We start from the raw sequence: 223,203 nt of genomic DNA on the forward strand, positions 1-223,203 counted from the left end.
GGGCAGCGTCCCGAGGTCGTCCGCACCGCCGCGCAGCTCGCCTCCGGGCTCGGCGCCCCGCTGCTGCTGCTCACCGTCGTCGCCGATCCGTACCTCGTCGGCGAGTACGTCGACCCGATGACGGGCGGCATCCCCGTCGGCCTCGTGCCCCGCTCCGGAGCCGCCGACGCCGGTCCGACCGAGCCGCCCGGACTCCGCGCGTCACTCGCCGAGCTCCTCGACGGCACGGGAGTCGCTTGGACGCTGCGCACCGCCCAGGGCGAGCCGGCCCTGGCCCTCACCGACGTGGCCGAGGAGGTCGACGCCCGGATGATCGTGGTCGGCACCCGCGACCCCGGGGTGCTCGCGGGCATCGCCGAGTTCCTCAGCGGCAGCGTCGCGGTGCACCTCGCGCACCGGCAGCAGCGCCCCGTGCTCGTCGTGCCCCGCGCGGGCGCGGACGCCCGGCGCCGCGTCCCCTGGGACACGGGGGAGTGACGCCGCTGCACCTGCGGCCGAGCGCGATCCTCCTGGTCGCGGTCGGCGGCGCCGTCGGCACGGCCGCCCGCTACGGGACGGTGCTCGTCCTGCCCCCGATCGGCGCGGTCCCCGTGGCGACGATCGCGGTCAACCTCGTCGGCGCGTTCCTGCTCGGCCTCCTGCTGGCCGGCCTCGCCCGCCGCGGGCCGGACAGCGGCGGGCGGCGCACCCTCCGCCTGCTGCTCGGCACCGGGGTGCTCGGCGGCTTCACGACCTACAGCACCTTCTCCCTCGACACGGTCGCCCTCCTCGAGGACGGGCGCTGGGCCGAGGTCCTCCTCTACACCGGCGTCACGCTCGTGCTCGGCACCCTCGCGGCGGTGCTCGGCGTCGTGCTCGCGAGCCGGCGGAGCGCGGTGACGGAGTGACGCACGTGCTCCTCTTCCTCGGCGTCGCCCTCGCGGGCGGTGCCGGCGCCGCGGCCCGCCTCGTCCTCGACGGCGTGGCGCGCTCGCTCGTCCCGGTGCGCTGGCCGGTGGGGACGCTCCTGATCAACGTCTCCGGCTCGCTGCTGCTCGGAGTCGTCACCGGCCTGGCGCTCGGCGGCGCTCTGGACGAGTCGTGGCGCCTCGTGCTCGGCACCGGGGTCCTCGGCGGCTTCACCACGTTCAGCACGGCGAGCGTCGAGGCGGCGCGGATGCTGCTGGAGCGCCGCTGGCGCGCGGGACTCGGCTACGGGCTCGGGATGTGGGCGGCGGCGCTCGCCGCGGCGGTCGCCGGGCGGGCGCTCACCGGGGCGCTGCTGCCGCCGGGATGAGACGGGATGTCTCCACGACCGCCCCGCACCTCTCTCCGGGCTCGGAGCGATGCCCCCCTTTGACGGGGTCTGGGCCTCCTGGGCACTCGTGGCGCCGGTCGCGTGCCCGGCGCCGCGTCAAGATATGCGGTGTGACATCGGTGAGCGGTCTGCGGGAGCTGAGGCTCGCCGTCGTCGAGGATCAGCCGCTCTACCGGCAGATGCTCGGCTCGCTGCTGCGCTCCGTCCCCGGCGTCCGGAGCGTCGTCGAGGCCTCGTCCGCCGCGGAGGCGCGCGAGCGGCTGCGTCCCGCCGAGCTCGACGTCGCGATCGTCGACATCGAGCTGGGCGACGGCGACGGCATCGAGCTCGGTCGCGAGCTGCGCTCCCGGGACCCCGACCTCGCGATCGTGCTGCTCTCGGCCGTCGACTCGATGCACCGCTTCCTCCGGCTCGGCCGCGCCGAGGTGCGCGGCTGGAGCTACCTCTCGAAGAGCTCGTCCCTCTCGTCCCCCGCGCTGATGACCGCGATCCGGGCGACCCTCGACGGCCGGACCGTGCTCGACCCCGCGCTGGTCGCCGCGCGCACCGCCCGCCGGAGCTCGCCCGTCGACGCCCTCAGCCGCCGCCAGTACGAGGTGCTCACCGCGCTCGCCTCCGGACTCACCAACGCGGCGATCGCGGGGCGGCTGGGCATCGCGGTCCGCTCGGTCGACAACCACGTGAACGCCCTCTACGCGGCGCTCGGTCTGCGCTCCGACGGGTCGCGGAACCCGCGCGTGGAGGCGACGCTGCTGTTCCTGGAGCACACCCGGTGACGCTCCCCGACCACTCCCGCCCGCGACGCGCGGACGACGCGGAGGACAACCGGATCCTGCGCGGGACCGTCGCGATCCTCGGCGGGGTGCTGGCCGTCCTCGCGGCGCTGCAGGCGGTCTTCGCGCTGGGCATGCTGTCGCAGACCGTCCGAGGGGTCGAGGGCGGCCCGGTCGTGGACGTCGTCGTGCGCGTGGTCGTGAACGTCGCGACGATCGGGCTCGCGGTCGCGCTCGTCACCCTGCTCCGCCCCGAGCGCCACCCCCGCGCCCGTCGGCTGCTGGTCACGGTCGGGATCGCGGTCGCCGTCGCGCTCACGCGGGTCGGGCTGCAGCTGATCGTCGGGGTCTACCTGCCGACCGCGCTCGACGCCCTCGTGGTCGAGCTGGTGGTGGGTGCGGTGGTTGTCGGCCTGATCGTCTCGTTCGGCTTCCTGCTCGTCGAGGCCACCCGCGGTGTGCGCGAGAAGGAGCGGGAGCGCGCCCGGGTGCTGCTGCAGGCCGTCGACGCCGTGCAGGCGCTCCAGCAGGAGGAGCTGCGGGTGCGCCGCGAGGTCGCACAGGGCCTGCACGGGCGGCTGCAGAACACGCTGGTGGTGCTGGCGGCTGAGCTGCGCGGGCTGGCCGAGGCGTCGTCCTCCGATGCCGCCGACGAGCGCCTGATCGGCATCGCGGCGCGGCTCGACGAGCTGCGCGAGCAGGAGGTCCGCGCGGTCAGCGGGGCGCTCTACCCGGTCGACATCGAGCACGGGCTGGTCGCCGCCGCCCGCGACCTGATCTCGCGACTGCCGCCGGAGATCGCGGTCGACCTCGCCGTCGACGACGACTACCCGGGGATCGAGGAGCACGGGGTCCCGCTCGAGCAGCGCGTGCTGCTGGTGCGCCTGATCGAGGAGGCGCTGACCAATGCGCTCAAGCACGGCGGGGCCCGCGCCGTGCGGCTGCACCTGGACGTCGCCCGCGGCGGGACGGAGCACGCGGTGGTCGTCGGTCTCGACGACGACGGCGGCGGCCTCGCTGCGGCGCCGGTGCTCTCGGGGCTGGAGCGGCTCTCGCGGCAGTTCGCGGTCTACGGCGGATCGATCGAGCTGGCCCCGTCGGCCGCGCTGGGCGGCGCGCGCCTGGCCGGTCGCCTGCCGCTGCGCCCGCCCGCGTGACACGGAGGAGGGGAGGCGGGACCTGCCCGTCTCCCCTCCGCCGTCACGCGCTCGCCGTCAGCTCTGCGGCGGTGTGTAGTACTGGAGGTCGTTGCCCTCGGAGTCCTTGAAGGGCAGGATGCGACCCCACTCGTGATCGCTGATCTCGCCCTCGATCGACGCGCCGCGGGCCTTCAGCCGCTCCAGCTCGTCCTCGATGCTGCCGTCGGGCTGGAACGAGACGACCGCTCCGCCGCTCTCGGAGACGGAGGCCGATTCGCGGGCGTTCAGCCCGATCATCAGTCCGCCCGCGTCGAGCTCCGACCAGTCGCTCGAGGTGCTCTTCACGTCGAGGCCGAGGGTGTCGCGGTAGAACGCGACCGCCCGCTCCATGTCCTCGACGGGCACCCATACCGTCGCCACTCCTGCTGCTGCCATGATCCGGTCTCCTTCGATCGTCGTTGCCGTCCTCCGACGCTAGGGCGGCGGCCGTGACGAGCGCGGGCGTCCTCACCGTTCGTCCAGCCGGCGACGCGGGAACCGACAGCGGACGACGCGGACATCCACAGCAACGGGGGCGGGGAAGGGGTTGCTTCCCAGGGGTCCTCGACCGCTCACTACGCTGGCGGGAGACCCCGGCGACGCCCGAGGGCCCGCCGCCCGCCGCTCGAAGGGAACCCTGTGACGACGCCCGCACCGACTCCGACCGATCGCCTCCGCGTCGTGGCCGCCACGCCGATCAGCGAGGAGCTGATCGCACGGGTGGTCGAGCTCGAGCCGCGGATCCACTTCGTGGCCGATCAGAGCCTGCTGCCGCCGATGCGGCACCCGGGCGATCACGGCGGCGACCCGGCCTTCGAGCGCACGGCGGAGCAGCAGGCCGCGTTCGAGGAGCTGGTCGACTCCGCCGAGGTGCTCTACGGGATCCCGGGCGAGGACCCGGCGGCGCTCGCGCGGACCGTCGCCGCGAACCCGGCGCTGCGCTGGGTGCAGACGATGCCCGCGGGCGGCGGCGCGCAGGTCAAGAAGGCGGGTCTCGACGAGGAGGCGCTCGCGCGGGTCGCGTTCTCCACCTCCGCGGGCGTGCACTCCGATCCGCTGGCCGAGTTCTCCCTCTTCGGGCTGCTCGCCGGCGCGAAGACGCTGCCGAAGCTGCAGGCACTGCAGGGCGCGCGCGAGTGGGGCTCGCGCTGGACGATGGGGCTGCTGTCGGAGCAGACCGTCCTGATCGTCGGGCTCGGCACCATCGGCCGCGCGACCGCGCAGAAGCTCGCAACGCTCGGTGCCCGGGTGATCGGCACCAGCCGGCACGCCGACGCCGTGGAGCACGTGGACGAGATCGTGCAGCCCTCCGCGATCGCCGAGGTGGCCGGGCGGATCGACGGGGTGGTCGTCACGCTGCCCGGCACGGAGCAGACCGAGAAGCTGGTCGGCGCGGACTTCTTCGCCGCGCTGCGCCCGGGAGCGACGCTGGTCAGCGTCGGCCGCGGCACCGTGATCGACGAGGACGCGCTGCTCGCGGCGCTCGAGGACGGCCGGGTCGGCTTCGCGGCCCTCGACGTGGTCGCGGAGGAGCCGCTCGCGCAGGACAGCCCGCTCTGGAGCCACCCGAGCGTGCTGCTCAGCCCGCACACCGCCGCGCTGAACGCGGCCGAGGACCGCCTCATCGCCGAGCTCTTCGCCCGCAACGCCACCCGCTTCCTCGACGGCGAGGAGCTGATCAACCGGGTCGACACGGTCGAGTTCTACTGAGGCCGGCTCCCGCGAAGCCCCGCGGGAGCCCTCCGAGCCCCCTCCACAGCCGCCGATCCGGGGCGAATGCCCGCTCAGACACCGGTTCTGCGCTCGCGCGTGCCTCCGACGGCCTACCGTTGCACTATGGCGTCCACCGATACACCCGAACCCGCCCCCCAGGCCGACGGCGCGACCGCGCCCGCCGCCGACAGCACCGCCCCGGCCGCGCCGGCAGACGAGACCGCCCCCTCGCTGGTCTTCTCGGACCTGGGTCTCAGCGACCCCGTCCTCAAGGCCCTCAAGGAGGTCGGCTACGAGACGCCCTCCGCGATCCAGGCGGCGACGATCCCCTCCCTCCTGTCCGGCCGCGACGTCCTCGGCGTCGCGCAGACCGGCACCGGCAAGACCGCGGCGTTCGCGCTGCCGATCCTCTCCCGCCTCGACGTCTCGCAGAAGACCCCTCAGGCGCTCGTCCTCGCGCCCACGCGCGAGCTCGCGCTGCAGGTCTGCGAGGCGTTCGAGCGCTACGCGTCCGGCCTGCGCGGCGTGCACGTCCTCCCCGTCTACGGCGGTCAGGGCTACGGCACCCAGCTGTCCGCGCTGCGTCGCGGCGTCCACGTCGTCGTCGGCACCCCCGGCCGCATCATGGACCACCTCGAGAAGGGCACGCTCGACCTCACGCACCTGAAGTACCTGGTGCTCGACGAGGCCGACGAGATGCTCAAGATGGGCTTCGCCGAGGACGTCGAGACGATCCTCGCCGACACTCCGGTCGAGAAGCAGATCGCCCTGTTCTCGGCGACCATGCCGTCGCAGATCCGCCGCATCTCGCAGAAGTACCTGAAGGACCCGGAGGAGATCACGGTCAAGGCCAAGACCACGACCTCCGCGAACACCACCCAGCGCTACCTGATGGTGTCGTACCCGCAGAAGGTCGATGCGCTGACCCGCATCCTCGAGGTCGAGAACTTCGAGGGCATGATCGTCTTCGTCCGCACCAAGAGCGAGACGGAGACCCTCGCCGAGAAGCTGCGCGCCCGCGGCTACACGGCCGCCGCGATCAGCGGCGACGTCGCCCAGGCCCAGCGCGAGCGCACCGTCGAGCAGCTGAAGTCGGGCAAGCTCGACATCCTCGTCGCGACCGACGTCGCGGCCCGCGGTCTCGACGTCGACCGGATCAGCCACGTCGTCAACTACGACATCCCGATCGACACCGAGTCGTACGTGCACCGCATCGGCCGCACAGGCCGGGCCGGTCGCAGCGGTGCTGCGATCAGCTTCGTGACCCCGCGCGAGCGCCGCCTGCTCTCCGCCATCGAGAAGGCGACCCGTCAGCCGCTGACCGAGATGCGCCTCCCGAGCGTCGAGGACGTCAACGTCACGCGCCTCTCCCGCTTCGACGACGCCATCACCACGGCGCTGGCCGACCGCGAGCGGCTCGACCGGTTCCGCGACATCATCGGCCACTACGTCGAGCACCACGACGTGGTCGAGTCGGACGTGGCCGCCGCGCTGGCGATCGTCGCCCAGGGCGACGAGCCGCTGCTGCTCTCGCCCGACGACCCCCGCTTCCGCCGCGAGGACAGCCGGGGCGACCGCCCCGAGCGCTCCGACCGGTCCTCGTACGACAACGACCGCGAGCGTCCCGAGCGCCGCCAGCGCTCGTCGAACAGCAACCTCGCGTCGTACCGGATCGAGGTGGGCCGCCGTCAGCGCGTCGAGCCCCGCCAGATCGTCGGCGCGCTCGCGAACGAGGGCGGCCTCAACCGCGGCGACTTCGGGCACATCGACATCCGCCCGGACTTCTCGATCGTGGAGCTGCCGGCCGACCTGCCCCAGGACGTGCTCGACCGCCTCGCCGGCACCCGCATCAGCGGCCAGCTGATCGAGCTCAAGCCCGACCGCCGCCCCAGCCGCGCCGGCGCCGACCGCGGCGGCCGTCCCTCGGGCCCGTCCCGCTCCACCGACCGCCCGGAGCGCAAGCCCCGCTACTGAGCCGTCCTCTCCCCTCCTCCGCGAGATGCCACTTGTGCACGCGACACGCCGTGAAAGGCGTGTACAAGTGGCATCTCGCGGAGGTGGTTAACCGGGGCGCAGAGCGCAGGCGTCAGAGGATGTCGGCGTCGGCCAGGGCCTCGGGGCGCAGCAGCTTCCGCGCACCGAGGATCTCAACGCCGATGAGGTGACCGGCGGCGTCGAAGTCGAGGATGATCTCGCCGAACCCGTGCGGGTCGGCGATGTCGCACACCTGCTCGACGGACTCGCCGGGTTCGGGCTCACGCCCGACGGGCAGGTAGGCGGCGTTCGCACTCGGGTCGTATCGGATCCTCATGACGCACCACCGTGCCCGCTCTTCCCGCGAGATGCCACTTGTGCACGCGTTCTGTGGCGTGTCGTGTACGCAAGTGGCATCTCGCGGAGAGGGAGGGGACGCGCGGGTCAGCGGCGGAGGACGCGGCGGGCCAGGACGTTGCCGAGCAGCTGGACCAGCTGGACGATGACGATGATGACGAGGACGGCCGCCCAGGTGACGACCGGCTCGAACTGGCGGTAGCCGTACTGGATCGCGAAGGTGCCGAGGCCGCCGGCGCCGATGTAGCCGGCGACCGCCGACATGTCGATGATCGCGACGAAGACGAAGGTGTAGCCGAGGATCAGCGGTCCGAGCGCCTCGGGCAGCAGGACCGTGCGCACGATCCGGAAGCGGCTCGCTCCGACCGAGCGCGCGGCCTCGATCACGCCGGGCTGCACGGTCAGCAGGTTCTGCTCGACGATGCGGCCGATGCCGAAGGCGGCGGCGAGCGAGAGCGAGAAGATGATCGCGTCGGTGCCGATGCCGGAGCCGACCACGAGGCGGGCCAGCGGCTGGGCGGCGGCGATGAAGATGATGAACGGGATCGGCCGGAAGATGTTGACGATCACGTTCAGCAGACCGAAGACGACCCGGTTGGCGTAGAGCGCCCCCGCGCGGGTGACGGCCAGGCCGAGCCCGATCAGCAGGCCGCCGAGACCGCCGAAGAGCAGGCTGAACGCCACGATGTAGAGGGTCTGCCCGGTCGCCTCGGCGAGCTTGGGCAGCAGCGGGACGAGCTCGTTCATCGGGGCACCTCCGTGAGGGCGACGCGGGCGCCGAGGCGGGCCAGCAGGGGGTCGATCACGTCGTCGGAGGAGTCGAGCGCGACGGTCAGGTGGCCGAAGGCGCGGCCGCGGACATCGGTGATGCCGCCGTAGACGAGCTCGAGCGGGACGCCGGCCTGCGCGATCTCGGCGAAGACCTCGCCCTGCGAGGCGGAGCCGTCGGAGAAGGACAGCGTGACGAGGCGGCCTGCGTGGCGCGCGCGCAGCACCGCCGCCTCCTCCCGCGAGGGCACCGTGCGCACGACCGTGGAGACGAAGCGGCGGGTGACCGGCTCCCGCGGGGCCGAGAACACGTCGAAGACGGGGCCGCGCTCGACGATGCGGCCCGCCTCCATCACGGCGACCTTCGTCGCGAGCTGCTGCACCACGTCCATCTCGTGCGTGATGACGACGATGGTGACGCCGAGCTCCTCGTTGATCCGGCGCAGGAGGGCGAGCACCTCGCCGGTGGTGTCCGGGTCGAGGGCGCTGGTGGCCTCGTCGGCGAGGAGGATGCGCGGCGAGGCGGCGAGGGCGCGGGCGATGCCGACGCGCTGCTTCTGGCCGCCGGAGAGCTGCTCCGGGTGGCTGCGGGCCTTGTCCGAGAGTCCGACGAAGCGGAGCATCTCGTCGACGCGGGCGCGCAGCTCGGTCCGCGGCGTGCCGGCGACCTGCAGCGGATAGGCGACGTTCTGCTCGACCGTCTTCGAGCCGAAGAGGTTGAACTGCTGGAAGATCATGCCGATTCTGAGCCGCAGCCGGCGGAGCTCGCGCTCGGGCAGCCCGACGATCTCGCGGCCGTCGATCTCGATGCTGCCGCCGGTGGCGGGCTCGAGCGCGTTGATCAGGCGCGCGAGCGTGCTCTTGCCGGCTCCGGAGTAGCCGATCACGCCGTAGACGTCGCCGGCCTCGATGTCGAGGCTGACGCCGTCCACGGCGGTCAGGGCGGTCGCGCCGCGCGCGAGCGGCGGGTAGACCTTGCTCACGTCGGCGAGGCGGATGAGCGGCACGGCGCTTCCTTCACTGCTGGGATCGGGCACTGCTGGGCCGCGGGATCGCGGCGGGGGCGGGGCGGGTCAGCCCTGGGCGGCGGTGTCGGCCTCGACGGTGGCGAGGGTCGACTGCAGCTCGGCGGCGGGGGTCGTCGCGAAGACGGCCGTGCCGCCCGACTGCTCGGACACTCCGTCGAGCACGTCCTGCGAGGTCTGGTAGACCTCGACGAGCTTCAGGTACGTCTCGTTCTCGGCGTCGTCGGCCCGGGCGGCGAACACGTTGACGTAGGGCACCGCGCTCGGGTCGCTCGGGTCGTCCTGGGCGATCGCGTCGGAGGCCTCGAGGCCCGCGCCCTCGATGTAGTCGTTGTTGATGATCGCCGCGGCGACGTCGGGGAGCGAGGTCGGGACGAGCGCCGCGTCGAGCGCGGTGACGGTCACCTTCGAGGCGCCGGTGTCGATGTCGTCGAGGTCGGAGAAGGCGCTGCCGCCGTCCTTCAGCTCGATCAGGCCGGCCGACTGGAGCACGAGGAGGGCGCGGGCCTGGTTGCTCGTGTCGTTCGGGACGGCGACGCTGTCGCCCTCGGGGATGTCCTCGACGCTGTCGTACTGCGTCGAGTAGAGGCCGAGCGGGTAGATCGCGGTCGCGCCGATCGGCACGAGGTCCGCGTCGGCGGAGGTGTTGTACTGCGCCAGGTAGACCAGGTGCTGGAACTGGTTGAGGTCGATCTCGCCCTCGGTCAGCGCGGGGTTGAGCTGGTTGTAGTCGGTGAAGTCGACGATCTCGACGTCGATGCCGGCGTCCTCCGCGGCCTGCTCGTAGGTCGCCCAGTAGGGGTCGCTCGCGCCGACCACGCCGATGCGGACGGTGTCGTCGCCCTCACCGCCGGCGGCCGAGCAGCCGGCGAGGAAGAGGGCGGAGGCGGTGATCGCGGTGGTCGCGAGGAGCGTGCGGCGCAGGGACATGCGGTGGATCCTTCCGTGGAGAGGATCCGGGCGGCGTCCACGCCGGGCGGTGCTGGTCACCGCCGGCGCTGCGACCGGCCTCCGGTCGCTCGACGCCGCGACTGCGCGGATCCCGGGGACCACCGTACGCAGGGCGACGCCGGGCGCGCGAAACGTGCCCGTAACACGGCGACTTCCGCGCGGGAGGGTGAGCTGGGGAGGAGGGTCAGCCCGCGAGGGCCTGGTCGCCCGACTCCGCCGCGAGGGCCTCGTGCTTGGCCAGGCGCGCGGCGATCGCGTCGCGCTCGGCCCGGAGCGAGGCGATGGTCGGCTGGTCCAGACGCGGGTCGGCCAGATCGGCGAACGGGCTCGAGGTGCCGGTGCGGGCCGAGACGAGCGCCGAGTAGGCCTTCGTCGCGGAGCGGAGCTCGGACGCGGCGCGCGCGACCTTGCTCGGCTTCGCCGACTTGTCGCCGACGAGGGCGGCGTGCTTGTCGAGGGCGGCTACCAGCGCGCGGTGGGCCGCGTCAATCTTCTTGCTCATCCCCGAAGTATGGCGCAGGATCGCCTCACGAGGCGAAACCCCCGGGGCGCCCGGCTGACCCCTCCCGCGAGATGCCTCTTGTGCACGGATCCCGCGGCGTGTCGTGCTCATGAGTGGCATCTCGCGGAGCGGGACGGGGCGCGCGGGCGTCAGAGGACCGGGGTGAGGGTCCAGCTGCCGTCGGTGCGGATCGCGACCACGCCGGGCAGGGTGGCGTCGACGACGCGGGCGAAGGCGGTGGTGTCGCCGAAGGTCTGCCGGGTGCCGGCGGTGCCGAGGACGCGGCCGGAGAGCGAGTCCTCGCTGCTCGCCGGGCCGTAGGCGACGTCGAGGCTGTCGACCTCGTCCGAGAAGGCGAGCACCGCGGATCCGCTGCCCGACTGCTCACCGGAGACCTCGGGCAGGTCGTTCCAGCTCCGCAGGGTGAGCGTCCAGTGGCCGGCGGCCTGCACGAGCAGTGACTGGTCGACGGCGTCGGTCGCGACGGTCTCGAGGAGCCACGCCGACTCGGTCCCCGCCGCGGCCTCGCCCACCGGGGTGCTGCGCCCGGGCGCCGACACGGTGACGCTCCCGGAGCAGGCCGAGCAGTCGAGCGCGACGACGACCGCGAAGTCGCCCTGCCGCTGGTAGGAGACGTCGACGGTCCCCGCGGCCGAGACGCTCGCCGAGGTGCCGTCCGCCACACCACCGGCACCGACCGCCGCCGGCCCGGACTCCGCCTCGACGCAGCCGCCCAGCAGCAGCGCGACGACCGCGACGGCCGCCGCAGAACTCCCTCGCCGGCGCATCGCCCCAGCCTGGCACTCCGTGCCCTGTCGAGGCCCTGCACTCTTCCGGAACCGTCGACACTCTGCTCGCACATCGTGCGAGAGAAGGAAGAGCGCGGAGTATCACTCGATTTCCCAGCAGCCTGCTGGGAAATCTCCTCCGCGGTGGCGGGCGCGGTGCCGCGCGGCGTCAGACCGGGCCGGTGCCGCGCTGGACGGGGGTGGACTCCGAGCGGTTCGCGGCGCTCGTCGAGACGGCGGCGAGGACGCGCTGGACCTCGAGGGCGTCGGCGAAGGTGGGGGTGGCGGGGGTGCCGGCCGCGATCGCCTCGACGAGGTCGACGACCTGGTGGGTGAAGAGGTGCTCGTAGCCGATGCCGTGGCCGGTGGGCCACCAGGCCGACATGTAGGGGTGCGCGGGCTCGGTGACCTGGATGGTGCGGAAGCCCTGGGCGTCCTCGGGGTCGCGGCCGTCGTAGTACTCGAGCTCGTTCATCCGCTCGAAGTCGAAGGCGATGCTGCCGGTCTCGCCGTTGATCTCGATCCGGTTGGCGTTCTTGCGGCCGGTGGCGACGCGGGTCGCCTCGAAGACGCCGAGGGCGCCGCCCGCGAAGGAGGCGGTGAAGGCGGCGGCGTCGTCGACGGTGACCGGTCCGCGCTCGGCGCCCTCCTCCGCGCGACCGCCGAGGCCCGACTGCGAGGAGAGCACGGGGCGCTCGGTGGTGAAGGTGCGCAGGACGGCCGAGACGGAGGTGATCGGCGTGCCGGTCAGCCACTGCGCGCTGTCGATGATGTGCGCGCCGATGTCGCCGAGCGCACCCGAGCCGGCCTTCGCGGCGTCCAGGCGCCAGGTCAGCGGGGCCTCGGAGTCGCTGAGCCAGTCCTGCAGGTACTGGGCCCGGACGTGGCGGATCGCGCCGAGCCGGCCCTCGTCGAGGAAGCGCTTGGCCAGCGCCAGTGCGGGGGTGCGGCGGTAGCTGAAGCCGCACATCGCGACGCGGCCCGACGCGGCGGCCGCGGCGACCATCCGCTCGGCCTCCTCGACGGAGTTGGCGAGCGGCTTCTCGCAGAGCACGTGCTTGCCGGCCTCGAGGGCGGCGATCGCGATCTCGGCGTGGGTGTCGCCGGGGGTGCAGACGTCGACGAGGTCGATGTCGTCGCGGGCGATCACCGCGCGCCAGTCCGTCGACGACTCGCCCCAGCCCAGGGTCTCGGCGCGCTCGGCGGTCCGCTGCGGGTCGGTGCCCACCAGCACGGCCAACTCGGGCCGCAGCGGCAGCGGGAAGAAGCGGGGGGCGGTGCGCCAGGCGTGCGAGTGGGTGCGGCCCATGAAGGCGGTCCCCACCATCGCGACGCGCAGGGCTCGGTCGTTCGACATCGTCGTCCTTTCGTCGGCGGGTCGACCCTCCCACGCCCGCGCTCGACTTGGCCAGCTCTTTCTGCTGGGCGGGAAGCCGGCCCGAGCGGGTGCGCCGGCCCGGAGGTCACGATCGGGTCGCGGCCCGACGGCGATTCATAGGCTCGGAGAGCGCTCCATCACGAGACGTCGTGTCCCGAAACCGCCGGAGAAACGCCGCCAGATGTCGCGTAAACCCGCGGATCCCCGGGCTGGCGCGGATGACGGAAGCGTTTCGACGCGCTGGACGAGTGCCCGGATCTCCTTCGAAACGACTCAGAACTTTTGGTTGACCCGCGACTTAAGTCGCTGTAGCTTCGTCCGCATGGTCACCGCAGACCCCGGCAGCATCGCCGCTCAGCCTCTTTCCCGCACTCAGGACACCGCGACAGAACTGCTTCTGCAGATGCGCGGCATCGTCAAGATCTTCCCCGGAGCACGAGCCCTCGACGGCGTCGACCTCGACGTCCGCCCGGGCGAGGTGCACTGCCTCCTCGGCCAGAACGGGGCCGGCAAGTCGACGCTCATCAAGACGCTCGCCGGCGCCCACCAGCCCACCGAGGGCGAGATCCTCGTGGACGGGAAGGTCGTCACGATCCCGTCGCCGACGGCCGCCCTCGCGCTCGGGATCGCCACGATGTACCAGGAGCTGGACGTCGTCGACGGCCTCTCGGTCGCCGAGAACATCTACCTCGGCCACGAGCTCTCCCGCGGCGGCTTCACCGCCCGCTCCAAGGCCGCGAAGATCACCCGCGAGCTGATGCAGCGCCTCGGCCACCCCGAGATCGCCCCGCACCGCGAGGTCGGCAGCCTCTCCGCCGCCGGCAAGCAGATCGTGCAGATGGCGCGGGCCCTCTCGCACGACGCGCGGGTCATCATCATGGACGAGCCGTCCGCGGTGCTCGACTCGGAGGAGGTGGAGAACCTCTTCCACGTGATCCGCCAGCTCACCGCCGACGGCGTCGCCATCGTCTACATCTCGCACCGGCTGGAGGAGATCCGCGCCATCGGCGATCGGATCACCGTCATCAAGGACGGCGCGACGGTCGCGAAGAACCTCGCCGTCGCCGACACCCCGACCGCGAAGCTGATCACGCTGATGACCGGCCGCGCCGTGGAGTACGTCTTCCCGGACCGTCCCGAGGTGGCGACCGAGGCCGAGACGCTGCTGAAGGTCGAGAACCTGGGGCTGCGCGGCTCGTTCGCCGACGTCTCCCTCGAGATCCGCGCCGGCGAGGTCGTCGGCCTCGCGGGGCTGGTCGGCTCCGGCCGCTCGGAGATCCTGGAGACCATCTACGGGGCGCGCCGCGCCAGCACCGGCACCGTCAGCGTGGCGGGCACGCGCCTGCGGGCCGGCTCGGTCACCGCGGCGGTCGACGCCGGCATCGGCCTCTGCCCGGAGGAGCGCAAGAGCCAGGGCCTGCTCCTGGACGAGCCGGTCTACCGCAACATCACCCTCTCGACCTTCGACCGCTTCGCCAAGCGCGGCTTCCTCGACGAGCGCTCCGAGCGCGCGGCGGCGGCCGAGCAGGCGGTCGCGCTCGACCTCCGCCCGCACGGCGTCGACCGCGACGCCCGCACCCTCTCCGGCGGCAACCAGCAGAAGGCGCTCCTCGCCCGCTGGCTGGTGCGCGGCTGCCGGGTGCTGCTGCTCGACGAGCCGACCCGCGGGGTCGACGTCGGAGCGCGCGCCGAGATCTACACCCTGATCCGGGACCTCGCGACCAACGGCGCCGCCGTCCTCGTGGTCTCCAGCGAGATCGGCGAGGTCCTCGGGCTCTCGGACCGAGTGCTCGTGATCTCCGACGGCGCCGTGGTCCACGAGGGCCCCGCCGATTCGATCGACGAGCACCGCGTGCTCGATCTCGTCATGGAAGGAAGTGCAGCGTGAGCGGACAGCTCGACACCGCGTCACCGTCGATCGGCGGTCCGCAGGAGGACGCCGGCCGTCACGCCTCGGCCGCGACGGGAGGGCCGAGCGGCGGGACGCCGAAGGACGCCCGCTCCGGGCTCCGCGGGATCATGGGCGGCTCGCTCGGCCGGAACGTCGGTCTGGTGCTCGCGCTGGTCATCCTCTGCATCGTCGGGTTCGCCACCGCGGGGGAGCGCTTCGCCAGCGTCGACAACGTGCTGACGATCCTCCGCCTGGCCGCCGTGATCGGCGTGCTGAGCATCGGCATGACCTTCGTCATCACCTCGGGCGGCATCGACCTCTCGGTCGGCTCGGTGATGGGGCTCGCGACGGTCTGGGCGAGCACCGTGTCGACGCAGTACTACGCGGCGAACACCTCCTGGCTGGTGATCGTGCTCACCGCGGTGCTCGTGGGCCTCGTCTGCGGTCTGATCAACGGGGCGCTGATCGCCTACGGCCGGGTCGTCGCGTTCATGGCGACGCTCGCGATGCTCGTCGCGGCCCGCGGCTTCGCCGAGCTGATCTCGAACCGGCAGACGCAGATCGTCACGGTCACCCCGTTCCTCGACTTCTTCCGCGCCGACGTGCTCGGCATCCCCGTCCTCGTGCTGATCTTCGTGGTCGTCGCGGTGGCCGGCTGGATCCTGCTCAACCGCACCACCTTCGGCCGCCGCACCATCGCGGTCGGCGGCAACCCGGAGGCGGCCCGCCTCGCCGGCATCAAGGTCCGCCGGCACACCATGTACGTCTACGGCCTCGCCGGGCTCACCGCCGGCATCGCCGCGGTGATGATGCTCGCCCGCACCACGGCCGGTACCTCGACCCACGGCCAGCTGTACGAGCTCGACGCCATCGCGGCGGTCGTGGTCGGCGGCACGCTGCTCGCCGGAGGCCGCGGCACCATCGTCGGCACCGTGTTCGGCGTCCTGATCTTCACGACCCTCACCAACGTCTTCACGCAGAACAACATGTCGACCTCGGCCCAGGCCGTCGCGAAGGGCGCGATCATCGTCGCCGCCGTCCTGCTGCAGCAGCGCTTCGCCGCCCGCGGCAAGTCCTGACCCGAGGGGCCGAGAGGCCCCGACCTCTTCCCGGGGCACGCGCCCCCTTTCCCAGCACCGACAGCATCCACCTCGACCACCTCGGTCACCCTCCGCAGGCACCGCTGTGCCCTGCGGCCCCTCATGGATCCATCGAAGGAGATCACTTCCATGTCCGTTCGCCACCCCTCCGGCTCCCGCCTGGACCGCACGACCCGACTGGGCCGCACCGCTCGCCTGGGCACCGCCGGCTTCGCCTTCGGCGCCGTCGCGCTGATGCTCACCGGCTGCATCTCCAACGCCCCCGTCGAGACCGGGAACGCCGGCGGCGGCGGCAGCGCCGCCGCGGTCGCCGCCTCGGACAACGACGCCTCGGGCGACAACGTGGTGATCGGCTTCACCGCCCCCGCCGCCGACCACGGCTGGATGGGCGCGGTCAGCCGTGCCGCGCTCGCCGAGGCGGAGAAGTACGACGACGTCGAGCTCCGCACCGCGGAGGGCACCAACGACGTCAACCTGCAGATCAGCCAGGTCGAGACCTTCATCAACGACGGCGTCGACGCGATCGTGCTGCTGCCGATCGACGGCGCCGCGCTGACCGAGGTCGCGACCCAGGCGATGGAGGCGGGCATCACCGTCATCAACGTCGACCGCGAGTTCTCCAGCCCCTTCGCCGCCCGCTCCACGGTGCTCGGCGACAACTACGGCATGGGCGTCAGCGCCGGCACCTACCTCTGCGAGCAGCTCGGCGACAACCCGGACGCGGTCGTGGCGGAGATCGCCGGCATCGACTCCCTCCCGCTGACGCAGGACCGCAGCCAGGGCTTCGCCGACGCGCTCGAGGGCTGCGGACTCGACGTGGACAACCGCGTCGCCGCCGACTTCACCGTGCAGGGCGGCGAGCAGGCCGCGGCCAACCTCCTCCAGGCCGCGCCCCGGATCGACGCGATCTGGAACCACGACGACGACCAGGGCGTCGGCGTCCTCGCGGCGATCGACAGCGCCGGTCGCGACGAGTTCATCCTCGTCGGCGGCGCCGGCTCGGCGAACATGATGCGCGCGATCGAGGCCGACGACTCCGTCGTCAAGGCCACGGTCGTCTACCCCTCGACCCAGGCCGCGGACGGCATCAAGCTCGCCCGCCTCGTCGAGCAGAACAAGTCGATGAGCGACACCACCTCGCTCGGCGTCCCGCGCCAGATCCAGCTCTTCGCGCCGGTCGTCACCAAGGACAACGTCGCCGAGTACCTGCCCTCGGCCTTCGAGTCCTGAGCCACTGATCTGCCGGCGCGGGGGAGACCCTGCGCCGGCCCGGACCAGCCGGAACCGCTCCCGTATCAAAGGAGCGACCGGCGCCACGACAGCATCCCGCGAGAGGAGGCGACGACGAAGACATCGGCCCACGGGCCGACCAGAGGAGACCGGGTCCGCACGTCGTGCGGACAGAGACGGACCCGGCCTCTGCGATGAACACCTCGTTGAAGGAATCACATCACGCATGAATGGTAAGCGATCCACGAAGAGAAGCATCAGGTCTCTCTTCGCCCTCGGCATCGCCGGGATGGTGACGGTCTCCGGACTCACCGCCCTCGGCCTGCCCGCCTCGGCCCACGACGGAGTGGACCACGGCTCGGAGCCGGGTGCGGAGTCCGCGCTCGACTGGAGCAACTACGAGAAGGTGCTGCTGACGAAGAACGTCGGCGAACCGATCGACCTCGCCGTCCTCCCGGACAAGTCGGTCCTGCACACGGCACGGAACGGCGAGATCCGCCACACCGATCCGCAGACCGGCACCACGCGCGTCGTGGCCACGATCCCCGTCTACCAGAACTCGGAGGACGGACTCCAGGGTGTCGGCGTCGACCCCGACTTCGCCGAGAACCAGTGGGTCTACCTGGTCTACGCGCCCCAGAGCGGCACGCCGACCGGCGCGGCTCCGAACATGCTCCCCGCGGGCGAGGACGAGAGCTACTGGGACCAGTGGAAGGGCGTCAACCGCCTCTCCCGGTTCAAGTGGACCGGCTCCGGACTCGACCTGGCGAGCGAGCAGAAGATCATCGAGGTCGAGGCGCAGCGCGGGCAGTGCTGCCACGTGGGCGCCGACTTCGACTGGGACGCCGACGGCAACCTGTACCTCTCGACCGGCGACAACACGCCGGCGAGCGCTCCGGGGGCCGCGGGCTTCGCGCCGAACAACGACGCACCCGGCATGAACCCCGGCTTCGACTCGCGTCGCGGCGCCGGCAACACGAACGACCTCCGCGGCAAGATCCTCCGGATCACGGTCCAGGAGGACGGCTCGTACACGATCCCCGAGGGCAACCTCTTCCCGGTGGGCACCGAGAAGACCCGTCCCGAGATCTTCGTGATGGGCGTGCGCAACCCGTTCAAGATCGACGTCGACGCCGAGACGAACACCCTCTCCTGGGGCGACTACGGTCCCGACGCGACGAAGGCCGCTGCGGCCGACGGCGTGCGCGGCCCGATGGGTCTCGTGGAGTGGAACGCGACCGGTCTCGACCAGCCGCAGAACTCCGGCTGGCCCTACGTCCACGGCCCGAACCTGCCGTACAACGAGTGGAACTTCGAGACGGCGACGCCCCGCGGCTTCTTCGACCCACAGAACCTCAAGAACAACTCGCGGTGGAACACCGGCCTCGTCGACATCCCGGCGGCCACGCCGGCGACCGTCTACTACGGCGACAACCCCGGCGACCAGCCGTACGACGAGCTCGTGAACTTCGGGACGAGCTCCGGCCAGGGCCCGATGGGCGGACCGGTCTACCACTTCGACGAGGAGAACCCCTCGACGTCGAAGTTCCCGGCGTACTGGAACGAGAAGACCTTCTTCGGCGAGTTCTCGCAGGACTACATCGCGGCGTTCACGCTCGATGAGGACCGCGCGGTCACGCACATCGAGGACTTCCTGCCCAACACGGCGCTGAGCTCGCGCAACCAGCCGATCCACGACAACCCCATGGACATGGAGTTCGGCCCCGACGGGTCGATGTACGTGCTCGAGTACGGCGACGGCTTCTTCCGCGCCAACCCCGACGCCGGCCTGTACCGGATCGACTACGCCGAGGGCAACAAGGCCCCGCAGGCGCGCTTCACCGCGACGCCGCTGTCCGCCTCCGAGACGCCGCTCGAGGTGACGTTCGACGCCAAGGGATCCTCCGACCCCGAGGGCGACGCGCTCACCTACGACTGGGACTTCGACGGCAACGGGACCTTCGACGCCTCGGGCGTCACCGTGAAGAACACCTACACCGAGCTCGGCCAGTTCACGGCCCGCCTGCGCGTCACCGACGCCAAGGGCAAGTTCAGCCTCACCTCCCGGGTGATCTCGGTGGGCAACCAGGCGCCGCAGATCGAGATCACGACGCCCGGCAACGGCTCGTTCTTCGAGTGGGGCGACGCGATCCCCTACCGGGTGACCGGTCGTGACGCGGAGGACGGCGACCAGATCGTCGGCAGCCGCGTGGGCTGGACCTACGGTCTCGGCCACGACGAGCACGCCCACCCCGAGGTCACCGGCACCGGTGCCACGGGAGCGTTCCCGACGTCGAAGGACTCGCCCGAGCACGGCCCCGGCGCGCTGCTCTACGGCACCGTCGTCGTGACCTACACGGACGCCGGCTACAACGGACTGCCGCCGGCCGCGGCCGAGGCGACGCTGCGGCTGAACCCGAAGACGCAGGAGGCGGAGCACGCCGCCCGCGAGGGCGTCCTGCCCTACGCGGACACCGCGGCGAGCGGCGGCAACGCGGTCAGCGGACTCGGTGCGGGATCCTTCCTGCGCTGGGACCCGGTGAACCTCGCGAACCTGACCGGCGTCGTGGTCCGCGCCACCGGTGAGGGCACCGTCGACCTCCGCTGGAACGCCGCCGACGCGGCGCCCTTCGGAACGGCGATCATCCCCGCCGGCGCCGGCTGGCAGGACGTCCTCGTGCCGTTCTCCGGTCAGCCCACCGGTACCGGCTCGCTCTACGTGACCTCGCCCTCCGGTCTGTCGCTCGACTCCCTCACCTTCCAGGGTGCGGGTGCCGGTGACACGACGGCGCCGACCGTCAGCGCGACCCTCGACCCCGCAGCGCCCACCGGCGTCGGCGGCGTCTACAACCGCGCGGTGAACCTCAACCTGGCGGCGACCGACAACGGCGCGCTCGCCAGCGTGCAGTACTCGGTCGACAACGGGGCGACGTGGACCACGGTCCGCGCCGCGAACGGCGCCTACTCGGTGCCCTTCACCACGAACGGCGCCCGCACGGTGCAGTACCGCGCCACCGACACCGGCGGCAACGTCTCGGCGGTCGGCTCGGTCTCGTTCACCATCGACCTCGCCGCGGGGAACGCGCCGACCGTCGACTCGACCACGACCGTGGCGCTCACCGCGCCCCGCGTGACCTTCGGCGCTCCCGGATCGGCGACGGTCACCGTCTCCGGTCAGGGCGGCACCCCCGGCGGCGAGGTCGTCCTCTACGAGGGCGACACCGAGATCGGCCGCAGCGCCCTCGAGGGCGGGAAGGCGACCATCGCCCTGCCGCAGACCCTCGGGGCCGGGACGCACACCTTCCGCGCGGCGTACGGAGCGGACGGGACTTATCTGGCCTCGGCCGGCACCGCCCGCCTGATCGTGTCGAAGGCCGACTCCGTGCTCACCGCGACCGTCTCGCCGAACCCGGTCAAGCCGGGCGCCAGCGCGCAGGTCTCGGTCGACGCGACGACGTCGACCGGAGTCGCCGGGACCGGCCAGGTCACCGTGATGGTGAAGAGGAACCTCTCCACCGTCGCGATGCTCACCGGCACCCTCGACGAGAACGGGAAGGTCGTCGTGACCCTGCCGAAGCTCGCGGCGGGCAGCTACAAGCTGACCGTCACCCACACCGCCACGGCGAACACCAACGCCGCGTCGACGCTGCTGAACCTCACCGTCCAGCAGTAGCCGCGGCAGGACCGGCCGGCTCGCGCCGAGAGCACGGGCCGGCCGGTCCTCCCCCCTGATCCATCTGCATGTTCCGTTTCGAAGGAGAGACAATGCACCACCACCACGGATCCATCTCGGCCAAGCCGATGAGCCGACGCGCGCTGATGACGGCGCTCGCCGCCTCGACGGTCGCCGTCGGAGTCGGGGCCGGGGCCCTCGCGTCCCCCGCCCTCGCGGCTCCCGCGCCCTCGTCCGGCGCCAACCGCCTCGTCCCGATCAACCGGATCGGGATCCAGCTCTACAGCGTCCGCGACAAGGTCTCGTCGATCGGCTTCCGCGCCGTCTTCGAGGAGCTGGGCCGCATCGGCTACAGCGAGATCGAGTTCGCCGGCTACACCCAGGGCAACGTCGGCGCGATCACCCCCCAGGAGATCCGCCAGCTGCTCGACGACAACGGCCTGCGGGCCGTCGGCTCGCACGTCGGCACCAACCTGCTCCGCTCGGAGCTGGGGAAGCAGATCGAGATCGCGCAGATCCTCGGCACCCCGCACCTCGGCACCGGCAACGCGCCGACCAACGTCAACACCGTCGCGGGCTACCGCGCGGCCGCCGACGAGTGGAACGCCTGGGGCCAGCAGGTCTCGGCCGCCGGCATGAAGCTCTACCAGCACAACCACGCGGGCGAGTTCGCCTTCGGCTCGGACGACCCGACGACGCGCCTGTACGACGTGTTCTACGACAACACGGACCCGAAGCACGTCTACCTCGAGATGGACGTCTACTGGGCCTACGTGGGCAAGAAGCTCTACCCGGGCTTCGAGCCGCTCGACTACATCAAGCGCAACCCGCGCCGCTACCCGATCCTGCACCTCAAGGACGGCAAGACGAACAACGCCAACACCAACGGCTACGACATCATCGAGTTCGGCGCGGGCAACCTGCCGTACCAGGCGTTCCTGTCGGAGCTGCGCGACCGCGGCCAGCGCTACGGAGTCTGGGAGCAGGACACCGCGCCCACCCAGGCCGTCGCGCCCAACCCGGTGAACTCGCTCGGCAACGCCGCGCGCAGCTACGACGCCATCGAGGCGCTCCGTGGCTGAGTCCTCGCGCCGCGTCGGCGCCTTCCTTCCCCGCACCACCACGCGCACCGGCGCACCGAGGAGAACCCCCATGAAGTGGAAGACGCCCACGGCGGTCCTCGCGGCCGCCTCCCTCGCGATGGTCGCCGCACCGTCCGCCTTCGCGGCGACGACGGACTGCACGACCGAGCTCGGCAACACGACGATCGCGGGCGACCTGAACGTCGCCGCCGGCGAGACCTGCGTGCTGGGCAACGTCGTCGTGCAGGGCTCGATCACCGTCGGCGACGACGCCTGGCTCGACGCCACCTCGGCGACGATCGAGGGCGACGTCATCGGCACGGACGCCTACGGCATCTCGATCGACGGCACCAGCGTCGGCGGCGACGTCGTGTCGTTCTCCGAGGGCTCGCGCGCCGGCTTCCTCTACCTCCGCGACCTCACCGTCGCGGGCATGGTCGAGGCGGGCGGGATCGACGTCGAGCTCAGCGACGTCTCGGTCGACGGCTCGGTCAGCACCGACGCGGCGAACTACGTCGACGTGGCGCGAACCAGCGTCGGCGGCGACGCGACCTTCGCCGGGAGCGACTTCGGCGTGAGCGTCGGCGGCGCGATCGTCGGCGGCTCGCTCACGGTCAGCGGATCCTCGCGCGGCGTGCTCCTCGGCGCGAACGAGGACGGCTCCGCGGCTGCGCTCGGCAACACCGTCGGCGGGAACCTCGTGCTCTCGGGCAACTCCGGCAACGTCCAGCTCGCGGGCTCGACGGTCGGCGGGCGCATCTCCCTGGCCGAGAACGCTCCGGCGGTGAACTTCGGCGCGGGCAACACCGCGGCCGGGGTCGACGGGGACTTCACCGGGACGGCCGCGGGCGCCGCGGCGGAGGGCGACCAGGCGGTCGCCGTCATCGTGCCGGACGCGCGCGAGGGCGAGCTGACCTGGAGCCTCGAGGGCACCAGCAACCTGGTGAACCTCGGTGTCGCCGAGGAGCAGGGCGACCACTTCGCCGCCTCGGGCGAGCTCGTGCCGGTCCGCGTGACCGACTCGCGCCTGTCCGGACCGGAATGGTCGGTGACCGCTCAGATCAGCGACTTCCGTGCCGGCGACCAGACGGTCTCGGGCAAGTACCTCGGCTGGACCCCGAAGGTCCTGGAGAACGAGGGCGGTGCCGTCGCCGGTGCCCCCGTCGTCTCCGGGTTCGTCTCGGGCGAGGGCCTGTCCACCGCTCGCGTCCTCGGCTCCGCCGCGGCCGGGCACCCGACCGGATCCTCGGTCCTCGGCGCCGACCTCGACCTGCAGCTCCCGCTGTCGGTCGGAACCGGCACCTACACGGCCACGCTGACGCTCACGGCGCTCGGCTAGCCACCCCCGGGCGACCGGCCTCCTCGCGGGGGCCGGTCGCCCCCTCCCTCTCTCCTCCTCCGCGAGATGCCACTTGTGCACGCTCTCCACGGCGTGTCGCGTGCACAACTGGCATCTCGCGGAGGCCACCCCCCTCGAAAGGCTGGACGATGATGTTCCGCTCCACACTCCGCTCGCTCGGTGTCCTGCTCGTCGTCGGGATCGGGGCCGCTGTTCTGCCGGCGCAGGCCCTCGCGGAGACGGCGAGCTCGCCGGTGACCTGGGGGGTGCGGCCCGCCGACACCGAGCAGGGCAGCGACCGGCCGAACTACGCCTACGCGCTCGAGCCGGGCGGGCAGCTGAGCGACGCGCTGATCGTCTCCAACTACGACGACGAGGACCAGACCTTCCGCGTCTACGGCTCCGACGGCTTCCTCACCGAGGCGGGGCAGCTCGACCTGCTGCCGGCCGCCGAGCCGTCCACCCAGCTGGGCAGCTGGATCTCGTTCGAGGCCCCGGACGTCGTCGTCCCCGCGGGTGAGAGCGTGCAGATCCCGTTCCAGCTCGAGGTGCCGGCCGACGCCGTGCCGGGCGACTACGCCGCCGGCGTCGTCTCCTCGATCCTCGTCCAGGGCGAGACCGGGGTCTCGGTCGACCGCCGCCTCGGCTCGCGGATGTACCTCCGCGTCGGCGGCGACCTCGCCCCGCGTCTCTCGGTCGACGGCCTCGCCGTCTCGTACCAGGGCGAGTGGAACCCCTTCGCTCCCGGCACGACCACCATCGACTACACGGTCACCAACGCGGGCAACACGCGCCTCGCCCCGGGCGCCGAGCTGGCGGTCTCCGGCCTCTTCGGTCTCGGCAGCGTCGCCGCGACCGATCCGGAGCCGCTGCCCGAGCTGCTCCCGGGCAGCTCGACCAGCCGGAGCGTCACCGTCGCCGGGGTCTGGCCGCTGTTCGTCGCGACCGCCCGGATCGCCCTGACCGGCTCCGTCGTCACCGCCGACGTCGCGGGCCAGGCCGCCGACCCGGCCGCCGTGCCCGAGGTCGCCGCCGTCTCGTCCGAGGCCTCGACCGCGGCCGTGCCGTGGAGCGCGCTGGTGCTGCTGGCGCTGCTGATCGGGCTGATCGTGCTGGCGGTCGTGCGCCGCCGCCGCCGCGCCGCGGGCGAGCAGCGGCGTATCGACGCCGCGGTCGCCGCCGCAGTGGCGGGCGCCTCGACGACCGGCGCCTCCGAGACTCGGCGAGATGCCACTTCTGGCGAGGATGCGCGGCGTGTCGAGCTCACAAGTGGCATCTCGCGGGAAGCGACGGACCCGTCCGCGACGGACCCGTCCGCGACCGACCCGTCCGCGACCGACCGTGCGGGGGTGCGCTCCTGACCTCCGTCGTCGCCGGGGCGTCAGTGCTCGGCGGGGCGTCAGTCGCCGGCGAGGCTCTGCTCGCGGAGCTGCTCGAGGAACGCGTCGACGTTGCTCGGGCCGAGGAGGTGCTGCCGCAGCATCAGCGCCGCGCCGCGGACGCCGCCGCTGCCGCCGAGCTCCGCGGTCACGACGTGCAGGCGCTGTGTCGCCAGCGGGAGGGAGCGCCGGTCGACGACCTCGCGCACCCCGGCCAGGATCTCCGGAGCGGCGAGCGCGACGCTGCCGCCGAGCACGATGACCGACGGGTTCAGCAGGCTCACGCAGGTGGCCAGGACCTCGCCGATCTGGAGGCCCGCGATGCGCGCCGCCTCGATCGCCTCGGGGTCGCGGTCGCGCAGGAGCGCCAGCAGATCGCGGACCGAGTGCACGTCGCGCCCCGCCTCGGCCAGCGCGCGCACCAGGGCGCCGCCGCTCGCCAGTGCTTCGAGGTCGCCGTCGCGGCCGTCCGCCGCCTCCGGAGCGGTGCGCGGCATCTGCACGTGACCGAGATCGCCGGCCGCGCCGAGCGCGCCGCGCTGCAGGACGCCGCCCGAGACGATGCCCGAGCCGATGCCGGTGCTGATCTTCACGAAGATCAGGTCCTGCGCGTGCGGGAAGCGCGAGGCGCGCTCGCCCAGGGCCAGCAGGTTCACGTCGTTGTCGACGAGCACCGTGGTGTCGACGCGGCGGCGGATGTAGCCGGGGATGTCGAAGCCGTCCCAGCCGGGCATGATCGGCGGGCGCACCGGGCGGCCGCTCGCGTGCTCGACGGGTCCGGGGACGCCGAGGCCGAAGCCGGCCAGCGCCTCGGGCGCCAGGTGCGCGTCGGCGAGGATCTCGTCGCAGACGTCGAGCGCGTGGTCGAGCACCCGGATCGGGCCCTGCGCGATGTCGAGCTCCTCGCGCCGCTCGACGACGATGCGGCCGTCGAAGTCGGTCAGCGCGATCGTCGAGTGCGTCGCGCCGAGGTCGATGGTCAGGAACGCGCGGACCGACGGGTCGAAGACCAGGCGTGCCGACGGGCGGCCGCCGGTCGACGGCGCCCGGTCGAGGTGCGTGATCAGCCCGAGCTCGAAGAACAGGTCGAGCCGCGTCATCACGGCCGTGCGGGCGAGGCCCGTCTCCTCGACCAGCTCCGCCCGGGTGCGCGGACGGCCGTCGGCGAAGAGCCGCAGCAGGTCGCCGGTCTGCGAGCCGGCCCGCACGCCCACGCTCAGCGCCCGCCGTCGGTGCACGCGCCGTCCGGGCGACGGCGCGCGGCGGCTCGGGGGGACGGGTCGCGGCTCGGCACACCTGAGGAAAGCAGTCGCCGCGAGGTGACGCAATCTCGACGCGCGAGGAGACCCCGAATGACACACCCACGAACGACCTCCCCACGAACGACACCCACCGACAGGAGAGAACGATGACCTCGTCCGACAGCACCACCGGCACCACCCGCACCACCACCGCCGACCGCGCCCCGCAGCAGGAGCGCATCGGCCTCTGGCTGATCGGAGCCCGCGGCAGCGTCGCCACCACGGCCGCCGTCGGCCTGCACGCGATCGCCTCGGGCGCCGCGCCCAGCAACGGCTGCGCCACCGCGACCCCCGCCTTCGAGGACGTCCCGCTCGCCGGCTTCGACGCGATCGTGATCGGCGGGCACGACGTCTCGTCGACCCCGCTGCTCGAGAAGGCGATGGGCCTGGCGGCCGGCGGGATGTTCCCGACCTCCGTCGTCGCCGAGGTCGCCGACCGGCTCGACGCGACCGACAGCGAGATCCGCCGCTCCTTCGGCGTCGAGGGCGGCTCGCAGCAGGACGAGATCGACCGCCAGGCGGCCGACATCGTCGAGTTCCGCGAGCGGCACGCGCTGGCCCGGGTCGTCGTGATCGACGTCGCCTCGACCGAGGTGCTGCCGAAGGACCGCCCCGAGTTCCACGACCTCGCCGCCCTGCGCGCGGCCCTCGCCCGCCCCGGCGAGACGGTGCTGCCGCCGAGCTCGATCAGCGCGCTCGCCGCGGTGACCGCCGGCTCGCCCTACGTCTGCTTCACCCCCTCCACGGCGCTGGCGCTGCCCGCGCTCGAGGAGTGGGCCGCGGAGGCGGGGATCCCGATCGCGGGTCAGGACGGCAAGACCGGGGAGACCCTGCTCCGCAGCGTGCTCGCGCCGATGTTCACGGCGCGCGGGATGCGCGTGCTGTCCTGGGCGGGCGCGAACCTGCTCGGCGGCGGCGACGGCCAGACCCTCGCCGACCCGGAGGCGGTGCGCTCGAAGCTGGTCTCGAAGAACCGGGGCCTCCGGAGCCTGCTCGGCGACGAGGTCGTCACTCCGCTGCACATCGACAACGTGCCGGACCTCGGCGACGTGAAGACGGCGTGGGACCACGTGCACGCCGAGGGCTTCCTCGGCTCGCGGATCACGGTGCAGACCATCTGGTCGGCCTACGACTCGGCGCTCGCCGCGCCGCTGATCCTGGACCTGGCGCGGCTGATGTCGCTCGCCGACGCGGCCGGGATCTCGGGCCCCGTCGCCGAGCTGGGCTTCTTCTTCAAGGACCCGTGGGGGAGCGACGTGCACGGCTTCGCGGAGCAGACCGCCGAGCTGGTCGCCTGGTCGGCGCGCACCGGGGCGGCCGTCGCCCAGCGCTCGCTCGTGGCGGTCGGACCGATCCGCCATGGCTGAGCTGCGCGACTGGCTCGAGCTCGTGCGCGCCAAGGCGGCGCTCTCGGTGCTCGGCGACACGGTGGCCGGAGCGGCGTGGGCGGGCCGGGAGACCGGCGCGCGCACGGTCGCGCTGCCGCTCGCGTCCGCGCTCCTCTACTCCGCGGGCATGGCGCTCAACGACTACGCCGACGCGGAGCTCGACGCGGAGGAGCGGCCGGAGCGGCCGATCCCGTCGGGGCGGATCCGGCGCGGCGCCGCGCTCGGGCTGGCCGCCGGGCTGACCGGGGCGGGGATCGCGGTCGCGGCGCTGGTGGACGGGCGCCGCTCGCTCCTGCTGAGCGTGCCGCTCGCGGCGAGCATCTGGTCGTACGACCTGCTGGCCAAGCCGACTCCGCTCGGGCCCGTCGTGATGGCGGCCTGCCGCGGGCTCGACGTGCTGCTCGGCGCGGGAGCGTCCGGCGTGCGCGCGGCGGCGCCGGCCTCGGCAGCGGTCGCGGCGCACACCCTCGGCGTCACCGTGCTCTCGCGCGGCGAGGTGCACGGCACCCGGCCGGCGATCGCGGGAGCGGCGGCCACCGGCACGGCCGCGCTCGCGCTCGCGCTGGGGTCGGGGCGGTCCGGGCGAAGGGCGGCCCGGCGATCGGGGCGGTGGTCGGAGTCGCGATCGCCCGCTGGCTCGCGCTCGTGCTGGTGCCGCAGCTGCGGGCCGTGCGGACGCCCGACGCGGCCTCGGCCCGGACGGCCACCCGCTCGGGCATCGCGGGGATGGTCCCGCTGCAGGCGGTGCTCGCCGGGCTGCGGCGGCCGGAGCTCGGCGCGGTCCTGCTCGGTCTGGACGTGCTCGGCGCGGTCGCGCTGCGGCGCCCGAGGGTCTCGGCGGACATCACATGAGCGACCTGCACACGACTGACAGCCCCGTCCTGGGCTACGGCACCAACGGCTTCGCCGACCACACCCTCGACGACGCCCTGACGGTGCTGCACGCCGCCGGCTACCGGGCGGTGGCGCTGACCCTCGGGACCCCGCACCTCGATCCGTTCGCCGACGACGTCCGCGAGCGCACCCTCGCCCTGCGCGCACGGCTCGACGAGCTGGGCTTCCGCGTGGTGATCGAGACCGGGGCGCGCTACCTCCTCGACCCGTTCGCGAAGCACCGGCCGACGCTGGTCGACGAGGAGGCCGGGCCGCGCCTGGCGTTCCTGCACCGCGCGATCGAGATCGCCGCGCTGCTCGGCGCCGACGCCGTCTCGCTCTGGTCGGGGGTGCTGCCCGACGGCGTCGACCGCGCCCGCGGCTGGCGGCTCCTGGTCGAGCGGATGCGCGGCGTCGTCGCCGAGGCCGAGCGCTACGGCGTGCGGCTCGGCTTCGAGCCGGAGCCCGGCATGCTCGTCGAGACCGTCGCCGACGCGCTGCTGCTGCGGCGGGAGCTCGGCGACCCCGAGGCGTTCGGACTCACCGTCGACCTCGGCCACTGCGTGGTGGTCGAGCCGGACGGCGTCGTCGGTGCCCTCCGCAGCGCCGCCGGCCTGCTGGTGAACGTGCAGGTCGACGACATGCTGCCCGAGCGGCACGAGCACCTCGAGCTCGGCACCGGCGTGCTCGATCTCGCGACCGCCTTCGCGACGCTCGAGGAGATCGGCTACCGCGGGATCGCCGCGGTGGAGCTGCCGCGGCACTCGCACGACGCGCCGCGCCTCGCGGTCGCGAGTCTCGCGGCGATGCGGGCGGCGATGCGGGCGGCGATCCGGACCCGGGGGACAGGGGCGGAGTCGCCGCAGCACCCGTGGACCGCCGACGCCTGCGCCGTCCTGCGCGAGCAGCCGCGGCGCATCGAGCGCTGCTTCCCGGCCGCGGGTCGGGAGGCGGGACGCGCGCCGCTGCGCCCGGACGCGGATCCGCAGGGCCTCGTGCACGGCACCCAGGACGACGCGGCGCGCTCGGCGCTGCTCGCGGCCGCCGCCTCCGCGCTCGACGACGAGGACCTGGCCGCCCTGCTGCTCCGCCTCTACCGGGGTGGCGACGACGCCGAGCGCCGCGGCGTGCTGGTCGGGGCACGCGCTGACCGCCGCCGGCCGTGCGGGGGAGCCGGTCGCCGCGGCAGGGCGCGAGCTGGTCGCGGACGCCCTGCGCGCCAACGACACCCGCCTGGTCGCCGCGGCGATGGGCCGCTTCACCGAGGAGCATCTCGACGCCCACGCCTGGCGGCACGGCGTGCTCAAGCTCGTCTTCTGCGGCATCCCGCTCGCGGCCGTCTCCGGTCTCGAGCGGCGGAGCGACCCCGAGCTCGCCGCGATGGCCGGCCGCTTCGCCGACGAGCGCCGCGCCGCCGGCCGCGCCGTCCCGGACGATCTGGCGGTGCTCCTGCCGAGCTGAGACTCCGCCGCCCCGACGACACGACGCCGGTTCTGCACAGAACACCAGACCCCTCACGAGAAAGGCGCGACGATGCGCATCTTCGACCCGCACATCCACATGACCTCCCGCACCACCGACGACTACCAGGCGATGCACGACGCCGGGGTCCGCGCCGTGGTCGAGCCGTCGTTCTGGCTCGGCCAGCCGCGCACTAGCGTCGGCTCCTTCACCGACTACTTCGACGCCCTGATCGGCTGGGAGCGCTTCCGCGCCGCGCAGTACGGGATCCGGCACCACTGCACGATCGGGCTGAACCCCAAGGAGGCGAACGACCCGCGCTGCCGCGAGGTGCTGCCCGAGCTCGACCGCTACCTCGCCAAGGACGGCGTCGTCGCGGTCGGCGAGACCGGCTACGACTCGCTCACGGCGGAGGAGGACGCGGTGTTCCGCCACCAGCTGGAGCTCGCGAAGGATCACGGCCTGCCCGTGCTCGTGCACACCCCGCACCGCGACAAGGCGGCGGGCACGCAGCAGACGCTCGACGTCGTCGCCGAGTCCGGGATCGACGCCGGCCTCGTCGTCGTCGACCATCTCAACGAGACCACCGTCGACCTCGTCCTCGGCTCCGGCTGCTGGCTGGGCTTCTCCATCTACCCGGACACCAAGATGGACGAGACCCGCCTGGTGACGCTCGTCGAGCGGATCGGCCTGGACCGCGTGCTGGTCAACTCCGCCGCCGACTGGGGCCGCTCGGATCCGCTGACCACCGCGAAGACCGGGCACCTGCTGCTCGTCGCCGGCTTCAGCGCCGACGAGGTCGACCGGCTGCTCTGGCAGAACCCGATCGACTTCTACGGGCAGAGCGGACGGCTGAACCTCGACCCCATCCCGGGCTTCGACGCGGTCGACGCGATGGGCCGCAGCTTCGAGGGCAACTCGATCCTCCGGGGCGCGCCGCGCGTGGCGGAGGTCGTCTGATGCACCTCTCCTACTGCACCAACGTCCACCCGGCCGAGGACCTCGAGGGCGTCGTCCGCCAGCTCGACGTCTACGCCGGGCCGGCCCGCGCCGCCGCGGGGCTCGAGACCGTGGGAGTGGGGCTGTGGATCCCGCGCGATCTCGCCGCCCGGCTCGTCGCCAGCCGCGAGGACCGCGCCGTGCTGCGTGCCGCGCTCGAGCGCAACGGCCTCGAGGTGCGGACGCTGAACGCGTTCCCCTACGCCGCGTTCCACGCCGAGGTGGTCAAGCTCGACGTCTACCGGCCCGACTGGACGACGCCCGAGCGCCTCGCCTACACGATCGACTGCGCGCGGATCCTCGCCGATCTGCTGCCCCCGGGCGCCGACGGCAGCATCTCCACGCTGCCGCTGGGCTGGCGCGAGGGCTGGGGCGCGGAGCAGGACGCGGCCGCGGTCCGGCAGCTCGCGCTGCTGGTCGCCGAGCTGCGCGAGCTGCGCCGCTCGACCGGCCACGCGATCCGCCTGGCGATCGAGCCCGAGCCCGGCTGCATCCTCGACACGGTCGACGACGTCGTGGACTGGCTGCACCCGCGCATCGGTCTCGTCGATCCGGCCTACGTCGGCGTCTGCCTCGACACCTGCCACCTCGCGGTGTCGTTCGCCGACCCCGCCGCGGCGGTCCGGCGGATCCGCGACGCGGGACTGCGCGTGGTCAAGGTCCAGGCCTCGGCCGCGCTGCACGTCGCGGACCCGGCGGACCCGGCCGCCCGCGCCGCCGTCGGGGCCTTCGTGGAGAAGCGCTACCTGCACCAGACCCGCGAGAACGGCGCGGGCGGGGTGCTCCGCGTCGACGACCTGCCCGAGGCGCTCGACACGCTGCCCGGCGCGGGGCCCTGGCGCGTGCACTTCCACGTGCCGCTGCACCACCGGCCGGCCGCGCCGCTGTCGGCGACCACCGCGGTGCTGGCCGAGGCGGTCTCCGCGGTCGACGCCGCCTGGCCGTACGACGAGATCCACCTCGACGTCGAGACCTACACCTGGGCGGTGCTCGCGGACGCACCGAGCGACCTGTCGGTCGGCATCGGCGCGGAGCTGGCCTGGGCGGCGGAGCACCTGCTGACGCCCGTCGCGCGCGCCGCGGTGCTGGAGGCGGGCGCCGCTCCTGTCGCGGTCGCCGCTGTCCCGGTCGCTGCCCTCCTCGCCGAGGAGGTCGCGCTGTGACGCCGGTGCTGCTGCTCGACGTGGTCGGCCTGACCGCGACGGCGCTCGCCGACATGCCGCGACTGTCCCGGCTCGCCCGGGCCGGCGGGCAGCTGCCGCTCGACACGATCCTCCCGGCCGTCACCTGCAGCGTGCAGTCCTCGATGCTCACCGGCACGCTGCCGGCGCAGCACGGGATCGTCGGCAACGGCTGGTACTTCCGCGACCTCGGCGAGGTGCACCTCTGGCGCCAGCACAACCGCCTGGTGACGGGGGAGAAGGTCTGGGAGACGGCCCGCCGGCTGTCCGACGGCGACCCGTACCGCGCCGCCAACATCGGCTGGTGGTACGCGATGGGGGCGACGACCGACGTCACCGTGACGCCGCGGCCGATCTACCACGCCGACGGCCGCAAGTCGCCGGACGCCTACGTCCGCCCGCCGGCGCTGCACGACGAGCTGGTCGGGAAGCTGGGCGCCTTCCCGCTGTTCCAGTACTGGGGGCCGACCGCGTCGCTGCGCTCCACGCAGTGGATGGTGGACGCGACCCGGCACGTGCTCGCCGGCGACGGCTCCGGCCCGCCGCAGCTCACCACGGCCTACCTGCCGCACCTCGACTACGACCTGCAGCGCTTCGGGCCGGACTCGCCCGAGGCGCGGCGGGCGGCGTCCGAGCTCGACGTGGTGCTCGCGCCGCTGCTCGACGACGCGGAGGCGCTCGGCGCGTCGGTCGTGGTCGTGGCGGAGTACGGGATCGCGGCGGCGGACACCCCCGTCGACGTCAACCGGGCGCTGCGGCGCGCGGGCCTGCTCGAGGTGTACGTGCAGGACGGCCGCGAGCAGCTGGACCCGTGGACCTCGCGCGCCTTCGCGGTCGCGGACCACCAGATCGCGCACGTCTACGTGCCGGACGCCGCGGACCTGCCGCGGGTGCGCGCGCTGCTCGAGGCGCTGGCCGGGGTGGACGAGGTGCTGGACCGGGAGGCGCAGGCCCGGTACGGCCTCGACCACGAGCGCTCGGGCGAGCTGGTGCTGGTGGCGCGGCCAGGGGCGTGGTTCACCTACTACTACTGGCTCGACGACGATCGCGCGCCGGACTTCGCGCGCGGCGTCGACATCCACCGCAAGCCCGGCTACGACCCGGCGGAGCTGTTCTTCGACCCCGCCGACAGGCTGGTGAAGGCGAAGGCAGCCGGCAATCTCGCGAAGAAGGCCCTGGGCCTGCGCTACGCGATGAACCTCGTGCCGCTGGACGCGTCGCTGGTGCGCGGCACGCACGGGCGGTTGCCGGTGTCGGCGGCGGACACGCCGCTCGTGCTGACCTCGGACGCCGACCTGCTGCCGTCCGGCGCCGCGTCGCTGCCGGTGACGGCGGTGCGCGACCTGGTGCTGGCGGCGCACGGCCCGGCGCTGGCGCGCGCGGCAGCGACGGCCCGGGCCTGAGCGGGGCCGAGCTCGGGGCGGCTCCGAGTGGACGCGAAACGGGCTCAGCCGCGCCGGCAGCACCCGTCCCGCGTCCACTCGCGCGGCTCGCGCGACGCGAGTGGACGCGCGGTGGGATCTGCGGAAGCGACAGGCCCGCGCCGACGCGGGCCCCGTGCTCGGCGATCGCGGCCGTGGCCTCCTCGACGCTCAGCCGCACCGCCGCCGACGGCTCGAGGCCGACGGTGCGCACGAGCTGCGTCATCAGCGAGAGCGGGAGGCCGCCGGACGGGTGAGCCGCGGGGCCACCCCGATCCGGCAGGACGCCGTGCTGCACGCAGGCCCAGAAGACGGGCGACTCGACCCAGAGCTGACTGCGCAGGATCTCGGCCCAGATGCTACGCGCCGTAGGTGGTGCGGTTCACCGGCTTCGAGATCCGGGTCCGGAGGATGCGCCCGTCGTGCAACGGCAGCTCGAAGGTCTTGTGGTGGCGGACGGGCTTTCCGGGCGCGCCGCGCACGAGCGTCCACTCCTCGGTGAGGCAGAAGTCGTCGTGATGCTCGCGCGTCGGCGCGGGATGCCTGCTCACGGTGCCTACTCGTCCGTGCCGAGGAGCCACGCGGTCAGCTGCGCGTCGTCCGACAGCTCCACGAGCTGGACGAGCCCCAGTTCTCCGCGTGGTTCGGCGCGGTCAGCAGGTGATCCTGCCAGTCCTCCGCGTACTCGCGGAGCGCGAGCACCATGTCGGCGACGAGTGCCTCGTAGTCCTCGTCCTCCACGGCGATCGCCGGGTCGGCCATGATCATCGCGAAGACGCCGTCCTCCTCGAGCACGCGGACCTCGGCGGCGACCGTCCGGGCGAGCAACCTGCGGTAGCGCGTCGCGTCGACGACGGCCACCGAGTCGCCGTCGCGGCGCACGGTGACGCTGCTGCCGCGGACCGCCCCGTCGATGACGCGCTTGAAGCTGGTACGCGCGCTGCTGGTGGTGTCGTAGTGCTGAGCGCCGAGGGGAGTCATCGTCCGATCATCGACCGGGCCATCGAGTACGTCGAGTACGCGAGGTACTCGGCGCGGTGTGTCGCGGAGAAGACGCGCGCTGCGCGGTGGGGTGCTCGAGGACATCCGTCGATCTCCGCGGGCCGGGTCTCCCGCCTCAAGAAGACGGCGCTCCGAGGCGGCTTCGGCGTACCGCGGTCAGTCTGCTGGGCCGGGATCGGCGCCGTCGAGGTCCGCGAGGTCGAGGACGAAGCGGTAGCGGACGTCGTTCGCGGCGAGGCGGTCGAGCGCCGTCTGCACCTGCGCGGAGGGCAGCACCTCGACGTCCGCGGTGATGCCGTGCTCGCCGCAGAAGGCGAGGAGCTCGCGGGTGCTGCGGGTGCCGCCGCTGCCGCCGGAGGTCAGGCTCTTGCGGCCGATCAGCAGGTCGGTCACGTCGACGGTGACCGGCGCGAGCATCCCGAGGACGCTCAGCGCGCCGTCGAGGGCGAGGACGTCCAGGTACGGCGCGAGGTCGTGCGGGGCCGAGACCGTGTCGAGGACGAGGTCGAGGAGCCCGCGCTGCGCGGCCATCGCCTCCTCGTCGCGGGAGACGACGACCCGGGTGGCACCGAGTGCGAGGGCGTCGGCGGTCTTCGACGCGGAGGTCGTGAAGACCGTCACCTCGGCGCCGAGCGCCCGGGCGAGCTTCACCGCGAGGTGACCGAGTCCGCCCAGTCCGACGACGCCGACCCGCGAGCCGGGGCCGACGGAGTGCGCGCGCAGTGGCTCCCAGACGGTGACGCCCGCGCAGAGCAGGGGAGCGACGGCCGCCGGGTCGAGGCCGGCCGGCAGCGGGTGGGCGAAGCGGTCGCGGACGACGTACTCGCGCGAGAACGCGCCGTGCGTGGTGCTGCCGTCCTGCCGGTCCGTGCCGCCGTAGCTCAGGGTCGGGAACTCGCGGCAGAAGTTCTCCTGCTCGGCCGCGCACATGTCGCAGGTGCCGCAGGAGTCGACGATGTTCCCGACCGCGACGGGGTCGCCGACCGAGAAGGCCGTGACGGTGGAGCCGACGGCGAGCACCGTGCCGACGAACTCGTGACCCGGGACGAGCGGTCCGGCGGAGTCGGCGGAGTGGGCCCTGAGGGCGTGCAGATCGCTGTGGCAGACGCCGCAGTAGTCGACGCGGACCGAGACGTCGTCGGGGCGGAGGGCGCGTCGCTCGATGACGGCCGGGGCGAGGCCGCCCTCGGCGGTGGCCGCGTAGGCGGGGGTGCTGGTCATCGACTGCTCTTCTCTACTAACCGGTTTGTTTATTCGACGCTAGCATTCGCCGGCGGCGGAGAACAGACCGGTCGGTAGTCTCGAGGCATGGGAGCGACACCGGCCACCGGCAAGGGCGAGGCGACGCGCGCGCGGATCATGACGGCGGCGACCGCCGAGTTCGCCCGCTACGGCATCGCCGGTGCGCGGGTGGACCGCATCGCGGCCGAGGCCCGCAGCAACAAGGCGCAGCTGTACTCCTACTTCACCAGCAAGGAGCTGCTCTTCGACGCGGTCTTCGAGGCGTCGCTCGACCGGATCGTCGACGTCGTGCCGATCGACCCGACCGATCTCGGCGACTGGGCCGTCCGCCTCTACGACGAGTACCTGCGCCGCCCCGACCTCATCCGGCTCGCCACCTGGGCGCGCCTCGAGCGCCGCCCGGCCGGCCACCTCGTCGCCGACGACGAGGCGCGCGTGCGCGAGGAGGGCAAGCTCGAGGCGATCCGGGCCGCTCAGGCCGACGGCACGGTGGGCGTCGCGGCCGACCCGTTCGATGTGATGGCGCTGGTCATCGCGATGTCGATGGCCTGGTCGCCGGTGAGCAACGTCTACGCCGCCTCGGCGGAGGAGGCCGCGTCGGAGCACGAGCGCCGGCGCGCGCTGCTCCGTGAGGCGGTCGGGCGCGCGTTCCCGCCCGCCTGAGCGGCGCGGGCGGCGTCAGACGGTGGCGACGCGCGCGGTGCCGGTGCGACGGGCGGCGGTGAGGCGGAGCAGGAGCGTCGCCACGAGAACGACGGCCGCGGCGATCAGCGCGGCGGTCCCGGCGGGGACGGAGACGAGCTCGCCCGAGAAGCGCCCGACCGCGACCCAGACGAGCCCCCAGCAGAGCGACAGCATCGGAGCGATCCGGCCGCGGCCGGTGACGGCGATCAGCACGCCGATCAGTGCGGCGACGAGCAGGACGACGACCGCCCAGGGTGCGGCGCCGGGTCCGTCGGCGCTGCCGATGCCGGCACCGACGAGGCCGGCCGTGACGTTGGCGACGGTCGCGACGCAGACCCAGCCGAGGTAGAGGCCGAAGGTGCCGTCGGTGAGGACCGCGTCGACGCCGCCGCCGGTGCGGGTGCTGCGCAGGAGCACGAAGATCCGCGCGAGCACGGCGAGGAGCAGCGCGATCACCACGACGCTGAGCGCGAGCAGTCCGGCCTGCACGACCAGGATCCACGCCGCGTTCAGCAGCAGGCTCGCGGCGGCCCAGTAGCCGAGCCGGCGGTGGCGGGTGCGGGTGGTCTGCGACGGCAGGAACTGCCAGATCGCGTAGCCGAGGAGGCCGGCGTAGATGACGCTCCAGATCGCGAAGGCGGGACCGTCGGGGGCGACCGGCGTCGAGGAGGCGGACAGCGCACCGCCGGCGGCGTCCTGGATCTGCGTGCCGCCCGCGGCTCCCGAGCCGAGGAAGGAGCCGACGATCGCGAGCACGGCGCTGACGGCGACGGTCGACTGCCGGATCCGGTCCGCGCGGGTGGGGGATGTCGTGGCGGTCATGTCGCTCCTCGATTAGTCAGCTGGCTGAGTAATGAGCGTAGCGTGCCGGGCGGTACCGGCGTACGCGGCTTCCGGGCGCCGACCGGGCCGCTCGAGCAGCGCGCGCAGCGACTCCATCGAGCGGAGGGGGCGCCTTCAGCGCCGGCGCAGGGCGGGGAAGAGGCAGACGTCTTCGGGTGGGCGGGTCTCGACACGCCCCGTCGGGGCTGTTCGACCAGCAGGGTCTGCGGGTGTCCCTTCGAAGAGGATCCAGGTTCTGCCGGGGCAGGGTCTCGATACGCGCTGCGCGCTACTCGACCAGCATGGAGGGGCGCACGCCGAGAAGCGCTGCGTGCGCTGCGTGCGCTGCGTGCGCTGCGTGCGCTGCTGGCGCTGCATGCTGATCGAGTAGCCCGCGGAGCGGGCGTATCGAGATCCACCGGTCAGAACGGTGCCGGCGCGTCGACGAAGTGCGGCCGCGGCGGCGGCTCGGGGGGCCGCCCGGGCAGTGGGGGCGGCCGGTTGCTGATCCGCCGGCCGGTGGGGCTCGTCCACACGATCGTCCCGTCGTCGACCTGGTCGTAGGTCCACTGGTCGCCGTGCCGCAGATGGTGGTGCGAGGTGCAGAGCGAGACGAGGTTCTCGAGGGAGGTTTCGCCGCCGTTGCGCCACTCGAGGGTGTGGTCGGCCTCGCTGGTGCTGGCGGGCCGGGTGCAGCCGGCGAAGCGGCAGGTCTGATCCCGAAGCTGCAGGTGCAGGCGCATCTGCGGCGGCGGGACCCGGTGGGTGCGGCCCACGGAGACGACCGCGCCGGTCTCCGGATCGGTGAGGACGCGGGTGAAGGAGGCGGCGGTGCGGATCAGCTCGCGAGCGATCTCGGCGGACACGGGTCCGTAGCCGTCGAGGTCCGCGGGCGCGTCGTCGAGACCGACCGCGGTGGAGGCGGCGAGGGTCAATCGGACCTCGGCGCGGATACCGGGGACGAACGTCGGGTCGGGCCGGTGCTCTTCGTTCGGCGTGGTTCCGGCGATGTCGCCGTCGCAGAGCAGGTCGACGGCGGCGTCGGCGCTGAGCTGCTGGAGGGTGCGGGGGTCGCCGTCGTCGCGGAGCGTGCGCGCGATGCGGCGGAGGCGGTCGTAAGCGCCCGTCACCGCCGGCGCGGGAGCGTGGACGCAGAGGGTCGCCATCCCGTCGACGTCCGCGGTGACCCAGACGGCGCGGTCCAGCGCGGCGCGGGCGTGGCGCTCGGCGAGGGGCTGCTCGTGCAGCTCCTCGCGCCAGCGGCTGAGGGCGCGGCGCAGCTGCGTGGTCGTCATCGTGAGCGCGGCGTCGGCAGCGCACTCGTCGAGTGCCGCGCGGGAGGCTTCCGGGAGGCTGCTCGCGGTTCTGCAGATCGCCTCGCCGACCTCCCAGAGGATTCGTGCGTCCCTCAGCAGGGCGCGGGTGAGGGGAAGGTGCTCCATCAGCATCTGCGCGGTCTCGAGGCGGCGCGAGACTTCCCACTCGGAGACGCCGAGCGTGACCGCGAGCTCGGCGCGGATGGAGCGCTGGACGAGGTCACGGGTCTCGCTCCGGGTCGCACCGCGGGCGAATGATTCCGGAACGGTGAGCGCGACGCGGTAGCCGCGGTGGATGCGTTCCGCGGCTCTCAGGCGCGTCGGGGATGCGGCGCGCTCGTCGGCCGCGGCGTCTGTGAAGCAGTCGCGCACCTCCGCGAGTGCTGCCGCATTCTCATCTTCTGACATACGCGTATTGAAGCAGGGACCACCGACAGCCGGGTCGGAACCATGGGCTGATCGGGGACAACGCCGTCAGATCGCGAGTGTGGAGGAGGCTTGTTCCCGAACCTGTCAGTGATGGTGGGTCTCTATACGCCGCCGGAGGCGGCTACTCGACCAGCATGCATGGGCCGCCGCAGGCGGCTGCTCGACCCGCACGAAGCTCACGACACGCATCGCGGCTGCGGACGGCGACCCCCTGCTGATCGAGTAGCCCGCGCAGCGGGCGTATCGAGATCCACCCTGTCAGAACGGGAGTCTGCAGACGCGACCCGCTGACGACAGCGGGTCTCGATACGCCGCCGGAGGCGGCTACTCGGCCGGCATGGAGGGGCCGCTGCTCGACCGGCGTGAACGCGGCGTGTCGAGCACTCGAGCAGCACCACGCGCCGAGCCTCTAGCGTTGCCGTGTGCCCCTCCGTCCGCTGCCGCGCCCCCGCCCGTGAGCGCGCTCGTCGCGCGGCTCGAGCGGCGGCAGATCGGCGTCTACCTCGGCGCGATCGCCGCCGGCGCGGCGCTCGGGCTGCTGCTGCCCGCCGCGCGGCACCTGGAGGGCGCGATCGAGCCGATGCTCGGGCTGCTGCTGTTCGCGACGTTCCTCGGCGTGCCCTTCGCGGCGCTCGGCCGCTCGCTGCGGGACGTCCGCTTCCTCGCCGCAGTCGGGGTCCTGAACTTCGTCGTCGTCCCGGTCGTCGCGTACGGCCTGTCGCGCGTCGTCGCCGAGAGCCCGGCGCTGCTCTTCGGCGTGCTGCTGGTGCTGCTGACGCCCTGCATCGACTACGTGATCGTCTTCGCCGGTCTCGCGGGCGGCGCCGCCGACCGGCTGCTCGCCGCGGCGCCGCTGCTGATGCTCGCGCAGCTCCTGCTCCTTCCCCTCTCCTTGCTGCTCTTCCTCGGTCCGGAGGGCGTCGCCGTCGTCGAGATCGCCCCGTTCGCGCGCGCGTTCCTGCTGCTGATCGTCCTGCCGCTCGCCGCCGCCGCGCTCGTGCAGGCGCTCGGCCGCCGGCACCGCGCGGGGCGGGTCGTCGAGTCGACGATGCTCGGACTGATGGTCCCGCTGATGGCGGCGACCCTGCTCGTCGTCGTCGCCTCGCAGATCGGGGCGGTCGGGGCCGCCGCCGGGAGGCTGCTCGTCCTCGTCCCCCTCTACACGGCGTTCCTCGCGCTGATGGTCGCGGCCGGTCTCGGCGTCGCCCGGCTCTTCCGGCTGGACGTCCCCGTGACCCGGGCGCTCGTGTTCAGCGGGGCGACGCGCAACTCCCTCGTGGTGCTGCCGCTCGCGCTCGCGCTCCCCGCGCCGCTCGCGCTCGCGCCCGTCGTCGTCGTGACGCAGACCCTGGTCGAGCTGATCGGCATGGTCGTGCTTGTGCGGCTGCTCCCGCGCCTCGTCCCACCCGCGCCCGCCCCGTGCGCGCCCACGCCTCCCGCGCCCGCGCCGCGCGCGCCCACCCCCGAGTAGGGCCCGGCGCCCGGATCCGCTTCCCCGGGCGCACGGCGCCGAACTACGCTCGGCGGCGCCCCCCCTCGAGAGGATCCCGTCGTGCCCGGCTCCGCCCCGCCCTGCTCCGCCGCGCCCCTCGCGCGCCGCACCCTCGTCGGAGCGGCGTGGGCCGCTCCGGTCGTCGCGCTCGCCGTCTCCGCACCGACCGCCGCGGCCAGCGGGATGCTGCCGCCGCTCGGCGCCCGCGCCGACGGCCCCGTGGAGTACGCGCCGTCGTCCTCGACCGAGTACCGCGTCTTCGTGACCAACACCGGCTCCACCCCGCTCCCGGGCGGGTCCGTGATCGCCGTCCTCCAGGATCCGGGCGACGGCTACGCGTTCGACGGCTACAACGGTCAGCAGTGGAGCTACGCGTACGGGTTCCCCGAGGGGCGGGTCGCCCTCCGCTACGATCCGGCGCTCGCGCCCGGCGAGGAGTCCGTCGTCCTCTTCCTGCTCATCGCCAACGCCGATCGCACGCAGAGCCCGGTCCCCGTGGCGGACCTGGTCATCACCGCGCCGGGCTTCGACGCCACGGTGCTGCCGCTGACGGTCCCGTACTGATCGGCCGCCGCGCGTCCGCCGGACGGGCGGCGCCCCGCCGCGGCGAGTGCCGTCGATCGCACAAGATCAGGATTCTCCAGTCGGGCCGCTCCGATCAGCAAGGGTCTGGTCTCCTCGTCCGAGCACGGTCAGATCGCGTTCACCGTCCCCGGCATGGCGGGCTGCGTCGAAGGGAACCGCGAGGAGCTCGACGACGCCCGCAGGCCCGGCGTCCGACGCGTCAGCCGGCCGAGCAGATGCTCACGCTCTGCTCGACCGACGCCGAGTTCTTGGATCCGGTGCCGACGGTGCCGTCGATGAGCTCGACCATCGCGGCCAGCCCGTACCGGACGGTGGAGGAGAGCGTGGTGATCAGCGACACGGTCGCGCCCGCGGTCAGCGGGCTGGTGAGAACCGCCACCCGCGCGGTGCCGCTGAGGACCTCGATCGAGGCGATCTCGGGGGTCGCGCGGAAGGTGCCGATGTTCGCGACCCCTCTGCCGGTGATGATGATCCTCGTGCCGGCGGGCAGATCGCCGCTGCCTGCGGTGAGAGTGAAGCCGGGGCCGCGGATGCCGGGGACGGCGCAGCGGCCGGCCAGCACGAAGGCTCCGACATCCCCGGCGGAGGCGGCGGCGGCCGGGGTGCCGACTGCGACTGCGACGACGGGAACGGTCCAGGCCGCGGCGGTGACGGAGCGGCGCGAGAGGCCGCGCGAAGCGGTGACGGGTGCGGAATCGGTGTCGGTCAAGGCGGCCCTCTCGGTCGGTGGCGGGACGGGAGGCGCCGCGTCGATCATCGCAGCGTCCGCGGGCGGAGCGCGGCTCGCCGCTGGCCCCCGAGTAGGGCGAGTGTGCGAGGCTGCCCGGATGGCATCGGAGCAGGACGGCCCCCCGCGGTTCGCCGACCCGCGCCGGCTGGGCGCGGTCGTCGGCCTGGCCGGCGCGGTCGTCTTCGCCTTCTCCTCCTCGCCCGCGGAGCCGGTCGCGCTCATCGCCCGTGTCCTCGTCGCCGCGACCGTCGCTGCCGCGCTCTGGTTCCTCTTCGTCCGGCCGCGCCCGCTCGGGCCCTTCGTGCCGCCGAAGCCCTCGCGGCTCGCCGTCTACGGCGCCTGCGTCGTCGCCGAGTTCGCGCTCATCGCCGTCGGCAGCCGCGCTCTCGAGGCGGCGGGTCGCGGCGAGCTGAGGTCCGCGCTCATCGCGCTCGTCGTCGGGCTCCACTTCCTGCCGTTCGCGTGGGCGTTCTCCGAGCGGATGTTCGCGCTGCTCGGCGGTGCGCTGGTCGTGCTCGGCGGCCTCGGCCTGCTCGTCGGCGGCAACGACGCGGCTGTGCTGGCCGCGGTCGCGTCGGGAGTCGCGATGGCGCTGATCCTGCTCGCGTACGCCCTCGGCGCCTTCGCCCCGAGGCACTGACCGCCGCTCGTCTCCTCACCGTCTGAGATCTCTCTCATAGACTCGAGCGCAGTGCCCGGATGAACGTCTCGCTCCTCCGGTTCGTACCCCCTGCGACGGGCCGCTTTGCCGGTCGGGACAGGAGGCGCCGATGGCACTCGCGGCGCTGACGATGCCGGCGGCCACCAGGCCGGCGGCCACCAGGCGACGAGGGGACCGCACCGCGATGACGCAGCCCGACCCGCGGCCGACGCCCCGGCCCGCCGCCCCGCTCGACCTGGTCGCGGCGTTCGACGAGCACGGGTCCGCCCTGCTCGGCTTCGCCGTCAACGCGCTGCGCGACCGCGGTCTCGCGGAGGACTGCGTGCAGGAGACGTTCCTGCGCGCCTGGCGCTCGCGCGAGCGCTACGCCGCGGAGCGCGCGAGCCCGCGCACCTGGCTGTTCGCGATCGCCCGCAACGTGATCGTCGACGCGCACCGCTCCGTCCAGCGGCTGCCGCGGATCGTGCCGGCCGAGGTGCTCGAGGACGTCGCCGGCGAGGACGTCGATCCGCTCGAGCCGCTGATGATGGTCGAGGCGCTCGCCCGCCTCTCGCCCGAGCACCGCCAGGTGGTCGTCGCGATCCACCTCCGCGGCGAGAGCTACGCCGAGGTGTCCGCGGCGACCGGAGTCGCGGTCGCGACGCTCCGGACCCGCACGTTCTACGCTCTCAAGGCGCTCCGCACGCATCTCGCGGGGCCCGATTCGACCCCGGAGGACCGATCGTGACTGGTGCTGACGGACGCGGTGCTGACGGACGCGGTGCCGACGGTCGCGGTGCCGACGGACGCGGTGCCGACGGCGAGGGCGGGCGCCGCGAGGAGCTGATCGCCGCGGCCCTCGCCGGCGAGCTGTCGGACGGGGAGGCCGCCGAGCTCGACCGGCTGCGGGCGGCGGACCCGAGCGTGGACGAGGAGCTGGCCTCCTTCGGCGCCGTGCTCTCCGGGCTGGGCGGGGTCGGCCGTTGGGAGGAGCCCGAGCCCTCGGCGGACCTGCGCGCGCGGGTGGCGGCGCTCGCCGGACCGGCGCTGGTGGCGGTCCCGAGGGCCCGGGGCGAGGAGCCGCGGAGTGCGCCGGCCCGGCCCGCGCGCGGTCGCCGGATCGCGCTCGGGGTGACGGCGGCCGCCGCCTGCGTCGCGATCGGGGCGTTCGGCGGTCTCGCCCTGCAGTCGCTCGGCGACCGTCCCCCCGAGGGCGGGCCGGGCACGCTCGGCGCCGTCGAGCCGATCGCCTTCGCCGAGGACTCGGCCCTCGAGATCGACGCCGAGCTCGTCGCGCACACCTGGGGCACCGAGACGATCCTGCGCGGCAGCGGCTTCGCCGTCGGCGAGAGCTACGAGGTCGTCCTCGTCACCGAGACCGGCGTGCGGCTGCCCTCCGGCTCGTTCCTCGGGAGCGAGGCCTCCCTCGACTGCGCGATGAACGCGGCCGTGCTGCGCGCCTCCGTCGCCTCGATCGAGATCACCGACGAGAGCGGCGGCGCCGTCGCGGTCGCCGAGCTGCCGGTCGTCGAGAGCTGACGGGCCAGGCGGCGATCGGTCCGCCGGCTCAGCGCCGCGGCGCCGGCACCAGCCGGGTCAGCCGGCCGATCAGCCACTCCACGGGGCCGCGGCCGACGAAGCGCCACCACAGCACCGCGACCGCCCAGACCCCCAGCACCAGGAGGAGGGCGGCGCCGGGGGTGTCGACGACGTAGCCGAGGCCCCGGGCCGCGAAGGCGGCCACGACCGCGACCTGCAGCAGGTACACCGAGAGCGCGAGCGAGCCGACGGCGCGGAACGGCGTGAGCACCGCCGCGATCACCGCGCTCGCCGGCCGCCGCCGGACGGTCGCGAGCAGCACGACGGCGACGTCCGCGGCGAGCACCAGGCCGAGGTCGTGCAGCGTGTCCGGGTAGCTGCCGGACACGGAGTCGAGGCCGACCAGCCGCTCGAGCACCGGCCGCACCGGGTACGCGAGCACGGCGACGACGGCGAGCACTGCGAGCAGGCGGTCGCGCCGGAAGCCGTGCCGCAGCAGCAGCGCGCCGAGCAGGAAGAAGGGGAGCAGATTCGTCAGCCGGTAGTGCGGATCGACGAAGCTCCACTGCAGCACGAGGCCCACCGGCGTCCGCGCGTAGAGGACCGTCGGATCCGCGCCCGCCGCGACCGCCGCGTTCAGCGGGGCGCCCGCCACCAGCACGACGGCCGCGGCGAGCGCGACGAGGCGGCTGCGCAGGAGCAGGATCGGCGTCCCGAGCGCGAGGGTGAGCCCGAGGTGCGGCAGCACGATCGCGATCCAGCTGCCCCAGCCGCCCAGCCAGACGCCGAGCGCGACGAGCACCGCCCCGCGGATCAGGTTCTGCACGACCACGCGCCCACCGGACGCGCCGGGCCGCGCGAGCACCAGCGCGGCGGACATCCCCATCACCAGCGCGAACAGGGGCGACGCGAGGTCGTTGACGTTCGCCGCCGCGAAGCCGATCGCCCCGCCGCGCAGGCTCGGCACGAGCGGCAGCGCGTGCGCGATCAGCATCGCCACGATCGCGATCCCGCGCAGGACGTCGGGCACGAGGACCCGGTCCGGCTGCAGCCGCGGGGCGGTCGGGGCGGCGCGCGAGACGGTCGTGGTCGCATCCATGGGGGAGAGGCTACGGCGTGGCCGCCCGCGCCCGCGCGCCGTCGCGCGCCGGGTCGCCCCCCACCGCCGCGCGACGCTCGCGGCGCGTCCGTGCCCGCGTCCGTCGCCTCTCCGGCTCGTGGAACGCGGCCGGGCTCGCGGGATCCTGCGGCTTCCGCGTGCCGGGGCGGTTCCTGCGAGCCCGGACCGATCGCGCGCGACGAGCGGGTGCGGGCGGCATGCTGGAGGGATGACCGACGCCATCACGCCCGCCGCGCCGTCCGAGCGCCGCGCCCGCCCGCCCCGCCCGCAGCTCGTCCTGACCGTCCTGCGCACCGAGCGGCTCACCGAGCACTTCGTGCGCGTGCACCTCGGCGGCGAGGGCTTCGACGCCTTCGTCGCGGCGGCGGATCCCGACCGGCTCGCCGCGACCGACCGCTACGTCAAGCTGCTGCTCGCCCCGCCCGGCGTCGCCCTCGAGCCGCCGCACGACCTCGACGCCCTGCGCGCCCGCCTCGCCCCCGAGGAGCTCCCGGTGCGCCGGACCTACACGATCCGCTCCGTCGACCTCGAGGCGCGCAGCCTCGCCATCGACTTCGTCCTGCACGGCGACGAGGGAGTGGCCGGACCGTGGGCCGCTTCCGCGCGCCCCGGCGATCGGCTCGAGATGTCGGCGCCCGGCGGCGCCTGGGCGCCCCGCGCCGACGCCGCGAACCTGCTGCTCGGCGACGAGTCGGCGCTGCCGGCGATCGCCGCGGCGCTGGAGTCCATGCCCGCCGGCGCCCGCGGCACCGCCCTGATCGAGGTGCACGGCGCCGAGGACGAGCTGCCGCTGACCGTCCCCGCGGGCGTCGAGGTGCGCTGGCTGCACCGCGGTGACGAGGAGGCGGGGCAGGCCCTGACCGCCGCCGTCGCGGAGCTGACCCGCCCGGACGGCGCCGTCGAGGTCTTCGCCCACGGCGAGCGGACGGCGATGAAGCGGCTCCGCGCGATCCTCCAGGACGACTGGGGCGTCGAGCGCGCGGCGCTCTCGCTCTCGGCCTACTGGGCGCTCGGCCGTGCCGAGGACCGCTTCCAGGCCGAGAAGCGCGAGCCGGTCGGCGCGATCTTCGCCGACTGACGGCGGTCGGGAGAACGACGGAGGGCCCCTGCACTGCGCAGGGGCCCTCCGTCGTTCAGGCGGTGATCACTCCGGGCGTCAGACCCGCTTCAGGACGATCGCGGCGCTCGTCGTGGCGTTGCCCGCCGCGTCGACGGCCTTCGCCGTCACCGAGTAGCTGCCCTTCGGGAACACCGCGGTGTTCACCGTGAGGTACCAGTTGCCGTCCGACGCCTGCACGGCGTCGCCCAGCTTCGTGGTGCCGACCCAGTAGGTGACTCCGGTCACGGCGGTGTCGTCGGAGGCGGTCGCCATCAGGCTGACGACTCCGGTGACCGACGAGCCGGAGCCCGGCGAGACGATCGCGACGGTCGGCGCCGTGCGGTCGACCGGCGCCGGCACGGCCGTCGGGGTCGGAGTCGCGGTGGGCGTCGGCGTGGCGGTGGGCGTCGCGGTCGGGATGGCGGTCGGGGTGGCGGTCGGCGTGGGCGTGGCCGTCGGCGTCGCGGTGGCCGTCGGCGTGGCGGTGGGGGTCGCCGTCGGGGTGGCGGTCGGCGTCGGAGTCGCGGTGGGCGTCGCGGTCGGCGTCGCGGTCGGCGACGGAGCGGTCACCGCGCCGAACTGGTCGGCGCCGGCGGTGCGGGAGCCCATCGTCTGGCCGTCGATGTCGGTGCGGGCCGACGTGGTCGACCCCCAGCCGGCGATCTGGGTCCCGGTCGCGGACAGCACGTGCAGGTCGCCGGTGGCCACCGAGGCGAGCGCCGGAGCGCCCTGGACGTTGCCCTGCTGGTTGAGCAGCGACGGCGTCCTGCAGAGCTTGGTGTTCCAGTTCTCGACGATGGTGTTCGTCATCGGGCTGGTGCAGGAGGAGAGGTAGCTGACGATGTTGCGGTCGAAGACCGTGTTCTTCGCGCCGCCGACCCGCAGCGCGCCCGACTCGAAGGTGTTGTTGCGGATGTAGATGCCGTCGGCCGAGGCCTCGCGGAAGTCCGCCGCCGAGCCGCCGCGGCAGTCGGCCGTGATGACGATGCAGCCGGAGACGAAGTTCGACTCCACGGTGATGTCGGTCATGCCGTCGCCCGCACCGGGGGAGAAGATGATGCCCGCGTTGTAGCAGTTCATCAGCGTGTTCGCGCGGAGGGTGACGTGGTTGCTCTCGAACACCTGGATGCAGTCGGCGTGCAGGCCGTTGTCGATGTTCTGGTCGAAGTTCCGGACCAGGTTGTTCTCGATCAGCCCGTTGTCGGTGCCGCCGACCTGGATGCCGTCCATCGACGAGCCGTTCTCGAAGAGCGAGTCGCGGACGACGACGTTCGCGCTGCGCACGAAGATGCCGGCGCCGTCGATGTGCATCCGGTTGACCGTGATGCCCGACCCGTAGGTGTAGAAGGTGCTCTTCGAGAAGATGTCGTTCCACACCGTGTTGGGCGTGTAGACCTTCGTCGAGCCGAGGACCGGCGAGGCGCCGGGGGCCGGCTGGACGACGACGGGAGCGGCGACGGTCGCCTTCCCGCCCTTGAGGGTCGTCGTCGGGTACGTGCCGGAGGTGAGCAGCACGGTGTCGCCGGCGGCGGCGCTCTGGACGGCGGTGGTCAGGGCGCAGGGAGCGGCTGCGGAGCAGACCGTTCCCGTGCCGGCGGGCGAGGCGTAGCGGTTCGCCGCCGCGAAGCTGGGCGCGGCCGCGAAGAACGCGGCGATCACGACCAGCAGGGCGGCGAGAGTCGCGCTGAGCGTTCGAGTCATGGGCGTGGTGTCCAATCGGGGAAGGTGTGAGCGGGGACTCGGGGCTGGGAAAGGGGAGGAGTGAAGTCGAGGGGAGGCCGCACCGGGCCTCGGCGGTGCGCGCCGGGCGAACGGGGGACGACTCCGTACACTGGGCGCGGCGGGAGCGTCCCCGGCGGCCGGGCAGCACCGCTGCCTCTGCCGCCGAGATCCCGCCCGGACGGACGGACGCGGCGACGGGCCGCCTCCGCCATCGATGAGCACGGCTCCGCGACGGGGCCGGGAACGGGATCGCTGTGAGCGGAGCAAGTTCGCGAGTCCGGACGGTGCTGGGCGGTCTGCGCAAGCGCACCGCCCCGCTGCTGAAGAGCCCGGCGGTGCTCTCCCTCGGAGCGCGCGGCGTCTTCCTCGACGCGCCGCGCCTGCGCAGCGCCCGCCGCGGCGGCGGTGCTCAGGGTCGCGCGATCCTCATCGCGCCCCCCGGCGCCGGCAACATCGGCGACGCCGCGCTGGTCGGCGCGTTCCTGGAGAACGTGGCCGGGCCGATCACCGTGATCACCCGCTACAAGGGCGACTTCCGCATCCCGGCCGAGCAGGCCGACCGCGTCGAGATCGTCTCGCTGGGCACCCTGCTCTACGGCGGACTGCCGAGCTTCGTGCGCGACCTGCGCCGCTTCCGGGCCATGCTGCCCGGCGCCGCGTCCGTCTCGATCGTCGGCGCCGACATCATGGACGGCGCCTACAACTTCCGCGCCTCGACCAGCCGCGCGCTCGTCGCCCGCAGCGCCGCGTCGGCGGGCGTGGACACCCGCGTCCTCGGCTTCAGCTGGAACGGCAAGGCGCACCCCGGTGCCCTCTCGCAGCTCCGCGACGCCGACCGCGCCGGCACGACCCTCTTCCTCCGCGACCCGCTCTCGGTCGAGCGCGCCCGCCGCGACGGCCTCGACGCGAAGGCCTCGGCGGACATCGTCTTCTCGGCGCGCTCCGTGGACCAGGGCCGCGCGAGCACCGAGCTCGCCGCGCTGGACACGACCGGCGGGATCGCGATCGTCAACGTCTCGGGTCTGATCGACACCGACCAGACCGGTGCCTACGTGGAGATCATCGGCGGCCTGCGCGCCCGCGGCCTCGCCGTCGTGCTGCTCCCGCACGTGATCAAGCACGGACCGGACGACCTCGCGGCCTGCCGCAAGGTCTTCGCGGCCCTGCCGGACACCGCGGGCGTCGCCTTCGTGGAGGACGTCCTCACTCCGGCGGAGGTGCGCGGCTTCACCGAGCGCGCGACCGTCACCGTCACCGGCCGGATGCACCTGGCGATCATGTCCCTGATGAAGGGCGTCCCCGCCATCACGCTCGCCACCCAGGGCAAGGTCGAGGGCCTGATGGCGATGTTCGAGCTGCCCTACCTCTGCGTCGAGCCGGGCGCCGGTCTCGCCGGCCGCGTGGGCGACGCCCTCGAGCGCGTCCTCTCGGACCGCGAGAGCGTCTCGGCCGCCATCCTCGCGAAGCTGCCCGCCGTCCAGGAGCTCAGCGCCGCGAACTTCGCCGGCCTGCCCCGCGCCTGAGCGGCGGGCAGCGGCGGTCGCGGGGGTCGTCGGCACGGGCGTCCTTCCGGGCGTCGAGGTCGGAGGAGCGGCTCCCTCCAGGACCGCGGCACTGCGGGGAGGGGAGTCGCTCAGAGGTCGGCCGGGAGACTCCGGCGCTTCTGCTGCGACCCTAGGCGGGGCGTTCGAACGCCCGTTCGCAATGAACCTTCCTCCGGTGGGGGGTTCCCGTTCAGGGGGCGCCCTCCGGCTCGACGCGCCGCAGGTCCGCCCGATCCCGCCCCGAATGGGTGCCGCGGGCCTCCCGCGCCGTCGGACCCCCGCCCTCAGACCAGGCGCCGGCCGCTGAAGCGGTCGATCGGGGCGTCGCGGCGCATCGCCCTCTCGTACATCCGGCGGAACGGCTCGGTCAGCACGCCGTTGGAGCGGTCGAGCGCGTCCTGCCACGCGACGATCTCGCCGAGCTGCGCCGCCAGGTCGGCCCGCAGCGCCGACTCGTCCACCGTCGTCGATTCGCCGCCGGCGACGACGATCCGGCCGGCCACGATCACGGTGTCGATCGACGAGCCGTTCTCGGAGTAGACCAGCTGGTTCTCCAGGCGCTGGCGCGGTGTGAAGGCGAGCGTCTCCAGGTCGAAGAGCACGAGGTCGGCCTGCTTGCCCACCTCGATGCTCCCGGTGACGTCGCCGAGCACGGCGCTGCGGGCGCCGCCGATCGTGCCCGCCGTGAGCACCTCCGCCACCGTCGGCCAGGTCGCGAGGTCCGGATCGGTCACCTTGTGCAGCAGCGCCGCCGCCTTGACCACGTCCAGCATCCGCGGGGAGTCGCTGCTCGAGCAGCCGTCGGTGCCGAGGCCGAGGTTCACGCCCGCGTCGTGCAGGGCCCGCCACGGGGCGATGCCCGAGCCGAGCTTGAGGTTCGAGATCGGGTTGTGCGAGACGGAGGTGCCGGCCGCGGCGATCGCCGCCATGTCGGAGTCGGTCAGCCAGATCCCGTGCGCGAAGGTGGTGTTCGCCGAGAGGGCGCCGATCCCGGCCATGTACTCGACCAGGGTCGAGCCGTGGAACTCCTCGCCGGTGACCAGCTGCGTCTTGGTCTCGAGGACGTGGATGTGGCACTCCGCGTCGTGCTCGAGCGCCAGCTCCGTCGCCCCGACCAGCAGATCGGCGCCCACCCGCTGCGGGGCCGACGGCGCGACCATGTAGCGCAGCCGTCCGCCGCCGCGCCCGTGCTGGGTGGCGAAGGCCGTGCGGCTGAAGTCGAGGTAGCCCCCGGTGGTCGGCCGCGCCGCCCCGCGGACCGAGTCGAGCAGCTCGGCCGGCAGGTACTCCTCGAGGAAGGGCATCGTCTCGAAGAACGGCTTGCTGATCACGTGCCCGGAGATGTTCGCGCGGATCCCGATCTCGTCGTAGGCGTCGAACACCGCCGCCAGCTGCGCCGCGTCCTGGTCCGGGTTCTCGAGCACGTCGTCGACGAGCGTCGTGACGCCCGCCTTCAGCGACTCGAGCGCGAACAGCGACGAGCGCAGCCGGATCAGGTCCGGAGCGACGCGGCTGTCGCCGAGGATCGGGTACGACAGCAGCATCCACAGCTCGAGCGGCAGGTTGTCGTAGCGCCCCTTGTAGAGGTACTCCCACGAGTGGGTGTGCGCGTTGACGAAGCCCGGTGTGACGAGGCGGTCGCGGCCGTCGATCACCTCGTCACCCGGCTCGGGAACCAGTCCCGGGCCGATCGCCGTGATCACGTCGTCGACGATCCGGATGCTCGCCGTGATCGGGACGGCGCCCGAGACGGGGTCCATGGTGATGACGGCGGCGTCGGTGATGAGGAGGGGCATGGCGGTTCCGTTCGTGGTGCGGTGGTGCAGGAGCAGAGGAGCGAGGAGCGCAGCGGAGTGACGGGGGCGGCTACCCGAGGACGGGCTCGGCGGCACGCGCCGCCGGCTGCAGGGGCTCGCGCTTCCGCACCCACGCCGCGGCGTCGCCCCGGCCGAGCAGCAGGTAGGCGAGCCCCGCCGAGACGCCGCCGGCGAGCCAGGACACGTCGACCCCGCCGAGCGCGGTCGCAGCCGGGCCCTGCAGCGCGGGCACGGAGCCGTTCATGAACAGCCAGGTCAGGGTCGCGCCGATCGCGAAGGAGAGCAGCGCGCGCCAGCGCACGTCCGGCAGCAGCGGCGAGCCGACCGGCGCGAAGAGGTGCCCGAACGAGCGCACGCGCGGCTCGAACACCGTGTAGTGCACCAGCACGATCGCGCCCCACGGAGCGACCCAGCCGACCAGGCCGACGAGCCAGGCGTCGAGGGTGGTCGCCAGGTCGTCCTGGAAGACGAAGAAGACGGACGCGGCGAAGGCGAGCACGCCGACGATCAGGCTGAGCGCGCGGCGGCCGAGGCGGATGTCCAGGGCCTGGGTCGCCATCCCGAACGAGTAGATGTTGAGCACGTTGGTCGCGATCGGCCCGTGCACCACGAGCAGCAGCACCGGGATCGCGAGGGCACCGAAGTTCTCCACGATCAGCTGGCCGGGGTCGACCGAGCCGTTCTTGGTGGCGAGCGTCGCGCCGAGCACGCCCAGCCAGACGACGGGGACGAACTGGCCGAGCACGCTGGCGAAGTAGAGCTTCTTGCGGGAGGCGCGGGGGCTGACGAAGCGGGAGTAGTCGCCCGCGTAGGCGAGCCAGGTGAGGCCCCAGCCGATGCCGATCGCGGTCATCACGATCGACATGGCCGCGATCCGGTCGCCACCGGTGAGGGCGCCCTCGGCCGGGCCGGCGTAGGACCAGTCGATGTCGAGGAAGAACCAGGCGACGATCGACATCACGGCGAGCACCAGCAGGGTCGGCGGCACGGTCCAGCGCTCGAAGGCGGCGATGGCCTTGTAGCCGAGGAACGAGATCGCGACCTGGATCGCCATGATCACCGCGGCGACCGCGACCTTCCAGCCGATGTTGGCCGCCTCCGGATCGACGAGGCCGACGGAGCCGAGCAGCGCGATCACCAGGTCGAGCACGATCCAGGTGTTGATCGCGCACCAGCCGATCACGACGACGGCCTGGATCACGGCGGGCGCGTAGTTGCCGCGCCGCCCGAAGACGGCCCGGCCGACGAGCATGCCGGTCGCGCCGGTGCGCTGGCCGAGCAGCACGAAGAAGCCGAAGACGGCCATGCCGACGACGTTGCCGAGCACGAGGACGGTGATCGTGTCCCAGAGGCCGAGGCCCATGTTCACGCCCAGCGCGCCGAGGACCCAGTTGATCGGGGCGATGTTCGCGCCCGCCCAGATCCAGAACTGGCCGTCGAGGCGCGCGTTGCGGCGGCTCTCGGGGAGCGGGGTCAGCGCGTCCTCGGTGTCGGTCGTGCCGTGCAGGGTGTCGGAGCTCATGGGTGGATCCTCTCGAAGCGTGAGGTGGAGCGGGGGGTCGGAGCGGGGAACGGTGGACGGCGCCGCAGCCGAGCGGGGTGTGGAGGAGCGGGGAGACTGGGCTCCACCCTCCCGGCGGACGGTTTCGGCGGCCGCGTCGCCGTGTAAATTCGCCGTGACGCGAGAGGACGTTCTGCATGGTGATCCCGCTGTCCGAGGCGCTCCTCGACCCGCTGCTCGCGGCCGCCGGACCCGTCGTGGTCGCGGGCGGGCCGGCCGCGGGGCGGGTGGCGATCCGCTGGGCCCACGCGAGCGAGCAGCTCGATGTCGCGCCCCTGCTCCTGGGCGGCGAGCTGCTGCTGATGGAGGGGGTGAACCTCTCCTCGGACCAGGACGCGGAGGAGTGCCGCCGCTACGTGGAATCCCTGGTCGCGGCGGGAGTCGGTGCCCTGGCCGTCGAGCTCTCGGAGCGCCTGCCGAGCGTGCCGGCCGCGCTCGTCGCCGCGGCCGACGAGCGCGGCCTCGCGGTGCTCGCGCTGCCGGTCCGCGTCCCGTTCGTCCAGGTCTGCGAGAGCATCAACACCCGGCTCACCGAGCAGAAGTTCCGGAGTCTGCGGGTGGCGGACAGATTGTCCGGACTTCTCGGCGAGGCGGCGGCCGCGGACGCCGGGATCGACGAGCTGCTGCGGGTCGTCGCGAGCGCGACCGGCGCCTCGGCCGCGCTCGTCTCGCCGGCGGGCGAGGAGATCGTGCGCGCCCACCCCGGCCGCGGCGTCGACACGTCGCGCACCGCCGGTGCCTCCTCCGGCGTGCTGCGCGCCGGTGACTCCCTGCTGGGCACGCTCTACCTCCGCGCCCACGACGAGGCCGACCTGCACGCCGTCGCCGTCGCGCTCGACCGCGCCCCGGACGTGCTCGCGATCGCCCTGCTCCGGCGGCGGCCGCCGACCGCGCGCGAGCGGCTCGCCGCGCAGCTCTTCGCGGTCGCGACGGCGCAGACGTCGCGCTCCGACCCGAGCGCCGAGCTGCAGATCGACGCGCTCCTCGGGCGGCTCGGGATCGGCGGGAGCGAGTCCTTCCTCGGCGTCTGGGCGGACGTCGGCGAGGACGAGCGCACCCTCCGCGCGGTCCGCGCCGCGCTCGACGGCTCGGTGCGAGGCTCAGCGAGCGCGGCGAGCGTGGTCTGCGTCGCGGGCGGCGAGCTGCTCGCACTGCTGGCCTTCCCGGACATCGCCGCGCGGGAGCGGGCGAGGGCGCTGCTGCTCGGCGAGTGGCCGCCGGCTGCCGGAGCGGCAGCGCTGCTCTGCGTGGGCAGCGGCGCCGACGCGGTGGCGCGGGTGCCGCGCGAGCTCGCGGAGGTGCGCGGGGTGCGGGAGTGGACCCGCGCCGAGAGCGGCGTCGTCGATGCGCGGCTGCACCGGCTCGAGCGCTTCGCCAGCACGCTCCGCGACGACGCCGAGGCGGATGCTCTGGTGGAGGAGGTGCTCGGCCCGCTGCGCCGCGGCCGGCCGGAGCTGCTCGCGACCCTCGAGTCGTTCGCGTCGCACTGGGGGAGCAAGACCGCCACCGCGGCCGCTCTCGGCATCGGCCGGCAGACCCTCTACGACCGCCTCGCCCGCATCGAGTCCCTGATCGGCCCGCTCGACGCCTCCCCGGCCCGCACCCGCGTGCTGCTCACGGCCGTCTCCCTGCACCGCGCCCGCACGGCCCTGCCCCCGGCCGCCCCGCGCTCGACCCGCCCGTTCCCGCCGCCCTCGGACCGCTGACGAAGCGCCCGGTCGAGCCGCTCGCAGAGCCCCAAAGTCGCAGGATCTGGTGATCGAGTAGACCGCCGCATCGGAGTATCGAGAACCGCGGACTCCGTGGGGACATCTCGATGTGCGAACGAGTGCGAGGCCGACGGTGGGGAATAATGACCGCAGCGGAGAAAGGAAAGAGAGACAATGAAGACTCACCTAGTAGATCCTCGCAACGTCGACGGCGAAGTGGATGACCCGGTCTATCGCGTCTACTTCACAGAGGCCGAGACGATCGAGGAGGAGATCCGTATCATCGAAGCGCGAGATGTCCTGGAGGTGATTGAATGGGCGGAGCGAGATGCTCGTGGTCTTCCGTTCCGACTGTACCTCGAGCACCCGAGCGCCTTCAATTCCGGAAAAGCAACACTCGAGCTTCTCTTCTCGCGGTAAGGGTCGCTTCTACTTACTTCTGACGTAGAGAAAAGTCGACTGGCCCGATCCTGAGATCTCTGTACTCAATGGTGGCGCTCCTGCGACCGAATGGCTGGCACGAAAGTAGGCGTCTCCGCTTATCCTTGGTGCTCCTTCGGCGGGGACATACCATGTCCGTGGCTGGCCGAGTGCACCCACCGGGATGTTCTGGACGTAGTTCGACTCGGCGACGATCCGCAGGCTTGCCACGCTGTTCTGGCTGGTCTTGCCGAGAAGCGAGAGGACCCTGACAGGGATGTTGCCGTTGGGTCCGGAGCAGGTGACAACAGTTTTAGCGATAACACCCGCCCGTGCCGCGAGACCAGTGTGGATTGTTCGTCTTCCCGACACAGCTGTATTTCGCTTCATCGGCGATCATGGCGCTCGACAATGCGACGATCGCAGCCATTTTCCTTGCGCTGTAGTACCACATTTCTTACCTCCGTAGGTTTGCTTGTTGCGGATTGTTCTTGACGGAGATTTCTGTAGCCACGTACGTGCTGGCGCAATGCTGACGGCAATCAATATGTGGATCACTGTGTACTGCGAATCGGGAGAGCGCTCCCATTGCTGTAGATCTGCGGAGTGGAGGGGTGCCGAACTCGTGGGCTGTCGTTTGGTGAACGGACGTTGCGCGTTTCAGCCGAACGTCGCGCGCCATCGTTCTACCTTCGGTGGTCACCTCTTCGTGGAGCGCGGCAATCACGTAACGTGTGCCCCGACGCCGCGCTCGACTCGTCGTTCCCGACCATACGGCCCGTTTACGGGGCGTCCCGACCAGTAGGCGAGGTCTCAGCGCGGCGGCAGCGCGGCGCCCGCGACGGCAGAGCTGCCGAGGTCGCTCTGAGGGAGGGGCTCGCCGGAGGCGAGGGCGTCGGTCCAGGCGGCGGTGTCGGCGACGGCCGCGAAGTTCGAGTTCAGCAGGGCGAGCAGGGTGGTGTGCACCGTCTCGGCGTCGACGGAGCCCGCCGCGTTCGAGATCGCGATGGCACCGGTCGCGTCCGAGAGCACCTCCGCCGTCAGCCCGTGCGTCTCGGCCTCGGCCGCCGAGGCGAGGATGCAGTTGTTGATCATGTAGCCGACGAGGGTGATCGTGTCGACGTCGCGCTCGCGCAGCCAGGCGAGCAGGTCGGTGCCGGCGAAGACGGTGCCGAACTGCTTGGTGATCGACGTCCACTCATCACTGCGGCGGCCTTCGATCTCGGGGTGCAGCTCGAAGCCGGGGGTGCCCGGTGCGAAGACGGGTGCTCCCTCGCCGCTGCTGTGCTGGACGGCGGCGATCGGCAGACCGGCGGCCGTGGCGGCGTCGAGCGCGGCGGTGATGGCGGGCAGCGAGGTCGCGTGCGGCGGGTAGCGGATCTCGAGCGGCCCGGCGAAGTACTCCTGCTGGACGTCGACGAGGATCAGGGCGCGGCGGGGTGCGGTCATGGTGTCTCTCCTGGATCGGGGTGGTGCTGACCAGACTGCCGTCTTCCGGGAGTCGAGGGACTCGCGGATCGACGGCGCGGTCGTCGGTCCGGCCCAGGCCCGGCATCACCGCGCAGGCGAAGGCGTAGAAGAAGCCCGCCGCCAGGCCGCTGGTGACGAGCGCGGCGAGCAGGAGCGGCACGAGGAGAGCGTCGGGCACGGCTGCCTTTCCGAAGGGTGGCTCAGGCGGACGGGAGATCGGTCCATGCGAGCGCATGCTCACGAGAGGGAGACACCGCGGGCATCCGCTGCCCGGTCGGCGCGCACTGCGTCCATGCTCGCCGAGCAGCCCGCAGCGGGGAATCAATGCTGATCGAGTAGCCCGCGGAGCGGGCGTATCGAGCGGAGGGGGCGCCTCCGGCGCCAGCGCAGGGCGGGGAGGAGACCGACGTCCTTGGGGTGGGCGGGTCTGGATGCGCCCCTGCAGGGCTACTCGACCAGCATGTGTGCGGGCATCTCTTCCAAGTAGATCCCCCACCGTCAGAACGGTGCGGGAGCATCGTCGAAGCGGGGCCCCGGGGGCGGGTCGGGTGGCCGCCCGGGCAGGGGTGGCGGGCGGTTGCTGATCCGTCGGCCGGTCGGGCGCGTCCACTCGATCGTCCCGTGGTCGTCGACCCGGTCGTAGCTCCACTGCTCTCCGTGCCGCACGTGGTGGTGGGACGTGCAGAGCATGACGAGGTTCTCGAGCGAGGTCTCGCCGCCGTTGCGCCACTCGATCGTGTGGTCGGCCTCGCTGGTGGCGGCGGTCCGGGTGCAGCCGGGGAAGCGGCAGGTCCGGTCCCGCAGCTGCAGGTGCAGGCGCATCTGGGGCGGTGGAGTGCGCCAGGTCCGGCCGGCGGAGACGACGGCTCCGGTGTCCGGATCGGTGAGGACGCGGGTGAAGGACGCAGCGGTGCGAATGAGCTCACGGGCGATCGGGGCGGGGACGGGGCCGTAGCCGTCGAGCTCCGCGGGCGCATCGTCGAGACCCACGGCGGTGGACGCCGCGAGCGTGAGCCGCACTTCGGCGCGCACGCCGGGGACGAAGGTCGGGTCGGACCGATGCTCGGCGTTGGGCGTGGTTCCGATGATGTCGCCGTCGCAGAGCAGATCGACCGCCGCATCGGCGCTGAGCTGCTGCAGGCTGCGCGGGTCGCCCTCGTCGCGGAGGGTGCGGGAGATGCGGCGCAGCCGGTCGTACGCGCCCGTCACTGCCGGTGCGGGAGCGTGGACGCAGAGCGTCGCCATCCCGTCGACGTCCGGCGTGACCCAGACCGCGCGGTCCTCCTTCGCGCGCGCGTGGCGCTCGGCGAGTGGCTGCTCGTGCAGCTCCTCCCGCCAGCGTCCGAGGGCGCGGCGCAGCTGCGTGGTGGTCATCCTGACGGCGGCGTCGGCGGCGCGCTCGTCGAGTGCGGAGCGGGAGGTCTCGGGAAGGCTGCTCGCGGTCCTGCAGATCGCCTCGCCCAGCTCCCAGAGGATCAGGCCGCCGCGCAGCAGCGCGCGGGTGAGCGGCAGGTGCTCCATCAGAAGCTGCGCGGTCTCGAGGCGGCGGGAGACCTCCCGCTCGGACACCCCGAACGCCACCGCCAGTTCGGCACGGACGGAGCGCTCGACGAGGTCGCGTGTCTCGCTGCGAGTCGCGCCGCGGGCGAAGGCCTCCGGGACGGTGAGCGCGATCCGGTAGCCGCGGTGCATCCGCTCCGCCGCTCTGAGGCGCGTCGGGGACGCAGCGCGCTCGGCGGCGGCGGAGTCGTCGAAGCAGTCGCGCACCTCCGCGAGTGCTGCCGCATTCTCGTCTTCTGACATACGGGTATTGAATCAGGCACCACCGACACCGGAGTGGGGTGGCGGGCCGATCGGGGACAGTGCTGTCAGATCGGGGGTTGGGGAGGAGGCTCGCTCCCGGATGTCTCGGCGGTGGTGGGTCTCGATGCGCCCTTCGGGCTGCTCGACCAGCATGCAAGGGCCGCCGGACGCTGCTGCTCGACCAGCGTGCAGGGGCCGCCTGCGGCGGCTGCTCGAGGGGCGGGCGGCATCATGCTGATCGAGTAGCCCGCGGAGCGGGCGTATCGAGATCCACCAGCGTCAGAACAGGAGTCTGCAGACCCGCCGAGCTGGTGACGGCGGGTCTCAATACGCCGCCTGCGGGGCTGCTCGACCAGCATGCGCGGGCTGCTCGACCGGCGGCGCTACTCCGTCTCGGTGCGGGTCTCCGTCTCGTCGGAGGAGGTGATCTCGGTGTCGGTCTCGTCGGCGCGGTCGCGCAGCGCATCGGCCATGGCGCCCGCGCCCTCGTCGCCGTGGTCGTGGTCGACCTGCTCGATCAGACCGCTCAGCTTGTCGTCGTTGCTCGCGTCCTCGGCGCCGTCCATGACGGGGCCGTTCTGGGTGTCGCTCATGGCTGCCTCTCCGCGCGGGCGGAGGTCGACCGCGCGCCTCCGACGCTACGGACCGCGCCACTGCAGCGCCCGCCCTTGACGCCGCGACCGCCCCGTGGGAGACGCGAACGGCCCGGCCCCTCCGAGGAGGGAGCCGGGCCGTTCAGGCGGAGCGGGTCAGTTCTTGATCACCAGCGTGATCGACGTGCTGGTACCCACGTTGCCGGCGGCGTCGGTGGCCTTGGCGACCACGACGTAGGTCGCGTTCGGCCAGTTCCTGCTGTTCGCGGTGAGCGCCCAGGTGCCGTCGGTCTGCTTGACGCCGTCGCCGAGCTTGGTCGATCCCGACCAGAAGGCGACGCCCGTCACGGCGACGTTGTCGCTCGCGTTGGCGACGAGGGTCACGGTGCCGGTCACGGTCGTCTGGCTGGCGGGCGAGACGATCTTGGCCTGCGGCTTCGTGATGTCGGCACCGGAGGTCGGGGTCGGGGTGGCGGTCGCGGTCGGCGTGGCCGTCGGCGTCGCGGTCGCGGTGGGCGTCGGGGTCGGGGTCGGCGTCGCGGTCGGAGTGGCCGTCGGCTTCGGCGTGGCGGTCGCCGTGGGCGTCGCGGTCGGCGTCGGCGTGGCGGTGGGCGTCGCGGTCGCGGTCGGCGTCGCGGTCGGCGTCGGCGTCGGCGTCGGCGTGACGACCGTGCCCACCGGGATCGTGCTCACGCCGTAGCCGTAGTAGCGGCCGGAGACGGGGCGGGTCGGGTCGCCGGCGAAGGTGCGGCCGCGGTCGACGGTGGCCGACTTGGCCTGGGCGATCACCTGGGCGATGACCTGCGCGGGGGTCTTGCCCACGCAGGATCCGCCTGCCGCGAGGCAGTCGAGGACGACACCGGAGGCGGCGGCCGTCGACATGCTGGTGCCGGTCTGGATGTACGCGTAGGTGTTGCCCTTCTTCGTCGTGTAGGGGCAGGTGCCGGGCGCGGCGATGGTGTGACCGGCGTCGGCGGTGCTCGCGAAGTTGCTGTTCAGCGTGTAGTTGTCGTCCTTGGTGGTCACGTTCGAGCACGGGACGGCCGCGAGCGAGCCCGGCTTGCCGTCGTAGTTCGCGAAGTTCGTGACGGCGAGGACCTCGTCGTACGCGGCCGGGATGTACTTCGACAGATCGGCGGAGGAGTTGCCGGCGGCCGAGACCACGGTCACGCCCTTCGCGACGAGGTCGCAGACCGCCTGGTGGATCGTGTCGCCGTCGGTGCGCCCGCAATTGCGGTCGTCCGCACCATTGGTCGCGAGCGACATGTTGACGACCTTGATGTTGTAGGTCGCGGCGTTCTGCGACACCCAGTCGAGCGCGCACATCAGGGTCGAGATGGTGCCCTTGTTGTTCGCGTCGAGTGCGCGGACCGAGTAGACCGGTGCACCGGGGGCGACGCCGACGGTGCCGGAGCCGTTGTCGAGCGCGGTCATGTAGCCGGAGACGCCGGTGCCGTGGCCGTTGGCGTCGTCGGCGGTGCCGGAGCCGAAGCAGTTGACCTGCTTGGCCAGGTTGTAGTCGGGGTGCGCGCTGACGCCGGAGTCGATGACCGCGACGGCGGGGCCGTTCCAGTTGGTGACGCCGTCGCCGGCGCTGACCGGGGCCTTGTCGGCCTCCGCGGTCAGGACGTGGGAGGGCATCGTCTGCGCCTGGCCCTCGACCACCTGGTCGGCGGGCGAGAGGCCGACGACGCGGCTGTCGGCGGCGAGGATCGCGTGCTGACGGGCGGTCAGGGTCGCGGTGAAGCCGGAGACGCCTCCGCCGTAGGTCGCATCGAGCGAGAGGCCGAGGGCGCTCGCGAGCGTCGTCGAGACGGCCTTCGAGTCGACGGTGACGACGTAGCGGCCGGCACCCGTCTGGGCGGAGTCGGCGGCCTGCGCGGGGAGCGCGGCGGCGCCGACGAGACCGGCGGTGACGACGGCCGCGGCGGCGGTCGCGGCCAGGAAGCGGCGGAGACGACCGGCGGGGCGGCGCGACGAGGTGGAGCGAGGGATCACGAAGGTCCTGTGTTTCTGTGCGGCGGGCGGGGCGGGGTGACCGTGCGGGCTCGGCGGGCAGGGGTGACCGACGACCGTCGGACGCGGGGGAGCATCCGGCGGAGGAGTGCAAAGGGGATCAGGAGCCAAAGCTAGCCGCCCCGGGTTTCCGGCGCACTACTCTTCGAGATTTTTCAGCAGGCGGGTTCTGCGGGTGGGGTGCCGACCACGGTGGATCTCGATGCGCCCGCTGCGCGGGCTACTCGATCGAGACCCGCCCCCCACAGCAGGGAGTGGGCGCGGCTCAGCTGGGGCGCGGGGCCCGCAGCACGCGGCGGTAGACGTCGATGGTCGCGCGGGCGATCGCGTCCCACTCCAGCGCCGAGAGGTCGGCCGAGGCGTCGTCCGCCACCGTCCGCTCGTCGAGCCAGGCGAGGGCGCCGTCGAGCGCCGCGGTGTCGAACGCGCCGTCGTAGAGCCGCACCCAGTCCGGGCCGACCAGCGCCGCCAGCTCGTGCATCGCGCCGAGATCGGGCACCAGCACCGGTCGGTCGGCCGAGACCGCGAGGATCGCGGATCCGGAGTTCTGGATCGCCGAGTACGGCAGCACGACCAGGTCGCTCGCGCGCAGCCAGAGCGCCATCCGCTCGTCGCTGAGGAAGGACAGCTCGAGCCGGATGCGCGCATCGCCCGCCGCCGCCTCCTCGATCACGCCGCGCAGCGGACCGCGCGCCGGGTTGCCGGCGACCGCGAGCAGCGTGCCGTCGTCCTCGCGGTCGCGGAAGCGCTCGATCAGGGTCGGCACGTTCTTGTACGGCCGGATCTGGCCGACCGACACGACGAGCCGCGCGTCCGGGTCCAGACCGAGCTCCGCGCGCGCCTCGGCGCGACTCGCGGAGAAGTCGTAGTCGTAGCGGTAGTGCCCGTGCGGGGTGACGAACGCGGGCACCGCGGCCAGCTCCGGGTAGGAGCGCCGCATCGCGGTCACGCCCTCCTCCGAGAGGCAGACGATCGCGTCGAGGTTCTCGGTCAGCAGCCGCCGGTACCAGTTGCGCAGGAACGGGGTGCCGCGCTCCTCGTGCGAGGTGACGTTGTGCGCGGTCCAGATCAGCCGGGTGCCGCGCAGGCGCGCGACGCGCAGGAAGGCGAAGAAGAAGACCAGCCGCGCGACGATCCGGTAGCGGCGGACGCCGCTGAGGAAGGTCAGGTCCGGCCAGTGCAGGTGCACGACGTCGACCTTCGCGAGCAGCAGGCGCACCCAGGACAGGTCGCGCACGAGCACGCCCTCGGCGGTCATCGCCGTGTAGAGCCGCGCGTTGTAGGGGTTGGCGTAGCGGGTGCGGAAGGCCGGCTCGGCCTCGACCCGCAGCCGGCGGCTCCTGGCGTCCTCGCCCGAGAGCAGTCCGCGCAGGCGCGTGCGCAGGCGACCGCGCAGCGTGCGGCTGCCGCCGGCGATCATCGGGCGACCTCCGCCGCGCCGGTGCCGGGCACCCGGCCGAACAGGGTGCGCTCGGCCTCCGGGTAGCCCACCCGCCAGTCCGCCCGGCGCTGCCAGACCTCGGTCCAGGCGCGGCGCTTGCGCCGGGTCGCGGTCTCGAGCACGGTGCGCACGAGCGCGCCCGCCTGGAGCAGCGCGATGCCGATCCGCGCGGGCAGCGGCTTCCAGGAGAGGCGGATCATCGTGGCCTTGCCGGCCATCACCATGCACATCTTGCGGCCGGAGTTGCCCGCGGTCGCGGCGTCGCGGGTGGAGGCGCCGACGTCGTGCACGATCACGGCGGTCGGCACGATCACCGGGCGCAGGCCCGCGCGGCGGGCGCGGATCGAGAACTCGGCGTCCTCGCCGTAGAGGAAGAAGCGCTCGTCGAGCCGGCCGACCCGCTCGTACTCCTCGCGCGGCATCAGCAGCAGGCAGCCGGTGATGATGGGCACCTCGCGCACGCTGTCGCGCTGCCAGCCGCCGAGCGACTCCGGGTCGAGCAGCGGGTTGCCGCGGAACGCGGTGGAGAGCATCGTCGCGTAGGTCAGCAGCGACCACAGGCTGGGCGCGCCCCAGCAGGACGAGGGGTCGACCGAGCCGTCGGGGCGGAGGGTGCGCCCGCCGTACACGCCGTAGCGCGGGTTCGCGACGGCGAACTCGAGCAGCGCGCGGAACGAGCCCTCGAGCACGAGCGTGTCCGGGTTGAGCAGCAGCACGAAGCGCTCGGTCGCCGCTGCGACGCCGCGGTTGACGCCGCGGGCGAAGCCGAGGTTGTCGCCCGCCTCGATCACGGTCGCCTCGGGGTGCGCGGCGCGGATCGCCTCCGCGCTGCCGTCCTCGGAGCCGTTGTCGACCACGATGACGTGCGGGGGAGTCGGCGCGTCGCCGAGCGGGATCGACGCGAGGCAGGCCAGCGTCTTCTCACGGGTGTTGTAGCTGACGACGACGATCGCCAGGCTGGTGTCCACGGCGTCAGGCACGATCGGCCTCCGGTCGCTGGCCGATGACCTTGGCGGGCACGCCGCCGGCGATGCAGTTCGCCGGCAGGTCCTTGGTGACCACGGCCCCCGCGCCGACGATCGCGCCGTCGCCGATGGTGACGCCCGCGACGACGACCACGTTCGCGCCGAGCCAGACGTCCCGGCCGATCACGATGTCCTTCTCGATCTTCGGCTGGTCCATCACGGGCGTGCCCTGGACGATGCCGTAGTTCGACGCGGTGATCGTGACGTTCGGCGCCAGCAGGCACTTCGCGCCGAGGGTGATCCGGCCGCTGCTGTTGCCGGCCCAGAGGAGCGAGTTCTCGCCGATGTGGGTGCCGGCGCCGAGCGTGATCCGCTCGGCGTTCCGGAACGACACGTTCGGCGCGAACGAGACGTCGGCCCCGCGGCTGAGGCGCGGCACCTGGTCCGCGTGGCTGTACGCGTGGAAGTGAAGCAGGCGCACGGCCTGCAGGTACGTGCGCACCTTCGTGAGGGTGCGCAGCGGTCCGCCGCCCTGGCTCATCGGCCGGCTCCGTTCGGTTCGTGGTCGTCCGGCGATCCGGCGGGGGTCTGCTCGGCGAGCGGATCGATCACCGGCGCGCCGATCTCGGTCAGCGAGGCGGCGATCGAGTCGATGAAGAGGTCGGCGTCGAGGTCCGAGCGCACCGAGATCGCGATGTCGAGCCGCTTGGTGAAGGAGCTCGCGAAGACCGCGGCCTCGTCGTCCGGCTCGGTCACGGGCCAGAGGGTCATCGAGGCCAGCTCGGCCTTCCCGAACCAGCGCGGGCGCAGGAAGACGGGGAGATAGGACGCGTAGCCCTGCCAGTCCTTCCGGCCCCGGGTGATCCCGCTCTCGCCGGTCTCGACGGCGAGCTGCACCTGCTCGCGCACGCTCGCCACCGTCTCCGCGAGACCGAGCGACACCGGCACGGCGACCCGCACCATCGACACGTGGTTGCGCTTGACCTCGTTCCTGTCGCGGCGCGGCGACACGGGCACGAGGGTCGCGATCTCCTCGCGCTCGGGGTGCAGCGCGGCGAAGGCGTGCAGGGCGAGCGCGACGGTCAGGTCGGCGACCGAGCCGCCGGCCGCGCGGGCCGCCGCCTTCGCGGTCTTGAGGTCGGCGGTGAGGATCGCCGCGTCGCGCGGCTTGATGCTGCGCTCGAGCAGTCCCGAGCGGCGGATCCACCAGTCGCGGGCGGCGCGGATGTTGCGGCCGCCGACGCGGGTGATCCGCTTCTTCAGCGGCTTGCGCTTCCACTCCGTCCACTCGTCCGACAGCGACGCGTGCGTCGACGCGATCTGCCGGCGCGCGGCGAGGGTGAGCGCGATCGGGCCGCGCGGCGGCCGCGGGTCCTCCGGGAAGTGCATCGGCGCGCGGCTGTAGGGCGCGAACTCGATCGGCTCGCCCGAGGAGAAGGCCTGGATCAGCACGAGGCCGAACATGCCGTCGCCGAGCGCGTGGTGGATCCGCACGGCGAAGCCCAGCTGCCCGGTCGAGAGCTCGACCACGAGGATGTCCCAGAGCGGGCCCTTCGGGTCCATCGGCCCGTTGAAGGCGCCGGTGAGCAGCTCGACGTGGCGCGGGTCCCACTCGACCACGCCCGGGTGGAAGCGCACGTGGTCGCGGACGTCGATCTCGTCGACCGACACCCAGGAGGGCGTGAACAGCCCGAGCGGCGCGCGGGCGAGCCGCTGCCGCACCGAGGGGGAGGTGCGGATGAACGCCTCCCAGGCGGAGTAGACGAGGTCGCGGTCGAGCGAGCCGTCCGCGCGGCGGAACGGGGCGCCGTCGACGATCATCGAGCCGGTCGGCCGGGCGACTTCGTAGACGACGGCGTTCGAGACGAACTTCTCGTCGAGGGTGCGCAGCGGCTCGGCGTGCGGTCGCCCGGTGCGGCGAGGGGGTCGGGTCATGGCGGTGCTCCCTGGTCGGAGGCGGCGGAGGGGAGCGGTCAGCTCGGGGTGCCGGCGGGGGCCGGGTCGGCCTGCGCCGGGGCGGCGGGCAGCCGGATCGGCGTCGGCGGGTACTCGTCGACGAAGGTCGAGCCGGAGAGGCGGAGGTGGCGCGAGCGCAGGTAGCCGCGGAGGATCCCCTCGACCATCGCGAGCTCGTCCTTCGCGCCGCGGCCGCGCCGCTTCGCCGAGCGCACCAGGCGCCGGCCGCTGCGGACGGCGAGGGTCGCGGTGAGCCGCGCGCCGACCTTGGGCGACAGGCGCCACCACTTGCCGACGAGCGCGCCGAGCCCGAGCCCGTAGCCGCGCATCAGGCGGCGGTAGGCGACGGGGTTGCGCGTGTTGACGTGCAGCACGACGCTGTCCGGCACGAAGACGGCGGTGCCGCCCGCGGCGATGGCGCGGCAGAAGATGTCGAGGTCCTCGGCGCCGGCGAGGTAGCGGCCGGCCCCGAGGGTGTCGTCGAAGCCGCCGAGGGTCTGCAGGACGTCGCGGCGGAACGCCATCACGGCGCCGTGGCCCGCGTCGAGCCCGCGGACGGCCGAGCGGTAGACGATGCGGTCGGTCGGCGGCACGTCGGTGTCGACGAGGGTGTGGTCGAGCATCCGCCCGGTCGCCACCGTGACGCGCTCCTCCTCGAAGGCGCGCAGCAGCGCCTCGATCCAGCCGGGCGTCGGCGAGCAGTCGTCGTCGGTGTAGACCACGATCGGCCGGTCGCTCGAGTCGAGCCCGAGGTTCCGCGCGATGGAGAGGCCCTTGGTGTCGGTGCGCACGTAGCGCACGCCCGCGGCGAGGGCGACCTCGCGGGTGCGGGAGTCGGTCGACGCGGAGTCGACGACGATCACCTCGACGTCGGGGTCGGTGCCGGCTGCGATCGCCGCGAGCGCCTCCCGCAGCATGTCGGGACGCTCGCGGGTGCAGAGGATGATCGAGACGTCGCGGGGGTGGAGCGCTGGGGGGTTCACGGCTGGTCGTTCCTCGGCTGGTCTGCTCGGTCGTCGGGATCGGAGTCGGGAGCAGCGGTGCCCGCCAGGTCCTCGCGCACGAGTGCCATCGCGGCACGGTAGGCGGCGACCAGGTCGACGCTCGCGCGCTCCCAGGTCAGGTTGCCGCGGTTGTCGAGCGCGGCCCGGCGCATCCGTGTGAGCAGGGCACGGTCCGAGGACACCACGTCGATCTGCGCGGTCAGCGTCTCGACGTCGCGCGGCTCGTGCACGAGCCCCTGCACGCCGTCCTCGAGGTTGGCCCCGGCGGCGGAGGAGACCAGCGGCACGCAGCCGGCGGCCTGCGCCTCCGAGGTGACCAGGGCGCTGCCCTCCTCGATGGTCGGCAGGATCAGCACGTCGGCGTTCGCGAAGACCTCGGCGACGTCGGCCGTGAAGCCGCGCAGCTCGACGCTCGGCTGCTCCAGGAGCCCGGCGAGGCGCTCCTGGTAGCCCGGGGTGAAGTCGCCGTAGACCAGGAAGCGGCCGGTGCTGCTCGCCTTCGACTGCTGCCAGGCCTGCAGCGCGTAGAGCAGGCCCTTGCGCGGCTCGATCCGGCCGACGAAGACCGCGGTGAAGACGTGGTCGGGAGCGTCGCGCGGGTCCGGATCGAAGCTGCGGGTCGTGTCGACCAGGGCGCCGTAGCGGTGGCGGAGGAGCTTGCGCGGGGAGAAGCCCTTCTCGAGGAAGGTCTGCTCGACGGACGCGGACGGCACCAGGATCGCGGTCGCCGACGCCCACTCGCGCTCCTCGCGGCGCAGCCGCACCGCGTTGTAGGTGTGCGGCGAGCCGACCGGCGGCGTGATGCCCAGGCGCTCGTACTCCTCCGCGACGACCTCGAAGGCGTGCGCGGTGTGGGTGTTCGGGGCCTCGCGCACCGAGGGCACGCCCTGGCGGGCGGCCTCGTCGAAGGTGCGGGCCGAGCCCCACGGCCAGCCGTGCACGACGTCGTAGTCGCCCTCGGCGAGGATCCGCGCGGTGACGCGGTCGTGGTGGGCGATCGAGCGGCTGCGGCCGAAGAGGCGGTGCGGGAGGCGGACGCCGCCGACCGTGAGGGTCGTCACGGCGCGGGCGACCGGTCCGAGCGGCTCGGTGATCGAGGCGGCGACGACGGTCACGCGGTGGCCGGCGGCCACGAGCGAGCGGACCTGGTGCAGGGCGGTCCAGCCGATCCCCGGCGAGCCGATGCCGTGCGGGAAGGAGTACAGGATCGACAGTGGAGCGCCGGCGGGCACGGCGGACGGGACGGTCGTCAGAGGACGGGCGTCGAGGTCGCGGTCAGTGCTGTCGGTGCGGTCGGGTGGGTCTGCGGCAGTGGTGGAGCACTGGTGCTCATCATCCATGCGTCTCCTGTCGTGAGGGCGGCGCGCTCAGGAATGAACAATAGCCACCATCCTCGACCACCTGAGAGGAACGCAAGTCCACTCCCGGCTCGGCGAGTCGTCGCTCCCGCAGACTTAACACAGCCGCAATACTTCCGGCATCCGCATGCCGTGGGTTATGGTCACAATGAGTGTGTCGGGGCACCGCACTCCTGGGGTCCCGGTTCTGTGCTCGTTCCGGCCCCTTCGAGGCATGCCCGAAGACCGGTGCGAACGCAGCACCGCACCGCTCCGAAACCGCCCTTCGCACCAGGCTCCGTCGACACCTCGACAGCCGCAAACCCCGTTCCGCCATCACCGCCGTGATGGACGGAGGCGTTGCTCCAACGATTGCAGCAGCAGTGCAACCTCCGAGCACGCGGCGCGTCGCCCCGAGGTCCTACACCTCGCCGTCTGGAAGTCGAGACCGAGATGTCCGTCCCCCTTTACCTTCGAGTGCTCTGGAGCTACAAATGGCTCCTCGCGGTCGGCCTCGTGGTCGCCGTGCTGGCCGCCATGGTCGCCGGCTACACCGTCAAGGACGGTGAGATCGTCTCGCGCGCCGAGTCGGCCTACCGCTCCGACACGACCATCCTGCTCGGCGGCGGCTCGCGCAACCCGCTCCAGGCCGTCGAGCCCGGTCAGGCGCTGCAGGAGGGCACCTCCGAGGCCCAGCAGAACGACCTCACCAACACCGCGGTCATCTACGCGTACCTCGTCAGCGGCTCCGAGATCCGCACCCAGGTCGAGGCCGCCATCGGCGGGTTCTCGCCCACCGAGGCCCTCAGCGCCGTGCGCCGCACGACCCAGCCGGCCGGATCCGAGCAGAACCCGGGCCGCTTCAGCCTCCCGATCCTCTCGATCGTCGGCGAGTCGACCGACCCGGCCCGCGCCGTCCTGATCTCGCAGACCGCGACCCAGATCTTCCAGGGCTACATCACCGCTCAGCAGGAGGCCCAGGGCGTCGCCCCCGAGCTCCGCGTCACCCTCCAGGTCACCGACCAGGGTGCGGCTGTCGAGCAGGAGGGGTCGAACCCGATCATCCCGATCGCGATCACCGGTCTCGGCGTCTTCCTCGCCTTCATCGCCCTCGCGTTCATCCTCTACAACATCCGCATCTCGCGGGAGCGCGTCACCGCGAACCGCGGCAACCAGCGCCGCGGCGAGTCCTTCCGCCGCGGCCCGGCCCTGACCGGCTCCGCCTCGGAGAACGGCCAGCGCCCCGCCGCGATCGGCACCGCCCCCGAGAACACCGCCGGGTCGGGTGAGCTGGCCTCCTCCGGGAAGCGCAGCGCCACCTGAGGCGGTCGCAGCAGATGAGCACGCAGACGCTGAAGGGGACCCCGCTCGGGGTCCCCGGGAACGACGACCCGTACGCGGGTGAGATCCTCGTCCGCCGGACCTTCACGGTCCGCGCGGTCCTGTCGACCGTCCTGCTGGCGGCCGTGGCCGTGGCAGCGGTCTACTACCTCAACCCGCTGTACGCGGGGGCGATCCTCTTCGGGATCTCGTTCCTGTACCTGACGCGCAAGCTCGTCTTCAACTGGACCGGGGCGTTCATCGTCCTGCTCGGCGTGATCATGTTCATCCCGGTGCGCTACTACGCGCTGCCGATCCCGCTGGGCTTCGCGCTGGAGCCGTACCGGCTCGTCATCGTGATGATGGTCGTCGCGGCGATCGTCGCGCTGATGATCGATCCGACCTTCGTCTGGCGTCCGGCCGCGTTCGGCTGGCCGCTGGGCATCTGGGTCGCCTCGAGCCTGCTCTCGATCGCCGCGAACGTGCAGTTCATCTCCGAGGGCGGCCTCGGCAGCGGCGTCGTCGGCGCGATCGTCAACGACCTGCTGATGCTCTCGGTCTACTTCGTCGCCCGGCTCGTGATGCGCAACGAGAAGCTCGTCGAGGCCTTCCTGACCTTCCTGGTCTGGTCGGCCGTCGTCGTCGCCTTCTTCGCGGTCATCGAGCGCGCGACGCAGCAGAACGTCTTCACCATGCTCGACAAGTTCCTGCCGCTCGAGCGCCTCGGCGCCGAGCAGGAGGCCTACCGCGCCGGCGGCTACCGCTCGTTCGGCTCGTCGCAGCACCCGATCGCGCTGGCCGTCATGTTCACCATGATGATCCCGATCGCCGTCTACCTCTCGAAGTACGCCCGCTGGCCCTTCAACGAGATCAACCGCCGGATCATCTACTACGGCACGATCCTCGCCCTGCTCCTCGGCGTCGTCACCGCGGTCTCGCGCACGGCGATCGTGACCCTCGGCGTGATGTTCCTGCTCACGGTCATCCTGCGCCCGAAGGTCGGCGGCTACCTGCTCCTGGGCATGGTGCCGGTGCTCGGCCTCGGCTTCGTCTTCATCCCGAAGATCCTCACGGACATGATCGGGTCCTTCCTCGACCCGGACGCGCTCATCGCCTCGCAGTACACCTCCGCGGGCATGGCGGGCGCCGGGCGCCTGGCCGACCTCGAGCCGGCCATGGCGATCGTGCGCGAGCACCCCTTCTTCGGAACGGGAGTCGGCAGCCGCATCGTGGTGGGCGAGGACAAGAACGCGTTCATCCTCGACAACCAGTGGCTGGGCACGCTGCTCGACGGCGGCGCCGTGGGCGTCATCGGCCTGGCCGTGCTGTTCCTCGTCCCGATCGTGATGCTGCTGCGCTACTCGTTCAAGAGCACCACCACGCCGCAGTACGCGAGCCTCGCGTTCGCCGTCGCGGTCCTGCTGCTCGGCTACACGATCGCCGCGTACTTCTACGACGCCTTCGGTTTCTTCCAGTCCTTCATGCTCTTCTGGATCCTCCTGGCCGTCGGGGCCTGGGTGATCACGGAGGCACCGCGGAAGTCGACCCGCCGGCGCCTGTCGCCGGAGGAGGCGGGGCACGTCTCCGCCTTCACCCGCGGGGGCCCCCACATCCCGGTGGGTCAGCCCGCCCTCGGCTCGCACGTCGGCGCTCACGTCGTCCGCAAGCCGGCCCCGATCGAGTCGTGAGCGCACGCGTCAGCGTCGTCATCCCCGCGCACGACGAGGGGGCGGTGATCGCCCGGCTCCTCCGTGCCCTCGTGGACGGGGACCCGGAGGGCCGGCTCGAGATCGTGGTCGGCGCGAACGGCTGCACCGACGACACCGCGGCTGTCGCCCGGGCCGTCGATCCCCGGATCCTGGTGGCGGAGACGCCCCGGGCCTCGAAGATCGCCGGCCTCAACGCGGCGGACGAGCTCGCCACGGTCCTCCCCAGGATCTACGTGGACGCCGACGTGTCGGTCTCGGCCGAGACGCTCCTGGCGCTCGGCGACGAGCTGGCCCGCCCCGGCGGCCCGCTCGCGGCCGCGCCGGAGTTCCGCGTCGACACCGGCGGGGCGTCCTGGCCCGTCCGGGCGCACTACTCGATCTGGGAGCTGTCCGACTACAGGGCCCCCGGGCTGGTCGGCTCCGGGATCTACGGCCTCTCGGCCGAGGGGCGCAGCCGCTTCGGCGCGTTCCCCGAGATCATCGCGGACGACCGCTTCGTCCAGCAGCTCTTCACCCCCGAGGAGCGGCTGACGCTCCCCGGCCGGTCCTTCTCCGTGAAGGCTCCGCGCCGGATGCGCAACCAGATCAAGCGCACCGTCCGCATCGCGATCGGCAACGCCCAGCTGGCGGCCTCCGGGCTCGTGCCCGAGCAGGCCGGTTCCGGCGGCGGCGGCCCGGTCGCGCTGCTGAAGCGCGTCCTGCGCCGGCCCGCCCTGTGGCCGGCCTTCCCGATCTACTGCTACGGCTATCTGCGACCCCGCCTCGAGGCGCGGTCGATCATCGCTCGAGGAGGCGTACCCGAATGGAACCGCGACGAGACGACGCGCGCGTGACGGGGTCGACCCCCGCGGGCGGCTCCTCCGCCCGCCACGGCACCACGGCGAGCGACGCCCAGATCGAGGCGGCGATCGACGACACCGCGCACACCACCGAGACGCTGGCGACCGACGCGATCGCGCAGTCGCCGACCGTGGGCGACGGACCGAACCTGCCGCCCGCCTCGCCCAAGTCCGACCTCGGGCACAAGGCGAGCCGCGGAGTCATCCAGACCCTGGGCGGCCTGTGGGGCAAGACCGCGATCCAGCTGATCTCGACGATCGTGCTGGCCCGCCTGCTCTCGCCGAGCGACTTCGGTCTGCTCGCGGCCGTCACGGCCATCGTCGGTGTCGCGGACCTGGTCCGCGACTTCGGTCTGACCGGCGCGATCATCCAGGCCAAGAAGATGAGCGAGACCGTGTGGCGGTCCGTGCTCTGGCTGTCGGTCGCGCTGGGTGTGGTCGGCACGATCGTGATCGGCGCCTCCGCCTGGCTCATCGCCGGCATCTACAACGAGCAGGCGCTGGTCGTCCTGACGCTCGCCGTCGCGCCGACCCTCTTCATCAACAGCCTCTGCATGCCGCTCCAGGCGCGCGTGCAGAAGGAGATGAAGTTCGGCCTGATGGCGCAGATCGACGTCGTCTCGATGCTCGTCGGCGTGATCGGCTCGATCGTCGCCGCGTTCCTCGGCTGGGGCGTCTGGTCGCTCGTCGTGCTGCAGGGCGGCGCGCTGATCTACCGGTTCATCGCGCTCTGGGTCGCGGCCCGGCCCACCTTCGGCCGGCCGCAGATCTCGCGCGAGGTCATCCCGCTGGTCACCACCGGCGGCAGCATCTTCGGCGTCCAGCTGCTCAACTACTTCGCCCGCAACGTCGACAACGTGCTGATCGGCGCGCAGCTCGGCACAGGCGTGCTGGGTCAGTACACCCGCGCCTACTCGCTCTTCCTCCTGCCGCTGCAGCAGCTCAACGGCCCGCTCGGCCGCGTCGCGCTGCCGGTGCTGTCCTCGCTCCAGGACGACGGCGAGCGCTACCGCCGCTACGTCCGCGGCGCGCTGCTCGTCATCGGGTACCTCACGCTGCCCACCTTCGGCGTCCTCGCGGCACTCGCCGGGCCGCTGGTCGAGCTCCTCCTGGGATCGCAGTGGTCGTCGTCGGCCACGATCCTGTCGCTGCTGTCCATCGCGGGCATCGCGCAGGGCATCGGCAACGTGCAGGGCTGGATCTACATCTCGCTCGGCCGCGTGCACCGCCAACTGGTGTACTACGTGGTCACCCGCCCGCTCGTCATCGGCTCGTTCTTCGTGGGCCTGTGGTGGAACGGCGTCGAGGGCCTCGCGCTGCTCTACGGCCTCACCACCCTGGCGCTGCTCGTCCCCGGATTCTGGCTGGCGATCCGCGGCACCTTCGTGCGCGGCTCCGACGTGATCGTGCCCGTCCTGCGTCCGGCGCTCGTCGTGCCGTTCATGTTCGGCGCGGCCTGGGCCGTCGGCGCGTACACCGACCTGCCCGCGATCCTCCACCTGCTCGTCGGCGGACTCGCCTCGCTGGTGCCGCTGGCGCTCGCGATGGCGATCCCGGCCTACCGCCGCGACATGAACCAGATCCTCGCGTTCGTGAAGCAGGTCCGGAAGCCCAAGCCCAAGGGCCCGGCGACTCCTGCCTCTCCTGCTCCGCAGACCACCCCGGCCGCCGAGGGAGGCGCCGCATGACCCGCTCCACCCGCTCCCGTCGCGCCGGCGTCCTGGCCGTCGTGGCCGTCGCCGCCGCGCTGCTGGCCGGGTGCACCTCCGCCCCGGCTCCCGCCGAGACGACCGAGCCCGCCGCCTCGGGCGAGCTGCCGTTCGCGGCCGGCTCGATCGCCGCGATGGGCGACTCGATCTCGGTCGGCGTCGCCGCCTGCGGGCAGAACAAGCCCTGCCCCAGCGCGTCCTGGACGACGGGCGAGGACGAGACGGTCGACTCGGTCGCCCGCCGCGCCGGCGAGTCGGTCGGCGCCGTGCCCGAGATCGAGAACGTCGCCTCCAAGGGCGCGACCTCGGCCGAGCTGCCGCGCCAGGCCGAGAAGGCCGTCGCCGCCGCGCCCGACCTGGTCACGATCCTGATCGGCGCGAACGACGTCTGCCGCAAGAACAGCGCCGACATCACCACGCCGGACGCCTTCCGCGCCAACGTCACGACCGCGCTGACGACGCTCTCCACCGGCGCTCCGGAGGCGACGGTCTTCGTCTCCTCCGTGCCGAACCTGCTCGACTTCTTCGAGACCGAGCGCGGCGACGCCGAGGCGGTCTCGCGCTGGGCCGGCAGCTCCAACTGCAACTCGCTGCTCTACGAGCCCACCTCGGACGACGCGGAGGCGCAGGCCCGCCGCGACAACGTCTCGACGACGATCGACGCCTACAACGACGTCCTCGCCGACGTCTGCGGTGCGACCGCGAACTGCGTCTACGACCAGGGCGCCCTGCACGACTTCGACGTGACCTCCGACGACATCTCCGACGTCGACCACTTCCACCCGTCGCTGGCGGGCCAGGCGAGGCTCGCGGACATCGCCTGGACGGCGCTGCTCGCCAACGCCTCCTGAGGCGCTGAGCGGGCCGCCTGAGGGCGCCTGCGGGACGACCGCGAGGGCGGGGGAGCTGCGGCTCCTCCGCCCTTCTGCGTGCGCGGAGGGCGCTGCGCGCCGCCCGCGGCTCGCTCCGGCCCGGTTCGGCACGTGGAAGCAGCTCCGGCTCGCGGAATCCCAGGGATTCGGCGAGCCGGAGGTGGTTCGGCGTGCCGGAGGTGATCCGGCGCGCGGAGGGCGCAGCGGCCCCCGCGTCAGACGGCCTCGAAGCGGGTGTCGCCGCGCTCGGGGCGCCAGGACGGCACCGTGGCGGACGCGCGGCGCCGCGAGCGCGCACGGGACGGGCTGAAGCGGAACGGCGGCACGGTCGGGGCCAGCGCGGCGGTGCGGCTCGCGGCGCGCAGCAGCAGCTCCTCGGTCAGCTCCTCCGGAGCGGCGGCGATCGCGAGGCCGCGCTGGTCGAGCTCGCGGGCGATCTGGATCTGGTGGTCGTCGATGTGCTCGCCGCGCGCGACGAGGCGCGGGACCAGGATCGGGACCTTGCCGTTCTCGATGGCCGTGATGGCGGCGCCGGTGCCCGCGTGGGCGATGACGACGTCCGCCTCCTTCACGGCCTCCTGGAGCTCGTGGTGCGGCACGCTCGCGCGGCCCTCGATGCCGTAGGGCGAGACGTCGGCGAGACCGGTCTGCCAGAGCACCTCGGCGTCCTTCAGCAGCGGCACCGACGCGGCGATCAGCCGGTCGAAGGGGTAGAGGTCCTGGGTGCCGACGGAGATCACCGCGCGACGGATCGCGGAGACGGGCTCATCGGGGCCGGTCGTGTAGGCGTCGAAGATCGAGCCGCCGAAGAGCCAGCGCTCGTCGGCCCAGACCGGGTACTGCGTGTAGGTGTTGACGCCGGGCAGGCGCGACATGATCTTGCCGGTGATCGAGGGGCCGTCGGCGCGCGCGGCGCTCTCGACGTAGTGGCACTCGATGCCGCGCAGCGACGCCTCGGGCATGAACGACACGGCCGGGCTCGAGCCGGTGCTGAAGACGGCGGAGTAGTCGCCCTTGGCCAGGATGCGGTGCGCGATCAGCGCGTTCTCGGCGATCGGCCGGGCGTCGCGCGGGGCGGCGAAGCGGCTGTAGGTGACCTTCCGGCCCTCGAGGAGGGAGCGGCTGAGGCCGTTGTCGAAGGTGACCCAGTGCTGGTCGGCGGGATCGATCCCGAAGCGGGAGGACAGCGTGAACAGCTGCTTCAGATGCCCTCCACCGGAGCAGACGAACAGGAACTGTGACATGGCGACCCTTCTTGCGTCCGGGGGAGCTTTCGGGCTCGTCCTCCGGCGGAAGCTGACTGAGGCGGTAGTGCAGGGCTGGGTGTGGTGGGGGTGGGTGGTGCGGGGGCGGCGTGGAGCCGGGCGCGAGCCCCGCTCTCTGCAGGAGCGGCCCCGTGGGGGGGAGATCGGGCGGCGTCGTGACCGCGCTCTCCCCGGAGTGCGTCAGGACGTGGGGGCGTCCCGGGCATCGGCGGGTCGACGCTCAGGGGGACGCGCGCGGGGTGGGGCGGGGAGCCTGCGCTGCATCGTCGTCCTGGTCGGTCGGGTGGTTCTCGGGCGGGTGAGGATCGTGACGTCGGGTGCGACGCGGGGCCGGCACGGCGGGATCCGCTCCTGCGCCTGGGCGTGTGCTCGCCGTCCGAGGACGAGGGCACAGCGGAACGGGCCGCGGTGCCACCCCCACGATAGTGAGGCACCCGTTCCCTGGCTACTTCGGAGTCGGACCCCTGGGTGGATTGACCTAGCCCGCGTGGAGCGCCGACGGGGCGGAGCCGCCCGAGCGGGCGCGGCCGCCGTTGCGGTCGAGCAGGATGTCGAGGACCGTCTCGTGCCGGGCGGCCCAGGAGTTCGCGTGGATCCAGCCGAGGCGCTCGTCCTCGGTGGCCGGGCCGTCGGCGAGCGCGTCGTCGACGACCGCGGCGAACTCCGCCATGGTCGGCACGATGCGGATCCGGTCGCTGATGCCGTGGATCGGCGGCAGATCGACGGAGATCACCGGGCAGCCGCTCGCCACGTACTCGTAGAGCTTCAGCGGGCTCATCGCCTCGGTCAGCGGGGTGCGGCGGTGCGCGAGGAGGCAGAGCTCGACGTTGCGCATCGTCGCCACCAGCTCGCGGCGGCCGACGGAGTGGTGCAGGTGCACGTTCGCGAACGGGGCGAGCGGAGCCAGGTAGCCGGGGTCGGGCTGCGGGCCCATCAGCACGATCTGCAGCTCGGGGTGCGCTGTCGCGACCGCGACGATCCCCTCGACGTCCAGCCGGTCGTCGAGGGTGCCGACGTGCAGGGCGCGCGGGCCGGGGATGCGGCTGAGCCACTCGGGGGCGTCGGGCACGGGGCCGGTCCACTCCTCCGGGCTGACGCCGTTCGGGACGACGGCGTGCGGACCGGTCGGCGCGATGCGGTCGATGATCTCCTGCGAGACGGCGGTGACGGAGCGGCCGCTGGTCGCGACGCGGCGGTAGGCCTCCTGGAACGCGGGCCAGTGGCCCTTCCAGCGGGTCGACGTCGTCCAGTCGTCGCGGGCGAAGAACATCACGTGCTCGGCCCACTCGAACGGCGAGAAGCCGGCGACCACGGGGCTGGTCGTGACGACGACGGGGCGCACGAGCTCCATCTCGTCGGCCAGCTTCGCGATCCCGCGGTCGTAGGCGCGGTACTCCTTCTCCAGGCCGGCGATGTCGGTCGGGTCGGAGCGGCGCAGGCGCAGCGGGGTGTGCAGGACGCGCTGCGGCGTCGACGGGAACTCGACCTCGCGGCCCAGGGCCCCGCGCACGAGCGTGGTCGGCAGGAAGCGGTACGGGTTCGCCACGATGAGGCGCCCGACCTGCGGGCTCTCCATCAGCGAGTGCAGGATGCGGTCCGGCGGGCGCATCATGCCGCGGCGGGCCGCGTCGGTGTACGTCTCGTAGGAGAAGGTGAAGACGACGTCGCGGACGAGGCCGTCCGCGGTCGGCTCGGGCGCGGCGGATCCGGGCGCTGTCGGTTCGGGCACGGCGTTCCTCACGCGAAGGTCCGGATGACGCGCGCGGGCACGCCGACGGCGACGGAGTAGTCGGGGACGTCCTCGCGGACGACGGCGTTCGCGCCGATCACGGCGCCGCGGCCCACCGTCACGCCGGGCATGATCACGGCGTTCTCGCCGAGCCAGGCGCCGCGGCCGATGCGGACCGGGGCGATCCGGTCGACGCCCTGATCGCGGATGAACCGCGTCGGGTCCTTGAAGCCGTGCGAGTGGTCCGAGATGTAGACGCCGCGGGCGATGCCGACGCCCTCCTCGATGACCACGCTCTGCACGGCGCTGATCGCGGTCATGTTCATCCGCACGCGGTCGCCGATGATCAGGGCAGGCGTGGGCGCGTCGTCGGTCGGGACCATCAGCATGCAGTTCGCGCTGATCAGCACGTTCTCGCCGATCGAGATCCGCTTGCCCTGGCCGGGTCCGATCCGGAAGGGCAGGCAGATCCGGGAACCCTTGCCGAAGCGGTGGAAACCGCCGGCGACCAGCTTGCTGAAGGCCAGATCGCGTGCTCGCTGCGCGAGGATCGCGAGATCCAGTCCGTTCAAGGCATCAACTCCAGGGATGTGCGGCGGGTGGGACGCCGGGGGTGGACGTCCTGAGCCTGGGGGGGTGTGGTGATCGCGCCCGGGGGTGAGGCGCGCGGGTGTGACCCACGATAGCGAGCGCCCCCTGTGCGCCACGAGTCCGTGCGGCTCGGATCCGCGGTGTTTACCCCGCGGAAACACGCTGTGGTCCGGAGCGGCGTGCTCGGAACGGGGGTGCTCACCTGCACGGTGGCCGAGCATCCCGGTGCCGGGAGGGCCCTCCGGCGCCGGGAGCGCCCGGGGGAGCGTAAAATCGCAGGGTCCGCGGAGGCGGCCGCCCGTCACCGGGCCGGCGCGTCCTCCGGATCGTGCGGGACACCGCACCGACGGACCCGGCGACGCCGCTCGGTCCCCGCCCTCGCGCGACCCCGACCCGCCCGCACCACCAGAGAGGCTCGACCGTGGCCGAAGCCGACACCGCCAGCCGGCTGTGGACCCTGCACCTCGCCCGCGCCGCCGTCGCGGCCGTCGCCGGGGTGGTGATCACCTTCTCGCCCGACCACGGACCGGCCTTCGGCTTCGCCGTCTTCGCCGGATTCGCGATCCTGAGCGGAGCCGTCGCGCTCGCGATCGGCCTGCGCACCCTCGCCGGACGCGGCCGCACCCTCGCCCTCGCCTCCGCCGGGGTCACCCTCGCCGCCGGGGTGCTCGCGCTCGTCGCGCTGCCGGTCGCCGCGCTGCTGCCGTTCATCGCGCTGGTCGCCGGCTGGGCGCTCGTCTCCGGCTCGCTCGAGTTCTCCAGCGGCCGGCGCGGCACCGGCCTCGCCGCCCGCGACGCCGTGATCGTCGGCCTCGGCACGGCCCTCCTCGGAGCGGTCTTCGCCCTGCTGCCGCCGCACCCCGTCGTCTCGGTCGGGCTCCTCGGCGCCTACGCCGTGATGCTCGCCGTGTTCCTCGCGATCGCCGCGTTCTCGCTCAAGTGGGCCGCCGGCGCCGATGCCGCCGCACCCTCCACCCCCACCACCGGAGGAGACCGATGACCGCCCCCGACCCCGCCTCCTCCGAGCCGTCGCCCTCCGACGACGACTTCGCGCCGCGCACCTTCCGCCCCACCCGCAAGGACCGCCTGCGCCCGCTCGAGCTGATCGGCCTCTCCGCCGTGATGGCCGCCTTCGTCGGCCTCGTCGTCCTGATGTCGACCCGCGAGTTCGTCGTCGCCCTCATCGGCTTCGGCGTCGCGTTCATCGTCGTGCTCGTCGCCATCGCGATGTTCTCGCTGACCTTCAAGCCCGACGAGGCCGAGATCGCCGACCTCGACGAGCAGGACGGTGCTCATTAGGTCGGAGCGACTGCGTCGCTCCTCCCCGCGGTCGGCTTCCTGAGGGGGCCGGGTTCGGCGGAGCGTCCCGAGCCCGCTGGCGGAATCGCTCGGGCTGTGCTTCTGGGGTCGGTGCGACTGCGTCGCTCCTCCCCGCGGTCGGCTTCCTGAGCGGGTCGGGTTTCGCAGAGCGTCCTGGGTTCGCTGCGCGGAATCGCTCGGCACGCGATTCCGCGGTGCGCTCGCACCTGCGGTGGAGCACTGCTGCCGCGATCCGGCTTCGCCGTCCGCTCCCTCCAGGAGTGCCACCGGCTCAGGAGATCCGTGCTGGTCGAGCAGCCCCGCAGGGGCGTATCGAGACCCGCCGTCGTCAGCGGTGCGGCAGCACGCTCGCCTCGTCACCAGGCCGATCTACCGGGTAGCGTCGTCGCCGTCGGTCTCGCCGAGTGCGTACGCCAGGCTGCGGGCGTAGATCTCCTCGAGGCGGGACGCCACGATGCGGTACTGGACCGAGCGGCCGCGGCGCTGCTCCCGCGGGAGGTTGCCGAGGACCACTCCGGCGTCCTCCAGCTCGATGAGGTGCCGGTAGAGGCTGGTCGTCGTGGCGCGGCCCGTCGGCAGCTCCGGACCGATGGCCTCCACGAGCTCGCCGAAGAGCAGGCCCTGCTCGGGACGCGCCGCCCGGGAGAGCGATCGCAGGATCCCCCTGTTGATCTCGCTGCCGACCACCCGGACGGCGATGTCGGCCTCCTCCGGGGTCGCTCGGCTCCTCGTGGACGGCGCAGACGCTGGCATGCCCTCATCCTCCCGCACGGGTCCGCGGCAGGAGGCCGCAGGCGCGTATTGCCATACCGCCCTGGGTGGCGATGATTCGCGCCACCGGTGTCATGATCCCATCGGATGGTTACCTTGGTGTCCGTCGGCAGGCCTCCCGCAGGTCGGCACGCGACCGCATCCGGCGGACGCGTGAGGCGTGGGCCTCGACGGACGCAGAGGAGAGAACGGCATGAATCGAGTGCGACGGGCTGGGGAGCCCTCCCGAGGCGGCGAGGGTGCGCCCGGTGCCCGGACGCGGCCGGTGGTGGCACCTGGTGCGGCCCACCGGGGCCGGATGACGCTCGGGCGACGGCTGGCCGCCGGCCTGCTGGCGGCGGGGCTGGTCGGGGGAGCGGGAACGTCGCTGGCGCTGACCTCGTCGTTCCTCGCACCCCTGTCGGCGTCCGCGGCCACGCACGGCGCGGGATTCGACGTGGGGAAGGGCTTCCTCGGCGCCTATCGGCACCCGGACGGGACCCTGGCCTACTGCCTGCAGATCAGGGCGTCGATCCCGTACAGCCCGACGTCGGGGCCGTCGTTGAACGGCGACTGGAACTCCCTGTCGCCGGATCAGCTCGCGCGCCTGAGCTACGTCATGGACGTCCACGGGAACACGGAGGACGCGAACACCGCGGCGGCGGTCGCCCTGTACGTGTGGGACGTGGCCGACAACGCGGCCTACAACGGCAACGGGATGCCCGGTGACGTCTACTACAGCGCTCGCGCCGGCGGGAATCGGGACGCCGTGCTCGGGCTGCTGCAGCAGTACCGGGCGGAGGCCGCCGGCGTGACGGCCGTGAAGCCGGGGCGGACGGCCGGGTCGGCGTCGCTGAGCCTCGACATGGACTCGAGCGCCGCTACCGGCAGGGTCACGGCCCTGACCGACCCGCCGGGCCAGGCGGGGACGGTGCATCTGACGAACGCGGTGTTCGAGGACACCGGGGCGGGCGAGTCGACGATGACGGGCGGGGAGTCGCGGACGTTCCGCGTCGTCCCGAGCGCCGGTTCGACCTTCGCCGTCGAGGCGCGCTCGGACGAGATCCGGGTTCCGGGCGCCTCCGGCTACGTCGGGAACATCACGACCTGGGCGCCGGGCGCGACGGCGGAGCAGTGGACGGCGTCGAAGGGGCAGAGGATCGACGGCTCGTTCACGATCGCCGCCGCGACGGCGGCGTCCGCGCCGATCCCGACCGCGTTCTCGCCGATCGGGTCGACGCAGGTCTCGACGCGGCGCGTGGAGGCCGGGACGCAGGCGACCGACACGGTGACGGCGGGAGTCGCGCCGGGGTCGGGGGAGTGGCGCACGCTCGACGGCGCGCCGGTCCCGGTGGTCTACCGGGGCACGCTCCACGGCCCGTACGACGAGCAGCCCGCGCCGTCCGGAACCGCGCCGGCGGGTGCGCCCGTCGCCGGGAGCGTCGAGCTGACCGCGACCGGTCCGGGGACGTACACGTCGCCGGGCGTCACCGTCCCCTCGGCCGGGTTCTACACGTGGGTCTGGCGGGTCGAGGAGGCGTCTCAGCCGGACCGAGTGAAGCCGTTCCTGCCCGACGGCTACGCCTGGTCGGACGGGTTCGGCCTGGTCGCGGAGACGCACCTCTCGCCGACGATCGTCTCCGCCGCGACACAGGTCGCGGACGAGGAGATCCCGGTCACCGCGACCTCCACGGACACCCTCACGGTGCAGGACACCGGGGCGTGGCTGAAGAAGGACGGCAGGAGCGTCCCCGTCACCTTCACCGGCACCGCCTACTGGGTGCCCGGCACGGGGGAGGTCCCGGCGACCAGACCGGAGGACGCGACGGTGCTGACGACCACGAGCATCGTCGCGACCGGACCCGGAACCTACACCGCCGACGCGGCGACCGCGCCGGCGGGCTCCGCCGGTCACATCGTCTGGGTGTGGTCCGCAGCCGAGACGCTCTTCACCAGGGGCTGGGCGGACGGATGGAACACGAGGGGCGAGGTGGTGCGGGTGACGACGCCGGAGGTCCGCACGAGGGCGACGCCCTCCGTGCCGCTGTCGGACACCGCGAGGGACGAGGCGGTCGTCGACGGCGAGGTGCCGGAGGGCGCCGTGATCACCTTCGAGGCGTACCGGCAGACGGGGGACAGGGCCTCGTGCACCGTCGAGTCCCGCGTGCACGACGGCTCGGCGACCCCCGTCCCGGTCGCCGCGGGCAGCAACCGGAAGACGTCCTACTGGTCGAGCGAGGTCCGCTTCACCGAGCCCGGCGTCTACCACTGGGTCGAGACGCTGCGCGCGAAGGACGGGAAGGTCCTGCACCGCGGGGAGTGCGGAGTGCCGGGGGAGACCACGACGGTGACCGTGCCCGACGTGTCGTCGAGAGCGCAGACCGACAGCGCGGTCCACGAGGGTGCGACCGACGACGCGATCGTCACCGGAGTCACTCCGAAGGGCGCCTTCCTCACGTGGAAGGCCCACCGTGCCGCTCCCGGCACCGGCTCCTCCACCGCTGTCGAGCAGCCGGTCTGCGATGCGTCGACCCTGGTGGCCGACACCGCCGACCGTCCGGTCCTCGTCGAGAAGGCCGGCACGTACACCTCGCCCGCGATCGTCTTCACCGCCCCCGGCGCCGTCCACTGGGTGGAGGAGCTGCACTCCTACGACGGCAGGATGCTCGCCCAGGGCGAGTGCGGAGCGCCCGGCGAGACGACGACGGTGCACAGGCCGGACGTGCACACGAAGGCCACCGCGGCAGTGCTGGTGGGCGACCCGGTGAGGGACGAGGCGGTCGTGGACGGCCACGTCCCGGCCGGCGCGGTGATCACGTTCGAGGCGTTCAGGAAGAGCGGCGACCAGGCCGTGTGCACGGTGGCGAACCGTGCCTACGACGGCTCGGCCGGTCCGGTCGCCACGACCGCCGGTCTGAACGAGAACGTCTCGTACTGGTCCGCGGAGACCCGCTTCACCGAGCCCGGCAGCTACTACTGGGTCGAGACGCTCGCCGCGGCGGACGGGACGGTCCTGCACCGGGGGGAGTGCGGCGCGCCGGGGGAGACGACAGTGGTCTCGCCGAAGCCGGTCGTCCCGACGGTGAGCACGAGCCTGGCCGACACCGGCGGCGATCCCGGCCCGTGGCTCGGCGGCGGCCTCGCCGCCCTCGTCCTCGGTCTCGGCGCCGCCCTGCTCGCCCGGCGGCGACGCGCCTCGCCGGTCGACTAGCCCCGCAGAGGCGTCCGGCGGCCACGCCGGTCGAGGAGCCCCGCAGGGGCATATCGAGACCCTCGGCCCTCAGGAGGGCGAGTCCTCAGACTCGCCCTCCGACACCGGCGGACCTCGATGCGCCCGCTCCGCGTGCTCCTCGATCGGCATGACTGCGCGAGCGGGCGAATAACGGGCCTCGTGTCCGAAGCAGAGCCCGGCCCGCGTCCACTCGTCCGCCCCTGCCCGCTGGTCGAGCACGGTCGTCTCTCCTCCTCGCTGGTCGAGTAGCCCCGCAGGGGCGTATCTGCTGGTCGAGTAGCCCCGCAGGGGCGTATCGAGACCCGCCGTCGTCAGGAGGGTGGGCGTGCAGACGCTTCTTCTCGCCGGCGGATCTCGATCCGCCTGATCCGCGGGCTCCTCGATCGGCGGACAGGCCGGCGACGTCGGTGGTCCGGGTTAGCGTGCGGGGGTGGCGGAGGCGATCGGGCGGTGGTGGGAGCGGCGGCGGTTCTCGCGAGGGGTCGACGTCCCGTATCCGGTGGGGACGTACCGGGAGGCGTGGGCGTCGTTCCCGGTGCTCGTGCTGCAGTACCGGCCCGAGTACAACGGGGGGATTGTCCTCAGCCAGATCCCGCCGGCGGCCGACGTGTACCTGTGCTGGCTGTGCGATGCCGGGCACGTCTTCGTCGCGACGCCCGAGGAGCAACGGCACCGGCCGGGGCGGGAGCGGCGGCGCTCGTCCTGGTGCCCGGACTGCGCGGCGCTCGCGAAGCCCCGGACACCGAGGCCCGCGATCGAGACGGTGGTCGACCGCGCGTCGGCCCCGCTGCCCGCGCCCGCTCCTGAGCGCCCGCCCCGTCCCGCCCGCACCCCGTCGAAGGCGCGCACGCCTCGGATCTGCGCGAAGACCCCGCCGCTGCCGCCGGGAGAGCCCTTCGTCAGCGCCTGCGCGCCGCCGCCCGCGTCGGCGGTCGAGGCGCGCCTCCGGGCTCTGCTCGCCGAGCGGCTCGAGTTCGAGCCGGGCTTCACCGCCGTGCGGCTCAGCAGGCCGTTCTTCGAGCACCTGGAGGCGTGGCCGGACATCCTGCTGAGCGAGCTGCGGGTGGCGATCGAGTACGACTCCACCGGGCGGCACGGGCTCGAGCACGTGGGACACCGCGAGGAGGCGGACCGGCGGAAGGACCGCGCCCTCCGGGCGGTCGGCTGGGAGGTGGTGCGCGTGCGGACCGGTCGTCTTCCTCCGCTCGGCCCGTACGACGTCAGCGCGTCGGGCGTCTCGGCGGGACTCGTCGACCGGCTGCTCGATCAGCTGCGCGAGATCCGCGGGCCGCTGCTCGTCGACGCCTGGGCGCGCTGAGTCCGCTCTCCCGCGATCACCGCGTCACGACGTCCGCAGGGCGAGTGCCTCACTGCACCAGCGCCGGTGCAGGGCCCACGGGTCGGGCTCGCCCGCGCGCACCGTCTCGATGTGCCGATCGAGGGCGGGACTGCGGGCGAACCACTCCGTCCGCTCCAGCCGCTCGGCGGCGAACTGCGCGTGGCGGTGCTGCTCGAGCGGCCGCCCCCCGCGCTCGAAGGCCAGCAGCTCCTCGTGCCGCAGCCGGTGCAGGCGCTGCCGGGGGTTGCCGCTGGTGCCGATCTTGATCCGCCCGGCGAAGCGGATGTAGTAGACGACGTCGACCCGCGGGGGCGGCAGCTCGCCGTCGGGCGCGTCGCCGACCCGCCACTCGCACGCGGCGCAGAGCCGACCCGACGGGTACCGGACGCCCAGCCGCGAGCCGCAGACGAGGCACGGCGAGGCGAGGGCGTCGACGACGCCGTCCTCGCGCGCCACCCAGTCGTGCGCGAGCCCGAGGTGCGCGCTGCAGAGCGCGACGGGTGCGCCCGGCTCGGCGGCCGAGCGGCAGCCGTCGAGAGCGCAGACCGGGGCGGGGGCCGGGGCGCGGCCCGGGGCGGAGGACATCCTCCGACCGTAGGCACGACCCCCGACATCCGCGGTCGGTCCCCCTGCGGCTCAGCTCAGCCGGTCGACCAGCTCCGAGGCCAGCCCGGTGTAGCCGGCGGGGGTCAGCGCGAGCAGTCGTGCCTTCGCCGCGTCGCCGATGTCGAGGCCGTCGACGAACCCAGCGAGGTCCTCGGCGCCGAGGCGCTTGCCGCGGGTCAGGTCCTTCAGCATCGCGTAGGGGTCGGTGATCGAGGAGCGGCCGGCGACCACCTCCGCGCGGATGACGGTCTGGATCGCCTCGGCGAGCACCTCCCAGTTGGTGTCGAGGTCGGCGGCGAGGGCGCGCGGGTCGAGGTCGATCTCGAGCAGGCCGCGCGCGATGTTGTCGAGCGCGAGCAGGGAGTGGCCGAAGGCGACGCCGATGTTGCGCTGGGTCGTGGAGTCGGTGAGGTCCCGCTGCAGCCGCGAGGTGACCAGGGTCTGCGCGAGCGAGTCGAGCAGCGCGCTCGAGAGCTCGAGGTTGGCCTCCGCGTTCTCGAACCGGATCGGGTTGATCTTGTGCGGCATGGTCGACGAGCCGGTCGCGCCGGCCTGCGGGATCTGGCGGAAGTAGCCGAGCGAGATGTAGGTCCAGACATCGGTGCAGATGTTGTGCAGGATGCGGTTCGCGTGCGCGGCCTTCCCGTACAGCTCGGCCTGCCAGTCGTGCGACTCGATCTGGGTGGTCAGCGGGTTGAAGACGAGACCGAGGGAGCCGACGAACTCCGCCGCGAGGGCGGCCCAGTCGGTGTCGGGGTCGGCGGCGAGGTGCGCGGCGAAGGTGCCGGTCGCACCGCTGAACTTGCCGAGGTACTCGGTCGCCTCGAGCTGCACGACGACCCGCTCGAGGCGGAAGGCGTAGACGGCGAACTCCTTGCCCATGGTGGTCGGCGTCGCGGGCTGGCCGTGGGTGCGGCTGAGCATCGACTCGTCGCGGTAGCGGACGGCGAGCTCGCGCAGGGAGGCGACGACGGAGCGCAGCTTCGGCAGCCAGACGTCCTCGACCGCGCGGCGGACGACGAGCGCGTAGGAGAGGTTGTTGATGTCCTCGCTGGTCGCCGCGAAGTGGGTGAGCTCGGCGATGCGGTCCAGGCCCAGCTCGGCCAGCCACTGGCGGACGAGGTACTCCACGGCCTTCACGTCGTGGCGGGTGACGGCCTCGAGCTCGGCCAGCCGGTCGATCTCGGGCTGCCCGAAGTCGCGGGCGCGGCGGCGCAGCTCCTCGGCGGCCGCGGCCTCGACCGGCTCGGAGCCGAAGAGGCGGCGATCGGTGAGGGCGAGCAGCCACTCCACCTCCACGTGCACGCGGGCGCGGTTCAGCCCGGCCTCCGACAGGTGCTCGCCGAGGGCGGAGACGGCGGCGCTGTAGCGGCCGTCGAGCGGGCTGAGCGGCTGGGGAGGGAGCGAGGTCATGCGGTGGTGCCTTCCGGTTCTCGGGGGTCCCGCGCACTCTGGAGGCTCGAGCGCGGGTCGGTGCGGACCGTGCGGTTGCCGCGCAGTCCCGGTTCGATCTGGGCGAAGAGCGCCCGGCACGCGCGCTCGATGAGCGCGAGCACCGAGTCGAACGCCGCCGCATCGGAATAGTAGGGGTCGGGGACGTCGCCCTGCGGGGAGAGGCCCGGCTCGAAGGCGAGCAGGCGCCGGATCTTCTGCCGGTCCACCTCGGTGCGGGCCCAGGAGCGCAGCGCCCGCTCGTGGCCGTGGTCGAGGGCGACGACGAGGTCGAACTCCTCGAAGAGCGCCGGGTCGAAGAGCCGGGCGCGGTGCGGAGCGCCGTCGAGTCCGCGGCGCTCGAGGGCGTCGAGGGCGCGGTGATCGGCGTGCTCGCCGAGGTGCCACTCGCCGGTGCCCGCCGACGTGATCTCGATGACCGAGCCGAGGCCGGCTTGCTCGGCGAGGGAGCGCAGCACCACCTCCGCCATCGGCGATCGGCAGATGTTGCCGGTGCAGACGAAGCACACGGCGAACGCCGACGGCGCGGGGGAGCGGGGGGTCACCCGCCCATCATGGCGCACCGGGGGTCCTCCACAGAGGGTCGATTCCCGGCCTCTCCACCGATCGGGCGGCGGCCGGACCGGCGGCGTCCGCGGTGCCCGAGGCTGGCCGCGGGCGACGAGAGGAAGGAGGTGGCGGATGGGCGTCGAGGTGGGTGCGGCGGGCGTGGCGGGTGCTTCCGCGCCGTGGCCGGGTGCGGAGGCGGTGGCGCTCGCCGAGCGCATCGGGGTGCTGCGCGGGGAGGCGGCCGGCCTCCTCCCCGACGCCGGCTGGGAGGGGCCGGCGGCGCGGCGCTACGCCGACCACGCGGCCGCGCTGCTCGCCGGGCTCGCAACGGCGGAGGGAGCCGCGCAGGGACTCGCGGCGGGGGTGGGCGGATGAGGGCGTCCACGCCGGTGCGGGTCGAGACGGAGGAGCTCGACGAGCGGCGCCGGGTGCTCGAGCGGCTCGCGGCGGAGCTGGGGGAGTGCGCGGCGCTCGGAGACGGGCTCGTCCCGGCGGTGCTGGTCGCGGCGCCGGGACGGGCGGGCGAGCCGACGGTGCTGGCCGACCGGCTCCGCGCCCTCGAGGCCGACGCGGTGGCGCTCCGCGACGCGCTCGAGGAGGCGGCGGCGGGATACGAGCGGGCGGAGGAGGCCGCGGCGCCGGAGGCCTCCGCGGTTCTCGGCCCGGACGGGGCCGTCGACGTCCTCACCCGCAGGGCGGGCGAGTCTCTCGCGCGGCGGCTCCCCGGCGCGGTCGAGGACGCGGCGGTGCTGGTCCGGGCGGTCGCGGACGCCGCGTTCGGATCGGTCCCGGCGGCGGTGCGGGCCCTCGCGGGGGACGAGGGCGCCGGGGCGGACCTGGCGGAGGAGGGGGAGGACCTGGTCCGCGCGCTGCTGGGCGACCCGCTGGTGATCGAGGGGCTGCGCGGGCTGATCTCCTGGATCGGCCTCGGCACCGAGATCGGGGTGCTGCTGCTCCCGCCGCCGCTCGCCGAGGCGGTGGGGCGGCCGACGTCCGAGCAGGTGATCGGCAGCGGGGTGCAGTCGGCGGCGGGGGCGCTCGTCGTGCTCGGGACGCTGTTCGGTGTGCTGCCGGCGCCGAGGGAGCGGGAGCTCCGGCTGGAGAGGGTGGCGCCGCCGGCCGGCCCGGTCGCTGCGCCGACGGGCTGGGGCGAGCTCGCGGCGCGGATCCCGCCGAGCGATCCCGACGGCCCGCAGGTGGTGGTCGAGCGCTACGGCGAGGAGTGGCTGGTCACCGTCACCGGCACCACCGACTGGAGCACCGACCCGGAGCAGGCGTTCGGGGCCGTCTCCAACCTGCAGGTGATGGGCGGGCGGCGGGCGGCCTCGGTCGACGGCGTGCTCGCGGCGATGGCGGCGGCGGGGGTGCCGCCCGGCGCGCCCGTGACGATGGCGGCTCACTCGCAGGGCGGCATGGTCGCGCTCCGGGTGGCGCAGACCGGGCGCTACGACGTGCACGACGTGGTCACCTTCGGCAGTCCGGTGCGCGGGCTCGACCTGCCGGACGGGACCCGTTCGCTCTCGATCGAGCACTCCGACGACCTGGTGCCGGCGCTCGGCGGATTCGGCAGGACGGCGGCGGAGGAGCCGGGGGTCGTCGTGGTCCAGCGCGACTCCCCGGCGGGCACACCGCGGGACAGCCCCGTCCCCGCGCACGCCCTCGACGCCTACGTCGCCACCGGGCGCGCCCTCGATGCGGCGGCCGATCCCCGGCTCGCGGCGGCGGGGGCAGCGCTCTTCCCGCTCTGGCGAGGAGCGCCGGACGCGCGCGTCGCCGCCTGGCTGACGACCGTGCCGGTCAGTCCCGGCGGCGATCGCGAGCGAAGGGCCGCAGCAGCAGCCCGATGAACCAGTTGACGATCGCGAGCACCAGGGCGCCGAGGACGCCCCACCAGAAGCCGTCCACGACCAGGCCGAAGCCGAAGAGGCCGCTGATCCAGGCCGTCAGCAGCAGGAGCAGGCCGTTCACCAGGAAGGAGACGAGACCGAGCGTGAGCACGTACAGCGGGAAGGCCACCACGCGGACGACCCCGCCGACGACGGCGTTCACGACGCCGAAGATCACGGCGACGAGGAGGTACGTGAGCACCGCCGCGGTCGGCCCCTCCTCGTACGGATCGACGCGGACGCCCGCGACGACGAGCGTCGTCAGCCAGAGGGCGACGGCGTTGGTGACGAGGCCGAGCAGGAGTCTGCGCATGCCTCCACTCTGGCGCACCGGTGGCCGCACCGGGTGCGGTCGCGGGTGCCTGCCGCGGCGGGTCCGGCCGCCGCCGGAATACCATGGGCCGGGTGACCGACCAGCAGGAGCCACCCGTCCGCCTCCGCCCCGAGATCCTCGCTCTGCCGGCCTACCGCCAGGGCCGCGCGGCCTCCGCCGATGCGTTCAAGCTCTCCTCCAACGAGAACCCGTTCGATCCGCTGCCCTCGGTGCTCGAGCGGGTGCAGGCGATCACCGACTTCAACCGCTACCCGGACGCCGCGGCCACGGCGCTGCGGACGGCGCTCGCCGAGAGCTACGGCGTCGGGATCGACGAGGTGATCGTCGGAGCGGGGTCCGTCGCCGTCATCGCCCAGCTGATCTCGGCCGCCGCGGGGCCTTGTGACGAGGTCGTGCACGCCTGGCGCTCCTTCGAGGCGTACCCCTCCCTCATCACCACCGCCGGCGCCACCGGCGTGCGCATTCCCCTGCGCGCGGACGACACGCACGACCTCGACGCGATGGCGCAGGCGATCACGGAGCGCACCCGCCTGGTGATCGTCTGCAGCCCGAACAACCCCACCGGGACCGTCGCCACCGCGGACGACGTCGCCGCCTTCCTCGAGCAGGTGCCGGCCGACGTGCTCGTCCTGCTCGACGAGGCCTACGCCGAGTTCGTCGGCGACGAGCGCGCGGTCGACGGCGCGACCCTCCTCGGCCGCCACCCCAACCTCGTCGTCGCCCGCACCTTCTCGAAGGCCTACGGGCTCGCGGGCCTGCGCGTCGGCTACGCGATCGGACACCCGCGGATCCTCGACGCCGCCCGCTCGACCGCCATCCCCCTCTCGGTCACCCGCTTCGCGGAGACCGCGGCGGTCGCCTCGCTCGAGCACCGCGAGGAGCTGCTCGAGCGCGTGGGCCGCATCGCCCAGCTGCGCGACCACCTCTGGCAGGCGCTGCTCGACCAGGGCTGGACCATCCCGAAGTCCGAGGCGAACTTCCTCTGGTTCGACACCCGCGAGGAGACGGAGGCGGCCGCGGCCGTCTTCGAGCGGGCCGGCGTGGTCGTCCGGGCCTTCCCGCCCGAGGGCATCCGGGTGTCCGTCGGCGAGGCGAGTTCTGTCGACAAGCTCCTCACTGCGGCGGCGGAGATTGTGGGGACCCTCCCGAAGGGGCATCCCGCGAGGCGGATAGGTTAGTCGGGTGGCAGCCACCAGCGAGACGCCGACGGTCCAGTTCCTCACCGCGGACGGCCGGTTCGCGCCGACCCCCGCGGCCGAGCAGTACGCCCCCCTCCTCGACGGGATCGACGAGGCGCAGCACCGCTCCTTCTACCGCGAGATGGCGGTCGTCCGCCGGTTCGACATCGAGGCGGCGAACCTGCAGCGCCAGGGCCAGCTCGGTCTGTGGGTGCCCAGCCACGGGCAGGAGGCGGCGCAGGTCGGCTCCGCGTTCGCACTGCGCCCGCAGGACCACGTCTTCCCCTCCTACCGCGAGCACGTCGTCGCCAAGGTCCGCGGCGTCGACCTGCTCCGCGTCCTCGCGCTCCTGCGCGGTGTGACGCACGGCGGCTGGGACCCGGCCGACCCCGCCCACGGCAACTTCCACCTCTACACGCTGGTCCTCGGCTCGCAGGCGCTGCACGCGACCGGCTACGCCATGGGCCTCACCTTCGACGGCGCGACCGGCACGGGCGACCCCGAGAAGGACGCGGCGGTCATCGTCTACTTCGGCGACGGCGCCTCCAGCCAGGGTGACGTCAGCGAGGCGATGGTGTTCGCCGCGAGCTACCAGACACCCGAGGTCTTCTTCCTGCAGAACAACCACTACGCGATCTCGGTGCCCGTCGCCACGCAGTCGCGCAGCCCGCTCTACCTCCGCTCCTCCGGCTTCGGCATCCCGGGCGTGCAGATCGACGGCAACGACGTGCTCGCGAGCTACGCCGTCACCGCGAAGCACCTCGCCGACGCCCGCTCCGGCGGCGGACCCCAGTTCATCGAGGCGCTCACCTACCGCATCGGCGCGCACACCTCGAGCGACGACCCGACGAAGTACCGGACCGACGACGAGCTCGCCTCGTGGGTCGCGAAGGACCCGATCACCCGCTTCGCCGCGTACCTGCGCGGCCTCGGCGCCCCGCAGTCGTTCTTCGACGAGGTCGACGAGGAGGCGAAGGACTTCGCGACCGACATCCGCCGCCGCCTGCTCGAGCTCGAGGCGCCGCCCGTCGACGTGATGTTCGACCACGTGTACTCGGAGCCGCACCAGCCGGTGGCGGAGCAGAAGGCGTGGCTCCAGGGCTACGAGGAATCGCTGGGAGGCGACCCGCGATGACGATCGACACGAGCACCACCACCGTCCAGCCGCCGCTGAGCGCGACGCAGCTGGAGTCCATGTCGATGGCGAAGGCGCTCAACGCCGGGCTCCGCCGCGCGATGACCGAGAACGACCGCGTCCTGCTGATGGGCGAGGACATCGGCCCGCTCGGCGGCGTCTTCCGCATCACCGAGGGCCTGCACGCGGAGTTCGGGCCGAAGCGCGTCCTGGACACCCCGCTCGCCGAGTCCGGCATCGTCGGCACCGCGATCGGCCTCGCGATGCGCGGCTTCCGGCCCGTCTGCGAGATCCAGTTCGACGGCTTCATCTACCCGGCCTTCGACCAGATCACCTCGCAGCTCGCCAAGATGACCAACCGGCACGAGGGCTCGCTCACGATGCCCGTCGTCATCCGGGTGCCCTACGGCGGGCACATCGGCGCGGTCGAGCACCACCAGGAGAGCAACGAGGCCTACTTCGCGCACACCCCGGGCCTCCGCGCGGTCAGCCCGTCGACCCCGAACGACGCCTACTGGATGATCCAGGAGGCCATCGCCTCCGACGACCCGGTGATGTTCTTCGAGCCCAAGAGCCGCTACTGGCCCAAGGGCGACGTCGACCTCCGCGCCTCCGCCGCCCCCCTGCACGCGACCCGCGTCGTGCGGCAGGGCGACGAGGTCACCGTCGTGGGCTGGGGGCCGATGGTCTCCGTGCTGCTCCAGGCCGCCGAGCTCGCCGGCGAGGAGGGCACCAGCGTCGAGGTCGTCGACCTGCGCTCGATCTCGCCGATCGACTGGGAGCCGCTGCTCGCCTCGGTCCGGAAGACCGGCCGGCTCGTGGTGGCCCAGGAGGCCTCCGCGAACGTCAGCCTCGGCTCCGAGATCGCCGCGACCGTCACCGAGAAGGCGTTCTACTCGCTCGAGGCGCCGGTGCTCCGGGTCGCGGGCTTCGACACGCCCTTCCCGCCCGCCAAGGTCGAGAAGCTCTTCCTCCCCGACGTCGACCGCGTGCTCGAGGCCGTCGACCGCTCGCTCGCGTACTGACGCACCGGGGCGACCCCCCTCCGCGTTCCGACGCGCCCCCCTTCCTCACGAACGACCGGCACAGCCAGGAGTCCCGACGATGACAGAGCACTTCCTCCTCCCCGACGTCGGCGAGGGCCTCACCGAGGCCGAGATCGTCGCCTGGCGGGTCAAGGTCGGCGACGAGGTGACCGTCAACCAGGTCCTCGTCGAGATCGAGACCGCCAAGTCGCTCGTCGAGCTGCCCTCGCCGTTCAGCGGCACCGTCGTCGACGTCCTCGTCGACGAGGGCCAGACCGTCGACGTCGGCACGCCGATCATCACCGTGCAGGGCGCCGGCTCGGCCGGATCCGAGATCCCGGCGATGCCCGCGCAGCCGGCGACCACCGCGCCGCCCGCCCCCTCCACCACCGAGCCCGGCGAGGGCTCCGGCGCCGCGCTCGTCGGCTACGGCACCGCGGGCGGCCACGTCGCCACCCGCCGCCGCCGCCCGAGTGCGGGCGCCGCTCCGGAGAAGCCGGCCCGCCCGGCCGCGCCGCCGCGCCCGACCTCCGTCCCCGCCTCCTCGGCGCTGCCCGTCATCGCGAAGCCGCCGATCCGCAAGCTCGCGAAGGACCTCGACGTCGACCTCCTCGAGGTGCAGGCCACCGGCCTCGCCGGCGAGGTCACCCGCGACGACGTGATCCGCCACGCCTCGCAGGCCAGCGTCTTCCGCAACATCCAGACCCCCGCCTGGGGCGACTCCCGCGAGGACCGCATCCCCGTCCGCGGCGTCCGCAAGGCCATCGCCTCGGCGATGTCGCGCAGCGCCTTCACCGCGCCGCACGTCAGCGTCTTCGTCGACGTCGACGCGACCCGCACGATGGAGTTCGTCAAGCGCCTCAAGAACTCGCCCGACTTCGCCGGCGTGAAGGTCTCGCCGCTGCTGATCATGGCCAAGGCCATCATCTGGGCGGTGCGGAGGAACCCCACCGTCAACTCCGCCTGGACCGACACCGACATCCTGGTCCGCCACTACGTGAACCTCGGCATCGCCGCGGCCACCCCGCGCGGCCTGCTCGTCCCGAACGTCAAGGACGCCCAGTCGATGAGCCTCCTCGAGCTCGCCCAGGCCCTCGAGAAGCTCACCCTCGACGCCCGCGACGGCAAGACCTCCGCCGCCGACATGCAGAACGGCACCATCACCATCACCAACATCGGCGTGTTCGGCATGGACACCGGCACCCCGATCCTCAACCCCGGCGAGGTCGCGATCATCGCCCTCGGCACGATCAAGCAGAAGCCGTGGGTCGTCGACGGCGAGGTCCGCCCCCGCTTCGTCACCACCGTCGGCGGCTCCTTCGACCACCGCGTCGTCGACGGCGACGTCGTCAGCCGCTTCGTCGCCGACGTCGCGAGCGTGCTGGAGGAGCCTGCGCTGTTGCTCGATTAGAGCGGATTCCTCCTTCGTCGTCATCCGCTCCGCGGTCGGCTGGGGAGGGCGGTCGCGTTCCATGGAGCGTCCTGCGTACCGGTACGACGAATCGCTCGCACGCGATTCGCCGGTTACCTCGGCCTTGCGCGGGGAGTGGCGGGCTCGGACTTGTGGGCTCCGCTTCGCGGTCGCGGGCCTCGCGGGGAGGACCACCCCGTCGGTCGTGTCCCAGCGGAGCGGCATCCCTGCATGCTGGTCGAGTAGCCGCGCAGCGGCGTATCGAGACCCACGTGCTCCGTGCGGGCGGATCTCGATACGCGCCCTGCGGGCGCTACTCGATCAGCATGTCGGGGGCGTGCTCGCGACAGCAGGCTCCGCTGCGCGGTCGTGCTCCTCTCCGGCGCCACCGCAGGGCGGGGAAGAGGCCGACGTCCTTGGGGTGGCGGGTCTCGATACGCCCCTGCGGGGCTACTTGACCAGCATGCAGGCGGGCGTCTCTTCCCAGTAGATCCGCGTGGGCAGGGGACGGCGGTCGCATGCCGACGTCGTGCGGGCGCCGGTCAGCGCGGGGTCGGGTCGAAGGAGTGCAGGGCGAGGGCGGCGGACAGGAGGGTGCTCGCGGCGGCGCCGCGGACGCTGGTGCCCTGGGAGTCGAGGGGCGGGCTGATGACGGCGGCGCCGAGGCGGCCGGGGGCGGAGAGGACGAGGGCGCCGGAGACGCTCGACTTGGCGGGGACGCCGACGGCGCGCATCCAGCGGCCGGAGCCGTCGTAGACGCCGCAGGTCGCCATCACGGAGACGACGTCGCGGGCGACGCGGGCGGGCACGACGCGCTCGCCGGTCATGGGGTTCACCCCGCCGAGGGCGAGGGTCGCGCCCATCACCGCGAGGGCCTCCGCGTCGACGAGGACGGCGCAGGCGCGGGCGTAGGCGGCGACCGCGTCGTCGGCACCGAGCTTCAGCGTCCCCTCCGCGCGCATCAGGTGCGCGAGGGCGTGGTTGCGGTCGCCGAGCAGGTGCTCGTTCGAGGCGACGCTCTCGTCGACGTCGAGCGGGCGGCCGGCGAAGGCCGAGAGGCCGCGGAGGATGCGGGCGCTCCGTCCGCTCGCGTCGCCGCCGTCGACGAGAGCGGCGGTCAGCAGGGCGCCGGCGTTGACCATCGGGTTCGGCGGGCGTCCGGTGCCGCTCTCGAGCTTCAGTGCGTCGAAGGCCTCGCCGGTCGGCTCGATGCCGACGCGGTCGAGCGCGTCGCCGTCGGTGTCGAGGAGCGCGAGCGCGAAGAGGAACGGCTTCACCGCCGACTGGATGCTGAACGGCACGTCGGCCTGCGCGCTGGAGCGCACGGTGCCGTCCGGCAGCGCGAGCGCGATCCCGCACAGCTCCGGATCGGCCGCCGCGAGCTCCGGGATGCTGTCGTCCACCTCCCCGCCGCGTTCCTCCAGAACGCGCCCCCGCAGCTCGTCGAGGTCGTAGTCCTGAGGAGAAGCCATCCCTCCACCCTGCCACCCCCGCCTGACCCCTCCGCGAGATGCCACTTGTGAGCGCGACACGCCGAGGGAAGCGTGCACAAGTGGCATCTCGCAGAAGGGGGAGGGGCGCGCGGGTCAGCCGAGGATGCGGCGGACGGCCTCGCGGACGACGGCGTCGTCGGCGGGCTCCTCGTCGAGGGCGCGGTGGATGGTGAGGCCCTCCATCAGCGCGTCGAGCATGCGGGCGGTCGTCGGGTCGACGTGGCGCTCGAGGGCGGCGCGGGAGCGGGCCATCCAGCTGTGCGTGATGCTGCGGTACTCGGGGCGCCGGGCGGCGAGCGTGTAGAGCTCGTGGGTGATCACGAGCTCGCGGCGGCTGCCGAAGATGTCGTGCAGGACCACGTCGACGACGGCCTCGCGCGCCTCGTCGGGGGTGCGCGCCTCGGTCATCCGCCGCAGGGTCTGCTCGGCGACGGAGTCGGCGAAGCGGGTGAAGGCCTCGTGCAGCAGCTCGTCCATCCCGGCGAAGTGGTAGCTCATCGAGCCCAGCGGCACGTCGGCGGCGGCGGCCACCCGGCGGTGGGAGGTGCCGGCGACGCCCTCCTCCGCGATCACGTCGAGGCAGGCGTCGATGATGCGGTCGCGGCGGTGCGGGTCGGTGCGGCGCGCGGCTCGCGCGGCGGGAGCGCTCACTCCACGCTCCGGATCACGCGGGCCGGGTTGCCCACCGCGACGACGCCGGCCGGGATGTCGCGGGTGACCACGGCGCCCGCGCCGATCACGCTGTCGTCGCCGATGCTCACGCCGGGGCAGACGATCACGCCGCCGCCGAGCCAGACGTTGTCGCCGATGGTGATCGGCCGTGCGGCCTCGAGCTTGTCGCGGCGCGGACCGGGCTCGACCGGGTGGGTCGGCGTCAGCAGCTGCACGTTCGGGCCGATCTGGCAGTCGGCGCCGATCGTGATCGCCGCGACGTCGAGCGCGGTGAGGTGGTAGTTGACGAAGGTGCGCGGGCCGATCGTGATGTTCTCGCCGTAGTCGACGAACAGCGGCGGCTTCACGAACGCGTCCTCGCCGAGTGAGCCGAGCAGCTCCTCGAGCAGCGGGCGCGCAGCCGTCTCGTCGGCGATCGCGGCGCGGTGGTAGGCGTCGGCGAGCCGCACCGCGCGCTGGGCGAGCCGGATGCTCTCGGGGTCGTCGGCGATGTAGAGGTCTCCGGCGAGCATCCGCTCGCGGTTGCTGCGGTCGTCGCCGGCGACGTGGTCGACGGCGAGGCGGTCCTCGGCGACGTGGTCCTCGGCGACGTGATCGGTGCTCTCCATGCGGACGATCGTACACACCGCGTGTACGGTCGTACGCATGTCCACCGCACTCGCGCCGCCGTCCTCCGAGTCGCGCCGCGCCCGCACCGCCGTCGCCGCGCTCTTCCTCACCAACGGCGCGCTCTTCGCCAACCTCGTGCCGCGCTTCCCCGAGATCAAGGCCGACCTGGCCCTCGACAACGCGGCGTACGGAGTCTCGATCGCCGCGTTCCCCGCCGGCGCGATCGCCGCCGGGCTCGCCGCCGCCGTCGTGATCCGCCGCCTCGGCAGCGGCCGGGCCGCCGTGCTGGGCACGATCCTCACGGCGATCGGGACGGTGCTCGCCGGATTCTCGCCGTCGCTGCTGGTGTTCGCCGGTGCGCTCGCCTTCGCGGGCGCGACCGACGCGATCACCGACGTGGCGCAGAACACCCACGGCCTGCGGGTGCAGCGCCGCTACGGCCGCTCGATCATCAACTCCTTCCACGCGATCTGGTCGATCGGCGCGGTCCTGGGCGGCTCGATGGCGGCCGGGGCGATCGCGCTCGGCCTGCCCCGCGCGGTGCACCTGAGCATCTCGGGGGTGCTCTTCGCGGCCGTCGCGCTGACCGCGCTGCGCTTCCTCCTGCCCGGGCGCGACGACGAGACGGCCGTGGAGCCGGGAGCCGCTCCGACGGCGGTGCGGCCGCGGGTCCGACCGCGGGTGGTGCTGCTGCTCGCAGCCCTGGTCGCGGTGGCGATCGCGGGCACCCTCGTCGAGGACGCGGCGTCGACCTGGGCCGCCGTCTACCTGGGCGGCTCGCTCGGGGCGACCGCTGCGGTGGCGGCCTACGGGTTCGTCGCACTGGTCGGCGCGCAGTTCGTCGGGCGGATCCTCGGCGACCGGCTGGTCGACCGCTTCGGCCAGCGCGCGGTGGTGCGGGTCGGCGGACTGATCGCGGCGCTCGGGATGGGCGCGGCGCTGGCGTTCCCGTCCGTTCCCGGCACGATCGCCGGCTTCGCGGCCGCCGGCCTCGGGCTCGCGACCACGGTCCCCGCGGCGATGCACGAGGCCGACGAGATCCGGGGGCTGCGCGCGGGCACCGGAGTGACGATCGTCTCCTGGCTGATGCGGCTCGGCTTCCTGCTCTCGCCGCCGATCGTCGGGCTCGTGGCCGACGGCGCGGGGCTGCGCGTCGGGCTGCTCGTGGTGCCGATCGCCGGAGTCGTGGCGGTGCTGCTCGCGGGGGTCCTCGGTCGCCGGCGCACGGCGGGAGCCGCGTCGTGACCGGGCTCGAGGGAGTGCGCGGGCTCGAGGCGGTGCTCTGGGACATGGACGGCACGATCGTCGACTCGGAGCCCGCGTGGGTGCGAGCGCAGGAGGTGCTCGCCGCGCGCTGCGGTCGCGCGTGGACGCACGCCGATGCGCTGGCGCTGATCGGGAGCACGATGGAGCAGACGGTGCGGGCGCTGCAGGCCGCCGGGGTCGAGCTCCCGGCCGCCGAGGTGGAGGCGGCGCTCGAGCGCGACGTCCTCGCGGAGATGCGGCGCGGACTGGTCTGGCGGCCGGGCGCGCGGGAGCTGCTGCGCGACGTGCACCGGGCGGGCGTGCGGCAGGCGATCGTGACCACGTCGTCGCGCGTGATGGCGCAGGTGGTGGTCGACGCGCTCGCGGCGGAGGTGCCGCTCGCGGTGCTCGTCACCGGCGACGACGTGAGGCGGGGCAAGCCGGATCCGGAGCCGTACCTGCTGGCCGCCGCGACGCTCGGCGTCGACATCGCGCGGTGCGTCGCGATCGAGGACTCGCCGACGGGGCTCGCGGCGGCGGTCGCCTCTGGGGCGTGCGCGGTGGGAGTGCCGCACGACGCGGAGTTCGCGCCCGGCGCGGACCGCACGCTGTGGCCGACGCTCGCCGGGCGCGGCGTCGCGGACCTCGAGGCGCTGCTGCGCTGAGGTGCTCGCGGTGGGGGGATCTCGATACGCCCGCTGCGCGGGCTGCTCGATCAGCAGGAGAGGCAGTGCCTCCTCCATGCTGGTCGAGTAGCGGGCCGCAGGTCCGCGTATCGAGACCCGCGCGGGCCGCAGGGACCCGCGCGGGCCGCAGGGACGCGCGCTACGCCGTCATGGCGACCGCCGTCCAGGAGACGGGGGGCAGGGTCAGCGTCAGCACGTCGTCGGCCAGCACGGCGTCGACGGGCGTGAGGCCGACGCGGTTCTGGTCGTCCTTGGTGTTCTTGGCGTAGACGTCCTCGTCGAAGATCCCGAGCGCTTCGGCGACGGTCGAGACGCCGAGCCCGCTCACGTCGACGGTCACCTCGAGGGCGTCGGTCGTCGAGCGGTTCACGAGGAAGACCGCCGCGCGGCCGTCGTCGAGCGTCGCCACGGCGTCGACCAGCGGCGCGTCGCCGTGCCGCGCGGTCGAGTACGTGCCGACCTCGATGCGCGGCTTCAGCACCGAGCCCGAGGCGAGGCGCGCGGTCGTCGAGAACGGGAAGAACGTGGTCTGCCGCCACGCCGCTCCGCCCGGCTCGGTCATGATCGGCGCGATCACGTTGACCAGCTGCGCGAGCGAGGCCGAGGTGACCCGGTCGGAGTTCTTCAGCAGCGTGATCATCAGGTTGCCGAGCACGACCGCGTCGGCCACCGAGTAGACGTCCTCGAGCAGGCGGGGGGCGTAGGCCCACTCGCGGGTGCTCTGGTCGCCCTCGGCGTCGGCCTTCTCCTTCTCGGTCCACTCCTGGAGGTACCAGACGTTCCACTCGTCGAAGGAGAGCTTGATGTCCTTGGTCTTGCGCAGCTTGTGCTTGACGTGGTCGACGGTCGCCGAGACGGTCGCGATGAAGAACTCCATCTCGACGGAGGAGGCGAGGAACGAGCCGAGGTCGCCGTCGTACTCCTGGTAGTAGGCGTGGCAGGAGACGTACTCGACGTCGTCGTAGGCGTGCTCGAGGACGACGCGCTCCCACTCGCCGAAGGTCGGCATCGACGAGCCGGAGGAGCCGCAGACCACGAGCTCGAGCGACGGGTCGGCGATCTTGAGCGCCTTGGCGGTGCGCGAGGCGAGCTTGCCGTAGTCGTCCGCGTTCATGTGGCCGACCTGCCAGGGGCCGTCCATCTCGTTGCCGAGGCACCACATGCGGATGTCGTGCGGCTCGGGCGAGCCGTTGGCGATCCGCTGGTCGGCGAGGAAGGTGCCCGCCTTGCCGTTCGCGTACTCGAGCACGTCGAGCGCCTCGAGGACCCCGCGGGTGCCGAGGTTGACGGCGTACATGATCTCGCTGCCGGTGAGCTTCGCCCACTTCGCGAAGTCGTCGAGGCCGACCTCGTTGGTCTCCAGCGAGTGCCAGGCCAGGTCGCGGCGGCGCGGGCGGTCCTCTCGCGGGCCGACGCCGTCCTCCCAGCGGTAGCCCGAGACGAAGTTGCCGCCGGGGTAGCGGACGGTGGTCGAGCCGAGCTCCTTGACCAGCTCGACGACGTCCAGGCGGAAGCCGTCCTCGTTCGCGGTGGGGTGGCCGGGCTCGTAGATCCCGTCGTAGACGCAGCGGCCGAGGTGCTCGACGAACGAGCCGAAGAGCCGGGGGTTCACGGGAGCGACGACCGCGGCCGGGTCGAGGGAGATGCGCGCGGTCGCGGCGGCGGAGGTGGTCGTGGCGGCGGAGGTGGCGGAGGCGTCGGTCATGCGGGGCCCTTCCCAGGCGTCGGCGGGCTCCGGGCCGGGCCGGAGAGGGCGATCGTCGGCGATCGCCGCCCGTTGTTTCTAACGTTGTAGAAACGATGGTGCGGGCCCGCGCGGCCGGTGTCAAGACCGCCCCTCCCCGCCCTCGCTCAGTCGTGCTGTGCTCGACTGGGCGGGTGAACGCCACCGACGCCTGCTCCGCGCTCGCCGACCGCGTCGACGCCCTCGCCGCCGCCTCGCCGCGGCCACGCGCCCTCCTCGCCGCCGTCGCGCGCGAGGTCGCCGGGATCCGCCCGTGGCCGCTGGGGCTCCTCGATCTCGCCTCGGGCGGCAGCAATCGGATCCGCGGCCGCGGCTTCGCGCAGCCCTACGACGACGGCACCCGCGGCCAGGCGCGGCACTTCGCGGGCGTGGCCGGCGCGACCCTGCACCTCGGCGGCCCGCTCGCGCACCTGCTGATGCGGACGGCCGGTGGCGACCACCGCGGCACCGCGGACGACCGCCTCACTGCTCGCGCGGTCGAGTGGAGCCGGCTGCTGCGCCGCGGCGAGCTGCCGGTGGCGGAGGCCGGCGACTGGATCCGCCGCGAGGTCTGCGCCTGCTGACGCGGCGCCTGCCGACACGCGGCCTGCTGACACGCGGCCTGCTGGCACGCGGCCTGCTGGCACACGGCCTGCTGGCACACCGCCTCAGCCCCCGGTCGACTCCCGGGCGATCAGCGCGAACGCCGCCTCGCGCAGCTCCGGCGGCTCCGTCCGCGTGCCATCGATCCTGGCCTGCAGCAGCTCCACCGCCGTCCGGGCGATCTCGTCGCGGCCCGAGTCGATGCTGCTGAGGCTCGGCGACGCGTAGCGCGCCTCGTCGATGTCGTCGAAGCCGATCACCGCGACGTCCTCCGGCACCCGGACGCCGGCGTCCTGCAGCGCCCGCAGCGCGCCGAGGGCGAGGGTGTCGTTCAGCGCGAAGACCGCGTCGAAGGCGAGGCCGGAGTCGAGCAGGCGCCGCATCGCCTCCGCGCCGCCCGAGCGCCGCCAGGGTCCGGCGCCCCCGGTCAAGCGAGGGTCGAAGGGGATCCCCGCGTCCGCGAGCGCCGCCCGGTAGCCCTCGAGGCGCAGCGACGCCGAGCTGACCCCGCCGCCGTCGTGGGCGCCGAGCGCGAGGATGCGCCGCCGGCCGGCCGCGATCAGGTGCGCGGTCGCGGCGCGGGCGGCGGCGACGTTCTGCATCGTGACGTGGTCGACCCGGCCGGTGAAGATCCGCTCGCCGAGCAGGACGAGGGGGAAGTCGACGGCGAGCGCGTCCTCGTCGCCCTCGCCGAGCCCGAGCGGGCTGAAGAGCAGGCCGTCGGTGAGCCGGCGCCGCGCCCCGGTCAGCACGCTGCGCTCGCGCTCGGCGTCGCCGCCCGTCTGCTCGATCAGGACGGTCAGCCCGAGCGGATCGGCGGCGCGCATCACGCTGTCGGCGAGCTCGGCGAAGTAGGGGAGGCTCAGCTCGGGCAGCGCGAGGCCGATCACGCCGGTGCGGCCGCGGCGCAGGCTCCGCGCGGCGAGATTCGGGCGGTAGCCGAGGGCGGTGATCGCCGCCTGCACGCGCTCCCGGGTCGCGGGCCGCACGTGCGGGTAGTCGTTGATGACGTTGGAGACCGTCTTGATCGAGACGTCGGCGGCGCGGGCGACGTCGTGCAGCGTGACCGCCATGTCCCCTCCTCCGCTCGGCTGCCTCACCGTACAACGGGCCCGGGAGTCGCGACCCGCGCCCCGTGCCAGGCTGATCCGGACGAGAGGGGACGCGATGGACGCGCGCGAGCACGAGGTCCGCCGGCGGATGGACGCCCACGAGCTGTACGTCGACGCCGGCGACGGCCTGGCGGCGCTCGAGGAGGAGCGGATCCGCGGCAAGGAGCTCGCGCACGCCTACAACGCGACCGGCCCCCGCGAGGTCGACGAGCGCCGGCGCCTGCTGCACGAGCTGTTCGAGGCGGTCGGCGAGGGCGCCTGGGTCGAGCCGCCGCTGCACGTCGCCTACGGCAGCCGGGTCCGCCTGGGCGCGGACGTCTACGTGAACTTCGGGCTGACGCTGGTCGACGACGTCGAGGTGGTCATCGGCGACCGGGTGATGATCGCGCCGAACGTCACGATCAGCACGACCGGGCACCCCGTGCATCCGGAGCTGCGCCGCGACGGCACGCAGTTCTCGGCGCCGGTCGTGATCGAGGACGACGTCTGGATCGGTGCGGGCGCGATCCTGCTGCCGGGCGTGGTGATCGGTGCGGGCTCCGTGGTGGCCGCCGGCGCGGTCGTCACCGCGAGCGTGCCGCCGCTGGTCGTCGCGGGCGGCGTGCCGGCGCGGGTGCTGCGGCCGATCGGCGAGGAGGACCGCTCCTGGGAGTGGCGCTCGCCGCGCACGCTCGGCCGAGCCCGGGACGCCGCGGTGGGCGGCGAGGGCGTCGGACCCGGCCGGTAGGCTCCGCGGGTGACACGCACCCGACTGGTCCTGCTCGACGTCGACGGCACGCTCCTGGACGAGGGCGTGATCGCCCCGTCGGTGCGCGAGGCCGTCTCCGGCGCCCGGAGCAACGGCCACCTCGTCCTCGTCGCGACCGGCCGGTCGCGTCCCGAGATCCCGCAGCAGGTCCTCGACCTCGGCTTCGACGGAGTCGTCTCCGCAGCCGGCGGCTTCGTCGAGCTCGACGGCGTCCTGCTCGAGTCGCGCACGATGGCGCCCGAGGACGTCGAGGCGATCGCCGGCTTCTTCGAGGCGCACCGCATCGCCTACTCGCTGCAGTCGTACGACGACGTCTACACGAGCGGCGGGGTGGGTGGCGGCTACGGCACCGTCCCGACCGAGGGCATCGCCAAGGCGACGTTCTTCGGCGAGGACGGCACCGCCTTCGCCCTCGTGCGCGACGGCCTCGGCGAGCGCTTCCACGTGATCACCGGGACGATCCCGTCCCTGGGCGACGCGGGCGGCGAGGTCAGCGTCCGCGGCGTGGACAAGGGCAGCGCGCTCGTGCGTCTGGCCGAGCGGCTCGGCCACCCGCTGGCCGACACGATCGCGATCGGCGACAGCTCGAACGACGTCGAGATGCTGGCCGCGGCGGGACTGGGCATCGCGATGGGCAACGCCTCCGCCGCTGCCCTCGCCGCCGCCGACGAGGTCACGACCTCCGTCCGCGAGGAAGGCGTCCGGGCGGCGTTCCGGCGGCACGGCCTGATCTGACCCCAGCCGGGTGCGCCAGTGACTTTGACAATCGTTATCAATAGTCGCTACCGTGTGTGCATCCCGACCACCCGGCTCCAGACCCAGATCGGCTCACCCGTGAAGACCCGCTCCCTCGCCCTCGTCGCGCTGCTCGGCAGCACCGCGCTCGCCCTCTCGGCCTGCTCCGGCACCGCCTCCTCGACCGGCGCCTCCGCCGACAGCGGGACGGTCGCCGTCGTCGCGTCGACCGACGTCTACGGCGACCTGGTCCGGAGCATCGGCGGCGACCTGGTCGACGTCACGAGCATCATCGACAGCCCGGACAAGGACCCGCACGAGTATGAGGCGACCGCCCGCGACCAGCTCGCTCTCTCGAACGCCGCGCTCGTGATCGAGAACGGCGGCGGCTACGACGCCTTCGTCGACACCATGATCGACGCCTCCGGCTCGACCGCCCCCGTGATCACCGCCACCGTCGTCGCCGGGCTCGAAGAGGAGCATGACCACGAGGACGAGGCCGCCGAGTCCGAGGACGCCGGCCACGACGAGGCGGGTCACGAGCACGCCGAGTACAACGAGCACGTCTGGTACGACCTGTCCGCGGTCCGCCAGATGGTCACGTCGATCGCCGACGAGCTGTCCGCGATCGACGCCGGCAACGCGTCCACCTACGCGGCGAACGCCGAGACCCTCGGCGGCTCCCTCGACGCCCTGATCGACCGCGAGGCCGAGTTGAAGGGCACGCTCGGCGGCCGCTCGATCGCGATCACCGAGCCCGTCCCGCTCTACCTGACCGATGCACTCGGACTGGTGAACGCGACTCCGGAGGCGTTCAGCGAGGCCGTTGAGGAGGGCACCGACGTCCCCGCGACCACGCTGCAGGAGACGCTCGCCCTCTTCTCCGACGGCACCGTCGACGCGCTCGTCTTCAACGAGCAGACCGAGAGCTCGCAGACCCAGGCCGTGCTCGACGCGGCGGAGTCGGCCGGCGTCGCGACCGTCGGCGTCACCGAGACGCTGCCCGAGGGCGACGATTACGTCACCTGGATGACCGCCAACCTCGACGCCCTCGAGGGAGCTCTCGCGTCGTGACGCCACCCTCCTCGACCGCGCCCGGTCCGTCGTCAGCGCCCGCCTCCTCGGAGGCGGGCCTTTCGGCGTCCGTGCTGCAGCTGCGCGGCGCCGGTCTGCGCTTCGGCGACCGCGAGCTCTGGGGCGGCGTCGACCTCGACGTCCAGGCCGGCGAGTTCGTCGCGGTGCTCGGCGCCAACGGCTCCGGCAAGACCAGCCTGCTCCGCGCCGTCCTCGGCCAGCAGCCGCTCAGCAGCGGCGAGCTGCGCGTCCTCGGCGAGCCCGTGCACCGCGGCAACCGGAGGATCGGCTACATCCCGCAGCAGAAGCTCGCCGACGAGGGCACTCCGCTGCGCGCCCGCGACCTGATCGGCCTCGGCATCGACGGCCACCGCTTCGGCCTGCCGCTGCCCTCGCGCTCCCGCCGCGCCCAGGTCGACGCCCTGCTCGCCTCCGTCGGCGCCACCGACTACGCGGACGCGCCGATCGGCAGCCTCTCCGGCGGCGAGCAGCAGCGCGTCCGGGTCGGCCAGGCGCTGGCCGGCGACCCGGCGCTGCTGCTCTGCGACGAGCCGCTGATCGCCCTCGACCTCGCGCATCAGCGCGCCGTGAGCGAGCTGATCGACCGGCACCGGCGCGAGCGGAACCTCGGCGTCCTCTTCGTCACCCACGACGTGAATCCGGTGCTCGGGATGGTCGACCGGGTGCTCTACCTGGCCGGCGGCCGCTTCCGGATCGGCACCCCCGACGAGGTGCTGCGCTCCGAGGTGCTCAGCGAGCTGTACGACGCGCCGGTCGACGTGATCCGCGCGCGCGGCCGCGTCATCGTGGTCGGCGCCCCCGACCACTCGCACGTGCACGAGCACGAGGAGGAGTGCGCATGAGCGACGACGTCTGGTCGCAGATCTTCGACTTCTCGGACTACGGCGCGCTGCTCGCGCTGCTGCTCAACTCCGTCATCGCGGGCGCCGTCCTCGGCGTCGTCGGCGGGCTGATCGGCGTCTTCGTGATGTCGCGCGACATGGCGTTCGCCGTGCACGGGATCAGCGAGCTGTCCTTCGCGGGCGCCTCGGCCGGGCTGCTGCTCGGCGTGGGCGTCGTGCAGGGCTCGATCGTCGGCTCGCTCGTCGCGGCCCTCCTGATCGGGCTGCTCGGCTCACGCGCCCGCGACCGCAACTCGATCATCGCCGTGCTGATGCCGTTCGGCCTCGGCCTCGGGATCCTCTGCCTCGCGCTGTATCCCGGCCGCAGCGCGAACAAGTTCGGCCTGCTCACCGGGCAGATCGTCGCCGTGGACGACCCGCAGCTCGGCTGGCTGATCGCCATCTCGGTCGTCGTCGTGATCGGGCTCGCCCTGATCTGGCGCCCGCTGACCTTCGCGAGCGTCGACGCCGACGTGGCGGCCGCGCGCGGCATCCCGACCCGGGCGCTCTCGATCGCGTTCATGCTGCTGCTCGGCCTCGCGGTGGCGGTGTCGGTGCAGATCGTCGGCTCGCTGCTGGTGCTCGCGATCCTGGTGACGCCGGCGGCCGCGGCGCTGCGGATCTCGGCGTCGCCGGTGCTCGTGCCGCTGCTCAGCGTGCTCTTCGCGGTCGGCGCGCTGGTCGGCGGGATCCTGCTCGCCCTCGGCGGCTCGGTGCCGATCAGCCCCTACGTGACGACGATCTCGTTCACGATCTACGTCGTCTGCCGGATCATCGGCCGCAAGGGCGTGCGGCGGCCCTCGCGCCGGCGCTCACCGGCCGCGGTCGGGGCGGGGGTATAGCGTGGCGCGGGTCGTGAAACGGGAAGGCGGACCGGTGGTCAAGCGGAACACGTGGCAGCGCGAGGCCGTGCGCGAGGCGCTCACCCAGCGCGAGGACTTCGTCAGCGCCCAGGGGCTGCACAGCGCCCTGCACGCGTCCGGCTCGCCGATCGGGCTGGCGACGGTCTACCGCGCCCTGTCCGACCTCGCGGTCGAGGGCGAGGCCGACTCGCTGCAGTCGCCCGAGGGCGAGAGCCTCTACCGCGCCTGCACCCCGGGCACGCATCACCACCACCTGATCTGCCGGCGCTGCGGGCTGACGGTCGAGATCGCGGCGGACGCGGTGGAGACCTGGGCGCGCACGGTCGCGGCGCAGAACGGCTTCACCGATGCGCACCACGTGGTGGACGTCTTCGGGCTCTGCGCGGAGTGCACCCGGGCGGTCGCCGCGGCGGAGTGACGCGGGCTCCCGCGCCGCGGGTTCAGGCCGGCAGGAAGATCCCGGCCGCCCGGTCCTTGACGACCGCGCCGGCCGGCAGCACCCGCCCGCTCATCGCGAGGTAGACGCCCGGCGGCAGCAGCTGCACCGCCGCGACGGCCGCGCCGAAATTGAAGGCGGCGTCGCTGTCGCGCATCCGCGCGGGCTGCATCGCGCCGGTCAGCACGACGACCCGGTCGCGGACGGCGCCGAGCGCCTCGGCCGTGAGCGTCATCGTGTCGGTGCCGTGGGTGAGGACGATCCGGTCCTCCTCGGCCGAGAGCACGCGCTCGCGGATCAGCGCGCGGTCGGCGTCGTCGAGGTCGAGGCTGTCCTTGCGCAGGACCTCCTCGACGCGGAACTCGAGCGTCGAGAGCACGGGCTCGAGCAGGCGCGGGATCGTCGGCGCCCCGATCTCGAGCTCGCCCGCGAGCGAGTACTCCTTGTCGATGGTTCCGCCGGTGGTGAGGACGAGGATGCGGTCTGACACCCGATCAGACTAGGCCGGGCCTCCGACACGGCACATCCGTGCGGTTCGGGCGCTGCCCGGCACTCCGGCGCGCTCGATCGGGAACGATGGAGGCATGGCCTCCTCCTCCCCGTCCCTGATCCGCACCGGCGCCAAGGTCCTCCTCGGCTCCGCCCTCGTCTTCGCCGGCGTCAGCCACTTGACCCGCGCGCGCGAGGAGTTCCAGGCGCAGGTGCCGGAGTGGGTGCCGCTGGACAAGGACACCGTCGTGCTCGCCTCGGGCGTCGTCGAGATCGGCCTCGGGGCGTCGCTGGTGCTCGCGCGCCACCGGGCACCGCTGGTGGGCGCGGCCGCCGCCGCCTTCTTCACCGCGATCTTCCCGGGCAACGTCTCGCAGTACCTGACGAAGACCAGCGCCTTCGGCCTCGACACCGACCGCAAGCGCGCCGTCCGGCTGGTCTTCCAGCCGCTGCTCGTGGCCTGGGCGCTCTGGTCGACGCGCCGGCCGCAGCGCTGAGCGGCGCTGATCCCGCAGAACATCGGCTGAGAGCACGTCTCATCGCCGATGGCCGATGACGCGGCCTCTCAGCTGAGGTTCTGCTCGCCGTCCGGCTCCAGCAGCGGCGCCAGCAGCTCCTCGATCGCTCTACGGGCCCCCGCCGCGTCACCCGCGGCGATCGAGTCGACCAGCAGGGCGTGCTCGCGGGCGTACCGGTCCTCCTCGCCGACGACGTCGTCCTGCAGCACCGTCTCGAACAGCCCGGTGAGCCCGTCGTAGAGCTCGAGGAAGAGCGCGTTGTGCGTGGCGGCGACGACCGCGCGGTGCAGCGCGGTGTCGGTCGCGGTCCGCTCGGCGAGGTCGCCGCCCGTCCAGGAGCGGGTGCGGGCGGCGAGCAGCGCCCGCAGTGTCTCGACGTCCTCCGCGGTCCGCCGCTCGGCCGCCAGCGCCGCGGTCGCCCCGTCAATCGCGAAGCGCAGCTCCAGGCCGTCGCGCCGCTCCGCGCTGGGCAGCCGCTTCCGGAGCGACGTGGTGAGCTGCGAGCGCGCGATCACGAAGGTGCCGCGCCCCTGCTCCCGCCGCACCAGACCGGACTGCACGAGCGTCTGCACGGCCTCGCGGACGGTGTTGCGCCCGGCGCCGCTCCAGCGCACCAGCTCCGGCTCCACCGGGATCCGCGCGCCCACCGCCCAGCGGCCGGAGCGGATCTCCTCGTGGAAGAGGGCGGTGACGTGGTCGACGAGGCCTTCGCGGCGGTACGGCGGCGCGCTACGCTCGTCGGAATTCATCCCATCATCCTATCTAGGCAGGCCCGCCATGACGTCCACCGTCGTCACCCCGGAGAGGACCGCGCTCCTCGCACTCGCCGCGATCGTGATGACGGCGCTCAATCTGCGAACGGCCGTCACCGGCTTCAGCCCGCTGCTCGAGACGATCGGCGCCGACCTCGGCTTCGGCCCCTCGCTCTACGGCGCGTTCGGCACGATCGTCACCGCGTCCTTCGCCGTCTTCGGCGTGGTCGCCGCCCGAGCCGCCCGCCGCTTCGGCCTCGAGCGCACCCTCGCCGCCGCGACGCTGGTGACCACCGCGGGCCTGGTGCTCCGCGCGCTCAGCCCGAGCCCGCTCGGGCTGGTGCTCGCCTCGGTCGTCGCGTTCGCCGGAGTGGGGACCTCGAACGTCCTGATCGTGCCGATCGTGAAGCGCTGCTTCGCCGATCGGCTGAAGACGATCAGCTCGCTCTACCTCGCGCTGCTCCAGGCCGGGCAGTTCGTCGCCCCGCTGGTCGCCGTCCCGCTCGCCTCGGCCCTCGACTGGCGCTTCGCCGTCGGCGTCTGGGCGGTGCTGACCGCGATCGCCTGCCTGCTCTGGGCGGCGCTCGCCCGGCGCGGCGAGGCCGGCGCCGCCGTGGCCGCCGCGCCGTCCGGTCTGCCCGGCGCCTGGCGCACCCGCCTGCTCTGGGCGATGGTCCTGATGCTGGGCATGACCGCGCTGAACACCTACGCGATCATCACCTGGCTGCCGACGATCCTGGTCGACGCGGGCGCCGACCCGGCCCAGGGCGGCGCGCTGCTCGCCCTCTTCTCGATCTTCGGGCTCGGCGCGGCCTTCGTCGTCCCGCCGCTGACCCTCGGCATGCGGAACCCCGCGATCGTGGTCGTGGTCTGCGTCGTGCTGCTCGCCGTCGGCTACGTCGGCCTGATGGTCGCCCCGCTCGCCGGCGCCGTGGCCTGGGTGGTCTGCCTGGGCCTCGGCGTCAGCACCTTCCCGATGACGCTCACCCTCGTCAACGCGCGCACCCGCAGCACGGCCGGCTCCTCGGTGCTCTCCGGAGCGACGCAGGGCCTCGGCTACGCGCTCGCCTGCGCCGGGCCGCTGCTGATCGGCCTGCTCTACGAGGCGCAGGGCGGCTGGACCGGCTCGTACGTCTTCCTGCTCGCGAGCCTCGTCGTGCTGCTGGTCAGCGGGATCGCGGCGAGCCGTCCGCGGTTCCTCGAGGACGAGGCGTCGGTGCGCTGAGCTCCGCGAGCTCCAGCGCTGCCACCACGCGGCTCAGGCCGAAGCGCCAGGCGCTCTCGACGTCGCCGCCCAGGGTGAACGCCCCGTTGATCTCCATGCCGACGAAGCCGGTCGCCCAGGCGGTGAGCGTGCGCGCGGCCTCGAGCGCGTGCTCCTCGCCCGCGAGCCGGGCGGCGACGCGGAGGACGGAGGCGCTCGCCGCGTCGCGGAACTCCTGCCGGGCCACCGGGGTCCCGGGTGCCGGCGCCATCACCAGGAGGAAGGCGGCGGGCCGCTCGCGACCGAATGCGCGGAGGGCGTCGGCGAGCTCCTCGGCGTCCTCGAGCGGATCGACGCGCGCGGCGACCTCGCCCAGCGCCGCCTCCGCGACCAGGCGCAGCAGGGTGTCGCGGCCCTCGACCCGCTTGTAGAGGGAGGGGGCGCGCACGCCGACGCGCAGCGCGACGGCCTGCATCGTCACGCCGGCGAGCCCCTCCTCCTCGAGGATCTCGGCGGCGGCGCGGACGATCGCCTCGAGGGTGGTGCGCTCGGGAGTGGGCATGCCCTCCACTATAGCTATTGACAGTAGCCATGATGGCTAGGTACCGTAGCCATCATGGAACTCGCCCCCCACCTCCGCCGCATCGGCACCGACATCGTCGCCGTCTACCTCGTCCACACGCCCGAGGGCGTGACCCTCATCGACGCCGGCCTGCCCCGGCTCTGGCCCGAGCTGCTGGCTGAGCTGGCGGCGATCGGCCGCTCCGTCGACGACGTCAAGGGGGTCGTCCTCACCCACGGCGACTCCGACCACATCGGCTTCGCCGAGCGGCTCCGGCGCGAGCACGGCGTGCCCGTCTTCGTGCACGAGGCCGACGCCGAGCGCGCGAAGGGCGGGACGAAGCCCGCGAACGGGAAGCAGTCGATGAAGCTCGGCGCGCTCGTCGGCTTCTTCAGCTACTTCCTGCGCAAGGGCGGGGCGCGCGTTCCCCCGCTGACCGAGGTCGTGACGGTGCAGGACGGTGAGACGCTCGACCTCCCCGGCGCCCCACGGATCATCGGGCTGCCCGGCCACTCCGCCGGCAGCATCGCCGTGCACGTGCCGCTCGCGGACGCCGTGTTCGTCGGCGACGGCCTCACCACGCGCCACGTGCTGACCGGCGCGACCGGGCCCGCTCCCGCGCCCTTCACGGACGAGCCGGAGCAGGCGCTCGCCTCGCTGCAGCGCCTGCTGCCCACCGGCGCCACCTGGGTGCTGCCCGGCCACGGCGCGCCGTGGGGCGGGGGAGTGGCGGCCGCGGTCGCGGCGGCGACCCGCGCCTAGGCGGAGCGCGCGGGGGAGTCCTGCGCCTCCTGCGGCTCCTGCGCCTCGCGGTCGAAGCGGCTCCGGCTGAAGACCTGGTCCGCGGTGGTGAGCGCGAGGCCGATGACGCCGGCGAGCTCGCCGAGGTCGGAGGTGTGGATGGTGAGGGAGCGCGTCGCCAGCGGGTGCGTGCGCAGGTAGACGCGCTCGCGCAGGCCCGACATCAGCACCTCGCCGCAGTCGCCGAGCTGGCCGGAGACGACGATGGTGCGCGGGTTGAGGATGTTGACGAGGTCGGCGACCGCCTCGCCGAGGACCCGTCCGGCCCGGTGCACCGCCTGGGTCGCCCGCATGTCGCCGCGGAGGACGCGCGCGGTCACGTCGGCGACGTGGGTGATCGACGGGTCGTGCACCGAGAGGTCGCGCACGAGCGCCCAGCCGCTCGCGTAGGCCTCCACGCAGCCGGAGTTGCCGCACCGGCAGGGCAGCGGGTCGTCGTCGACGGTGTCGGCGACCGCGCGGGTGTGGCCGATGTCCCCGGCCGCGCCGACGGCGCCGCGGATCGTCGCGCCGTTGAAGACGAGACCCGCCCCGATGCCGGTGCCGAGCTTGAGGCTGATCAGGTTGTCGGAGCCGTGGTGCCGGGACTCGGCCAGTGCACGCGCGTTCGCGTCGTTCTCGATGACGACCTGGACCCCGCCGTAGGGCTGGGCGAAGAAGCCGGCGATGTCGAAGTCGTCCCAGCCGGTCATGATCGGCGGGTTGCGCACCCGCCCGGCGGCGAACTCCACCGGCCCGGGGACCCCGATGCCGATGCCGGCGACCGCGTCGCCGAGGCGGAGGCGCTCGAAGGCCTCGAGGACCTGTGCGAGGACCTTCTCGGGCCCCTCCCACACGTCGACGACCGCGCTCTCGTGCCGCAGCGGCGTCCCGCGCAGGTCGCACGCGGCGACGACGAAGCCGCTCGCGCCGATGTCGGCGGTGAGGAGGACGGTGCCGCGCAGATTCACCGCGAACATGCTCGAGGGCCGACCGCCCGTCGACTCCCCGCCCGAGGTCGGGACGATCAGGCCGAGCTCGACGAGGGTGGCGAGACGCTGGTTGACGGTCGACCGGGAGAGGCCGGTCTGCTCCATCACCGCGTTGCGCGAGATCTCGCCCTGCTCGCGGAACAGGGCGAGGACGTCCGCCACGTGCGATCCCGTCTCACCGGTCGGATATGCCGTCATCCCGCCCCCATCGTCAGGGTCAGCGTACATCGCCGTCGATGGAAAGCAGTAAGTCGGCTGACTTTCGTGTTGCGGTAAAGCGAAAGGGGCGCTAGTTTTCACACATCGGCACGCAGTGGTGCCCTGATCTTCAAGGATGACGATGTCTTCAAAGATGAACCGCTCGACGGCCGCCCGCCGACTCCTCCCCGTCCTCGCACCGGTCGGCGCCCTCGCTCTCCTGCTCACCGGCTGCGCCTCCTCCGGCACCGGGGACGCCGCCTCCGGCGGCGGCTCGGCCAAGGTCGCCGCAGTGATCAAGGGCCTCGACAACCCCTTCTTCCAGGCGATGGAGAACGGGATCGAGGCCACCGCGAAGGACGACGGCGTGGACGTCTCGGTCCAGGCCGCCGCCGACATCGGCGACACCACCGGTCAGGCGGACAAGCTGACCACCGTGGCCGGCCAGGACTTCGGCTGCATCATCGTCAACCCGATCAGCGGCACCAATCTCGTGCAGGCCCTCGCCTCGGCGACCGGCAAGACGATCGTCAACATCGACAGCCCGCTCGACCCGGACGCCGTGAAGGCGGCGAACCTCGACGTCACCACCTACATCGGCACCGACAACGAAGCCGCGGGCGGCAAGGCCGGCGACCTCCTCGTCGACCAGCTGCCGGCCGGCTCGAAGGTCGCCGTCATCGGCGGCATCTCCGGCGACGTCACCAGCGCCGCCCGCGTCGACGGCTTCACCGCCGCCATCGGCTCGGACCTCACCGTCGTGCAGGAGGCCGCTGCCGACTGGAAGCGCGAGATCGCGCTGACCAAGGCGACCGACATCCTCGCCGCGAACCCCGACGTCACGGCGTTCTTCGCCGCGAACGACGACATGGGCCTCGGCATCGTCAAGGCCGTCGAGAACGCGGGCCTCACCGGCACCGTGAAGGTCGTCAGCGTCGACGGGAACGAGGACGCCCTGCAGTCCGTGAAGGACGGCGGGCTGACCGCGACCGTGGCGCAGTACCCCTACGCGATCGGCCAGCTCGGCGTGCAGGCCTGCGAGGCGGTGCAGGGCGGCGAGAGCATCCCCGCCGAGATCGAGTCGCCCACCGCGCTCGTCACCTCCGACACCGCCGACCAGGCGCTCGCGGCCTTCCCCGCCCCGTTCGAGGAGTTCGACAACCCGCTGGCCGACCTCGTCCCCAGCGACTAGCCCGACGCCACCCAGCCCGACGCCACCCGGCCCGACGCGCCCTCCGCGACCCAGGAAGCGACCATGACCACAGTCCCCGCCCGTTCCCCCAGCCCGATCAGCGCCGCGCCGCTGCTCGCGAACCTCCGCCAGCTCAGCTTCTGGGCCGAGAACGCCGCTCCCATCGGGCTCGTCGCCCTGGTGATCGTGTTCTCGATCGCGACGCCGACCTTCCTCAGCCTCGGCAACATCAAGGCGATGCTCGTCGCAGCGGCGATCCTGGTGATCCTGTCGATCGGCCAGTCGTTCGTCATCACGACCGGCGGCATCGACCTGTCGATCTCGGCGACGATGACGGTCGGCGCGGTCGGCTTCGGCCTCGCCTGGAGCGGGGGCTGGGGCTTCTGGCTCTCGGCGCTGGCGGCCCTGCTCTTCGCCGGCGTGATCGGCGTGATCAACGGTCTCCTCATCGCCCGGGGCAAGGTCACCGACTTCATCGCGACCCTCGGCACGCTGTCGGTAGCGACGGGACTCGCGCTCATCGCCTCCGACGGCAAGCCGATCACCGTCGGCAGCCCCGAGCTCCTGACGCTCACCACCGGCTCGATCGGGATCATCGGCTACCCGATCATCCTCGCCGCGGTCATCGGAGTCGTGGCCTGGGTGGTCATGTTCCGCACCCGCTTCGGCCTGCACGTGCAGGCGGTCGGCGGCAACGAGGAGAGCGCTGTCGCGAACGGCATCAAGGCCGGCCGGGTGCGCATCGCGGTGTACATCATCGCGGCGGTCCTCGCCGGCATCGGCTCGCTGCTCCTGGTCGCCCGCGTCGGCGCCGCGGAGCCCGCGATCAACACGCAGTACCTGCTGAACTCGATCGCTGCCGTCGTGCTCGGCGGCGTGAGCCTCACCGGAGGCAAGGCGAAGATCGTCGGCCCGATCATCGGTGCGTTCCTGCTCACCGCGCTGACGAACGGCCTGACCCTGCTCGGCGTCTCGCAGTTCTACCAGCCCCTCGCCGTCGGCCTGGTCGTCGTGCTCGCCGCCCTCATCACCCGCTACCAGAAGAAGTGAGCCCCGCCATGACCAGCGACCTCCTGCTCGAGGCGACCGACATCAAGAAGTCCTTCGGCGGTGTCCACGCGCTCAAGGGCGCGTCGATCTCGATGCGCCGCGGCGAGATCACCGCCCTGATCGGCGACAACGGCGCCGGCAAGTCGACGCTCGTCCGCTGCCTCTCCGGCGTGCACCCCGCCGACTCCGGCACCATCGTGCTCGACGGCGATGTCGTCCACTTCACCTCGCCGCTCGGTGCTCGCGACGGCGGGATCGAGACGGTGCACCAGACCCTCGCGCTCGTGGAGGACCTGGCCGTCTGGCAGAACTTCTTCCTCGGCCGCGAGCTCACCAAGGGCGTGCCCGGTCTGCGGTTCCTCGACCGGGCGCAGATGAAGCGGACCGCGCAGGAGCTGCTCGGCGATCTGGCCGTCAACGTCCCGCCGGTGACCAGCAAGGTCCGCCGCCTCTCCGGCGGCCAGCGCCAGGCCGTCGCCATCGCCCGCGCCGCCGGGTGGGGCAGCAAGATCGTGATCATGGACGAGCCGACCGCGGCGCTCGGCGTGCAGGAGACGGCCCGGGTCGAGAAGATCATCCTCAAGCTCCGCGACGCCGGCGTCGCCGTGCTGCTCATCAGCCACAACTTCGACCAGGTCATGCGGCTCAGCGACCAGGTCTGGGTGATGCGCGCCGGTCTTGCGGTCGCCGGGCGCCGCACCGCCGAGACCAGCGGCGACGAGCTCGTCTCGCTGATCACCGGCGCGAAGGCCGCCTGATGCGGCCCTCGCTCGTGCACCGCGGGAGCCCCGAGCGCTCCTCCCCGCTGGGCGTGCACGCCGGCCTGCTGACCGGCGACTGGACCAGGGAGTCGGGCCGGCGCGCGATCGCCGCGGCCGCCGCGATCGGCTTCGACCTGATCGAGATCCCCGCGCCCGGCGACCCCGCCGCCGCTGCATGGACCGGAGCCCTGCTCGACGAGCACGGGATCGACGCCGTCGTCTCGCTCGCGCTCGACGCCGACTCCGACATCACCGCCGCCGATGCGGCGGTCTCGGCCCGCGGCGAGGAGCGCCTCCTCGACGCCGTGCGCTTCGCGGAGGCGATCGGCGCCCGGTACGTCGGCGGCGTCACGTACTCGGCGATGCGCAAGTACGAGCACGCGGCCGACGCCGCCGCGCGGGAGCGCTCGCTCGCGGTTCTGCGGAGGGTCGCCGCGGCGGCCGCGCCGTCGGGCATCGCGCTCGGAGCGGAGTACGTGAACCGCTACGAGAGCAATCTGCTGAACACGGCGGCGCAGACGGCCGCCTTCCTCGACGAGCTCGGCGCTCCGAACGTGCTGCTGCACCTCGACACCTTCCACGCGCACCTCGAGGAGGTCGACCTGGCGAGCGCGGTCCGCGACGCGGGCGGCGCCCTCGGCTACCTGCACGCCTCCGAGAACCACCGCGGCGAGTTGGGCACCGGCAGCACCGACTGGACCGGACTCGCCGCCGCGCTCACGGCCTCCGGCTACCGCGGCCCGCTCACGCTCGAGAGCTTCTCGCCGCGGATCCAGCCGACCGCGTCCGCCGAGGCGATGGGCCTCTGGCGCGAGCTCTGGCACGACCCGGTCGCCCTCGCGACCTCGGGCCACGCGTTCCTCGCGGGCCTGCTCGACACCTCGCGGTCCGCCGCGGCCTGACGCCGCGACGAGACCCCCGACCTCTCGATCTCGACCTCTCGACCTCTCGACCTCTCGACCTCGACCCTTCGACCGAACCAGGAGTACCACCATGCCCATGAACCCCCTCGGAGTGCACGCCCTCGTCTTCGCCGGCGGCACCACGCCCGCCGAAGTGACGAGCACGATCGAGCAGACGAAGGCCGCCGGATTCGACCTGCTGGAGCTCTCGCTGCACGACGTCGAGAACCTCGACACCGCCTCCGCCCGCGCCGCCCTCGAGGCGAACGACCTCGGCATCGTCTGCTCGCGCGGCCTCGCGTTCTCGGCCGACGTCTCCAGCGACGACCCGGAGGTGGTGGCCCGCGGCGCGAAGCTGCTCGCCGACTCGCTCGAGACCACTCACGCGCTCGGCGGCACGCACTTCACCGGCGCGCTCTACAGCGCGCTCGGCAAGTACAGCGCGCCGCTGTCGACCGCGGGCCGCGCCAACGTGGTCTCGGTGCTGACAGACCTCGCCGCGGAGGCCGCCGGCAAGGGCATGACCCTCGGTCTCGAGATCTGCAACCGCTACGAGACCAACGTCATCAACACCGCCGCCGAGGCGCTGCGGCTCGCCGACGACATCGGCGCCGACAACGTCCTGATCCACCTCGACACGTACCACATGAACATCGAGGAGGACGACTTCTTCCGCCCGGTGCTGCTCGTCGGCGACCGCCTCGGCTATGTGCACATCGGTGAGAACCACCGCGGCTACCTCGGCAGCGGGCACCTCGACTTCACCAGCTTCTTCCACGCCCTGGCGGCCATCGACTACCGCGGGCCGATCACCTTCGAGTCCTTCTCCTCGGCCGTCGTCTCGCCGACGCTCTCGAACGACCTCGCCGTCTGGCGGAACCTCTGGAACGACGGCCCCGCCCTCGCCCGGCACGCGCACGCGTTCCTCGTCAACGCGCTCGAGGGCACCCGTGGCGACGCCTGACCTCGACGAGCTGGCCCGCCGGGCGCTCGCGCTCCGCAGGTCCGGACGGCGAGCGGTCCTCGCCCTCGCGGGCAGCCCGGGCGCGGGCAAGACCACCCTCGCCCGAGCCGTGGTCGCCTGCGCGAACGAGCTGGCGGGGGACGGGACCGCGGCGTTCGTGCCGATGGACGGCTTCCACCTGGCGAACGCGATGCTCGACGAGCTCGGCCGGCACGGGCGCAAGGGTGCCATCGACACCTTCGACGGCTGGGGTTTCCTCGCCCTGGTGCGGCGGCTGCGCGCCGAGACCGACCACGTGGTCTACGCGCCGACGTTCGAGCGCACGGTCGACGAGGGCGTGGCGGGCTCGCTCGCCGTGCGGCCCGAGACGACGCTGGTCGTGGTCGAGGGCAACTACCTGCTGGTGGACGACGGGCCCTGGGCGCTGCTGCGCGCGGAATTCGACGAGGCCTGGTTCTGCGCGACGCCCGAGTCGGAGCGCTTCGAGCGGCTGGTCGACCGGCACGTGTCGTCAGGTCGTGCTCCGGAGGCGGCGTCGGCCTGGGCCGCGGACGTCGACGGCGCGAACGCCGTCCTGATCGAAGCGACCCGCGATCGGGCGGATCTCGTCGTCTCGGGCACGGCGGCGGGGGTGCTGCCGGCGGTCCCGAGCGCCTAGGACGCCGGAACCAGGTTCCAGCGCGCCGCCAGCAGCTCCAGTCCCTTGTCGAACGTCGTCGACCACGCGGTCGCGTCGTGCGCGCTGTTCGGCACCTCGAGGTAGGTGGTGTCCATCCCGGCGGCCTGCGCGGCGGCGTGCAGGGTCTGCACCCCGCTCAGGAACGAGGTGTCGTTCGCGCCGACGCCGAAGACCGCGAACGAGTCCTTGTACGGCGCGTTCCTCGCGAGGATCGCCGCGGGCTTGGCCGCCTCGTAGGCCGCCGCGTCACCGCCGAAGCCCTGCTGGATCGTCGTGGCGTCGTCGCCGAGGGTCGGCGCGAGCTCGCCGGACGCGTCGACGATGTTGCCGAAGAGCTGCGGGTAGCCGGCGCCGAGCTGGATCGCGCAGGTGCCGCCCTGCGACAGGCCGCCGATCGCCCAGTCGTGCGCGTCGCCGAGGACGGGGAGGTTGGCGCGGATCCAGTTCGGCACGTCGACGGTCAGGTAGGTCGCGGACTTCCCGAGTGGGGAGTCGATGCACATCGGGTTCGCCGTCGGGTCGCCGAGCTGATCGGGCGAGACCACGATCGGAGCGAGACCGGCGTGCGCGGCCGCGTAGGCGTCGAGCGACTGCTGCAGGTGCTCGACCGCGAGCGGGTCGGAGGGCGAGCCGGGCTGGCCGGACAGCATCACCATCACGGGCAGCAGCGGCGGGTTCTCGGTCTGCGCGGCCGGGGGGAGGTAGACGACGGCGTCGCGGGCGGGGAAGCCCGACTGCGTGGCGGGGATGGCGACGTTCGTGACGCTGCCCGCGGTCGGCATCCCGGCGGGAGCGGTCCAGGTCTCGAGCGAGGCGTGGTTCCCGGCGGGTGTCGCGATCGGGTCGGCGACCGTCGGATAGGCGCTGATGCCCAGGAGGCTGCGGACGGTCGGGTACTGGCCGAAGTCGATGTTGACGGTCATCGCCGCGGTGGTGACGACGAGGATCCCGACGAGCGCCGAGGCCAGCGCCCGCCGCGTCCGCCGGTGGGCGAGGGCGTGCCCGAGGGCGATCAGCGCGACGGCGAGCCCGCCGAGGCCGAGGCCGATCCAGACCCGGGTGACGGGGGTGAAATCGACGCCGAAGGGGCCGCCGGTCCCGCCGACGAGTCCGGCGAGCACCCAGCCTGCCAGCAGGCCGAGGAGCAGGACGCCCGCCGCCAGGACCAGGCGGCGACGGCGGCCGCGGCGGGTCGACCGGGCGAATGCGAGGACCAGCAGAAGCAGGGCGAGACCCGAGACCGCGTACACCGCGACCACCACCGGCCCGGAGACGAGGCTGAGCCCGAGGAGTGTGTTCATGGGTCGATCCGGTCGTCGAGGGCGGGGTCGCGCGGGGCGCGGCGGCGGTCAGTCTGGCCCCGCCGTCTGGATGGGATCTGGACGGTCGCTGGACGGATCGAGAGGGTCGAGAGCTCCTCCCCAGGGGCGTGACCCTGCGATGCTCCCACCGGGGAGGCGCAACCCCGCGCGGTGCGCCTGCCGCGCGGCCTACCGTGGAGCGACGCACGCCGCCGCCCTCACGAAGGAGCTCGACCATGACGCAGAACCCTCGCACCCTCACCTCCGGAGTCCGCGCATGAGCCGCGGCGTCGCCGTCGTCACCGGTGGCACCGCCGGTCTCGGCCGCGCCACCGTGCGCGAGCTGGCCTCGCGCGGCTGGGACGTCGCCGTGCTCGCCCGCGGGGAGGACGGACTCGCGGCCACGCTGGCCGAGATCGAGCAGGCCGGCCGCCGCGGTCTGGCGGTCCCGACCGACGTCGCCGACCGCGAGGCGGTCGAGGCGGCCGCCGACCGCGTCGAGGCCGAGCTCGGGCCGATCGAGCTCTGGGTCAACGACGCGATGGTCGGCGTCTTCGGTGAGTTCCTCTCCACGGACCCCGCCGACTTCGAGCGCGCCGTCGCGGTCAACTTCTTCGGCTTCGTCAACGGCACCCGCGCGGCGCTCTCGCGGATGACCCCGCGCGGCCGCGGCCACGTCATCCAGGTCGGCTCGGCGCTCGCGCACCGGGGCATCCCGCTCCAGGCCGCGTACTGCGCCTCGAAGTTCGGCGCCCGCGGCTTCACCGAGGCGGTCACCGCCGAGCTGCTGCACTCCAAGAGCAAGATCCGGCTCTCCGAGGTCGACATGCCGGCGCTCAACACCATCCAGTTCAACTGGGTGAAGTCGCAGCTGCCGCACCACCCGCAGCCGGTGCCGCCGATCTACGAGCCGGAGGTGGGCGCGATCGCGATCGCCGACGTCGCCGACAAGCCGCGCCGGCGCACGTGGGTCGGCGAGCCGACGGCCGGCACCATCCTCGGCGACCGCTTCGCCGGCGCCTTCATGGACTGGTACCTGGCCCGCAGCGCCTTCGAAGGCCAGCAGGCGCCCGACAAGAAGGAGCCGATGCTCCCCAACAACGTCTACGAGCCGGTCCCCGGCGATCACGGCGCCCGCGGCCTGTTCAGCGACCGTGCGCACACGATGACGCCGCAGATCTGGATGATCCGCCACCGCGCCGCGAGCTATGCCGGCGCGGCCGTGCTCGGCGCGGCCGGGCTCGTCGGCGCCGTCGCGGCCCTGCGGAGGAAGTGACGTGGTCGACGCCGTCGTCGTCGGCTCCGGCCCCAACGGACTCTCCGCCGCCGTCACCCTCGCCCGCGCCGGGCTCTCGGTCGCGGTCTACGAGCGCAACGAGACCCTCGGCGGCGGCGCGCGGACGGCCGAGCTGACGCTGCCCGGGTTCCACCACGACATCGGCTCGGCGGTGCATCCGATGGCGCTCGCCTCCGGCTTCTTCCGGCGGTTCCAGCTCGACCGGCGGATCGATCTGCGCCTCCCCGAGATCTCCTACGCGCACCCGCTCGACGACGGCCGATCGGGCATCGCCTACCGCGACCTCGAGCGGACGGCCGAGGCGCTCGGACGCGACGGCGCGGCCTGGCGCGCGCTGATGGGGCCGCTCGCCGAGCGCGCCGACCGCGTCGCGGGCTTCACCAACGACGCCCTGCTGAAGATCCCGACCGACCCCTCCGTGCTGCTGCGCTTCGGCCTCCGCGTGCTCGAGCAGGGCTCCCCGTTCTGGAACGCCCGGTTCCGCGAGGAGGTCGCGCCGGCCATGTTCGCCGGAGTCGCCGCGCACGCGATCCGGCCGATGCCGAGCCTGTCCACGGCGGCCGCGGCGCTCGCGCTCGGCTCCTACGCGCACGCGCGCGGCTGGCCGGTGCCGGTCGGCGGCAGCCAGGCCATCGTCGACGCGATGGCGGACGACCTGCGCGCCCACGGCGGCACGATCGAGACCGGCGTCGAGATCACCTCGCTCTCGCAGCTGCCGAGTGCGCGGGCGGTCCTTCTCGACCTCACGCCCCGGGCGCTGCTCGCGCTCGCCGGCGACCGCCTGCCCGCGCCCTACGCCTCGGCGCTCCGGCTCTTCCGCTACGGCAACGGCGTCGCGAAGGTCGATTTCGCGCTCGACGGTCCGGTGCCCTGGACCGATCCGGAGCTCGCCGGGGCCGGCACGCTGCACGTCGGCGGCACCCGCGCCGAGATCGCCGCGGCCGAGCGCGACGTCGTCCGCGGCCGGCACAGCGAGAACCCCTACGTCCTCGTGGCGCAGCCCTCCGTCCTCGACCCGACCCGCGCGCCCGAGGGCAAGCACGTCCTCTGGGCGTACACGCACGTGCCGCGCGACTCGCCGGCCCACCAGCGGGAGGCGATCACCGCGCAGATCGAGCGCTTCGCCCCGGGATTCCGCGACCGCGTCCTCGCCGCGTCCTCGATGACGGCGCGCGACATGCAGGCCTGGAACCCGAACTACATCGGTGGCGACATCGCGGCCGGAGCGGCGAGCGTGGCGCAGCTGCTCTCGCGCCCCGTCCCCTCGTCGGACCCGTGGCGGACGCCCGCGAAGGGGCTCTACCTCTGCTCGTCCTCGACGCCGCCGGGCCCCGGCGTGCACGGGATGGCGGGCTGGCACGCCGCCCGCAGTGCGCTCCGGCACGAGTTCGGCATCCGCCGCACGCCCGACCTGTCCCCGGAGACGGGCCGGGCTCCGGGGCCGGACCAGGCGGGTGCGCCGGATCTGGCACGCTGAGACGCGGGCGGCACGACCCGCCCGCGTTCCCGCATGAGCCTCGAAGGAGCCCGCGATGTCCCGCAACACCCGCGTCTTCCACTGCCCGCCCGAGTCCGTCTTCGCCGTCTTCGCGTCCGGCTGGCTCTTCCCCTCCTGGGTCGTCGGCTCGTCCCGGATGCGCCGGGTCAGCCGCGACTGGCCGCACGTCGGCTCGAAGCTGCACCACTCCTTCGGCGTCTGGCCGCTGGTGATCGACGACGAGACGACGGTCCTCGAGTGGGACCCGTCGAGCCGCTTCATCATCCAGGCGGCCGGCTGGCCGATGGGCGAGGCGCGCGTCCGCCTCGAGGTGGAGCCGCACCGCGACGGCTGCAAGGTCCGCATCCACGAGACCGCCGTGAAGGGGCCGGGGACGCTCATCCCCAAGCCGCTGCTGCACTCGTTCCTCTGGGTGCGCAACATCGAGACCCTGCGCCGGCTCGCGCACATGGCGGAGGCGGGGGCCAACGGCCGCACGCTGCCCCCGGCGGCGCTGGCCTCGCCCAAGGACCGCGAGGGTCTCGACTCGCCGAAGCACGTCTGGTCGCGGCTGCTCGGCACCGTCGCCTCGCTCGCCGTCGGCTCGCTCGCGCTGCGGGCCGTTCTCGCGGTTCTGCGCCGAGCGCGGAGCTAGAGGGCCCGGAGCTGAGGGCCCGGAGCTGAGGAGCGGGGCGGCTCGGAGGAGCCGCCACGCTCGTCGCTCAGACGATGCGCTCGACGAGCCGCACGTGGTGCACGGCGACGCGGGTGGGCTCGCCGGCGAAGGCCGCCTCGCGCTCGGGGGAGGCGAGGTAGGTCCGCTCGATCTCGGCGAACGCCTCCGCGTCGCCCGGGGTGCTGACGGCCCAGACGAACTCGTTCACCTCGCGGTCGGCGAAGGCGAACTCGATCGTGAAGCCGTGCGCGGCGCGGGCGGGGACGATCTTGGCCCGGTACCAGGCCAGGAAGTCGTCCATCACCCCGTCGACGAGCTCGTAGCGGCGGAGCTGGACGGTGCGGTTCTCGGAGTCGCTCATGCCTCGACGGTACCGGGCCCGGATGCCGTGGAGGCGGAGCCGCTGCCGGGCCGCGCGCTACGCTCGCCCTTGTCGTTCCGGCGCCCGCCCCGCCGCACCCGTCCCCGCAGGAGGCCCGCCCTGGATCCCCGCCGTCAGCGCGCGATCGCCCTCCTCGTCGCGGGCTGCTTCTTCATGGAGAACCTGGACGCGACGATCGTCACCACCGCGGCGCCCGCGATCGGCGCCGACCTCGGCGTCGACTCCGCCGCCGTCGCGATCACCGTCACCGCGTTCCTGCTCACCGTCGCCGTGCTGATCCCCGCCTCCGGCTGGCTGAGCGAGCGGTTCGGCGTGCGCCTGGTCTTCACGACCGCGATCGCGGTCTTCACCCTCGCCTCGCTGCTCTGCGCGCTCAGCCCGACCCTGCCGCTGCTCGTGGCGGCCCGGGTGCTGCAGGGCGTCGGCGGCGCGCTGATGGTGCCCGTCGGCCGGCTCGCGGTGCTGCGCGTCACGCCGCGGGAGGGGATCATCCGCGCCATCGCCATCCTGGTCTGGCCCGGGCTGGTCGCGCCGATCCTCGCGCCCTTCGTCGGCGGGCTGCTGACGACCTACGCCTCCTGGCACTGGATCTTCCTGATCAACCTGCCGCTGGGTGTCGTCGCCTTCGTGATCGCGCGGCGGATCATCCCGGCCGGCGTCGAGGCCTCGCCGCCGCCGCTGGACGTCGTCGGCCTGCTGCTGGTCGCGGTCGGCCTCGGCGCGCTGGTCGGCGCGACCGGCTTCGTGACGGGCAGCGGCTCGGACACGGTCGCGCTCGGACTGGCCGTGGCCGGCGCGCTCGTCACCGCGGTCGCGGTGCGGCACCTGCGCCGCACGCCGCACCCGCTCGTGCCGCTGGACGCCTTCCGCTTCTCCACGTTCCGCGTGGCGAACGCGAGCGGCTCGCTCTACCGGGCGACCATCAACGCGGTGCCGTTCCTGCTGCCGCTGCTCTTCCAGGACGCCTTCGGCTGGGACGCGGTGCAGGCCGGCTCGATCGTGCTCGCGCTCTTCGTCGGCAACCTGGCGATCAAGCCGGCCACGACCTGGCTGCTGCACACGGTCGGCTTCCGCGGGGTGCTCGTCGCGGCGAACGTCGTCGGCATCGCCTGCATGGTCGCGATGGCGTTCCTCGATCCGGACGTGCCGATCCCGGCGATCGTCGCGCTGCTGGTGCTCAGCGGCGTCGCCCGCTCGGCCGGCTTCACCGCCTACAACACGGTCACCTTCGCCGAGGTGGCGCCCGAGGGGATGTCGGGCGCGAACACCCTCAGCGCGACGACTCAGCAGATCGCCGCGGGCTTCGGCGTCGCCGCGGGCGGCATCGCGCTGGCCGCCGGCGCCGCGTTCGGCCCGGGCCTCGTTCCCTACCGCTTCGCCTTCCTGACGCTGGCCGTGCTGACCCTCGTCCCCCTCGTCGCCGCCGCCCGCCTCCCCCACGACTCCGGCAGCACCCTCACCCGCTGACCCTCGCCCCCCCCCTCCCGCGAGATGCCACTTGTGCACGCGACACGCCGTGAAAGGCGTGCACAAGTGGCATCTCGCGGAGGGGAGTGCAGGGGGAGGGACCCGGTCAGAGGGTGAGGGCCAGGCCGTCGAGGATGTCGTGGGCCGTCGTGGTGACGGTGGTGACAGCGGCGGAGGCCTGCTGCACGGCGCGGAGGACCTCGGCCCAGATCGCCGCGCCGGCGCCGAGGACGTCCTCGCGGCCGGCGCGGACGTAGGGGAGCGCAGCGGTCTCGGCGGGCGAGAGCGCGGCGAGCTCGTCGCAGGCGGCGAGGACGTCGCGGATCGGCAGGGTCGCCTCGAGCGCCCCGCGGTCGTAGGCCTCGAGGCGGAGGACGTGCGCGGTGACCGTCAGGACCGTCGCCGCGACCCCCACGACGCTGCGCGCGGCCGAGAGGTCGACGGGGGAGGCGGCCAGCGCGCGTCGGACGTCGGCGCGGATCGCGGCCCGCTGCTCCTCGGTCGGCGCGCCCCCGCCGCCGCGGTGCCGCTCGGTGAGCCGGACGCTGCCGACGTCCATCGAGTGCGCCTGCTCGGGACCCGCGTCGCCCACGACCAACTCCGTCGAGCCGCCGCCGAGGTCCACGACCAGGACGGGCCGGGCCGCGTCGACCGCCGAGAGCGCGCCGCGGAAGGAGAGGGCCGCCTCCTCCTCACCGCTGATCGTCTCGGGACGCACGCCGATGATCCGCTCGACCGCGCCGAGGAAGTCCTCGCGGTCGGCGGCGTCCCGGGTGGCCGAGGTCGCGACGAAGCGCAGCCGCTGCGCCCCCGACTCGTGCACCAGCGCCGCGTACTCGCGGGTCACGGCGAGCGTGCGCTCCAGCGCCTCCGGGTCGAAGCGCCCGGTGCGGTCGACGCCGTGCCCGAGCCGGACGAGCTCGGTGCGGCGGAGGACGTCGACGAGGCGCCCGTCCTCGACGTCGGCGATCAGGAGGCGGAGGGAGTTGGTGCCGCAGTCGAAGGCGGCCACGCGGGTGGCGGTCATGCCGACAGTCTGCCCGCCGGCCCCGCCGCACGACCCGCCGGAGCCCCGCCGCTAGATTGGCAGGGACGAGCCGAAGGAGCCCCCGTGCACGAACACCACGTCCGCGTCCACCGCAGCGACGAGGACCTCCCGCGCCACGGGCAGCTCGCCCACGCCCTGGCCGAGGTCGCCGCCGATCCCGTCGAGGTCGAGGCCGAGGTCGCCGAGATGGTGGTCAACCGCGTCATCGACAACGCGGCCGTCGCCGCCGCGTCGCTGGTGCGCCGCCCCGTCGTCGCCGCGCGCTCGCAGGCGCTCGCCCACCCCGCCTCCATCGGCGGCGAGGGCGGCACGGTCTTCGGCGTCGATCCGGGCCGCCGCGTCTCGCCCGAGTGGGCCGCGTGGGCGAACGGCGTCGCCGTCCGCGAGCTCGACTACCACGACACCTTCCTCGCGGCCGAGTACTCGCACCCCGGCGACAACATCCCGCCGCTGGTCGCCGTCGCTCAGCACGCCGGCATCGACGGCGCCCGGCTGGTCCGCGGCATCGTCACCGGCTACGAGGTCCAGGTCGACCTCGTCCGCGCGATCAGCCTGCACCGGCACAAGATCGACCACGTCGCGCACCTCGGCCCCTCGGCAGCGGCCGGACTCGGCACGATGCTCGGCCTCGACGTCGCCGTGATCGAGCAGGCGATCGCCCAGGCGCTGCACACCACCACCGCGACCCGGCAGTCGCGCAAGGGCGAGATCTCGAGCTGGAAGGCCTACGCCCCGGCGTTCGCCGGCAAGGCCGCGATCGAGGCCGTCGACCGGGCCATGCGCGGCGAGACCAGCCCGTCGCCGATCTACGAGGGCGAGGACGGCGTGATCGCCTGGCTGCTCGACGGCCCGGACGCCTCCTACGACGTCCCGCTGCCGGACGCCGGCGAGGCGAAGCGCGCGATCCTCGACACCTACACGAAGGAGCACTCGGCCGAGTACCAGGCGCAGGCGCTGATCGACCTGGCCCGCCGTCTGCACCACTCCCACCCCGAGGCCGCCGATCCCGAGCGCGTCGAGCGGATCGTCCTGCACACCTCGCATCACACCCACTCCGTCATCGGCTCGGGCGCGAACGACCCGCAGAAGTACGACCCGACGGCGTCCCGCGAGACGCTCGACCACTCCGTGCCGTACATCTTCGCGGTCGCGCTGCAGGACGGCGCCTGGCACCACGAGCGCAGCTACGCCCCCGAGCGCGCCGCCCGCCCCGACACCGTCGCGCTCTGGCAGCGCACGACGACGGAGGAGGACGCGGAGTGGACCCGCCGCTACCACTCGACCGACCCGGCGGAGAAGGCGTTCGGCGCGCGCGTCGAGATCCTGCTCACCGACGGCAGCACGATCGTGGACGAGATCGCGGTGGCGGACGCGCACCCGCTCGGCGCGCACCCGTTCACCCGCGAGCAGTACGTCGCGAAGTTCCGCACCCTCGCCGCCGACGTGCTCGAGGAGCCCGAGATCGAGCGCTTCCTCGACCTCGCCCAGCGCCTGCCCGAGCTGACCCCCGACGAGGTCGCCCGCCTGACGATCGTCGCGGCCCCCGGCGTCCTCGCCTCCGTCGAATCCCCTCGCGGCCTCTTCTGACCCGAGGGTGATCCCCTCCGCGAGATGCCACTTGTGCACGCGACACGCCGTGGAAAGCGTGCACAAGTGGCATCTCGCGGAGCGGGGAGGAGGGGTCAGAGCAGGGCGTCCGTCAGGTGGTCCGGGGTGCCGAAGCGGTGGGCCGTGAGGGAGACGGCCTGCTCGCGCCGGAACGGGAGCAGCTCCAGGCGGCCCGACTCGGTGGCCTCGCCCGCGTAGACCGCGAGGTCGGGGCGGCCGCCGGTGACGGACGTCACGGAGGAGGTGTCGGCGCCCAGCAGGCGCACGCGGCCGGCCCCGTGCTCCCGGACCCGCGCCGCGAAGGCGGCCTCGTCCTCGACGGCGACCGCGGTCGCTCCCGCGGCGATGGCCGACACGAGCTGCGGAGGCAGCGCCGTCGCGCTCGAGACACCCACCCGGGCGCCCGCGGTCGCCGCGGCGACGACGACCTGCACGAGCGAGCCCACCGGCTCGCCGTCCGCCAGGCGGATCAGCACCGGGGAGTCGTACGGCAGGTGCCGGAAGACGTTCCGCTCGGCAGCCAGCCCGGTGACGTCGCGGGCCGAGCCCTCGGCGTGGGCCTGCGCCGCGCTGCGGGCCGTCCGCTCGACGGCGTCCGCCTCCGCCGCGGTCAGCTCCGCGCGTGCAGCGGCCACGAGCCGGCCGACGCGCGGGTCCTCGAACGCGGTGGTGGCCGTCGACGGCGCGGAGGTCCACGAGCCCAGCCCCAGCAGGTAGTCCGGTCCTCCGGCCTTGGTGCCCGGTCCGACCGCCGACTTCTTCCAGCCCCCGAACGGCTGGCGCTCGACGATCGCGCCGGTGATGCCGCGGTTGACGTAGAGGTTGCCGGCCTGGATCCCGCCCAGCCAGGTGCCGATCTCGGCGGGGTCGAGCGCGTGCAGCCCCGAGGTGAGGCCGTAGTCCACCTCGTTGACGAGCGCGATCGCGTCCTCGAGCGTCGCCGCGGTCATGATGCCGAGGATCGGGCCGAAGTACTCGGTGCGGTGGTACTCGGAGCCGCGGCGCACGCCGTCGCGGACGCCCGGGCTCCACAGCATCCCGGTGTCGTCGAGGGCGCGCGGCTGCAGCAGCCAGCGCTCGCCCTCGCCGAGCGTCGTCAGGCCGCGCAGCAGCTTGCCCGCGGCAGGTTCGATCACCGGCCCCATGCGCGTCGCCGGATCGGTCGGCAGGCCGACTGTGAGCGAGTCGACCGCGTCGAGCAGCTGCGCGCGGAACCGCTTGGACCGTGCGACCGAGCCGACCAGCACGACGAGCGACGCCGCCGAGCACTTCTGGCCGGCGTGCCCGAAGGCGCTCGAGACGACGTCCTTCACGGCGAGGTCGAGGTCGGCCGAGGGCGTGACGATGATCGCGTTCTTGCCGCTGGTCTCGGCGAGCAGCGGCAGGTCGTGCCGGAACGAGCGGAACAGCTCGGCGGTCTCGTAGGCGCCGGTAAGGATAACCCGGTCGACCGACGGGTGGGCGACGAGGTCGGCGCCGAGCTCCTCCTCGGGCAGGCGGAGCAGCAGCAGCGCCTCGCGCGGCACGCCCGCGGCCCAGAGCGCCTCGGCCAGCACGGCGCCGCAGCGCGCGGTCGGCCCGGCGGGCTTCAGCACCGCGGCCGAGCCGGCGGCCAGCGCGGCGAGCGCGCCGCCCGCGGGGATCGCGACCGGGAAGTTCCACGGCGGAGCGACGAGGGTCAGCTGCGCGGGGTGGAAGACCGCTCCGTCGACGGCGTCCAGCTCGCGGGCCCGCTCGGCGTAGTAGTGCGCGAAGTCGATCGCCTCGGACACCTCGGGGTCGCCCTGGTCGATCGTCTTGCCGGCCTCGGCGGCCATCACCTCGAGCAGCTCGCCGCGGCGCGCCTCCAGCTCGTCGCCGGCCCGGTGCAGGATGCGCGCCCGCTCGTCGGCGGGCACCGCGCCCCATGCGGAGCCGGCGGCGCGGGTCGCGGCGAGGGCCGCCTCCAGCTCGTCGCGGGTGCTGATCGTCGCCGCCTCGATCGCGTCGACGCCGGCGCGGGAGCCGGGCACGCGGGCGAGGATCTCCTGCGCCCAGGCCCGGTTCGCCGCGACCGACGGGTCGGTGTCGGGGGTGCTGCGGAAGTCGCCGAAGCCGGGGCGGCCGGTCGCGGCGAAGCGGTCGGCGACCCGGTGCGCGGGCGGCACCGCGCCGTCGAGCGCGCTGACGGAGGCGCGGAAGCGGGCCTCCTCGCGGGCGAACAGCGCGGGCTGCGCCTCGAGCTCGAACACGGCCGACATGAAGTTGTCGCTCGACGCGCCCTCCTCGAGCCGGCGGATCAGGTACGCGATCGCGACGTCGAACTCGGCGGGGGAGACGACCGGCGTGTAGAGCAGCAGCGAGCCGACGGTGCGGCGCACCGCCTCCGCCTGGCCCTGCGCCATGCCGAGGAGCATCTCGTACTCGATCCCCTCGCGGACGCCGCGCTCGCCGGCCAGCAGCCAGGAGTAGGCGACGTCGAAGAGGTTGTGGCCGGCGACGCCGACCCGCACGTTCCGGATCCGGTCCGGGTGCAGCGCGTAGTCGATCACGCGCTTGTAGTTGGTGTCCGAGTCCTGCTTCGTCGACCAGGTCGCCAGCGGCCAGCCGTGCACGGAGGCCTCGACCTGCTCCATCGGCAGGTTCGCGCCCTTGACCAGGCGAACCTTGATGCCGGCGCCGCCGCGGGACCGGCGCGCGGCGCTCCACTCCTGCAGCCGGATCATCGCGGAGAGCGCGTCGGGCAGGTAGGCCTGCAGCACGATGCCCGCCTCGAGACCGAGGAACTCGGGCCGGTCGAGCAGGCGGGTGAAGACCGCGATGGTGAGGTCGAGGTCCTTGTACTCCTCCATGTCGAGGTTGACGAACTTCTGCGGGGTCGCGGCCGCGGCGCGGGTGAAGAGCGGGGCCAGCTCCTCGACGATGTCGTCGACCGCGGCGTCGAACGCCCACGGGTTGTGCGGGGCGACGGTGGAGGAGACCTTGATCGAGACGTAGTCGACGTCGTCGCGCGCGAGCAGGCGGTGCGTGCCCTCCAGGCGGCGCTGCGCCTCCTTGCGGCCGAGGACCGCCTCGCCGAGCAGGTTCATGTTCAGCCGGACGCCGTCGCGGCGGATCTTCGCGATCGCCGGGCCGAGCCGCGAGTCGGTCGCGTCGATGATGAGGTGCCCGACCATCTGCCGCAGCACCCGGCGGGCGATCGGCACGACGACGTCGGGGAGCAGCGGGGCCACCGCGCCGCCGAGCGCGACAGCGCCGCGCATCGGAGCCGGCAGGAAGCGCGGCACGCCGCCCGCGATCGAGCGCAGCGCCGCGGCGGCGACCTTCGTGTCCTCGGGGCGGACCACGCCGTCGACGAAGCCGACCGTGAAGTCGAGGCCGCTCGGGTCCTTCAGCACGCCTGCGAGCTGGGCGCCGGACGCGTCCACCGGGACGCCGGCGGCGTCGCGCAGCCACTGGCGCACCAGCGCGACACTCGCCTCGACGAGGCCGGGGTCGACGCTGTCCGCGGCGGGACCGTCGGGTCCGTCGGGGGAGGGGCCGGTGGAGCGGGCAGGCGCTGCGAGATCCGTCATGACGTCAGTATCCGACCGGGGTACCGTTGAGCAGAAGCGACCGTTCCTTACCGGTACCGGTCAGCTCTGCTTACTCGTCTTCGCCTTCGAATCGAGGTCGCCCGTGCTCGACGTCCGCCGCCTGGTGCTGCTGCGCGAGGTCGCCATCCGCGGCACGCTCGCCGCCGCCGCGGAGGCCCTCGCCTACAGTCCCTCCGCCGTCTCGCAGCAGCTGACCGTGCTCGAGCGCGAGACCGGCGTCGAGCTGCTGCGCAAGGTCGGGCGGCGGGTGCAGCTCACTCCGCAGGCCGAGATCCTGGTGGCGGCGGCCGGCGAGGTGCTGGCGCTGCTCGAGCGGGCGGAGGCGGCGCTCGCCGCGTCGGGGGAGTCGGTCACCGGGCGGGTGCGGGTCGCGGTCTTCCAGTCCGCGGCGCTCGCGCTGATGCCCGGCGCGCTGCGCTCGATCGCGGAGCGCGCGCCCGAGGTGCGCGTCGAGATGGTGCAGCGCGAGCCGGAGGGCGCGCTGCACGAGACCTCCTGGGCGCGCGAGTTCGACCTCGTCGTCGCCGAGCAGTACCCGGGCCACTCGGTGTCCTGGCTGCCGGGCCTCGTGCGCAGTGACCTGACGACCGACGCGATCCGCCTCGCGGTGGGCCGCGACTCCGCGATCCGCGACCTGCGGAGCGCGCGCGACGCCGCGTGGGTGATGGAGCCGCGCGGCACCGCCAGCCGGCACTTCGCCGAGCAGACCTGCCGCGTCGCGGGCTTCGAGCCGGACGTGCGCTTCGAGACCGCCGACCTCCAGGCGCAGATCCGCCTCGCCGCCTCGGGCAACGCGGTCGCGCTGATGCCCGACCTGGTCTGGGCCGGCGGTGAGGCCGACTGCCGCCTGCTCGAGCTGCCCGGCCGTCCGCGCCGCACCATCTTCACGGCGCAGCGGGAGGCGCAGCTCGCCTCGCCCGCCGTCCGCGTCTTCCGCGAGTGCCTCGAGGAGATCGCCGCGACCTACGCCTGACCCGCCCCTCCCCCTCCGCGAGATGCCACTTGTGCACGCTTTTCACGGCGTGTCGCGTGCACAAGTGGCATCTCGCGAGGAGCGATGGGAGCGTGAGGGACGTGGATGCGGACGAGGTGCGGCTGGTCGAGACGACGGCCGACGATGCGGTGGCGGGGCGGCTGTTCGCCGTGCAGGAGGCCGAGATCATGCGGCGCTACGGCGGCGACGACCCAGGGCCGCGCCCGCCCGCGGACGCGCCGACGCTGCTGCTGCATGTCGGGCCCGACGTCGTCGGCTGCGTCGCGCTCGCCGCGGAGGGAGAGATCGGCGAGATCAAGCGGATGTTCGTGGTCGAGGCGGCGCGCGGCCGCGGTCACAGCCGCGTCCTCCTCGCGGGAGTCGAGGAGCTGGCCGTCCGCCACGGCGTGACGCTGCTCCGCCTGGTCACCGGCATCGAGCAGCCCGAGGCCATGGCGCTCTACAGCAGCTCGGGCTACGAGCTCATCCCCGGCTTCGGCTACTGGGGCGACGAGCCGGCGACCCGCTGCTACGCCAAGCGGCTCGATCCGGCGAGGGCGGCGGGCTGAGGCGACGTCGCGCGCCGGCGCGGAGGGCACGGCCGGAGATGAGGAATGCTTGCCTCTGCCTTCCGCCTCTGCGGCGGCCGACTCCAGCGACAGGACGTGACCGATGCCCGTGCCTTCTCCCGAATCCTCCCCGCCGTCCCGCCGTGCCGTGATGGGGAGCGCGGCCTGGGGCATCCCGGTCGTCGCCGCGGCGATGGCGGCGCCGTCGGCCTCCGCGTCGCCGGTCTCCTGCCGCAGCACGACGATGTTCACGACCTCTGCGATCGCCAGCAATCCGACCGTGCTCACGGCGGTGTCACCCGCCGGCGTCGTCTCGACGGTTCGGATCACGTCGCACCTCACGCCCGCCACCACGACCGAGACCGAGGGGCAGAGCTTCAATCGCACGCGGGACACCGTCGTGTGGGACGGCTTCGTGCAGCGCACGAGGTCGTACGAGGCGCAGGCCCGCCGAGGCTGGGAGCCCGGCTCGTTCGTCCTGAATCAGCGCCGTGGCGGACCGGTCTCCGAGACTCCGACGCCGGGCCCACCCTCGCAGACGCTCGCGCTGCAGTTCTTCGACGCGAGCGGGCGGTCGTTCGCACCGCTCGACGTCCGGCTCACGATCAGCGACATCACCTCGGCGAGTCCGCCCTCTGGGGCGTGGTTCACGAGTCACTGGGACACCGTCGGCTTCAGCAGTGCGCCCACCTCGATCTCGTCGGAGGGCGGTGATGCCGGGACGGGTGCGGGAACCCTCGCTGATCCGTTCCGCCGAGCGACGGGGGGCGAGCCGTCCGGCAGCACGCCGCGCCTGGACACGTTCGCGTTCGACGTCCTCGCCTCGGGGAGCGTTCTGGTCTGCAGCCAGCACGAGGGCCGACAGGGCTGGCAGTCTCTCGCGCTGAGCGCGCTGAGCTTCCGCTCCACCGACTGCTGACCCGGTCGTCGGCCTCAGAGCCTGGCGAGCTTCGCGCGGGCGATGAGGAAGCCGCCGTACATGACGAGTCCGGCGCCGATGACGGTGAGCGCGATCGTGCCGTAGGGCGGGACGTCGAGGAAGCGCAGGGCGCCGTCGAGGCCGGTCGCCTGCCGGGCGTCGCCGGTGATCGCGGCGACGACGAAGAGGCCGCCGGCGATGCCGAGGGCGATGCCCTTCGAGACGTAGCCCGCCGCGCCGAGGATCAGGACGGCGGTGCCGCGCCGACCCGCGGGGATCCGCACGAGCTTCCGGAAGCCGCGGCGCACCCCGATCGCGACGAAGCCGATCCCGCTGCCGAGGACGATCCCGCCGACCAGCGTCAGCACGATCGCTCCGGCCGGGCGGGCCAGCAGGTCGGTGCTGATCGCGCGGATGGTGGCGGAGGAGCTCGTCGACCCGCCGAGCGCGAAGACGAGCGTCGTCGCGGCCAGCGCGAGCGCGGCGAAGCCCTTGCCCGATTCGACGATCCGCCGCCCCAGGCGCTTCGCACGGCTCGGGTCGCTCGAGCGGCTCTGGAAGGTGAGCTGCCAGAGGCCGAGGGCGACGAGCGCGACGAGCGCCGCCCAGACGACGACGAGTCCGGCCGGGGTCTCGGCCAGGCGGGCGATCGCGCCGGAGGGATCCGCCTCCTGCGTCGTCTCGTCGCCGAACGCGACCCGGAGCGAGAGGCCGCCGATCAGGAGGTGCACCACGCCGTTGACGGCGAAGCCGAGGCGCGCGAGGCGCCGGAATCGCCGCGTCCGCACCCCCGAGCGCGGCGTCGGCACGCTCACTGTGGACACCGGACCACCCTCTCACGCGTCCACCCCTGTCCCGGGGCGCCCCGGCGGCGGTGGAATGGACACCTGCCCGCGCCAACCCGCGGGACCACGAGGAAGAAGGACCGCCATGACCACCTGGCTCATCACCGGCTGCTCCACCGGACTCGGCCGCGCGCTCGCGACCGCCGTCCTCGCTCACGGCGACCGCGCCGTCGTCACCGCGCGCGACGTCGACTCCGTCCGCGACATCACCGAGGCGCACCCTGACTCGGCGCTCGCCCTCGCGCTGGACGTCACCGACGACGCGCAGGTCGCGGCCGCGGTCGACGCCGCCGAGGAGCGCTTCGGCGGGATCGACGTGCTCGTCAACAACGCGGGCTACGGCTACCGCGCGGCTCTGGAGGAGGGCGAGGAGTCGGCGGTGCAGCAGCTCTTCGACACCCACCTCTTCGGCACCGTGCGCACGATCAAGGCGGTGCTGCCCGGGATGCGCGAGCGCCGCTCCGGCACGATCGTCAACCTGTCCTCGATCGGCGCCCGCATCTCGCCGGAGGGCTCGGGCTATTACGCCGCGGTCAAGGCCGCGATCGAGGCGCTCACCGAGTCGCTGCGGAAGGAGGTCGCGCCGCTGGGCATCCGCGCGTTCTCGGTCGAGCCGGGCGGGTTCCGCACCGACTTCGCCGGCCGCTCGCTCACCCAGTCGGAGCGGCCGATCGCCGACTACGCCGACACCGCGGGCAAGCGCCGCAAGGAGCACGACACCGTGCACGGCACGCAGAAGGGCGATCCGGCGAAGGCGGCGACCGCGCTGATCGAGGCCGTCGAGTCGACCGCGCCGCCGTCGATCCTGCTGCTGGGCAACGACGCGTCGGACGCCTTCCGCGCCGCGCTCGACGCCCTCCGCTCGGACGTCGACGAGTGGGAGGCGCTCAGCCGCAGCACGGACTTCGCCGACGGGGAGTGAGCGGCGGGGCGCCGGAGGGCTCGCGAAGCGGCATCGCGCGCCAGGGGAGGGGGCGCGTCCCCCTCGGGAGTGCGTGCCTCCTATCCTGCCGGGGTCAGCGGGTCCGTCCCCGCGCGCTCCCTGTCGCTCTCCCGAACGGAACCCCCATGTCCCAGCGCCCCTCCACCCCCGCCGGACCCACTCGACGGACCATCGCCGCGAGCGCGGCGTGGAGCATCCCCGTCGTCAGCGCGGCGGTCGCCGCTCCGCTCGCCGCGGCGTCGCCCGCGACGTGCCGCAGCACGACGATGTTCAGCCCGTCGAAAGCCGCGAGCACTCCCACGGTCCTCACGGCGGTCTCGCCCACCGGCGTCGCGTCGACGGTCCGGATCACCTCCGTCCTCGCGCCCGGCACCACCACCGAGACCGAGGGTCGCAGCTTCGATCTCACGCGCGACGGCACGGTCTGGGCCGCCGTGGGCGGCCCGAGGTCGGCGGAGGAGGTGCTCTTCGCGGAGTTCGAGCCGGGACCGCTCCTGCTGAACCAACGACGTGCCGGTGCGATCACGGAGACGCCGCCGCCGGGTTCCGATGCGCAGACGCTGACGTTCGAGTTCCTCGACTCGGCCGGAAGATCCTTCGACCCGCTCGACGTCCGTCTCGAGATCCAGAACATCACGTCCTACGTGCTCCCGGGGTACCCGTGGGTCCTGAGCAGATGGACCACCGTCGGCTTCAGTGTCGCGCCCGCCTCGATCTCCTCACGCGGCGGTGACGCGGGAGCCGGGTCGGGAGTGATGGACGACCCGTTCAGGCGCGCCACGTCCTCGGCACCGCCTCCTCAGCGCGATCATCTCGTCGACACGTTCACGTTCGGTGTCTTCCCGTCCGGCAGCACGCTCACCTACGGCCAGCACGAGGGTCACCAGGGCTGGCACGCCAGTGCGCTGAGTGCGCTGAGCTTCGTCTCGCAGAACTGCTGAGCGCCGTCCCCGGGGAGCGGCGGCGACGCCCGAGGGGGAGCGGGGGTGACCGCCGTGGCGCTCCGAGCGGCACTGCGCGCCAGGAGTGAGCGAACGTCGCGTCCGGGTGCTCGTCCGCTCTACGCTGCCGTCATCGCCGGTCCGCCTCCCGCGCGCTCCCTGTCACCTTCGCGAACGGAATCCTCATGTCTCAGCGCTCGTCCGGCTCGACCGGACCCACTCGGCGGTCCCTCACGGCGGGCGCGGTGTGGAGCATCCCCGTCGTCAGCGCGGCGGTCGCCGCTCCGCTCGCCGCGGCGTCGCCCGCGACGTGCCGCAGCACGGTGGTGTTCCCGCCGGCGGATCCGAGCGTCCGTCCCCCCGTGCTCAGGGCCGTCGCTCCCAGCGGTGCGATCTCGTCGGTGCGGATCGCCTCGGACCTCTCGCCCGGCACCACCTCGCTGACCCAGGGCCAGGACTTCAACCTGGGGTGGGACGGCGGCCGATGGACGTCGAGCGGCGATCCCTCGGCGGTGGCGGAGGTCGTGGTCCGCGATTACCCCGCCGGCTCGCTGATGCTGAACCAGCGTCGGGCGGGACCGATCACGGAGGATCCGGAGCCCGGGTCGGACCGGCAGACGCTGACCTTCACGTTCACCGGCGCGGACGGGCGGATGTTCGATCCGACCGATGTCGAGCTCTCGATCCAGAACATCACCTCGGGCGCGACTCCCCGAAGTCCCTGGCTCACGAACTGGTGGTCCACCGTCGGCTTCAGCGTCGAACCCGGATACATCTCGACGCAGAGCGGTCAGTCGGCGATCGGCCTGGGGACGGTCGACAAGCCCTTCCGGCGCGCCACGCCGCAGGAGCGCCCGGGCCCGGGTGCCGCCTTCGTCGACACCTTCACCTTCCGGTCGTTCCCGTCGGGCAGCACGCTCAGCTTCAGCCAGTACGCCGGTGTGCAGGGTTGGCACGCCATCGCGCTGAGCGGGCTCAGCTTCGTCTCCCGCGACTGCTGAGCACCGCCACAGAAGGAGCGGCGAACCGACGTCCGGCGCCAGAAATGAGGCGCATTCGGATCTCGGGGCGGACGAACCTACGCTGCCGTGTCGGGCAGTCGGTCCTCGCCTGTCCACTCCTCCTCTGGAACGGATCCGCCATGTCCCCTCTCTCGTCCGACCCGACTCGCCCCTCCGGTCCCACCCGTCGCTCCGTCGCCGCGGGCGCGCTGTGGAGCATCCCCGTGATCAGCGCGGCGGTCGGGGCTCCCCTCGCCGCGGCGTCGATGACTCCCGCCCCCGCTCCGCTGCCCTGCACGAGCGTGACGATGTTCAGGCAGTCGAGCGTGTCGTCGAATCCGCTGACCCTCACCGCGACCTCGCCGACCGGGACGACGTCCACGGTCCGGATCACCTCGATCCTGGCGCCCGACACCGCGACCACGCCCACGACCGACAGCAGGAGCTACAACCTGACCCAGGACGGCACGGTGTGGTACGCCGGCGGATCCTCGGACTTCGCCAACGAGGCGCCGTCGCGCATCTTCGAACCCGGGGTGCTCCTCCTGAACCAGCGCCGCGCCGGGCAGGCGTCGTCGTCGGACGTGAGGATCCCGGAGGTGCCGACGCCGGGGCCCGATGCGCAGACGCTGATCTTCGAGTTCTTCGATGCGGCCGGGAAGCCGTTCGACCCGATGGACGTGCAGCTCACCTTCCTCGACATCAGCTCGAGCGCGCACAGCGACACGGCCTACTGGGCCACGACGTGGTGGTCGACCGTCGGCTTCAGCGTCGCGCCCGCGTCGATCTCCTCGCGGGGCGGAGATGCGGGAGTCGGCGCCGGCACGGTCGCCGACCCCTTCCGTCGGGCCACCAGGTTCGAGCCGAATCTCACGCGCGGGCCCCGCTACGACACCTTCTCGTTCCGCTCGTTCCCCTCGGGCAGCTCGCTCGTCTACAGCCAGCACGGCGGCTACCAGGGCTGGCACAGCAGCGCGATCACGGGGCTCGGCTTCGGCTCCCGCGACTGCTGAGCGCTCATTCCGGGGACGCGTCTCGCGCCGGAGAGCCTGACAGGGAACGGGCCCCTCAGACGCCCCAGTTCATGAAGGGCGCGCGCAGGCTCGAGACGGTGACCTCGTCCTCGGCGATCGCGCCGACCGTGTTGGTCAGCTCGTAGCCCTCGACGGTGCCGACGGGCGTCGTGTCGAAGAGGAAGGTGCCGAGGGCACCGCCGGTCGCGCTGTCCGGGTGCTCGGCCGCGACGTCGGCGGTGGCGTCGCCCACCGCGACTCCACCCAGCGTGCTGATCGCGACGTCGCCGACCGCGGAGGCGGTCGCCTCGAGCAGGAAGTCCGGCTCCGGGTAGGTGAGCTCCGGCCCGCCGGCGTCGTAGACGTCGGTGTCCCTGAGGACGAAGCCCGGCCAGCTGTAGGCGCGGCTCCGGTAGCCCTCGTAGGGGATGTCGTCCGACTCGGTGGGCTCACTGCCGAACGCCTCGGTCAGCGCTGCGACCACCCCTGTGCCGTCGCGGTACTCCCAGGTGCCCAGCTGGCCGCCCTCGGCGTCGACCAGCGAGAACGAGGTCGGCCCGATCAGCAGGCTCGCGGCGACGGCGGGCGTCGAGGAGGGGGTCGGGCTCGGCGTCGGCGACGCGGTGACCGTGGCCGTCGCCGTCGCCGTCGCCGTCGCCGTCACCGTTGCGGCCGGCTGCGCGACGGGATCGCCGGCGGGAACGCATCCGCTCATTGCGGCGATCACGCCGACGACGAGAGCGGCACGCAGGAGCGTGCGAGACGGGACGAGCATGGCGGTGGACCCCCGGGGACGCGGACGACGGGAGCGCGGATCGTCCCCCTCGCCCATCCTCCGATGCGACGGACCTCGCCGGGCGCGCGATCCGATAACGATCCGCACCGGAGAGCCCGGACTGCCGGGGAGGTCAGGCGCGGAGGGTGTGCGCCGACTTCTCGAGGTCGCCGACGCGACGGGCCGGCTCGTCCGCGGCGTCCTCCTCGAGCCGCTCGAATTCGACACGCTGGATGCGGTTCACCGCGACCACGCTGTACTGCCCGTGGCCGCGGACGACGGGCAGGAACTGCCGCGTCTCGAGATCGTGCGCCAGCCTGTGTCGGTCGCCATGGAACGTGCAGAGGTGCGGCGTCTGCTCGGGGTCGTCGACCAGGTAGAGCACCAGCCGGAGTGCGGGCATCGTTCCCTCTCGCGAGACGTGTGATGGAGCGTGCGCCCAGCGTGACAGGAGCGGTCACGTCGGCGGGCTCGTTCCCAGCTGCTCGCTGCCCCCCTTCTGCGGGCTCGGACGGCGCCCGGCGTCTCAGTCGAGGTCGAGGCTCCCGAAGTGCACAGCGAGGAAGGCGCCCATCGCCGTCGCGCCGAGCACCGCGGAGAGGCGGTCGCCCCTCGTCCCGTGCCGCGGCAGCGTGGCGAGCCCCGCGAGGGCGTTGGCCGCACTCCAGACCGCGTTCGCCAGCGGCGACGACAGCCCGCGCCCTGGCGGCGTGGCGAACGGCGAGGGGAACCTCCGCCCCTGCAGCGCCGCGACGCCGTGCGGCACCGCGTTGATGAGCAGCACCCCGGCGAGGGCGCTCCTGGCGATCCGGCCTGCGCGAACGGTGCTGGTCACGACGACTCCTCCTTCAGACGGGGATCCACGAAGCCTCCCCTGCTCCCCTCCGCGAGATGCCACTTGTGCACGCGACACGCCGAGGGAAGCGTGCACAGGTGGCATCTCGCGGAAGGGCGGGAGGGAGGGGGCGTCAGGCCGGCGCGTGCACGAGCTCCGAGATGCGGCGCTTGCACTCGTTGAACTCCGGCGCCGTCACGTCGCGCTCGCCGGGCAGGTCGACCGTCACGATCTCGCTGATGTGGCCGGGGACGCCGTGGGAGGCGCCGCCCGTCATCACGACGACGCGGTCGGCGAGGTAGACCGCCTCCTCGATCGAGTGCGTCACGAAGAGCACGGTCGTGCCCGTCTCGCGGTGGATCCGCTTGAGCTCGACCTGCAGATCGGAGCGGGTCAGTGCGTCGAGCGCACCGAACGGCTCGTCCATCAGCAGCACCGACGGCTCGTTCGCGAGCACCCGCGCGATGGCGACGCGCTGCTGCATGCCGCCGGACAGCTCGCCCGGGTAGCGGTCGGCGAAGCGGGTGAGCCCCACCGCCTCGATGAAGCGGTCGGTCACCTCCGCCGCGGCCGCCTTCGGCAGCTTCTTGCGCCGCGGGCCGTACGCCACGTTCTCGCGCACGCTCAGCCAGGGGAAGAGCCCGTAGTCCTGGAAGACGACGCCGCGATCCGGGCCGGGCGCCGACACGGCCCGGCCGCCGACCTCGACGACGCCCTCCGTCGCCTCCTCGAATCCGGCGAGGATGCGCAGCAGCGTCGACTTGCCGCAGCCGCTCGCGCCGACCACGGCGACGAACTCGCCCGAGCGGATGTCGAGCGAGACGTCGGCCATGGCGAGCACGCCGCCGCCGGCGGTGTCGTAGCGCTTCACCAGGTCGAGGACGTGGACGTCCGCGGTGCGGGCGGGGGCGGTGGCGGGGGAGAGCGTCATCGGGTCCTCACTTGACGAGCGGCCGGCGGCCGAAGAGCACGCGGAACAGGAGCAGGAGCAGCCGGTCGGAGGCGAAGCCCGCGATCGCGATGCAGATCATGCCGACCACGATCAGGTCGGTGCGCACCACGTCGCGCGCCAGGAAGATCGTCGAGCCGAGGCCCGTGCTCACCCCCGTCGTCTCGCTGAGCACCAGCACGACCCAGGCGAGGCCGAGGCCGATGCGCATGCCGTTGACGATCGCGGCGGCGGAGGCGGGCAGCACGACCCGCACGAGCACGCCTCCTCGCGACGTGCCGAGCATCCGCGCCGCCTCGATCAGCCGCGGCGGCACCTGGCGGGCGCCGCTGATCGTGCCGAGCACGATCGGGAAGAACGCCGACAGCGTGATCAGGAAGATCGACGCCTGATCGCCGTAGCCGATCAGCAGCGCCACCAGCGGCACCCAGGCCGTGGCCGGCACCGGTCGGAACAGGTTGATGAACGGATCGAACACCGAGTTGATCGCGTAGTAGCGGCCCATCAGCACGCCGAGCGGCACCGCGATCACCGTGGCGAGGGCGAAGCCGCCGAAGACGCGGCCGGCGCTCGCCGCCAGGTCGGTCCAGAGCAGTCCGCTGAACGCGTCGTTCCGCAGCCCCGCGACGGCGTAGTCGATCAGCGAGACCAGCACGTCGCCCGGGTAGGGCAGGAACGCCATCCGGATGCCGAACGGCAGCTCCCACTCGCCCGCCCGCCCGAACTGCCAGAGCAGCAGGAACAGGATCGGGACCGGCAGGCCGAGCAGGAAGGTCGTCCAGCCGCTGCGGCCGGGGCGGCGCCGGCGCCGCACCGTCGACAGCCGCTCGGTGGCGGTCGCCGCCTCGGCGGGGCGGGTCGTGGTGGTCATCGGCCGACCGCTCAGGCCGCCGGCGCGAACGTCGTGTCGACGACGTCCTCGATCGCGGGCGCCTCGTCGATGAAGCCGAGCTCCTGCATCTGCGTCGCGAGCGCGCCGAGCTGGCCCTGGTACTCCTCGCTGACGTCGGAGCGGAGCCAGAAGTTCTCCAGCGCCGACTCCAGCACCTCCTGATCGCCGCCGAACTCGGCGATCATGTCGGGCAGCCACTCGTCGACGCTGTCGGCCATGTACTCGGTCGTCGCGGCGTGGGTGTCGACGACCTTCTGCACGACCTCCGGCTGCTCCTCGATCATCGCGCCGGTGGTGACCAGGCCGATGTTGACCCGGCCGATCGGCGTCGCGTACGGGTCGGCGATCTCGGTGCCGCCGGCCGCCTCGGCGATCGAGACGCCGATCTCCACGCCGAAGAAGGCGTCGATCGAGCCGCTGGTGAACGCGGACGCCATCTCGGGCACGGGGATCGTGATCAGCTCGAGGTCGTCGTCGGTGAGCTCGGCCTGGTCGAGGTAGTAGCGGAGCGCCACCTCCTGGGCGCTGCCCTGGATGTAGCCGACCTTCTTGCCGGCCAGGTCCTCGACGGAGGAGATGCCCTCGCCGCCGAGGAAGCCCGAGCCGCCGTCCGCGGCGGACGCGACGATCTTCAGGTCCCGGTCCTGCGCGATCGAGGCGATGGTCGGGGTGACGCCCGAGATCGCGAAGTCGATCGTCCCGGCGACCAGGGCGTCGCTGAGCGCGGGCGTGGTGTCGAGGGTGATCACCTCGAACTCGACCCCCTCCTCGGCGAACTGCTCGTAGAGGAACGGCTGGTAGAAGTGCGGCTGGCCGCGCAGGGTGCCGACGGTGACGGTGACGGTGTCGCCGCCCTCTCCTGAGCCGGCGTCGCTCGCTCCGGAGCACGCGACGAGCGAGAGGGAAGCGGCGAGCGCGGCGCCGAGGGCGAGGGCGCGGCGGACGGTGCGGGTGGACGGCCGGGACAGGGGCATGCGGGCTCCATCGGTGAGGGGTGTGCTCCCACTCAACCGCCCCCAGATGCTGTGCGATTTCTGAGGGGTTTCCGATGTGTTAAGTCCCTCGATCCCCTCCGCGAGATGCCACTTGTGAGCGCGACACGCCGACAGAAGCGTGCACAAGTGGCATCTCGCGGAACGGCCTACGCCGCGAGGAAGCGGTCCGCCGTGCGGAGCGCGAGCGCGACCGTCAGCAGCGCCGGGTTGGCGATGACCGCGCTCGGGAAGACCGAGTTGTCGCAGACGAACAGGTTCGGCACGTCGAAGCTGCGCCCGTCGCCGTCCACGACCGCGTCGCCCGGGTCGGTGCCCATCCGGCAGGTGCCGAGCGTGTGCGCCGTCCGCGCGATGACCCGGGTGCTCCGGGCGCCCGCCGCCTCGACGATCGCGGTCATCGTCCGGATCGCGTGCCGGTCGATCGCCTCCTCGTTCGAGCCCGGCGAGAAGCTGATGCGCGCCTTCGGCACCCCGTGCTCGTCGAGCTCGTCGGTCAGCACGAGCCGGTTGTCGTCCGACGGGAGGCACTCGGCGTTGATGCCGACGCCCGCCAGGAAGCGGTAGTCGTCCAGCGCCGCCATCAGCGACGGCCCCCACAGCCCGGCGCCGCGGACGAACGAGGTCGCCTGGGTGAGCGGCATCGTGCCGAGGCTCTGGATCAGGTACCCGCCGGCGAAGTCCGCGTCGGCCGGTCGCACGGTGTCCTCGGTGATGACGGAGGAGGGGTAGCCGCGGTAGCCGCGCATCTCCTCGTCGAAGGTGCCCCAGACCTGCGTCGCGCCGTGCGCCAGGAAGTTGCGGCCGACCAGCCCGCTGCTGTTCGCGACGCCGGTGTGCAGGAGCAGTCGCGGCGTCTCGACCCCGCCCGCGCAGAGGAAGAGGGCGGAGCAGCGCTGCCGGTGCTCGACCCCGTCGGCGGTGTAGAGGACGGCGCTGACCTTCCCGGCCGCGTCGAGCTCGATGCCGTGCACGAAGGACTCGGCGCGGATCTCCGCCCCGTCGCGCACCGCGAGCGGCAGGTAGGACGTGTCCATGCTGCCTTTGGAGCCGGTGCGGCAGCCCTGGTGGCACTGGCCGCAGTTGCGGCAGGAGGCGCGCTCGCCGTGCGCCTCCTGGTCCCGCCCGGCGCTGAGGACGGCGGCGGGGGCGTCGGTGGCGCGGATCCCGAGGGCCGCGCAGCCGCGCAGCATCATGTCGGCCGAGGCGTTGCGGTCGACCGGCGCCTGCAGGTAGCGGCGCGAGGGGTCCCACGGGTAATCGGCCGGCCCGGAGACGCCGATGGTCGCCTCTGCGCGCTCCAGGTACGGGACCAGCTCGGCATGCGTGAGCGGCCAGTCGCGGCCGAGTCCGGACTCGGTGCGCAGCAGCAGGTCGCGCGGGTCCGGGCGCGGGGTGAACGCGCCCCAGTGCAGCGTGGAGCCGCCGACGCCGCGGCCGCTGTTGTTCGGGCCGAAGGCGGTGGGGGTGCTGCCACCGCTGAGGCGCTCCTCCATCCAGTTGATCTCGGTCGCCGCGGTCTCGTCGGCCGTGAAGGTCAGCGGATCGAAGTGCGGCCCGGCCTCCAGCGCGACGACCCGGAGGCCCCGCGCGGCGAGGGTCGCCAGGATCGGGGCGCCGCCGGCGCCGGTGCCGATCACGACGGCGTCGACGACCTCGTCGGGGGAGTAGCGGCGCATGCCGGTGGTGTTCATCGGGGGTTCCTCGTGCTCGGCTGCAGGGTGGTGGGCTCCCAGGTGTCGTGCTCGCCGGCGGCGAGGGCGGTGAAGCCCAGGAGCGGCAGGACGTCGCCGCCGGTCGCGTAGCCGTCGAAGCCGATGCGGGCGAGGCTCGCGGGGTGCGCGAGCCACTGGCGGACCAGGTCGTTGCGGCAGTCCTCGAACCAGGCCTTCGCCTGCTCGGCGCTGAAGGCACCGAGCTGCTCGGTGCCCAGCGCGTCGAGCCGCGCGTCCTGCTCCTCAGGGGAGAGGCCGTCGAATCCGGCGAGCGCGTCCAGACCGAGGCGGTAGGCCTCGGGATCGGTCGGCAGGTCGGCGTTGCGCCAGCCGTCGCCGCGCCCGGCCGCGAGCTGAGCGTCGACGCGGGCGGCCAGGTCGATCCGGCCCGGGACGGCGCTGTCGCCGCTGTCCTGCGGGACCACCCGGTCCGCGAGGGCGCGCAGCGTCGTCAGCTGCGCGGGGGTGAGCGCCGCGGGCGCGTAGCCCGGGTCGTCGGCGAGCAGGCGCTCGGCGAAGAGTGCGCGGATCCGCGCGGTGGTGCGGCTGGAGCGGATCGTCTCCGCGACGTCGGCGGGCACGGCCGGTCCGGTGCCGGCCGCGTCGCTCCAGAAGGCGCGGATCGCCGCGGCGACCTCGACGGGCCGCTCGATCGGCAGCAGGTGGCCGGCGCCGGGCAGCTCGAGGAGGCGGGCGCGCGGGTAGGTCCGCGCGTTGGTCGCGCGCTGGCCGTCGGCCCCGAGGTCGCCGTCCTCGCCGCCCGCGATCAGCAGCGCGGGCAGGGCGTGGAGCGCCTCGGCGGCGCCCGTGCGGTCCTCGCGGCTGCCGGTCTCCAGCCAGTCGCGCCAGGCGGCGGGGGAGGAGCGGAGCAGGTCGGCGAGCGCCCGCCGATCCTCCGCGGCGGGCAGGGCACCGCCGATGTTCTGCTCGAGGAAGGTGCGCGCGTGCTCCTCGTCGAGGGGGCCGTCGGCGACCCAGCCGAGCATCTCGCTCCGCTTCTCCTCGGGCATCGGCTCGGGCGAGAGCGGCGAGCCGGCCAGCAGCACGACCCCGGCCAGCCCGAAGAGACCGGAGCGCCCGGACAGCGTGCGCGCGGCGACGAGCGAGGCCACCTTGCCGCCCATGCTGTGCCCGGCGAGCAGCCAGCGCGAGGCGCCGTGCTCGCGGATCGCGCGGATCACCGCGGTCGTCATCGCGTCGAGGGAGGTGTCGGCGGCGTCGCGCGCGTCGCCGAAGCCGGGCAGATCGATCGCGATCACGTCCGCCTCGCCGGCGAGCTCGCGGGAGAGCGGTTCGAAGAGGCGGCCGCTGAGGCCGAGCCCGTGCAGGGCGAAGATCGTCGGCCGGCTCGCGGTCGTGGGCATGCAGGTCCTGTCGCATCGGGGGGAGGCGCCCGAGCGGCTGCTTCCGACCTCCATGCGACCACAGCGCGCAGACGCGCGTTGCCACTTGCGGGAGACCCGCGTTCGTGCCACTGCTCGACGCGACCGGCGCTCGTCTGTATACACGATTGTTGATATCATGTGCGCATGCGCACGGAGACCGGAGACCTGCTGATCGGAGCACGATCGCGAGCCGGGCTGCGCCAGAGCGAGGTGGCGGATCGCGCCGGAGTCGCCCAGAGCATGGTCAGCGCCTACGAGACGGGCCTGCGCGAGCCGACCCTCCCGACATTGCGCCGTCTCCTCTCGGCTATCGGTTTCAGCGTCGACCTGGTGCTCGAGCCCCGCGCCACGCCGGCCGCGGCGCTCTCGGGCCCGATCGGGCGGCGGGTGCTGGACCACCGTGCCGAGCTCCGTCGCGCGCTGCGCCGTCGCGGCATCGTCGACGCGAAGATCTTCGGATCCGCGGCTCGGGGAGACGACCGCCCTGACAGCGACCTCGATCTCCTGGTGTCGGTTCCGGCCGGTCTCGGCGTCCTCGCCCTGGCCGGCCTCGAGCGCGAGCTCGGGGAGATCCTCGGCGCTCCGGTCGACCTCATCCCTGAGGAGGGCCTCAAGGAGCACGTGCGCCGCGCCGTCGAGCTGGACCTGCTGCCGTTGTGAGCAGGGAACCGCACCACCGGCTGGACGACGCCATCCTTCAGGCGACGGTGGCCACGGAGCTCCCCGCGCTCGAGGCCGCGGTCCAGCGTCTGCGCGAGCGCGCATCCGAGGACTGACGACTCCCCGCGCTCACGCGCTCTCGCCGAGTGGGAACACCAGCAGCGTCGACGTGGCCGTGGCGACCAGCCGCCCCTGCGCGTCCGTCACCCTCGCCTCCGCGAACGCCACCCGGCGCCCCGGCTTCACGACCGTGCCGACGGCGAGCAGCTCGCCGCTGTCCTGGTGCAGTCCGCGGAGGTAGCTGACGGTGAGGTCGAGCGAGGTGTAGCCGACGCCGATCGGCAGCGTCGACTGCACCGCGCAGCCCGCCGCCGAGTCGAGCACCGTGCAGACGAAGCCGCCGTGCACCCGCCCGATCGGGTTGTAGTGCGACTCGTCCGGCGAGCAGCGGAACTCCACCCGGCCCTCGTCGACCTCGCCGAGGGCCATGTTCATCAGCGTGATGATCGGCGGCGGCGGGATCGTCCCGTCCTTCATCGCGCGGAGGTAGTCCAGCCCGCTCATCCGCATCGCCGCGGCGGCTCCCGCCATCGGATCGTGCCAGGTGACCGTCTTGCTGCGCAGCTCGTCGGCAGCAGCTTCCCTGTTCGCGTCCATGCCCACTCCCTCGTGAAGACTCCGGCGGCGACCATCGGCCGCGCTCGCACCCTACGCGCGTCGGTCCTCGGCGCGTCGGCGCAGCGTCTCGAGGAGGGCGGCCGGGGTCTCCGGGTCGCTCAGACTGATCGCGAACTCGTCCCCGCGGGTGGTGGTCACCACGAGCCCGGGCCCTGCCTGGAGGAGGAGGGCCGAGCGCCCGGGCGACCACCGGTAGCCCCAGCCGCCCCACTCCGACGGCCGCAGCGCGGCGGTGGTCACCGAGGCCATCGACGACAGCGGGATCCGCCGCAGCGGGATCCCGAGCGCTGTCGACACCACGCGCAGCCCCCGGCGGTCGGCCGTGACGCGCAGCCGGGTGAAGCCGAGCATCACGACCGCGCTCGCTCCGAGGACGATCGCCATCCCGATCGCCGGTCCGACATCGCCCGTGGCGAGCAGACCCGGGACGGCCGCCGCGGCGATGAGCAGCAGCACCACTCCCGTGACCGCGAACACCCGCCCGGTGACGGTGTGCGACCAGGCGCCGGTCTCCTCGCGGCCGAGCGGCAGCCGGTCGACCGCGACCCGCGGCGCGTGCCGCGTGGGCGGGGCGATCAGGGCCGGGACCACGGCGAACACCCCGCCGCCGAGGAGCGCGAGCAGCCAGGCACCGAGCACGGCGCCCTCCGCCGAGCCCGCAGCGAGCGTGGTCCCGACCGAGGTCGCCCAGCCGCCGGCGCCGAGACCGGCGACCAGGCCGAGTCCGCCGAGCAGGAGGCGCGGGCCGCGGCCGAGTGCCGCAGCGACGAGTCCGGCGACGGCGGGGACCCCCGCCAGCAGCAGTGCCAGCCGGAGGAGGACCGCGACGGGCTGCGACTCGTCGGCGGCGCCGGTGCTCGACCAGTGCGAGGCGAGCGCGGGCGGGAGCCGGTCGCCGAGGACGGCCCGCGAGACGAGGATCGCCGCGGCGGGGAGCAGGAGCGACGCGGCGGCGACGAGCGTGCGCGCGCTGCGGTCGGTGGTGGTGGTGCCGGTGGTGGTCACAGTGCGGTCCTCTCGAGAAGGCGGATGACGTCGGCGCGGCCGATGCCGCTGCGGCGGGCCTCGGCGGCGAGCTGCTCGACGAGGGCGGTGACGCGGACGAGGCCGGGGCCGGCCGACTCCGCGATCCAGGCGCCCCGGCCGCGGCGCATCTCGAGGAGGCCGTCGTCGCGGAGCGCGGCGTACGCGCGCAGCACGGTGTGCATGTTGATGCCGAGCGAGTCGGCGAGCTCGCGCGCCGGAGGCAGGCGGTCGCCCGCCGAGAGCTCGCCGGCGGCCACCGCGGCGCGCACCTGCGCCTCGAGCTGGTCGGCCAGCGAGCGGGGCGAGGAGTGGTCGACGCGCAGGAGCATGTTCGCCATGTTAGTAGAACAATGTCCGCTCGAACCAGGGCGCTAGCGTGAGGAGCACAGCCCGGGAGAGGGGAACCCGATGACAGCTCCGACCACCGTCCCTGCGTCCGCCGCCTCGCGCGCGGCGACGCTGCGGCTCGCCGGCCTCTTCGTGGCGGCGGCGGGCCTGCTCGACGCCGTGTTCCTGCTCGCCCCGGTCGGCTCCGGAGCCTCGCTCGCGGCGCGCGCCGTCGTGCTCCTGGGTGCGGGCCTGCTCGCTGCCGCCGCATCGGTCCTCGCGCGGGGGGCCGATTCGAAGGGCGGGCTGGTCGGCCCGACCGGCGCGACGGCGCTCATCGTCTTCGCGGTGCTGATCGTGCTGCGGCCGATCGTGTCCTGGTCCTCGCCGAGCACGGCGGGCGCGACGTCCACGCCCGAGATGATCGCCGCGTCGACGCTCGTGCTCACCCTGGCGGTGCTCTCGCTGGTCGCCGGGGTCGTGGGGCTCGTCGCGCTCGGGCGGTCGCGCTCCGTGCCGCGCCGGGTGGTCGTGGCCGCCGCCGTCGCCGTGGCCGTGAACGCCGCCGGAGGATTCGCCACGACCGCCCCGCTGCTGGTCACCGCGACGCCGTCGCAGGAGCTGCTGATCGGGATCTCCATCGCGGCGTCGATCGCCGGGTCGCTGATGATCCTCGCGACGGGAGCCGTCTGGCTGCTCGCCGCCCGTTCCATGGTCCGCGCGGGCTGACCGGCGCGCCGCCCGTCGGCGACGACGTCTCTCAGGACGACAGTGCGAGCGACACCGCCAGCACCACCATCACGACCGCGACCGCCCCGTCGAGCACCCGCCAGGCCGTGCGGCTGCGGAACAGCGGCCGCAGCGCCCGCGCCCCGAAGCCCAGCGCCGTGAACCACAGCACACTGCCCAGTGCCGCGCCCGTGCCGAACCACCAGCGCTCGTCGCCGTGCGTGTTCGCCACCGAGCCCAGCAGCACGACCGTGTCGAGGTAGACGTGCGGGTTCAGCAGCGTCAGGGCGAGGCAGGTGCCGATCGCGGTCCGGAGCGAGGTGGAGGCGCCGGCCGGGTCGCCGTCGAGCGTCCCCGGGCGCAGCGCCCGCCGCGCGGCGAGGACGGCGTAGGCGAGGAGGAAGACGATCCCACCCCAGCGGATGACGACCAGCAGCCACGGCGCCGACTCGAGCACCGCCCCGATCCCGGCGATGCCGAGGACGATCAGGGCCGCATCCGCCAGCGCGCAGATCGCGACGACGGCGAGCACGTGCTCGCGGCGGAGCCCCTGCCGCAGCACGAACGCGTTCTGGGCGCCGATGGCGATGATGAGCGAGAGGCCGAAGCCGAGGCCGGACAGGGCGGCGAGGAGGGGGGACACGGCTCCGACGCTAAGGTCCGAGCATGCTGTAGACCAGCTCACGCTTCTTCAGTACCGTAAGCGCAACTGATGGGAGCGCGATGCTGACCGACGATCTCGACCTCGCCCGTCTCCGTGCCCTCGCCGCCGCCGTCCGCTTCGGCTCCTTCGACGCCGCCGCCCGCGAGCTGCACGTCACGCCCTCGGCGCTCAGCCAGCGGATCAAGGCGCTCGAGTCGGCCGCCGGCCGCGTGCTGCTGGTCCGCTCGCGCCCCGTCGTCGCGACCGAGGCGGGCGCGGGCCTGCTCCGCCTGGCCCGCCAGATCGAGCTGCTCGCCGAGGACGCGGTGCGCGGGCTCGACGGCGGGGCGCGCGAGGGCCGAGGGCCGGTCACGGTGCCGATGGCCGTCAACGCCGACTCGCTCGCGACCTGGGTGCTGCCCGCGCTGGCCACTGTGCCCGACGTCGTCGTCGAGCTGCACCGCGAGGACCAGGAGCACACCACCGCGTTCCTCCGCGACGGCACCGTGCTCGCCGCGGTGACGGCCGAGGCCGAGGCGGTGCTCGGCTGCACCGTCGCCCCGCTCGGCGTGATGCGCTACCGGGCGATGGCCGCACCCGCCTTCGCCGAGCGCTGGTTCCCGGACGGGCCGGACGCGGAGGCGCTCGCCGTCGCGCCGGTCGTCGTCTTCGACGAGAAGGACCGCCTGCAGACCCGGTTCCTCGAGGCGGCCGGCGTCGAGGGCCGCCCGCCGCAGCACCGCGTGCCCGGCTCGGCCGACTTCGAGCAGGCCGTGCGCCTCGGCCTCGGCTGGGGCATGCTGCCCGAGCTGCAGGCCCCCGTCGGCGCCGCGGGCCTCGTCGCCCTCGGCGGCGCCCCCGTCGACGTCCCCCTCTACTGGCAGCAGTGGGCCCTGCACACCCCGAGCCTCGCCGCCGTCGCCGCCGCCATCACCACCGCCGCCCACGCGACCCTGCGCGTTTGATCCCCGCCGCGAGATGCCACTTGTGCATGCGACACGCCGTGGAAAGCGTGCACAAGTGGCATCTCGCGGAGACCGTCAGACGGCGAAGACGTCGCGGAGGGTCACCGTCTCGAGGGAGCGGGCCCGGAGGAGGTCGACCAGCTGCGCGTAGACCGTCGTCACCGGATCGAAGTTCGCATGCCCGATCACGATGCGCTGCGGCCGGAACCACTCGTCCGCGAACCCGAGCAGCTGCTCCGGGGTGATCCGCCCCGAATCGGAGAGGGAGCCGTACCAGAGCGTCGTGGCCGTGTAGCCGACGGCGGCTGCGGCCGCCCGGCTGCGGGCGTCGGTGTAGCCGAACGGCGGGCGGTAGAACGGAGCGGCCTCCACGCCGTAGGTGGCGCGGATGAAGTCGCCGTTGCGGCCGAGCTCCTCCTGGATCCCGTCATCCGAGAGCGAGGTGAGATCGGCGTGCGACCAGGTGTGGTTCGCGAGCTGGACCTGCCCGCTCGCGACCAGCGGTGCGAGCGCGGGGGCGCTGACGGTCCAGGAGTCGTACTTCCCGTTGAGGAAGAAGGTGAGCCGGGTCCCGGTGTCCTTCGCGAACTGCGCGTAGGCGGCGACGACGTCGGAGTCGGCGCCGTCGTCGACCGTCCACGCCAGCAGGCTCCCGTCGCCGGGCAGCTCGGTGATCGTGCCCTCCGGCAGGGGGAAGCGCGCGCGGACCGGCACGGGCGCCGCCGTCGCGGTCGGCACGGGGCGCGGCGGGGGAGTCCGAGCGGGCGCGAGCGTCGCGGCCGCGGCCACCGGCGTCGCGGTCGGCGCGGGACGGGGGGCGCTCGTGCATCCTGCGAGCCCCACCGCGGCCGAGGCGATCCCCAGCAGCAGCGCACGGCGCCTCAGAGCATCCGGCGTCGAGCCGTTCACGGTCCCCCCATGCGGCGGCCCGGACCCCCCGCGCGCACCGGGAGCGACCGTAGCACCGGCGAGCCTTGCAGGGCGCGCGCGTGTCGCCTAAGCTACTCGGGTTGCGTGCATCTGCACGCTCTTGCGCGCTGCCCACCGGGCGGGACCCCGGTCCTCCTCGACAGGCGGGCGGTGCGCCGACAAGTGACCTTGGGTGGGTCGGGCGAGGCCTCGTGCCGCGCGTGGCCCACGGTAACCACACATGGAGGAAACCATGGCAGCAGTCTGCCAGGTGACCGGAGCCGTCCCCGGCTTCGGACACGCCATCTCGCACTCGCACCGGCGCACCAAGCGCCGCTTCGACCCGAACGTGCAGAAGAAGACGTACTACGTCCCGTCCCTGCGCCGTAACGTCACGCTGACGCTGTCGGCCAAGGGCATCAAGGTCATCGACGCCCGTGGCATCGAGTCCGTCGTGAAGGATGTTCTCGCTCGTGGGGTGAAGATCTAATGGCCAAGCAGCAGGACGTCCGTCCGATCATCAAGCTCCGTTCGACGGCCGGAACCGGTTACACCTACGTGACCAAGAAGAACCGCCGCAACGACCCCGACCGTCTCGTGCTCAAGAAGTACGACCCCGTAGTGCGCAAGCACGTCGACTTCCGCGAGGAGCGCTAAGTATGGCTAAGAAGAGCAAGATCGCCCGCAATGAGCAGCGCAAGGTGGTCGTCGAGCGCTACGCCGCCAAGCGCCTCGAGCTGAAGAAGGCGCTCGTCGACCCGGCCGGGACCGACGAGTCCCGCGAGGCCGCCCGCACGGGCCTCCAGAAGCTCCCCCGCAACGCCTCGCCCGTCCGCGTCCGAGGCCGCGACGCCGTCGACGGCCGCCCCCGCGGCAACCTGTCGAAGTTCGGCATCTCGCGTGTCCGCTTCCGCGACATGGCCCACCGCGGCGAGCTGCCCGGCATCACCAAGTCCAGCTGGTAAGCGGCGCCCGCATATCTGCATGAACACCGAAAGGCCCCACGATCTCGCGATCGCGGGGCCTTTCGGCGTTCCCGGGTCGGGGCGTCCCTGCCGCCCCTCCCCGCAGTCGGCTTCTCGAAGTGGCGGGGTTCCGCAGAGCGTCCTGCGTCCGCTCCGGAGAATCGCTTGGCATGCGATTCTCCGATTCGCTCGCGCGTTCCGCTTGCGCCGCTTGTTCCGGACGGTGATCCGTCGCGAACGGCTCCTTCGTTCGCTGTCAGGCAGCCGTTCTCGACGGATGGGCGATGCCTCGCAGTCGGCGGGCCCCCTGCATGCTGATCGAGTAGCCCGCGCAGCGGGCGTATCGAGATCCAGCCGCCGGGCGCCGCGTAAAATGGCGGGCATGACAAGCAGCCTTCCGACCGTCGCCGAGATCGCGGCGCTCATCGACCACGCGATCCTGAAGCCCGAGCTGACCCGGCCCGAGGTCGACGCGCAGCTCGACGAGGCCCGCGCGGCCGGCGTCTTCAGCGTCTGCGTGCGCCCCTCCGACATCGCGCACGCCGTCCGCCGGCTCGAGGGCTCCGGCGTCCTCGTCGGCACGGTCATCGGCTTCCCGCACGGCACGACCTCCACCGCGGCGAAGGTCGCGGAGTCGACGCAGGCGCTCGCCGACGGCGCGGTCGAGCTCGACATGGTCGTCAACATCGGGCGCCTGCGCAGCAACCTCCTCGACGACGTCGAGGCCGACATCCGCGCGGTCGTCGACGCGGCCGAGGGCCACGTCGTCAAGGTCATCCTCGAGACCAGCTACCTCGACGACGAGCAGATCGTGGCCGGCAGCGAGGCCGCCGAGCGCGCGGGCGCCGACTTCGTCAAGACCGCGACCGGCTTCGGCGGCGGCGGCGCGAACGAGCACGATCTGCGCCTGATGCGCGGCGCCGTCTCGGACGCCGTGCAGATCAAGGCGTCCGGCGGCGTCCGCGACCTCGACACGCTCCTGGCCTTCCGCGAGCTCGGCGTCACCCGCTTCGGCACGAGCGGCTCGGCCGTCATCCTCGGCGACCTGACCGCGCGCCACGCGGGCGACGACTCCGCCGCCCGCGTCGACGCCGCCTCGTACTGAGCACCGTGCGCGGGGGAGGGGCGGCGGGTCGTCGCGCGGCGGCGGAGGGCCGCTCCCTCGACGACATCGCGAAGGCGCTCAAGGAGCGGGTCTACGCCGCCTTCACCGGCCTCGCCGTCGTGATGATCTACGCCGTCGACGACCAGGCGGACTCCGCGCACGCGCTGCGCAGCCTCGTGATCGCGATCGTCGGCATCTCCGCCGCGGGCTTCGTCGCCGACGTGATCGCGCACCAGGTCGCCCACGCGGCGACCCCGACCGCGGCCGAGGCGCGCACGATGCTCCGGATCTCGGGCGGCGCGCTCGCCTCCGCCTCCCTGCCCGTCCTGGTGCTGGCCGCGTCCGCGCTCGGCTGGATCGACGACGTCGTCGCGCTGCGGATCGGCGTGGGCGTCTACGTCGCCACCCTCGCCGGCATCGCCCTGATCGCGGTGGTCCGTGCCGGACTCGGGCTCGGGCAGAGCATCATCGGCCTGCTCGGCCTCGTCGGACTGGGAGCCGCCGTCGTCGGCGTGCTCGCCCTGTCGCACTGAGGGGCCGACCGACATGACCGGTACCCGCACCCGCGTCGAGCTCGGCCGCCGGGAGGACCTCGGCGCCGACTGCGCGAACTGCTTCGGCCTCTGCTGCGTCGCCCTCGCCTTCACCCGCTCCTCCGACTTCCCCGTCGACAAGCCCGCGGGGGAGCCGTGCACGAACCTCGACACCGAGGACGCCTGCACGATCCACCGCCGGCTGCGGCCGGAGGGCTTCGTCGGCTGCACCGTCTTCGACTGCTTCGGCGCGGGTCAGAAGGTGTCGCGGCGGACCTTCGGCGGTGTCTCCTGGCGGGACGACGCCGAGGTGCGCGCGCGGATGTTCGCGGTCTTCCCGCTGATGCGGCGCCTGCACGAGCTGCTCTGGTACCTCGACGTGGCGCTCGCCCTGCCCGGAGCCGACGCCGGACTGCGCGATCTGGTGCGCGCCCGCTTCGACGCCGTGCACGCCCTGACGCTCACGGACGCGGACGCGATCCTCGCGGCCGACGTCGACGCGGAGTACGGCGCCGCCCGTCCGCTGCTGATCGCGGCCAGCGCCGCCGCGCGCGCCGACGGTCCGCGGCGGAGGAAGCACGGCAGGGTCCGCCTGGCGCCGGGCGCCGACCTCGTGGCGGCGACGCTCGCGGGAGCGGACCTGCGGGGCGCCGATCTGCGCGGGGCGCTGCTGATCGCAGCCGATCTCCACGGAGCGGATCTGCGCGGCTGCGACGTCCTGGGCACCGACCTGCGCGACGCCGATGTGCGGGGCGCGGACCTCTCCGCGGCGGTCTTCCTGACGCAGGCCCAGGTCACCAGCACCCGCGGGGACGCCGCGACACTGCTGCCGCCGCACTTCGAGCGGCCGTCGCACTGGGCGACGGCGGGGCGCTAGCGCTCGAGGGTGCCCGCGGCCGTGCCGTCGTCGTCGAGGCCGAGTCCGCCGAGGACCTCGCGGTGGACGAGGTGCGACCCGTTCCAGTTCTCGATCACGCACTGCGGGAAGGCCTCGCGGTCGAGGGCGTCGAGCCAGCTGGCGGCCGCCTCGCGCGCCCAGGTGTCGGAGGAGTAGACGCCGAGGATCTCGGTCTCGTCCGCGAACGGCCCGGTGGTCGAGAGCACGTAGTGTCCGACGCTCATGGCTGCTCCTTCATCGTCGCGCAGTGGCACGCGATGATCAGCCTGTCACAAACACGCTCTTGCGCGTGGCGGATGTCCGTGGTTACGAGATGCTGTCGCGAAGTCGCGCGTTGAGCGAGGCGAGGGCCGCGGCGATCTCGGTCTCGTCGGCTCCGGGCAGCACGGCGCCGCCCTGCGCGAGGCTGTGCCGCAGCGCATCGAGCTCGGGGCCGCCGAGGCGGCCGTCGGTGGTGAGCACCTCGAGGGTCGTGAGGATGCCGACGAGGGCGACGGCGTCGTCCACGTCGAGGGGGCGGGCGCAGCTGTTCTCCATGCGCTTCTCCTGGTGTTCTGTGCCGCGTGGGGGCACGGCAGTCGGGGCGGGTGGGGTGGAGGGGAGGCACCACGACGCCCCGCGGCCGGATCGACCGCGGGGCGTCGGAGGTGCTGCGGGAGTGATCAGGCGACGCGCGGCTCGGCCTCGGGGGCGTCGTCCTCGGGGATGTGGACGTCCTGGACGGTGACGTTGATCTCGGCGACGTCCATGCCGACGATCTCGCGGATCGCGCGGCCGACGGCGGAGCGCACGCCCTCCGCGACGTCCTGCAGCGCTGCGGGGTACTCGGCGACGATCGTCACGTCGGCGGCGACCTGGCGCTCGCCGACCTCGACCTTGACGCCCTGGGCGCGGTCGTCGTTGCCGAGTGCGCCGCGGATCGCGCCGAGCGCGCGGGCCGCGCCGTTGCCGAGGGCGTGCACACCGGGCACCTCGCGGGCCGCGATGCCCGCGACCTTCGCGATGACGCCGTCGTCGATGACGGTGCGCCCGGTCCCGGTCGCCGTCGCCGTGGTGGTCGCGTTGCTCTCGGCCATGATCTCCTCTTTCGTCTCGGTGCCCGGTCGGTCGATCGGGCGGTTCAGAGGTAGGACGGAGCGCGCACGGCGATCGTCACGGTGTCGTCCCGGCTGCCCAGGCGACTGCCAGGGTCCGGCCCCGGCGCCGACGGCTCAGCGCGCCGTCTGCCGCTCCAGGAACGCGAGGGTGCGCTCCAGCGTCTCGCGCGCCTCCGGCAGCTCGAGGTGGAACTGGTACTGGTGCCCGAGCTCGGTGTCGTGCCCGTCGCCCCAGAGCAGCGCGGTGACCGGCACGCCGAGCGAGCGCAGCTGCGCCGCGAACGGCCGCGACTGCTGCGCCGTGAGCGGGTCGGCGTTGCCTCCGCTGAGGAAGGTCGGCGGGAAGCGCGGCGTCACGTGGTCGATCGTCGACATCCACCGCGCCGCGTCCGAGGTCCACCACGCCCGCCGGCCGGTGTAGGGCCAGAGCCCGGCGCGCAGACCGCGGGCGGCGAGCCCGGTCGCCCCGGCCAGGGCGGAGAGGTCGAAGATCCCGCAGTGCAGGATCAGGGCCCGCACCGCGTCGACGGGCAGGGTCGTCGCCAGTCCCGCGGCCCGGGCGTAGGAGGGGTTGGTGATGGCCGTGGCGAGCTGGCTCGCGAGCTGCGCGCCCGCGGAGTCGCCGGCCAGGACGAGGCGGTCGCGGGCGATCCCGAGGCGGCCGGCGCTGCGGCGGAGGTGCTCCAGAGCGGCGAGCAGCTGGCGCGGCGCGGTCGGGTGCACGGCCTCCGGGCCGCGGCTGTAGTCGAGCGAGACGGCGGTGCACCCGGCGCCCGCGAGCATGCGCAGATAGGGGTCCACGTCGCGCCGGTGGCCGGAGACCCAGCCGCCGCCGTGGATCCACACCACCGTCGGGCGCGGGCCGGGGACCGCGGAGCGGAAGACGTCGGCGGTGGTGGCGGGCGCTCCGGGGCGCGCCGGGATCGGCTCCGCGACCCGGCTGATCCCCTCGGGTGCGAGCGGCAGCATCGCCGCGGCCGTGCGCCGGGCCTCTCGCTCGAAGACCGTCCGTCCGGCCAGCGCGGCCGGCCAGGACGCGGCGCGGATCGGCGTCGCGTGCACGGCGCCCCCCTCCTCGCGTCGATCGCCCGGCCCCCACCGGCGACGCATCACGAAGAGTACGCACCGCATGTTTCCGCCGTGCGACGACGCAGGTGGCAGGCTGAGCGGGTGACGGACGAGACGAGCGCGCAGGCATCGGACACGACCGCGCCGGCCCGCGGCACGACTCGCGCGAAGGCCCTCCGACCGCGGACCCTCCTCGTCCTGGCGCTGATCGGCGCGGTCGGCGGAGTGCTCTCGGGCGCGTTCGGCGTCGGCGGCGGCATCGTGATGGTGCCGATGCTGATCGCATGGGCCGGGATGGATCAGCGCCGTGCCTCCGCGACATCGCTGCTGGCGATCGCGCCGACGGCGGTGGCCGGCGCCTTCGGCTACGCGCTCGGTGGGCAGGTGGCCTGGCTCCCCGCCGCCGTGATCGCCGCGGCCGCGATGATCGGCGCGGTCGCCGGCTCCTGGCTGCTCGCCCGCCTGCCGCTCGGCGTGCTCCGCTGGCTGTTCGTCGCCCTGCTGCTCGCGGCGGCCGTGCGGATGGCGGTCTTCGGCTCGAACGAGACCGGCGACGTCGCGGAGGGCTGGGGCGTCTGGCCCGGCTTCGGCGCGCTCGGACTGGCCATGGGCGTGGCGTCGGGGCTCTTCGGCATCGGCGGCGGCGCGATCGCCGTGCCGGTCCTCGTCGGCGCGTTCGGTCTGGCCGACCTGCTCGCCAAGGGCACCTCCCTCGCCGCCATGATCCCGACGGCGATCAGCGGCTCGATCGCGAACGCGCGCCGCGGGCTGCTCGACGTGCGGGCGGGGCTCGTCGTCGGCCTCTGCGCGACCGGGTTCTCCTTCGCCGGAGTGGCGCTGTCGTTCCTGCTGCCCGCGCGGATCTCGGGCGTGCTGTTCGCCGCGCTGCTGCTCCTCGCGGCGCTCCAGCTCGCGCTGAGGGGGCGGCGGAAGCGCGCGTGATCCTCGGCTGTCCGACCGCTCCTCTTGACTCTCGGCGTTTGTAAGTGTTTGATCAGTCACATGACTGCCACGACGCCCCGCTCCACCGCCGAGGCGCAGCGCGAGCGGATCACCGCCGCCGCCGTGCACGTCTTCGCCCGCACCGGCTACTCCGCCACCCCGATCACCGAGGTCGCGTCCGAGGCAGGGGTCTCGCCCGCCTACGTCTTCCGGCTCTTCCCGGGCAAGCTCGGCGTCTTCGTCGCCGCGGTCGACCGCTGCTACGAGCTGGTGGCGTCGACGCTCGCCGCAGCGGGGGAGTCCTCCCCCTCCTCCGACCCGGCCGACCGGCTCGAGGCGATGACCCTCGCCTACATCGACCTGATCGCGGACCGCGACCTGATCATGCTGCAGTCGCAGGCGCAGAGCGCGAGCGGGGTGCCCGAGATCCGCGAGGCGGTGCGCCGGGGGATCTCGGCGGTCGTCCGGACCGTGAGCGTCGTCTCGGGGGCCGATGGCCCGGCCGTGCAGCGCTTCATCGCCTACGGCCAGCTCTGCCACCTGATCGTGCAGACCGACCTCGGCGGCGTGGACTCGGAGTGGGCGCGGATCGTCTCCGCGGGCATCCGGCACCACGACTGAGCCGTCGCCGCGCCGGCCGACCGCCGCCGGCCGACCGACGCCGGCCGACCGCCGCCGGCCGACCGACACCTGCCGACCGACGTCGGCTGGCCGACACATGCTGGTCGAGTAGCCCCGCAGGGGCGTATCGAGACCCACGGTCGTCAGCAGGGCGGGTCTGCAGACTCGTCCTCTGACGCCGGCGGATCTCGATACGCCCGCTCCGCGCGCTACTCGATCAGCAAAGACTTCCCTTTCCCCTCTCCGCAGAAGTGACTGTCCAGTCACTCACACAAAACCTCCCCAAGGAGCACACCATGACCACCGCCCTCCCGCGCACCACCACCCGCGTCGTCCTCCCGGGGCTCGTCGAGCCGTCCGGACTGCTGCTCGAGCAGGCGCCCGTCGAGCCGCCCGCGGCCGGCGAGCTGCTCGTCGCCGTCGAGGCGACCGGCATCTCCTTCGCCGAGCAGTCGATGCGCCGCGGCCGCTACTTCGCCCAGCCCGCTTTCCCGTTCACCCCCGGCTACGACCTGGTCGGCCGGGTGGCCGCGGTCGGTCCCGGCGGCGACGCGTCGCTCGAGGGCCGCCGCGTCGCCGCCCTCACCAAGACCGGCGGCTGGACCGGGCACGCCCGCGTCGCAGCGCGCGACTGCGTCCTCGTCCCCGAGGGCGTCGCCCCCGAGGACGCCGAGGCCGTGGTGGTGAACGGAGTGACGGCCTGGCAGATGCTGCACCGCTCGGCCCGGCTCTCCCGCGGCGACACGATCCTGCTGTTCGGGGCGAACGGCGGCGTCGGCGGGCTGGTGCACCGGCTCGCCTCGCTCGAGGGGATCCGCGTGATCGGCGCCGCCTCGCCGCGGCATCACGACGCCCTCCGCGCGGCCGGCGTCGAGCCGGTCGACTACGCCGACCCGGAGCTCGCCGCCCGCGTCCGCGAGCTCGCCCCCGGCGGTGTGCAGGCCGTCTTCGACAACATCGGCGGAGAGACCACCCGCCTGGCCTGGTCGCTGCTCGCTCCCGGCGGCACGCTCGTCGCCTACGCGATCGTCAGCGCGAGCACCGGCAGCATCTGGCCGCCGTTCCTGAAGCAGCTCGCGCGGATCCAGGCGTACCAGCTGGCGCCGAACGGGAAGCGCGCAGTCTTCTACGACCTCTGGGCCGGGCACTCGCTGCGGCCCGCCCGGTTCCGCGCACGGCTCGAGGAGGACCTGGGCCGCGTGCTCGCGCTGCTCGCGGACGGCTCGCTCACGGCCAACATCGCGGCACGCTTCCCGCTCACGGAGATCGTGTCGGCGATGGAGCTGGCGGAGTCGCGGACCCTCGACGGCAAGGTGATCCTCCTGCCGTGATCGCCGCGGCCGGGAAGCGAGCCCTCGAGAGCATGGAAAAATGGGAGGCGATGTCCTCCCGAGCCGCATGAGCGCCGCCACCTACCTGACCGCCTCGATCCCCCTGCGCCTCGCGAGCGCGGGGATGGTCGTCGCCCTGCCCGTCCTCGCCGTCGAGCGCCTCGACGACGTCGCCCTGGGCGGTCTGCTCACGGGCGCCGCCCTGTTCCCCAGCGTGATCGCCGCCCCGCTCGTCGGCACGGTGCTCGACCGGGTGCGCGCCCCGCGCCGGCTGCTGGTCGGCGCGGCGCTCGCCACCGCCGCCTCCTTCGCGCTCGCCTCGTTCCTCGGCGACGTGCCGACGGCGCTGATCGCGCTGCTCCTGGTGGTCGCGGGCCTGGCGACGCCCGTCTACATGGGCGGGATGTCGAGCTTCGTGACCAGCGCGATCGCCGACCCGCGCCGCGCCTACGCCCAGGACTCGCTCTCGTACACGGTCGCCTCGATCGGCGGCCCCGCGATCGCCGGGCTCGTGATCGCCGTCGCCTCGGCCCGGTACGCGATGCTCGCCATGGCCGCCCTCGCGCTCGTCGGCGTCCTCGGCTCGCTCGCCCTGCGGATGGAGGCGCGCCCCACCCCGACCGTCGGCGTCCGGCGCACCATCGCGGCCGGAGTCACGCATCTCGTGCGGCACCGGCCGATCGCGATCGTCACCCTCTCCGGCACGATCAGCCAGATCGGCGGCGGTGCGGCCGGCGTCGCCGCGATCGGGCTGTCGCTCGAACGGGTGGGCAGCACGGACGCCGCGGCCGGACTCCTCACCGCCTTCGCCGTCGGCGGGCTGCTCGGTGCGATCGCGGTCGCCGTCCGGCGCTGGACGCGCCGCCCGCCGGCCTGGGTGATGGGCGCCGGCTTCGCCGCGACCGGGGTCGCCCTGCTCGCCGCCGCGCCCGACCTCGGGATCGTCGTGGCCCTCGTCGCGTTCGCCGTCGCCGGAGTCTTCACCGCGCCCGCGAACGCCGCGATGCTGCTGCTGCGCGATCAGGAGAGCCCGGCGGCCGTCCGCTCCCAGGTCTTCACCATCGGCGCGGGCCTGCGCGCCGCCGCCGCCGCGGTCGGCGCCGCCCTCGCCGGAGCCGCCTCCGGCCTCGACGCCGGCTGGCTCATCCTCGGCATCGCCGCCGTCTGGATCGCCTCGGGCCTCCTCCTGACCCTCTTCCCCCGCGCTGATCACTCGCCGACGCGCTGACCCCCTCCGCGAGATGCCACTTGTGTACGCGACACGCCGTGAAAGGCGTGCACAAGTGGCATCTCGCGGGGAGCGTCAGGCGGCGGCGCCCGCCAGGGTCCCGGTGTTGGGGCCCGCGGGGTCGATGATCAGGCAGTTGATGACGCGGTCGCCGCCGTCCCAGCTCTCCTGCGTGGGGTAGTAGTAGCTGAAGTCGTACTGCGACTCCTCGTAGCTGAGGCCGACGAAGCCCTCGAACGCCGCCTGGCACTCGGAGTCGGCCTGGGCGGTGGTCGCCGTCTCGCCGGGGTACTCGTCCGCCTCGGCCATCGTGATGTTCTGGAAGATCTCGTAGCTGTGCGGCTCGGTGCACGGCACGGTCGGGACGTCGGTGACCTCGGTCGCGGTCTCGGTCAGCTCGTCGTTCAGGCAGTCGCCGACGCGGAGCTGGAAGACGTCGGTCGTGCCGCCGTCGACGATCTCGCCGGAGGTGTCGTCGCGGGTCTCGCCGCCCATCATGCTGTTGATCCCGGAGCAGCCGGTGAGGCCGAGGGAGAGGGCCGCGGCGGCGGCGAGGACGAGGGCGGAACGGCGGCGGTTCATCGGAGGCTCCAGACGGCGGTGACGGGGTCGGCTCCAGGGTAGGGGCGGCGGGGTCCGCCCGGGCACCCCCTCTGCGGTGCAGCTGCGCGGCCGCTCCGGCCCGCTACTCCGATCAGCACCGCCCGGCAAGGCCCCGCGAGGGGCAGGCGAAGTCCAGCCGAGTGGAGTCGAATGGGGACCATGGCTCAGAAGACCGTCGCAGACCAGCTCATCGCCCAGCTCATCGACGCCGGGGTCTCCCGGATCTACGGCATCGTCGGCGACTCGCTCAATCCGATCGTCGACGCGGTGCGCCGCAGCGGCGGCTCGGCGAAGGGCGGGATCGACTGGATCCACGTCCGCAACGAGGAGGCGGCGGCCTTCGCGGCCGGCGCGGAGGCGCAGATCACCGGGAAGCTGGCGGTCTGCGCCGGCAGCTGCGGGCCGGGCAACCTGCACCTGATCAATGGGCTCTACGACGCGCACCGCTCCGGAGCGCCCGTCCTCGCCATCGCGAGCCACATCCCGAGCGGCGAGATCGGCTCCGGCTACTTCCAGGAGACGCACCCCGACCGGCTCTTCGTCGAGTGCTCGCACTACCGCGAGCTGGTCTCGACGGCGGCGCAGGCCCCGCGGGTCGTCAACGCGGCGATGCGCAGCGCCGTCGCGCTCCGCGGCGTGGCCGTGGTGACCCTCCCGGGCGACGTGGCCGAGTTCGAGGCCGTCGGCGACTTCCCGTCCTTCGTGCTGCCGGAGCCGCCGACCCTCGTGCCCGCCGCGGCCGACGTCCGAGCGCTCGCGCAGGCGATCGACGACGCGAAGACGGTCGCGGTCTTCGCCGGCGCCGGAGTGCGGCACGCGCACGACGAGGTCGTCGCGTTCGCCGAGCTCGTGGGAGCGCCGATCGGGCACAGCCTGCGCGGCAAGGAGTGGATCCAGCACGACAACCCCTACGACGTCGGCATGACCGGGCTGCTCGGCTACGGCGCCGCCCACGCGGGCATGCACGACGCCGACCTGCTGATCCTGCTCGGCACCGACTTCCCCTACGAGCAGTTCCTGCCCGATGCGGCGGAGGTCGTGATCGCCCAGGTCGACAGCGACGCGTCGAAGCTCGGCCGCCGGGTGAGCGTCGCGCACCCCGTGCACGGCGACGTCGCGGCGACCCTGGACGCGCTGACCCCGCTGGTGAAGCGGAAGGACCACCGCTTCCTCGACAAGATGCTGAAGAAGCACGAGAAGCTCGTCTCCGGCGTGGTCGGGAAGTACACCGAAGTCGCCACGAAGCGGCCGATCCACCCCGAGCTGGTCGCCTCGACGCTCGACGCGCTGCTCGCGGACGACGCGATCGTGACCGCCGACACCGGCATGGGCAACGTCTGGCAGGCCCGCTACATCACGCCGAACGGCCACCGCCGGCTGCTCGGCTCGTACTCGCACGGCTCGATGGCCAACGCGCTGCCGCACGCCGTCGGCGCGCAGCTCGCGCAGCCCGGCCGCCAGGTCGTCTCGCTGAGCGGCGACGGCGGGCTCTCGATGCTGATGGGCGAGCTGGTGACGGTCGCCGCGTACAAGCTGCCGATCACCATCGTCGTCTTCAACAACTCGACGCTCGGGCTGGTGAAGGTCGAGATGCTCGTCGACGGCTTCCCCGACTTCGCGGTGGACGTGCCGATGGTCGACTACGCGCAGGTCGCGACGGCGGTCGGCATCCGGGGGATCCGGGTCGAGGACCCGCGCGAGGTCGAGGCGGCGCTCCGCGACGCGCTCGCCGACCCGGGGCCCGTGCTCGTGGACGTGGTGACGGATCCGCTCGCGCTCTCGCTGCCGCCGACGGTCACCGGGGCGCAGGTGAAGGGCTTCGCGCTGGCGATGTCGAAGATGGTGATGAACGGCGGCGCGGGCGAGGCGATCGCGCTGGCCCGCTCCAACGTCAAGCACGCGCTGCCGTGAGGCACCTGGCGACCGGCACCTGGTTCGTCCGCGGCTCGAGCCTGCCGCTGTGGCGGGGGCGCGAGGGAGTGGCGATCACCTACGCGCCGCTGCCGAGCGGTGAGGTCGGCGACGTCGTCAGCTGGCGCGGCCGGCGCTCGACGCGCTACGTAGTGGGGATCGACGCCCCCGATCCGGCGGATCTCGACGGCTTCCGCTGGCGGGGCGTCGAGCCGCTGACGCTGCTCGCCCGCAGCCGCTGGTCCTTCGTCGCCGCCGACGAGGAGGCCGGCTGGGCGCTGACCCGCTTCGCCCGCACGCCGTTCACCCCGGCGGGCGTCGACGTCTACGTCCGCGACGCGCGGCCGGCCGCGGGCGTGCTGGCGGCCGCCCTCGCGGCCTGCGCCGCGGACCCGCGCACCGCGCCGCTCCGCCCCCGGATGTTCGAGGTCGCACCCTGAGGGCCCGAGCCCGGACGACGGTGGATCTCTATACGCCCGCTGCGCGGGCTACTCGATCAGCATGAGCGGCCCTCACAGCGGCACCCGTGCCCAGCCACTGCTCCGTTCGGAGCATCTCCGCAAGCAGGGCGCAAGAGCATCCCGCGGAATCGCGTGCCAAGCGATTCCGCGCAGCGAACGCGAGACGCTCCGCGGGACCCGGTCACGTCGAGGAGTCGACTGCGGGAGGGGCGGCTGGGACGCCCCTCCTGGTGAGCACCGTCAGAGACTCTCGCCGAGCGTGATCGCGTCGGCCTCGACGGCCTCCGACTCCTGGCCGTGCGCGTCCGCGCGCGCCAGCGTCCGCCGCCCGACGAAGACGATCAGCGAGGCGATCAGCACCGCGCCCGCCGCCGCGTACATCGGGAAGGCCGGCGAGATCGCCGCGGCCAGCGCCGAGGCGGCCGGCGGAGCGATCGCGCCGCCGAGGAAGCGCACGCCGGAATAGGCGGACGAGGCGACGGAGCGCGGCAGGTCGGTCGCCTCCATCACGCACTCGGTGAGCACGGTGTTGACGACGCCCAGCAGCAGGCCGCCGACGATGATGCAGACGATCAGGCCGACCCGCGAGGAGATCAGCAGGCCGCCGGCGACCAGGTCGAGCGCGAGCAGCACCAGCACCGAGCGGAGCACGACGGTGCGCGGCAGCCGCGCGGTGAGCAGCGGAGCGACGAACACCGAGGTGATCGCGACGCCGAGGCCCCAGCCGAAGAAGGTGAAGCCGAGGCCCATCTCGTCGAGCCCGAGCGGGTACGGCGTGTAGGCCAGCAGCACGAAGAAGCCGATGTTGTAGAAGAGCGCCGCGCCGGCGAGGGTGCGGATCGCCGGGACCGCGAGCGCCTTGAACGGCGCGGAGAGCGGCGTCGGGGTCGGCCGGGGGCCGTCCTCGCGCAGCAGGGTCGCGATGGCGATGAAGCCGACGGCCATCAGGACGGCGGTGCCGAAGAACGGACCGCGCCAGGAGACCGAGCCGAGCAGACCGCCGAGCAGCGGGCCGATCGCGATGCCGACGCCGAGCGCGGCCTCGTAGAGCACGATCGCCGCGGACGATCCTCCGCTGGCCGCGCCGACGATCGTCGAGAGCGCGGTCGAGATGAAGAGCGCGTTGCCGAAGCCCCAGCCCGCGCGGAAGCCGATGACGCCCTCGACGCTGCCGGCCGTGCCGGCGAGCGCCGCGAAGACCACGATCAGCACCAGTCCGATCATCAGCGTCTTCTTCGCGCCGATGCGGCTGGAGAGCCAGCTGGTGAAGAACATCACGACGCCGGTGATCACGAGGTAGCTGGTGAAGAGCAGCGAGGTCTCGGTCGGCGTCGCCTCGAGGCTCTCGGCGATCGCCGGGAGGATTGGGTCGACGAGGCCGATGCCCATGAAGGCGATGACGGCAGCGAAGGCGACGGCCCAGACGGCGAGCGGCTGCCGGAGGATCGAGCCGCCCGCGGCGGGGGAGTGGGGAGTGGACACGGAGAGGCCTTTCGGGGGAGGGGTCGTGCGGGGAGAGGGGGTCAGGGGCCGGAGGGGCCGGCGACGCGCCGGACGCGCTCCTCGACGAGGCTCGCGGCGCGCTCGAGGGCGCGGCGGTCGTCGTCGTCGAGGTCCTCGAACAGCGGGGCGAGGGCGGTGTCGAGGCGGAGGCGGTGCTCGGCGAGCGCCGCGGATCCCGCCTCGGTGCCCTCGATCAGCCAGGCGCGGCCGTCGCTCTCGTCGTGCACGCGGCGGATCCAGCCGGCCTCGTCGAGGCGCGCGACGATGCCGGTCATCGTCGGCTGGGTGACCCGGACGCGCTCGGCGAGCTCGCCGAGGCGGATCGGGGAGGCGGTGCGCAGCTCGGCGAGCGTCGACCAGACGGCGCCGGACTGCGCGCCGAGTCCGGTGGCGCCGCTGGAGCGGCCGGCGTACCGCGCGAGAGCGGTGGCGGCGGAGGCGAGGCGGACGGGAGCGGACGGTTCGAGCACGTGGTTGAATATAGCACGCCTATGTATTTTCCGGAAGGCGGCATTCGAAGGACACCCACTGCCCTTCTCCACCGTTGCTGTGCCAGAATTGTTCGCAATCCCTCGTCGAAAGCGGGGATCACCGACGGAAAGAGTTGTCATGCACAGCGTGGTGGAGTCCAGCGCGACCGCCCTCGAAGCCGACCTCGACTGCGACGTCGTGGTGATCGGTGCCGGAGCCACCGGCCTCACCGCGGCCCTCCGGCTGCAGGAGGCGGGGCGCCGCGTCGTCGTCCTCGAGGCGCGCGAGCGCGTCGGCGGCCGCCTCGAGACGCGCGTGATCGAGGGCCAGATGCTCGAGCTCGGCGGCCAGTGGGTCTCGCCGGACCAGACCGCCCTGCTCGAGACGCTCGACGAGCTGGGCCTGGCCACCTACTCCCGCTACCGCGAGGGCGAGAGCGTCTACATCGGCGCCGACGGCGGCGCCCGGCGCTTCACCGGCGACATCTTCCCCGGCGGTGCGAGCACCGAGGCCGAGATCGAGCGCCTGATCGGGATCCTCGACGGCCTCGTCGCCGAGACCGACCCGGCCGCGCCGTGGTCGCACCCGCGGGCGCACGACTACGACCGGATCAGCTTCAGCGCCTGGCTGGAGGCGCAGAGCGACGACGCCGAGGCCCGCGCGAACATCGCGCTCTTCATCGCCGACGCCATGCTCACCAAGCCCGCGCACTCCTTCTCGCTGCTGCAGGCGCTGCTGATGGCGGCGAGCGCGGGCAGCTTCGGCAACCTCGTCGACGCCGACTTCATCCTCGACAAGCGCGTCCTCGGCGGGCTGCAGCAGGTCCCGGAGCGGCTCGCCGAGCGCGTGGGCGCCGAGCGGGTCCTGCTCGGCCGACCCGTCCACTCGGTGCGGTGGAGCGACGACGGCGTGACCGTCCGCGCCGACGGCGTCACCGTGCGGGCGCGCCGCGCCATCGTCGCCGTACCGCCGAACCTCGTCAACCGGATCACCTTCGACCCGCCGCTGCCGCGGCTGCGCCAGCAGGCTCTGCAGCACCAGTCCCTCGGCCTCGTGATCAAGGTCCACGCGACCTACGCGACCCCGTTCTGGCGCGCCGACGGCCTCTCCGGCACTGCGTTCAGCCCGCACGCCCTCGTGCACGAGGCCTACGACAACTCGAACGCGGGGGAGGAGCGCGGCACCCTCGTCGGCTTCGTCTCGGACGAGAAGGCCGACCGCGTGCTGGCCCTGCACGAGGCCGAGCGGAAGGCCGCGATCCTCGACTCCCTCGCCGCGTACTACGGCCCCGCCGCGCTCGACCCCGTCGTCTACTACGAGAGCGACTGGGCGTCGGAGGAGTGGACGCAGGGCGCGTATGCCGCGAGCTTCGACCTCGGCGGACTGACCCGCTACGGCGCGCTGCAGCTCGAGCCGGTGGGCCCGCTCCGCTTCGGCTCGAGCGACCTCGCGGCCGAGGGCTACCAGCACGTCGACGGCGCGATCCGCGTCGGGCGGCGGCTGGCGCAGGAGATCCTCGCCGAGGACGCCGCCGACGACCCGCACAACGACGACACCGCCGACGCGACCGCGCCGGGCCGCGACCGTGAAGGAGCACTCCCCGCATGAGCAGCAGCAGCTACGCCGTCATCGACCCGGCCTCGGGCGAGACGCTGAGCGAGTACTCCGGCACGACCGACGCGGAGGTGTCCGAGGCGATCGCCGCCGCCCACGACGCGTACTCCACCTGGTCGCGGACCGTCCCGGTCGCCACCCGCGCCGCGCTGATCGCCCGGGTCGCCGACCTGCACGTCGAGCGCGCCGACGCCCTCGCCGAGATCATCGTCCGCGAGATGGGCAAGCCGCTCGACCAGGCGCAGGGCGAGGTGGGCTTCGCGGCCGACATCTACCGGTACTACGCCGAGAACGGCGAGGAGTTCCTGAAGGACGAGCCGATCGCGCTGACCGACGGCACCGGCTCGGCGTTCGTCCGCCGCTCGGGCCTGGGCGTGCTGCTGGGGATCATGCCCTGGAACTTCCCCTACTACCAGGTCGCCCGCTTCGCCGGCCCGAACGTGGTGAACGGCAACACGATCCTGCTCAAGCACGCGCCGCAGTGCCCGGAGTCGGCCGCCGCGATCGCCGACATCTTCCGCACCGCCGCCGAGGAGCTCGGCGCCCCCGCCGGCGTCTACGTGAACCTCTACGCGAGCAACGACCAGGCGGCGACCGTCATCGCCGACCCGCGCGTGCAGGGCGTCTCCGTCACCGGCTCCGAGCGCGCGGGAGCGGCCGTCGCCGAGATCGCCGGTCGGAACCTCAAGAAGGTCGTCCTCGAGCTGGGCGGCTCCGACCCCTTCGTGCTGCTCTCCACCGACGACCTCGACAAGGCCGTCGAGGACGCCGTCGCCGCGCGCCTGGACAACAACGGCCAGTCCTGCAACGCCGCCAAGCGCTTCATCGTGATCGACGGGCTCTACGACGCGTTCGCGGAGAAGTTCACCGCGGCCTTCACCGCCGCGCAGCCCGCGGATCCCTTCGCCGAGGGGACCCTCCTCGGCCCGCTCTCCTCCGCCGCCGCGACCGAGCGCCTCGAGCAGCAGCTCGCCGTCGCCCGCGAGCAGGGCGCGACCGTCCGCGCGAGCGGCGAGGTGACCGGCAACTTCTTCCCGCCGGCCGTCCTCGAGGACGTCACCCCCGAGATGAACGCGTACCGCGAGGAGTTCTTCGGCCCCGTCGCCGCGCTCTACCGGGTGCACGACGAGGACGAGGCGATCGCCCTCGCCAACGACACCCCCTACGGTCTGGGCTCCTACCTCTACACGACCGACTCGGAGCAGGCCCTCCGCCTGGCCGACCGCATCGACGCCGGCATGGTCTGGATCAACCTCGTCCTGGGTGACGCGGCCGAGCTCCCCTTCGGCGGCGTCAAGCGCTCCGGCACCGGCCGCGAGATGGGCCGCAGCGCCCTCGAGGAGTTCGTCAACAAGAAGCTGATCCGCATCGCCTAGCCCCGGCGTCGCCCCGCCGGGCCGGCGCGACGGAGGGCTTGCCTTCCAGGCGTTCCGTCATCGACAGTCCAGGTCGGGAAGCGCCGTCGGCTCGACGCCCAGCACGTCCAGCACCCGTCGCGCGGTCGAGGGCGTCGACATCGGCAGTCCGCGTTCGAGGCGTCGCACGTCGGAGGCAGCCACCCCCGCGGCGTGCGCCAGCTCGTCGGTGGAGAGGCCCTGGATGCGTCGCTCCGAGCCGACGACATCCGCCAGATCCTCCGGGCGCCGGAGGTACTCGCGTCGCGGTCGGTGCAGAGCCTCCCGCACGTAGGCGGGGTCGCCGTGGAGCGCGTGCTGCACGAGATTCGTGCCGAAGTCGACGAGCCCGGACTCCACAGTCCCGCCCCACCAGTCCGCCAGCAGCCCGGCGGGGTCGGGCGACGCCCGAAGCAGGCGGATGCGCGCGGCGGTCCGGGCGCGCTCCTGTCCCTCGAGGCCCGACAGGGTCCGCTCGTGCAGGGCGTGGGCCAGCAGCCGCCGCGACCTGGCGGAGAGCGGCCGGCGCGAGCGCACCTCGGGCACCTCCACGATCTCCCAGCGCCGACCGACCTTCCTGGCCTCGATCCGGCCCGCGGCGATCATCGCCCGCACTCGGCGCGGAGTCACACCGAGCTGCTCGGCGACCTGCTTGACGTCCATCGCACCTCTCTACCGCGCGGCGACGAGTCGATCGCGAGGGCGACGCGATCTGGCGCGGCATCTCTGTCTCGCTGAGACCGTCCGTGATACTCGTCCGGTCGCGTCGAGCAGAGGTGCTCGCGGCGATCGAGAAGTGGGAAGGGAGCGACGATGACCGACGTGGAGCGCTGCACCTATCGGGTCCGGTGGTCGCAGGAGGACGAGCAGTTCCTCGGCACCGTGGCGCAGTTCCCCTCGCTCTCCTGGGCGGCGGACTCATCGCCGGAGGCGTTCTCGGGGATCCGGAGCGTCGTCGTCGATGTCCTCGCCGATATGGCCGGCGCCGGCGCCGGCGAGGTCTCGAGGGGCCTGGAGGCGGGTAAACTCGCCCGTCATGCGCGTCTTCGGCTGTCCGCACTGCGAGGCGCGGGTGGAGTTCGAGGACGCGCGGTGCCTGCGCTGCGGCACGGCGCTCGCGTACGACGTCGAGGCGGACGAGCTCGTCGAGGCGGAGGGGCGCGCGCTCTGCGTGTATCGCGGCACGATCGACTGCACCTGGCTGGCCGCGGCGGGGACGGGCGGCGCCTGCGCCTCCTGCGCGCTGACCAATGCCCGGCCGCCGGTGTACGACGCGGCGACGCTGAGCCAGCTGACCGTCGCCGAGTTCGCCAAGCGGCGGCTGCTGCGCCAGCTGCGGCACCTCGACCTGCCGGTGCACCGCGGTCGGCGGCTGTCCTTCGAGCTGTTGTCCTCCGCGCAGGGCTCCGTGACGACCGGGCACGCCGACGGCGTGATCACCGTCGATCTCGCCGAAGGCAACGACGCGCACCGCGAGGCGCTCAAGGCGCGGCTCGGCGAGCCGTACCGGACGATGCTCGGCCACTTCCGGCACGAGATCGGCCACTACTACTGGCAGCTGCTCGTGGACGGCACGCCGCTCCTTCCCGCGTTCCGAGCGCTGTTCGGCGACGAGCGGGCCGACTACGGCGCCGCGCTCGACGCGCACTACGGCGGCGCCTCGACCGAGGACTGGGCCCGCGACCACATCTCGCAGTACGCGACGACGCACCCGTGGGAGGACTTCGCCGAGACCTTCGCGCACTACCTGCACATCGCCGACGCGCTGGAGACGACGGCGACGGTGGGTCTCACCGTCGCCGGACCCTGGGGCCGCCTCCCCGAGTCGCTGGTCGGCAGTGTGCAGGCGACCGGCGCGCAGCGCGTCGCCGATCTGGAGACGCCCGAGATCCTCGCCCGCTGGCACGGCTTCTCGCTCGCCCTCAACAGCGTGAACCGCTCGATGGGCAAGGACGACCTCTACCCGTTCGTCATCACGCCCGCGATCGCCGAGAAGCTCGCCTGGGTGCACGAGCTGGTGCGCCGCGGCGCCTGACCCGGGAGGGCGAGACGAGCGGCGCACCGGGCCGCTACTTCTTCTTCAGCGAGGACTCCTTGTGGGCGGCCTTCGCGTCGGTCTTGTCGCTCTGCACGATCCAGTAGGGCTCGTCGTCCGAGGCGTTGAACTTCTGCCCCTCGAAGTGGAACTCCTTCGTCTTCTTCTCGACCAGCTCGCCGTGGGTCTCGCCCTGCGAGGTGTTCCAGCTGATCTTGTCGCCCTTCTTCACGAGGCGCTTCCTCTCTCCTGGGCCGCCGCGGTCGCCCGCGGCAGCGTGATGGTGGTGGTGACATCGACGATCGCCGGCGTGGCCGGCGCCGACGAGAAGCCGAAGCGGACCGGCGGCGACAGGAGTCCGAGCGCGCCGAGGTCCTCGCCGTCGAGCGACGCGGTGACCCCGAGGATCGAGCGGATCGCGCGGACGCCGTAGTACTCCCGCCTCCCGTGGCCGGCCGAGCCGGCGGTGCTGACGCCGCGCACGAGCACCGACGCGACCGGCGAGATCGCGGTCAGCCAGGCCGGGTGCTCGGCGAGCGGCCGCGGCACGATGCGCAGCAGCCGGCCCAGCGGGGTGAGCCCGCCGAGCCGCAGCGACAGCACCAGCGATCCAGCGGAGGCCTCGATCCCGCCGGAGACGCGACGCCAGGCGACGGGCGCAATCCGCACCTCGTCGAACGCGTAGGTCGAGCCGATGAAGTCCGCGACCTCGTCGGTCGGCGCGATCAGGATCCGGTGCCCGTCCGCCCGCTCGACCATCGCGTCGGCGAACGCGCCGAACGGCGTGCTCTCCCAAAGGCCGAGCACGATCCGGGTGCCGGAGGCCGTGCCGAACCCCGCGATGCGCCCGCTGAAGCGCAGGCGCCGCGACGTCCCGCCCGGCCCGGTCATCAGGAGGCGGCGGAGCGCAGCAGTGTGAAGGACGCGTCGCGCACGATCAGCGTGGTGACCTCGCCCTCGACGACCTGCTCCGGGTCGCTCGAGGCTGCGAGCACCCACTCCGCACCGGGCGCGTCCGGCACCGTGAACTCGACGCCGTTCTCGGCCGAGTTCATCAGCAGCGCGAAGCTGGCGCTGCCCTCGGAGCGGAAGACGAACGTGATCGAGCGGGCGTCCGGGTTGTCCCAGTCCTCGTCGGCGAAGCCCGCGGCGTCGGAGCGCAGGATGTCGACCGTCTCGGGGCCGTCGCCGGGAGCGCGGCGGAACCACTTCGGCCGCAGGGCCGGCTCGGCCTTCCGCAGCGCGATCAGCTCGCGGGTGAAGGCGAGCAGGTTCAGGTCCGCCTTCTCCCAGTCGAACCACGAGATCTCGTCGTCCTGGCAGTAGGCGTTGTTGTTGCCGCCCTGGGTGCGCGCGATCTCGTCGCCGCCGAGGATCATCGGCACGCCGGCCGAGAGCAGCAGCGTCGCGAGGAAGTTGCGGCGCATCCGCGCCCGGCGCTCGTTGACCGCGGCGTTGTCCGTCGCGCCCTCGGCCCCGTTGTTGGAGGAGCGGTTGTCGCTCTCGCCGTCGTTGTTGTCCTCGCCGTTGGCCGCGTTGTGCTTGCGCGAGTAGGCGGTGAGGTCGGCGAGGGTGAAGCCGTCGTGCGCGGTGACGAAGTTGACGCTCGAGACGGGGGAGCGCTTGTCGGCCTCGTAGACGTCGGGCGAGCCGAGGATCCGCTGGGCGGTGGTGCCGAGCACCGAGTCGGCTCCGTGCCAGAAGTCGCGCACGTCGTCGCGGAACTTCCCGTTCCACTCCGACCAGTCGGCGGGGAAGCCGCCCACCTGGTAGCCGGCGGTGTCCCACGGCTCGGCGATCATCTTGACGGGCGCGAGCACCGGGTCCTGCGCGATCAGGTCGAGGAAGGCGCTGTGCACCTCGGCCTCGCCGGTCTGGCGGGTGAGCGTGGTCGCGAGGTCGAAGCGGAAGCCGTCGACGTGCATCTCGGTGACCCAGTAGCGCAGCGAGTCCATGATCAGGCCCAGCGCCGCGGGGTGCGCGACGTTGAGGCTGTTGCCGGTGCCGGTGGTGTCGAAGTAGTTCGCGCGGTCGTCCTCGACGAGGCGGTAGTAGGAGCCGTTGTCGATGCCCTTGAAGGACAGCGTCGGGCCCTTGTCGTTGCCCTCGGCGGTGTGGTTGTAGACCACGTCGAGGATGACCTCGAGGCCGGCCTCGTGGAACGCCTTGACCATCGCCTTGAACTCGTCGACCTGCGAGCCGTCGTCGCCCGCGTGCGAGTACTCGTTGTGCGGCGCGAAGAAGCCGAGCGAGTTGTAGCCCCAGTAGTTGCGCAGGCCCTTCTCGACGAGGTGCGAGTCCTGCACGAACTGGTGCACGGGCAGCAGCTCGACCGAGGTCACGCCGAGGTCGGTGAAGTGCTTGATCGCCGCGGGGTGCGCGAGACCGCGGTAGGTGCCGCGGACGTCCTCGGGCACGTCCGGGTGCAGCTGGGTGAAGCCCTTCACGTGCACCTCGTAGACGACGGTCTCGTCCAGCGGAATGCGCGGGGCCTCGTCGCCGGTCCAGTCGAAGGAGTCGGGGTCGGTCACGACGCAGCGCGGCACGGCGTCGGCGTCGTCGGCGTCGTTGCGCTTCTCGGCGTCCTCGTAGAACTGGCCGAAGACGTCCTCGCTCCAGTCGTAGCCGCCCTCGATCGCGGTGGCGTGCGGGTCGAGCAGGAGCTTGGCGGCGTTGTGGCGGAGGCCGTTGGCCGGGTCCCAGGGGCCGTCGACGCGCAGGCCGTAGCGGGTGCCGACCGTCATCTCGGGGACGATGCCGTGGAAGACGTGTCCGGTGCGCTCGGAGAGGGTGACGCGGGTCTCGGCTCCGGACTCGTCGAAGAGGCAGACCTCGACGCTGTCGGCGGTCTCGGAGTAGACGGCGGCGTTCGCGCCGGCGTCGCCGCGGAGGGAGACGCCGAGGGGATAGGGGAAGGAGCGGGGAGATGCGGGCATGCGACCATCCTGACGAACGCTCCCTGAGCGGTTCTCGCCCTTGTCCGGCGGCGCGGGGGCCGCTACTGTTCCGGACCCTCCTCCACGCGCCACCCTGGCGCGAGCGGCCCGCCGAGGCATATAGTCAGCTGGCTTACTAATGGAGCTCCGGACCGAGTTCGGGGCGGAGGAGGACGGCATCATGGCTCTCGCAGCAGCTCGGCGCCGCTGGATCGGACTGATCGTGATCAGCCTCGGCGTGGCGACGATCATCGTCGACTCGACGATCGTGAACGTGGCGATCCCGTCGATCGTCGCCGACCTCGGCATCACCTCGACCCGGGTGCAGTGGGTGCAGGAGTCGTACACCCTGGTCTTCGCCGCGCTCCTGCTCGCCTTCGGCACCCTCGCCGACCGCTGGGGCCGGCGCCGGATGCTCGTCGTCGGCATCGCGCTGTTCGCGCTGTCCTCGGTCGCCGCCTCGCTCGCGGCCACCGGCGATCTGCTGATCGCTTCGCGGGTGGTGCAGGGCGTGGGCGGCGCGATGGTGCTGCCGTCGACGCTGTCGCTGATCAACGCGACGTTCCGCGGCAAGGAGCGCGCGATCGCCTTCGCCGTCTGGGGCTCGACGATCGGCGGGATGACCGCCGTCGGCCCGCTGCTCGGCGGCTGGCTCACCACCGACTTCTCCTGGCGCTGGGCCTTCGGGATCAACATCCCGCTCGGGATCGTCATCGTCGTCGGCGCGCTGCTCTTCGTGGACGAGTCGCGGCAGCCGGACGCGGGCCGCGTCGACCTGGTGGGCGCGCTGCTCTCGGTCGTCGCCTCGGCCGGCCTGGTCTTCGGTCTGATCGAGGGCCGGAGCCTGGGCTGGTGGCTGCCCTCGCCCGTGCCGGTCGCGTTCGTCGTCGCCGTCCTCGCGGCGATCGCCTTCGTGCTCTGGGCGCGGGCCCGCGAGCGCGCCGGGCGCTCGGCGATGCTCTCGCTGCGGCTCTTCCGGCTGGCCTCGTTCCGCAACGGCAGCATCGCCGCGATGATCGTCTCGCTCGGCGAGTTCGGCATCATCCTCGCGCTGCCGATCTGGCTGCAGAACGTGCTCGGCTACACCGCGGTGCAGACCGGGCTGGTGCTGATCGCCCTGGCGCTCGGCTCCTTCGTCGCCTCCGGCTTCGCGGGCGCGTTCGGCAACCGCGTCTCCGCGGTGCTGATCGTCCGGGTCGGGCTCGCGGCCGAGATCGTCGGCGTCGTCGGCATCGGCGCCGTCGTCTCCGACACGACGCCGTGGTGGGCGCTCGTCCCCTTCCTCGCCGTCTACGGCTTCGGCGTCGGCCTCGCCACCGCGCAGCTGACCGGCGTCGTCCTCCGCGACGTGCCCGTCGAGCTCAGCGGGCAGGGCTCCGGCACCCAGTCGACCGCCCGGCAGATCGGCTCGGCGCTGGGCATCGCCGTGCTCGGCACGATCCTCTACACCTCGACCGCGGGCGTGCTCACCTCGTCGCTGGAGGAGCAGGGCCTTCAGGCCGCGCAGGTCAGCAGCACCGTGGACGCCGTCGTCGACTCCTCGGGAGCGGCCATCGCCGGTCTCGCCGCCGACCCCGGCACCGCGGACGTCGCGCGGGCCGCGGGGGAGGCGCTCTCGGACGGCACGCGCTTCGCCGCCTTCGCCGCGGGTGCGTTCCTGGCCGTCGGCTTCGCGGCGACCCTCTCCCTCGGCGGCGCGGCGCCGCGCGAGGAGGAGGCCCACGCCCCGGTCGGCGCCGCCCCGGTCAGCTCAGCGGAGCCGCGTCGTCGGCGGTGAAGACGATCTTGCCGATCGTCCGGTCGGTGCCCTGCGCCCGCCGCGCGAGCACGGCGACGATCTCGTCGAGCGGGTGCACGGCGCCGGCCGTCGGGACGAGCTCGCCCGAGACGGCGAGCGACACCGCGCGGCCGATCCGCTCGGCGCTCGCCGTGACGATCAGGTTGCTCACCCGCGGGCTGCCGCGCCGGACGAGGCTCGCCGCCTGGGCGCCGAGGTCCGGGCCGCTCGGCACCAGCGTGGCGTAGCGCCCGCCGTCGGCGAGCAGGAGCGCGGCGTCCTTCGCCGGGAGATGGCCGGAGACGTCGAGCACCGCATCGAAGCGGCCGCCGAGCACGCCGAGATCGAGCAGCCGGTAGTCGTGCGGCTCGGCGCCGAGCGCGCGCAGCGTGTCGGCGGACGCGGCCGAGCCGGTCGCGGCGACGGTGCAGCCCGCGCGGAGGAGCAGCTGCACGACGAGGTTCCCGATCGCTCCGGAGCCGCCGCCCACGAGCACCTGCTCGCCGGCGCGGACCCGCAGGGCGTCGACCGTGCCGATCGCGGTGCCGCCGGACATCGCCAGCGTCACCCCCTGCACGTCGTCGAGGGCGTCGGGCAGCGGCACCAGCGAGCGGCTCCGGACGATCGAGGCGTCCGCGAAGGCGTCGCCGTCGCGGGTCATCCCCACGACGCGGTCGCCGATCGAGACGGAGTGGTCGCCGGGGCCGAGCGCCTCGACCGTGCCGGCGATGTCGAGCCCGAAGCCGTAGGGGCGCTTCCGGCCGACGGCCATGATCCGGGCGGCGCCGGAGAGGATCTTCTCGTCCGTCGCGTTGATGCTCGCGGCGCGCGTGCGCACCAGCACCTCACCGCGCCGCGGCATCGGCACGGGGGCCTCCCGCCAGGAGAGCACGTCCGGTCCGCCGAACCGCTCGTAACCCAGTCGTCGCACTTCCCGCTCCCGTCGTCGTGCCGCCGAGGCGGTCGTCCCCCGAGCCTAGGCGCTGGCCGCCCGGTGCTACCGTGGCGGCCATGAGTGCAGACGAGAGCCCCGAGTTCGCCGGATTCACCAGCGGAGGCTCGGCGAACGTCGAGCACCCCGACGACGTCCAGCCGGCCGACGCCGACAACGAGGAGAGCACCACTCCCGAGGAGAGCGCCGACCCCGACCACCCCTACGACTCGATGGCCGAGAGCGGCACCGAGAACGCCCCGGAGGACGAGGTCGGCTCGCGCGAGGACGAGGAGGGCCTGCTCGCCCCCGGCAGCACGGCGGAGGGCGCGGGCACCTCGCTCGGAGCCGTCCCGGCCGAGGCGCGGCGCGAGGCCGAGCCGCTCGGCGCGCACGAGGGCGAGGCCGGCTCGGGCCAGCTCGCCGACGAGCGCTGGCGGCAGAACGGCGTGAATCCGCTCGGCTGAGCCCGCCCCCGGCGCGGTCCGGCGTCCAGGAACTACTCCGGTTGCTCGGAGGAGCCCCCCTGGCGGGACCCGTACGGTTCCGGAGGACGCGGCACGCCCGCCGCGTGGACGGAGAATCTCATGTCGCTGCTGTTCAACCGCACCCGGGAGCTCCGCTGGACCCCGGACGAGCGGCGGGCCCTCGCGGAGGCCGTGGCCGAGGACCGGGCGCAGGTCTGGCGCAGCGTCGGCGACCTGGACCGCACCGTCGTCGTCTCGACGGAGGACCCGGGGGTGCGCGGCGGCGCCCGCTGGCCGACCGACCACCGAGCGTTCCTCCGCGTCGAGCGCGGGCCCTCCGTGGTGCTGGCCACCGACGGACTCAGCGACCCCTTCGACCGTCTCGCCCGCCCCGGCACCGGCCTCGGCCTCGAGCTGTGCCTCGAGACCTCCGCGCTCCGCGGCATCCCCGCGGCCGACCTCTGGAACCACTGGCAGTTCCGCGTGCTCTACGAGGCGGCGCGGCTCGCGGCACTGCAGGGCGTCTGCTGCCGCACGGGCGTCGACACCGCGATCCTGGCGGGCGCGGCCGCCCCGCCGGCCTGGACCGACGAGAACGGCTCGGTCGGCGTGCTGCTGGGGCTCCGCGGCGGCGGCCTGCCCGAGCGCCTCGAGCTGGCGACCGGCGACGTCGAGCTGGTGACCCTCACCCCGCTGTGGCCCGAGGAGTACGCCTGGGCCTCGGTCGACGCCACCGCCCGCGAGGAGATCGCGGCGCGCCTGCGTGCGCTGCCGCACGAGGAGCTCGTGCACACCGCCCGCCCCCGCGTCGTCTGAGTCCGGGGGTCAGACGCGCTCGTCGGGCTCCGCGCTCAGGACCATCTCGCCGGTGCTGTTCGCGTGGGCGATCAGCTCGTCGATCCAGGCGCGGTTCAGCGCGGGGCGCCGGCCGCCGTGGAAGCGGAAGTGCAGCGGCGTCGTCGGGTGGATCCAGACGGAGCTGCGGCCGTAGCCGCTCGACTCCGGCTCGGTCCAGGAGAGGCTGAACGATTCGTTCCGCCGCATCTTCGCGAACATCGCCACCTTGAGATGGGCGAGCAGTCGATCGTCGAAGTCGATCTCGAGTGACTGCGGCCCGTAGATCAGTCGTCCCATGCTCGCGAGGATACCGCCGTGGCGCGTTCCGGTCAGGTCGGCGGGGAACGACGAACGCCCCGCCCACCGGATCCGAGGATCGCGGGGGACGGGGCGTTCAGAGGTCGCTGCGGCCCGGGGGCCGAATGACGCAGAGGTCGGTGATTACTCGCCGACGCCGCGGATGTTCGCGGCCTGCGGGCCCTTGCGGCCCTGCTCGACGTCGTACTCGACGTGCTGGTTCTCGACGAGCTCGCGGTAGCCCTCCTTGGCGATGGCGGAGAAGTGCGCGAACACGTCGGCGCCTCCGTCGTCGGGAGCGATGAAGCCGAAGCCCTTTTCGGAGTTGAACCACTTAACGGTGCCAGTAGGCATTTCTTTTCCTTACGTGATGGTGACGTCCGCGTGAGCGGCCGTCGTTAGATTTCGCACAGCTGTGCGGTACCCGATCCGCTCGGCCGCCACGGGTGAAACACGCGTCGGCCGGATGAACCGGGTCGTTGTGGGGCGGAGAGCGCGGCTCCTCGTGGGGAGTGCGTCTGCGCGGGGGAGAACGTCCCGCTCACCGAGGGTGTCGGAGGGGCGGGGGTCGAACGAGGAACGGCGCGGCTTCCGCGGCGTCCTGTGAAGGGCGGTACCCGCGGGTGAGGCGGGCGTTCGAACCGGCGGATCGAGGGCGATGCGCTCGATCGATGCGGTCTCTATCAGGGGCTGAGTCTCTTCGTCGTCGTGCGACTTCTCAGCCGTGGAATTCGGGCGATCGCCCAGGAGATGACCCCACTCTACGGGAGACGAGCGCCCGAGCGCGACCGCGGAGTGCAGAACGGCTCCGCGCGCGCCCCTCCCCTGTGCCACGATGCAACTCCGGGTGCGGCTCGCGCACCCCTCCCCGGCGAGGTGTCGATGCTGCTCCCGAGTGCCGAGATCCCGGGCTCCGCGATCCCCGGCGCCGATCCCGCGACGGCCGACGCGCTCGAGCTCCGGCGCGAGCAGACGGAGGTCGGCATCGCCTGCGCGCGGCGGGCCGGCGGAGTGTTCGCCGGCGCCTCCGCGCTCCACCTGGCTCTGCTCGCCCCGGCCGAGCTGGTCGTCGTGCTGCCGAGCGCCCTCCTCCTCCTCGTCAGCGCCGCCATCCAGCTCTCCTCCCGCCGGGCCGGGCCGGGCGGTGCCCGGGCGGTGCTCGCCGGTCTCGTGCTCGGCTTCGCCGCGCTCGCCGCGTTCCTCGGCCCGGGCGTCCAGGACGGCGACCGCACGGTGCTCAGCTGCGTGACCATGCTCGCCTCGATGGCCCTCCCCGCCGGGCTGCTCGCGATCGGCTCGTCCGCGCGGCTCGGCGCGGCGGCCGTGCTCGCCGGGCTCCCGGCGCTGGCCCTCGGCACGGCGGCCACCTGGGGGTCGGGCCGCGGGCTGTTCGTCGGCCTCTCCGTCGTGGTCTGCTGGATCATCGCGGTCATCGGCGCGCGCTGGCTCGCCTCGAGCGTCGAGCGCGCCCACACCGGCACCGCGCGCCTGCTGACGGCGCACGCGGCCGAGCGCCGCTCCAGCGAGAGCGAGGCGCAGCGCCGCCGCGAGGCGCGCCTGATGCACGACACGATCCTCGCCACCCTCACCCTCCTCGCCCACCGCGGCGAGGGCGTCCCCGCGTCGACGCTGCGCGCTCAGGCCGAGGCGGACCTCGCCCTCCTGCGGCGGCTCGACCGGGCCGACCCGGAGCCCGCCCCGACGGCCGCCGAGGAGGGGAGCGCGCTGCCGCCGGTGCTCGCCGAGGTGGGCCGCCGGGCCGAGGCGCTCGGCGTGGAAGTGCGCTGGCACACCGGCGCCGCCGACTCAGGGTTCGAGGTCCTCCTCCGCGGGCCGGCGCTCGACGCCCTCGCACGGGCGGCGGGGGAGTGCCTCGAGAACGTGCGCCGCCACTCCGGTGCGGCCACGGCGCACGTCACGCTCGACCAGGGCGAGGACTCGGTCCGCGTGACCGTCTCGGACGCCGGTCGCGGCTTCGACCCCTCGACTGTCGCGGAGTCGCGGCTCGGGCTCGCGCAGTCGGTCGTCGGGCGGATCGAGGCCGTCGGCGGCACGGTCCGGGTGTTCTCCGCGGTCGGGGCCGGCACGACCGTCCTGATGAGCGTGCCGCGATGACCGCCCCGGCGGGGGCCGCCGACCGCGCCGGCGAGGGCACGCTCGTCGAGCTGGTCCGGGCCGCCGGCCAGGGACCGCGGACGCTCGACTCGGTCCGCCAGCGGATCACCCGCACGCACCGCCTCACCGCCAGCTACCTCAGCGTCGGCTTCCTCGCGATCACCGCGGCGCTGGTCGTCCGCGGACTCGCCTCCTTCCTCTGGGCGCTGAACGACCGGTCGGCGACCTGGCTCTCCGGCCTCTCCTGGGCCCTGGTGCTCGGGGCGCTCGCGGTGGGGATCCTCGTCGTGGTGACGCGGCGCGGCGAGCTGCCCCGCTCGGTGTTCGCGGGCGTCGTCGTCGTCGACGCCGTGGCGCTGGTGCTGGAGTTCGCCGACTACGCGCTGCCGTCGCCGGCGCCGCTCTACTACCCGACGGTCTGCATCGGGGTCGGCGCGACGGTGATCGCACTGCTCGGCGTCCAGCCGCCCTCGCGGAGCACCGGTGCGATCGCGGGGCTCGTCGCGCTCAGCCTGCTCGGACTGCTCGGCCACGCGGTGACGACCGGCGAGGGGTCGGCCATCGCGGTCGGGAACGTCCTTCTGGCGACCACCCCGGTCGCGGTCTCCGCGGCCCTGCTCACCGCGCTCGACCGCCACGTGCACCGCGGGCTCGACCGCACCCTGGCTGTGAGCGTGGTCGACGGACCGGGCACGGGCCCGGGCAGCCTCGCCGCGGCGGAGCTGGCCCGGGTCGATGCGGAGATCGCGGAGCTGCTCGAGGAGGTCGTCGCCCGCAACGCCGTCCCCGGCGCCGAGATCGGCGAGCGGGCCCGGGTGCTCGGCGACCGGCTCCGCGAGGTGCTCGCGCGCAGCCACGACCGCACCTGGCTCCTGATCGCGGTGGAGGAGTCGGCGCTGCTCTCCGGGTCGGTGCTCGTCCGCGATCCGCGCGGGGTCGCCGCCGCCCTCGCTCCGCCCGACCGCTCGCGACTGCTCTCGGTCCTCTGGCTGCTGACGACGCAGGCGGGTGCGGGCCGCCCGCCGATCGAGCTGCTGCTCGCGCACGGCGAGGGTGCGGCCGCGCCGGTGCGGATCGTCCTCCGCGCGCCCGGTCTGCGACCGCGCGACGTCGATCCGTCGGTGTGGGGGATCCTCGGCGAGATCGGAGCGCACCGGGCCTCGCCGGAGGGCACCGGGACGACGATCGAGCTGGACCACCGACCGCCGGGGCGGCCGGCGTGAGCGCCCCCGACGGAACGACGACGAGCGGGACTCCCGGGATCGCCCTCGCGATCCTCGACGACCACCCGATCCTGCTCAGCGCCCTCACGGAGTGGATCAACCGCTCCGGCTCCGACATCCGCGTCGTCGCGACGGCCCCGAGCTGGACCGCTCTGCTGGCGCACCCGCGCTTCCCCACCGACGTCGTGCTGCTCGACATCGACCTCGGCGACGACCTCGACCTCGCGATGAAGATCCGGACGATCACCGCCTCGGGCGCCGCCACGATCATCATCAGCACGCACTCGCAGCCCGAGACCGTCGCCGGCGCGCTGGAGGCGGGCGCGCGCGGCTACCTGGTCAAGAGCGAGCGGACCGAGGTCATCCTCGAGGCCATCCGCACCGCGGCGCGCGGCGAGTGCTTCCTCACCCCGCAGACCAGGGCTCTGCTCGGCGGCGGCGGCGCCGGGCCGCTGACGGCCCGGGAGCGCCGGATCGTCGGCCTCTTCGTCGAGGGCCTCTCGCTCAAGCAGGTCGCGACCGAGCTCGGGATCACCCAGGACGCGGCCCGCAGCTCGCTCCGCAACGCGCGGGCGAAGTACCGCGCCGAGGGCGTGGGCGTGAGCACCAAGATCGCGCTGCGCCGCCAGGCGCTGCGCGACGGGATCATCGGGCGCACGCCCTAGGGGCGCGGCCCGACGATCCCGCGGGGTCGGCGATCCGAGCGGGGCCGGAGATCCGAGGGGGTCAGACGCTCTCGTCGCGCTTCTGCCGGGCGGGCTCGGCCGGGCGGTCGGGGCCGTTCCAGACCGAGACGATGCCCCAGGCGACCGCGGCGATCGGCACGGCGAGCACGGCGCCGACGATGCCGGCGAGCACGGTGCCGATGGTCAGGGCGATCAGCACGATCAGCGGGTGCAGCTTGAGCGAGCGGGCCATCACGACCGGCTGGAGGAAGTTGCCCTCGAGCTGGTTGACCGCGATGACCACGATGATCACGATCAGCGCGGCACCGGGTCCGCTGGCGACGAGGGCGACGAGCGCGGCGAGGATGCCGGCGGCCGTCGCTCCCACGATCGGGATGAACGCGGTGAGGAAGACGATGACCGCGAGCGGGAGGGCCAGCGGCACCTGCAGGATCGCCAGCGCGACGCCGATGCCGATCGCATCGACCGCGGCGACGGTCGCCGTGCCGCGGATGTAGCCGCCCAGGACGTCGACGGTCTTGCCGCCGACGCGCTTGGCGCGGTCGTAGCTCGAGCCGGTGAAGGGGCGGAGCAGGAACTCCCAGATCTTCGGGCCGTCCTTCATGAAGAAGAAGAGGACGACGATCATCAGCACCAGGCCGGTGACGAAGTTCGCCGCGGCCGCCGCGCCGGCGAGGGCGCCGGAGCCGAAGGAGCTCGAAGTGAGGAAGTCGACGACGCTCTGGCGGGCGTCCTCGATCTGCTGCTCGTCGATCTGGAACGGCAGGTGCTGCACGTAGTCCTGCAGCGAGGCGATGCCGTCGGAGGCGCTGCTGACCAGCTCGTCCCACTGGTTGCGGACCGCGACGGTGATCAGCCAGCCGATGGCGCCGAGGATCGCGAGCAGCCCGATCAGCGCGATCCAGGTCGCCAGGATCGACGGCACGCCCCTGCGGCGCATCCAGGCGAGGAGGGGGTGGATCGCGGAGGCGAGGATGATCGCGATCAGCACCGGGATGAGCACCAGCGTCAGCTGGGTCATCGCGAAGACGAGGACCGCGGCGAGTCCGAGGACGATGAGCGCCTGGAGGCAGCGGAGGGCGAACCGCCCGAGTCCGTCGGTCCACACCGTCGGCCGCCGTTCGGCGGGGGGTGCTGCCGGGGGAGCGGCCGGGGGGTCGTTGCGGTCGAAGAAGCCCATGGAGGGAACCGTAGTGGAGGGACCGGACCCGGTTCTCCCGCTTGACGGGCGGGGAGACGCCTCGGCGGAGAGGCGCACCGCACGACGGCGGCTCCCGGCGCGCCGTGCGGAATCCGTTGCGATCGGCGCGGTCCGCTGAGCAGAACCACCTGTTCCGCGACGGATCGGGGGTCGAAGGCGCGGAATCCATTGCCCTCACGACGGAATCCGCACTAGGGTCGCTCTGTCCATGCAAGCGCATGGGGTACGGGACCCGAACCCGCGCCGCAGTCGCTCGCCGCTGCCCGCCGCCTGCCGATCAGGCGGCGGGTCCGCGCTCCCGCTCAGGCGGCGGGCACCCGCACGGTCAGTCCGCCCGGCTCGATCCAGGTGCGGAACGCCGAGGTCGTGCCGAACGGGTCGCCGTCCAGCTCGATCTCCTGCGGCTTCTCCAGGCGCACGACGAGCTCGCGGCCCTTCACGTAGCGCAGCGCCGAGACCTCCTTGGTCAGGCCCATCAGCTTCTTGCCGACCACACCGCTGCGGCGCAGCACGCCGTTCTCCCAGACCACCTTGAAGATGATCTGCGCCCAGCCGAGGAAGCCCTCGGGGCGCAGCAGCACGATGTCGAACTCGCCGTCGTCCACGGCCGCGTCCGGCAGCAGCAGGATGTTCGCCGGCAGGGCGCCGCAGTTGCCGACGATGATCGTGTGCGCGCGCACCTTGCGCGTCTTCGCCTTGTCGAGCGAGTAGCGGAACTCGAGCTGGTTCTTGTCCAGCAGGGCCTTCCGCAGCGCGTCGACGTAGGCGAGCCAGCCCGCGCGCTTCTTCAGGTCGTCGTCGGTGTTGGCGAGCATCTTCGCGTCGATGCCCAGGCCTGCCATGACCACGTAGGCCTTGCGGTCGCGGCCCTTCGCGGTCTCGATATCGATCATGCCGATGTCGATCGCGCGGTCCTCGCCCGAGAAGGCGACGGTCAGCGCGTTGTCCACGTCGTCGAGGGTGAGGTTCAGATTGCGGGCGAGCAGGTTGCCGGTGCCCGAGGGGAGCAGCGCGAGCGAGGCCTTCGAGCCCAGGAGCGCCTCCGCCACGACGCGGACCGTTCCGTCGCCGCCCGCGGCGATCACCGTGTCGACGCCCTGCTCGAGCGCCTCCTTGGTCTGGCCGGCTCCCGGATCCTCGAACGAGGTCTCGAACCAGAGGGTCTCGTCCCAGCCGGCGGCCTCCTGGGCGCGCGCGACCGCGGCCTGCACGGCCTCCAGGTCGACCTTGACGGGGTTGTAGACGATCGCGGCGCGCTTGAGCTCAGACATCGGCGCCGTCCTCGTCCTCGTCGAGCTCGTTCCCGTCGGCGTCGACCCGGCCCGGGCGCACGGCGGCGTCGTCGCGGATGTCGATGCGGGTGTCGCCCGCGGGGGTGGTCGTCACGTCGATGCGCGGGGCCGCGTCGGCCTCCGTCGCCCTCGGTGCGCTGGTCAGCTGGTCTCGGCGATCATCCGCCTTCTGGTCGCTCATGCCTGGACGGTAGCAGCGCACTCCCTGACCCCGCTCGGGGTTGCGTCCGCCTCGGCGGGCGGCCTCAGCGCGGGGTGGAGCGCGCGGCCTGCAGGCCCCAGAGCACGAGCGGGATCTGCAGCGGCAGCCGCAGCAGGGTGATCGCCCGGGTCCGCGGGCGCCGGGCGTCGAGCGCCATCTGCACGTTGGCGGGGAAGACCCCGGCCATCAGGGCGGCGGAGGCGGCACCGCCGGCGGCGCGGGTCCGCGGGTGGAGCGTCGCGGCGGCGCAGGCGAGCTCCGCGACGCCCGAGACGAGCACCCAGCCGCGGGCCGAGCCGGGCATCGCCCGCGGGACGGCGCGCTCGAACACGGCGGGGCGCGCGAGGTGGATCGCTCCGGACACCGCCATCGCGCCGACGAGCGCGAGCGGTCCGGCGCCGAGTCGTGCGGCCCCGCGGCGGGCGGAACCGCGTCGGCGGAGGGCGCGGCGGGTCATCGGCCCTGCGCGCCGCGCTCGAGCGGAGCGACGTGGTCGAGGATGCGGCGCCACTCGCGCACCAGCGCCAGCCGGCCCGTGCCGTCGACGGTCGCGGAGCGGGCGTCGGCGAGGTGCGAGCGGAACCAGCGCGCGTCCTCGGACCCGGCCACCGGGTCCGCGTCGCCGTTCACGATCAGCACCTCGGCGGTGACCCGGTCGAGCTCGTCGGCCCAGGAGCCGTCGCGGAGCGCGACGAGGTCGGTCGCGGCGCCGCCGGGGCCCTGGCGCCAGCCCTCGCCGAGCATCCGCTCGAGCCGGTTGCGGAGCCCGCCGTGGCTCGCGAGCACCGGGTCGCCGGGGTCGACGCCGAGCGAGTCGAGACCCGGCACGTCCTCGGGGAGCGTCGCGGCGATCCCGGCGGCGTCCTCACCCGGCAGCGTCTGGCGCCGCTCCCAGGCCGACGTGGGGTGCACGAGCGCGCCGGCCTGCGGGGGAGCGGGAGTGCCGACGATCGCGATGCGGTCGACGAGGTCCGGGTGCCGCGCGGCGAGCGAGAGCGCGAAGGCGCCTCCGGAGCCCCAGCCGACCACGCCGACGCTGCCGAAGCGGGCGCCGTCGACGTCGCGGGCGGTGCGCTCGGAGCGGCGGAGGTACTCCGCGAGGTCGTCGGCGCGGTCCTGCACGCGGCCGTGCTGCGCGTCGACGGGGTCGGAGGCGCCGTAGCCCGGGCGGTCGAGGATGAGCAGGTGCAGGCCCCAGGGTCCGGTGACGAGGGGGTCGGGGTCGAAGCCGCCGGCGCCGGGAGTGGGGTGGCAGAAGACGACCAGCCGGTCGGCGATCGGGTCGCCGGCGGCCGAGACGCCCATCCCGCGTCCGGACCGCAGCTCGAATCGGTGGTTCGCCATGTCTCCTCCAGAGTGCCGCCGTCGGTCGGCGGAGCGCCTCCAGTCAACCGGAGGCGAGGGCCCTGCCGCTGGGGATTGTGCCAGCGGCGTCGGCACATCGTGTCCTCCTGCGGCCGCCGCCGCCACCCCCTGGCGCTCCGGGACGGACGCGGAGGAGAGTGGTCGTCCCGGCAGAGCGCCGGGGCGAAGGGAGAGCGGCGATGAGCAGCGACAGCAGCAACGGCACCGAGAGCGAGAAGACCGAGAAGACCGAGGAGCTCCCCGACGGCACCGGCACCGACACGTCCAGCGGCGGCGGCGACACGGACACCGTCTCCGGTGGCGAGCCAGACGACGAGTAGTCGCACCGGGCTCCGAGAAGGAGAAGAGGGGCGCCCCCGGCGATGCCGGTGACGCCCCTCCTTCGTTCCCCGGGTCAGACGACGGGGCCGTTGCCCTCGCTGGTGCGACGGGTGACCTGCTCGCCGCTGGCGGGGTCGACCGCCGAGCGGGTGGTCGAGACGGCCTGACGGCGCCGCGTCATCAGGACGAGGCCGAGGACGAGGCCCACCGCTCCGGCGGCCATGAGGATGTAGCCGATCAGCTTGAGGTCGATCCCGGCCACCTGGACGTCCACGGCGAACGCGAGGACCGCGCCGACGACGAGGAGGAAGATCCCTGCTCCGATGCTCATACGTGCTCCTTCTGCGTGCGCCGGCGTGCGCGGGAGGCGCGGTGGCACCGGCGTGCGACGCCCCACCGTAGTGCCGCGGCACCCCGCAGCCGTAGCCCTATCCGCCACCGGCGGCCGGGGTGTAGGCGGGACGTCCCTGCTGATCGAGCAGCCCGCGGAGCGGGCGCATCGAGATCCACCGGCGTCAGGACGTGAGTCTGCAGACCCGCCCTGCTGAGGACGGCGGGTCTCGAGACGCCCCTGCGGGGCTACTCGACCAGCATGAAGGGCCCGCTCAGCGGTCCGCCGACCGGCAGGAAGGGCTCGCTCAGCGGTCCGCGATGCGGAGCATCACGCGGGTGCGGTCGCCGCGGGAGACGATCCGCTCGATGAGCATGAAGATCCGGTACTCGAGGCGGTACTCGCGGAGGAAGACGCGGCCGAGGCGCTCGACGGTGTCGGCGTCGGAGACGATGTGCGCCTCCGCCTCGAGGACGGCCGCGCCGTCGGCGACGCGGCCGCGGCGGTCGCAGGGGACGAGGGTCACCCGCGGGTCGTTGCGCAGGCGCTTGACCTTGCCGCTCTTCCGCGGAGTCGTGACGATCAGGTCCGCACCGTCCCGGGCGATCCACACCGGCGTCGACACTCCGACCCCGGTCTTCCGGAAGGTGGTGAGGGAGACGAACGAGGCGTCGGAGAGTGCCGCGAGCGCGGGCGAGAGGGTCATCCTCGAAGAGTAGGGGTGCGCAGGAGCGACTGCGCAAGCCTCCCGGGCAGCTCCGACGGCCGCCGTAGGGTGGAGGCATGACCGACCCGACTCCGCTGATCGGTCCGATCGCGGCGCCCGAGCTGCACGTGATGACCTACAACATCCGCCGGCGGATGCCCCGCCTGACCGCCCGCGCGGTCGATCAGTGGGAGCGCCGCAAGCCCCTCGTCCGGCGCCTGCTGCAGGAGGAGAGCCCGTCGATCCTCGCGGTGCAGGAGGCGCTGCCCGATCAGGCGCAGTGGGTGCACGAGTCGCTCGGCGCCTCGTTCGAGGGCATGGGCTTCGGCCGGGACGCGGATCGCGGCGGCGAGCGCGTGATGCTCTTCGTCGACCGGAGCCGCTTCGCGGTGCGCGACTGGTCGCAGATCGCCCTGTCCGCCACTCCGGACGTCGCCGGCTCGCGCAGCTGGGGCAACCGGATCCCCCGCACCGCGGTGATCGCGGAGCTGACCGACCACGCGACGAACCGCGAGCTCACCGTCGTCGCGACGCACTTCGACCACCTCTCGCGGCGCTCGCGGCTGCGGTCGGCCGAGCTCGTCGCCGAGCGGGTCACCGACCTCGGCCGGCCCGCGATCGTGATGGGCGACACCAACACCGACGTCGGCACGGCCCCGTACCGGGCGCTGCTCGACGAGGGCGGGCTCGCCGACTCCTGGGTCGTCGCCGGCACGCACCTCACCCCGCACTGGGGCACCTACTCCAACTACCGCGCGCCGAAGGCGGGGCGCCGCATCGACTGGCTCACGGTCAGCGCCGGGGCGTTCGAGGTCGTCTCGGCGGCGATCAACGCGACGCGCTGCGGGACGGCGCCCGGCTCGGACCACGAGGCGGTCCAGGCCGTGCTCCGCTTCACGAAGCCGTGACCCGACCCGCTGTGAGATCCCGCCCCGAGAACGAGCCCGTCCTGATCTCGACCTTCATGGAGCCTCCGCGCACTCCGGGCGAGTGGTTCGCCGACGCGGTCCGCGCGCTCGGCGCGCTGAGCATCGTCGCCGCGGTGCTCGGCTGGGACCTCGTCGACGTCGCGGTGTTCGCCCTCGCCTCGATCGGGCTGGTGCTGCCGCGGTTCCTCGGGATCCGGCCGGCTCTGGACGCCACGTTCGGCCTGGCGCTGCTGATCGCCTCCTGGAGCAGCGTGCTCGGGCTCTACCAGGCCTGGGCGTCGTGGGACCTCGTCGTGCACTTCGTGCTGAACGGGCTCGTCGCGGCCGTCGCCTACATCGTCGCCGCGCGCGCGGGAGTGGTGCCGACCGTCGCCGGCGACCGCGGGCCGCTCGCGCCGGCGATCGTGCTCTGCGCGTGCTTCGGCCTCTCGATGGGCGTGCTCTGGGAGTGGGGCGAGTGGGCCGGGCACCGCTTCGTCGACCCGTCGATCTTCGTCGGCTACGAGGACACGCTCGGCGACCTCGCGGCCGGTGCCGCGGGCTCGATCGCGGCAGGTGCGCTGATGCGCTTCTGGTCGGCGAAGAGCCGCGTCGTCGGCTGAGCCTCGCCGGCCGGTGCTCCCCGCTCGTCAGCACACGGCGCGCAGCGCCTCCAGCACGACCGCCCGTGCGGGGTTCCCGCGGCCCGAGCGGCGCCAGGCCGCGCTGACGACCCGTGTCGAGACGGGGTCGACCGCGGGGACGGCGACCACCGCCTCCGGGAGCGGCTCGCGGCCCAGCCGCGGGACCAGCGCGACCGCGAGTCCCGCCTCGACCAGGGCGATGTGGGTGCTGAAGTCCTCGTCGTAGTAGGCGATGTCGGGCTGGCGACCGGTGCCGGCGAAGGTGCGCAGCAGCCAGGCGTGGCAGATCGCGCCCGCCGGGATGCTCACCCAGGTCTCGTCGGCCAGGCGGCTCGGCGCGATCTCGGCGCTGCCGGCGAGCGGGTGCGCGCGGTGGAGGAGGACGTCGGCGCGGTCCTCGAGCAGGGTCTCGGTCTCGATGGTGTCCGGCGGGAGCTCGAGGGCGAGGCCCGGCCAGTCGTGCAGGATCGCCAGGTCGGCCGCGCCCCGCTCGAGGCGCCGCGACGCCTCCCACGGGTCGAGCTCGTCGAGGGTGAGCCGCAGCCGGGGCGCCCGCTCGCGGATCCGCGCGAGGGCGGGGACGAGGAGTCCGCGCATCGCGGTCGAGAACGCGACGACCCGCAGGGTGCCGGTCACCTCCTCCGCCGGGACCGTGCCGAGGTGCCCGAGCGCCTCGAGCTCGGCGAGGAGGCGCTCGCCGCGCTCGGCGAGGGTCCGGCCGTGCGCGGTGAGCAGCACGCCGCGGCCGGAGCGCTCGGCGACGGCGCCGCCCGACTGGCGCTCGAGGCGCTTGAGCTGCTGCGAGACGGCCGACGGGGTGTAGCCGAGCGCGTCGGCCGCGGCGGCGACCGTGCCGCAGTCGCGGACGGCGATCAGGGCGCGCAGCGCGGACGGCTCGATCACGCGGCACTCGCGGTCATGCGGGGCTCGCGATGCCTGCAGGGGGTCCGACCATGCAGCGACGCTACCGGGTCGGCGGTGCGGACGTGCGCTGGTGCTGCCGGGTCATCCGCGCTTGTCTGGGGGCATGACCCGCCGGCACAGCCTCCTCGCCCTCCTCGTCGTCCTGCTCTGGGGGCTGAACTTCGTCGTGATCGACGTGGGGCTCGCGGACGTGCCGCCGCTGCTGTTCCTGGCGATGCGGTTCACGGTGGTCGCGGTGCCGGCCGTGTTCCTCGTGCCGCGGCCGGCGGCGCCGCTGCGCACGGTCGCGACGATCGGCGCGTTCATGAGCCTGGGCCAGTTCGCCCTGCTCTACCTGGCGCTCGCGCTGGGGATGCCCGCGGGGCTGGCGTCGCTGGTGGTGCAGGCGCAGATCGTGCTGACGGTGCTGATCGCGGCGGTGCTGCTGAAGGAGCGGCCGACGCGGCGGCAGAGCATCGGCCTGGTGGTCGGCGTCGCGGGGCTCGTGATCGTCGCCCTCTCGCACGGGGCCGTCGCGCCCTGGCTGCCGTTCGTGGTCTGCCTCGGCGGCGCGCTGTCCTGGGCGATCGGCAACGTGCTGACCCGGCGGGCGAAGGGCGCCTCGGGGCTGTCGCTGGTGGTCTGGTCGGCGCTGGTCGTGCCGATCCCGGCGCTGCTGCTCTCCCTGCTCGTCGACGGCGGGCCCGCGATCGCCGACGCGCTCCAGAGACTCTCGCTCGCGGCGATCCTCAGCACCCTCTACACCGCGGTGTTCGCGTCGCTGATCGGCTACGGCATCTGGAACTCGCTGCTCGCCCGCTACCCGGCCGCGTCGGTCGTGCCGTTCACGCTGCTGGTGCCGGTGGTCGGCGTGCTGTCGGCGTGGGTGCTGCTCGGCGAGGTGCCCTCGGTCGGGGTGCTGATCGGCGGGGCGGTGATGGTCGCGGGGCTCGCGGTCGCGACGATCCGCCGCGGGCGGCGGGACCCGGTCCTCGCCGCCGTCGGTGGTCCGGCGTAGTGTCGCCCGCATGTGCGGACGCTTCGCGATGGATTCCGAGACCGACGCCCTGATCGCGGAGTTCGTGGCGGCGGGCGGCCGGGCGGCCGACTGGGCGCCCGACTTCAGCGTCGCCCCGACCGACGCGGCGCCGATCGTGCGCGAGCACCGGCACGAGGAGTCGCTGGAGCGCGAGATCGAGCTGGCCTCCTGGGGCTTCCGGCCCTCCTGGGCGAAGGGGAAGGGGCCGTCGCCGATCAACGCGCGGCTCGAGACGGTCGCCTCGAACGGCCTGTTCCGCGGGGCCTTCGCCAAGCAGCGCGCGATCGTGCCGATGCGCGGCTACTACGAGTGGGAGGCGCGCGCCGACGGCAAGCAGCCGTGGTTCCTGCACGGCGAGGAGCCGATCCTCGCCGCGGCCGGCCTCTACGCGGCGCGCAAGGAGGGCGACGAGTGGCGGGTCTCCTTCACGATCATCACCCGCGAGGCGCGGGACGCCTCCGGCGAGGTGCACGACCGGATGCCCGTCTTCCTCACGCCCGACGTCCGCGACGCCTGGCTGAGCCCGGAGCCGCTCGCCTCCAGCGAGGAGATGCTCGCGACCCTCGACCGAGCCTCGGTCGCCGTCGCGTCGACCATCACCGCGTACCCGGTCGACCGCCGCGTGAACAACGCGCAGACGGTCGACCGCCACGACCCGGGCCTGCTCGACCCGGTCGGATAGGACGTGGTCAGTGACCGCGGAGCGGGCCGTGCTGATCGAGTAGCCCGCGGAGCGGGCGTATCGAGATCCACTCGCGTCAGAAGACGAGTCTGCAGACCGCCCTTCCGGTGACGGCGGGTCTCGATACGCCCCTGCGGGGCTACTCGACCAGCATGACCGGGCTCCGCGCGTCCACTGCGAAGTGCAGAGCGACTACTTCGTTCCGGCGTGGCCCGCCCGCCGGCGGAGCCGGCTGATGGGCGGGGTTCCCGGGGTGGGCCGGATCATTTCGTTCCGGCGTGGCCCGGGAACGGCTTGCCGTTGAGCGAGACCTCGTCGGGGTCGACCTCGACGGTGCCGACGTCGTCCGCGCCGCCGGTGCCGGGGACGGAGATGACCTCGGCCGAGCCGGAGACCTCCGTCCGGCTGGTGGTGGGGTCCTGGTTCTGGCGGACCTCGGTCTCGCGCTCGCTGCCCGGCGACTCCGCGCGGTCCTTCTCGATCGTCTCGCTCTCGTTCGCCGTGGCCGGAGCCGCGCCGTCCGTCGCGCCGATCGTCGATCCCTGGTCGTCCTCGTCCATGTGCCTACCTTTCGTCGGGACCAGCCACGCTACGCGCGGGTTCAGGGGCGGGCACCCGCTTGACAGCCCGCGGGCCCCCGGTCGAGTCCTGCGCCTCGGAAGACGGACGTACTACCCTGGGGAGACGGTCGCACCGGGGGGCGCGGCGTTGCCGCAGCATCCGCCCGAGGAGGAACCGTGTCATCCCACCGAACGGGCGAGAACCGCGTCGTCGGCACGACGATCGGGCGCCGCTACACGATCGAGGAGCTGATCGGCCGGGGCGGGATGGCCACGGTCTACCGGGCGCGCGACGAGATCCTCGGCCGATCGGTGGCGCTGAAGATGTTCGCGCCGGGCATCGACGATGCGCAGGACCTGCAGCGCAAGTCGTCCGAGATCCGGCTGCTCGCGGCCCTCAACCACCCCGCGCTGGTCACCCTCTACGACGCCGACGACGGCGGCGACGACACCGGCGGCCAGGCCTACATGGTGATGGAGCTCGCCGAGGGGCCGAGCCTCGCGGAGCGCCTCGCCACCGGCCCCGTCGCGCCGAACGACGTCGCGTCGATGGCCGCCGACCTCGGCGAGGCCCTGCACACCGTGCACGCGGCCGGAGTGGTGCACCGCGACGTGAAGCCCTCGAACGTGCTGCTCGTGCCGAGCCCGCTGACGAGCCGCGAGTTCCGGCCCAAGCTCGCCGACTTCGGCATCGCCTACCTGATCGACGCCACCCGCATCACCTCGCCGGGCACGCTGATCGGCACCGCCGCCTACCTCAGCCCCGAGCAGGCGCACGGCGACGTGCTGACCTCGGCCAGCGACGTCTACTCCCTCGGACTGGTGCTGCTCGAGTCGCTGACCGGCCGCCGCCCCTTCACCGGGTCGGCGATCGAGGTCACCCTCGCCCGGCTGCTGCGCGACCCCGAGGTGTCGGACTCGCTCGGCGGCGGCTGGTCGGCGCTGCTCAACGCGATGACCCGGCGCGAGCCGGCCGAGCGCCCCACGGCGATCGAGGTGGCGGAGTCGGCGCGTGCGCTGATCGACCCGCGGCGCGACGGCCCGCCGACGGCGATCGTCGTCCCCGACGTGCCGGTCCGGCAGCCGTCCGGACCGCCGCCGACCGAGCGGATGCCCGCCACCGAGCGGTTCGCCCCGACGTCCGCCGCGACCGAGCTGCTCGACGCGACGTCGGTGCTGCCGATGGGCGCGACCGAGCTGCTGCCGGGGGCGGCGCCCGCCACGGCGACGACGACGCGGGTCGCGCCGAGTGCGCCCGTCCTTCCGCCCGCGGCCGCTCGGCGCCGCACCGGGCCGAGCCCGTGGCTGATCGTCGTGGTGCTCGCGCTGGTCGCCGTCGCGATCGGCCTCGTGCTCGTCCTGTTCGACGGTCCGCAGTCGCCGCTGCCCGCCGTCGACGGGGAGCTCGGCGAGCACCTGCGTCAGCTGCGCGAGAGCATCCGCTCGTGAGGGGCGTGAGGCGTGCGGGCCTGAGGCTGCGGGCCGGGGGAGCGGTGCTCGCCGCGGTGCTCGTGCTGTCGGGCTGCTCCGCCGCGGACCCGTCGATCGACGACGGCACCGCGCAGGCCCTCGACGACGCGGTCGTCGCCGTCGCCGAGAAGGCGTCGGCCGACGACTGGGCCGCAGCGCTGACCGAGCTGGACGCGCTCCAGGCGACGCTCGACGCGGCGATCGCCGGCGGGACCGTGCAGGAAGACCGTGCGACCGCGATCCGGACCCAGGCCGACATCGTGCGCGCCGACCTCGCCGCGCTGATGGCGGCCGTCCCCGCGCCCGAGGAGTCGACCGGGCCCGAGCCGGAGGAGACCGCTCCCGTCGAGGAGGAGCCGCCGGCCGAGGAGACCCCGGAGGAGGAGACGCCGGCCCCGGTGGAGACCCCCGAGGAGGAGCCGTCGCCGACTCCCGAGGAGACCGAGCCGACGGAGCCCGTCGAGCCGACCGAGCCGCCCGAGGAGGAGTCGCCCGCGCCCGCCGCGACGACGCCGGCCACCGGCGCTCCGGCGGTGCAGGCGCCCGCCTCGCCGGCACCGGTCGAGGAGCCGGTCGAGGGACCGGGGAACTCCGGTGGCAACGGCGGGGGGAACGGGAACGGCAACGGGAGGAGCCCGGAGAGCGGCCAGAACCCGGGCGACGGGAACGGGCCGGGGCAGGGCTGAGCCCCCCCCGCTCGCGGGGGCTACTCCTCCGTGCGGACGACCGCGTAGGACGCGTCGAGGTCGACGTCCACGTCCGTGCCGTCGGCGCGGGTGATCTCGACGTCGAAGGCGTGATCGGCGTCGTCGCTGCGCTCGGCCTCGGTGACCGTGCCGCCGCCGACCGCGGCGATCGCGGCCTCGCTCGCGCGGGTCAGCTCCTCGCCGACGAGGTCGTCGGGGTCGACGGCGCCGGTGACGCCGGTGGTGCTGTCCTCGGTGGTGCCGGTCGTGCCGTCGTCCGTGCTGCCGTTCGTGCCGTCGGCGCCGCGCACCGCGTCGTCGTCGGGGTCGACGATGAGCACGCCGAAGGAGTCGTCCAGCCGCACGTCGTACTCGAGGCCGTCGTCGCCGCGCAGCTCGAGATCGTAGCCCGGCGTGCCGTCGTCGTCGCGCTCGGCCGAGGTCACGGTCCCGCCGCCGATCTCGGCGATCGCGACCTCGCTCGCGCGGTCGAGGTCGGTGCCGGTCAGCGCGTCCGAGCGCTCGAAGCCGTCGGTCGCGGCGAAGGCGATGCCCGTGCCGACTCCGACGAGCACGATCGCGCCCACGACTCCGACGATGATCCCGGTCTTCTTCTGCATGATCCGCTCCGTCTCCGGCGCCGCTCGTCGACGCCGCAGCCACTGTCCCGCGGCGCCGCTGAAGCCAGCCTGAAGCGGCCCCCTGCAGCTCCGGTCAGTGCAGCGGCACCCGGAGCGTCACTCGCGCGCCGCCCCACGGCGACTCCTCGATCGCGACGCTCCCGCCGTGCGCCGCCGCGATCTCGGCCACGATCGCGAGCCCGAGCCCCGAGCCGCCGGCGTCGCGGGCGCGCCCCTCGTCCAGCCGGACGAAGCGCTCGATCACCCGCTCGCGGTCGGCCGACGGGATCCCCGGTCCGTCGTCGTCGACGACGAGCACCGCGGTCGGGCCCTCGCCGCGGGTCGCGATCGCCAGCCGCGAGGCGCGGTGCCGGACCGCGTTGTCGACGAGGTTCCGCAGCGCGCGCCCGAGCAGGGCCTCGTCGGCCACCGCCTGCACCGGCGAGACGCCCGAGGCGTCCACGGCGATCCCGGAGTCGCGCAGCCGCCGCACCTCGCGCAGCGCCAGGTCGTCGAGGTCGACCGGGACCGCGAGCACGGCCAGCCGCGCCTCGTCCGCGCGCGCCAGCAGCAGCAGGCCCTCGATCAGGCCGCCCATCCGCACCGACTCCTCGGCGACCGTCGTTGCCAGCCGCGCCGCGTCGAGCCGGTCGGGATGCGCGAGGGCGACCTCCGCGCTCTGGCGCAAAGCCGCGACCGGCGAGCGCAGCTCGTGCGAGGCGTCCGAGACGAACCGGCGCTGCCGCTCCTGGCCGTCCTCGAGCCGCCCGAGCATCCGGTTGAGGGTCTGCGCGAGCCGGTCGATCTCGTCGCCGGAGCCAGGCTCCGCGATCCGGCGGTCGAGCGCCGCCGCGGTGACCGCGTCCGCCTCAGCGCGCATCCGGTCCACCGGCCGCAGCGCGCGGCCGACGACGATCCAGCAGACGGCGGCGACGAAGGCGACCAGCAGCGGGACGGCCACCGCGAGCAGGCCCGCGGTCGTCGCGAGCGCCTCCGCCCGGCCCTCGTCGGGGACGCCCACGACGACGAGCGAGCCGTCGTCGAGCTCCTTTGTCGCGACGACCAGCGGATCCTCGTCCGCCGGCGTCGTCGTGAACGGCTCGTCGCGCTCCTCGGTCGCCAGCGCCGGCAGATCGTCCGCGTCCTCGCCCGCGGCGACCACGCGCCCGTCGACGATCAGCTGCACGACGCCCTCCGAAGCCCGCACCGCGTCGGCGCCGCCGCGCTCCACGAGGGTCGCGATCCGCTCCGCCTCGGTCTCGGCCGCCGTCGCGGAGCTGCCCGCGAGCACGGAGGAGAGCACCAGCAGGAAGCCGGCCGTGCCGAGCACCGCCGCGAGGGCGACCACGGCGGTCGCCGCGAGCGTGATCCGGGAGCGCAGGGAGCGCCGACGCCGCGTCACGGCAGCACCGAGTAGCCCGCGCCGCGCTGGGTGCGGATCGTCTCGCGGCCGAACGGCCGGTCGATCTTGTTGCGGAGCGTCCGGATGTAGACCTCGACGATGTTCGGATCGCCGTCGAAGTCGAAGTCCCAGACGGCGCCGAGGATGTCGCGCTTGGGGACGACGTCGCCCGCGCGCGAGACGAGGTACTCCAGCACGCTGAACTCGCGCGCCGTCAGCGGGATCGCGACCCCGCCGCGCTCCACCCGGCGCGCGGCCGGGTCGAGCACGAGGTCGCCGACGGTGAGCACGGTCGGCCGTTCGGCGGCGCCGCGGCGGATCAGCGCCCGCAGCCGCGCGACCAGCACCGGGAAGGAGAACGGCTTCGTGAGGTAGTCGTCCGCGCCGGTGTCGAGCGCCTCGACCTGGTCGAGGTCGCCGTCCTTCGCCGTGAGCATCAGGATCGGCGTCCAGTCCTCGGCCGCGCGCAGGCGCTCGCAGACCCGGAAGCCGCTGATGTCGGGCAGCATCAGGTCGAGCACGATCGCCGCGTACTCCGCCTCCTGCGCGAGCCAGAGCGCGTCGGTGCCGGTCGTGGCGGTGTCGACGGCGAAGCCCTCGCCCTCCAGGCCCGCCTCGAGCGCACCGAGCAGGTTGATCTCGTCGTCGACGATGAGGATGCGGATGGGAGCCTCCCGGTCTCGGCACGGACGCCCAGGTTAACCCGGCCGTCGCCCGGGTGCGCTAAGACGGGGCGGTGACCTCCGACGCCTCCCTCGCCCGCCGCCTGGGCACCCGCGACGCCGTCGTCATCGGGCTCGGCTCGATGCTCGGCGCCGGGCTCTTCTCCGCCTTCGCCCCCGCCGCCGCGGCGGCCGGCCCGTGGCTGCTGCTCGGCCTGGCGCTCGCCGCGATCGTCGCCTGGGCGAACGCCTCCTCCACGGCGCAGCTGGCCGCGCAGTACCCGCGCTCCGGCGGCGCCTACCTCTACGGCCGGGAGCGGCTCGGCGAGTGGCCCGGCTTCCTGGCCGGCTGGAGCTTCGTCGTCGGCAAGACGGCGAGCTGCGCGGCGATGGCGCTGACCGTCGCCGCCTACGCCGCGCCCGCGGGCTGGGAGCGGCCGGTGGCGGTGGCCGCGGTCGTCGTCCTCGTGGCGGTGAACGTGCTCGGCGTGACCCGGACGGCGCTCGCGACCCGGATCCTGCTCTCGATCGTCCTCGTGGTGCTCGTCCTCGCGATGGCCGCCGCGGCGGCGTCCGGCCCGGCGGCCGCCTCCGCCACCGACCGCCCCTTCGACGCCTACGGCGTGCTGCAGTCGGCCGGGCTGCTGTTCTTCGCCTTCGCCGGCTACGCCCGCCTCGCCACGATGGGGGAGGAGGTGCGCGACCCCGCGCGCACCATCCCGCGGGCGATCCTCGGCGCGCTCGGGCTCGCGGTCCTGATCTACACGGTGGTCGGCGCGGGTCTGCTCGCGGTGCTCGGCCCTGAGCGGCTCGCCGCTTCGACGCAGCCGCTCGTCGACGCGGCCGCCGCCTGGCCCTGGACCGCGGTGCCGATCCGGGTGGGTGCCGCGGCCGCGAGCCTCGGCGCACTGCTCGCGCTGATCGCCGGCATCGGCCGCACGAGCCTGGCGATGGCGCGGAACGGCGATCTGCCGCGGGCGCTCGCCGTGATCGACCCGGTCCGCAGCGTCCCGCGCCGCGCTGAGATCGTCGTCGGCCTGATCGTCGTCGTCCTGGTGCTCGTCGCCGACCTGCGCTCGGCGATCGGCTTCTCCTCGTTCGGCGTGCTGCTCTACTACCTGGTCGCGAACGTCGCGGCGCTGACCCAGGAGGCCCCGCACCGCCGCTGCCCCCGCCCGCTGGCGGTCGTCGGCGTCGCCGGCTGCCTCCTCCTCGTGGCGACCCTCCCTCCCGCCTCGATCGCGGGCGGCGTCGCGGTGCTCGCCGTCGGCGCCGCCTACCGCCTCCTCGCTCAGTCGCGGGTGCGGCGGAGCAGCCAGACGAAGTAGGGCGCGCCGACCAGCGCGATCATCAGGCCCGCGGGCAGCTGCGAGGGCGCGATGAGCGTGCGGCCGAGGGTGTCCGCCACGAGGACGAGCAGTCCGCCGAGCAGCATCGCGACCGGGACGATGCGCCCGTGCCGCGCGCCGACCAGCGTCCGGGCCAGGTGCGGCGCGACCAGTCCGACGAAGCCGACCGTGCCGACGGCGACGACGGCCAGCGAGGCGAGCACGGCGGCCAGCGCGAGAACGCCCAGCCGGGTGCGCTCGGGCCGGACGCCGAGGATGCGCGGGGTGTCCTCGTCGATCGCCAGCAGGTCCAGGCGGCGGCGCAGTCCCAGGAGGATCGGCAGCAGCACGAGGATCCCGATCGCGACCGGGAGGACGTCGGGCAGCGAGCGGCCGTAGGTCGTGCCGGAGAGCCAGGTGAGGATCCGCGGCGTCTGCCACGGGTCGGAGCTCAGCAGCAGGAAGGCGGTCACCGCGGTCAGGGCGTAGCCCATGCCGATGCCGACGAGCACGAAGCGATCCGGTTGCAGGCCGCCGCGCCAGGCGAGCAGGGCGATCACCCCGAAGGTCGCGAGCCCGGCGGCGACCGCCATCGCGATCAGAACGGGGCGCCCGCCGCCGCCGAGACCGGTGGTGACGACGATCACGGCGCCGAGCCCCGCGCCGGCGGTGATGCCCAGCAGTCCCGGCTCGGCCAGCGGATTGCGGACGGTGCCCTGCACCGCGGTGCCCGCGAGCGCGAGCGCCGCGCCGGCGAGCACGGCCGCGGCGATGCGAGGCGCCCGCTCGTCGAGGGCGCGGGCGACGAGGTCCGGTGCCGCGCTCTGCAGCCAGAGGACGACGTCGCCCAGGCGCAGCTGCAGGCTGCCCGCGAGCAGCCCGAGCACGATCGTGCCGGCGAGCAGGACGACGAGCACCGCGAGCACGATCCGGAAGCGCCGGACCGTCCGCAGCGAGGAGCGCACCGCCCGCGCCGTCCGCGCGGAGCCGGCGTCGCGCATCCGCAGGGCGAGCACCACGATGACCACTCCGCCGAGCACCGCGGTCGGGATGCCCGTGGGGATCGCCGTGGCCCCCTCCGGGCTGAGGATCGCGCGCAGCAGCGCGTCGGCGAGCACGATCAGCGCGGCGCCGATCAGCCCCGACGCGGGCACGAGGAAGACGTGCCGACGCAGCGCCGGCACCCGCGCCGTCAGCAGCCGGGTCAGCACCGGGGCGCCGAGCCCCACGAACGCGATCGGCCCGGCCAGGGTGACCGAGGTGCTGGTGAGCAGCACCGCGCAGAGCACGGCCAGCGCCCTGGTCGAGCGGACCGGGACGCCGAGGGTCGCGGCGCCGTCCTCGCCGAGCCCGAGCACGTCGAGGCGGCGCGAGAGCAGCAGGGCCAGCGCGAGGACGACCGCGATCAGCGGGGCGGCGCGCACCGAGGCGTCGATGTTGAGCTGACCCAGTGAGCCGCTGCCCCAGGCGAACAGCCCGGTGGTGTTCTCCCGGAACAGGATCAGCAGCATCGCCGTGCCGGAGTCGAGCGCCATCGCGATCGCCGAGCCCGCCAGGATCAGCCGGGTGCTCGAGGTGCCCGCGGCGCGGCCGCTGAGCGCGAGCACGACGGCCGCTGCCGCGAGCCCGCCGAGGAAGGCGACTCCGCTGGACGCCCAGAGCGGCACGGCCACCGAGAAGGCGGCCACCGCGGTCAGGGCGAAGTAGGCGCCCGCGGTCACCGCGAGCGTGTCCGGCGAGGCGAGGGCGTTGCGCGAGATCGACTGCAGCAGCGCGCCCGCCGCCCCGAGGGCGAGCCCGACGGCGATGCCCGCGGACAGGCGCGGCAGCCGCGAGCCGGCGAAGACGTCGGCGGCCGAGACTCCGCCGACCGACACCTCCTCGCCGAGCAGGGCGCGCAGCAGCCCGTCCGCGCCGATGCCCGAGGTGCCCTGGGTCAGGTGCCAGAGGCCGACGAGCACGACCACGACCGCGAGGGCCGCGAGCACGCCGACGCCGACGAGCGCCGTCCGGACGTCCGCACGGCGCGGGTCGGAACGGCGCTCGTCGGCGGCCGGCGTCGTCGTCACTCGCCGACGATGACGTCCACGAAGGCGTCGATGGCCTGCTCGCCGGACTTCGGTCCGCCGGCGCCCCAGACGCCGGGCGGGAACTCGAAGGCGCGGCCCTGCTGCACCGCGGGGAGCGCGGCCCAGACCGGGCTCTTGGCGAGCTCTGTCACGTAGCTGTCGGGGGTGCCGTCGTTGGAGTAGACCAGGTTCGCCTCGCCGACCGCGGTCAGCCCCTCGATGTCGGTCTGCGCGAGACCGTAGGCGGGGTCGACGCCGCCGCTGCCGTAGGAGTCGTTGATCTCGTCCGTCCAGGCGCCCTCGAGGCCCAGCTCCTCGCCGAGCTCGGTGAACAGCGCGCCCTTCCCGTACGGGCGGATGACGACGTTGCCGCTCTCGATCCAGCCGTCGAAGAAGACGAACTCCGGCGTCGAGAGCGCGGCCTCGGCGACCTCGGTCGTGGCGTCGGCGAGGTGCTGGTCGAACTCCGCCAGCACCGTGTCTGCGCGCTCGGTCCGCCCGGTGGCCTCGCCGAGGAGCGAGAACACCTCCTTCATGTTGTCGATCTGGCCGCTCGCGTCCGCGCCGATGGTCGCGAGCACCGGCACGTCGCGCTCCTCGAGCTGGGCGAGCAGGTCGTCGTCGGCGCTGTAGGCCTCGATCACGATCAGGTCCGGGTCGAGTCCGTAGAGGGTGTCGAGGTCGGGCTCGCCGCGCTCGCCCACGTCGGTGGTGCTCTCGGGCAGGGTCTCGGCGCTGACGTAGGTGGCGTAGTCCTCGGTCGAGGCGGCGCCGACCGGGGCGACGCAGAGCGTCAGCAGGTCCTCGGTCTGCTGCCACTCGAGCACGACGATCCGCTCGGCGGGTGCGTCGAGCTCGACCGTGCGGCCGAGGCTGTCGGTGAGCGAGACGGCGCCGGTGGCGGTCGGCGTGTCGTCGGCGGCGCACTCGGCGGAGTCGACGGTGCCGGCGGCATCGGCGGTCTCGACGGCGGTGGTGCCGCAGCCGGTCAGCAGGAGCACGCCGGCGGCGGCCGCGGCGAGGGCCGTGGGGAGGAGGGGGGCGCGGGTCATTCTTCGGTGTCCTCTCGGGAACGGGCAGGGGTCTGGTGGAGCGGGTCGTGCAGGCGAGGGCCGTGCCGGCTGACGGGGTCGATGCGCAGGTGGCCGGTCCGCTCGTCCACCGCGACCTCGACCCGCAGGCCGTAGGCCGCCTCGATGTGCTCCGCGGTGAGCACGGCGAGGGGATCGCCCTCGGCGAGGATCCGCCCGTCGCTCAGCAGCAGCAGGCGGTCGGCGACGCGCGCCGCGTGGTCGAGGTCGTGCAGGACGACGCCGACGGCGGCGCCGTGCACCTCGGCGAGATCGCGGATCAGATCGAGCGTCTCCACCTGGTAGCGGAGGTCGAGGTGGTTGGTCGGCTCGTCGAGCAGCACCACGCCGGTCTGCTGAGCGAGGCAGGACGCCAGCCAGACCCGCTGCAGCTCGCCGCCGCTGAGCTCGCCGGCCGCCCGCTCGGCCATCGACAGCACGCCGGTGGTGGCCATCGCCCGCTCGACCGCATCGCGGTCCCGCGAGGACGGTCCGGCGAAGGCCCTGCGGTGCGGGTGGCGGCCGAAGGCGACGACCTCGCGGACACTGAGCCCCTGCGGTGCGGTGCGGCTCTGCGCGAAGAGGGTCACCTCGCGGGCGAAGTCACGGCTGCTCAGCGCCGTCGCCGGGCGGTCGCCGTCGAGGACGACGGCTCCGCCGCTCGGGGCGTGCAGCCGCGCCAGCGCGCGCAGCAGCGTCGACTTGCCCGAGCCGTTCGGTCCGACGAGCGCCGTCACCCGGCCCGGCTCGAGCTGCACCGAGACGCCGTCGACGACGGTGCGCCGGCCGAAGCCGAGCACGAGATCGGCGCCGGCGAGGCGCGAGGGCGCACGCGGAGGCTCGGAGGAGGGAGTCATGGGGGAGGCGGAGTCCTGCGTCGGAGGGGGAGCGGGCGGAGGATCCGCTGGAGGAGGAAGCCTACTAAGGGTTGGCTTACCTTCCTCAGGCTAGGTGGCCGCAGGATCGTCCGCAATCGGCTGCCGAGGACACCCGATAGAGCGTTCCGGCCACCGCCGGGGTGCCGGTGGTCAGTTCGCCGCGGCGCGCTGGTCCTGCGCGAAGGCGCCCGGAGTGGTCCCCATCACCCGCTTGAACGCCGCGATGAAGGTGCTCGGGTGCGTGTGCCCCATCAGCTCCGAGACGTCCTGCACCCTGCGCCCCTCCGCGAGCAGCGCGAGCGCGCGGTGCGCTCGGAGCGCCTGGCGCCACTGCAGGAAGGACAGCCCGGTCTGCGCGCGGAGGAGGCGGGAGAGGGTCCGCTCGCCGACGCCGAGGTGCTCCGCCCAGTCGGCGAGCGTCCGCCGGTCGGTCGGGTCGTCGAGGAGCGCCGCGACCAGCGGCGCGAGCCGCTCGCCCTGCGGAACGGTGACGGAGTACTGCTCGCTCGACGGCGCGATCACGTCGAAGACCACCGCCTCCGCCCGCAGCCGCGCCGCAGGCTCCAGGTCGGAGCGGGACAGCCGGGTGAGGAGCGCGGCCAGCACGGGCGTCACCTCGACGAGGACCGGCGTCGTGATCGGCACGGGCGAGCGCTCCGGGTCGAAGAGCGCGTCGCAGAGCGCGGTGCGCGCGGTCGTCCGCCCGGCGTGCTCCGTCCCGGCCGGGATCCAGACGCCGAAGCCGTCGGGCACGGTCAGGATCCGGTGCTCGAGCCGGACCGTCATGGTGCCGCCGCGGACCCAGACCAGCTCATGCAGCTCGTGGCGGTGCGGCGCGAACTCGTGCGGTGCCTCGAGCAGGACGCTGTCGGCCGCGATCGCGAACGGCTCGGCGATGCGCGACGGCGTCCCGGTGTCGGCGACGACGACGGTGCTCGGCTCGCGCCGCCAGGTGCCCCGTGCGCTGTCCTCGTCCATGCCCACGATCTTAGGAAGCGCCCGCGCCGGGGCAGACTGTCCCGGTGACAGCAGCGCCCGACCCGACAGCAGCGCAGGCCTTCCGCGACCGCCTCGTCGAGCACATCGACGCCGTCGGCTTCGGGGCTCACGGGCTGCACGTGCTGATCGGCGACGACGCCGCCGAGCACCGCTGGACGCCCGACGTCCGCGAGGACGTGCACTCCGTCGCCAAGGGCGTCTGCGTGCTGGCCGCGGGGCTGGCCGCCGACGAGGGCCTGATCTCGCTCGACGAGCCCCTGGGGCGGTCTCTGACCGCAGAGGTCTCCGCGGACCTGGGCGAGGGGGTCGCGGAGCTCACGCTCCGCCGACTGCTGAGCATGACCAGCGGCATCGACCTGCCGTGGTCGCCGACCCTGATGACCGACTGGCCCGACCTCGCCGTCGAGTTCCTCCGCCGGCCCTCCCGCGGGCTCGTCTTCCAGTACTCCAACGCCAGCAGCTACACCGCGATGCGGCTCCTGGAGACCCGGGTGGGCGACGTGGGGGACTACGTCGACCGCAGGCTCCTGCAGCCGCTCGGGATCGAGGGCTCGGAGTGGGAGCGCTGCCCGAACGGCCGCATCGTCGCCGGCAGCGGGCTGGCGCTGCGCACCGGGGAGACCGCCCGGATCGGCCGGCTGATCCGCGATCGCGGGCTCTGGCGCGGCGAGCGGCTCCTCGCCCCGGAGTGGAGCGACGCGCTGCACTCCGAGTGGGTCCCCGCCGGCACCGGCCCGGGCTACCAGCGCTACGCCCTCGCCGGCTGGGACGGGCCCGGCCCGTGCTGGCGCCTGCACGGCGCCTACGGTCAGCTGCTGGTGTTCGCCGGCGACGCGGTGGTGACGATCAGCGCCGACGACCATCCGGGCGCCGACGCGATCGCCGCGTTCATCGCGGCGGAGCGGGCGGCCGTCCAGCACTGACGGCCGGCCCGCACCCGCGGACTACTCGTCGCGGTCGGTGTACTCGCCCTCGCCGGTGGAGTCGGGGCCCGAGCCCTCCGTGTCGACGTAGCTGCCCTTCTCGGTGCTCGACTCCTGGTGCGAGGAGGTGTCGACGTAGCTGCCCTCCTCCTCGCCGTCGGTGTGCGAGACGCCGTCGGTCTCGGTGTACTCGCCCTCGTCCGAGGTGTCGGTGCTGTGTCCGTCCGTGCCGGCGCCGTCCGCGGCTCCGTCCGCGAGGTGGCGCCCGCGACGGGTCGTCTCCTCGGTCGTGCCGCCGCTCTCGGTGGTCGTGGTGGTCTCGAACTCGTCGTCGTGTGCCATGGCGGGGCTCCTCGCCTCATCGCGTCGGGTGGATGCAGTCGACGATCCTGCACGGCGTCCGCCGGTGCAAGGTGTCGCGGCTGCACATCCGCGCACCTTGACACTCTGCGCTCTTGGATGCTCTGCGCTCTTCGAGGCTCGAGGCGCATCGATGCTCCGGGCGCGGAGCGCAACTCCTGTCGCGATGTCCTCGGTGCCGCCTAGCCTCCGAGCATGACTGCACGGACTGCACGGACCCGCTGGAGCGTCATCGGGCAGCTCGGCCCCCTCTTCGACGACGGCGGCCCGATGCTGCTCGTCGAGGCCCGCTCGGCCTTCGGACGGCGGCCGATGCACCGCGCGAAGGCGCAGCTGCTGCTCTCGGCGCTGCGCCACCGCGGCCGCGAGCTCGGCGACCGGGCCGAGTACGTCCGCGCCGAGACCTTCGCCGAGGGCCTCGCCGGCCGCGACGGCCTCGAGGTGATCGACCCGCCGACCCGGGGCGGCCGTCGCCTCGCCCGCAGGCTGGGCATGAGCATCCTGCCCAGCCGCGGCTTCGTCACGGAGGAGGAGGACTTCCGCGAGTGGGCGCTCGCGAAGGCCGGCAAGCGGCTCCTGCTCGAGGACTTCTACCGCTGGAGCCGCGAGCGCACCGGCGTCCTGATGCGCGGCGACCAGCCGGAGGGCGGCCGCTGGAACTACGACCACGACAACCGCAACCCGCCGCCCAAGGGTGCCTCGCGCCTCGGCCTGCCCGATCCGTGGTGGCCGGAGGAGGACGACATCGACGAGGAGGTGCGCGCCGATCTCGCCCGCTGGGAGCGAGAGGGAGCGATCCGGCTCGTCGGCGAGGACGGCCCGCGCCGGTTCGCGGCGACCCCCGCGGAGGCGGAGGCGGCGCTCGCCGACTTCGTCTCGTCGCGCCTGGGCGACTTCGGCACCTACGAGGACGCGATGCTCTCGGGCGACTGGACGATGGCGCACTCGCTGCTGAGCGCACCGCTCAACCTCGGCCTGCTCGACCCGCGTGCCGTGATCGACGCCGCCGCGGCCGAGCACGCCTCGGGCGGCGCCCCGCTCGCGAGCGTCGAGGGCTTCGTCCGGCAGATCCTCGGCTGGCGCGACTACGTCTGGCACCTGTACTGGCATCTCGGGCCGGACTACCGCACGCGCAGCAAGGCCCTCGGCGCCTCGGCCCCGCTCCCGCAGCAGCTGCTCGACCTCGATCCGGCCGGCATCGAGGCGAACTGCCTGCACGAGACCCTCGACGACGTGCGCCGGCACGGCTGGGCGCACCACATCCAGCGGCTGATGGTGCTCGGCAACTGGGGACTGCAGCGCGGCTGGGACCCGGCCGAGCTGAACGACTGGTTCGTCGACGTCTTCGTCGACGGCACGGAGTGGGTGATGCCCGCGAACGTGATCGGCATGTCGCAGCACGCGGACGGCGGTGTCGTCGCGACCAAGCCGTACTCCTCCGGCGGGGCGTACATCAACAAGATGTCGGACTACTGCGGCGGCTGCCGCTTCAACCCGAAGGTGCGCCTGGGCGAGAACGCCTGCCCGGTCACCGCCGGCTACTGGGCCTTCCTCGACCGCACCGAGCCCGTCCTCCGCAGCAACCACCGGATGGCGCAGCCCCTCGCGGGCCTGCGGGCCCTGTCCGACCGCGCCGCCGTCGTCGACCAGGAGCGCCGCCGCGAGAGCTACTGACCCGCGGCCGATCGAGCGGAGGGGGACGCCTTGGCGCCGGCGCAGGGCGGGAAGAGGCCGACGTCCATGCGGTGGTGGGTCTCGATACGCCCCTGCGGGGCTACTCGACCAGCATGTGTGCGGGCGTCTCTTCCCAGGAGATCCACCGTCTGCCGGGGTGGGGTCTCGATACGCCCTGCGGGCTGCTCGACCAGCATGGGGCGGTGCATGCCGACGCGCGCTGCACGCGCTGCACGCGCTGCATGCTGATCGAGTAGCCCGCGGAGCGGGCGTATCGAGATCCACCACCGTCAGAACGGCACGGGAGCATCGTCGAACCGAGGCCCCGGCGGCGGGTCCGGCGGCCGGCCGGGTAGAGGTGGTGGTCGGTTGCTGATCCGTCGGCCGGTCGGGCTCGTCCACTCGAGCGTGCCGTGGTCGTCGACCCGCTTGTAGCTCCACTGCTCTCCGTGCCGGACGTGGTGGTGGGACGTGCAGAGGCTGACGAGGTTCTCGAGGGAGGTCTCGCCGCCGTTGCGCCACTCGAGACTGTGGTCGGCCTCGGCCGTCGATGCGGTGCGTGTGCAGCCGGGGAACCGGCAGGTCTGGTCCCGGAGCTGGAGGTGGAGGCGCATCTGCGGTGGTGGCACGCGCCAGGTGCGGCCGACGGAGGTGACGGCGCCGGTGTCCGGATCGGTGAGCACCCGCGTGAAGGAGGCTCCCGTTCGGATGAGCTCGCGGGCGACGTCCGCGGGAACCGGTCCGTAGCCGTCGAGGTCCGCAGGAGCGTCGTCGAGGCCGACGGCCGTGGACGCGGCGAGGGTGAGGCGGACCTCCGCACGGACGCCGGGGACGAAGGTCGGGTCGGGCCGGTGTTCGGAGTTCGGTGTCGTGCCGGCGATGTCCCCGTCGCAGAGCAGATCGACGGCGGCATCGGCGCTGAGTTGTTGCAGGGTTCGCGGGTCGCCCTCGTCGCGGAGGGTGCGGGAGATGCGGCGCAGTCGGTTGTAGGCGCCGAAGACGGCGGGCGCGGGAGCGTAGACGCACAGCGTGGCCATCCCGTCGACGTCGGGCGTGACCCAGACGGCGCGGTCCTCCCGGGCGCGCGCGTGGCGCTCGACGCGGGGCTGCTCGTGCAGCTCCTCGCGCCAGCGGCTGAGGGCGCGGCGCAGCTGGGTCGTCGTCATCGTGAGGGCGGCGTCCGCGGCGCGCTCGTCGAGTGCGGAGCGGGAGGTCTCGGGGAGGCTGCTCGCGGTCTTGCAGATCGACTCGCCGACCTCCCAGAGAATTCGACTGTCGCGGAGCAGCGCCCGGGTGAGCGGAAGGTGCTCCATCAGCATCCGCGCGGTCTCGAGGCGGCGGGAGACCTCCCGCTCGGACACGCCGAGCGTCACCGCGAGCTCGGCGCGGATGGAGCGCTCGATGAGGTCGCGGGTCTCGCTCCGGGAGGCGCCGCGGGCGAATGATTCCGGGACGGTGAGAGCGATGCGGTAGCCGCGGTGCATGCGTTCCGCCGCCCTCAGGCGCGTCGGGGACGCGGCGCGCTCGGCGGCCGCGGCGTCGTCGAAGCAGTCGCGCACCTCCGCGAGTGCTGCCGCATTCTCGTCTTCTGACATACGCGTATTGAAGCAGGGGCCACCGACACCGGGGTCGGAACCCTGGGCTGATCGGGGACAACCCCGTTGCATCGCGAGTGTGGAGGAGGCTCGCTCCCGGATGTCTCGACGATGGTGGGTCTCGATACGCCGCCGGTGACGGCTACTCGACCAGCATGGGGGCCGCCCTGCGCGCTGCTCGACCAGCAGGGACTGCCCTGCGCGCTGCTCGACCGGCATGGGTCCCCTCTCGTGCTGGTCGAGTAGCGCGCGCAGCGCGCGTATCGAGACCCCCCTCGGGTCAGAAGGACGAATCGGCAGACCAGCCTTGCTGATGACGGTGGGTCTCGATGCGCCCCTGCGCCGCCCCGCCTACGCCCCGCCTACGCCGCGCGGTACACCGACACCGTCACCGCGACGGTCACCGCAGTCGTCCCCTCGCGCCCCGCCAGCAGCGCGTCGACCGCCGCCGCATCGACGTGGTGGGCGCTCGGCCCCATCAGCACCTCGGCCCGCAGCTCGCCGGGCGTCATCGCGACCGCGTAGTCGAGCTCGTGCCGCGCCACCCGCTCGAAGCCCTGCAGCTGCTCGTCGAGCCGCTCGGCCTTGCCCGCGTCGATCCCGAGCATCCCGAACACCGGCCGGATCTCGCCCAGGTGCCGCTCGCGGGGCGTCACCACCACCGCCACGCCGCCCGGGCGCAGCACCCGCAGCATCTCCGGGGCGTTCCGCGGCGCGAAGACGGTCAGCAGGGCGTCCGCGTAGGCGTCCGCGAGCGGCAGCGGCTGCCAGAGGTCCGCCGTCGCGACCGCGGCCCGCGGGTGCGCGCGCGGGCGGCCCGCCGCGCGCGCGGCCGCGGACAGGTCCAGCCCCAGCCCGCTCGCCTCCGGCCGCGCGTCGAGGACCGCGGCGAGGTACGCGCCCGTCCCGCAGCCGAGATCGACGACCAGTCGCGCCGCCTCGGGCACGGCCCCCGCGACCGCGTCCTGGATCGGCCGGTAGTGCCCGGAGCCCAGCAGCTCCTCGCGCGCCTGCACCATCGCGGCGGTGTCGCCGGAGGTCGCGTGCCGGCCGCGGAGCAGCGAGACGTAGCCCTGCCGCGCCAGATCCGCGCTGTGCCCGAGCGGGCAGCGCAGCAGGGTCGGCCGCGGCAGCGCGTCCGGCGCCAGCCCCGCGCCGCAGACCGGGCAGGCGAGCGCGGGCAGGACCGCCGACCCGGGGACGCCCGCCGGGTCGAAGGGGTGCCGGGTCACGCGGAGCGCCCCGGATCGAGCGGAACGCGCACGACCTGCTCCGGATCGTGCCGCATCGCCGTGATCGCCGAGTTCAGCGTCGCGATCACCGGCACCGCGAACAGCGCGCCGGCCAGCCCCGCCACCTCGAGCCCGGTCGCGACGCCCAGCACGACGGCGAGCGGGTGCACCTTCACCGCCGAGCCGAGGATCAGCGGCTGGAGCACGTGCCCCTCGAGCAGGTGCACGACGACGACCACGCCGATCATCACGAGCGCGGCCACCGGTCCGCTGAACAGCAGCGCGACGACCGCGGCGAGCGCCCCCGTCACGATCGCGCCGAGGAACGGCACGAACGAGCCCAGGAACACCACGATCGCGATCGGCACGACCAGCGGCAGCTGCAGGGCGAGCGCGCCGATGCCGATGCCGATCGCGTTGATGCCCGCGACGCCGAGCTGCGCCCGGACGAACTGGCTGAGCGTCCACCAGCCGGCCGCGGCTCCCGTGTCGAGCGGCAGTCGCGCGGCGCGCGGCATCAGCCGGAGGAACCAGGCCCAGATCCGCCGGCCGTCCAGCAGCAGGAAGATCAGCGAGAACAGGGTGAGCAGCGTGCCGGCGAACACCTCGGCGACCTGGGAGCCGACGGCGAGCGCTCCGGAGGCGATCGTCGACGCCTGGGTGTCGGCCCAGTCGATCGCCGACTGCGCCCAGTCGCCGAGCTGCACTTCGCTGAAGCCGAGCGGCGGGCCCTGCAGCCACGCCTCCACGTCGTCGACCGCGTCGAGCGCCCGCTGCCCGACGCCGCCGAAGCCGGCCCGGGACTGCACGACGACGAGCCCGATCAGGCCGACCAGCGCGAGCAGGAGCGCGAGGATCGAGACCAGCACCGCGAGCGGGCGCGGCAGGCGCCAGCGCTCGAGCCGGTCGCGGAGCGGGGTGAGCAGCGCCGTGACCAGGAGCGCGATCAGCACCGGCACCACCACGACCGGCACCAGTGCGACCAGCTTCACGACCAGCCAGAGCAGGGCGGCGACCGCCAGCACCCGCCAGCCCCAGGCGGCGGCGATCCGCAGGCCGGGGGAGACGTCGTGACGGTCGTCGGCCGAGGGGCCGGGGGGAGTCTCCGCCGGAGGGGTCGGCGCTGCGACGCGTCCCCCGTCGCGCGGCCGGCGTGCTCGCATGTCCCCTCCGATTTCCCTCGCAGTGTACGACCGTGCCGGACGACCTGGCCGGGAGGTATGCGCCGGAACGACGGATCCGGTTGCGGAATGCCCTCGGAGCTGACGTAATGGAGGCACTATGGCCCTCTCCAGCACGGTTTTCGAACGATCCGCCCCCGACTCCGCCGTCGTCGACGCCGCGCTCAGCGGCACCCGACGCGGCGTGTACTGGCTCGAGGACCCCGACGTGCCGCGCCCCGCCCTCGCGGGCGCCGTGACAGCCGACCTGGTGGTCGTCGGCGGCGGGTACACCGGACTCTGGAGCGCCCTGCGCGCGAAGGAGCGCGACCCCGGCCGCCGCGTGGTGCTGCTCGAGGCCCGCTCGCTCGGCTGGGCCGCCTCCGGCCGCAACGGCGGCTTCGTGGAGTCGAGCCTCACCCACGGCCGCGAGAACGGCCTCGCCCGCTGGCCGGCCGAAGCCGCTCGGCTGGAGGAGCTGGGCGTGCTGAACCTCGACGGCATCGAGGCGGCCGTCGCCCGCTACGGGATGGACTGCGACTTCGAGCGCACCGGCTCGCTCGCGGTCGCGGTGGAGGAGTACCAGGTCGGCCCGCTCGCCGACGGCGACGGCGTCGCGGGCGGCCGCTTCCTCGACACCGCGGAGGTCCGCGCCGTGGTCGACTCGCCGATCTTCCTGGCCGGCCTCGCCGCGCCCGCCGAGCAGTGCGCGCTGGTGCACCCCGGCAAGCTCGTCCGCGAGCTGGCGCGGGTGGCGGAGGAGCTCGGCGTCGAGATCCACGAGGACAGCCGCGTGCTCGGTCTCGAGCGCGACGGCGCCGGCGTGCTCGTCCGCACCGCGCACGGCTCCGTGGCGGCGTCCCAGGCGATCCTCGGCACCAGCGCCTTCCCCTCCCTCCTCGCCCGCACCCGCCTGATGACCGTCCCGGTCTACGACCACGTCCTGATGACCGAGCCGCTGGACGCCGCCCAGCTGGCCTCGATCGGCTGGACGGGGCGCGAGGGTCTCAGCGACGTCGCCAACCAGTTCCACTACTACCGCCGCACCGCCGACGACCGGATCCTCTGGGGCGGCTACGACGCCGTCTACCACCCGGGCGGCCGGATCCGCTCCGCCTACGAGGAGCGTCCGGAGACCGATCGCGCGCTCGCCGCGCACTTCCTGACCACCTTCCCGCAGCTCGAGGGCCTGCGCTTCAGCCACCGCTGGGCCGGAGTGATCGACACCAGCACCCGCTTCGCCGCCTTCTACGGCACCGCGCTCGCCGGCCGGGTCGCCTACGCGGCCGGCTACACGGGGCTCGGCGTCGGCACGACCGCCTTCGCGGCCGACGTGCTCCTCGACCTCCTCGACGGCGAGCCGACCGAGCGGACCGAGCTGGAGATGGTGCGCAAGCGCCCGCTGCCGTTCCCGCCCGAGCCGTTCGCCACCGCGGGCATCCAGGCCACCCGCTGGTCGCTCGACCGCGCCGACCACGACGGCGGCCGGCGGAACGCGCTGCTGCGGACGCTGGACGCGCTCGGGCTGGGCTTCGATTCGTGATCGGCCCGGGCTCCTGACGCGCTCCGACTCCTGACCGCGCCGCCCGCCCGGTAGCGTGCTCTGCGGGGGCACCGTCGGGTGCGGGAGGGACACGGATGCTCGCGTCAGCGCTCGAGGTCCTGCTCGCGGTCGCGGGCGCGGCCGCCGGAGCCGTCCTCGTCGTCAGCGGCGTGCTGAAGCTCGGGCGGACGGAGCGGTTCCGCGCGAGCCTCGCCGCGCTCGGTCTGCCGGCCCGCCTCTCCGCGAGCCCGCTCTTCGCCCGGGCCTTCCCCGTCGTCGAGATCGCGCTCGGGCTGGCGATCCTGCTCGCCCCCGCGCCGCTGCACCGCGGGGCGCTGCTCGGCGCGGTCGCGGTCGACGTCGTCTTCCTCGTCGTCGCGGTCCGCGCGGTCCGCGCCCCGGAGCCGGTCGAGTGCGAGTGCTTCGGCGGCCTCGGCGACGCCCGGATGACCGGCCGCACGGTCGCGCGGAACGCCGTCCTGCTCGCGCTGGCGCTCGCCGGACTCGTCGGGGCCACGGCGCCTGCGGAGCTGCTCGTCCCCGGGGTCCCCGCCCTCCTCGCGGTGCTGCTCGCGCTCGCGCTGGTGCCGGTGCGCGACCGGCTGACGGCGCGGACCCCTGCCACCGACACCCCGACCGACTCCGCCGACCTCGTCCTCCTCACCGCCGCGGGCGAGCCGATCGCCCTCGCCGAGTGGGCCGACCCGCCGACGCACCTCGTCTTCTTCTCGCCGTCCTGCATCTCCTGCCACGAGCTGGTCGAGCGCTTCCGCTGGTGGCCGAACGGCCTGCGCGAGGGCGAGGAGCTGATGCCCGTCTTCCTCGGCGCACCCGCCGACTTCGCCGAGCACGAGGTGTTCGCCCCGCTCGTCGAGCACGCGCTCTACGACCCCGACCGCTCGGTCGCGGCGGCGGTCGGCCGCGGCGCCACCCCGGGCCACGTGCTGCTGGACCCGGCGCACCCCCTCGGCGACGGCTGGTCCAGCGGCTGGTTCGAGATCGAGAAGCGCGTCCTGCGCCCCGACTTCTTCGAGGACGTCCGCCGCGGCGCCGTCGCGCCGGCCCCGGACACCGCCGGACACGAGTGACCGCGCTCCTGGTGGTGCTGGTGCTCGCGCTGGTCGTGATCGCCGGCGCCGCCGTCGTCGGCCCGCGCCTGGGCGTCGCCTCGCCGCTCGTGCTGGTCGGGATCGGCGTGGCCGCGAGCTTCCTCCCCGTGGTCGGCCCGATCGAGATCGAGCCGGAGTGGATCCTGGCCGGGGTCCTCCCGCCGCTGCTCTACTCCTCCGCGGTGTCGATGCCGGCGATGAACTTCCGCCGCGAGTTCGGTGCGATCAGCGGTCTCTCGGTGCTGCTGGTCGTCGGCACCTCGCTGGTGCTCGGCCTGTTCTTCCTGCTGGTCCTGCCGGATCTCGGCTTCGCCTGGGGCGTCGCGCTCGGCGCGATCGTCAGCCCCACGGACGCCGTCGCGACCTCGATCGTCAAGGGCACCTCCGTCTCGCGCCGGGTCGTCGCGATGCTCGACGGCGAGAGCCTGCTCAACGACGCGACGGCCCTGGTGCTGCTGCGCACGGCGATCGCGGCCGCCGCGGCGAGCTTCTCCTTCTGGGGTGCGCTCGGCTCGTTCGGCTACGCCGTGCTGATCGCCACGATCGTCGGCGGTCTCGTCGGCTGGCTGAACCTCGCCGTGCGCCGCCGGGTGCAGGACCCGACGGTCAACACGATCCTGTCCTTCACCGTCCCCTTCCTCGCCTCCGTCCCGGCCGAGCTGCTCGGCGCCTCGGGCCTGGTCGCCGCGGTCGTCGCCGGGATCGTCACCGGCATCCGCGCCCCGCGCGAGCTCTCGCCGCAGAACCGGCTGTCCGACTCGCAGAACTGGCGCACGGTCGAGCTGGTGCTCGAGGGCGCGGTCTTCCTCACCATGGGCCTGCAGGTGCGGGCGATCGTGACGAGCGTCGAGGAGGACCACGCCGGCGTCGGCCCCGCGGTGCTGATCGCGGTGGGCGCGCTCCTGCTCACGGTGCTGGTCCGCGCGGCCTACGTCGCCCCGCTGCTCGGCGTGCTGAAGAGCCGAGGCCGCCTGCGCGAGCGGATGCGCCCGCGCGTCGAGGGCCTGCAGGAGCAGATGGGCACCGAGGAGGGCCGCGAGGAGAGCCTGCAGCGGATCAGCCGGGGCCGCCGCACGCCGACCGCCCGCGATCTCGAGCGCTTCCGCACCCGGCTGACACGGATGCTCGCCGACATGGAGTACTTCGTCCGCGCGCCGCTCGGCTGGCGCGAGGGCACGGCCGTGGTCTGGGCCGGGATGCGCGGTGCCGTCACGGTCGCCGCCGCGCAGACGCTGCCCGAGGACACCCCGCAGCGCTCGGTCCTCGTGCTGATCGCCTTCGCCGTGGCCGCGCTGTCGCTGCTGCTGCAGGGCGGCACGGTCGGTCCGCTGCTGCGCGCGATCGCGCCGGACGTCGACGAGGCGGCCGAGGAGAGGGCCCGCGAGGAGGAGCGCACCCGCGTCTTCGCCCTCCTGCGCACCAGCGCCGAGGCCGTCCAGGAGCCGCCGCCCGCCCCGGACGCGCCGAGGACCGAGGCGTTCCTCCAGGCCCAGCGCCACCGGCTGGCCGTGATCGCGGCGCAGCGCGCGGACCTCCTCGACGCCCGCGACAACGGCACCTTCGACGCCGACGTGCTCGCCTCGGTGCTCGCCGCGCTCGACGCCTCGCAGATCGACCTCGAGATCCGCGCGCGCACCGCCCGCTGACCCCGCGCCGCTCGCGCCGCTCGCGAACAACCCGGTAGCCGCCCGAAACATGAGGGTCGTACGGTGAGCGCATGCGCGCAGAACTGACCCTCGGTGCGGAGGAGGAGCTCCACCTCATCGATCTCGAGTCGAGGCAGCTCTCCCCCCACGCCCCCCAGGTGCTCGCCCGGCTGCCGAAGGAGAGCTTCTCGGCCGAGCTGCAGCGGACCACGGTCGAGACGAACACCGCGGTGGTCGACTCCCTCGACGGGCTGCGCGAGCAGCTGATCTCGCTTCGGCGCGCGGTGATCGACGCCGCGGCGCCCGACGGCATCGGCATCGCCGCGGTCGGCACCGCGCCGCGCTCCGAGCAGACCGACTTCGAGCTCACCAGCACCGGCCGCTACGGCCGGATGCAGGAGCAGTACCGGATGCTGGTGGACGAGCAGCTGATCTGCGGCACCCAGATCCATGTCGGCGTCTCCGACCGCGAGCTCGCGGTGCAGATCGCGCAGCGGATCGCCCGCGATCTGCCGGTGCTGCTCTCCGCCAGCGCGAGCAGCCCCTACTGGAACGGCCAGGACACCGGCTACGCCAGCATCCGCACGATCATCTGGCAGCGCTGGCCGAGCGCCGGCGCGACCGGGCCCCTGGAGTCCGCGGCCGAGTACGACCGCCTCCTCGACGACCTGATCGCCACCGGTGTCATCGCCGACTCGAAGATGGCCTACTTCGACGTCCGGCCCTCCTCGCACGCGCCGACCCTCGAGCTGCGGGTCTGCGACGCGATGCCGATCGTCGACGACGCGGTGCTGATCGCCGGGCTCTTCCGCGGCCTGGTCCGCACCGCCGAGCTCGACATCGAGGCGGGCCGTCCGTTCCGGCACACCCCGCCGCCGATCCAGCGCGCCGCCACCTGGCAGGCCGCGCGCGGCGGTCTCTCCGGCCCGCTGCTCGATCACACCGAGCACCCCCGTCCGGTTCCCGCAGCCGAGGCGCTGCGCAGCCTGATCGCCCGCCTCCAGCCCGCGCTCGACGAGCTCGGCGACCTGGAGCAGGTGCGCGCGCTCGCCGAGGCGCTGATCGCGCGCGGCAACTCCGCCGACCGCCAGCGCGCCGTCCTCGCCGAGCGCGGCACCCTCGACGCCGTGGTCGACGCCGTCGTCGCCGAGACGCACGGCCCGGCGAGCGGACCGATCCTGCCCGCCCCGAGCCTGCGCTCCTACCGCGTGCGCGCCGGCGACGAGGCCGTGGCCACCGGCGGCCGCGCCAGGAGCGCGTACCAGCCGATCCTCGAGCACTTCCGCGGGCTCGGCGCCGAGCGGCTCGCCACCCTGCACGAGTCCCGCGACCGGCTCGTCGAGCAGGCCGGGCTCACCTTCCGCGTCGGCGAGGAGGACCGGCCGTTCCCGGTCGACCTCGTGCCGCGCGTGCTGCAGGCGCACGAGTGGAGCGAGCTCGCCGCCGGGCTCGAGCAGCGCGCCCGCGCCCTCGAGTGCTTCCTCCAGGACGTCTACGGCGAGGGCCGGGCGGTGCGGGCCGGCGTGGTCCGCGATCTGCGCGGCGCGCCGGGCTGGAGCGAGGACGCGGCCCGGCTGCCCGCCGGCACCGTCCGCGGCGCCGTGATGGGCTTCGACCTGGTCCGCAACGAGTTCGGCGGCTGGCGGGTGCTGGAGGACAACCTCCGCAACCCCAGCGGTCTCGCCTACGCGATGGGCATCCGCGCGCTGCTCGACGACGTGCTGCCCGATCTGCCGCGGCCCGCGGGCCTGCTCGACGCGTCGACGGCGCTCGCCGGACTGCGCGCCACCCTCGCCCACGGCGCGAAGGGCGCCGACCCGGTGCTCGGGCTGCTCTCCAGCGGAGCGTCGAGCTCGGCCTGGTTCGAGCACCGCCGCCTGGCCGAGGGCGCGGGGCTCCTGCTGCTCGAGGCGGGCGACCTCGCGGTCGAGGGCGGCCGCGTCCTGGCCGGCGGCACGGTCGTCGACGCGCTCTACCTGCGGCTCGACGTCGAGCTCGCCGACCTCGTCGCGGGCGGGAGGGGGATCGGCCGCGAGATCCTCGACGTCGCGGCGGCCGGCGACGTGTACCTGGCGAACGCGCCCGGCAACGGCGTCGCGGACGACAAGGCGCTCTACTGCGCGGTTCCCGAGCTGATCGGCTACTACCTCGACGAGCGCCCGCTGCTCGAGTCCGTGCCGACCTACCGCCCCGAGGACGAGGCCGAGCGCCGGATCGTGCTCGAGCGGGTCGGCGAGCTGGTCACCAAGCCGGTCGACGGCTACGGCGGCCGGGGAGTGATGATCGGCCCGTCGTCCCCAGCGGCGCGCGTCGCCGAGCGGCGCGCCGAGATCGCGGCGGACCCGGGCGCCTGGGTCGCCCAGGAGGTCGTCCGGCTCTCCTCGCTGCCCGCCTTCTCCGGCACCGACCTGCAGCCGCGGCACATCGACCTCCGCGCCTTCGTCTTCGTCACCGGCACCGGACCCGGCGACGTCCGCCTCGCCGACCTCGCGCTCACTCGCGTCGCGGCCGAGGGCAGCATGATCGTGAACTCCTCGCGCGGCGGCGGCGCGAAGGACACCTGGATCGTCGGAGGCTGAGATGTGCGGCATCGCGGGAGAGATCCGGTTCGACGGCGCGCGCGCCGACATCGGCGCCGTCGACCGGATGACCGGCTGCCTCGTGCACCGCGGCCCGGACGGCGACGGGCTCTGGGCGGCGGGCCGCGTGGCGCTCGGGCACCGGCGGCTGGCGATCATCGACCTCTCGGCGGCCGGCGCGCAGCCGATGGTCGACGCCGCACTCGGCCTCACGATCGTCTTCAACGGCTGCATCTACAACCACCGGCAGCTGCGCGTCGAGCTGGAGGGGAAGGGGCACCGCTTCTTCTCGCACTCCGACACCGAGGTGATCGGCAAGGCCTACGCCCAGTGGGGCGAGGACTGCGTCGACCACCTGCTCGGCATGTTCGCCTTCGCGATCGTCGAGCGCGAGTCCGGCCGGGTGGTGCTGGCGCGCGACCGCCTCGGCATCAAGCCGCTCTACCTCGACGAGACCCGCGAGCGGATCCGCTTCGCCTCGACCGTGCAGTCCCTGCTCGCGGCCGGCGGCGTCGACACCTCGATCGACCGCACGGCGCTGATGCTCTACCTGAGCTTCCACTCGGTCGTGCCCGCGCCGCGCACGATCCTCGCCGGGGTCACCAAGCTGCCGCCCGCGACCGTCCGCGTGATCGAGCCCGACGGCACGAGCCGCGAGCGCGTCTACTGGGAGCCGGTGTTCGCCCGCGATCCCGCCCGCGCCGCCTGGACCGAGCGCGACTGGCAGGAGGCGCTGCTCGCGTCCTTCCGCACCGCCGTCTCGCGCCGGATGGTCGCCGACGTCCCGGTCGGCGTGCTGCTCTCCGGCGGCATCGACTCCAGCCTGATCGTGGCGCTGCTCGCCGAGGCCGGCCAGACCGGGCTGCAGACCTTCTCGATCGGCTTCGACGCCGCGGGCGGCGAGTCGGGCGACGAGTTCGAGTACTCGAGCCTGGTCGCCGAGCGCTTCGGCACCGACCACCACCGCCTGCCGATCGACTCCGCGCGGCTGCTGCCCGGGATCGACGCCGCGGTCGGCGCGATGAGCGAGCCGATGGTCTCGCACGACGCCGTCGCCTTCCACCTGCTCAGCGAGGACGTCTCGCAGCACGTCAAGGTCGTCCAGTCCGGCCAGGGCGCCGACGAGGTGCTCGGCGGCTACGACTGGTACCCGCCGCTGGCGCGGGTGCCGCGCGAGAACGCCGCCGAGGCGTACGCGGACGTCTTCGTCGACCGCCCCTTCGCCGCGCTGCAGGCCCTGCTGTCGCCCGCTTGGCGCGGGGACGCCGACGCGGCGGCCGCCTTCCTCGCCGAGCGCTTCGCCCGCCCCGGCGCCGACACGGCGGTGGACGCCGCGCTGCGCAACGACACCGCGGTCATGCTCGTCGACGACCCGGTGAAGCGGGTCGACAACATGACCATGGCCTGGGGCCTGGAGGCGCGCGTCCCGTTCCTCGACCACGAGTTCGTCGAGCTCGTCGGCACGATCCCGCCGGAGCTCAAGCTCGCCGACGGCGGCAAGGGGATCCTCAAGCGGGCCGTCCGCGGCATCGTCCCGGACGAGGTGATCGACCGCACCAAGGGCTCCTTCCCGGTGCCCGCGATCCGGCAGCTGGAGGGGCCCTACCTCGAGCGGGTGCGGGCGGCGCTGACCGACCCCGCCGCGCGGCGCCGCGGGATCTTCGATCCGGCGACAGTGGACGCGCTGCTGGCCGACCCGAACGCGACCCGCACCCGCCTGGGCTCGAACGAGCTGTGGCAGCTCGCCCTGCTCGAGATGTGGCTCCAGGAGCACGGCGTCGGCTGACCGGTGCCCGAGGATGGAGGCATGACGTCTCTTCTCACCGATCCGCTGCCGGCCGACCGCCTGGCCGCTGCCGAGGAGCTCGCGCTCGGGCTCGTGCACGCCTGGGGCAGCTGGGGCCCGACGATGACCCCGGACGCCGCCCGCGTCGCCTTCCTCAGCGACCGCGGCGGAGCCCCCGAGGTCTGGGTGCAGGACGTCGTCGTCGGCGCGGAGCCGCCGGAGGCGCGCCGCATCGCCCTCACCGAGGACCCGGTGCTCGAGGTCTCCTGGTCCGCCGACTCCGCCTGGCTGGCCTGCCTCGTCGCGACCGACGGCGGCGTGCGCACTCAGGTCTGGGTCGTGCGGCCCGACGGCACCGATGCCCGCCGCATCGCCGGCTCCCGCGACGCCCACGCCGAGCTCGGGCCGTGGACGCGCAGCGGCCACCACGTCGTCGTCACGATCCCGTCGGCCGAGCCGGAGCAGCCGAGCCGCTCGTTCCTCGTCGACCCGGTGACGGGGGAGCGGAATCCGCTCGTCGACGGCGACCTGATCTCGGTGCTCGACCTCTCGGTCGAGGAGCGCCTCGTCGTGGTCCGCGACGGCCAGCGCGGCCAGCAGTACTGCGTGGTCGTCGACCGGCTGACCGACGAGAACCACGCCCTCCTGCCCGACTCGGGCACCGGCTCGACGGACGTCGCGCTGCTGCGCCCCTCGCCGCTGCACGACACCGAGAGCCCGATGGTCGCCTACCTCGCGACCGACGTCGACCTGCCGCGGCGCCAGCTGGTCGCGATGCCGCTGGGCCCGGACGGCTGGCGCGGCCGGATCCGCCGCCTCGCCGCCCGCGACGACGCCGAGCTCGAGGGGCTGGACGCCGACGACGCCGGCCGGATGCTGATGCTGGTCTGGAACGTCGCGGGCTCGAGCGAGATCGAGCTGCTCGACACCACCACCGGCGAGCGGGTCCCGGTCGCCGGACTGCCGGGGCTGGTGGCCACGACGCCGGTGCTCTCCCGCGACGGCGGCGCCGTGATCCTGGGCGTCGAGGGCCCGGAGCGCCCCCGCGAGCTGTGGCGGCTGGACACGGCGAGCCACGAGTGGTCGCGGATCACCGGGGTGCCGGCGCTCGACGCGCCGCCGCTGATCGTGCCGACGCTCGAGCACTTCCAGGGCCGCGACGGCCTCGCGCTCTCCGGCTGGCTCTACCGCGCACCAGGGGCGACGGGGTCGGGACCGGCGATGCTCAGCCTGCACGGCGGTCCGGAGTCGCAGGAGCGGCCCACCTTCTCGGCGCAGCATCAGGCGGTCGCCGCCGCGGGGATCACGGTCTTCGCGCCGAACGTGCGCGGCTCCTCGGGCTTCGGGCGCGACTTCGTGCATGCCGACGACGTCGAGAAGCGCCGCGGAGCCTTCGACGACGTCCTCGCCGCCGCCGAGCACCTCGTCGACGCCGGGATCGCCGACCCGGCGCGCATCGCCGTCACCGGCCGCTCCTACGGCGGCTACCTCACCCTCGCGTCGCTGGCCTTCTCGCCCGGTGTCTTCGCCGCCGGCGTCGACATCTGCGGCATGTCGCACCTGCAGACCTTCTACCGCGACACCGAGCCGTGGATCGCCTCGGCCGCCGTCACCAAGTACGGGCACCCCGAGCACGACGCGGAGCTGCTGGAGGAGCTGTCGCCGCTGACCGCGGCCGACGCGATCGACGTGCCGCTGCTGGTGGTGCACGGCGAGCTCGACACCAACGTGCCGCTCGGCGAGGCCCGGCAGATCGTCGCGGCGCTCGAGGAGCTCGGCCGCCCGGTCCGCTACCTGCAGCTGGACGGCGAGGGCCACGAGTACCGCCGCGCCGACTCGAAGGAGGCGCTGCTGCGCGAGCTGCTGCAGTTCCTCACCGAGGCCCTCGCCGCCCCGCCCCTGCTGGTCGAGTAGCCCCCGCAGGGGCCCTCCATGCTGGTCGAGCAGCCCCGCAGGGGCGTCTCGAGACCCGGAGATCAGCGCGTCTCGAACTCCTGGCGGAGGGTCCCGTGGATCGGGTGCGCGGGGTCGTCGCCGACGGCGCGCGCCGGGTCGTCGATCTCGACGGAGCGGGTCAGCGCGGGGGCTGCGTCGCCGCCGATCATCTCCGAGGTGCCGTCGAGCAGCTCCTCGGCGATCCGGCTGGAGAGCCCGCTCCGCTCGCCCGGACCGGGATCGGTCATCGCGTCGACCGGCGCGGCCAGCGCCGCCTCGAGGCCCGTCGGCTCGACGCCCGCCTCCGGCTCGTGCTCGATCCGCCGCACGCCGTCGTGCTGTGACCGGGACCCGTCTGGCATGGTCGCTCCTCGTCCGTCTCGTCGCGGCAGCGGGGGCAGGGCGCTCCCGCCGCTGCCCCGAGCGTAGATCACGGCGTGTCCGATCGAGGGGTCAGTCGAGCAGGAGCCAGGAGTGCGCCTCGACCTGCACGCCGCCGACGCTCGCGGCGCGGTCGCCGAGGTTCAGCGCGAGCCGGGCGCTCTCGCCGTCCGGCCCCTCGGCCACCAGCAGCACGGCGGTGTTCGACAGATCGACGCTCGTGGTGCGCGCGGCGACGAGCCACGGGTGCCTGCGGCGGAACGCGATGACCTCCTGGTGCACGCGGTAGGCGTCGTTCCGCGGCCACTCGCCCGGGTCGGCCGGGAACTCGGGCCGGATCGCGTCGTCGCCGCCGACGCGCTCCTCCTTCACGCCCTCGAGGCCGCGCTCGTCGCCCGAGTAGACGCTCGGCACGCCGCCGACGAAGCCGAGGATCGCGACCGCGTGGCCGTGGTGGCGCGGATCCGTGATCGCGCTGGCGAGCCGGGTCACGTCGTGGTTGCCGACGAAGGTCAGCGGCACGAACGTCTCGAGGAACTCCGCGTGGCGCTGCAGCGTCCAGTCGAGCTCGAAGAGGTTGCCCTCCTCGATCGAGCTGCGCACCGACTTCCACAGCTCGTACTGGGTGACGGAGTCGAGCCCCGACTCCCGCACGTAGCCGGCGTAGTCGCCGTGGATGACCTCGCCGACGAACCACGCCTCGGGGAAGCGCTCGCGCACCGGGTCGATCGCGGCGCGCCAGGAGGAGGGGTCCACCGCGTAGGCGGCGTCCAGGCGCCAGCCGTCGATGCCGCGCTCGAGCCAGTGGCTCATCACCGCGGAGACGTGCGCCGCCACCTCGGGGTTCGCGGTGTCGAGCTCGACGAGCGCCTCGTGCCCCTCGAAGACGTCGACCGGCAGGCCGTCGACCTCGCGCGCCGCGCCCGTCCGGCGGAACCGCGCGGCGGCGGGGGAGTCCTCGCCCGCCGCGACGGCCTCGCGCCACCACGGGTGCTCGCGGCCCACGTGGTTGAAGACACCGTCGAAGACGAGGCGGATGCCGCGCTCGCGGCAGGCGGCGATCAGCGCGTCGAGGTCGTGCTCGTCGCCCAGGCGCGGATCGACGCGGAAGTGGTCGACCGTGTCGTAGCCGTGCGTCATCGAGGCGAAGACCGGCCCGAGCAGCAGGCCGTTGCAGCCGAGCGCGAGCAGGTCGTCCAGCCAGGGCAGCAGCCGGCGGAGGCGGTGCTGCGGCTCGTCGCCGGCCCCGGGTCCGTCGGCCGAGGTCGCCTCGGCCCCCAGGAACGCGAGCGGATGGATCTGCCACCAGATCGCCGTCGAGATCCAGCCGTCCGTCGTCGTCTCCGCCATCGCGGCCGCCTCTCCCGGCGAGCTCGGGCGCGCGCCGTCGGCGAGTGTAGCGACGGCCCCTGACACCGCCTCCCAGCCGCTCCCGGAGGCTCCACGGGGTGCCGATCGGCGTGTTTCCGGGCTTCTCACCGCGCGAATCGCCGCCGATCCGGGATCGGGCTGGTAGGTTACGGACGGTCCGACCGGTCGACGGGGTCCGCCCCCGACCGCTGGACGACACACAACCACCAGCTGTTCTCAACAGCGCGAACGTCCTGGGAGGACACTCCAATGGCTGACAAGTCGCTCAACCGCACCGAGCTCGTCGCGAAGATCGCCGCCGACTCCGGCCAGAGCCAGGCCGCCGTCAACGGCGTCCTCGACTCGCTCTTCTCGACCCTCGCCGACTCCGTCTCCAACGACGTGAAGGTCACCATCCCGGGCTGGATCGCCGTCGAGCGCACGTCCCGCGCCGCGCGCACCGGCCGCAACCCGCAGACCGGCGAGACCATCCAGATCGCCGCCGGCCACTCGGTCAAGGTCTCGGCCGGCACCAAGCTCAAGGCCGCTGCCAAGTAGTCACGGCTCAGCACGCTCTGCGAGGGCTCCGGCGATCCGCCGGGGCCTTCGTCGTTCCTCCGGGGTTCGCCGGACCGGCCGCCCCTCAGCCGCGAGAACGTAGGCTTGCCGGGTGAATCGAACCGTCCGGATCGCGGGCCCGGCGCTCCTGCTCGTGGTCGCCGCCCTCGTCGCGCTCCTGGCGGCGCTCGCGTT

At 73.6% G+C, this 223,203-nt stretch carries 217 protein-coding genes and 1 pseudogene (2 of these 218 only partly in view); 118 read left to right on the forward strand and 100 right to left on the reverse strand.

Annotation, left to right across the window (positions count from 1 at the left end; genetic code table 11):
• The 5 genes from GTU73_RS03055 to GTU73_RS03075 all read left to right on the forward strand — a co-directional run.
• A protein-coding gene (locus GTU73_RS03055) for a universal stress protein (protein WP_160086878.1) crosses the window boundary here: on the forward strand, positions 1-477 show its 3' portion. Its footprint begins 48 nt before the window's first position; 477 of the gene's 525 nt are visible here — the last part of the coding sequence; the start codon falls outside the window, past its left edge; the stop codon is at positions 475-477.
• Entirely contained in the window at positions 474-887 is a 414-nt protein-coding gene (crcB, locus tag GTU73_RS03060; protein ID WP_244231749.1) for a fluoride efflux transporter CrcB, read from the forward strand. The genes GTU73_RS03055 and crcB overlap by 4 nt, the downstream gene beginning before the upstream one ends.
• Positions 884-1,276: a CrcB family protein gene (locus GTU73_RS03065; RefSeq protein WP_160086880.1), complete on the forward strand. Its 393-nt coding sequence runs from the start codon at positions 884-886 to the stop codon at positions 1,274-1,276. Before crcB ends, GTU73_RS03065 begins: the two co-directional genes overlap by 4 nt.
• Before the next feature lie 131 nt (positions 1,277-1,407).
• Positions 1,408-2,073: a response regulator transcription factor gene (locus tag GTU73_RS03070; protein ID WP_244231750.1), complete on the forward strand. Its 666-nt coding sequence runs from the start codon at positions 1,408-1,410 to the stop codon at positions 2,071-2,073.
• Positions 2,070-3,227, forward strand: a complete 1,158-nt coding sequence (locus GTU73_RS03075; RefSeq protein WP_160086884.1) for a hypothetical protein — start codon at positions 2,070-2,072, stop codon at positions 3,225-3,227. The genes GTU73_RS03070 and GTU73_RS03075 overlap by 4 nt, the downstream gene beginning before the upstream one ends.
• A gap of 57 nt (positions 3,228-3,284) precedes the next feature.
• Here GTU73_RS03075 and GTU73_RS03080 read toward each other — a convergent pair whose 3' ends face one another.
• Entirely contained in the window at positions 3,285-3,644 is a 360-nt protein-coding gene (locus tag GTU73_RS03080) for a VOC family protein (protein WP_160086886.1), read from the reverse strand.
• Positions 3,645-3,887: 243 nt separating this feature from the next.
• Between GTU73_RS03080 and GTU73_RS03085 the strand changes: the two genes are divergently transcribed.
• Entirely contained in the window at positions 3,888-4,958 is a 1,071-nt protein-coding gene (locus GTU73_RS03085) for a D-2-hydroxyacid dehydrogenase (protein ID WP_208543731.1), read from the forward strand.
• Between the two features lie 126 nt (positions 4,959-5,084).
• Positions 5,085-6,935, forward strand: a complete 1,851-nt coding sequence (locus GTU73_RS03090) for a DEAD/DEAH box helicase (RefSeq protein ID WP_123444609.1) — start codon at positions 5,085-5,087, stop codon at positions 6,933-6,935.
• A 112-nt stretch (positions 6,936-7,047) separates the two neighbouring features.
• Here GTU73_RS03090 and GTU73_RS03095 read toward each other — a convergent pair whose 3' ends face one another.
• The 7 genes from GTU73_RS03095 to GTU73_RS03125 all read right to left on the reverse strand — a co-directional run bounded on the left by GTU73_RS03095 (position 7,048) and on the right by GTU73_RS03125 (position 12,683).
• Positions 7,048-7,272 carry a DUF2283 domain-containing protein gene (locus GTU73_RS03095; RefSeq protein WP_160086888.1) on the reverse strand — a complete coding sequence of 75 codons (225 nt, stop codon included), beginning with the start codon at positions 7,270-7,272 and terminating at the stop codon, positions 7,048-7,050.
• 107 nt (positions 7,273-7,379) lie between these two features.
• Positions 7,380-8,039, reverse strand: coding sequence for a methionine ABC transporter permease (locus GTU73_RS03100; protein WP_160086890.1), 660 nt, complete (start codon positions 8,037-8,039; stop codon positions 7,380-7,382).
• A complete protein-coding gene (locus GTU73_RS03105; RefSeq protein WP_160086892.1) occupies positions 8,036-9,067 on the reverse strand; it encodes a methionine ABC transporter ATP-binding protein in 1,032 nt (343 codons plus the stop codon). Before GTU73_RS03105 ends, GTU73_RS03100 begins: the two co-directional genes overlap by 4 nt.
• 66 nt (positions 9,068-9,133) lie before the next feature.
• On the reverse strand, positions 9,134-10,015 hold the full coding sequence (locus GTU73_RS03110) for a MetQ/NlpA family ABC transporter substrate-binding protein (RefSeq protein WP_160086894.1): 882 nt from the start codon (positions 10,013-10,015) through the stop codon (positions 9,134-9,136).
• Between the two features lie 205 nt (positions 10,016-10,220).
• The gene (locus GTU73_RS03115) at positions 10,221-10,538 is read right to left on the reverse strand and encodes a hypothetical protein (RefSeq protein ID WP_123705708.1); all 318 of its coding nucleotides are present in this window, start codon (positions 10,536-10,538) and stop codon (positions 10,221-10,223) included.
• A 149-nt stretch (positions 10,539-10,687) separates the two neighbouring features.
• Positions 10,688-11,326: a hypothetical protein gene (locus tag GTU73_RS03120; protein ID WP_160086896.1), complete on the reverse strand. Its 639-nt coding sequence runs from the start codon at positions 11,324-11,326 to the stop codon at positions 10,688-10,690.
• Between the two features lie 169 nt (positions 11,327-11,495).
• Positions 11,496-12,683: a Gfo/Idh/MocA family oxidoreductase gene (locus GTU73_RS03125; protein WP_160086898.1), complete on the reverse strand. Its 1,188-nt coding sequence runs from the start codon at positions 12,681-12,683 to the stop codon at positions 11,496-11,498.
• Between the two features lie 424 nt (positions 12,684-13,107).
• Between GTU73_RS03125 and GTU73_RS03130 the strand changes: the two genes are divergently transcribed.
• From GTU73_RS03130 to GTU73_RS03160, 7 genes are all read left to right on the forward strand, one after another.
• Positions 13,108-14,592, forward strand: coding sequence for a sugar ABC transporter ATP-binding protein (locus tag GTU73_RS03130; RefSeq protein WP_160091193.1), 1,485 nt, complete (start codon positions 13,108-13,110; stop codon positions 14,590-14,592).
• A gap of 131 nt (positions 14,593-14,723) precedes the next feature.
• Complete coding sequence (locus tag GTU73_RS03135) at positions 14,724-15,674, forward strand: ABC transporter permease (RefSeq protein ID WP_160091194.1); 951 nt, start codon at positions 14,724-14,726, stop codon at positions 15,672-15,674.
• Positions 15,675-15,929: 255 nt separating this feature from the next.
• A complete protein-coding gene (locus GTU73_RS03140; RefSeq protein WP_208543773.1) occupies positions 15,930-16,925 on the forward strand; it encodes a substrate-binding domain-containing protein in 996 nt (331 codons plus the stop codon).
• Positions 16,926-17,151: 226 nt separating this feature from the next.
• Positions 17,152-20,598, forward strand: a complete 3,447-nt coding sequence (locus GTU73_RS03145; RefSeq protein ID WP_160086902.1) for a PQQ-dependent sugar dehydrogenase — start codon at positions 17,152-17,154, stop codon at positions 20,596-20,598.
• Positions 20,599-20,690: 92 nt separating this feature from the next.
• The gene (locus GTU73_RS03150; RefSeq protein WP_244231751.1) at positions 20,691-21,680 is read left to right on the forward strand and encodes a sugar phosphate isomerase/epimerase; all 990 of its coding nucleotides are present in this window, start codon (positions 20,691-20,693) and stop codon (positions 21,678-21,680) included.
• Positions 21,681-21,750: 70 nt separating this feature from the next.
• Complete coding sequence (locus GTU73_RS03155) at positions 21,751-23,019, forward strand: hypothetical protein (protein WP_160086904.1); 1,269 nt, start codon at positions 21,751-21,753, stop codon at positions 23,017-23,019.
• Positions 23,020-23,168: 149 nt separating this feature from the next.
• Positions 23,169-24,380 carry a hypothetical protein gene (locus tag GTU73_RS03160; protein ID WP_160086906.1) on the forward strand — a complete coding sequence of 404 codons (1,212 nt, stop codon included), beginning with the start codon at positions 23,169-23,171 and terminating at the stop codon, positions 24,378-24,380.
• A 38-nt stretch (positions 24,381-24,418) separates the two neighbouring features.
• Here GTU73_RS03160 and GTU73_RS03165 read toward each other — a convergent pair whose 3' ends face one another.
• Positions 24,419-25,636 (reverse strand): ROK family protein, encoded by a 1,218-nt coding sequence (locus tag GTU73_RS03165; RefSeq protein ID WP_244231752.1) that lies wholly within the window; start codon positions 25,634-25,636, stop codon positions 24,419-24,421.
• 170 nt (positions 25,637-25,806) lie between these two features.
• Between GTU73_RS03165 and GTU73_RS03170 the strand changes: the two genes are divergently transcribed.
• The 7 genes and pseudogenes from GTU73_RS03170 (at position 25,807) to GTU73_RS03195 (ending at position 33,004) form a co-directional block, all read left to right on the forward strand.
• Complete coding sequence (locus tag GTU73_RS03170) at positions 25,807-27,066, forward strand: inositol-3-phosphate synthase (RefSeq protein WP_160086908.1); 1,260 nt, start codon at positions 25,807-25,809, stop codon at positions 27,064-27,066.
• Positions 27,059-27,628 (forward strand): annotated as a pseudogene (locus GTU73_RS19205) (SCO3242 family prenyltransferase); the annotation flags it as partial. The gene GTU73_RS03170 and the pseudogene GTU73_RS19205, both read left to right, overlap by 8 nt.
• A gap of 68 nt (positions 27,629-27,696) precedes the next feature.
• Positions 27,697-27,939, forward strand: a complete 243-nt coding sequence (locus tag GTU73_RS19210) for a hypothetical protein (protein WP_244231917.1) — start codon at positions 27,697-27,699, stop codon at positions 27,937-27,939.
• The gene (locus GTU73_RS19215) at positions 27,936-29,618 is read left to right on the forward strand and encodes a sugar phosphate isomerase/epimerase family protein (protein WP_244231753.1); all 1,683 of its coding nucleotides are present in this window, start codon (positions 27,936-27,938) and stop codon (positions 29,616-29,618) included. Before GTU73_RS19210 ends, GTU73_RS19215 begins: the two co-directional genes overlap by 4 nt.
• The gene (locus tag GTU73_RS03185; protein ID WP_244231891.1) at positions 29,554-30,381 is read left to right on the forward strand and encodes a TatD family hydrolase; all 828 of its coding nucleotides are present in this window, start codon (positions 29,554-29,556) and stop codon (positions 30,379-30,381) included. The genes GTU73_RS19215 and GTU73_RS03185 overlap by 65 nt, the downstream gene beginning before the upstream one ends.
• Positions 30,381-31,583, forward strand: coding sequence for a metabolite traffic protein EboE (gene eboE, locus GTU73_RS03190; protein WP_160086914.1), 1,203 nt, complete (start codon positions 30,381-30,383; stop codon positions 31,581-31,583). Before GTU73_RS03185 ends, eboE begins: the two co-directional genes overlap by 1 nt.
• A complete protein-coding gene (locus GTU73_RS03195; RefSeq protein WP_160086916.1) occupies positions 31,580-33,004 on the forward strand; it encodes a nucleotide pyrophosphatase/phosphodiesterase family protein in 1,425 nt (474 codons plus the stop codon). Before eboE ends, GTU73_RS03195 begins: the two co-directional genes overlap by 4 nt.
• Before the next feature lie 377 nt (positions 33,005-33,381).
• Here GTU73_RS03195 and GTU73_RS03200 read toward each other — a convergent pair whose 3' ends face one another.
• From GTU73_RS03200 to GTU73_RS03210, 3 genes are all read right to left on the reverse strand, one after another.
• Entirely contained in the window at positions 33,382-33,573 is a 192-nt protein-coding gene (locus tag GTU73_RS03200) for a hypothetical protein (protein ID WP_160086918.1), read from the reverse strand.
• A gap of 34 nt (positions 33,574-33,607) precedes the next feature.
• Entirely contained in the window at positions 33,608-34,003 is a 396-nt protein-coding gene (locus GTU73_RS03205) for a prevent-host-death protein (RefSeq protein WP_160086920.1), read from the reverse strand.
• Positions 34,004-34,180: 177 nt separating this feature from the next.
• Positions 34,181-35,245: an NAD(P)-dependent alcohol dehydrogenase gene (locus GTU73_RS03210; RefSeq protein ID WP_160086922.1), complete on the reverse strand. Its 1,065-nt coding sequence runs from the start codon at positions 35,243-35,245 to the stop codon at positions 34,181-34,183.
• An 87-nt stretch (positions 35,246-35,332) separates the two neighbouring features.
• Here GTU73_RS03210 and GTU73_RS03215 point away from each other — a divergent pair, with 87 nt between their 5' ends.
• Positions 35,333-35,929 carry a TetR family transcriptional regulator gene (locus GTU73_RS03215; protein ID WP_160086924.1) on the forward strand — a complete coding sequence of 199 codons (597 nt, stop codon included), beginning with the start codon at positions 35,333-35,335 and terminating at the stop codon, positions 35,927-35,929.
• A 15-nt stretch (positions 35,930-35,944) separates the two neighbouring features.
• On the opposite strand, the gene GTU73_RS03220 is transcribed toward GTU73_RS03215, so the two are convergent.
• Both GTU73_RS03220 and GTU73_RS03225 read right to left on the reverse strand, forming a co-directional pair.
• Positions 35,945-36,772, reverse strand: coding sequence for a tryptophan-rich sensory protein (locus GTU73_RS03220; RefSeq protein ID WP_160086926.1), 828 nt, complete (start codon positions 36,770-36,772; stop codon positions 35,945-35,947).
• 422 nt (positions 36,773-37,194) lie between these two features.
• Positions 37,195-38,496: an HNH endonuclease signature motif containing protein gene (locus GTU73_RS03225; protein WP_160086928.1), complete on the reverse strand. Its 1,302-nt coding sequence runs from the start codon at positions 38,494-38,496 to the stop codon at positions 37,195-37,197.
• Between the two features lie 475 nt (positions 38,497-38,971).
• Here GTU73_RS03225 and GTU73_RS03230 point away from each other — a divergent pair, with 475 nt between their 5' ends.
• Positions 38,972-39,988, forward strand: a complete 1,017-nt coding sequence (locus GTU73_RS03230; protein ID WP_244231754.1) for a bile acid:sodium symporter — start codon at positions 38,972-38,974, stop codon at positions 39,986-39,988.
• Between the two features lie 81 nt (positions 39,989-40,069).
• Complete coding sequence (locus GTU73_RS03235; protein WP_160086932.1) at positions 40,070-40,573, forward strand: hypothetical protein; 504 nt, start codon at positions 40,070-40,072, stop codon at positions 40,571-40,573.
• Between the two features lie 220 nt (positions 40,574-40,793).
• Here the strand turns inward: GTU73_RS03235 and GTU73_RS03240 are convergent, their stop codons facing one another.
• Complete coding sequence (locus GTU73_RS03240) at positions 40,794-41,303, reverse strand: hypothetical protein (RefSeq protein ID WP_160086934.1); 510 nt, start codon at positions 41,301-41,303, stop codon at positions 40,794-40,796.
• A gap of 118 nt (positions 41,304-41,421) precedes the next feature.
• Here GTU73_RS03240 and GTU73_RS03245 point away from each other — a divergent pair, with 118 nt between their 5' ends.
• The 3 genes from GTU73_RS03245 (at position 41,422) to GTU73_RS03255 (ending at position 43,503) form a co-directional block, all read left to right on the forward strand.
• Entirely contained in the window at positions 41,422-41,964 is a 543-nt protein-coding gene (locus GTU73_RS03245; RefSeq protein WP_160086936.1) for a hypothetical protein, read from the forward strand.
• 205 nt (positions 41,965-42,169) lie between these two features.
• Positions 42,170-42,712, forward strand: coding sequence for a sigma-70 family RNA polymerase sigma factor (locus tag GTU73_RS03250; protein ID WP_160086938.1), 543 nt, complete (start codon positions 42,170-42,172; stop codon positions 42,710-42,712).
• Positions 42,709-43,503 (forward strand): hypothetical protein, encoded by a 795-nt coding sequence (locus GTU73_RS03255; protein ID WP_160086940.1) that lies wholly within the window; start codon positions 42,709-42,711, stop codon positions 43,501-43,503. The genes GTU73_RS03250 and GTU73_RS03255 overlap by 4 nt, the downstream gene beginning before the upstream one ends.
• Positions 43,504-43,531: 28 nt before the next feature.
• Here the strand turns inward: GTU73_RS03255 and GTU73_RS03260 are convergent, their stop codons facing one another.
• A complete protein-coding gene (locus GTU73_RS03260; RefSeq protein ID WP_160086942.1) occupies positions 43,532-44,602 on the reverse strand; it encodes a DUF418 domain-containing protein in 1,071 nt (356 codons plus the stop codon).
• A gap of 229 nt (positions 44,603-44,831) precedes the next feature.
• Between GTU73_RS03260 and GTU73_RS03265 the strand changes: the two genes are divergently transcribed.
• Entirely contained in the window at positions 44,832-45,701 is an 870-nt protein-coding gene (locus GTU73_RS03265; RefSeq protein ID WP_160086944.1) for a siderophore-interacting protein, read from the forward strand.
• A gap of 78 nt (positions 45,702-45,779) precedes the next feature.
• Here the strand turns inward: GTU73_RS03265 and GTU73_RS03270 are convergent, their stop codons facing one another.
• Positions 45,780-47,423 (reverse strand): Ig-like domain-containing protein, encoded by a 1,644-nt coding sequence (locus GTU73_RS03270; protein WP_160086946.1) that lies wholly within the window; start codon positions 47,421-47,423, stop codon positions 45,780-45,782.
• Positions 47,424-47,698: 275 nt separating this feature from the next.
• Here GTU73_RS03270 and GTU73_RS03275 point away from each other — a divergent pair, with 275 nt between their 5' ends.
• Positions 47,699-48,967: a polysaccharide pyruvyl transferase family protein gene (locus tag GTU73_RS03275; protein ID WP_160086948.1), complete on the forward strand. Its 1,269-nt coding sequence runs from the start codon at positions 47,699-47,701 to the stop codon at positions 48,965-48,967.
• Positions 48,968-49,272: 305 nt separating this feature from the next.
• Here the strand turns inward: GTU73_RS03275 and GTU73_RS03280 are convergent, their stop codons facing one another.
• Positions 49,273-50,784: an amidohydrolase gene (locus GTU73_RS03280; protein WP_160086950.1), complete on the reverse strand. Its 1,512-nt coding sequence runs from the start codon at positions 50,782-50,784 to the stop codon at positions 49,273-49,275.
• 70 nt (positions 50,785-50,854) lie between these two features.
• Complete coding sequence (locus GTU73_RS03285) at positions 50,855-52,327, reverse strand: cytosine permease (protein WP_160086952.1); 1,473 nt, start codon at positions 52,325-52,327, stop codon at positions 50,855-50,857.
• A 176-nt stretch (positions 52,328-52,503) separates the two neighbouring features.
• Here GTU73_RS03285 and GTU73_RS03290 point away from each other — a divergent pair, with 176 nt between their 5' ends.
• Complete coding sequence (locus GTU73_RS03290; RefSeq protein WP_160086954.1) at positions 52,504-54,072, forward strand: PucR family transcriptional regulator; 1,569 nt, start codon at positions 52,504-52,506, stop codon at positions 54,070-54,072.
• A 177-nt stretch (positions 54,073-54,249) separates the two neighbouring features.
• Positions 54,250-54,495: a hypothetical protein gene (locus GTU73_RS03295; protein ID WP_160086956.1), complete on the forward strand. Its 246-nt coding sequence runs from the start codon at positions 54,250-54,252 to the stop codon at positions 54,493-54,495.
• 813 nt (positions 54,496-55,308) lie between these two features.
• Here the strand turns inward: GTU73_RS03295 and GTU73_RS03300 are convergent.
• The 10 genes from GTU73_RS03300 to GTU73_RS03345 form a co-directional block, all read right to left on the reverse strand.
• Positions 55,309-55,944 carry an isochorismatase family protein gene (locus tag GTU73_RS03300; protein WP_160086958.1) on the reverse strand — a complete coding sequence of 212 codons (636 nt, stop codon included), beginning with the start codon at positions 55,942-55,944 and terminating at the stop codon, positions 55,309-55,311.
• A gap of 519 nt (positions 55,945-56,463) precedes the next feature.
• A complete protein-coding gene (locus tag GTU73_RS03305) occupies positions 56,464-57,768 on the reverse strand; it encodes an HNH endonuclease signature motif containing protein (protein WP_160086960.1) in 1,305 nt (434 codons plus the stop codon).
• Between the two features lie 383 nt (positions 57,769-58,151).
• Positions 58,152-58,361: a hypothetical protein gene (locus tag GTU73_RS03310; RefSeq protein WP_123444647.1), complete on the reverse strand. Its 210-nt coding sequence runs from the start codon at positions 58,359-58,361 to the stop codon at positions 58,152-58,154.
• Positions 58,362-58,517: 156 nt separating this feature from the next.
• Positions 58,518-60,359, reverse strand: coding sequence for an Ig-like domain-containing protein (locus GTU73_RS03315; protein ID WP_160086962.1), 1,842 nt, complete (start codon positions 60,357-60,359; stop codon positions 58,518-58,520).
• Between the two features lie 283 nt (positions 60,360-60,642).
• On the reverse strand, positions 60,643-61,797 hold the full coding sequence (locus GTU73_RS03320) for a glycosyltransferase family 4 protein (RefSeq protein ID WP_160086964.1): 1,155 nt from the start codon (positions 61,795-61,797) through the stop codon (positions 60,643-60,645).
• Positions 61,794-62,798 (reverse strand): glycosyltransferase family 2 protein, encoded by a 1,005-nt coding sequence (locus GTU73_RS03325; protein ID WP_160086967.1) that lies wholly within the window; start codon positions 62,796-62,798, stop codon positions 61,794-61,796. The genes GTU73_RS03320 and GTU73_RS03325 overlap by 4 nt, the downstream gene beginning before the upstream one ends.
• Positions 62,791-63,324: an acyltransferase gene (locus GTU73_RS03330; protein WP_160086969.1), complete on the reverse strand. Its 534-nt coding sequence runs from the start codon at positions 63,322-63,324 to the stop codon at positions 62,791-62,793. Before GTU73_RS03330 ends, GTU73_RS03325 begins: the two co-directional genes overlap by 8 nt.
• On the reverse strand, positions 63,321-64,718 hold the full coding sequence (locus tag GTU73_RS03335) for a wax ester/triacylglycerol synthase domain-containing protein (protein WP_160086971.1): 1,398 nt from the start codon (positions 64,716-64,718) through the stop codon (positions 63,321-63,323). The genes GTU73_RS03330 and GTU73_RS03335 overlap by 4 nt, the downstream gene beginning before the upstream one ends.
• A gap of 38 nt (positions 64,719-64,756) precedes the next feature.
• Positions 64,757-65,722, reverse strand: coding sequence for a glycosyltransferase family A protein (locus GTU73_RS03340; RefSeq protein WP_160086973.1), 966 nt, complete (start codon positions 65,720-65,722; stop codon positions 64,757-64,759).
• On the reverse strand, positions 65,719-67,083 hold the full coding sequence (locus GTU73_RS03345) for a glycosyltransferase family 4 protein (protein ID WP_160086975.1): 1,365 nt from the start codon (positions 67,081-67,083) through the stop codon (positions 65,719-65,721). Before GTU73_RS03345 ends, GTU73_RS03340 begins: the two co-directional genes overlap by 4 nt.
• Positions 67,084-67,533: 450 nt before the next feature.
• Between GTU73_RS03345 and GTU73_RS03350 the strand changes: the two genes are divergently transcribed.
• Genes GTU73_RS03350 through GTU73_RS03370 form a run of 5 tightly spaced genes read left to right on the forward strand, consistent with a single transcriptional unit; the run spans position 67,534 to position 73,508 of the window.
• Complete coding sequence (locus GTU73_RS03350; RefSeq protein ID WP_160086977.1) at positions 67,534-68,403, forward strand: hypothetical protein; 870 nt, start codon at positions 67,534-67,536, stop codon at positions 68,401-68,403.
• Positions 68,404-68,417: 14 nt separating this feature from the next.
• Positions 68,418-70,088: an O-antigen ligase family protein gene (locus tag GTU73_RS03355; protein ID WP_160086979.1), complete on the forward strand. Its 1,671-nt coding sequence runs from the start codon at positions 68,418-68,420 to the stop codon at positions 70,086-70,088.
• A complete protein-coding gene (locus GTU73_RS03360) occupies positions 70,085-70,942 on the forward strand; it encodes a glycosyltransferase (RefSeq protein ID WP_160086981.1) in 858 nt (285 codons plus the stop codon). The genes GTU73_RS03355 and GTU73_RS03360 overlap by 4 nt, the downstream gene beginning before the upstream one ends.
• The gene (locus GTU73_RS03365) at positions 70,912-72,636 is read left to right on the forward strand and encodes a lipopolysaccharide biosynthesis protein (protein ID WP_160086983.1); all 1,725 of its coding nucleotides are present in this window, start codon (positions 70,912-70,914) and stop codon (positions 72,634-72,636) included. Before GTU73_RS03360 ends, GTU73_RS03365 begins: the two co-directional genes overlap by 31 nt.
• On the forward strand, positions 72,633-73,508 hold the full coding sequence (locus GTU73_RS03370; RefSeq protein WP_160086985.1) for a GDSL-type esterase/lipase family protein: 876 nt from the start codon (positions 72,633-72,635) through the stop codon (positions 73,506-73,508). The genes GTU73_RS03365 and GTU73_RS03370 overlap by 4 nt, the downstream gene beginning before the upstream one ends.
• A 236-nt stretch (positions 73,509-73,744) precedes the next feature.
• On the opposite strand, the gene GTU73_RS03375 is transcribed toward GTU73_RS03370, so the two are convergent.
• The 3 genes from GTU73_RS03375 to GTU73_RS19455 all read right to left on the reverse strand — a co-directional run bounded on the left by GTU73_RS03375 (position 73,745) and on the right by GTU73_RS19455 (position 77,095).
• Positions 73,745-74,773, reverse strand: a complete 1,029-nt coding sequence (locus GTU73_RS03375; protein ID WP_160086987.1) for a glycosyltransferase — start codon at positions 74,771-74,773, stop codon at positions 73,745-73,747.
• Between the two features lie 499 nt (positions 74,774-75,272).
• Positions 75,273-76,523, reverse strand: a complete 1,251-nt coding sequence (locus tag GTU73_RS03380; RefSeq protein ID WP_160086989.1) for a hypothetical protein — start codon at positions 76,521-76,523, stop codon at positions 75,273-75,275.
• Positions 76,524-76,531: 8 nt separating this feature from the next.
• Positions 76,532-77,095 carry an acyltransferase gene (locus tag GTU73_RS19455; protein ID WP_123734729.1) on the reverse strand — a complete coding sequence of 188 codons (564 nt, stop codon included), beginning with the start codon at positions 77,093-77,095 and terminating at the stop codon, positions 76,532-76,534.
• Between the two features lie 440 nt (positions 77,096-77,535).
• Here GTU73_RS19455 and GTU73_RS03390 point away from each other — a divergent pair, with 440 nt between their 5' ends.
• Positions 77,536-78,114 (forward strand): hypothetical protein, encoded by a 579-nt coding sequence (locus GTU73_RS03390; RefSeq protein WP_160086991.1) that lies wholly within the window; start codon positions 77,536-77,538, stop codon positions 78,112-78,114.
• Positions 78,111-78,413 carry a hypothetical protein gene (locus GTU73_RS03395; RefSeq protein WP_244231755.1) on the forward strand — a complete coding sequence of 101 codons (303 nt, stop codon included), beginning with the start codon at positions 78,111-78,113 and terminating at the stop codon, positions 78,411-78,413. Before GTU73_RS03390 ends, GTU73_RS03395 begins: the two co-directional genes overlap by 4 nt.
• 390 nt (positions 78,414-78,803) lie before the next feature.
• Here the strand turns inward: GTU73_RS03395 and GTU73_RS03400 are convergent, their stop codons facing one another.
• Positions 78,804-79,187 carry a hypothetical protein gene (locus tag GTU73_RS03400; RefSeq protein WP_160086993.1) on the reverse strand — a complete coding sequence of 128 codons (384 nt, stop codon included), beginning with the start codon at positions 79,185-79,187 and terminating at the stop codon, positions 78,804-78,806.
• A 316-nt stretch (positions 79,188-79,503) separates the two neighbouring features.
• Here GTU73_RS03400 and GTU73_RS03405 point away from each other — a divergent pair, with 316 nt between their 5' ends.
• Both GTU73_RS03405 and GTU73_RS03410 read left to right on the forward strand, forming a co-directional pair.
• Positions 79,504-82,395: a hypothetical protein gene (locus GTU73_RS03405; protein ID WP_160086995.1), complete on the forward strand. Its 2,892-nt coding sequence runs from the start codon at positions 79,504-79,506 to the stop codon at positions 82,393-82,395.
• A gap of 451 nt (positions 82,396-82,846) precedes the next feature.
• Positions 82,847-83,734: a hypothetical protein gene (locus GTU73_RS03410; protein WP_244231756.1), complete on the forward strand. Its 888-nt coding sequence runs from the start codon at positions 82,847-82,849 to the stop codon at positions 83,732-83,734.
• Positions 83,735-83,758: 24 nt separating this feature from the next.
• On the opposite strand, the gene GTU73_RS03415 is transcribed toward GTU73_RS03410, so the two are convergent.
• Genes GTU73_RS03415 through GTU73_RS03425 form a run of 3 tightly spaced genes read right to left on the reverse strand, consistent with a single transcriptional unit; the run spans position 83,759 to position 86,358 of the window.
• Positions 83,759-84,340 (reverse strand): GIY-YIG nuclease family protein, encoded by a 582-nt coding sequence (locus tag GTU73_RS03415; protein ID WP_160086997.1) that lies wholly within the window; start codon positions 84,338-84,340, stop codon positions 83,759-83,761.
• A 51-nt stretch (positions 84,341-84,391) separates the two neighbouring features.
• The gene (purB, locus tag GTU73_RS03420) at positions 84,392-85,774 is read right to left on the reverse strand and encodes an adenylosuccinate lyase (RefSeq protein WP_160086999.1); all 1,383 of its coding nucleotides are present in this window, start codon (positions 85,772-85,774) and stop codon (positions 84,392-84,394) included.
• Entirely contained in the window at positions 85,771-86,358 is a 588-nt protein-coding gene (locus tag GTU73_RS03425; RefSeq protein ID WP_244231757.1) for a low molecular weight protein-tyrosine-phosphatase, read from the reverse strand. Before GTU73_RS03425 ends, purB begins: the two co-directional genes overlap by 4 nt.
• Before the next feature lie 136 nt (positions 86,359-86,494).
• On the opposite strand from GTU73_RS03425, the gene GTU73_RS03430 reads away from it, so the two are divergent.
• Both GTU73_RS03430 and GTU73_RS03435 read left to right on the forward strand, forming a co-directional pair.
• Positions 86,495-86,737 (forward strand): hypothetical protein, encoded by a 243-nt coding sequence (locus tag GTU73_RS03430; protein WP_167306034.1) that lies wholly within the window; start codon positions 86,495-86,497, stop codon positions 86,735-86,737.
• The gene (locus GTU73_RS03435) at positions 86,734-88,209 is read left to right on the forward strand and encodes a hypothetical protein (RefSeq protein ID WP_160087005.1); all 1,476 of its coding nucleotides are present in this window, start codon (positions 86,734-86,736) and stop codon (positions 88,207-88,209) included. The genes GTU73_RS03430 and GTU73_RS03435 overlap by 4 nt, the downstream gene beginning before the upstream one ends.
• Here GTU73_RS03435 and GTU73_RS03440 read toward each other — a convergent pair.
• On the reverse strand, positions 88,160-88,561 hold the full coding sequence (locus GTU73_RS03440) for a phage holin family protein (RefSeq protein WP_160087007.1): 402 nt from the start codon (positions 88,559-88,561) through the stop codon (positions 88,160-88,162). The two genes, GTU73_RS03435 and GTU73_RS03440, sit on opposite strands and share 50 nt — an antisense overlap.
• Before the next feature lie 92 nt (positions 88,562-88,653).
• Between GTU73_RS03440 and hisC the strand changes: the two genes are divergently transcribed.
• From hisC to GTU73_RS03460, 4 genes are all read left to right on the forward strand, one after another.
• The gene (gene hisC / locus GTU73_RS03445) at positions 88,654-89,760 is read left to right on the forward strand and encodes a histidinol-phosphate transaminase (protein WP_244231758.1); all 1,107 of its coding nucleotides are present in this window, start codon (positions 88,654-88,656) and stop codon (positions 89,758-89,760) included.
• A 4-nt stretch (positions 89,761-89,764) separates the two neighbouring features.
• Positions 89,765-90,895, forward strand: a complete 1,131-nt coding sequence (locus tag GTU73_RS03450; RefSeq protein ID WP_160087011.1) for a thiamine pyrophosphate-dependent dehydrogenase E1 component subunit alpha — start codon at positions 89,765-89,767, stop codon at positions 90,893-90,895.
• Positions 90,892-91,920 carry an alpha-ketoacid dehydrogenase subunit beta gene (locus tag GTU73_RS03455; protein WP_160087013.1) on the forward strand — a complete coding sequence of 343 codons (1,029 nt, stop codon included), beginning with the start codon at positions 90,892-90,894 and terminating at the stop codon, positions 91,918-91,920. The genes GTU73_RS03450 and GTU73_RS03455 overlap by 4 nt, the downstream gene beginning before the upstream one ends.
• 79 nt (positions 91,921-91,999) lie before the next feature.
• Positions 92,000-93,331, forward strand: a complete 1,332-nt coding sequence (locus tag GTU73_RS03460) for a dihydrolipoamide acetyltransferase family protein (protein WP_160087015.1) — start codon at positions 92,000-92,002, stop codon at positions 93,329-93,331.
• 542 nt (positions 93,332-93,873) lie between these two features.
• Here the strand turns inward: GTU73_RS03460 and glsA are convergent.
• From glsA to GTU73_RS03475, 3 genes are all read right to left on the reverse strand, one after another.
• A complete protein-coding gene (gene glsA / locus GTU73_RS03465) occupies positions 93,874-94,803 on the reverse strand; it encodes a glutaminase A (protein ID WP_160087017.1) in 930 nt (309 codons plus the stop codon).
• Positions 94,804-94,917: 114 nt separating this feature from the next.
• The gene (locus GTU73_RS03470; RefSeq protein WP_160087019.1) at positions 94,918-95,475 is read right to left on the reverse strand and encodes a TetR family transcriptional regulator; all 558 of its coding nucleotides are present in this window, start codon (positions 95,473-95,475) and stop codon (positions 94,918-94,920) included.
• A complete protein-coding gene (locus GTU73_RS03475) occupies positions 95,472-96,104 on the reverse strand; it encodes a sugar O-acetyltransferase (RefSeq protein WP_160087021.1) in 633 nt (210 codons plus the stop codon). Before GTU73_RS03475 ends, GTU73_RS03470 begins: the two co-directional genes overlap by 4 nt.
• A gap of 37 nt (positions 96,105-96,141) precedes the next feature.
• Between GTU73_RS03475 and GTU73_RS03480 the strand changes: the two genes are divergently transcribed.
• Together GTU73_RS03480 and GTU73_RS03485 are read left to right on the forward strand one after the other, a co-directional pair.
• A complete protein-coding gene (locus tag GTU73_RS03480) occupies positions 96,142-97,350 on the forward strand; it encodes an MFS transporter (RefSeq protein WP_160087023.1) in 1,209 nt (402 codons plus the stop codon).
• A complete protein-coding gene (locus GTU73_RS03485; protein WP_244231759.1) occupies positions 97,347-98,015 on the forward strand; it encodes an HAD family phosphatase in 669 nt (222 codons plus the stop codon). Before GTU73_RS03480 ends, GTU73_RS03485 begins: the two co-directional genes overlap by 4 nt.
• A 160-nt stretch (positions 98,016-98,175) precedes the next feature.
• Here the strand turns inward: GTU73_RS03485 and GTU73_RS03490 are convergent, their stop codons facing one another.
• Positions 98,176-99,741, reverse strand: coding sequence for an alpha-L-arabinofuranosidase C-terminal domain-containing protein (locus tag GTU73_RS03490; RefSeq protein ID WP_160087025.1), 1,566 nt, complete (start codon positions 99,739-99,741; stop codon positions 98,176-98,178).
• Positions 99,742-99,914: 173 nt separating this feature from the next.
• Between GTU73_RS03490 and GTU73_RS03495 the strand changes: the two genes are divergently transcribed.
• The gene (locus GTU73_RS03495) at positions 99,915-100,343 is read left to right on the forward strand and encodes a hypothetical protein (RefSeq protein WP_160087027.1); all 429 of its coding nucleotides are present in this window, start codon (positions 99,915-99,917) and stop codon (positions 100,341-100,343) included.
• A gap of 84 nt (positions 100,344-100,427) precedes the next feature.
• On the opposite strand, the gene GTU73_RS03500 is transcribed toward GTU73_RS03495, so the two are convergent.
• Positions 100,428-101,435 (reverse strand): LacI family DNA-binding transcriptional regulator, encoded by a 1,008-nt coding sequence (locus tag GTU73_RS03500; protein WP_160087029.1) that lies wholly within the window; start codon positions 101,433-101,435, stop codon positions 100,428-100,430.
• A 94-nt stretch (positions 101,436-101,529) separates the two neighbouring features.
• On the opposite strand from GTU73_RS03500, the gene GTU73_RS03505 reads away from it, so the two are divergent.
• The 6 genes from GTU73_RS03505 (at position 101,530) to GTU73_RS03530 (ending at position 106,214) form a co-directional block, all read left to right on the forward strand.
• On the forward strand, positions 101,530-102,201 hold the full coding sequence (locus tag GTU73_RS03505; RefSeq protein ID WP_160087031.1) for a DapH/DapD/GlmU-related protein: 672 nt from the start codon (positions 101,530-101,532) through the stop codon (positions 102,199-102,201).
• A gap of 9 nt (positions 102,202-102,210) precedes the next feature.
• Positions 102,211-102,957: an HAD family hydrolase gene (locus GTU73_RS03510; protein WP_160087033.1), complete on the forward strand. Its 747-nt coding sequence runs from the start codon at positions 102,211-102,213 to the stop codon at positions 102,955-102,957.
• A 99-nt stretch (positions 102,958-103,056) separates the two neighbouring features.
• Positions 103,057-104,031 carry a metal ABC transporter substrate-binding protein gene (locus GTU73_RS03515; RefSeq protein WP_208543732.1) on the forward strand — a complete coding sequence of 325 codons (975 nt, stop codon included), beginning with the start codon at positions 103,057-103,059 and terminating at the stop codon, positions 104,029-104,031.
• 71 nt (positions 104,032-104,102) lie between these two features.
• Complete coding sequence (locus GTU73_RS03520; protein WP_244231892.1) at positions 104,103-104,894, forward strand: ATP-binding cassette domain-containing protein; 792 nt, start codon at positions 104,103-104,105, stop codon at positions 104,892-104,894.
• Complete coding sequence (locus GTU73_RS03525; protein ID WP_160087037.1) at positions 104,891-105,775, forward strand: metal ABC transporter permease; 885 nt, start codon at positions 104,891-104,893, stop codon at positions 105,773-105,775. The genes GTU73_RS03520 and GTU73_RS03525 overlap by 4 nt, the downstream gene beginning before the upstream one ends.
• A gap of 34 nt (positions 105,776-105,809) precedes the next feature.
• Positions 105,810-106,214 carry a transcriptional repressor gene (locus GTU73_RS03530; protein WP_160091201.1) on the forward strand — a complete coding sequence of 135 codons (405 nt, stop codon included), beginning with the start codon at positions 105,810-105,812 and terminating at the stop codon, positions 106,212-106,214.
• Positions 106,215-106,236: 22 nt separating this feature from the next.
• Here GTU73_RS03530 and GTU73_RS03535 read toward each other — a convergent pair whose 3' ends face one another.
• A complete protein-coding gene (locus tag GTU73_RS03535; protein ID WP_160087039.1) occupies positions 106,237-106,722 on the reverse strand; it encodes an asparaginase domain-containing protein in 486 nt (161 codons plus the stop codon).
• Positions 106,723-106,816: 94 nt separating this feature from the next.
• On the opposite strand from GTU73_RS03535, the gene GTU73_RS03540 reads away from it, so the two are divergent.
• On the forward strand, positions 106,817-107,218 hold the full coding sequence (locus tag GTU73_RS03540) for a hypothetical protein (protein WP_160087041.1): 402 nt from the start codon (positions 106,817-106,819) through the stop codon (positions 107,216-107,218).
• A 68-nt stretch (positions 107,219-107,286) separates the two neighbouring features.
• Here GTU73_RS03540 and GTU73_RS03545 read toward each other — a convergent pair whose 3' ends face one another.
• A complete protein-coding gene (locus tag GTU73_RS03545) occupies positions 107,287-107,988 on the reverse strand; it encodes an FCD domain-containing protein (protein WP_160087043.1) in 702 nt (233 codons plus the stop codon).
• Between the two features lie 28 nt (positions 107,989-108,016).
• On the opposite strand from GTU73_RS03545, the gene GTU73_RS03550 reads away from it, so the two are divergent.
• Positions 108,017-109,216, forward strand: coding sequence for an MFS transporter (locus GTU73_RS03550; RefSeq protein ID WP_160087045.1), 1,200 nt, complete (start codon positions 108,017-108,019; stop codon positions 109,214-109,216).
• On the opposite strand, the gene GTU73_RS03555 is transcribed toward GTU73_RS03550, so the two are convergent.
• Positions 109,158-109,757: a TetR/AcrR family transcriptional regulator gene (locus GTU73_RS03555; RefSeq protein ID WP_160087047.1), complete on the reverse strand. Its 600-nt coding sequence runs from the start codon at positions 109,755-109,757 to the stop codon at positions 109,158-109,160. The genes GTU73_RS03550 and GTU73_RS03555 overlap by 59 nt on opposite strands.
• A 54-nt stretch (positions 109,758-109,811) precedes the next feature.
• Here GTU73_RS03555 and GTU73_RS03560 point away from each other — a divergent pair, with 54 nt between their 5' ends.
• Positions 109,812-110,519, forward strand: a complete 708-nt coding sequence (locus tag GTU73_RS03560) for an MBL fold metallo-hydrolase (RefSeq protein WP_160087049.1) — start codon at positions 109,812-109,814, stop codon at positions 110,517-110,519.
• Here GTU73_RS03560 and GTU73_RS03565 read toward each other — a convergent pair.
• Positions 110,516-111,727: an ROK family transcriptional regulator gene (locus GTU73_RS03565; protein ID WP_160087051.1), complete on the reverse strand. Its 1,212-nt coding sequence runs from the start codon at positions 111,725-111,727 to the stop codon at positions 110,516-110,518. The two genes, GTU73_RS03560 and GTU73_RS03565, sit on opposite strands and share 4 nt — an antisense overlap.
• A 142-nt stretch (positions 111,728-111,869) precedes the next feature.
• Here GTU73_RS03565 and GTU73_RS03570 point away from each other — a divergent pair, with 142 nt between their 5' ends.
• The 6 genes from GTU73_RS03570 (at position 111,870) to GTU73_RS03595 (ending at position 117,254) form a co-directional block, all read left to right on the forward strand.
• Positions 111,870-112,919, forward strand: coding sequence for a substrate-binding domain-containing protein (locus GTU73_RS03570; protein ID WP_207901599.1), 1,050 nt, complete (start codon positions 111,870-111,872; stop codon positions 112,917-112,919).
• A gap of 63 nt (positions 112,920-112,982) precedes the next feature.
• Positions 112,983-113,969: an ABC transporter permease gene (locus GTU73_RS03575; protein ID WP_123701444.1), complete on the forward strand. Its 987-nt coding sequence runs from the start codon at positions 112,983-112,985 to the stop codon at positions 113,967-113,969.
• A gap of 8 nt (positions 113,970-113,977) precedes the next feature.
• Positions 113,978-114,727, forward strand: coding sequence for an ATP-binding cassette domain-containing protein (locus GTU73_RS03580; RefSeq protein ID WP_123701445.1), 750 nt, complete (start codon positions 113,978-113,980; stop codon positions 114,725-114,727).
• Complete coding sequence (locus GTU73_RS03585; RefSeq protein ID WP_160087053.1) at positions 114,727-115,632, forward strand: sugar phosphate isomerase/epimerase; 906 nt, start codon at positions 114,727-114,729, stop codon at positions 115,630-115,632. The genes GTU73_RS03580 and GTU73_RS03585 overlap by 1 nt, the downstream gene beginning before the upstream one ends.
• Positions 115,633-115,723: 91 nt before the next feature.
• Positions 115,724-116,596, forward strand: a complete 873-nt coding sequence (locus tag GTU73_RS19225) for a sugar phosphate isomerase/epimerase family protein (protein WP_160087055.1) — start codon at positions 115,724-115,726, stop codon at positions 116,594-116,596.
• The gene (locus GTU73_RS03595; RefSeq protein ID WP_244231760.1) at positions 116,583-117,254 is read left to right on the forward strand and encodes a nucleoside/nucleotide kinase family protein; all 672 of its coding nucleotides are present in this window, start codon (positions 116,583-116,585) and stop codon (positions 117,252-117,254) included. Before GTU73_RS19225 ends, GTU73_RS03595 begins: the two co-directional genes overlap by 14 nt.
• Here GTU73_RS03595 and GTU73_RS03600 read toward each other — a convergent pair.
• Positions 117,251-118,576: an alpha/beta hydrolase-fold protein gene (locus tag GTU73_RS03600; protein ID WP_160087059.1), complete on the reverse strand. Its 1,326-nt coding sequence runs from the start codon at positions 118,574-118,576 to the stop codon at positions 117,251-117,253. The genes GTU73_RS03595 and GTU73_RS03600 overlap by 4 nt on opposite strands.
• 277 nt (positions 118,577-118,853) lie before the next feature.
• Here GTU73_RS03600 and GTU73_RS03605 point away from each other — a divergent pair, with 277 nt between their 5' ends.
• The 3 genes from GTU73_RS03605 to GTU73_RS03615 are packed head-to-tail and all read left to right on the forward strand — an operon-like array spanning position 118,854 to position 122,005.
• Complete coding sequence (locus GTU73_RS03605) at positions 118,854-119,852, forward strand: SDR family oxidoreductase (protein WP_160087061.1); 999 nt, start codon at positions 118,854-118,856, stop codon at positions 119,850-119,852.
• Between the two features lies 1 nt (position 119,853).
• On the forward strand, positions 119,854-121,350 hold the full coding sequence (locus tag GTU73_RS03610; RefSeq protein ID WP_244231761.1) for an NAD(P)/FAD-dependent oxidoreductase: 1,497 nt from the start codon (positions 119,854-119,856) through the stop codon (positions 121,348-121,350).
• A 55-nt stretch (positions 121,351-121,405) separates the two neighbouring features.
• Entirely contained in the window at positions 121,406-122,005 is a 600-nt protein-coding gene (locus tag GTU73_RS03615; RefSeq protein ID WP_160087065.1) for an SRPBCC family protein, read from the forward strand.
• A 67-nt stretch (positions 122,006-122,072) separates the two neighbouring features.
• On the opposite strand, the gene GTU73_RS03620 is transcribed toward GTU73_RS03615, so the two are convergent.
• Positions 122,073-122,387, reverse strand: coding sequence for an NIPSNAP family protein (locus tag GTU73_RS03620; RefSeq protein WP_160087067.1), 315 nt, complete (start codon positions 122,385-122,387; stop codon positions 122,073-122,075).
• A 69-nt stretch (positions 122,388-122,456) separates the two neighbouring features.
• Here GTU73_RS03620 and GTU73_RS03625 point away from each other — a divergent pair, with 69 nt between their 5' ends.
• Positions 122,457-123,875: an MFS transporter gene (locus tag GTU73_RS03625; protein WP_244231762.1), complete on the forward strand. Its 1,419-nt coding sequence runs from the start codon at positions 122,457-122,459 to the stop codon at positions 123,873-123,875.
• 106 nt (positions 123,876-123,981) lie between these two features.
• Here the strand turns inward: GTU73_RS03625 and GTU73_RS03630 are convergent, their stop codons facing one another.
• The gene (locus GTU73_RS03630) at positions 123,982-124,902 is read right to left on the reverse strand and encodes an exopolyphosphatase (protein WP_160087069.1); all 921 of its coding nucleotides are present in this window, start codon (positions 124,900-124,902) and stop codon (positions 123,982-123,984) included.
• An 84-nt stretch (positions 124,903-124,986) separates the two neighbouring features.
• Between GTU73_RS03630 and GTU73_RS03635 the strand changes: the two genes are divergently transcribed.
• Positions 124,987-126,510 carry an MmgE/PrpD family protein gene (locus GTU73_RS03635; protein ID WP_160087071.1) on the forward strand — a complete coding sequence of 508 codons (1,524 nt, stop codon included), beginning with the start codon at positions 124,987-124,989 and terminating at the stop codon, positions 126,508-126,510.
• A gap of 95 nt (positions 126,511-126,605) precedes the next feature.
• Here GTU73_RS03635 and GTU73_RS03640 read toward each other — a convergent pair whose 3' ends face one another.
• Entirely contained in the window at positions 126,606-130,085 is a 3,480-nt protein-coding gene (locus GTU73_RS03640) for a bifunctional proline dehydrogenase/L-glutamate gamma-semialdehyde dehydrogenase (RefSeq protein ID WP_160087073.1), read from the reverse strand.
• Between the two features lie 103 nt (positions 130,086-130,188).
• Here GTU73_RS03640 and GTU73_RS03645 point away from each other — a divergent pair, with 103 nt between their 5' ends.
• The 3 genes from GTU73_RS03645 (at position 130,189) to GTU73_RS03655 (ending at position 132,567) form a co-directional block, all read left to right on the forward strand.
• Positions 130,189-131,079 (forward strand): LysR family transcriptional regulator, encoded by an 891-nt coding sequence (locus tag GTU73_RS03645; RefSeq protein WP_160087075.1) that lies wholly within the window; start codon positions 130,189-130,191, stop codon positions 131,077-131,079.
• 92 nt (positions 131,080-131,171) lie between these two features.
• Positions 131,172-131,648, forward strand: coding sequence for a GNAT family N-acetyltransferase (locus GTU73_RS03650; RefSeq protein ID WP_244231763.1), 477 nt, complete (start codon positions 131,172-131,174; stop codon positions 131,646-131,648).
• Positions 131,649-131,757: 109 nt separating this feature from the next.
• Positions 131,758-132,567 (forward strand): hypothetical protein, encoded by an 810-nt coding sequence (locus GTU73_RS03655; protein ID WP_160087077.1) that lies wholly within the window; start codon positions 131,758-131,760, stop codon positions 132,565-132,567.
• A gap of 14 nt (positions 132,568-132,581) precedes the next feature.
• On the opposite strand, the gene GTU73_RS03660 is transcribed toward GTU73_RS03655, so the two are convergent.
• On the reverse strand, positions 132,582-133,391 hold the full coding sequence (locus GTU73_RS03660; protein ID WP_160087079.1) for a DUF1206 domain-containing protein: 810 nt from the start codon (positions 133,389-133,391) through the stop codon (positions 132,582-132,584).
• 106 nt (positions 133,392-133,497) lie between these two features.
• Here GTU73_RS03660 and GTU73_RS03665 point away from each other — a divergent pair, with 106 nt between their 5' ends.
• From GTU73_RS03665 to GTU73_RS03680, 4 genes are all read left to right on the forward strand, one after another.
• Positions 133,498-134,334, forward strand: coding sequence for an oxidoreductase (locus GTU73_RS03665; protein ID WP_160087081.1), 837 nt, complete (start codon positions 133,498-133,500; stop codon positions 134,332-134,334).
• Between the two features lie 146 nt (positions 134,335-134,480).
• On the forward strand, positions 134,481-135,296 hold the full coding sequence (locus GTU73_RS03670; protein WP_160087083.1) for a hypothetical protein: 816 nt from the start codon (positions 134,481-134,483) through the stop codon (positions 135,294-135,296).
• A gap of 185 nt (positions 135,297-135,481) precedes the next feature.
• Positions 135,482-136,297, forward strand: a complete 816-nt coding sequence (locus tag GTU73_RS03675) for a hypothetical protein (RefSeq protein ID WP_160087085.1) — start codon at positions 135,482-135,484, stop codon at positions 136,295-136,297.
• Between the two features lie 140 nt (positions 136,298-136,437).
• Complete coding sequence (locus GTU73_RS03680) at positions 136,438-137,310, forward strand: hypothetical protein (protein WP_160087087.1); 873 nt, start codon at positions 136,438-136,440, stop codon at positions 137,308-137,310.
• A gap of 55 nt (positions 137,311-137,365) precedes the next feature.
• On the opposite strand, the gene GTU73_RS03685 is transcribed toward GTU73_RS03680, so the two are convergent.
• The 8 genes from GTU73_RS03685 to GTU73_RS03720 form a co-directional block, all read right to left on the reverse strand.
• Positions 137,366-138,085: a hypothetical protein gene (locus tag GTU73_RS03685; protein WP_160087089.1), complete on the reverse strand. Its 720-nt coding sequence runs from the start codon at positions 138,083-138,085 to the stop codon at positions 137,366-137,368.
• A gap of 133 nt (positions 138,086-138,218) precedes the next feature.
• Positions 138,219-138,488 carry a hypothetical protein gene (locus GTU73_RS03690; RefSeq protein WP_160087091.1) on the reverse strand — a complete coding sequence of 90 codons (270 nt, stop codon included), beginning with the start codon at positions 138,486-138,488 and terminating at the stop codon, positions 138,219-138,221.
• Between the two features lie 123 nt (positions 138,489-138,611).
• Positions 138,612-138,920, reverse strand: a complete 309-nt coding sequence (locus tag GTU73_RS03695; protein ID WP_208543733.1) for a hypothetical protein — start codon at positions 138,918-138,920, stop codon at positions 138,612-138,614.
• A gap of 133 nt (positions 138,921-139,053) precedes the next feature.
• Positions 139,054-139,851 (reverse strand): ABC transporter ATP-binding protein, encoded by a 798-nt coding sequence (locus GTU73_RS03700; protein WP_160087093.1) that lies wholly within the window; start codon positions 139,849-139,851, stop codon positions 139,054-139,056.
• A 7-nt stretch (positions 139,852-139,858) separates the two neighbouring features.
• Positions 139,859-140,740: an ABC transporter permease gene (locus GTU73_RS03705; RefSeq protein ID WP_160087095.1), complete on the reverse strand. Its 882-nt coding sequence runs from the start codon at positions 140,738-140,740 to the stop codon at positions 139,859-139,861.
• An 11-nt stretch (positions 140,741-140,751) separates the two neighbouring features.
• Positions 140,752-141,735, reverse strand: coding sequence for an NrtA/SsuA/CpmA family ABC transporter substrate-binding protein (locus GTU73_RS03710; RefSeq protein ID WP_160087097.1), 984 nt, complete (start codon positions 141,733-141,735; stop codon positions 140,752-140,754).
• 167 nt (positions 141,736-141,902) lie between these two features.
• Positions 141,903-143,447, reverse strand: a complete 1,545-nt coding sequence (locus GTU73_RS03715; protein WP_160087099.1) for a GMC family oxidoreductase — start codon at positions 143,445-143,447, stop codon at positions 141,903-141,905.
• Positions 143,444-144,832, reverse strand: coding sequence for an alpha/beta hydrolase (locus GTU73_RS03720; RefSeq protein ID WP_160087101.1), 1,389 nt, complete (start codon positions 144,830-144,832; stop codon positions 143,444-143,446). The genes GTU73_RS03715 and GTU73_RS03720 overlap by 4 nt, the downstream gene beginning before the upstream one ends.
• 165 nt (positions 144,833-144,997) lie before the next feature.
• Between GTU73_RS03720 and GTU73_RS03725 the strand changes: the two genes are divergently transcribed.
• Entirely contained in the window at positions 144,998-145,513 is a 516-nt protein-coding gene (locus GTU73_RS03725) for an XRE family transcriptional regulator (RefSeq protein WP_160087103.1), read from the forward strand.
• Positions 145,514-145,642: 129 nt separating this feature from the next.
• On the opposite strand, the gene GTU73_RS03730 is transcribed toward GTU73_RS03725, so the two are convergent.
• Genes GTU73_RS03730 through GTU73_RS03740 form a run of 3 tightly spaced genes read right to left on the reverse strand, consistent with a single transcriptional unit; the run spans position 145,643 to position 147,555 of the window.
• A complete protein-coding gene (locus tag GTU73_RS03730; RefSeq protein WP_160087105.1) occupies positions 145,643-146,170 on the reverse strand; it encodes a PaaI family thioesterase in 528 nt (175 codons plus the stop codon).
• A gap of 51 nt (positions 146,171-146,221) precedes the next feature.
• On the reverse strand, positions 146,222-147,196 hold the full coding sequence (locus tag GTU73_RS03735) for a hypothetical protein (protein ID WP_160087107.1): 975 nt from the start codon (positions 147,194-147,196) through the stop codon (positions 146,222-146,224).
• Positions 147,193-147,555, reverse strand: coding sequence for a GntR family transcriptional regulator (locus tag GTU73_RS03740; protein ID WP_347877750.1), 363 nt, complete (start codon positions 147,553-147,555; stop codon positions 147,193-147,195). The genes GTU73_RS03735 and GTU73_RS03740 overlap by 4 nt, the downstream gene beginning before the upstream one ends.
• Before the next feature lie 70 nt (positions 147,556-147,625).
• Between GTU73_RS03740 and GTU73_RS03745 the strand changes: the two genes are divergently transcribed.
• Complete coding sequence (locus tag GTU73_RS03745; protein WP_160087109.1) at positions 147,626-148,273, forward strand: hypothetical protein; 648 nt, start codon at positions 147,626-147,628, stop codon at positions 148,271-148,273.
• 31 nt (positions 148,274-148,304) lie between these two features.
• Here GTU73_RS03745 and GTU73_RS03750 read toward each other — a convergent pair whose 3' ends face one another.
• A complete protein-coding gene (locus GTU73_RS03750; RefSeq protein WP_160087111.1) occupies positions 148,305-148,916 on the reverse strand; it encodes a LysE/ArgO family amino acid transporter in 612 nt (203 codons plus the stop codon).
• An 80-nt stretch (positions 148,917-148,996) separates the two neighbouring features.
• Between GTU73_RS03750 and GTU73_RS03755 the strand changes: the two genes are divergently transcribed.
• Complete coding sequence (locus tag GTU73_RS03755) at positions 148,997-149,881, forward strand: ArgP/LysG family DNA-binding transcriptional regulator (RefSeq protein ID WP_160087113.1); 885 nt, start codon at positions 148,997-148,999, stop codon at positions 149,879-149,881.
• A 75-nt stretch (positions 149,882-149,956) separates the two neighbouring features.
• On the opposite strand, the gene GTU73_RS03760 is transcribed toward GTU73_RS03755, so the two are convergent.
• Positions 149,957-150,790 (reverse strand): polysaccharide deacetylase family protein, encoded by an 834-nt coding sequence (locus GTU73_RS03760; protein WP_208543734.1) that lies wholly within the window; start codon positions 150,788-150,790, stop codon positions 149,957-149,959.
• Positions 150,791-151,043: 253 nt separating this feature from the next.
• Between GTU73_RS03760 and rpmB the strand changes: the two genes are divergently transcribed.
• The 6 genes from rpmB (at position 151,044) to GTU73_RS03790 (ending at position 154,270) form a co-directional block, all read left to right on the forward strand.
• Entirely contained in the window at positions 151,044-151,280 is a 237-nt protein-coding gene (gene rpmB / locus GTU73_RS03765; protein WP_056038148.1) for a 50S ribosomal protein L28, read from the forward strand.
• Complete coding sequence (rpmG, locus tag GTU73_RS03770) at positions 151,280-151,447, forward strand: 50S ribosomal protein L33 (protein WP_027692168.1); 168 nt, start codon at positions 151,280-151,282, stop codon at positions 151,445-151,447. The genes rpmB and rpmG overlap by 1 nt, the downstream gene beginning before the upstream one ends.
• A gap of 2 nt (positions 151,448-151,449) precedes the next feature.
• Positions 151,450-151,755, forward strand: coding sequence for a 30S ribosomal protein S14 (rpsN, locus tag GTU73_RS03775; protein ID WP_159986058.1), 306 nt, complete (start codon positions 151,450-151,452; stop codon positions 151,753-151,755).
• Positions 151,756-152,137: 382 nt separating this feature from the next.
• Positions 152,138-152,860, forward strand: coding sequence for a deoxyribose-phosphate aldolase (deoC, locus tag GTU73_RS03780; RefSeq protein WP_160087115.1), 723 nt, complete (start codon positions 152,138-152,140; stop codon positions 152,858-152,860).
• A 5-nt stretch (positions 152,861-152,865) separates the two neighbouring features.
• Complete coding sequence (locus tag GTU73_RS03785; RefSeq protein WP_160087117.1) at positions 152,866-153,393, forward strand: hypothetical protein; 528 nt, start codon at positions 152,866-152,868, stop codon at positions 153,391-153,393.
• A 13-nt stretch (positions 153,394-153,406) separates the two neighbouring features.
• Positions 153,407-154,270: a pentapeptide repeat-containing protein gene (locus GTU73_RS03790; protein WP_160087119.1), complete on the forward strand. Its 864-nt coding sequence runs from the start codon at positions 153,407-153,409 to the stop codon at positions 154,268-154,270.
• Here GTU73_RS03790 and GTU73_RS03795 read toward each other — a convergent pair.
• From GTU73_RS03795 to GTU73_RS03810, 4 genes are all read right to left on the reverse strand, one after another.
• Positions 154,267-154,515: a hypothetical protein gene (locus tag GTU73_RS03795; RefSeq protein WP_160087121.1), complete on the reverse strand. Its 249-nt coding sequence runs from the start codon at positions 154,513-154,515 to the stop codon at positions 154,267-154,269. The two genes, GTU73_RS03790 and GTU73_RS03795, sit on opposite strands and share 4 nt — an antisense overlap.
• A gap of 82 nt (positions 154,516-154,597) precedes the next feature.
• Positions 154,598-154,828, reverse strand: coding sequence for a hypothetical protein (locus GTU73_RS03800; protein ID WP_160087123.1), 231 nt, complete (start codon positions 154,826-154,828; stop codon positions 154,598-154,600).
• Positions 154,829-154,953: 125 nt separating this feature from the next.
• Entirely contained in the window at positions 154,954-155,367 is a 414-nt protein-coding gene (locus tag GTU73_RS03805; RefSeq protein ID WP_160087125.1) for an Asp23/Gls24 family envelope stress response protein, read from the reverse strand.
• A 135-nt stretch (positions 155,368-155,502) separates the two neighbouring features.
• Positions 155,503-156,450, reverse strand: a complete 948-nt coding sequence (locus GTU73_RS03810) for an alpha/beta hydrolase (RefSeq protein WP_160087127.1) — start codon at positions 156,448-156,450, stop codon at positions 155,503-155,505.
• 108 nt (positions 156,451-156,558) lie between these two features.
• Between GTU73_RS03810 and GTU73_RS03815 the strand changes: the two genes are divergently transcribed.
• From GTU73_RS03815 to GTU73_RS03830, 4 genes are all read left to right on the forward strand, one after another.
• Complete coding sequence (locus GTU73_RS03815; protein ID WP_160087129.1) at positions 156,559-157,398, forward strand: sulfite exporter TauE/SafE family protein; 840 nt, start codon at positions 156,559-156,561, stop codon at positions 157,396-157,398.
• A gap of 60 nt (positions 157,399-157,458) precedes the next feature.
• Positions 157,459-158,019 (forward strand): TetR/AcrR family transcriptional regulator, encoded by a 561-nt coding sequence (locus GTU73_RS03820; protein WP_160087131.1) that lies wholly within the window; start codon positions 157,459-157,461, stop codon positions 158,017-158,019.
• A 296-nt stretch (positions 158,020-158,315) separates the two neighbouring features.
• On the forward strand, positions 158,316-159,350 hold the full coding sequence (locus GTU73_RS03825) for a medium chain dehydrogenase/reductase family protein (protein ID WP_160087133.1): 1,035 nt from the start codon (positions 158,316-158,318) through the stop codon (positions 159,348-159,350).
• Positions 159,351-159,417: 67 nt separating this feature from the next.
• Positions 159,418-160,578 (forward strand): MFS transporter, encoded by a 1,161-nt coding sequence (locus GTU73_RS03830; protein WP_160087135.1) that lies wholly within the window; start codon positions 159,418-159,420, stop codon positions 160,576-160,578.
• A gap of 75 nt (positions 160,579-160,653) precedes the next feature.
• Here the strand turns inward: GTU73_RS03830 and GTU73_RS03835 are convergent, their stop codons facing one another.
• Complete coding sequence (locus GTU73_RS03835) at positions 160,654-161,160, reverse strand: septum formation family protein (protein ID WP_160087137.1); 507 nt, start codon at positions 161,158-161,160, stop codon at positions 160,654-160,656.
• A 180-nt stretch (positions 161,161-161,340) separates the two neighbouring features.
• Here GTU73_RS03835 and GTU73_RS03840 point away from each other — a divergent pair, with 180 nt between their 5' ends.
• Together GTU73_RS03840 and GTU73_RS03845 are read left to right on the forward strand one after the other, a co-directional pair.
• Positions 161,341-163,092, forward strand: a complete 1,752-nt coding sequence (locus tag GTU73_RS03840) for a pyruvate dehydrogenase (protein ID WP_160087139.1) — start codon at positions 161,341-161,343, stop codon at positions 163,090-163,092.
• Positions 163,089-163,532 (forward strand): hypothetical protein, encoded by a 444-nt coding sequence (locus GTU73_RS03845; protein ID WP_160087141.1) that lies wholly within the window; start codon positions 163,089-163,091, stop codon positions 163,530-163,532. The genes GTU73_RS03840 and GTU73_RS03845 overlap by 4 nt, the downstream gene beginning before the upstream one ends.
• Positions 163,533-163,793: 261 nt before the next feature.
• Here the strand turns inward: GTU73_RS03845 and GTU73_RS03850 are convergent, their stop codons facing one another.
• Both GTU73_RS03850 and GTU73_RS03855 read right to left on the reverse strand, forming a co-directional pair.
• Positions 163,794-165,035, reverse strand: coding sequence for an MFS transporter (locus GTU73_RS03850; protein WP_160087143.1), 1,242 nt, complete (start codon positions 165,033-165,035; stop codon positions 163,794-163,796).
• Between the two features lie 41 nt (positions 165,036-165,076).
• Complete coding sequence (locus GTU73_RS03855; RefSeq protein ID WP_160087145.1) at positions 165,077-165,526, reverse strand: MarR family transcriptional regulator; 450 nt, start codon at positions 165,524-165,526, stop codon at positions 165,077-165,079.
• 139 nt (positions 165,527-165,665) lie between these two features.
• Between GTU73_RS03855 and GTU73_RS03860 the strand changes: the two genes are divergently transcribed.
• Both GTU73_RS03860 and GTU73_RS03865 read left to right on the forward strand, forming a co-directional pair.
• Positions 165,666-167,135, forward strand: coding sequence for an NAD(P)/FAD-dependent oxidoreductase (locus tag GTU73_RS03860; protein WP_160087147.1), 1,470 nt, complete (start codon positions 165,666-165,668; stop codon positions 167,133-167,135).
• Positions 167,132-168,517 carry an NAD-dependent succinate-semialdehyde dehydrogenase gene (locus GTU73_RS03865; RefSeq protein WP_160087149.1) on the forward strand — a complete coding sequence of 462 codons (1,386 nt, stop codon included), beginning with the start codon at positions 167,132-167,134 and terminating at the stop codon, positions 168,515-168,517. The genes GTU73_RS03860 and GTU73_RS03865 overlap by 4 nt, the downstream gene beginning before the upstream one ends.
• A gap of 57 nt (positions 168,518-168,574) precedes the next feature.
• On the opposite strand, the gene GTU73_RS03870 is transcribed toward GTU73_RS03865, so the two are convergent.
• A complete protein-coding gene (locus GTU73_RS03870; protein WP_160087151.1) occupies positions 168,575-169,198 on the reverse strand; it encodes a helix-turn-helix domain-containing protein in 624 nt (207 codons plus the stop codon).
• A gap of 373 nt (positions 169,199-169,571) precedes the next feature.
• On the opposite strand from GTU73_RS03870, the gene GTU73_RS03875 reads away from it, so the two are divergent.
• A complete protein-coding gene (locus GTU73_RS03875; protein ID WP_160087153.1) occupies positions 169,572-170,570 on the forward strand; it encodes a putative zinc-binding metallopeptidase in 999 nt (332 codons plus the stop codon).
• Positions 170,571-170,604: 34 nt separating this feature from the next.
• Here the strand turns inward: GTU73_RS03875 and GTU73_RS03880 are convergent, their stop codons facing one another.
• The 3 genes from GTU73_RS03880 to glgX are packed head-to-tail and all read right to left on the reverse strand — an operon-like array spanning position 170,605 to position 173,506.
• Complete coding sequence (locus GTU73_RS03880; RefSeq protein ID WP_160087155.1) at positions 170,605-170,802, reverse strand: DUF2945 domain-containing protein; 198 nt, start codon at positions 170,800-170,802, stop codon at positions 170,605-170,607.
• Positions 170,799-171,461: a hypothetical protein gene (locus tag GTU73_RS03885; protein WP_160087157.1), complete on the reverse strand. Its 663-nt coding sequence runs from the start codon at positions 171,459-171,461 to the stop codon at positions 170,799-170,801. Before GTU73_RS03885 ends, GTU73_RS03880 begins: the two co-directional genes overlap by 4 nt.
• Positions 171,461-173,506 (reverse strand): glycogen debranching protein GlgX, encoded by a 2,046-nt coding sequence (gene glgX, locus GTU73_RS03890; protein WP_160087159.1) that lies wholly within the window; start codon positions 173,504-173,506, stop codon positions 171,461-171,463. Before glgX ends, GTU73_RS03885 begins: the two co-directional genes overlap by 1 nt.
• 181 nt (positions 173,507-173,687) lie before the next feature.
• Between glgX and GTU73_RS03895 the strand changes: the two genes are divergently transcribed.
• Positions 173,688-175,283, forward strand: a complete 1,596-nt coding sequence (locus GTU73_RS03895) for a DHA2 family efflux MFS transporter permease subunit (RefSeq protein ID WP_160087161.1) — start codon at positions 173,688-173,690, stop codon at positions 175,281-175,283.
• Here the strand turns inward: GTU73_RS03895 and GTU73_RS03900 are convergent.
• Positions 175,252-176,214, reverse strand: coding sequence for an NADP-dependent oxidoreductase (locus GTU73_RS03900; RefSeq protein WP_160087163.1), 963 nt, complete (start codon positions 176,212-176,214; stop codon positions 175,252-175,254). The two genes, GTU73_RS03895 and GTU73_RS03900, sit on opposite strands and share 32 nt — an antisense overlap.
• Before the next feature lie 80 nt (positions 176,215-176,294).
• Between GTU73_RS03900 and GTU73_RS03905 the strand changes: the two genes are divergently transcribed.
• Both GTU73_RS03905 and GTU73_RS03910 read left to right on the forward strand, forming a co-directional pair.
• Complete coding sequence (locus GTU73_RS03905; RefSeq protein WP_160087165.1) at positions 176,295-176,681, forward strand: hypothetical protein; 387 nt, start codon at positions 176,295-176,297, stop codon at positions 176,679-176,681.
• A 120-nt stretch (positions 176,682-176,801) separates the two neighbouring features.
• A complete protein-coding gene (locus GTU73_RS03910; RefSeq protein WP_160087167.1) occupies positions 176,802-177,497 on the forward strand; it encodes a hypothetical protein in 696 nt (231 codons plus the stop codon).
• Between the two features lie 9 nt (positions 177,498-177,506).
• On the opposite strand, the gene GTU73_RS03915 is transcribed toward GTU73_RS03910, so the two are convergent.
• Positions 177,507-177,815, reverse strand: coding sequence for a hypothetical protein (locus GTU73_RS03915; RefSeq protein ID WP_160087169.1), 309 nt, complete (start codon positions 177,813-177,815; stop codon positions 177,507-177,509).
• Between the two features lie 144 nt (positions 177,816-177,959).
• Positions 177,960-178,169 carry a cold-shock protein gene (locus GTU73_RS03920; RefSeq protein ID WP_123444803.1) on the reverse strand — a complete coding sequence of 70 codons (210 nt, stop codon included), beginning with the start codon at positions 178,167-178,169 and terminating at the stop codon, positions 177,960-177,962.
• A gap of 528 nt (positions 178,170-178,697) precedes the next feature.
• Between GTU73_RS03920 and GTU73_RS03925 the strand changes: the two genes are divergently transcribed.
• Genes GTU73_RS03925 through GTU73_RS03935 form a run of 3 tightly spaced genes read left to right on the forward strand, consistent with a single transcriptional unit; the run spans position 178,698 to position 181,818 of the window.
• Positions 178,698-179,930: an ATP-binding protein gene (locus tag GTU73_RS03925; RefSeq protein WP_160087171.1), complete on the forward strand. Its 1,233-nt coding sequence runs from the start codon at positions 178,698-178,700 to the stop codon at positions 179,928-179,930.
• Positions 179,927-181,153 carry a hypothetical protein gene (locus tag GTU73_RS03930; RefSeq protein WP_160087173.1) on the forward strand — a complete coding sequence of 409 codons (1,227 nt, stop codon included), beginning with the start codon at positions 179,927-179,929 and terminating at the stop codon, positions 181,151-181,153. The genes GTU73_RS03925 and GTU73_RS03930 overlap by 4 nt, the downstream gene beginning before the upstream one ends.
• Positions 181,150-181,818 (forward strand): response regulator transcription factor, encoded by a 669-nt coding sequence (locus tag GTU73_RS03935; protein ID WP_160087175.1) that lies wholly within the window; start codon positions 181,150-181,152, stop codon positions 181,816-181,818. The genes GTU73_RS03930 and GTU73_RS03935 overlap by 4 nt, the downstream gene beginning before the upstream one ends.
• Before the next feature lie 61 nt (positions 181,819-181,879).
• Here GTU73_RS03935 and GTU73_RS03940 read toward each other — a convergent pair whose 3' ends face one another.
• From GTU73_RS03940 to GTU73_RS03960, 5 genes are all read right to left on the reverse strand, one after another.
• Entirely contained in the window at positions 181,880-183,019 is a 1,140-nt protein-coding gene (locus GTU73_RS03940; protein ID WP_160087177.1) for an AI-2E family transporter, read from the reverse strand.
• A 323-nt stretch (positions 183,020-183,342) separates the two neighbouring features.
• A complete protein-coding gene (locus GTU73_RS03945; protein ID WP_160087179.1) occupies positions 183,343-184,311 on the reverse strand; it encodes a diacylglycerol kinase family protein in 969 nt (322 codons plus the stop codon).
• Positions 184,304-184,513: a multidrug transporter gene (locus GTU73_RS03950; protein ID WP_160087181.1), complete on the reverse strand. Its 210-nt coding sequence runs from the start codon at positions 184,511-184,513 to the stop codon at positions 184,304-184,306. Before GTU73_RS03950 ends, GTU73_RS03945 begins: the two co-directional genes overlap by 8 nt.
• A gap of 64 nt (positions 184,514-184,577) precedes the next feature.
• Complete coding sequence (locus tag GTU73_RS03955; protein ID WP_244231764.1) at positions 184,578-184,991, reverse strand: hypothetical protein; 414 nt, start codon at positions 184,989-184,991, stop codon at positions 184,578-184,580.
• The gene (locus GTU73_RS03960) at positions 184,988-185,878 is read right to left on the reverse strand and encodes an alpha/beta hydrolase (RefSeq protein WP_160087183.1); all 891 of its coding nucleotides are present in this window, start codon (positions 185,876-185,878) and stop codon (positions 184,988-184,990) included. Before GTU73_RS03960 ends, GTU73_RS03955 begins: the two co-directional genes overlap by 4 nt.
• 200 nt (positions 185,879-186,078) lie before the next feature.
• On the opposite strand from GTU73_RS03960, the gene GTU73_RS03965 reads away from it, so the two are divergent.
• The gene (locus tag GTU73_RS03965; protein WP_160087185.1) at positions 186,079-186,219 is read left to right on the forward strand and encodes a hypothetical protein; all 141 of its coding nucleotides are present in this window, start codon (positions 186,079-186,081) and stop codon (positions 186,217-186,219) included.
• A 74-nt stretch (positions 186,220-186,293) separates the two neighbouring features.
• On the opposite strand, the gene GTU73_RS03970 is transcribed toward GTU73_RS03965, so the two are convergent.
• Positions 186,294-186,551 carry a DUF6458 family protein gene (locus GTU73_RS03970; protein ID WP_160087187.1) on the reverse strand — a complete coding sequence of 86 codons (258 nt, stop codon included), beginning with the start codon at positions 186,549-186,551 and terminating at the stop codon, positions 186,294-186,296.
• Positions 186,552-186,858: 307 nt separating this feature from the next.
• Positions 186,859-187,257, reverse strand: a complete 399-nt coding sequence (locus tag GTU73_RS03975) for a PPOX class F420-dependent oxidoreductase (protein ID WP_160087189.1) — start codon at positions 187,255-187,257, stop codon at positions 186,859-186,861.
• A gap of 77 nt (positions 187,258-187,334) precedes the next feature.
• Here GTU73_RS03975 and GTU73_RS03980 point away from each other — a divergent pair, with 77 nt between their 5' ends.
• On the forward strand, positions 187,335-188,165 hold the full coding sequence (locus tag GTU73_RS03980) for an endonuclease/exonuclease/phosphatase family protein (protein WP_160087191.1): 831 nt from the start codon (positions 187,335-187,337) through the stop codon (positions 188,163-188,165).
• 11 nt (positions 188,166-188,176) lie between these two features.
• On the forward strand, positions 188,177-188,788 hold the full coding sequence (locus GTU73_RS03985; protein ID WP_160087193.1) for a hypothetical protein: 612 nt from the start codon (positions 188,177-188,179) through the stop codon (positions 188,786-188,788).
• A gap of 27 nt (positions 188,789-188,815) precedes the next feature.
• Here the strand turns inward: GTU73_RS03985 and GTU73_RS03990 are convergent, their stop codons facing one another.
• Positions 188,816-189,712, reverse strand: coding sequence for a LysR family transcriptional regulator (locus GTU73_RS03990; RefSeq protein WP_160087195.1), 897 nt, complete (start codon positions 189,710-189,712; stop codon positions 188,816-188,818).
• A gap of 124 nt (positions 189,713-189,836) precedes the next feature.
• Here GTU73_RS03990 and GTU73_RS03995 point away from each other — a divergent pair, with 124 nt between their 5' ends.
• Positions 189,837-190,730, forward strand: coding sequence for an EamA family transporter (locus GTU73_RS03995; RefSeq protein ID WP_160087197.1), 894 nt, complete (start codon positions 189,837-189,839; stop codon positions 190,728-190,730).
• 10 nt (positions 190,731-190,740) lie between these two features.
• On the forward strand, positions 190,741-191,433 hold the full coding sequence (locus GTU73_RS04000) for an SOS response-associated peptidase (RefSeq protein ID WP_160087199.1): 693 nt from the start codon (positions 190,741-190,743) through the stop codon (positions 191,431-191,433).
• Between the two features lie 263 nt (positions 191,434-191,696).
• On the opposite strand, the gene GTU73_RS04005 is transcribed toward GTU73_RS04000, so the two are convergent.
• Positions 191,697-191,993, reverse strand: a complete 297-nt coding sequence (locus GTU73_RS04005) for a hypothetical protein (protein ID WP_160087201.1) — start codon at positions 191,991-191,993, stop codon at positions 191,697-191,699.
• Between the two features lie 177 nt (positions 191,994-192,170).
• Here GTU73_RS04005 and GTU73_RS04010 point away from each other — a divergent pair, with 177 nt between their 5' ends.
• On the forward strand, positions 192,171-193,442 hold the full coding sequence (locus GTU73_RS04010) for a serine/threonine-protein kinase (protein WP_160087203.1): 1,272 nt from the start codon (positions 192,171-192,173) through the stop codon (positions 193,440-193,442).
• Positions 193,439-194,149: a hypothetical protein gene (locus GTU73_RS04015; RefSeq protein ID WP_160087205.1), complete on the forward strand. Its 711-nt coding sequence runs from the start codon at positions 193,439-193,441 to the stop codon at positions 194,147-194,149. The genes GTU73_RS04010 and GTU73_RS04015 overlap by 4 nt, the downstream gene beginning before the upstream one ends.
• Before the next feature lie 20 nt (positions 194,150-194,169).
• On the opposite strand, the gene GTU73_RS04020 is transcribed toward GTU73_RS04015, so the two are convergent.
• From GTU73_RS04020 to GTU73_RS04030, 3 genes are all read right to left on the reverse strand, one after another.
• On the reverse strand, positions 194,170-194,769 hold the full coding sequence (locus tag GTU73_RS04020) for a PepSY domain-containing protein (protein WP_160087207.1): 600 nt from the start codon (positions 194,767-194,769) through the stop codon (positions 194,170-194,172).
• 94 nt (positions 194,770-194,863) lie between these two features.
• Positions 194,864-196,171, reverse strand: coding sequence for an ATP-binding protein (locus GTU73_RS04025; RefSeq protein ID WP_160087209.1), 1,308 nt, complete (start codon positions 196,169-196,171; stop codon positions 194,864-194,866).
• Positions 196,168-196,836: a response regulator transcription factor gene (locus GTU73_RS04030; RefSeq protein WP_160091208.1), complete on the reverse strand. Its 669-nt coding sequence runs from the start codon at positions 196,834-196,836 to the stop codon at positions 196,168-196,170. Before GTU73_RS04030 ends, GTU73_RS04025 begins: the two co-directional genes overlap by 4 nt.
• A 71-nt stretch (positions 196,837-196,907) precedes the next feature.
• Here GTU73_RS04030 and GTU73_RS04035 point away from each other — a divergent pair, with 71 nt between their 5' ends.
• Positions 196,908-198,161, forward strand: coding sequence for an APC family permease (locus GTU73_RS04035; RefSeq protein WP_160087211.1), 1,254 nt, complete (start codon positions 196,908-196,910; stop codon positions 198,159-198,161).
• On the opposite strand, the gene GTU73_RS04040 is transcribed toward GTU73_RS04035, so the two are convergent.
• The 4 genes from GTU73_RS04040 to GTU73_RS04055 form a co-directional block, all read right to left on the reverse strand.
• A complete protein-coding gene (locus GTU73_RS04040) occupies positions 198,125-200,230 on the reverse strand; it encodes an iron ABC transporter permease (protein ID WP_160087213.1) in 2,106 nt (701 codons plus the stop codon). The two genes, GTU73_RS04035 and GTU73_RS04040, sit on opposite strands and share 37 nt — an antisense overlap.
• A complete protein-coding gene (locus GTU73_RS04045) occupies positions 200,227-201,282 on the reverse strand; it encodes an ABC transporter substrate-binding protein (protein ID WP_160087215.1) in 1,056 nt (351 codons plus the stop codon). Before GTU73_RS04045 ends, GTU73_RS04040 begins: the two co-directional genes overlap by 4 nt.
• A complete protein-coding gene (locus GTU73_RS04050; protein ID WP_160087217.1) occupies positions 201,279-202,157 on the reverse strand; it encodes an ABC transporter ATP-binding protein in 879 nt (292 codons plus the stop codon). The genes GTU73_RS04045 and GTU73_RS04050 overlap by 4 nt, the downstream gene beginning before the upstream one ends.
• Positions 202,158-202,328: 171 nt before the next feature.
• Positions 202,329-203,156, reverse strand: coding sequence for a helix-turn-helix transcriptional regulator (locus GTU73_RS04055; protein WP_160087219.1), 828 nt, complete (start codon positions 203,154-203,156; stop codon positions 202,329-202,331).
• Positions 203,157-203,200: 44 nt separating this feature from the next.
• On the opposite strand from GTU73_RS04055, the gene GTU73_RS04060 reads away from it, so the two are divergent.
• Positions 203,201-204,100 carry a serine hydrolase gene (locus GTU73_RS04060; RefSeq protein WP_160087221.1) on the forward strand — a complete coding sequence of 300 codons (900 nt, stop codon included), beginning with the start codon at positions 203,201-203,203 and terminating at the stop codon, positions 204,098-204,100.
• A 21-nt stretch (positions 204,101-204,121) separates the two neighbouring features.
• Here GTU73_RS04060 and GTU73_RS04065 read toward each other — a convergent pair whose 3' ends face one another.
• The gene (locus GTU73_RS04065) at positions 204,122-204,442 is read right to left on the reverse strand and encodes a hypothetical protein (RefSeq protein ID WP_160087223.1); all 321 of its coding nucleotides are present in this window, start codon (positions 204,440-204,442) and stop codon (positions 204,122-204,124) included.
• Between the two features lie 213 nt (positions 204,443-204,655).
• Here GTU73_RS04065 and GTU73_RS04070 point away from each other — a divergent pair, with 213 nt between their 5' ends.
• The gene (locus GTU73_RS04070) at positions 204,656-206,134 is read left to right on the forward strand and encodes a cryptochrome/photolyase family protein (RefSeq protein ID WP_160087225.1); all 1,479 of its coding nucleotides are present in this window, start codon (positions 204,656-204,658) and stop codon (positions 206,132-206,134) included.
• A 290-nt stretch (positions 206,135-206,424) separates the two neighbouring features.
• Here GTU73_RS04070 and GTU73_RS04075 read toward each other — a convergent pair whose 3' ends face one another.
• From GTU73_RS04075 to GTU73_RS04085, 3 genes are all read right to left on the reverse strand, one after another.
• A complete protein-coding gene (locus tag GTU73_RS04075) occupies positions 206,425-207,729 on the reverse strand; it encodes an HNH endonuclease signature motif containing protein (protein WP_160087227.1) in 1,305 nt (434 codons plus the stop codon).
• Between the two features lie 362 nt (positions 207,730-208,091).
• Positions 208,092-208,961 carry a methyltransferase domain-containing protein gene (locus GTU73_RS04080; protein ID WP_160087229.1) on the reverse strand — a complete coding sequence of 290 codons (870 nt, stop codon included), beginning with the start codon at positions 208,959-208,961 and terminating at the stop codon, positions 208,092-208,094.
• Positions 208,958-210,124, reverse strand: coding sequence for an AI-2E family transporter (locus tag GTU73_RS04085; RefSeq protein WP_160087231.1), 1,167 nt, complete (start codon positions 210,122-210,124; stop codon positions 208,958-208,960). The genes GTU73_RS04080 and GTU73_RS04085 overlap by 4 nt, the downstream gene beginning before the upstream one ends.
• A 118-nt stretch (positions 210,125-210,242) precedes the next feature.
• Between GTU73_RS04085 and GTU73_RS04090 the strand changes: the two genes are divergently transcribed.
• The 6 genes from GTU73_RS04090 (at position 210,243) to GTU73_RS04115 (ending at position 220,698) form a co-directional block, all read left to right on the forward strand.
• Positions 210,243-211,664 (forward strand): FAD-binding oxidoreductase, encoded by a 1,422-nt coding sequence (locus tag GTU73_RS04090; RefSeq protein WP_160087233.1) that lies wholly within the window; start codon positions 210,243-210,245, stop codon positions 211,662-211,664.
• 95 nt (positions 211,665-211,759) lie between these two features.
• Entirely contained in the window at positions 211,760-212,752 is a 993-nt protein-coding gene (locus GTU73_RS04095) for a MauE/DoxX family redox-associated membrane protein (protein WP_160087235.1), read from the forward strand.
• On the forward strand, positions 212,749-214,419 hold the full coding sequence (locus GTU73_RS04100) for a sodium:proton antiporter (protein ID WP_160087237.1): 1,671 nt from the start codon (positions 212,749-212,751) through the stop codon (positions 214,417-214,419). Before GTU73_RS04095 ends, GTU73_RS04100 begins: the two co-directional genes overlap by 4 nt.
• A 71-nt stretch (positions 214,420-214,490) precedes the next feature.
• Complete coding sequence (locus GTU73_RS04105) at positions 214,491-216,998, forward strand: glutamate--cysteine ligase (protein WP_160087239.1); 2,508 nt, start codon at positions 214,491-214,493, stop codon at positions 216,996-216,998.
• A gap of 1 nt (position 216,999) precedes the next feature.
• Positions 217,000-218,784: an N-acetylglutaminylglutamine amidotransferase gene (locus GTU73_RS04110; RefSeq protein WP_160087241.1), complete on the forward strand. Its 1,785-nt coding sequence runs from the start codon at positions 217,000-217,002 to the stop codon at positions 218,782-218,784.
• A gap of 21 nt (positions 218,785-218,805) precedes the next feature.
• Positions 218,806-220,698, forward strand: a complete 1,893-nt coding sequence (locus GTU73_RS04115) for a S9 family peptidase (RefSeq protein WP_160087243.1) — start codon at positions 218,806-218,808, stop codon at positions 220,696-220,698.
• 62 nt (positions 220,699-220,760) lie between these two features.
• Here GTU73_RS04115 and GTU73_RS04120 read toward each other — a convergent pair whose 3' ends face one another.
• Positions 220,761-221,081, reverse strand: a complete 321-nt coding sequence (locus GTU73_RS04120; protein WP_160087245.1) for a hypothetical protein — start codon at positions 221,079-221,081, stop codon at positions 220,761-220,763.
• Between the two features lie 91 nt (positions 221,082-221,172).
• Positions 221,173-222,450, reverse strand: coding sequence for an alpha-amylase family glycosyl hydrolase (locus GTU73_RS04125; RefSeq protein ID WP_160087247.1), 1,278 nt, complete (start codon positions 222,448-222,450; stop codon positions 221,173-221,175).
• Positions 222,451-222,720: 270 nt separating this feature from the next.
• Here GTU73_RS04125 and GTU73_RS04130 point away from each other — a divergent pair, with 270 nt between their 5' ends.
• Complete coding sequence (locus GTU73_RS04130; RefSeq protein WP_055786347.1) at positions 222,721-223,008, forward strand: HU family DNA-binding protein; 288 nt, start codon at positions 222,721-222,723, stop codon at positions 223,006-223,008.
• A gap of 112 nt (positions 223,009-223,120) precedes the next feature.
• Positions 223,121-223,203, forward strand: the 5' end (the start) of a protein-coding gene (locus tag GTU73_RS04135; RefSeq protein WP_208543735.1) for a cytochrome c oxidase assembly protein. Its footprint extends 1,930 nt past the window's final position; only the first 83 of its 2,013 coding nucleotides appear in the window; it begins with the start codon at positions 223,121-223,123; its stop codon lies off the right edge, out of view.

Origin of the sequence: Rathayibacter sp. VKM Ac-2804, from assembly GCF_009866655.1 — a bacterium.
In the GTDB taxonomy this organism is placed as follows: domain Bacteria; phylum Actinomycetota; class Actinomycetes; order Actinomycetales; family Microbacteriaceae; genus Rathayibacter.

Excerpts from the sequence above, each read along its gene's own strand:
- GTU73_RS03490 (WP_160087025.1), bottom strand. The coding sequence starts at position 99,741 with ATGACCGACGCCTCCGCCACCTCCGCCGCCACGACCACCTCCGCCGCC.
- GTU73_RS03330 (WP_160086969.1), bottom strand. The coding sequence starts at position 63,324 with ATGAGCCAGGGCGGCGGACCGCTGCGCACCCTCACGAAGGTGCGCACG.
- GTU73_RS04070 (WP_160087225.1), top strand. The coding sequence starts at position 204,656 with ATGACTGCACGGACTGCACGGACCCGCTGGAGCGTCATCGGGCAGCTC.
- GTU73_RS03345 (WP_160086975.1), bottom strand. The coding sequence starts at position 67,083 with ATGGATGATGAGCACCAGTGCTCCACCACTGCCGCAGACCCACCCGAC.
- GTU73_RS03825 (WP_160087133.1), top strand. The coding sequence starts at position 158,316 with ATGACCACCGCCCTCCCGCGCACCACCACCCGCGTCGTCCTCCCGGGG.
- GTU73_RS03970 (WP_160087187.1), bottom strand. The coding sequence starts at position 186,551 with ATGAGCATCGGAGCAGGGATCTTCCTCCTCGTCGTCGGCGCGGTCCTC.
- GTU73_RS03250 (WP_160086938.1), top strand. The coding sequence starts at position 42,170 with ATGACGCAGCCCGACCCGCGGCCGACGCCCCGGCCCGCCGCCCCGCTC.
- GTU73_RS03405 (WP_160086995.1), top strand. The coding sequence starts at position 79,504 with ATGACGCTCGGGCGACGGCTGGCCGCCGGCCTGCTGGCGGCGGGGCTG.
- GTU73_RS03215 (WP_160086924.1), top strand. The coding sequence starts at position 35,333 with ATGGGAGCGACACCGGCCACCGGCAAGGGCGAGGCGACGCGCGCGCGG.
- GTU73_RS03795 (WP_160087121.1), bottom strand. The coding sequence starts at position 154,515 with ATGAGCGTCGGACACTACGTGCTCTCGACCACCGGGCCGTTCGCGGAC.
- eboE (WP_160086914.1), top strand. The coding sequence starts at position 30,381 with ATGCACCTCTCCTACTGCACCAACGTCCACCCGGCCGAGGACCTCGAG.
- GTU73_RS03725 (WP_160087103.1), top strand. The coding sequence starts at position 144,998 with ATGCGCACGGAGACCGGAGACCTGCTGATCGGAGCACGATCGCGAGCC.
- GTU73_RS03160 (WP_160086906.1), top strand. The coding sequence starts at position 23,169 with ATGATGTTCCGCTCCACACTCCGCTCGCTCGGTGTCCTGCTCGTCGTC.
- GTU73_RS04075 (WP_160087227.1), bottom strand. The coding sequence starts at position 207,729 with ATGTCAGAAGACGAGAATGCGGCAGCACTCGCGGAGGTGCGCGACTGC.
- GTU73_RS03555 (WP_160087047.1), bottom strand. The coding sequence starts at position 109,757 with ATGCCCACTCCCGAGCGCACCACCCTCGAGGCGATCGTCCGCGCCGCC.
- GTU73_RS03460 (WP_160087015.1), top strand. The coding sequence starts at position 92,000 with ATGACAGAGCACTTCCTCCTCCCCGACGTCGGCGAGGGCCTCACCGAG.
- purB (WP_160086999.1), bottom strand. The coding sequence starts at position 85,774 with ATGACCTCGCTCCCTCCCCAGCCGCTCAGCCCGCTCGACGGCCGCTAC.
- GTU73_RS03560 (WP_160087049.1), top strand. The coding sequence starts at position 109,812 with ATGGAACTCGCCCCCCACCTCCGCCGCATCGGCACCGACATCGTCGCC.
- GTU73_RS03830 (WP_160087135.1), top strand. The coding sequence starts at position 159,418 with ATGAGCGCCGCCACCTACCTGACCGCCTCGATCCCCCTGCGCCTCGCG.
- GTU73_RS03430 (WP_167306034.1), top strand. The coding sequence starts at position 86,495 with ATGGGCGTCGAGGTGGGTGCGGCGGGCGTGGCGGGTGCTTCCGCGCCG.
- deoC (WP_160087115.1), top strand. The coding sequence starts at position 152,138 with ATGACAAGCAGCCTTCCGACCGTCGCCGAGATCGCGGCGCTCATCGAC.
- GTU73_RS04000 (WP_160087199.1), top strand. The coding sequence starts at position 190,741 with ATGTGCGGACGCTTCGCGATGGATTCCGAGACCGACGCCCTGATCGCG.
- GTU73_RS03435 (WP_160087005.1), top strand. The coding sequence starts at position 86,734 with ATGAGGGCGTCCACGCCGGTGCGGGTCGAGACGGAGGAGCTCGACGAG.
- GTU73_RS03840 (WP_160087139.1), top strand. The coding sequence starts at position 161,341 with ATGGCTCAGAAGACCGTCGCAGACCAGCTCATCGCCCAGCTCATCGAC.
- GTU73_RS03860 (WP_160087147.1), top strand. The coding sequence starts at position 165,666 with ATGCACAGCGTGGTGGAGTCCAGCGCGACCGCCCTCGAAGCCGACCTC.
- GTU73_RS04095 (WP_160087235.1), top strand. The coding sequence starts at position 211,760 with ATGCTCGCGTCAGCGCTCGAGGTCCTGCTCGCGGTCGCGGGCGCGGCC.
- GTU73_RS03615 (WP_160087065.1), top strand. The coding sequence starts at position 121,406 with ATGTCCCGCAACACCCGCGTCTTCCACTGCCCGCCCGAGTCCGTCTTC.
- GTU73_RS03690 (WP_160087091.1), bottom strand. The coding sequence starts at position 138,488 with ATGCCCGCACTCCGGCTGGTGCTCTACCTGGTCGACGACCCCGAGCAG.
- GTU73_RS03835 (WP_160087137.1), bottom strand. The coding sequence starts at position 161,160 with ATGAACCGCCGCCGTTCCGCCCTCGTCCTCGCCGCCGCCGCGGCCCTC.
- GTU73_RS03940 (WP_160087177.1), bottom strand. The coding sequence starts at position 183,019 with ATGGGCTTCTTCGACCGCAACGACCCCCCGGCCGCTCCCCCGGCAGCA.
- GTU73_RS03800 (WP_160087123.1), bottom strand. The coding sequence starts at position 154,828 with ATGGAGAACAGCTGCGCCCGCCCCCTCGACGTGGACGACGCCGTCGCC.
- GTU73_RS03120 (WP_160086896.1), bottom strand. The coding sequence starts at position 11,326 with ATGCGCCGGCGAGGGAGTTCTGCGGCGGCCGTCGCGGTCGTCGCGCTG.
- GTU73_RS03170 (WP_160086908.1), top strand. The coding sequence starts at position 25,807 with ATGACCTCGTCCGACAGCACCACCGGCACCACCCGCACCACCACCGCC.
- GTU73_RS04120 (WP_160087245.1), bottom strand. The coding sequence starts at position 221,081 with ATGCCAGACGGGTCCCGGTCACAGCACGACGGCGTGCGGCGGATCGAG.
- GTU73_RS03290 (WP_160086954.1), top strand. The coding sequence starts at position 52,504 with ATGGTGATCCCGCTGTCCGAGGCGCTCCTCGACCCGCTGCTCGCGGCC.
- GTU73_RS03745 (WP_160087109.1), top strand. The coding sequence starts at position 147,626 with ATGACAGCTCCGACCACCGTCCCTGCGTCCGCCGCCTCGCGCGCGGCG.
- GTU73_RS03210 (WP_160086922.1), bottom strand. The coding sequence starts at position 35,245 with ATGACCAGCACCCCCGCCTACGCGGCCACCGCCGAGGGCGGCCTCGCC.
- GTU73_RS03805 (WP_160087125.1), bottom strand. The coding sequence starts at position 155,367 with ATGGCCGAGAGCAACGCGACCACCACGGCGACGGCGACCGGGACCGGG.
- GTU73_RS03220 (WP_160086926.1), bottom strand. The coding sequence starts at position 36,772 with ATGACCGCCACGACATCCCCCACCCGCGCGGACCGGATCCGGCAGTCG.
- GTU73_RS03135 (WP_160091194.1), top strand. The coding sequence starts at position 14,724 with ATGGGCGGCTCGCTCGGCCGGAACGTCGGTCTGGTGCTCGCGCTGGTC.
- GTU73_RS03100 (WP_160086890.1), bottom strand. The coding sequence starts at position 8,039 with ATGAACGAGCTCGTCCCGCTGCTGCCCAAGCTCGCCGAGGCGACCGGG.
- GTU73_RS03095 (WP_160086888.1), bottom strand. The coding sequence starts at position 7,272 with ATGAGGATCCGATACGACCCGAGTGCGAACGCCGCCTACCTGCCCGTC.
- GTU73_RS03295 (WP_160086956.1), top strand. The coding sequence starts at position 54,250 with ATGAAGACTCACCTAGTAGATCCTCGCAACGTCGACGGCGAAGTGGAT.
- GTU73_RS03905 (WP_160087165.1), top strand. The coding sequence starts at position 176,295 with ATGAGTGCAGACGAGAGCCCCGAGTTCGCCGGATTCACCAGCGGAGGC.
- GTU73_RS03700 (WP_160087093.1), bottom strand. The coding sequence starts at position 139,851 with ATGACGCTCTCCCCCGCCACCGCCCCCGCCCGCACCGCGGACGTCCAC.
- GTU73_RS03920 (WP_123444803.1), bottom strand. The coding sequence starts at position 178,169 with ATGCCTACTGGCACCGTTAAGTGGTTCAACTCCGAAAAGGGCTTCGGC.
- GTU73_RS04020 (WP_160087207.1), bottom strand. The coding sequence starts at position 194,769 with ATGCAGAAGAAGACCGGGATCATCGTCGGAGTCGTGGGCGCGATCGTG.
- GTU73_RS03185 (WP_244231891.1), top strand. The coding sequence starts at position 29,554 with ATGCACGACGCCGGGGTCCGCGCCGTGGTCGAGCCGTCGTTCTGGCTC.
- GTU73_RS03270 (WP_160086946.1), bottom strand. The coding sequence starts at position 47,423 with ATGACTCGAACGCTCAGCGCGACTCTCGCCGCCCTGCTGGTCGTGATC.
- GTU73_RS03870 (WP_160087151.1), bottom strand. The coding sequence starts at position 169,198 with ATGGACGTCAAGCAGGTCGCCGAGCAGCTCGGTGTGACTCCGCGCCGA.
- GTU73_RS03640 (WP_160087073.1), bottom strand. The coding sequence starts at position 130,085 with ATGACGGATCTCGCAGCGCCTGCCCGCTCCACCGGCCCCTCCCCCGAC.
- GTU73_RS03565 (WP_160087051.1), bottom strand. The coding sequence starts at position 111,727 with ATGACGGCATATCCGACCGGTGAGACGGGATCGCACGTGGCGGACGTC.
- GTU73_RS03665 (WP_160087081.1), top strand. The coding sequence starts at position 133,498 with ATGACCACCTGGCTCATCACCGGCTGCTCCACCGGACTCGGCCGCGCG.
- GTU73_RS03580 (WP_123701445.1), top strand. The coding sequence starts at position 113,978 with ATGACCAGCGACCTCCTGCTCGAGGCGACCGACATCAAGAAGTCCTTC.
- GTU73_RS04090 (WP_160087233.1), top strand. The coding sequence starts at position 210,243 with ATGGCCCTCTCCAGCACGGTTTTCGAACGATCCGCCCCCGACTCCGCC.
- GTU73_RS03110 (WP_160086894.1), bottom strand. The coding sequence starts at position 10,015 with ATGTCCCTGCGCCGCACGCTCCTCGCGACCACCGCGATCACCGCCTCC.
- GTU73_RS19215 (WP_244231753.1), top strand. The coding sequence starts at position 27,936 with ATGAGCGACCTGCACACGACTGACAGCCCCGTCCTGGGCTACGGCACC.
- GTU73_RS03730 (WP_160087105.1), bottom strand. The coding sequence starts at position 146,170 with ATGGACGCGAACAGGGAAGCTGCTGCCGACGAGCTGCGCAGCAAGACG.
- GTU73_RS03355 (WP_160086979.1), top strand. The coding sequence starts at position 68,418 with ATGAGCACGCAGACGCTGAAGGGGACCCCGCTCGGGGTCCCCGGGAAC.
- GTU73_RS03685 (WP_160087089.1), bottom strand. The coding sequence starts at position 138,085 with ATGCTCGTCCCGTCTCGCACGCTCCTGCGTGCCGCTCTCGTCGTCGGC.
- GTU73_RS04045 (WP_160087215.1), bottom strand. The coding sequence starts at position 201,282 with ATGACCCGCGCCCCCCTCCTCCCCACGGCCCTCGCCGCGGCCGCCGCC.
- GTU73_RS03965 (WP_160087185.1), top strand. The coding sequence starts at position 186,079 with ATGAGCAGCGACAGCAGCAACGGCACCGAGAGCGAGAAGACCGAGAAG.
- GTU73_RS03740 (WP_347877750.1), bottom strand. The coding sequence starts at position 147,555 with ATGGCGAACATGCTCCTGCGCGTCGACCACTCCTCGCCCCGCTCGCTG.
- GTU73_RS19225 (WP_160087055.1), top strand. The coding sequence starts at position 115,724 with ATGCCCATGAACCCCCTCGGAGTGCACGCCCTCGTCTTCGCCGGCGGC.
- GTU73_RS03245 (WP_160086936.1), top strand. The coding sequence starts at position 41,422 with ATGGCATCGGAGCAGGACGGCCCCCCGCGGTTCGCCGACCCGCGCCGG.
- GTU73_RS03150 (WP_244231751.1), top strand. The coding sequence starts at position 20,691 with ATGCACCACCACCACGGATCCATCTCGGCCAAGCCGATGAGCCGACGC.
- GTU73_RS03675 (WP_160087085.1), top strand. The coding sequence starts at position 135,482 with ATGTCTCAGCGCTCGTCCGGCTCGACCGGACCCACTCGGCGGTCCCTC.
- GTU73_RS03895 (WP_160087161.1), top strand. The coding sequence starts at position 173,688 with ATGGCTCTCGCAGCAGCTCGGCGCCGCTGGATCGGACTGATCGTGATC.
- GTU73_RS04065 (WP_160087223.1), bottom strand. The coding sequence starts at position 204,442 with ATGGCACACGACGACGAGTTCGAGACCACCACGACCACCGAGAGCGGC.
- GTU73_RS04115 (WP_160087243.1), top strand. The coding sequence starts at position 218,806 with ATGACGTCTCTTCTCACCGATCCGCTGCCGGCCGACCGCCTGGCCGCT.
- GTU73_RS03930 (WP_160087173.1), top strand. The coding sequence starts at position 179,927 with ATGACCGCCCCGGCGGGGGCCGCCGACCGCGCCGGCGAGGGCACGCTC.
- GTU73_RS03475 (WP_160087021.1), bottom strand. The coding sequence starts at position 96,104 with ATGGAGAGCACCGATCACGTCGCCGAGGACCACGTCGCCGAGGACCGC.
- GTU73_RS03090 (WP_123444609.1), top strand. The coding sequence starts at position 5,085 with ATGGCGTCCACCGATACACCCGAACCCGCCCCCCAGGCCGACGGCGCG.
- GTU73_RS03140 (WP_208543773.1), top strand. The coding sequence starts at position 15,930 with ATGCTCACCGGCTGCATCTCCAACGCCCCCGTCGAGACCGGGAACGCC.
- GTU73_RS03335 (WP_160086971.1), bottom strand. The coding sequence starts at position 64,718 with ATGACCCGACCCCCTCGCCGCACCGGGCGACCGCACGCCGAGCCGCTG.
- GTU73_RS03705 (WP_160087095.1), bottom strand. The coding sequence starts at position 140,740 with ATGACCACCACGACCCGCCCCGCCGAGGCGGCGACCGCCACCGAGCGG.
- GTU73_RS03280 (WP_160086950.1), bottom strand. The coding sequence starts at position 50,784 with ATGCCCCTCCTCATCACCGACGCCGCCGTCATCACCATGGACCCCGTC.
- GTU73_RS03620 (WP_160087067.1), bottom strand. The coding sequence starts at position 122,387 with ATGAGCGACTCCGAGAACCGCACCGTCCAGCTCCGCCGCTACGAGCTC.
- GTU73_RS03480 (WP_160087023.1), top strand. The coding sequence starts at position 96,142 with ATGTCCACCGCACTCGCGCCGCCGTCCTCCGAGTCGCGCCGCGCCCGC.
- glsA (WP_160087017.1), bottom strand. The coding sequence starts at position 94,803 with ATGGCTTCTCCTCAGGACTACGACCTCGACGAGCTGCGGGGGCGCGTT.
- GTU73_RS03600 (WP_160087059.1), bottom strand. The coding sequence starts at position 118,576 with ATGAACACACTCCTCGGGCTCAGCCTCGTCTCCGGGCCGGTGGTGGTC.
- GTU73_RS03585 (WP_160087053.1), top strand. The coding sequence starts at position 114,727 with ATGCGGCCCTCGCTCGTGCACCGCGGGAGCCCCGAGCGCTCCTCCCCG.
- GTU73_RS03350 (WP_160086977.1), top strand. The coding sequence starts at position 67,534 with ATGTCCGTCCCCCTTTACCTTCGAGTGCTCTGGAGCTACAAATGGCTC.
- GTU73_RS03505 (WP_160087031.1), top strand. The coding sequence starts at position 101,530 with ATGGACGCGCGCGAGCACGAGGTCCGCCGGCGGATGGACGCCCACGAG.
- GTU73_RS03415 (WP_160086997.1), bottom strand. The coding sequence starts at position 84,340 with ATGTCCTCCGCCCCGGGCCGCGCCCCGGCCCCCGCCCCGGTCTGCGCT.
- GTU73_RS03205 (WP_160086920.1), bottom strand. The coding sequence starts at position 34,003 with ATGACTCCCCTCGGCGCTCAGCACTACGACACCACCAGCAGCGCGCGT.
- GTU73_RS03080 (WP_160086886.1), bottom strand. The coding sequence starts at position 3,644 with ATGGCAGCAGCAGGAGTGGCGACGGTATGGGTGCCCGTCGAGGACATG.
- GTU73_RS03680 (WP_160087087.1), top strand. The coding sequence starts at position 136,438 with ATGTCCCCTCTCTCGTCCGACCCGACTCGCCCCTCCGGTCCCACCCGT.
- rpmB (WP_056038148.1), top strand. The coding sequence starts at position 151,044 with ATGGCAGCAGTCTGCCAGGTGACCGGAGCCGTCCCCGGCTTCGGACAC.
- GTU73_RS04055 (WP_160087219.1), bottom strand. The coding sequence starts at position 203,156 with ATGGACGAGGACAGCGCACGGGGCACCTGGCGGCGCGAGCCGAGCACC.
- GTU73_RS03395 (WP_244231755.1), top strand. The coding sequence starts at position 78,111 with ATGACCGCCCCCGACCCCGCCTCCTCCGAGCCGTCGCCCTCCGACGAC.
- GTU73_RS04005 (WP_160087201.1), bottom strand. The coding sequence starts at position 191,993 with ATGGACGAGGACGACCAGGGATCGACGATCGGCGCGACGGACGGCGCG.
- GTU73_RS03720 (WP_160087101.1), bottom strand. The coding sequence starts at position 144,832 with ATGCCCACGACCGCGAGCCGGCCGACGATCTTCGCCCTGCACGGGCTC.
- GTU73_RS03455 (WP_160087013.1), top strand. The coding sequence starts at position 90,892 with ATGACGATCGACACGAGCACCACCACCGTCCAGCCGCCGCTGAGCGCG.
- GTU73_RS03550 (WP_160087045.1), top strand. The coding sequence starts at position 108,017 with ATGACGTCCACCGTCGTCACCCCGGAGAGGACCGCGCTCCTCGCACTC.
- GTU73_RS03145 (WP_160086902.1), top strand. The coding sequence starts at position 17,152 with ATGAATGGTAAGCGATCCACGAAGAGAAGCATCAGGTCTCTCTTCGCC.
- GTU73_RS03605 (WP_160087061.1), top strand. The coding sequence starts at position 118,854 with ATGAGCCGCGGCGTCGCCGTCGTCACCGGTGGCACCGCCGGTCTCGGC.
- GTU73_RS03155 (WP_160086904.1), top strand. The coding sequence starts at position 21,751 with ATGAAGTGGAAGACGCCCACGGCGGTCCTCGCGGCCGCCTCCCTCGCG.
- GTU73_RS03400 (WP_160086993.1), bottom strand. The coding sequence starts at position 79,187 with ATGCCAGCGTCTGCGCCGTCCACGAGGAGCCGAGCGACCCCGGAGGAG.
- GTU73_RS03715 (WP_160087099.1), bottom strand. The coding sequence starts at position 143,447 with ATGAACACCACCGGCATGCGCCGCTACTCCCCCGACGAGGTCGTCGAC.
- GTU73_RS03910 (WP_160087167.1), top strand. The coding sequence starts at position 176,802 with ATGTCGCTGCTGTTCAACCGCACCCGGGAGCTCCGCTGGACCCCGGAC.
- GTU73_RS03630 (WP_160087069.1), bottom strand. The coding sequence starts at position 124,902 with ATGACCGCCACCCGCGTGGCCGCCTTCGACTGCGGCACCAACTCCCTC.
- GTU73_RS03925 (WP_160087171.1), top strand. The coding sequence starts at position 178,698 with ATGCTGCTCCCGAGTGCCGAGATCCCGGGCTCCGCGATCCCCGGCGCC.
- GTU73_RS03525 (WP_160087037.1), top strand. The coding sequence starts at position 104,891 with ATGAGCGACGACGTCTGGTCGCAGATCTTCGACTTCTCGGACTACGGC.
- GTU73_RS03365 (WP_160086983.1), top strand. The coding sequence starts at position 70,912 with ATGGAACCGCGACGAGACGACGCGCGCGTGACGGGGTCGACCCCCGCG.
- GTU73_RS04105 (WP_160087239.1), top strand. The coding sequence starts at position 214,491 with ATGCGCGCAGAACTGACCCTCGGTGCGGAGGAGGAGCTCCACCTCATC.
- GTU73_RS03500 (WP_160087029.1), bottom strand. The coding sequence starts at position 101,435 with ATGGCGGTCACGCTGCACGACGTCGCCCGCGCCGCCGACGTCTCGATC.
- GTU73_RS03975 (WP_160087189.1), bottom strand. The coding sequence starts at position 187,257 with ATGACCCTCTCGCCCGCGCTCGCGGCACTCTCCGACGCCTCGTTCGTC.
- GTU73_RS03570 (WP_207901599.1), top strand. The coding sequence starts at position 111,870 with ATGTCTTCAAAGATGAACCGCTCGACGGCCGCCCGCCGACTCCTCCCC.
- GTU73_RS03115 (WP_123705708.1), bottom strand. The coding sequence starts at position 10,538 with ATGAGCAAGAAGATTGACGCGGCCCACCGCGCGCTGGTAGCCGCCCTC.
- GTU73_RS03670 (WP_160087083.1), top strand. The coding sequence starts at position 134,481 with ATGTCCCAGCGCCCCTCCACCCCCGCCGGACCCACTCGACGGACCATC.
- GTU73_RS03980 (WP_160087191.1), top strand. The coding sequence starts at position 187,335 with ATGACCGACCCGACTCCGCTGATCGGTCCGATCGCGGCGCCCGAGCTG.
- GTU73_RS03790 (WP_160087119.1), top strand. The coding sequence starts at position 153,407 with ATGACCGGTACCCGCACCCGCGTCGAGCTCGGCCGCCGGGAGGACCTC.
- GTU73_RS03265 (WP_160086944.1), top strand. The coding sequence starts at position 44,832 with ATGACCGACGCCATCACGCCCGCCGCGCCGTCCGAGCGCCGCGCCCGC.
- GTU73_RS03875 (WP_160087153.1), top strand. The coding sequence starts at position 169,572 with ATGCGCGTCTTCGGCTGTCCGCACTGCGAGGCGCGGGTGGAGTTCGAG.
- GTU73_RS04050 (WP_160087217.1), bottom strand. The coding sequence starts at position 202,157 with ATGACTCCCTCCTCCGAGCCTCCGCGTGCGCCCTCGCGCCTCGCCGGC.
- GTU73_RS03310 (WP_123444647.1), bottom strand. The coding sequence starts at position 58,361 with ATGAGCGACACCCAGAACGGCCCCGTCATGGACGGCGCCGAGGACGCG.
- GTU73_RS03540 (WP_160087041.1), top strand. The coding sequence starts at position 106,817 with ATGGCCTCCTCCTCCCCGTCCCTGATCCGCACCGGCGCCAAGGTCCTC.
- rpsN (WP_159986058.1), top strand. The coding sequence starts at position 151,450 with ATGGCTAAGAAGAGCAAGATCGCCCGCAATGAGCAGCGCAAGGTGGTC.
- GTU73_RS03305 (WP_160086960.1), bottom strand. The coding sequence starts at position 57,768 with ATGTCAGAAGACGAGAATGCGGCAGCACTCGCGGAGGTGCGCGACTGC.
- GTU73_RS04110 (WP_160087241.1), top strand. The coding sequence starts at position 217,000 with ATGTGCGGCATCGCGGGAGAGATCCGGTTCGACGGCGCGCGCGCCGAC.
- GTU73_RS03225 (WP_160086928.1), bottom strand. The coding sequence starts at position 38,496 with ATGTCAGAAGATGAGAATGCGGCAGCACTCGCGGAGGTGCGCGACTGC.
- GTU73_RS03130 (WP_160091193.1), top strand. The coding sequence starts at position 13,108 with ATGCGCGGCATCGTCAAGATCTTCCCCGGAGCACGAGCCCTCGACGGC.
- GTU73_RS03300 (WP_160086958.1), bottom strand. The coding sequence starts at position 55,944 with ATGACCGCACCCCGCCGCGCCCTGATCCTCGTCGACGTCCAGCAGGAG.
- GTU73_RS03575 (WP_123701444.1), top strand. The coding sequence starts at position 112,983 with ATGACCACAGTCCCCGCCCGTTCCCCCAGCCCGATCAGCGCCGCGCCG.
- GTU73_RS03995 (WP_160087197.1), top strand. The coding sequence starts at position 189,837 with ATGACCCGCCGGCACAGCCTCCTCGCCCTCCTCGTCGTCCTGCTCTGG.
- glgX (WP_160087159.1), bottom strand. The coding sequence starts at position 173,506 with ATGCCCGCATCTCCCCGCTCCTTCCCCTATCCCCTCGGCGTCTCCCTC.
- GTU73_RS03125 (WP_160086898.1), bottom strand. The coding sequence starts at position 12,683 with ATGTCGAACGACCGAGCCCTGCGCGTCGCGATGGTGGGGACCGCCTTC.
- GTU73_RS03945 (WP_160087179.1), bottom strand. The coding sequence starts at position 184,311 with ATGTCTGAGCTCAAGCGCGCCGCGATCGTCTACAACCCCGTCAAGGTC.
- GTU73_RS03260 (WP_160086942.1), bottom strand. The coding sequence starts at position 44,602 with ATGGATGCGACCACGACCGTCTCGCGCGCCGCCCCGACCGCCCCGCGG.
- GTU73_RS03960 (WP_160087183.1), bottom strand. The coding sequence starts at position 185,878 with ATGGCGAACCACCGATTCGAGCTGCGGTCCGGACGCGGGATGGGCGTC.
- GTU73_RS03820 (WP_160087131.1), top strand. The coding sequence starts at position 157,459 with ATGACTGCCACGACGCCCCGCTCCACCGCCGAGGCGCAGCGCGAGCGG.
- GTU73_RS04130 (WP_055786347.1), top strand. The coding sequence starts at position 222,721 with ATGGCTGACAAGTCGCTCAACCGCACCGAGCTCGTCGCGAAGATCGCC.
- GTU73_RS04085 (WP_160087231.1), bottom strand. The coding sequence starts at position 210,124 with ATGCGAGCACGCCGGCCGCGCGACGGGGGACGCGTCGCAGCGCCGACC.
- GTU73_RS03370 (WP_160086985.1), top strand. The coding sequence starts at position 72,633 with ATGACCCGCTCCACCCGCTCCCGTCGCGCCGGCGTCCTGGCCGTCGTG.
- GTU73_RS03320 (WP_160086964.1), bottom strand. The coding sequence starts at position 61,797 with ATGATCGCCGGCGGCAGCCGCACGCTGCGCGGTCGCCTGCGCACGCGC.
- GTU73_RS03755 (WP_160087113.1), top strand. The coding sequence starts at position 148,997 with ATGCTGACCGACGATCTCGACCTCGCCCGTCTCCGTGCCCTCGCCGCC.
- GTU73_RS03955 (WP_244231764.1), bottom strand. The coding sequence starts at position 184,991 with ATGACCCGCCGCGCCCTCCGCCGACGCGGTTCCGCCCGCCGCGGGGCC.
- GTU73_RS03915 (WP_160087169.1), bottom strand. The coding sequence starts at position 177,815 with ATGGGACGACTGATCTACGGGCCGCAGTCACTCGAGATCGACTTCGAC.
- GTU73_RS03885 (WP_160087157.1), bottom strand. The coding sequence starts at position 171,461 with ATGACCGGGCCGGGCGGGACGTCGCGGCGCCTGCGCTTCAGCGGGCGC.
- GTU73_RS03545 (WP_160087043.1), bottom strand. The coding sequence starts at position 107,988 with ATGAATTCCGACGAGCGTAGCGCGCCGCCGTACCGCCGCGAAGGCCTC.
- GTU73_RS03285 (WP_160086952.1), bottom strand. The coding sequence starts at position 52,327 with ATGAGCTCCGACACCCTGCACGGCACGACCGACACCGAGGACGCGCTG.
- GTU73_RS03950 (WP_160087181.1), bottom strand. The coding sequence starts at position 184,513 with ATGAGCGACCAGAAGGCGGATGATCGCCGAGACCAGCTGACCAGCGCA.
- GTU73_RS03375 (WP_160086987.1), bottom strand. The coding sequence starts at position 74,773 with ATGTCACAGTTCCTGTTCGTCTGCTCCGGTGGAGGGCATCTGAAGCAG.
- GTU73_RS04125 (WP_160087247.1), bottom strand. The coding sequence starts at position 222,450 with ATGGCGGAGACGACGACGGACGGCTGGATCTCGACGGCGATCTGGTGG.
- rpmG (WP_027692168.1), top strand. The coding sequence starts at position 151,280 with ATGGCCAAGCAGCAGGACGTCCGTCCGATCATCAAGCTCCGTTCGACG.
- GTU73_RS03440 (WP_160087007.1), bottom strand. The coding sequence starts at position 88,561 with ATGCGCAGACTCCTGCTCGGCCTCGTCACCAACGCCGTCGCCCTCTGG.
- GTU73_RS03865 (WP_160087149.1), top strand. The coding sequence starts at position 167,132 with ATGAGCAGCAGCAGCTACGCCGTCATCGACCCGGCCTCGGGCGAGACG.
- GTU73_RS03710 (WP_160087097.1), bottom strand. The coding sequence starts at position 141,735 with ATGCCCCTGTCCCGGCCGTCCACCCGCACCGTCCGCCGCGCCCTCGCC.